The sequence below is a fragment of the Mitsuaria sp. BK041 genome, from assembly GCF_014193085.1.
In the GTDB taxonomy this organism is placed as follows: domain Bacteria; phylum Pseudomonadota; class Gammaproteobacteria; order Burkholderiales; family Burkholderiaceae_C; genus Roseateles.
Window position 1 is genome coordinate 3,098,617 of sequence record NZ_JACHYT010000001.1, and the last position, 228,374, is coordinate 3,326,990.

At 70.6% G+C, this 228,374-nt stretch carries 188 protein-coding genes, 1 tRNA gene, 1 other RNA gene and 1 pseudogene (2 of these 191 only partly in view); 103 read left to right on the forward strand and 88 right to left on the reverse strand.

Going from position 1 to position 228,374, the window contains the following annotated elements; genetic code table 11:
• Positions 1 to 488, forward strand: partial view of a DUF72 domain-containing protein gene (locus tag FHT38_RS13075; protein ID WP_183492033.1) — the 3' portion only. 268 nt of this gene lie to the left of the window's left edge; 488 of the gene's 756 nt are visible here — the last part of the coding sequence; the start codon falls outside the window, past its left edge; it ends in the stop codon at positions 486 to 488.
• A gap of 13 nt (positions 489 to 501) precedes the next feature.
• On the opposite strand, the gene FHT38_RS13080 is transcribed toward FHT38_RS13075, so the two are convergent.
• On the reverse strand, positions 502 to 912 hold the full coding sequence (locus tag FHT38_RS13080) for a hypothetical protein (RefSeq protein WP_183492034.1): 411 nt from the start codon (positions 910 to 912) through the stop codon (positions 502 to 504).
• Between the two features lie 202 nt (positions 913 to 1,114).
• On the opposite strand from FHT38_RS13080, the gene FHT38_RS13085 reads away from it, so the two are divergent.
• Together FHT38_RS13085 and FHT38_RS13090 are read left to right on the forward strand one after the other, a co-directional pair.
• Positions 1,115 to 3,103, forward strand: coding sequence for a tetratricopeptide repeat protein (locus FHT38_RS13085; protein WP_183492035.1), 1,989 nt, complete (start codon positions 1,115 to 1,117; stop codon positions 3,101 to 3,103).
• 14 nt (positions 3,104 to 3,117) lie between these two features.
• Positions 3,118 to 3,882, forward strand: coding sequence for a hypothetical protein (locus tag FHT38_RS13090; RefSeq protein ID WP_183495085.1), 765 nt, complete (start codon positions 3,118 to 3,120; stop codon positions 3,880 to 3,882).
• A 60-nt stretch (positions 3,883 to 3,942) separates the two neighbouring features.
• Here the strand turns inward: FHT38_RS13090 and FHT38_RS13095 are convergent, their stop codons facing one another.
• From FHT38_RS13095 to ompA, 5 genes are all read right to left on the reverse strand, one after another.
• On the reverse strand, positions 3,943 to 5,850 hold the full coding sequence (locus FHT38_RS13095; RefSeq protein ID WP_183492037.1) for a sialidase family protein: 1,908 nt from the start codon (positions 5,848 to 5,850) through the stop codon (positions 3,943 to 3,945).
• A 273-nt stretch (positions 5,851 to 6,123) separates the two neighbouring features.
• Positions 6,124 to 6,497, reverse strand: a transfer-messenger RNA (tmRNA) gene (gene ssrA / locus FHT38_RS13100).
• A gap of 110 nt (positions 6,498 to 6,607) precedes the next feature.
• Positions 6,608 to 7,315 (reverse strand): phosphoglycolate phosphatase, encoded by a 708-nt coding sequence (gene gph, locus FHT38_RS13105; protein WP_255488677.1) that lies wholly within the window; start codon positions 7,313 to 7,315, stop codon positions 6,608 to 6,610.
• On the reverse strand, positions 7,312 to 8,013 hold the full coding sequence (ubiG, locus tag FHT38_RS13110) for a bifunctional 2-polyprenyl-6-hydroxyphenol methylase/3-demethylubiquinol 3-O-methyltransferase UbiG (protein WP_183492038.1): 702 nt from the start codon (positions 8,011 to 8,013) through the stop codon (positions 7,312 to 7,314). Before ubiG ends, gph begins: the two co-directional genes overlap by 4 nt.
• A 141-nt stretch (positions 8,014 to 8,154) precedes the next feature.
• On the reverse strand, positions 8,155 to 8,802 hold the full coding sequence (gene ompA, locus FHT38_RS13115; RefSeq protein WP_091733232.1) for an outer membrane protein OmpA: 648 nt from the start codon (positions 8,800 to 8,802) through the stop codon (positions 8,155 to 8,157).
• Between the two features lie 259 nt (positions 8,803 to 9,061).
• Here ompA and gyrA point away from each other — a divergent pair, with 259 nt between their 5' ends.
• The 12 genes from gyrA to FHT38_RS13175 all read left to right on the forward strand — a co-directional run bounded on the left by gyrA (position 9,062) and on the right by FHT38_RS13175 (position 23,596).
• A complete protein-coding gene (gyrA, locus tag FHT38_RS13120) occupies positions 9,062 to 11,746 on the forward strand; it encodes a DNA gyrase subunit A (RefSeq protein WP_091733230.1) in 2,685 nt (894 codons plus the stop codon).
• Positions 11,743 to 12,360: a DUF2059 domain-containing protein gene (locus FHT38_RS13125; protein ID WP_091733228.1), complete on the forward strand. Its 618-nt coding sequence runs from the start codon at positions 11,743 to 11,745 to the stop codon at positions 12,358 to 12,360. Before gyrA ends, FHT38_RS13125 begins: the two co-directional genes overlap by 4 nt.
• Positions 12,361 to 12,486: 126 nt before the next feature.
• The gene (gene serC / locus FHT38_RS13130; protein WP_183492040.1) at positions 12,487 to 13,614 is read left to right on the forward strand and encodes a 3-phosphoserine/phosphohydroxythreonine transaminase; all 1,128 of its coding nucleotides are present in this window, start codon (positions 12,487 to 12,489) and stop codon (positions 13,612 to 13,614) included.
• Between the two features lie 43 nt (positions 13,615 to 13,657).
• Positions 13,658 to 14,758, forward strand: coding sequence for a prephenate dehydratase (gene pheA, locus FHT38_RS13135; protein ID WP_147242426.1), 1,101 nt, complete (start codon positions 13,658 to 13,660; stop codon positions 14,756 to 14,758).
• 33 nt (positions 14,759 to 14,791) lie between these two features.
• Positions 14,792 to 15,682 (forward strand): prephenate dehydrogenase/arogenate dehydrogenase family protein, encoded by an 891-nt coding sequence (locus FHT38_RS13140; protein ID WP_091733223.1) that lies wholly within the window; start codon positions 14,792 to 14,794, stop codon positions 15,680 to 15,682.
• 43 nt (positions 15,683 to 15,725) lie between these two features.
• On the forward strand, positions 15,726 to 17,747 hold the full coding sequence (locus FHT38_RS13145) for a bifunctional 3-phosphoshikimate 1-carboxyvinyltransferase/cytidylate kinase (protein ID WP_183492041.1): 2,022 nt from the start codon (positions 15,726 to 15,728) through the stop codon (positions 17,745 to 17,747).
• 195 nt (positions 17,748 to 17,942) lie between these two features.
• Complete coding sequence (rpsA, locus tag FHT38_RS13150) at positions 17,943 to 19,628, forward strand: 30S ribosomal protein S1 (RefSeq protein WP_067063579.1); 1,686 nt, start codon at positions 17,943 to 17,945, stop codon at positions 19,626 to 19,628.
• A 179-nt stretch (positions 19,629 to 19,807) separates the two neighbouring features.
• A complete protein-coding gene (locus FHT38_RS13155) occupies positions 19,808 to 20,122 on the forward strand; it encodes an integration host factor subunit beta (protein WP_088403971.1) in 315 nt (104 codons plus the stop codon).
• 146 nt (positions 20,123 to 20,268) lie between these two features.
• Positions 20,269 to 20,568, forward strand: a complete 300-nt coding sequence (locus tag FHT38_RS13160; RefSeq protein WP_091733220.1) for a lipopolysaccharide assembly LapA domain-containing protein — start codon at positions 20,269 to 20,271, stop codon at positions 20,566 to 20,568.
• The gene (gene lapB, locus FHT38_RS13165; protein WP_183492042.1) at positions 20,558 to 21,715 is read left to right on the forward strand and encodes a lipopolysaccharide assembly protein LapB; all 1,158 of its coding nucleotides are present in this window, start codon (positions 20,558 to 20,560) and stop codon (positions 21,713 to 21,715) included. Before FHT38_RS13160 ends, lapB begins: the two co-directional genes overlap by 11 nt.
• A 17-nt stretch (positions 21,716 to 21,732) precedes the next feature.
• Complete coding sequence (locus tag FHT38_RS13170; protein WP_091733214.1) at positions 21,733 to 22,512, forward strand: glycosyltransferase; 780 nt, start codon at positions 21,733 to 21,735, stop codon at positions 22,510 to 22,512.
• 7 nt (positions 22,513 to 22,519) lie between these two features.
• The gene (locus tag FHT38_RS13175) at positions 22,520 to 23,596 is read left to right on the forward strand and encodes a glycosyltransferase family 2 protein (protein WP_183492043.1); all 1,077 of its coding nucleotides are present in this window, start codon (positions 22,520 to 22,522) and stop codon (positions 23,594 to 23,596) included.
• A 46-nt stretch (positions 23,597 to 23,642) separates the two neighbouring features.
• Here the strand turns inward: FHT38_RS13175 and FHT38_RS13180 are convergent, their stop codons facing one another.
• Positions 23,643 to 24,776 (reverse strand): glycosyltransferase, encoded by a 1,134-nt coding sequence (locus tag FHT38_RS13180; RefSeq protein WP_183492044.1) that lies wholly within the window; start codon positions 24,774 to 24,776, stop codon positions 23,643 to 23,645.
• A gap of 359 nt (positions 24,777 to 25,135) precedes the next feature.
• Here FHT38_RS13180 and glf point away from each other — a divergent pair, with 359 nt between their 5' ends.
• The 8 genes from glf (at position 25,136) to FHT38_RS13220 (ending at position 37,184) form a co-directional block, all read left to right on the forward strand.
• On the forward strand, positions 25,136 to 26,239 hold the full coding sequence (glf, locus tag FHT38_RS13185) for a UDP-galactopyranose mutase (RefSeq protein WP_183492045.1): 1,104 nt from the start codon (positions 25,136 to 25,138) through the stop codon (positions 26,237 to 26,239).
• 6 nt (positions 26,240 to 26,245) lie between these two features.
• Positions 26,246 to 27,130 (forward strand): hypothetical protein, encoded by an 885-nt coding sequence (locus FHT38_RS13190; protein WP_183492046.1) that lies wholly within the window; start codon positions 26,246 to 26,248, stop codon positions 27,128 to 27,130.
• Between the two features lie 119 nt (positions 27,131 to 27,249).
• Positions 27,250 to 29,181: a lipid A export permease/ATP-binding protein MsbA gene (gene msbA, locus FHT38_RS13195; protein ID WP_183492047.1), complete on the forward strand. Its 1,932-nt coding sequence runs from the start codon at positions 27,250 to 27,252 to the stop codon at positions 29,179 to 29,181.
• Positions 29,182 to 29,290: 109 nt separating this feature from the next.
• Positions 29,291 to 30,232, forward strand: coding sequence for an intradiol ring-cleavage dioxygenase (locus FHT38_RS13200; protein ID WP_183492048.1), 942 nt, complete (start codon positions 29,291 to 29,293; stop codon positions 30,230 to 30,232).
• An 11-nt stretch (positions 30,233 to 30,243) separates the two neighbouring features.
• The gene (locus FHT38_RS13205) at positions 30,244 to 31,035 is read left to right on the forward strand and encodes a response regulator (protein ID WP_255488678.1); all 792 of its coding nucleotides are present in this window, start codon (positions 30,244 to 30,246) and stop codon (positions 31,033 to 31,035) included.
• Entirely contained in the window at positions 31,032 to 32,393 is a 1,362-nt protein-coding gene (locus tag FHT38_RS13210) for an ATP-binding protein (protein ID WP_183492049.1), read from the forward strand. Before FHT38_RS13205 ends, FHT38_RS13210 begins: the two co-directional genes overlap by 4 nt.
• Before the next feature lie 124 nt (positions 32,394 to 32,517).
• Complete coding sequence (locus FHT38_RS13215) at positions 32,518 to 36,567, forward strand: patatin-like phospholipase family protein (RefSeq protein ID WP_183492050.1); 4,050 nt, start codon at positions 32,518 to 32,520, stop codon at positions 36,565 to 36,567.
• A complete protein-coding gene (locus tag FHT38_RS13220) occupies positions 36,564 to 37,184 on the forward strand; it encodes a hypothetical protein (protein WP_183492051.1) in 621 nt (206 codons plus the stop codon). Before FHT38_RS13215 ends, FHT38_RS13220 begins: the two co-directional genes overlap by 4 nt.
• 6 nt (positions 37,185 to 37,190) lie before the next feature.
• Here the strand turns inward: FHT38_RS13220 and FHT38_RS13225 are convergent, their stop codons facing one another.
• The 4 genes from FHT38_RS13225 to dnaE form a co-directional block, all read right to left on the reverse strand.
• A complete protein-coding gene (locus tag FHT38_RS13225) occupies positions 37,191 to 38,489 on the reverse strand; it encodes a patatin-like phospholipase family protein (protein ID WP_091733187.1) in 1,299 nt (432 codons plus the stop codon).
• 96 nt (positions 38,490 to 38,585) lie between these two features.
• Positions 38,586 to 39,857, reverse strand: a complete 1,272-nt coding sequence (locus FHT38_RS13230) for a type II toxin-antitoxin system HipA family toxin (RefSeq protein ID WP_183492052.1) — start codon at positions 39,855 to 39,857, stop codon at positions 38,586 to 38,588.
• Positions 39,854 to 40,174, reverse strand: a complete 321-nt coding sequence (locus FHT38_RS13235; RefSeq protein WP_091733184.1) for a helix-turn-helix domain-containing protein — start codon at positions 40,172 to 40,174, stop codon at positions 39,854 to 39,856. Before FHT38_RS13235 ends, FHT38_RS13230 begins: the two co-directional genes overlap by 4 nt.
• A gap of 77 nt (positions 40,175 to 40,251) precedes the next feature.
• Positions 40,252 to 43,818 carry a DNA polymerase III subunit alpha gene (gene dnaE / locus FHT38_RS13240; RefSeq protein WP_147240192.1) on the reverse strand — a complete coding sequence of 1,189 codons (3,567 nt, stop codon included), beginning with the start codon at positions 43,816 to 43,818 and terminating at the stop codon, positions 40,252 to 40,254.
• A gap of 65 nt (positions 43,819 to 43,883) precedes the next feature.
• Between dnaE and FHT38_RS13245 the strand changes: the two genes are divergently transcribed.
• The 8 genes from FHT38_RS13245 to FHT38_RS13280 all read left to right on the forward strand — a co-directional run bounded on the left by FHT38_RS13245 (position 43,884) and on the right by FHT38_RS13280 (position 51,305).
• Positions 43,884 to 44,939: a peptidylprolyl isomerase gene (locus FHT38_RS13245; protein ID WP_255488679.1), complete on the forward strand. Its 1,056-nt coding sequence runs from the start codon at positions 43,884 to 43,886 to the stop codon at positions 44,937 to 44,939.
• A gap of 89 nt (positions 44,940 to 45,028) precedes the next feature.
• A complete protein-coding gene (locus FHT38_RS13250) occupies positions 45,029 to 45,820 on the forward strand; it encodes a sulfurtransferase (protein WP_183492053.1) in 792 nt (263 codons plus the stop codon).
• Positions 45,817 to 46,791 carry an alpha/beta fold hydrolase gene (locus FHT38_RS13255; RefSeq protein WP_183492054.1) on the forward strand — a complete coding sequence of 325 codons (975 nt, stop codon included), beginning with the start codon at positions 45,817 to 45,819 and terminating at the stop codon, positions 46,789 to 46,791. Before FHT38_RS13250 ends, FHT38_RS13255 begins: the two co-directional genes overlap by 4 nt.
• Positions 46,792 to 46,930: 139 nt before the next feature.
• Complete coding sequence (locus FHT38_RS13260; RefSeq protein ID WP_091733175.1) at positions 46,931 to 47,737, forward strand: ABC transporter substrate-binding protein; 807 nt, start codon at positions 46,931 to 46,933, stop codon at positions 47,735 to 47,737.
• 125 nt (positions 47,738 to 47,862) lie between these two features.
• Positions 47,863 to 48,555 (forward strand): ABC transporter permease, encoded by a 693-nt coding sequence (locus FHT38_RS13265; RefSeq protein ID WP_091733171.1) that lies wholly within the window; start codon positions 47,863 to 47,865, stop codon positions 48,553 to 48,555.
• 58 nt (positions 48,556 to 48,613) lie between these two features.
• Positions 48,614 to 49,300 (forward strand): ABC transporter permease, encoded by a 687-nt coding sequence (locus tag FHT38_RS13270; RefSeq protein WP_091733164.1) that lies wholly within the window; start codon positions 48,614 to 48,616, stop codon positions 49,298 to 49,300.
• A gap of 101 nt (positions 49,301 to 49,401) precedes the next feature.
• On the forward strand, positions 49,402 to 50,535 hold the full coding sequence (locus FHT38_RS13275) for a succinylglutamate desuccinylase/aspartoacylase family protein (RefSeq protein WP_183492055.1): 1,134 nt from the start codon (positions 49,402 to 49,404) through the stop codon (positions 50,533 to 50,535).
• A complete protein-coding gene (locus FHT38_RS13280; protein ID WP_183492056.1) occupies positions 50,535 to 51,305 on the forward strand; it encodes an ABC transporter ATP-binding protein in 771 nt (256 codons plus the stop codon). Before FHT38_RS13275 ends, FHT38_RS13280 begins: the two co-directional genes overlap by 1 nt.
• 71 nt (positions 51,306 to 51,376) lie before the next feature.
• On the opposite strand, the gene FHT38_RS13285 is transcribed toward FHT38_RS13280, so the two are convergent.
• The 4 genes from FHT38_RS13285 to FHT38_RS13300 all read right to left on the reverse strand — a co-directional run bounded on the left by FHT38_RS13285 (position 51,377) and on the right by FHT38_RS13300 (position 53,923).
• Complete coding sequence (locus FHT38_RS13285) at positions 51,377 to 51,697, reverse strand: DNA-binding transcriptional regulator (protein ID WP_183492057.1); 321 nt, start codon at positions 51,695 to 51,697, stop codon at positions 51,377 to 51,379.
• Positions 51,678 to 51,977 carry a type II toxin-antitoxin system RelE/ParE family toxin gene (locus FHT38_RS13290; RefSeq protein WP_183492058.1) on the reverse strand — a complete coding sequence of 100 codons (300 nt, stop codon included), beginning with the start codon at positions 51,975 to 51,977 and terminating at the stop codon, positions 51,678 to 51,680. The genes FHT38_RS13285 and FHT38_RS13290 overlap by 20 nt, the downstream gene beginning before the upstream one ends.
• 241 nt (positions 51,978 to 52,218) lie before the next feature.
• Entirely contained in the window at positions 52,219 to 53,460 is a 1,242-nt protein-coding gene (locus FHT38_RS13295; protein ID WP_183492059.1) for an FAD-binding oxidoreductase, read from the reverse strand.
• Between the two features lie 46 nt (positions 53,461 to 53,506).
• Entirely contained in the window at positions 53,507 to 53,923 is a 417-nt protein-coding gene (locus FHT38_RS13300; protein WP_183492060.1) for a nuclear transport factor 2 family protein, read from the reverse strand.
• Between the two features lie 106 nt (positions 53,924 to 54,029).
• On the opposite strand from FHT38_RS13300, the gene FHT38_RS13305 reads away from it, so the two are divergent.
• Positions 54,030 to 54,917, forward strand: coding sequence for a LysR substrate-binding domain-containing protein (locus FHT38_RS13305; RefSeq protein ID WP_183492061.1), 888 nt, complete (start codon positions 54,030 to 54,032; stop codon positions 54,915 to 54,917).
• 80 nt (positions 54,918 to 54,997) lie between these two features.
• On the opposite strand, the gene FHT38_RS13310 is transcribed toward FHT38_RS13305, so the two are convergent.
• The 10 genes from FHT38_RS13310 to orn all read right to left on the reverse strand — a co-directional run bounded on the left by FHT38_RS13310 (position 54,998) and on the right by orn (position 69,396).
• On the reverse strand, positions 54,998 to 55,351 hold the full coding sequence (locus FHT38_RS13310) for a DUF1428 domain-containing protein (protein ID WP_183492062.1): 354 nt from the start codon (positions 55,349 to 55,351) through the stop codon (positions 54,998 to 55,000).
• Between the two features lie 240 nt (positions 55,352 to 55,591).
• Entirely contained in the window at positions 55,592 to 58,411 is a 2,820-nt protein-coding gene (locus FHT38_RS13315; protein ID WP_183492063.1) for an ATP-binding protein, read from the reverse strand.
• Entirely contained in the window at positions 58,411 to 59,124 is a 714-nt protein-coding gene (locus FHT38_RS13320; protein WP_254783565.1) for a hypothetical protein, read from the reverse strand. Before FHT38_RS13320 ends, FHT38_RS13315 begins: the two co-directional genes overlap by 1 nt.
• Entirely contained in the window at positions 59,121 to 60,647 is a 1,527-nt protein-coding gene (locus tag FHT38_RS13325; protein WP_183492064.1) for a hypothetical protein, read from the reverse strand. The genes FHT38_RS13320 and FHT38_RS13325 overlap by 4 nt, the downstream gene beginning before the upstream one ends.
• A 22-nt stretch (positions 60,648 to 60,669) precedes the next feature.
• Positions 60,670 to 61,188: a GNAT family N-acetyltransferase gene (locus tag FHT38_RS13330; protein WP_183492065.1), complete on the reverse strand. Its 519-nt coding sequence runs from the start codon at positions 61,186 to 61,188 to the stop codon at positions 60,670 to 60,672.
• Positions 61,188 to 61,907: a cold shock and DUF1294 domain-containing protein gene (locus FHT38_RS13335; RefSeq protein WP_183492066.1), complete on the reverse strand. Its 720-nt coding sequence runs from the start codon at positions 61,905 to 61,907 to the stop codon at positions 61,188 to 61,190. The genes FHT38_RS13330 and FHT38_RS13335 overlap by 1 nt, the downstream gene beginning before the upstream one ends.
• 36 nt (positions 61,908 to 61,943) lie before the next feature.
• Positions 61,944 to 63,902 (reverse strand): DEAD/DEAH box helicase, encoded by a 1,959-nt coding sequence (locus tag FHT38_RS13340; RefSeq protein WP_255488680.1) that lies wholly within the window; start codon positions 63,900 to 63,902, stop codon positions 61,944 to 61,946.
• 478 nt (positions 63,903 to 64,380) lie between these two features.
• Complete coding sequence (locus tag FHT38_RS13345; RefSeq protein ID WP_183492067.1) at positions 64,381 to 66,798, reverse strand: hypothetical protein; 2,418 nt, start codon at positions 66,796 to 66,798, stop codon at positions 64,381 to 64,383.
• Entirely contained in the window at positions 66,743 to 68,767 is a 2,025-nt protein-coding gene (locus tag FHT38_RS13350; RefSeq protein ID WP_183492068.1) for a chorismate-binding protein, read from the reverse strand. The genes FHT38_RS13345 and FHT38_RS13350 overlap by 56 nt, the downstream gene beginning before the upstream one ends.
• A gap of 62 nt (positions 68,768 to 68,829) precedes the next feature.
• Positions 68,830 to 69,396, reverse strand: coding sequence for an oligoribonuclease (gene orn, locus FHT38_RS13355; protein ID WP_091733105.1), 567 nt, complete (start codon positions 69,394 to 69,396; stop codon positions 68,830 to 68,832).
• Between the two features lie 452 nt (positions 69,397 to 69,848).
• On the opposite strand from orn, the gene FHT38_RS13360 reads away from it, so the two are divergent.
• The 23 genes from FHT38_RS13360 (at position 69,849) to rsgA (ending at position 91,211) form a co-directional block, all read left to right on the forward strand.
• Entirely contained in the window at positions 69,849 to 71,456 is a 1,608-nt protein-coding gene (locus FHT38_RS13360; protein WP_183492069.1) for a sensor histidine kinase, read from the forward strand.
• A 58-nt stretch (positions 71,457 to 71,514) separates the two neighbouring features.
• The gene (locus FHT38_RS13365) at positions 71,515 to 72,252 is read left to right on the forward strand and encodes a response regulator transcription factor (RefSeq protein ID WP_091733099.1); all 738 of its coding nucleotides are present in this window, start codon (positions 71,515 to 71,517) and stop codon (positions 72,250 to 72,252) included.
• A gap of 86 nt (positions 72,253 to 72,338) precedes the next feature.
• Positions 72,339 to 73,388 (forward strand): phosphatase PAP2 family protein, encoded by a 1,050-nt coding sequence (locus tag FHT38_RS13370; RefSeq protein ID WP_183492070.1) that lies wholly within the window; start codon positions 72,339 to 72,341, stop codon positions 73,386 to 73,388.
• Positions 73,385 to 74,017 carry an isoprenylcysteine carboxylmethyltransferase family protein gene (locus FHT38_RS13375; protein WP_091733091.1) on the forward strand — a complete coding sequence of 211 codons (633 nt, stop codon included), beginning with the start codon at positions 73,385 to 73,387 and terminating at the stop codon, positions 74,015 to 74,017. Before FHT38_RS13370 ends, FHT38_RS13375 begins: the two co-directional genes overlap by 4 nt.
• 99 nt (positions 74,018 to 74,116) lie before the next feature.
• On the forward strand, positions 74,117 to 74,677 hold the full coding sequence (locus FHT38_RS13380; protein ID WP_183492071.1) for a response regulator transcription factor: 561 nt from the start codon (positions 74,117 to 74,119) through the stop codon (positions 74,675 to 74,677).
• A 10-nt stretch (positions 74,678 to 74,687) separates the two neighbouring features.
• Entirely contained in the window at positions 74,688 to 74,888 is a 201-nt protein-coding gene (locus FHT38_RS13385) for a Flp family type IVb pilin (protein WP_183480464.1), read from the forward strand.
• Positions 74,889 to 75,008: 120 nt separating this feature from the next.
• Positions 75,009 to 75,206 (forward strand): Flp family type IVb pilin, encoded by a 198-nt coding sequence (locus tag FHT38_RS13390; protein WP_091733084.1) that lies wholly within the window; start codon positions 75,009 to 75,011, stop codon positions 75,204 to 75,206.
• A 103-nt stretch (positions 75,207 to 75,309) separates the two neighbouring features.
• A complete protein-coding gene (locus tag FHT38_RS13395; protein WP_091733081.1) occupies positions 75,310 to 75,489 on the forward strand; it encodes a Flp family type IVb pilin in 180 nt (59 codons plus the stop codon).
• Between the two features lie 13 nt (positions 75,490 to 75,502).
• The gene (locus tag FHT38_RS13400; RefSeq protein WP_183492072.1) at positions 75,503 to 76,060 is read left to right on the forward strand and encodes a prepilin peptidase; all 558 of its coding nucleotides are present in this window, start codon (positions 75,503 to 75,505) and stop codon (positions 76,058 to 76,060) included.
• Positions 76,061 to 76,074: 14 nt separating this feature from the next.
• Positions 76,075 to 77,457: an ATP-binding protein gene (locus tag FHT38_RS13405; RefSeq protein ID WP_183492073.1), complete on the forward strand. Its 1,383-nt coding sequence runs from the start codon at positions 76,075 to 76,077 to the stop codon at positions 77,455 to 77,457.
• Positions 77,454 to 78,323: a Flp pilus assembly protein CpaB gene (cpaB, locus tag FHT38_RS13410; protein WP_183480472.1), complete on the forward strand. Its 870-nt coding sequence runs from the start codon at positions 77,454 to 77,456 to the stop codon at positions 78,321 to 78,323. Before FHT38_RS13405 ends, cpaB begins: the two co-directional genes overlap by 4 nt.
• Positions 78,324 to 78,379: 56 nt before the next feature.
• Complete coding sequence (locus tag FHT38_RS13415; protein ID WP_255488681.1) at positions 78,380 to 80,200, forward strand: type II and III secretion system protein family protein; 1,821 nt, start codon at positions 78,380 to 78,382, stop codon at positions 80,198 to 80,200.
• A complete protein-coding gene (locus FHT38_RS13420) occupies positions 80,197 to 80,634 on the forward strand; it encodes a hypothetical protein (protein WP_255488682.1) in 438 nt (145 codons plus the stop codon). Before FHT38_RS13415 ends, FHT38_RS13420 begins: the two co-directional genes overlap by 4 nt.
• A gap of 101 nt (positions 80,635 to 80,735) precedes the next feature.
• Positions 80,736 to 82,058 (forward strand): pilus assembly protein TadG-related protein, encoded by a 1,323-nt coding sequence (locus FHT38_RS13425; RefSeq protein WP_183492074.1) that lies wholly within the window; start codon positions 80,736 to 80,738, stop codon positions 82,056 to 82,058.
• Positions 82,059 to 82,065: 7 nt separating this feature from the next.
• Positions 82,066 to 82,578 carry a TadE/TadG family type IV pilus assembly protein gene (locus FHT38_RS13430; protein ID WP_183492075.1) on the forward strand — a complete coding sequence of 171 codons (513 nt, stop codon included), beginning with the start codon at positions 82,066 to 82,068 and terminating at the stop codon, positions 82,576 to 82,578.
• The gene (locus FHT38_RS13435; protein WP_254783561.1) at positions 82,575 to 83,063 is read left to right on the forward strand and encodes a TadE family protein; all 489 of its coding nucleotides are present in this window, start codon (positions 82,575 to 82,577) and stop codon (positions 83,061 to 83,063) included. The genes FHT38_RS13430 and FHT38_RS13435 overlap by 4 nt, the downstream gene beginning before the upstream one ends.
• A complete protein-coding gene (locus FHT38_RS13440) occupies positions 83,060 to 84,238 on the forward strand; it encodes an AAA family ATPase (RefSeq protein ID WP_091733055.1) in 1,179 nt (392 codons plus the stop codon). The genes FHT38_RS13435 and FHT38_RS13440 overlap by 4 nt, the downstream gene beginning before the upstream one ends.
• Complete coding sequence (locus FHT38_RS13445) at positions 84,235 to 85,608, forward strand: CpaF family protein (RefSeq protein WP_255488683.1); 1,374 nt, start codon at positions 84,235 to 84,237, stop codon at positions 85,606 to 85,608. The genes FHT38_RS13440 and FHT38_RS13445 overlap by 4 nt, the downstream gene beginning before the upstream one ends.
• 19 nt (positions 85,609 to 85,627) lie before the next feature.
• A complete protein-coding gene (locus tag FHT38_RS13450; RefSeq protein ID WP_183480478.1) occupies positions 85,628 to 86,599 on the forward strand; it encodes a type II secretion system F family protein in 972 nt (323 codons plus the stop codon).
• A gap of 35 nt (positions 86,600 to 86,634) precedes the next feature.
• Complete coding sequence (locus FHT38_RS13455; RefSeq protein WP_091733049.1) at positions 86,635 to 87,573, forward strand: type II secretion system F family protein; 939 nt, start codon at positions 86,635 to 86,637, stop codon at positions 87,571 to 87,573.
• Positions 87,574 to 87,582: 9 nt separating this feature from the next.
• Positions 87,583 to 88,800, forward strand: a complete 1,218-nt coding sequence (locus FHT38_RS13460) for a LytR C-terminal domain-containing protein (protein WP_183492076.1) — start codon at positions 87,583 to 87,585, stop codon at positions 88,798 to 88,800.
• Positions 88,801 to 88,956: 156 nt separating this feature from the next.
• Positions 88,957 to 90,309: a M48 family metallopeptidase gene (locus FHT38_RS13465; RefSeq protein ID WP_183492077.1), complete on the forward strand. Its 1,353-nt coding sequence runs from the start codon at positions 88,957 to 88,959 to the stop codon at positions 90,307 to 90,309.
• Positions 90,306 to 91,211 carry a ribosome small subunit-dependent GTPase A gene (gene rsgA / locus FHT38_RS13470; protein WP_183492078.1) on the forward strand — a complete coding sequence of 302 codons (906 nt, stop codon included), beginning with the start codon at positions 90,306 to 90,308 and terminating at the stop codon, positions 91,209 to 91,211. The genes FHT38_RS13465 and rsgA overlap by 4 nt, the downstream gene beginning before the upstream one ends.
• Positions 91,212 to 91,226: 15 nt before the next feature.
• Here rsgA and FHT38_RS13475 read toward each other — a convergent pair whose 3' ends face one another.
• From FHT38_RS13475 to FHT38_RS13500, 6 genes are all read right to left on the reverse strand, one after another.
• On the reverse strand, positions 91,227 to 91,559 hold the full coding sequence (locus tag FHT38_RS13475; protein WP_183492079.1) for a hypothetical protein: 333 nt from the start codon (positions 91,557 to 91,559) through the stop codon (positions 91,227 to 91,229).
• Positions 91,560 to 91,625: 66 nt separating this feature from the next.
• A complete protein-coding gene (locus tag FHT38_RS13480; protein WP_091733029.1) occupies positions 91,626 to 92,456 on the reverse strand; it encodes an SDR family oxidoreductase in 831 nt (276 codons plus the stop codon).
• Complete coding sequence (locus FHT38_RS13485) at positions 92,411 to 92,632, reverse strand: hypothetical protein (protein WP_183492080.1); 222 nt, start codon at positions 92,630 to 92,632, stop codon at positions 92,411 to 92,413. The genes FHT38_RS13480 and FHT38_RS13485 overlap by 46 nt, the downstream gene beginning before the upstream one ends.
• Positions 92,629 to 92,904, reverse strand: a complete 276-nt coding sequence (locus tag FHT38_RS13490) for a hypothetical protein (protein ID WP_183480490.1) — start codon at positions 92,902 to 92,904, stop codon at positions 92,629 to 92,631. The genes FHT38_RS13485 and FHT38_RS13490 overlap by 4 nt, the downstream gene beginning before the upstream one ends.
• A 227-nt stretch (positions 92,905 to 93,131) precedes the next feature.
• Positions 93,132 to 95,195, reverse strand: coding sequence for a M3 family metallopeptidase (locus tag FHT38_RS13495; RefSeq protein ID WP_183492081.1), 2,064 nt, complete (start codon positions 95,193 to 95,195; stop codon positions 93,132 to 93,134).
• Between the two features lie 99 nt (positions 95,196 to 95,294).
• On the reverse strand, positions 95,295 to 95,942 hold the full coding sequence (locus FHT38_RS13500; RefSeq protein ID WP_183480494.1) for a hypothetical protein: 648 nt from the start codon (positions 95,940 to 95,942) through the stop codon (positions 95,295 to 95,297).
• Positions 95,943 to 96,171: 229 nt separating this feature from the next.
• On the opposite strand from FHT38_RS13500, the gene FHT38_RS13505 reads away from it, so the two are divergent.
• Genes FHT38_RS13505 through FHT38_RS13515 form a run of 3 tightly spaced genes read left to right on the forward strand, consistent with a single transcriptional unit; the run spans position 96,172 to position 99,754 of the window.
• Entirely contained in the window at positions 96,172 to 96,732 is a 561-nt protein-coding gene (locus FHT38_RS13505) for a YaeQ family protein (RefSeq protein ID WP_091733012.1), read from the forward strand.
• A 50-nt stretch (positions 96,733 to 96,782) separates the two neighbouring features.
• Positions 96,783 to 98,909, forward strand: a complete 2,127-nt coding sequence (locus tag FHT38_RS13510) for a prolyl oligopeptidase family protein (RefSeq protein ID WP_183492082.1) — start codon at positions 96,783 to 96,785, stop codon at positions 98,907 to 98,909.
• Positions 98,906 to 99,754, forward strand: a complete 849-nt coding sequence (locus FHT38_RS13515; RefSeq protein ID WP_175538464.1) for a DUF924 family protein — start codon at positions 98,906 to 98,908, stop codon at positions 99,752 to 99,754. Before FHT38_RS13510 ends, FHT38_RS13515 begins: the two co-directional genes overlap by 4 nt.
• 194 nt (positions 99,755 to 99,948) lie before the next feature.
• Here FHT38_RS13515 and FHT38_RS13520 read toward each other — a convergent pair whose 3' ends face one another.
• Positions 99,949 to 101,661, reverse strand: coding sequence for a long-chain fatty acid--CoA ligase (locus FHT38_RS13520; RefSeq protein WP_183480500.1), 1,713 nt, complete (start codon positions 101,659 to 101,661; stop codon positions 99,949 to 99,951).
• A gap of 250 nt (positions 101,662 to 101,911) precedes the next feature.
• On the opposite strand from FHT38_RS13520, the gene FHT38_RS13525 reads away from it, so the two are divergent.
• From FHT38_RS13525 to FHT38_RS13545, 5 genes are all read left to right on the forward strand, one after another.
• The gene (locus FHT38_RS13525; protein WP_255488684.1) at positions 101,912 to 102,451 is read left to right on the forward strand and encodes a hypothetical protein; all 540 of its coding nucleotides are present in this window, start codon (positions 101,912 to 101,914) and stop codon (positions 102,449 to 102,451) included.
• Between the two features lie 2 nt (positions 102,452 to 102,453).
• Entirely contained in the window at positions 102,454 to 104,403 is a 1,950-nt protein-coding gene (locus FHT38_RS13530) for an ATP-binding protein (protein WP_091732996.1), read from the forward strand.
• An 84-nt stretch (positions 104,404 to 104,487) separates the two neighbouring features.
• Positions 104,488 to 105,906, forward strand: coding sequence for an AAA family ATPase (locus FHT38_RS13535; RefSeq protein ID WP_183492083.1), 1,419 nt, complete (start codon positions 104,488 to 104,490; stop codon positions 105,904 to 105,906).
• Positions 105,903 to 106,745, forward strand: coding sequence for a hypothetical protein (locus FHT38_RS13540; protein ID WP_183492084.1), 843 nt, complete (start codon positions 105,903 to 105,905; stop codon positions 106,743 to 106,745). The genes FHT38_RS13535 and FHT38_RS13540 overlap by 4 nt, the downstream gene beginning before the upstream one ends.
• Positions 106,746 to 106,922: 177 nt before the next feature.
• Complete coding sequence (locus FHT38_RS13545) at positions 106,923 to 107,210, forward strand: hypothetical protein (protein WP_091732986.1); 288 nt, start codon at positions 106,923 to 106,925, stop codon at positions 107,208 to 107,210.
• A gap of 31 nt (positions 107,211 to 107,241) precedes the next feature.
• On the opposite strand, the gene murB is transcribed toward FHT38_RS13545, so the two are convergent.
• Entirely contained in the window at positions 107,242 to 108,312 is a 1,071-nt protein-coding gene (gene murB, locus FHT38_RS13550; protein ID WP_091732981.1) for a UDP-N-acetylmuramate dehydrogenase, read from the reverse strand.
• Positions 108,313 to 108,384: 72 nt separating this feature from the next.
• Here murB and FHT38_RS13555 point away from each other — a divergent pair, with 72 nt between their 5' ends.
• The 3 genes from FHT38_RS13555 to xdp1 all read left to right on the forward strand — a co-directional run bounded on the left by FHT38_RS13555 (position 108,385) and on the right by xdp1 (position 112,855).
• The gene (locus FHT38_RS13555) at positions 108,385 to 108,879 is read left to right on the forward strand and encodes a YajQ family cyclic di-GMP-binding protein (protein WP_091732977.1); all 495 of its coding nucleotides are present in this window, start codon (positions 108,385 to 108,387) and stop codon (positions 108,877 to 108,879) included.
• 120 nt (positions 108,880 to 108,999) lie between these two features.
• On the forward strand, positions 109,000 to 111,831 hold the full coding sequence (gene prsT, locus FHT38_RS13560) for an XrtA/PEP-CTERM system TPR-repeat protein PrsT (protein ID WP_183492085.1): 2,832 nt from the start codon (positions 109,000 to 109,002) through the stop codon (positions 111,829 to 111,831).
• Between the two features lie 190 nt (positions 111,832 to 112,021).
• Entirely contained in the window at positions 112,022 to 112,855 is an 834-nt protein-coding gene (gene xdp1, locus FHT38_RS13565; protein WP_091732970.1) for an exosortase-dependent surface protein XDP1, read from the forward strand.
• 244 nt (positions 112,856 to 113,099) lie between these two features.
• Here the strand turns inward: xdp1 and typA are convergent, their stop codons facing one another.
• The 6 genes and pseudogenes from typA to rimP form a co-directional block, all read right to left on the reverse strand.
• Positions 113,100 to 114,923: a translational GTPase TypA gene (typA, locus tag FHT38_RS13570; protein ID WP_091732966.1), complete on the reverse strand. Its 1,824-nt coding sequence runs from the start codon at positions 114,921 to 114,923 to the stop codon at positions 113,100 to 113,102.
• An 87-nt stretch (positions 114,924 to 115,010) separates the two neighbouring features.
• Positions 115,011 to 115,970 (reverse strand): tRNA pseudouridine(55) synthase TruB, encoded by a 960-nt coding sequence (gene truB, locus FHT38_RS13575; RefSeq protein ID WP_183492086.1) that lies wholly within the window; start codon positions 115,968 to 115,970, stop codon positions 115,011 to 115,013.
• A 50-nt stretch (positions 115,971 to 116,020) separates the two neighbouring features.
• A complete protein-coding gene (gene rbfA, locus FHT38_RS13580) occupies positions 116,021 to 116,401 on the reverse strand; it encodes a 30S ribosome-binding factor RbfA (RefSeq protein WP_091732959.1) in 381 nt (126 codons plus the stop codon).
• Positions 116,402 to 116,478: 77 nt separating this feature from the next.
• Positions 116,479 to 119,436 carry a translation initiation factor IF-2 gene (gene infB / locus FHT38_RS13585; RefSeq protein ID WP_091732955.1) on the reverse strand — a complete coding sequence of 986 codons (2,958 nt, stop codon included), beginning with the start codon at positions 119,434 to 119,436 and terminating at the stop codon, positions 116,479 to 116,481.
• An 80-nt stretch (positions 119,437 to 119,516) separates the two neighbouring features.
• Entirely contained in the window at positions 119,517 to 120,995 is a 1,479-nt protein-coding gene (gene nusA / locus FHT38_RS13590; protein ID WP_091732952.1) for a transcription termination factor NusA, read from the reverse strand.
• A 176-nt stretch (positions 120,996 to 121,171) separates the two neighbouring features.
• Positions 121,172 to 121,687 (reverse strand): annotated as a pseudogene (gene rimP, locus FHT38_RS13595) (ribosome maturation factor RimP); the annotation flags it as partial.
• A gap of 205 nt (positions 121,688 to 121,892) precedes the next feature.
• Here rimP and fabI point away from each other — a divergent pair.
• Positions 121,893 to 122,675, forward strand: coding sequence for an enoyl-ACP reductase FabI (gene fabI / locus FHT38_RS13600; RefSeq protein ID WP_147240888.1), 783 nt, complete (start codon positions 121,893 to 121,895; stop codon positions 122,673 to 122,675).
• A 177-nt stretch (positions 122,676 to 122,852) separates the two neighbouring features.
• Here the strand turns inward: fabI and FHT38_RS13605 are convergent, their stop codons facing one another.
• Positions 122,853 to 125,129 (reverse strand): arginine/lysine/ornithine decarboxylase, encoded by a 2,277-nt coding sequence (locus FHT38_RS13605; RefSeq protein WP_091732944.1) that lies wholly within the window; start codon positions 125,127 to 125,129, stop codon positions 122,853 to 122,855.
• Positions 125,130 to 125,370: 241 nt separating this feature from the next.
• On the opposite strand from FHT38_RS13605, the gene FHT38_RS13610 reads away from it, so the two are divergent.
• The 7 genes from FHT38_RS13610 (at position 125,371) to FHT38_RS13640 (ending at position 137,705) form a co-directional block, all read left to right on the forward strand.
• Positions 125,371 to 125,802 (forward strand): NfeD family protein, encoded by a 432-nt coding sequence (locus FHT38_RS13610; protein ID WP_091733833.1) that lies wholly within the window; start codon positions 125,371 to 125,373, stop codon positions 125,800 to 125,802.
• A gap of 57 nt (positions 125,803 to 125,859) precedes the next feature.
• Positions 125,860 to 126,786, forward strand: coding sequence for an SPFH domain-containing protein (locus FHT38_RS13615; protein WP_091732941.1), 927 nt, complete (start codon positions 125,860 to 125,862; stop codon positions 126,784 to 126,786).
• A gap of 82 nt (positions 126,787 to 126,868) precedes the next feature.
• A tRNA-Ser gene (locus FHT38_RS13620) sits at positions 126,869 to 126,959 on the forward strand.
• Positions 126,960 to 127,049: 90 nt separating this feature from the next.
• Positions 127,050 to 127,676, forward strand: a complete 627-nt coding sequence (locus tag FHT38_RS13625) for a LysE family translocator (RefSeq protein WP_183492087.1) — start codon at positions 127,050 to 127,052, stop codon at positions 127,674 to 127,676.
• A 209-nt stretch (positions 127,677 to 127,885) separates the two neighbouring features.
• Entirely contained in the window at positions 127,886 to 128,098 is a 213-nt protein-coding gene (locus FHT38_RS13630; protein ID WP_141225435.1) for a hypothetical protein, read from the forward strand.
• Positions 128,095 to 137,007 carry a GH36-type glycosyl hydrolase domain-containing protein gene (locus FHT38_RS13635; protein ID WP_183492088.1) on the forward strand — a complete coding sequence of 2,971 codons (8,913 nt, stop codon included), beginning with the start codon at positions 128,095 to 128,097 and terminating at the stop codon, positions 137,005 to 137,007. The genes FHT38_RS13630 and FHT38_RS13635 overlap by 4 nt, the downstream gene beginning before the upstream one ends.
• Positions 137,008 to 137,258: 251 nt before the next feature.
• A complete protein-coding gene (locus FHT38_RS13640; protein ID WP_221213769.1) occupies positions 137,259 to 137,705 on the forward strand; it encodes a DUF1203 domain-containing protein in 447 nt (148 codons plus the stop codon).
• 9 nt (positions 137,706 to 137,714) lie between these two features.
• Here FHT38_RS13640 and FHT38_RS13645 read toward each other — a convergent pair whose 3' ends face one another.
• From FHT38_RS13645 to FHT38_RS13665, 5 genes are all read right to left on the reverse strand, one after another.
• Positions 137,715 to 139,502, reverse strand: a complete 1,788-nt coding sequence (locus FHT38_RS13645) for a retroviral-like aspartic protease family protein (protein ID WP_183492090.1) — start codon at positions 139,500 to 139,502, stop codon at positions 137,715 to 137,717.
• A 157-nt stretch (positions 139,503 to 139,659) separates the two neighbouring features.
• Entirely contained in the window at positions 139,660 to 140,550 is an 891-nt protein-coding gene (locus FHT38_RS13650; protein WP_183492091.1) for a sialate O-acetylesterase, read from the reverse strand.
• Positions 140,551 to 140,659: 109 nt separating this feature from the next.
• Positions 140,660 to 141,688 carry an acyltransferase gene (locus FHT38_RS13655; protein ID WP_091732907.1) on the reverse strand — a complete coding sequence of 343 codons (1,029 nt, stop codon included), beginning with the start codon at positions 141,686 to 141,688 and terminating at the stop codon, positions 140,660 to 140,662.
• Complete coding sequence (locus tag FHT38_RS13660; protein ID WP_404935711.1) at positions 141,685 to 142,956, reverse strand: pyridoxal-dependent decarboxylase, exosortase A system-associated; 1,272 nt, start codon at positions 142,954 to 142,956, stop codon at positions 141,685 to 141,687. The genes FHT38_RS13655 and FHT38_RS13660 overlap by 4 nt, the downstream gene beginning before the upstream one ends.
• Before the next feature lie 40 nt (positions 142,957 to 142,996).
• Complete coding sequence (locus tag FHT38_RS13665) at positions 142,997 to 144,604, reverse strand: acyl-CoA ligase (AMP-forming), exosortase A system-associated (protein ID WP_183492092.1); 1,608 nt, start codon at positions 144,602 to 144,604, stop codon at positions 142,997 to 142,999.
• 252 nt (positions 144,605 to 144,856) lie between these two features.
• On the opposite strand from FHT38_RS13665, the gene FHT38_RS13670 reads away from it, so the two are divergent.
• From FHT38_RS13670 to FHT38_RS13710, 9 genes are read left to right on the forward strand one after another with little or no spacing between them, the layout of a single operon-like run.
• Complete coding sequence (locus FHT38_RS13670; protein ID WP_091732902.1) at positions 144,857 to 145,108, forward strand: acyl carrier protein; 252 nt, start codon at positions 144,857 to 144,859, stop codon at positions 145,106 to 145,108.
• Between the two features lie 27 nt (positions 145,109 to 145,135).
• Positions 145,136 to 146,026 (forward strand): hydrolase 2, exosortase A system-associated, encoded by an 891-nt coding sequence (locus tag FHT38_RS13675; protein ID WP_183492093.1) that lies wholly within the window; start codon positions 145,136 to 145,138, stop codon positions 146,024 to 146,026.
• A complete protein-coding gene (locus tag FHT38_RS13680; protein WP_183492094.1) occupies positions 146,023 to 146,988 on the forward strand; it encodes a hydrolase 1, exosortase A system-associated in 966 nt (321 codons plus the stop codon). Before FHT38_RS13675 ends, FHT38_RS13680 begins: the two co-directional genes overlap by 4 nt.
• Positions 146,989 to 147,018: 30 nt before the next feature.
• Positions 147,019 to 147,855, forward strand: coding sequence for a hypothetical protein (locus FHT38_RS13685; protein WP_183492095.1), 837 nt, complete (start codon positions 147,019 to 147,021; stop codon positions 147,853 to 147,855).
• A 35-nt stretch (positions 147,856 to 147,890) separates the two neighbouring features.
• The gene (locus FHT38_RS13690) at positions 147,891 to 149,075 is read left to right on the forward strand and encodes a DegT/DnrJ/EryC1/StrS family aminotransferase (RefSeq protein WP_091732891.1); all 1,185 of its coding nucleotides are present in this window, start codon (positions 147,891 to 147,893) and stop codon (positions 149,073 to 149,075) included.
• 10 nt (positions 149,076 to 149,085) lie between these two features.
• Complete coding sequence (locus tag FHT38_RS13695) at positions 149,086 to 150,384, forward strand: glycosyltransferase (RefSeq protein WP_183492096.1); 1,299 nt, start codon at positions 149,086 to 149,088, stop codon at positions 150,382 to 150,384.
• Positions 150,381 to 151,640: a GNAT family N-acetyltransferase gene (locus tag FHT38_RS13700; RefSeq protein ID WP_183492097.1), complete on the forward strand. Its 1,260-nt coding sequence runs from the start codon at positions 150,381 to 150,383 to the stop codon at positions 151,638 to 151,640. The genes FHT38_RS13695 and FHT38_RS13700 overlap by 4 nt, the downstream gene beginning before the upstream one ends.
• Positions 151,641 to 151,650: 10 nt before the next feature.
• Positions 151,651 to 153,105 (forward strand): lipopolysaccharide biosynthesis protein, encoded by a 1,455-nt coding sequence (locus FHT38_RS13705; RefSeq protein WP_091732879.1) that lies wholly within the window; start codon positions 151,651 to 151,653, stop codon positions 153,103 to 153,105.
• A complete protein-coding gene (locus FHT38_RS13710; protein WP_183492098.1) occupies positions 153,098 to 154,444 on the forward strand; it encodes a 3-deoxy-D-manno-octulosonic acid transferase in 1,347 nt (448 codons plus the stop codon). Before FHT38_RS13705 ends, FHT38_RS13710 begins: the two co-directional genes overlap by 8 nt.
• A 101-nt stretch (positions 154,445 to 154,545) precedes the next feature.
• Here FHT38_RS13710 and FHT38_RS13715 read toward each other — a convergent pair whose 3' ends face one another.
• Together FHT38_RS13715 and FHT38_RS13720 are read right to left on the reverse strand one after the other, a co-directional pair.
• On the reverse strand, positions 154,546 to 155,766 hold the full coding sequence (locus FHT38_RS13715) for a glycoside hydrolase family 99-like domain-containing protein (protein ID WP_221213770.1): 1,221 nt from the start codon (positions 155,764 to 155,766) through the stop codon (positions 154,546 to 154,548).
• Positions 155,767 to 155,771: 5 nt separating this feature from the next.
• A complete protein-coding gene (locus FHT38_RS13720; RefSeq protein ID WP_183480544.1) occupies positions 155,772 to 156,866 on the reverse strand; it encodes a hypothetical protein in 1,095 nt (364 codons plus the stop codon).
• 209 nt (positions 156,867 to 157,075) lie between these two features.
• Here FHT38_RS13720 and FHT38_RS13725 point away from each other — a divergent pair, with 209 nt between their 5' ends.
• The gene (locus FHT38_RS13725; protein ID WP_183492099.1) at positions 157,076 to 158,737 is read left to right on the forward strand and encodes an asparagine synthetase B; all 1,662 of its coding nucleotides are present in this window, start codon (positions 157,076 to 157,078) and stop codon (positions 158,735 to 158,737) included.
• Here FHT38_RS13725 and FHT38_RS13730 read toward each other — a convergent pair.
• The 17 genes from FHT38_RS13730 to FHT38_RS13810 all read right to left on the reverse strand — a co-directional run bounded on the left by FHT38_RS13730 (position 158,631) and on the right by FHT38_RS13810 (position 180,152).
• On the reverse strand, positions 158,631 to 160,016 hold the full coding sequence (locus tag FHT38_RS13730) for a hypothetical protein (RefSeq protein ID WP_183492100.1): 1,386 nt from the start codon (positions 160,014 to 160,016) through the stop codon (positions 158,631 to 158,633). The two genes, FHT38_RS13725 and FHT38_RS13730, sit on opposite strands and share 107 nt — an antisense overlap.
• 187 nt (positions 160,017 to 160,203) lie before the next feature.
• A complete protein-coding gene (locus FHT38_RS13735) occupies positions 160,204 to 161,166 on the reverse strand; it encodes a polysaccharide deacetylase family protein (RefSeq protein WP_091732866.1) in 963 nt (320 codons plus the stop codon).
• Positions 161,166 to 162,482, reverse strand: a complete 1,317-nt coding sequence (locus FHT38_RS13740; RefSeq protein ID WP_183480550.1) for a putative O-glycosylation ligase, exosortase A system-associated — start codon at positions 162,480 to 162,482, stop codon at positions 161,166 to 161,168. Before FHT38_RS13740 ends, FHT38_RS13735 begins: the two co-directional genes overlap by 1 nt.
• Positions 162,475 to 163,635, reverse strand: coding sequence for a glycosyltransferase family 4 protein (locus tag FHT38_RS13745; protein ID WP_183492490.1), 1,161 nt, complete (start codon positions 163,633 to 163,635; stop codon positions 162,475 to 162,477). The genes FHT38_RS13740 and FHT38_RS13745 overlap by 8 nt, the downstream gene beginning before the upstream one ends.
• A 47-nt stretch (positions 163,636 to 163,682) precedes the next feature.
• Complete coding sequence (locus FHT38_RS13750; protein WP_183492101.1) at positions 163,683 to 164,891, reverse strand: glycosyltransferase family 4 protein; 1,209 nt, start codon at positions 164,889 to 164,891, stop codon at positions 163,683 to 163,685.
• Between the two features lie 22 nt (positions 164,892 to 164,913).
• Positions 164,914 to 166,833, reverse strand: coding sequence for an XrtA/PEP-CTERM system amidotransferase (locus FHT38_RS13755; RefSeq protein ID WP_183492102.1), 1,920 nt, complete (start codon positions 166,831 to 166,833; stop codon positions 164,914 to 164,916).
• Between the two features lie 21 nt (positions 166,834 to 166,854).
• Entirely contained in the window at positions 166,855 to 168,051 is a 1,197-nt protein-coding gene (locus FHT38_RS13760) for a TIGR03088 family PEP-CTERM/XrtA system glycosyltransferase (protein ID WP_255488685.1), read from the reverse strand.
• The gene (gene xrtA, locus FHT38_RS13765) at positions 168,048 to 169,658 is read right to left on the reverse strand and encodes an exosortase A (RefSeq protein WP_183492103.1); all 1,611 of its coding nucleotides are present in this window, start codon (positions 169,656 to 169,658) and stop codon (positions 168,048 to 168,050) included. The genes FHT38_RS13760 and xrtA overlap by 4 nt, the downstream gene beginning before the upstream one ends.
• A 163-nt stretch (positions 169,659 to 169,821) precedes the next feature.
• Positions 169,822 to 171,057, reverse strand: a complete 1,236-nt coding sequence (locus FHT38_RS13770; protein WP_091732851.1) for a TIGR03087 family PEP-CTERM/XrtA system glycosyltransferase — start codon at positions 171,055 to 171,057, stop codon at positions 169,822 to 169,824.
• 10 nt (positions 171,058 to 171,067) lie between these two features.
• A complete protein-coding gene (locus tag FHT38_RS13775) occupies positions 171,068 to 172,198 on the reverse strand; it encodes a FemAB family XrtA/PEP-CTERM system-associated protein (protein ID WP_183492104.1) in 1,131 nt (376 codons plus the stop codon).
• Positions 172,195 to 173,064 carry an XrtA system polysaccharide deacetylase gene (locus tag FHT38_RS13780; RefSeq protein ID WP_183492105.1) on the reverse strand — a complete coding sequence of 290 codons (870 nt, stop codon included), beginning with the start codon at positions 173,062 to 173,064 and terminating at the stop codon, positions 172,195 to 172,197. Before FHT38_RS13780 ends, FHT38_RS13775 begins: the two co-directional genes overlap by 4 nt.
• Positions 173,061 to 174,149, reverse strand: a complete 1,089-nt coding sequence (locus tag FHT38_RS13785; protein ID WP_091732840.1) for an XrtA/PEP-CTERM system-associated ATPase — start codon at positions 174,147 to 174,149, stop codon at positions 173,061 to 173,063. Before FHT38_RS13785 ends, FHT38_RS13780 begins: the two co-directional genes overlap by 4 nt.
• 13 nt (positions 174,150 to 174,162) lie before the next feature.
• Complete coding sequence (locus tag FHT38_RS13790) at positions 174,163 to 175,734, reverse strand: TIGR03016 family PEP-CTERM system-associated outer membrane protein (RefSeq protein WP_186830612.1); 1,572 nt, start codon at positions 175,732 to 175,734, stop codon at positions 174,163 to 174,165.
• A gap of 4 nt (positions 175,735 to 175,738) precedes the next feature.
• On the reverse strand, positions 175,739 to 176,716 hold the full coding sequence (locus FHT38_RS13795) for an XrtA-associated tyrosine autokinase (protein ID WP_091732832.1): 978 nt from the start codon (positions 176,714 to 176,716) through the stop codon (positions 175,739 to 175,741).
• Between the two features lie 13 nt (positions 176,717 to 176,729).
• A complete protein-coding gene (locus FHT38_RS13800; protein WP_091732827.1) occupies positions 176,730 to 178,322 on the reverse strand; it encodes an XrtA system polysaccharide chain length determinant in 1,593 nt (530 codons plus the stop codon).
• Positions 178,323 to 178,456: 134 nt separating this feature from the next.
• Complete coding sequence (locus FHT38_RS13805) at positions 178,457 to 179,095, reverse strand: XrtA/PEP-CTERM system exopolysaccharide export protein (protein WP_091732823.1); 639 nt, start codon at positions 179,093 to 179,095, stop codon at positions 178,457 to 178,459.
• 175 nt (positions 179,096 to 179,270) lie between these two features.
• Positions 179,271 to 180,152 (reverse strand): ThiF family adenylyltransferase, encoded by an 882-nt coding sequence (locus FHT38_RS13810; protein WP_091732819.1) that lies wholly within the window; start codon positions 180,150 to 180,152, stop codon positions 179,271 to 179,273.
• Between the two features lie 370 nt (positions 180,153 to 180,522).
• On the opposite strand from FHT38_RS13810, the gene FHT38_RS13815 reads away from it, so the two are divergent.
• On the forward strand, positions 180,523 to 181,479 hold the full coding sequence (locus FHT38_RS13815; RefSeq protein ID WP_091732814.1) for a PEP-CTERM sorting domain-containing protein: 957 nt from the start codon (positions 180,523 to 180,525) through the stop codon (positions 181,477 to 181,479).
• 66 nt (positions 181,480 to 181,545) lie between these two features.
• Here the strand turns inward: FHT38_RS13815 and FHT38_RS13820 are convergent, their stop codons facing one another.
• The 6 genes from FHT38_RS13820 to FHT38_RS13845 form a co-directional block, all read right to left on the reverse strand.
• Positions 181,546 to 182,646, reverse strand: a complete 1,101-nt coding sequence (locus FHT38_RS13820; protein WP_183492107.1) for a type II toxin-antitoxin system HipA family toxin — start codon at positions 182,644 to 182,646, stop codon at positions 181,546 to 181,548.
• Between the two features lies 1 nt (position 182,647).
• Positions 182,648 to 182,926: an XRE family transcriptional regulator gene (locus tag FHT38_RS13825; RefSeq protein WP_255488686.1), complete on the reverse strand. Its 279-nt coding sequence runs from the start codon at positions 182,924 to 182,926 to the stop codon at positions 182,648 to 182,650.
• A gap of 179 nt (positions 182,927 to 183,105) precedes the next feature.
• On the reverse strand, positions 183,106 to 184,518 hold the full coding sequence (locus tag FHT38_RS13830; protein ID WP_183480564.1) for a TolC family protein: 1,413 nt from the start codon (positions 184,516 to 184,518) through the stop codon (positions 183,106 to 183,108).
• Between the two features lie 252 nt (positions 184,519 to 184,770).
• Positions 184,771 to 185,979 carry an HlyD family type I secretion periplasmic adaptor subunit gene (locus FHT38_RS13835; RefSeq protein WP_091732806.1) on the reverse strand — a complete coding sequence of 403 codons (1,209 nt, stop codon included), beginning with the start codon at positions 185,977 to 185,979 and terminating at the stop codon, positions 184,771 to 184,773.
• Positions 185,980 to 185,989: 10 nt separating this feature from the next.
• Positions 185,990 to 188,380 (reverse strand): type I secretion system permease/ATPase, encoded by a 2,391-nt coding sequence (locus FHT38_RS13840; protein WP_091732802.1) that lies wholly within the window; start codon positions 188,378 to 188,380, stop codon positions 185,990 to 185,992.
• 19 nt (positions 188,381 to 188,399) lie between these two features.
• Positions 188,400 to 190,253, reverse strand: a complete 1,854-nt coding sequence (locus tag FHT38_RS13845; protein ID WP_255488687.1) for a tetratricopeptide repeat protein — start codon at positions 190,251 to 190,253, stop codon at positions 188,400 to 188,402.
• A 434-nt stretch (positions 190,254 to 190,687) separates the two neighbouring features.
• Between FHT38_RS13845 and FHT38_RS13850 the strand changes: the two genes are divergently transcribed.
• Positions 190,688 to 191,200, forward strand: a complete 513-nt coding sequence (locus FHT38_RS13850) for a hypothetical protein (RefSeq protein WP_183492109.1) — start codon at positions 190,688 to 190,690, stop codon at positions 191,198 to 191,200.
• Between the two features lie 3 nt (positions 191,201 to 191,203).
• On the opposite strand, the gene FHT38_RS13855 is transcribed toward FHT38_RS13850, so the two are convergent.
• Complete coding sequence (locus tag FHT38_RS13855) at positions 191,204 to 191,716, reverse strand: DUF1993 family protein (protein ID WP_091733819.1); 513 nt, start codon at positions 191,714 to 191,716, stop codon at positions 191,204 to 191,206.
• Between the two features lie 132 nt (positions 191,717 to 191,848).
• On the opposite strand from FHT38_RS13855, the gene FHT38_RS13860 reads away from it, so the two are divergent.
• From FHT38_RS13860 to FHT38_RS13885, 6 genes are all read left to right on the forward strand, one after another.
• Positions 191,849 to 192,856 carry a D-2-hydroxyacid dehydrogenase family protein gene (locus FHT38_RS13860; protein WP_091732794.1) on the forward strand — a complete coding sequence of 336 codons (1,008 nt, stop codon included), beginning with the start codon at positions 191,849 to 191,851 and terminating at the stop codon, positions 192,854 to 192,856.
• Positions 192,853 to 193,488 carry a chromate transporter gene (locus tag FHT38_RS13865; protein WP_183492110.1) on the forward strand — a complete coding sequence of 212 codons (636 nt, stop codon included), beginning with the start codon at positions 192,853 to 192,855 and terminating at the stop codon, positions 193,486 to 193,488. Before FHT38_RS13860 ends, FHT38_RS13865 begins: the two co-directional genes overlap by 4 nt.
• Positions 193,485 to 194,060 (forward strand): chromate transporter, encoded by a 576-nt coding sequence (locus FHT38_RS13870; protein ID WP_183492111.1) that lies wholly within the window; start codon positions 193,485 to 193,487, stop codon positions 194,058 to 194,060. The genes FHT38_RS13865 and FHT38_RS13870 overlap by 4 nt, the downstream gene beginning before the upstream one ends.
• 53 nt (positions 194,061 to 194,113) lie before the next feature.
• Positions 194,114 to 194,401: a hypothetical protein gene (locus FHT38_RS13875; RefSeq protein WP_183492112.1), complete on the forward strand. Its 288-nt coding sequence runs from the start codon at positions 194,114 to 194,116 to the stop codon at positions 194,399 to 194,401.
• 90 nt (positions 194,402 to 194,491) lie between these two features.
• Positions 194,492 to 196,621 (forward strand): acyl-CoA dehydrogenase, encoded by a 2,130-nt coding sequence (locus FHT38_RS13880; RefSeq protein WP_183492113.1) that lies wholly within the window; start codon positions 194,492 to 194,494, stop codon positions 196,619 to 196,621.
• Between the two features lie 100 nt (positions 196,622 to 196,721).
• Positions 196,722 to 197,090 carry a glyoxalase superfamily protein gene (locus tag FHT38_RS13885; protein WP_183492114.1) on the forward strand — a complete coding sequence of 123 codons (369 nt, stop codon included), beginning with the start codon at positions 196,722 to 196,724 and terminating at the stop codon, positions 197,088 to 197,090.
• Positions 197,091 to 197,130: 40 nt separating this feature from the next.
• Here FHT38_RS13885 and FHT38_RS13890 read toward each other — a convergent pair whose 3' ends face one another.
• On the reverse strand, positions 197,131 to 198,075 hold the full coding sequence (locus FHT38_RS13890; protein WP_183492115.1) for a LysR family transcriptional regulator: 945 nt from the start codon (positions 198,073 to 198,075) through the stop codon (positions 197,131 to 197,133).
• Between the two features lie 86 nt (positions 198,076 to 198,161).
• On the opposite strand from FHT38_RS13890, the gene FHT38_RS13895 reads away from it, so the two are divergent.
• Complete coding sequence (locus FHT38_RS13895) at positions 198,162 to 199,052, forward strand: MBL fold metallo-hydrolase (RefSeq protein ID WP_183492116.1); 891 nt, start codon at positions 198,162 to 198,164, stop codon at positions 199,050 to 199,052.
• Positions 199,053 to 199,368: 316 nt separating this feature from the next.
• Here the strand turns inward: FHT38_RS13895 and upp are convergent, their stop codons facing one another.
• The 5 genes from upp to FHT38_RS13920 form a co-directional block, all read right to left on the reverse strand.
• Positions 199,369 to 200,001, reverse strand: coding sequence for a uracil phosphoribosyltransferase (gene upp / locus FHT38_RS13900; protein ID WP_183492117.1), 633 nt, complete (start codon positions 199,999 to 200,001; stop codon positions 199,369 to 199,371).
• Positions 200,002 to 200,105: 104 nt separating this feature from the next.
• A complete protein-coding gene (gene rlmB, locus FHT38_RS13905; RefSeq protein WP_091732739.1) occupies positions 200,106 to 200,861 on the reverse strand; it encodes a 23S rRNA (guanosine(2251)-2'-O)-methyltransferase RlmB in 756 nt (251 codons plus the stop codon).
• A gap of 39 nt (positions 200,862 to 200,900) precedes the next feature.
• Positions 200,901 to 201,701 (reverse strand): DUF1624 domain-containing protein, encoded by an 801-nt coding sequence (locus FHT38_RS13910; protein WP_183492118.1) that lies wholly within the window; start codon positions 201,699 to 201,701, stop codon positions 200,901 to 200,903.
• A 96-nt stretch (positions 201,702 to 201,797) separates the two neighbouring features.
• Positions 201,798 to 203,204: a DUF6895 family protein gene (locus FHT38_RS13915; protein WP_183492119.1), complete on the reverse strand. Its 1,407-nt coding sequence runs from the start codon at positions 203,202 to 203,204 to the stop codon at positions 201,798 to 201,800.
• Positions 203,205 to 203,208: 4 nt separating this feature from the next.
• Positions 203,209 to 203,439 carry a hypothetical protein gene (locus FHT38_RS13920; RefSeq protein WP_141225433.1) on the reverse strand — a complete coding sequence of 77 codons (231 nt, stop codon included), beginning with the start codon at positions 203,437 to 203,439 and terminating at the stop codon, positions 203,209 to 203,211.
• A 355-nt stretch (positions 203,440 to 203,794) separates the two neighbouring features.
• Between FHT38_RS13920 and kdgD the strand changes: the two genes are divergently transcribed.
• The 4 genes from kdgD (at position 203,795) to garD (ending at position 209,427) form a co-directional block, all read left to right on the forward strand.
• Entirely contained in the window at positions 203,795 to 204,709 is a 915-nt protein-coding gene (kdgD, locus tag FHT38_RS13925) for a 5-dehydro-4-deoxyglucarate dehydratase (RefSeq protein ID WP_091732726.1), read from the forward strand.
• A 128-nt stretch (positions 204,710 to 204,837) separates the two neighbouring features.
• Entirely contained in the window at positions 204,838 to 206,277 is a 1,440-nt protein-coding gene (locus FHT38_RS13930; protein WP_183492120.1) for an aldehyde dehydrogenase family protein, read from the forward strand.
• 105 nt (positions 206,278 to 206,382) lie between these two features.
• Positions 206,383 to 207,774: an MFS transporter gene (locus tag FHT38_RS13935; RefSeq protein WP_183492121.1), complete on the forward strand. Its 1,392-nt coding sequence runs from the start codon at positions 206,383 to 206,385 to the stop codon at positions 207,772 to 207,774.
• A gap of 75 nt (positions 207,775 to 207,849) precedes the next feature.
• Complete coding sequence (garD, locus tag FHT38_RS13940; protein ID WP_175538460.1) at positions 207,850 to 209,427, forward strand: galactarate dehydratase; 1,578 nt, start codon at positions 207,850 to 207,852, stop codon at positions 209,425 to 209,427.
• Between the two features lie 16 nt (positions 209,428 to 209,443).
• Here the strand turns inward: garD and FHT38_RS13945 are convergent, their stop codons facing one another.
• From FHT38_RS13945 to FHT38_RS13960, 4 genes are read right to left on the reverse strand one after another with little or no spacing between them, the layout of a single operon-like run.
• Positions 209,444 to 210,325 (reverse strand): ABC transporter permease, encoded by an 882-nt coding sequence (locus FHT38_RS13945; RefSeq protein WP_183492122.1) that lies wholly within the window; start codon positions 210,323 to 210,325, stop codon positions 209,444 to 209,446.
• A 1-nt stretch (position 210,326) separates the two neighbouring features.
• Positions 210,327 to 211,196 carry an ABC transporter permease gene (locus tag FHT38_RS13950; RefSeq protein WP_147240423.1) on the reverse strand — a complete coding sequence of 290 codons (870 nt, stop codon included), beginning with the start codon at positions 211,194 to 211,196 and terminating at the stop codon, positions 210,327 to 210,329.
• 7 nt (positions 211,197 to 211,203) lie between these two features.
• On the reverse strand, positions 211,204 to 212,457 hold the full coding sequence (locus tag FHT38_RS13955) for a PotD/PotF family extracellular solute-binding protein (protein ID WP_183492123.1): 1,254 nt from the start codon (positions 212,455 to 212,457) through the stop codon (positions 211,204 to 211,206).
• Positions 212,458 to 212,509: 52 nt separating this feature from the next.
• On the reverse strand, positions 212,510 to 213,529 hold the full coding sequence (locus tag FHT38_RS13960) for an ABC transporter ATP-binding protein (protein ID WP_183492124.1): 1,020 nt from the start codon (positions 213,527 to 213,529) through the stop codon (positions 212,510 to 212,512).
• A gap of 104 nt (positions 213,530 to 213,633) precedes the next feature.
• Between FHT38_RS13960 and FHT38_RS13965 the strand changes: the two genes are divergently transcribed.
• Positions 213,634 to 214,377, forward strand: coding sequence for an aspartate/glutamate racemase family protein (locus FHT38_RS13965; RefSeq protein ID WP_183492125.1), 744 nt, complete (start codon positions 213,634 to 213,636; stop codon positions 214,375 to 214,377).
• Between the two features lie 16 nt (positions 214,378 to 214,393).
• Here FHT38_RS13965 and FHT38_RS13970 read toward each other — a convergent pair whose 3' ends face one another.
• From FHT38_RS13970 to FHT38_RS13980, 3 genes are all read right to left on the reverse strand, one after another.
• Positions 214,394 to 215,131 carry a GntR family transcriptional regulator gene (locus FHT38_RS13970; RefSeq protein ID WP_183492126.1) on the reverse strand — a complete coding sequence of 246 codons (738 nt, stop codon included), beginning with the start codon at positions 215,129 to 215,131 and terminating at the stop codon, positions 214,394 to 214,396.
• Positions 215,132 to 215,202: 71 nt separating this feature from the next.
• Positions 215,203 to 215,790, reverse strand: a complete 588-nt coding sequence (locus tag FHT38_RS13975; RefSeq protein WP_091732693.1) for a PAS domain-containing protein — start codon at positions 215,788 to 215,790, stop codon at positions 215,203 to 215,205.
• Between the two features lie 144 nt (positions 215,791 to 215,934).
• A complete protein-coding gene (locus FHT38_RS13980; protein ID WP_183492127.1) occupies positions 215,935 to 217,275 on the reverse strand; it encodes a class I SAM-dependent methyltransferase in 1,341 nt (446 codons plus the stop codon).
• Between the two features lie 344 nt (positions 217,276 to 217,619).
• Here FHT38_RS13980 and acnA point away from each other — a divergent pair, with 344 nt between their 5' ends.
• Complete coding sequence (gene acnA, locus FHT38_RS13985; protein WP_183492128.1) at positions 217,620 to 220,355, forward strand: aconitate hydratase AcnA; 2,736 nt, start codon at positions 217,620 to 217,622, stop codon at positions 220,353 to 220,355.
• Between the two features lie 129 nt (positions 220,356 to 220,484).
• On the forward strand, positions 220,485 to 220,907 hold the full coding sequence (locus tag FHT38_RS13990; RefSeq protein ID WP_091732680.1) for a YciI family protein: 423 nt from the start codon (positions 220,485 to 220,487) through the stop codon (positions 220,905 to 220,907).
• Positions 220,908 to 220,994: 87 nt separating this feature from the next.
• On the opposite strand, the gene FHT38_RS13995 is transcribed toward FHT38_RS13990, so the two are convergent.
• The 4 genes from FHT38_RS13995 to FHT38_RS14010 all read right to left on the reverse strand — a co-directional run bounded on the left by FHT38_RS13995 (position 220,995) and on the right by FHT38_RS14010 (position 223,929).
• Positions 220,995 to 221,945, reverse strand: a complete 951-nt coding sequence (locus tag FHT38_RS13995; protein WP_221213771.1) for a CsgG/HfaB family protein — start codon at positions 221,943 to 221,945, stop codon at positions 220,995 to 220,997.
• A 102-nt stretch (positions 221,946 to 222,047) separates the two neighbouring features.
• Positions 222,048 to 222,434: a hypothetical protein gene (locus FHT38_RS14000; RefSeq protein WP_183492129.1), complete on the reverse strand. Its 387-nt coding sequence runs from the start codon at positions 222,432 to 222,434 to the stop codon at positions 222,048 to 222,050.
• A gap of 438 nt (positions 222,435 to 222,872) precedes the next feature.
• Positions 222,873 to 223,562, reverse strand: coding sequence for a riboflavin synthase subunit alpha (locus tag FHT38_RS14005; protein WP_091732672.1), 690 nt, complete (start codon positions 223,560 to 223,562; stop codon positions 222,873 to 222,875).
• Positions 223,563 to 223,575: 13 nt separating this feature from the next.
• Positions 223,576 to 223,929 carry an ArsC family reductase gene (locus tag FHT38_RS14010; protein WP_091732668.1) on the reverse strand — a complete coding sequence of 118 codons (354 nt, stop codon included), beginning with the start codon at positions 223,927 to 223,929 and terminating at the stop codon, positions 223,576 to 223,578.
• 58 nt (positions 223,930 to 223,987) lie between these two features.
• On the opposite strand from FHT38_RS14010, the gene aat reads away from it, so the two are divergent.
• From aat to FHT38_RS14025, 3 genes are all read left to right on the forward strand, one after another.
• Positions 223,988 to 224,800, forward strand: a complete 813-nt coding sequence (aat, locus tag FHT38_RS14015) for a leucyl/phenylalanyl-tRNA--protein transferase (protein ID WP_183492493.1) — start codon at positions 223,988 to 223,990, stop codon at positions 224,798 to 224,800.
• A gap of 2 nt (positions 224,801 to 224,802) precedes the next feature.
• Entirely contained in the window at positions 224,803 to 225,528 is a 726-nt protein-coding gene (locus FHT38_RS14020; protein ID WP_183480601.1) for an arginyltransferase, read from the forward strand.
• Between the two features lie 705 nt (positions 225,529 to 226,233).
• A protein-coding gene (locus tag FHT38_RS14025) for a chitinase C-terminal domain-containing protein (RefSeq protein ID WP_183492130.1) crosses the window boundary here: on the forward strand, positions 226,234 to 228,374 show its 5' portion. It continues 469 nt past the right edge of the window; the window shows 2,141 of its 2,610 coding nt (coding positions 1–2,141); it begins with the start codon at positions 226,234 to 226,236; the stop codon falls past the right edge of the window.

A 228,374-nucleotide genomic window follows, 5' to 3' on the forward strand; every position in this document is an offset into this window, starting at 1 on the left:
TGCGCGCCTTCGTCGACTCGCTGGCCGGGCTGGGCGCACGGCTGGCCGTGCTGCTGGTGCAACTGCCGCCGTCCCTGCCGCTGGAGACACGCACCGCGCGCGCCTTCTTCCGCTCGCTGCACGCGAGCTTCGACGGCGCGATCGTCTGCGAGCCGCGGCATGCCTCGTGGTTCAGCGCGGCGGCGGATCGCCTGCTGGTGGACGAACGCATCGGCCGCGTGGCCGCCGATCCCGCCCGCCCCGCCGGCGCGGACGAACCGGGCGGCTGGCTCGGCGAGCACGGCGACGGCCGCGGCGCCGTCGTCTACTACCGCTGGCATGGCTCGCCGCGCATGTACTGGTCGCGCTACGAGGACGCCTTCCTCCAGGCGCGGGCCCAGGCGCTCGCGCGCTGGCCGGCCGGCACCTCGATCTGGTGCGTCTTCGACAACACCGCATCGGGCGCGGCGGCCGACGATGCGCTGCGGTTCAGCGCGCTGCTGGGATGACGTCCGCGGCCTGTCAGGCGTCGGTGTCGAAGCCCTCGGGGTCCAGCGCGAAACGCCAAGCCGTCGACCGCTGCAGCGCGTCCTTGAGCGCGCGCGAGCGCGGCGGCAACAAGGCGGCCAGTTCGACGCTGAAGAACTCGCAGCCGAGCGCATGGGCCACGTCGCAGACGACGTCGATGAAGTGGTCGGTCTCGGTGGCGCAGGCGTCGAGCCGCGCATGCAGCTCGTAGTGGCCGTCGGGATCGGACACCATGTCGATGCAGTTGTGCGCCTCGTCGCCGAAGTAGCGCCAGCCCTCCAGCATCGGCGTGCTGGGGCCGACGCGCGACGCGAGGTAGTGCATGACGTCGCTGCGCGAGGAGGGATGCCAGGAGGCCTTGGCGCTGCCATGCGCGAAGGCCAGATCGAACTGCCAGACGGCCATGACGGGGACCTGGAGTCGGGGTGAAGCGATGCTACGCCCGCGACTCCCGGCGCGCCACGCGATGTGGCTATCGATGGGATAGCGCCCGTCCACTGGAAACGCGGGCCGCCACGCATGCTGCGGTGCACCAGCGAAGGCTCGCCTGCGCTCGCGCCAACGTCGGCTCGTATGATCCGCCGCGTTGAGCCGCGGGAGGTGGTGATTGAGCGCTTCGAAGGAACAGCCGGCACGGCCGCGCACGCCCGCCACGCTGGCACGCGCCCATGCCCTCGCCGACCGCGGCGACTGGATCGCCGCCGAGGCCGAGTACCGCGCGCTGGCGCAGGCGGCTGGCGCTGGCGCCGCGCTGCTCTACAACTGGGGCATCGCGCTGCGCGAGACCGGCCGGATCGAGGACGCGATCGCGGCGTTCGAGCAGGCCGCCTCGCGGGACCCCACCTACGCTCGCGCCTTCCACGGCCTGAGCCTGAGCTACCGGGACCTGGGCGCCCGCGACGCGGCGCTGATGGCGATCGAGCTGGCCATCGACGCCGATCCCGCCTGCGACGACTTCCGCTTCGAGCGCGCGGAGCAGCTGATCGACGCGGGCCGCTGGCGCGACGCGCTGCCGGCGCTGGCGGCCATCGGTCCCGAGGCGCCGGGCCACGCGATCGCGCGCAACCTGATGGGCATGGCGCTGCGCCAGGGCGGCCGGGAGGCCGAGGCGCTCGACGCCTTCAGCGCCGCGATCCGCCACGACCCGGCCTTCGCCGCGCCGCTGCAGAACCGGGCCAATCTCCATCTGCGCGCGCGCCGGTTCACGCTGGCGGTGGACGATTTCGACGCGGCCTTGCGGCTCACGCCGCACGCCCCTTGGCTCGCCGGACTGAGGCTCTACGCGGCGATGCATGTCTACGACTGGCGCGACTTCGACGCGCGTCGCGATGCGCTGCTCACCCAGGTGGCTCGTGGCGAGGCGGTCGCGCAGCCGCTGGTGGTCCAGAACCTGACGGACGACCCGGCGCTGCAGCAGGCGGCGGCAAGGACCTGGGCGCGGCACGCATCGCCCCGTGCCGCGACGCCGCCGATGCGGCCCGGCTTCCCGGCCGGACGCAAGATCCGCATCGCCTACGTCTCCCGCGACTTCCATGCCCATCCGGTGGCCTTCCTGCTGGCGGAAGCGCTGGAGCTGCATGACCGCGAGGTCTTCGACGTCGCGCTGATCAACCATGGCGAGGCGAGGGACGACCCGATGCAGCAGCGGCTGCGCGCCGCCGCCGATGCCTTCCTCGACGTCGGCGGCTGGAGCGATGAACGGGTGGCGGCGCTGTGCCGCGAGCTGTCCATCGACATCGCGGTCGACCTCACCGGCCACACCGAGGGCGGCCGCGTCGCGCTGTTCGCCGGCCGCGTCGCACCGGTGCAGATGCTCTACCTGGGCTATCTTGGCACTTCGGGCTCGAGCGCCTACGACTACCTCGTCGCGGACCCGCGCCTCATCGACGCCGACACCCGCGCCTGCTTCGACGAACGCCTGCTGGTGCTGCCGTCCTACCAGGCCAACGATCGCCAGCGACCGCGACCCGCCGCGGCCGACCGGCGCGCGCTCGGCCTGCCGCCGGACGCGGTCGTGCTGTGCGGCTTCAACAACCCGGCCAAGCTGACGCCGGCCATGTTCCGCACCTGGGGCCGGATCCTGTCGCGCGTGCCGCACGCCGTGCTGTGGCTGCTGGCCGAGGAGGATGAGGCCATCGACCGCCTGCGCCGCGAAGCCGCCGCGATCGGCCTTGCGCCGGAGCGGCTGGTCTTCGCGCGGCGCTGCGCGCGCGAGGACTACCTCGCCCGCCTCGCCGCGGCCGACCTGTTCCTGGACACCCTGCCCTACAACGCCGGCACGACGGCCAGCGATGCGCTCTGGATGGGACTGCCGGTGCTCACGCAGCGGGGGCGCGCCTTCGCCGGCCGCATGGCGGCCAGCCTGCTGCATGCGGTCGGCCTGCCGGAGCTGATCGTCGAGACCCCCGAGGACTACGTCGAGCGGGCCGTCGCGCTCGCGGCCGCGCCGGAGCCACTCGCGGCGCTGCGCGACCGGCTGCGCGCGCAACGCGACACCGCGCCGCTGTTCGACACGCCGGCCTTCACGCGCAGCCTGGAGCTGGGCTACCTCGCCGCGCTGTCGGGCACGGTCGACGGCGACATCGTGATCGACTAGCGATGGATACGCAGGTGCGTTCATGGTGCCGGGCGCTGCGCGCGCTGGCCGTGCTGAACCTGGGCCTGTGGCTCGCCGTCGCGCTCGCCGGCCCCGTCGCCGGCGTTCATGGGCGAGTGCAGCTGGGGCTGTCCGGCGTCTACGTGCTGGTGTGTGCCTATCGCTCCTTGCTGCCGCGGGTGGATCTGGAGCGGCTCGTGGTGGTGGACAGCCACCTGTCCAGCATCTTCCTGGGCCGCACCGCGGCCACGGTGGCCGAGATCTGCTTCGCGTTGCAGCTGGGCCTGTTCGTCCATCAGCTGGCCGCCCATGCCGGCCTGCCGGCCGTGCAGGCGGCCGCCTGGGCTGTTCCGATGTTCATGGTGGTGGCGCAGGCCTTCTGCTGGCACAGCGTGCTCACGCTCAACCACATCACGCAGGCCGTGGAATCGGCGCTGTGGGCCGGCGGCTTCACCTGGATGGCCGTGCTGCTGGGCGTGATCGCCCTCGGCAGCGGGGGCTGGGTGCAGGCGCTGTCGGTCGCGGGCATCGTGGGCGCGATGTCCTTCGTCGCTTATGTCGTGACCGTCGACATGCCGATGTACTGGCGCCGCTACCGGCACGGGCGCGCCAGCGGGCAGGTCTACCTGCGCCTGGACGCGGGCGCCCGCGATGCCTGGCATCGGCGCGTGCCCAGCGGCTCCTGGGAGGCCTGGAAGGCCGATGCGCTGTGGTTGACGCCGTATTTCAGCTTGGGCGTGTGGGTCAGCATCGCGATGGCGTGCGTGTCGGCGGCCTGACACGCGTCCCGAGGACCCGAAGCCCCCTGCTGGGGGATTCGGCCGCTCATCCGAGCGAGGTCACTGCGGCGTGAACGTCAGGTTCGCCAGGACATAGCTGATCGGCATGAACACGCCGCCGCCGACGTACTGCAGTTGCAGCGTGTCGCCCTGCCCCCCGGACAGCGAGCCGCTCACCCCCGAGGTGGTGGATGTCCGCCGCGTGCCGGCGTACAGCGCCGCGCCGGACTTGCCGCCCAGCAGGGTCAGGCCGTTCGCGCTGCTGGCCACCGTCGTCCAGGCGCCCGCATCGGCCGTGGACCGCCAGGTCTGGCCACCGTCCGACGACTCGTAGAGCGCGCCGCCATTCGTGGCGGCCACCACATGACGCCCATCCGCCGAAGTGGCGATGCCGCGCCAGTCCCGGCTCATCGTCACGGCTTCCCACGAGGTGCCGAAATCATCGGAGCGCCAGATTGCGCCCGTGTCGACCGTGGCGTACAGGCGCCGTCCATCGGCCGATGCCGCCGACCCCCACCAGAACTGGGCGGAGGCCCGCGCGGTCCAGTTGACGCCGTAGTCCGTCGACACATACAGCTGCGAGCCGTTGGTGCCCGCGACCTGCACGCGGCCGTCCGCCGAGGCGCTCACGGTGCGCCAGGCGCGATTGCTGTCGCGCGCCGTCCAACTGCCGCCGCTGTCGGCCGAGGTCCAGATCTGTCCGAGGTAGGCCGTGGCCACCAGGCGCGTGCCGTCGGCCGAACTGGCGACGGCGGTCCACGCCCTGCTGCTGCCGTCGTTGGACCAGTTGTTCCCTCCGTCCGTCGACAGGTAGAGCGCCCCGCCGTTGACCGCCGCCAGGATCGTCTGTCCATCGGAGGACATCGCGACGCTGGACCACGGCTGCCCGGTGAGACGCACGGTCCAGTGCGCACCGGCGTCCTCGGAGGTGTAGAGCTCTCCGGATGCCGACGCGGCGACCTGGCGTGCGCCGTCAGCCGACATCGCCACCGCGACCCAGGTGCCGGTCGGTGCCTGGGCCGTCCAGGTCACGGTGTTGCCGCCGGGTAATCCGGTCGTCGTGATCCGCTGGCCGGCGTTCTGCGCGATCGTCCAACCGCCGGCGCCCACTCCGGTGACCTTGATCCAGTCGCCCACGGCCGGTGAAGCGGGCAGCGTGAGGACCACGGGCCCGCTCGAATTGGCGAGATAGCCGGTGTTCGAGTCGGCCTGCGCGGTGGCGGACGTCACATTCACCCAGCGCGTGTCCGCCGGCGCGGCACTGCAGGCATAGGCCGTGGACGTCACCTCGCCGGCATCCAGCACGCCGTTGCGGTTGGCGTCCTGGCCGGATTGCACGCGCTGGCCGCCATAGGCGCAATTCGCACCGGCCGACTCCGCGGTGACCGCGACGAGGGCGTCGAGGCCCGATGCGCCTGTGGGTCCGGTGGGTCCTGTGGGGCCGGCGGAGCCTGGCGTGCCGTTTGAGCCGTTGGAGCCGTTCGCGCCATTGCAGACATAGGCCACGCTACTGACCTCACCCGAATCCAGCGCGCCGTTGCCGTCGGCATCCAGCCCCGCCATCACCGCCGAGCCGCCTTGTGCGCAGTTGGCGCCGACGGCTTCGGCTCGGACTCGAACCAGCATCGACCGGCCCTCGGCACCCGCGCCGCCGTTCAGACCGTTGCAGACGTACTGCGTGCTGGACACCTCGCCGTCGGCGAGCTGTCCGTTGCCGTCGGCATCCGCGCCGGACTCCACGCGCGTGCCGCCCGCGGCGCAGTGGCTTCCCGCCGCCTCCGAAGCGACGCGCACCAGGGTCGCCGCGGTCCGGGGCGTGGCCTCGGGCGCGGGGTCGTCGTCCGACGAGCCGCCGCCGCAGGCCGTCAGCGTCGCGGCGGCGACGGCGATGGCCACGAGGTGCCAGGGCCCGGAGGAACGCAGCGGCGAAGCGCCACGGCGGCGATGGTCAATGACGGATGCAAGCATGGTGGACGCACTGTGGCCTCGCTCCACCGCACCGTGCGGCAGCTCCCTCGAGGCGCAACGCGCGGAAGTATCGTCAACCGCCGCGCGGTCCGGTACACCCCTGCGCGAGCAGGTCGCGAAAAATCCAGGAACTGTCCGTCGGCCGCGACGGATGGGGCCAGGGTGCGCGACGCCATGCAGGAATTCGGGCACCGAGCCCAAAAACAAAAAGCGCCTAAGTGCTTGGTTCACTTAGGCGCTTGGGAGGTCATGAGCGGTCATGACACTCGAATATGGTGGAGCCGGCGGGAATTGAACCCGCGTCCGCAAGCCTTCATCGGGCAGTTCTACATGCTTAGCTCTCTGATTTGGTTCTCGCCAACCCCGTCGCGCAGGAGCACGCTACGGGATCAGCCAGCACCCTAAATCTCGCCGTCACCCAAGGTGCACGAATGACAGCCAGCCAATGTGAATAACCTCTCTGTGTCAGGACTTGCGTCCCTTCACCCGGCCCATCGGCCAACCGGTGAGAGGTCCGCGGGGTTTAAGCCGCGAGAGCGTACGTGTTATCGTTCGCAGTTGGTTTTTTCCAGATGGATTTACGAGGTGCCTGGCCCTCGGCATGCCCTACTCCGAATCCGTACCCACGTCGAAACCAGGTCGGCCCCAGAGAGAGAGAAGTCGCAGATTATGCCAGTCGCGCGGACTTCAAGCCCCGGGCGGCAGTAATCTTTCTGAAGTTCGATTCGCGGCGACCCTGAACGCTTGAGCCACAGGCTCAGCGCGCGGCTCTCAGCCACTCGACGAGCTGCGATGGGGTGTCGAGAACCACGTCCGCGCCCCAGGCCTCGATCGGCTCACCATCCCCCAGATAGCCCCAGCGCACGGCGATCGTCGGCATGCCAGCCGCTCGTCCCGCCAGCACGTCGCGCGCGTCATCGCCGACATACACGCACTCACCCGGCGCGACGCCGGCCCGACGGGCCGCCTCCAGGAGCGGCTCCGGGTGCGGCTTGCTGTGCGGCGTCGTGTCGCCTCCAACCACCGCCGCCGCGCGTTCGGACCAACCGAGCCCCCGCGCCAACGGCAGCGCGAAGCGCTCCGACTTGTTGGTCACGATGCCCCAGCTCAAGCCGTCGTCGGACAGCGCCTGCAGCATCGCAGCGACACCGTCGAACGGGCGTGTCGCGCGAAGCAGGCGACGCTCGTAGCGGTCGAAGAACTCGTCGCGGAGCGCTGGGAACGTCATCTCCTTCGGCGACACGCCAAAGGCCACGCCCATCATTCCGCGCGCGCCCGCGCCCACCATCGGACGCAGGCGCTCGAACGGCACTTCGGGCAGGCCGCGCGCGATGAGCATTTCGTTGGTCGCGCCGGCCAGATCGGGGGCGCTGTCCACCAGCGTGCCATCCAGATCGAACAGCACGGTTCTGATCGCAGCGCGCGTGGCCACGCCGGGAGGCGAATTCAGCATCGCCGCGATCATGCGGCACGGCGGCAAGCCAGCAGGTAGTTGACGTCGGTATCCGCGTTCAAGGCATAGCGCTGGGTGAGCGGGTTGAAGGTCAGGCCCTTCGCGCCTTGCACTTCCAAGCCGGCGTCTCGGCACATCTGCGCCAGCTCCGACGGGCGGATGAAGCGCGCGTATTCGTGGGTGCCGGCGGGCAGCATGCGCAGGACGTACTCCGCGCCGACGATCGCGAAAAGAAAGGACTTGGCGTTGCGATTCAGCGTCGACAGGAACACCCACCCGCCGGGCTTCACGAGTTGACCCAGCGCGGTGACCACCGACGCAGGGTCCGGCACGTGCTCAAGCATCTCCATGCAGGTCACCACATCGAAGGAGGCGGGGCGCTCCCGCGCCAGGTCCTCAACGGCGATCTCTTGGTAGGCGACGTTCTCGGTACCCGCCTCCATCGCATGCAATTCGGCCACGCGCAGCGATTTCGTCGCCAAGTCGATACCCAGCACGTTCGCTCCCTTGCGCGCCATCGCATCGGCCAGGATGCCGCCGCCGCAACCGACGTCCAGCGCCATCTTGCCTTGCAAGCCGCAGAGGCCGTCGATCCAGTTCAATCGCAAGGGATTGATCTGGTGAAGCGGCTTGAATTCACTTTCGGTATCCCACCAGCGGTGGGCCAGCTCGCTGAACTTCTCGAGCTCTTTTGCATCGACATTCGCCATGGGGCGCAATGGTAGCCGAGCCCACCGGCGGGAGGCCCGATTCCGCGCGCGCCCCACCAATGACACATCAATGAAAAAACCCCGCGAGCCTGATGGCTGGCGGGGTTTGCGGGATGGCGACCGAAGTCGCCACCGTACCGTTTACTTGACGGCGCGGGTACCGACCACTTCGATTTCGACGCGGCGGTTCTTGGCGCGGCCTTCCGCAGTCTTGTTGTCGGCGATAGGCTGCTTCTTGCCCTTGCCTTCGGTGTAGACGCGGTTCTTTTCCAGACCCTTCGACACCAGATAGGCCTTCACGGCTTCAGCGCGGCGAACCGACAGCTTCTGGTTGTAGGCATCCGTGCCGACGCTGTCGGTGTGGCCGACGGCGATGATCACTTCCAGGTTGATGCCGCCGGTCTTCGAGACCAGGTCATCCAGCTTGGCCTTGGCTTCCGGCTTCAGGACCGACTTGTCGAAGTCGAAGAAGGCGTCAGCGGCGTAGGTGACCTTTTCGCTGGTCGGAGCCACCACCGGCTTGGGCGCCGGGGCCGGGGTCACCGCCGGGGCGGGAGCCGGAGCGGCCGGAGCGGCCACAGGAGCAGCCACCGGCTTCAGGGCGCCGTCGCAGTCCTTGGCGGCCGTGGCCGGGGTCCAGAATGCATCGCGCCAGCACAGCTCGTTGGTGCCGTTCTTCCAAACGGTGCCATCCGTTGCGCGCCAGTTGTCCACGGTTTGGGCCATGACGCCCGAGGTGGCCACAGCGGCGACAGCAAAGAGCGCTGCCACGCGGTTCAGTTTCTTCATGATTCTCCTCTCAAGGAAAGCCGCAGTTGCCCTGCGAAACGTCCAATGTCGGAACTAAAACCTCAGGAGTTCCCTGACCAAGGGTTTCTCCTAGGGACGAACCGATTGTGCCATAGGGCAACAGGACGCCTCCATTCTCGCGGCACGCGCTGCAACTGTTCATGAACGTGTTGCGCAAGCACGACAAGCGCGCGCAATTAGAATCACCGACTTCCGATCTCTCCAGAGGCTGCGCACGCGTGCGCGCGGCCCCCAGCGCATGACCCAGTTCGCCAAGGAAACCCTGCCGATCAGCCTCGAAGAGGAGATGCGCCGCTCCTACTTGGATTACGCGATGAGCGTGATCGTCGGCCGTGCGCTGCCCGACGCCCGCGACGGCCTCAAGCCGGTGCATCGGCGCGTGCTCTTCGCGATGCACGAACTGAACAACGACTGGAACCGGCCCTACAAGAAGTCGGCCCGTATCGTCGGCGACGTCATCGGTAAATACCACCCGCACGGCGACAGCGCCGTGTACGACACCATCGTCCGGATGGCGCAGGACTTCTCGCTGCGCCACATGCTGGTGGACGGCCAGGGGAATTTCGGCTCGGTCGACGGCGACAACGCCGCGGCCATGCGATACACCGAAATCCGCTTGTCGAAAATCGCCCACGAAATGCTGGCCGATATCGACAAGGAAACCGTCGACTATGGCCCGAACTACGACGGCAGCGAAAAGGAACCGCTGGTTTTGCCGGCGCGCCTTCCGAATCTGCTGATCAACGGCGCGGCCGGTATCGCGGTCGGCATGGCCACGAATATCCCGCCGCACAACCTCAACGAGGTCGTCGACGCCTGCCTGCACGCGCTGAAGAATCCTGACTGCTCGATCGACGAGCTGATGGAGATCATCCCCGCGCCGGACTTCCCCACCTCCGGGATCATCTACGGCCTGTCCGGCGTGCGCGAGGGCTACCGCACCGGCCGCGGCAAGGTCGTGATGCGCGCCAAGGTGCATTTCGAGGACATCGATCGCGGCCAGCGCCAGGCGATCATCGTCGACGAGATCCCCTATCAGGTGAACAAGAAGACCCTGCTCGAGCGCATCGCCGAGCTGGTCCAGGAAAAGAAGATCGAGGGCATCAGCCACATCCAGGACGAGTCCGACAAGTCCGGGATGCGCGTGGTGATCGAGCTCAAGCGCGGCGAGGTCCCGGAAGTCGTCCTGAACAACCTGTACAAGCAGACCCAGCTGCAGGACAGCTTCGGCATGAACATGGTGGCGCTGGTCGACGGCCAGCCCAAGCTGTGCAACCTGAAGGACCTGATCACGGTCTTCCTGGAGCACCGCCGCGAGGTCGTCACCCGCCGCACCGTGTTCGAACTGCGCAAGGCGCGCGAGCGCGGCCATGTGCTGGAAGGCCTGGCGGTGGCGCTGGCCAACATCGACGACTTCATCGAGATCATCAAGCGCAGCCCGACCCCGCCGGTGGCCAAGGCCGAGCTGATGGCGCGCGCCTGGGATTCCTCGCTGGTGCGGGAGATGCTGTCGCGCGCCGAGGGCGAGACCGCCGGCGGCCGCAACGCCTACCGCCCCGAAGGCCTGCCGGCGCAATACGGCATGCAGGAGGACGGGCTCTACAAGCTGTCCGACGACCAGGCCGGCGAGATCCTGCAGATGCGCCTGCAGCGCCTGACCGGACTGGAGCAGGACAAGATCGTCGGCGAATACCGCGACGTGATGGCGCAGATCGCCGACCTGCTGGACATCCTCGCCACGCCCGCGCGCGTGACGACGATCATCGGCGACGAACTGGCGTCGGTGCGCCAGGAGTTCGGCCAGACCAAGCTGGGCGCTCGCCGCAGCGTGATCGAGCACAACGCCCAGGAACTCGGCACCGAGGACCTGATCACGCCGACCGACATGGTCGTGACGCTGTCCCACACCGGCTACATCAAGAGCCAGGCGCTGAGCGAGTACCGCGCCCAGCGCCGCGGCGGCCGTGGCAAGCAGGCCACGGCCACCAAGGACGACGACTGGATCGACCAGCTTTTCATCGCCAATACGCATGACTGGATGCTGTGCTTCAGCAACCGCGGTCGCGTGTACTGGCTGAAGGTCTGGGAAGTGCCGCAGGGCTCGCGCAACGCGCGCGGCAAGCCGATCGTCAACATGTTCCCGCTGCAGCCCGAAGAGAAGATCAACGTCGTGCTGCCGCTGACAGGCGAATTCCGCTCGTTCCCGGAAGACCACTTCATCTTCTTCGCCACCGCGCTGGGCACCGTCAAGAAGACCTCGCTGAAGGACTTCAGCAACCCGCGCAAGGCCGGCATCATCGCCGTCGACCTGGACGAGGGCGACTACCTGATCGGCGCCGCGCTGACCGACGGCCAGCATGACGTCATGCTGTTCTCCGACGGCGGCAAGGCCGTGCGCTTCGACGAGGACGACGTCCGCCCGATGGGCCGCCAGGCCCGCGGCGTGCGCGGCATGATGCTCGAACCCGACCAGCGCCTGATCGCGATGCTGGTGGCCGAGGACGAGACGCAGAGCGTGCTGACCGCCACCGAGAACGGCTACGGCAAGCGCACCAGCATCGTGGAATACACGCGCCACGGCCGCGGCACGAAGGGCATGATCGCGATCCAGCAGAGCGAGCGCAACGGCAAGGTCGTCGCGGCGACGCTGGTCCGCCCCGAGGATGAGATCATGCTGATCACCGACACCGGCGTGCTGGTACGCACGCGGGTGGCCGAGATCCGCGAACTGGGTCGCGCCACGCAGGGCGTGACGCTGATTTCGCTGGACGAGGGCGCCAAGCTCTCGGGCCTGCAGCGCATCGTCGAGAACGATGCTAACGAGACGACAGAATCGACCGACGACGCCGCGGGCGGCGCCGGTTCCGATGCCGGCGACGCCACGAGCGCCGCGGGCGACTCCACCCCCGACGTGAAGGAATGACCTTGTTGCTGAAGTCCATCCAAGCCGGCGCCATCGCCGCCTCGCTGCTGGCGAGCCCCGTCGTCTTCGCGCAGAAGGCTGACAGCCCGCAGTCCAAGAAGGACGTCATCGCGAAGATCCTGAAGATCCAGCAGCCCGCGATCGAGGCCCTGACCATGGGCGTGCTGAGCCGCCCGGTCAACGAACTGGCCGCCAAGGCCGCGCCGGCCCTGCGCAACGTGCCCGAAGCCAAGCGCGAAGCCACCGCCAAGCAGATCGATGCCGACCTGCGCAAGTTCCTGGAAGACAACGCCAAGCCGCTGGTCGACAAGGGCATGAAGCTGGCCCCGTCGACCATGGGCGTGGCGCTGGACGAGAAGTTCACCGAGGACGAGCTCAAGCAGCTGCTGGCCTGGCTGGAATCGCCGGTGAGCAAGAAGTTCGCCGAGTCCTCGCAGGAGCTGCAGAGCCTCTACACGAAGAAGCTGATCGACGACAACGGCAAGCAGTTGGACGAGAAGTTCACCGCGCTGCAGCAGAACGTCGCCAAGCAGCTCGGCCTGGAAGCGGGTCCGGCGCCGGCCGCCTCGGCCCCGAAGCCGGCCGCCAAGCCCGCGCCGACGCCGAAGAAGTAAGTCCGCCACCGCGGCCCGGTGCCGGCCCCAGGCCGGCATCGCTCCGCCCGGGGCGCCCCGCCGCGTCGATCCGGTCGACCGGCGTCGGCGCCCCGGCTGTCGTCCCGTTCTCACCGCGCCCTCCCCATGCCAGCCGTCCGCCCCTTCAACTTCTCCGCCGGTCCCGCCGCCCTCCCCCCCGAGGTCCTGAGCCAGGTGGCCGAGGAGATGCTGGACTGGCACGGCTCCGGCATGAGCGTGATGGAGATGAGCCACCGCGGCCGCGAGTTCATCTCGATCTACGAAGCCGCCGAGGCCGACCTGCGCGAGCTGCTGCAGGTGCCCGAGCATTTCCGCATCCTGTTCATGCAGGGGGGCGGGCTCGGCGAGAACGCGATCCTGCCGCTGAACCTGTCGCGCGGCGGCGCGGTCGACGTCGTCGTCACCGGCTCCTGGTCGAAGAAGAGCGCCGCCGAAGCCAGGCGCTATGCCGACGTTCGCATCGCCGCCAATGCCGCCGAGCTTCCCGGCGCCGACGGCCGCTACCTCGACATTCCCGCGCCCTCGACCTGGCAGCTGCGCCGGGACGCCTCGTACGTGCACGTCTGCACCAACGAGACCATCGACGGCATCGAATTCCAGGCCCTGCCCGACCTCCAGGCACTGGGCCATGACGCGCCGCTGGCGATCGACTTCTCCTCCCATGTGGCGTCGCGCCCGGTGGACTGGTCCAAGGTCGGCCTCGCCTTCGCCGGCGCGCAGAAGAACATCGGCCCGGCCGGTCTGACGCTGGTCATCGTCCGCGACGACCTGCTGGGCCACGCGCTGCCGATCTGCCCCTCCGCCTTCGACTACAAGATCGTGGCCGAGGCGCAGTCGATGTACAACACGCCGCCGACCTTCGGCATCTACGTCGCCGGCCTGGTGTTCCAGTGGCTCAAGCGCTTCGCGTACGGCGGCAAGACCGGCCTGGCCGCGATCGAGCAGCGCAACATCGACAAGGCCGCCCTGCTCTACGCGGCGCTGGACGGCTCCTCCCTGTATGAAAACCGCGTGGCGGCGTCGTGCCGCTCGCGGATGAACGTCCCATTCTTCCTCCGCGACGAGCGTCTGAACGACGCCTTCCTGGCTGGCGCCAAGGAGCGGGGGCTGCTGCAACTCAAAGGCCACAAGTCGGTGGGCGGCATGCGGGCATCGATCTACAACGCGATGCCGCTGGAGGGCGTCCAGGCCCTGGTGAGCTACCTGAAAGACTTCGAAACCCGACATGGCTGACACGCCGAACACCCCCCTGCCCGAGGCGCCCGGCGACGCCCCGATGCCGCCGGCCCCGGTGGCCGACCCCGAGCTGCTCGCGCTGCGCGACCAGATCGACGCGCTCGACTCGCAACTGCTGACGCTGCTGAACCAGCGCGCCCATGTCGCCGAGCAGGTCGGCGAGATCAAGCGCCGCGACGGCACGCCCTTCTTCCGCCCCGACCGCGTCGCCCAGGTCATCGCCAAGATCAAGGCGGCCAACCAGGGCCCGCTCAAGGGCGAACACGTCGCCGCCATCTGGCGCGAGATCATGTCCGCCTGCCTCGCGCTCGAGTCGCCGCAGCGGGTGGCCGTGCTGGGCCCCTTCGGCACCTTCTGCGAGCAGGCCGCGATCGAGTACTTCGGCGGCGCCGCCGACCTGATCTACTGCAACAGCTTCGACGAGGTCTTCCACGCGACCGCCTCCGGCAGCGCGCAGTACGGCGTGGTCGGCGTCGAGAACATGACCGAGGGCGTGGTGACGCGCTCGCTCGACCTGTTCCTGCACACGCCCACGCATGTGGTCGGCGAGGTCAGCCTGCTGATCCGCCACAACCTGCTGCGCAAGGAGAACTCGCTGGAAGGCGTGGAGGCGGTGCTGGCGCATCCCCAGGCGCTCGCGCAGTGCCAGAACTGGCTGTCCAAGCACCTGCCGAACGCCGAGCGCCGCGCCGTGTCCAGCAACGCCGAAGGCGCGCGGCTGGCGGCCGAGAACCCGGCCTACGCCGCGATCGCCAGCGAGCGCGCGGCGACGCTGTTCGGCCTGCACATCACCGCGCACGCGGTGCAGGACGAGGCCTACAACCGCACCCGTTTCGCCGTGATCTGCCTGCCGCAGACCATGGCCACCCCCCCGGCCACGGGGCGCGACTGCACCAGCCTCATCGTCTCCGTGGCGAACCGCCCGGGCGCGATGCATGATCTGCTGGTGCCGTTGAAGAAGCACGGCGTGTCCATGACCCGCCTGGAGTCGCGCCCGGCCCGCACCGGTCAGTGGGAGTACTACTTCTACATCGACCTGGATGGCCACCCGTCGCAGCCGCACGTCGCCTCGGCGCTGGCGGAGCTGCGGGAGCTGTGCGCGTTCTACAAGGTCATCGGCGCCTACCCGCTGAAGTCCTGACGCTGAAGTCTTGAGCGAAAGAGGTTCCTTGCGATGTACAACCAACTCGGCGTGATCGGTTGCGGCCTGATGGGCGGCTCGTTCGCGCTGGCCATGAAGAAAGCCGGCCTGGTGCGCCGGGTGGTGGGCTACAGCAAGAGCCCGTCGACGACCGACACCGCCCGCCGCATGGGCGTGATCGACATCGCCGCCGAATCGGCGCTGCTGGCCGTGTCCGGTTCGGACATCGTGCTGGTGGCGGTGCCGGTCGCCGCGACCGAGTCCACGCTCAAGGCCATCCGCCACCTGGTGCGGGCCGACGTGCTGCTGATGGACGTGGGCTCGACCAAGAGCGATGTCGTCGACGCGGCCAAGCGCGCGCTCGGCAAGCAGTTCCCGAGCTTCGTGCCCGCACATCCGATCGCCGGCAAGGAAAGCGCCGGTGTGCAGCATGCCGATGCCGCGCTCTACCAGGGCCGCCAGGTCATCCTGACGCCGCTGGAGCAGACCCGGCCCGAGATGGTGCAGAAGGCGACCGACGTCTGGTCGGCGCTGGGGTCGCAGGTGCTCAAGATGGCACCGCACCACCATGACGAGGCCTTCGCCGCGGTCAGCCACCTGCCGCACCTGCTGGCCTACGCCTACTTCAGTTCGGTCGCCAGACAGCCCTCGGGCCGCGATTTCCTGAGCCTGGCCGGTTCCGGCTTCCGCGACTTCACCCGGATCGCCGCCAGCGATCCGACGGTCTGGCGCGACATCCTGATGGCCAACCGGCAGGACCTGCTGACGCAGTCGCAGCGCTTCCGCGAGGTGCTGGACCAGATGGAGCAGGCGATCCGCCAGGGCGACGCGCACGCGCTCGAGACGATGATCCGGCAGGCCTCCGAAGGCCGCGCGCAATGGCAGCTCGGTGCCCCGGCCGCGCCGCCGTCGAAGTCCAAGTAACCCTCCCTTCCGTGTGCGCGGCGCGCCGCGCGCCCACCGCGCCATGTACAAGATTCCCTTCCTGGACCTGCCCCCGCTGCGCGGCGCCGCGGGCACCGTGTCCCTACCCGGCTCCAAGAGCATCTCCAACCGGGTGCTGCTGCTGGCCGGCCTGTCCGAGGGCGTGACCCGGGTGCACGACCTGCTGGCCTCGGACGACACCAAGGTCATGCTGGCCGCGCTGCGCGAGTTGGGCTGCCAGCTGGAGACCGGCGCGGACGGCGTGCTGTCGGTGACCGGCATCGGCGGCCGGTTGACTACCCGGCAGGCCAAGCTCTTCCTGGGCAACGCCGGCACGGCGATGCGCCCCCTGACCGCCGCGCTCGCGCTGCTGGCGGCCACGCAGGGCGGCCAGTTCGAACTCTCCGGCGTGCCCCGCATGCATGAGCGCCCGATCGGCGACCTGGTCGACGCGCTGCGCGCGCTGGGCTGCCCGATTGACTGCCTCGGCCAGGAGGGTTATCCGCCGCTGCGGCTCAACGGGCCGGCGGCGCTGACGCTGGACGCGCCGGTGCGCGTGCGCGGCGACGTCTCCAGCCAGTTCCTCACCGCCCTGCTGCTCGCCCTGCCCCTGGTCGCGCAGCGGGACCTCGTCATCGAGGTCACCGGCGAGCTGATCTCCAAGCCCTACGTCCACATCACGCTGGAGTTGCTGGCGCGCTTCGGCGTCCAGGTCCAGCGCGACGACGACTGGCAGCGTTTCGTGATTCCCGCCGGCAGCCGCTACCGCTCGCCCGGCGAGGTGCACGTCGAGGGCGATGCGTCGTCGGCGTCCTACTTCGTCGCGCTCGGCGCGATCGCCGCCACCGACGCGCCGGTGCGCATCGAGGGCGTGGGCTCGAGCTCGGTGCAGGGCGACGTCCGTTTCGTCGAGGCCGCGCAGGCGATGGGCGCCCAGGTCGACATCGGCCCCAACTGGCTGGAGGTGCGCCGCGGCGCCTGGCCGCTGAAGGCGCTGGACCTGGACTGCAACCACATCCCGGACGCCGCGATGACGCTGGCCGTGATGGCGCTGTACGCCGACGGCCCGACGACGCTGCGCAACATCGCCTCCTGGCGCGTGAAGGAGACCGACCGCATCGCCGCGATGGCGACCGAGCTGCGCAAGCTCGGCGCGGGGGTCGAGGAAGGCCCGGACTGGCTGCGTGTGCATCCGCTCAAGGCCTGGAAGCCGGCGGCCATCCACACCTACGACGACCACCGCGTCGCGATGTGCTTCTCGCTGGCGGCCTTCAACGGCCTGCAGGACGACCGCCAGGGGCCCGCCGTGCCGGTGCGCATCCTGGATCCGCAATGCGTCGCCAAGACCTTCCCCGACTACTTCGAGACGCTGTTCGGTGTCGTCCGCGCCAACGTGGAGGACATTCCCGTCATCACGATCGACGGCCCCACCGCCTCGGGCAAGGGCACGCTGACCGACGAGGTCGCGCAGGCGCTGGGCTACGACGTGCTGGATTCCGGCGCGCTGTACCGGGTGACCGGGCTGGCCGCCTCGCGCCACCATGTCGACCTGGCCGATGGCGAGGCGGTCGCGGCGCTGGTGCCGACGCTGGACTTGAAGTTCGAATCGGGCCGGGTGCTGCTGGACGAAGAAGACGTCTCGGCCGAGCTGCGCCAGGAAGCGACCGGGCTGATGGCCTCGCAGGTCGGCGCCCATCCGGCGGTGCGTCGCGCGCTGCACCAGCTGCAGCTGAATTTCCGCCGCCTGCCCGGCCTGGTGGCCGACGGGCGCGACATGGGCACGGCGATCTTCCCCGACGCGGCGCTCAAGGTCTTCCTGACCGCCAGTGCCGCCACGCGGGCCGAGCGACGTCACAAGCAATTGATTTCCAAGGGAATTCCGGCTAATATCGATAGCTTGCGCGCTGATCTGGAAGCGCGGGACGCTCGCGACAAGGGTCGCAGCGCGTCTCCGCTGCAGGCTGCCGCGGACGCGATCGAGCTGGACAACTCGCAGCAGACCATCGGGGAATCCCGTGATCTGGTGTTGAGGTGGTGGCAGGAACGCGGTCCGTTCAAGGTCTGAGGCGCTTTCAGGTCGACACGCAAACAGGAGCGTCACCCCTCCCTCCGGACGCCAGTCCACTGGGGGTGACGTATTCGACAACCTAACCCGCAAGTCCGCTTGCAACACAAGCCTTCGCACCTCTCGGATCAGGCCGCTTGACGCATCAAGCCGCCGGACGCTCTGTGCCTGGCAAGGAAATCTCACATGTCCCAAATGGAATCTTTCGCCGCCCTCTTCGAGGAATCGCTGCAGAAGTCGAACATGCGCGCCGGCGAGGTCATCTCGGCTGAAGTCGTCCGCATCGAGCACAACTTCGTGGTCGTCAACGCCGGCCTGAAGTCCGAAGCCTACGTGCCCGTCGACGAATTCAAGAACGACCAGGGCGAAGTCGAAGTCCAAGTCGGTGATTTCATCTCGGTCGCCATCGACGCGATCGAAAACGGCTACGGCGACACCATCCTGTCGCGCGACAAGGCCAAGCGCCTGGCCTCGTGGCTGTCGCTGGAAACCGCCCTGGAATCGGGCGATTTCGTGACCGGCACCGTCTCCGGCAAGGTCAAGGGCGGCCTGACCGTCCTGGTCAACGGCATCCGGGCCTTCCTGCCCGGTTCGCTGCTGGACACCCGCCCGGTGAAGGACATGAGCCCGTTCGAGGGCAAGACCATGGAATTCAAGGTCATCAAGCTGGACCGCAAGCGCAACAACGTTGTGCTGTCGCGTCGCGCGGTGGTCGAGGCTTCGATGGGTGAAGAGCGCGCCAAGCTGCTGGAGACGCTGACCGAAGGCGCCATCGTCAACGGCGTGGTCAAGAACATCACCGAATACGGTGCGTTCGTCGACCTGGGCGGCATCGACGGCCTGCTGCACATCACCGACATGGCCTGGCGCCGTGTCCGTCACCCGAGCGAAGTGGTGACGGTCGGCCAGGAACTGACGGCCAAGGTCCTGAAGTTCGACGCCGAGAAGAACCGCGTCTCGCTGGGCCTGAAGCAGCTGGGCGACGACCCGTGGTTCGGCGTGTCGCGCCGCTACCCGGCCAACACCCGCCTGTTCGGCAAGGTCACCAACATCGCCGACTACGGCGCGTTCGTCGAGATCGAGCCGGGCATCGAAGGCCTGGTGCACGTCTCCGAAATGGACTGGACCAACAAGAACGTGGCGCCTTCCAAGGTCGTCTCGCTGGGCGACGAAGTGGAAGTCATGGTCCTGGAGATCGACGAAGACAAGCGTCGCATCTCGCTGGGCATGAAGCAGTGCCGCGCCAACCCGTGGGAAGAGTTCGCCGAGAACGTCAAGCGCGGCGACCGCGTCAAGGGCCCGATCAAGTCGATCACCGACTTCGGCGTGTTCGTGGGCCTGGCCCAGGGCATCGACGGCCTGGTGCACCTGTCCGACCTGTCGTGGAACGAGCCGGGTGAAACCGCCGTCCGCAACTACAAGAAGGGCCAGGAAGTCGAAGCCATCGTGCTGGCCGTGGACGTCGAGCGCGAGCGCATCTCGCTGGGCATCAAGCAGCTGGACGGCGACCCGTTCTCGACCTTCGTGTCGGTGAACGACCGCGGCATGACCGTGACCGGCAAGGTCAAGACCGTCGACGCGCGTGGCGCCGAGATCGATCTGGGCGAGGACGTCACCGGCTACCTGCGCGCTTCGGAAATCGCCCGCGACCGCGTGGAAGATGCCCGCAACGTGCTGAAGGAAGGCGACGAAGTCTCGGCCGTGATCATCAACGTCGACCGCAAGTCGCGCAGCATCCAGCTGTCGATCAAGGCCAAGGACAACGCCGACGAACAGCAAGCCATGCAGCGCCTGTCGCAGTCGAACGAGCGTGAGAACGCCGGCACGACGAGCCTGGGCGCCCTGCTGCGCGCCAAGCTGGACAACCAGAACAACGGCTGATCCCTCGCGGGACCTGGGCGCCACGCGCAGCGTGGTGTCCGGGGCTCAAGAGAATCCCTTGTTCTGGTCGGCGGCGGGCTGAGTTAGCCTGACCGCCGCAGACACGCCCAACCGACGCTCAAGCGCTTCGACAGGCTCGCTCCGCAGCGAGCCTGTTTTTTCTTCAGATGCTGACGACCATGACCCGATCCGACCTGGTGGCCCACTTGTCCGAGCGCTTCGGCCAGCTCACGCAGCGAGACACCGAGTTCGCGGTCAAGACCATCCTGGACGCGATGTCCGACGCGCTGGCCCGCGGCCACCGCATCGAGATCCGCGGTTTCGGCAGCTTCTCGATCAACCGCCGCCCGCCGCGCATGGGCCGCAACCCGCGCAGCGGCGAGCAGGTGCTGATCCCCGAGAAGCTGGTGCCGCACTTCAAGCCGGGCAAGGCCCTGCGCGAAGCCGTCGACGCGCAGTTGCCCGTCACCGACGAGGACCAGCAGGCCGCCTGAGCCCATCGCCCAAGGCAGGAGCGCCGCGCATCGCGGCGCTTTTTTTTCGCCCGTTGGAGGGTGTCCCGCCCCTGACGGGGGACTCGCCCTGCCGAACGTCATGCACTGGGCTTGGCGGTGCTCGCACGCGCCTAGAATCGCCCCCCATGCGAATCCTGGTCTGGCTCTTCCGCGCCTTCCTGTTCTTCTGCCTGTTCGCCTTCGCGCTGAACAACAGCCAGGAGATCGTCGTGCACTGGTTCTTCGGCCAGGCATGGCGTGCTCCGCTGGTGATCGTGGTGCTGCTGACCTTCGGGCTGGGCTGCGCCTTCGGCGTGCTGGCGATGATCCCGGCCTGGTGGCGCCACAAGCGCGCCGCCGCGCGCTCGCTCCCTCCGGCGGACGACCTGCCGCCTTCGGCGGCGACCGCCTCCGCCAACGACCCCAAGATCCCCGATGGAATTTGATCTGAGCTGGCTGCTGATCGGCGTCCCCCTGGTCTTCGGCCTGGGCTGGCTCGCCTCCAAGCTGGACTCGCGCCAGTGGAAGCGTGAACAGCGCGACGCCCCGCGCGCCTACTTCAAGGGGCTGAACCTCCTGCTCAACGAGCAGCAGGACAAGGCCATCGACGCCTTCATCGAGGCGGTGCAGGCCGATCCCGACACCTCCGAGCTGCACTTCGCGCTGGGCAACCTGTTCCGGCGCCGCGGCGAATACGAACGCGCCGTGCGGGTGCACCAGCACCTGCTCTCGCGCGGCGACCTGCCCAAGTCCGAACGTGACCGCGCGCAGTACGCGCTGGCCCAGGACTTCTTCAAGGCCGGCCTGTTCGACCGCGCCGAGACCGCCTACGAGGCGCTCAAGGGCACCGCCTTCGACCACGAGGCGGCGCTGGCGCTGCTGTCGCTGTACGAGCGCTCGCGCGAATGGGCCAAGGCGGCGGAGGTCTCCGAGCAGCTCGAGGCCGCGGGCACCGGCAGCTTCGCCAGCCGCATCGCCAACTACTGGTGCGAGCTGGCCCTGGAGGCGCAGGCCCGCCAGGACGTGACGGAGGCCCGCCGCTGGCTGGACCAGGCCCGCGCCCGCGCGCCGCAGTCGGCCCGCGCCTACGTGCTGCTGGGCCAGATGCTCGCGCGCCAGGGCGACCAGACCGGCGCGATGGCCCTGTACGCCGAGCTGCTGAGAGCCAATCCCGACGCCTTCAACCTGGTCGCGCGCGACTACGCCCAGGCGGCGCAATCCACCGGCACCGCCGCGCAGGCGCTGGTGCTGATCGAGGCCCAGTACCGCCGCCATCCGAGCATGGCGCTGCTGCAGGCGATCGCGCTGCTCGAACCGGCGCCCGAGGCGCAGCGCCGTCGCCTGGCCGAGCACCTGCGGGTCGAGCCGGCGCTGTCCGCCGCGACGCAATTGCTGCAGCAGAGTCAGGCGCGCCAGCAGCCGCTGGACGACGACGAGGCCCAGCTCGTCGGCACCGCGCTGCAGCGCGCGGTGCGGCCGCTGCAGCGCTACCGCTGCGCCGCCTGCGGCTTCGAGTCGCAGCACTATTTCTGGCAATGCCCCGGCTGCCTCAGCTGGGACAGCTACCCGCCCCGTCACGTCGAAGAGCTCTGAGCCCGATGACCACACCGATGAGCTCCCCCGCGACCACCCCGCCGCCTGCCGCGGCCCCGGGCGGCGACCGCGTCATCCTCTGCATGAAGTGGGGCACCAAGTACGGTCCCGAGTACGTCAACCGCCTGTACGCGATGGTGCGCCGGCACCTGCGCGGCGACTTCCGCTTCGTCTGCCTGACCGATCGCACCGACGGCATCCGGCCCGAGGTCGAATGCCGGCCCATCCCGCCGCTGGACCTGCCGCCCGGCAGCCCGGAACGCGGGTGGACCAAGCTGACCACCTTCAGCGACGACCTGGTCGCCCAGTACGGCCTGAGCGGCACCGCCCTCTTCCTCGACCTGGACGTGGTGATCGTCGACGACATCACACCCTTCTTCGAGGTGCCGGGCGAGTTCCTCATCATTCACGACTGGAAGCGTCCCTGGCGCATCACCGGCAACTCGTCGGTCTACCGCTTCACCCTGGGCGCCCATCCGGATGTGCTGGCGACCTTCCGTCGCGACTTCGATGCGATCCGCGCGAAGTTCCGCAACGAACAGGCCTACCTCTCGGACGAGATGCACAAGAAGGGCCTGCTGAGCTACTGGGACGCGCGATGGTGCGCGAGCTTCAAGTACCACAGCATCCCGCGCTGGCCGATGAACTACTTCCGGGCGCCGTTCATCCCGGACGGCGCCCGGATCCTGATCTTCCACGGCGTCATGAATCCGCCCGACGCGCTGGCCGGCCGCAGCAACGGCAACTGGCGTCGCCCGAAACCCGCGGCGTGGATCGCCGATCACTGGCATGAGTGAGGCGCCGATGAGCAGCCCATCCGACCTGTCGTCCCCGGGCGTCAACGAGGACGCCGGCACCAACGCGCCGTGGCTGTCGGTGCTGATTCCCGTCCACAACGTCAAGGACTACCTGCGCGAGTGCCTGGACTCGGTGCTGGCCCAGGCCGACGACGGCGTCGAGGTGCTGATGGTGGACGACTGCTCCACCGACGGCTCCGACGCCCTGGTGCGCGAACTGGTGGCGACGCACGCGTCCGGACCGGTGCGCGTGCGGGGGCTGTTCCACGCGCAGAACCAGGGGCTCTCCGGCGCGCGCAACACGACGCTGCAGGCGGCGCGCGGGGACTACGTCTGGTTCCTGGACTCCGACGACTACCTGATGCCCGGCGCCATCCCGCGCCTGCGCGCGGTGGTCCGGGAGCACGCGCCGGCGCTGGTGCTGTGCGACTTCTTCATGCTGCGCGAGCGCGTCAAGCTCAAGCACAAGCTGCGGGGCGAGATGCACCGGCGCACCTTCTTCGGCCCGGAGCGCCAGCTGCTGCGCGATCCGTCGCGGCTGCTGCGGGGGCTCTTCGAGGCCGGCCAGATGCACAGCTGGTCCAAGATCGCGCGGCGCAGCCTCTGGGGCGAGCAGCTGCGCTTCCCGGTCGGCCGCTACTTCGAGGACATGGCCACCACGCCCTTCCTGGCGCTGCTGGCCGACACCGCGTGGTACGAGCCCGCGGTCTGGGTGGCCTACCGCCAGCGCCAGGGCTCGATCCTGGCCACCCCCAACCTCACCAAGGCCGAGCATCTGGCCCACGCGCTCGCCAACCTGCGCGACGCGGCGGTCGGCAAGGGGCTCGACGACGACGCCCTGTTCGCCTGGGCCCACTTTGCCGCGCGCAACTTCATCGGTGCCTCGCGCATGGCGGACAAGGCGCTGCCCGAGGGCTGCACCGGCGCGGTCGCCATGTTCCGGCAGGCCTTCGAGGAAGCGTCGCCGATCGCGCTGCGCGAGCTCGACCGGGCCTACAAGCGGCGCGGCTGGTTCGTCCGCGCGCTGCGCCTGCGCTACTGGCTGCGCCGCGCCGAAGGGCCGCGCACCGCCGCGGCGACCTGAACCGCCGCAACGGGCGCCGCGTCGCCGGCAGGCCTCGCGGCACGCCTCACAGCGACAGCAGCAGCGCCTCGTAGCGACGCATCATCAGGTCGACCCCGTGTTCCTCGATGGCGCGCGCCCGCGCGGCGGCGCCCAGACGGCCGGCCAGTTCCGGGTCCCGCAGCAGGCGTTCCAGCGCGTCGGCAAGCGCGACCGGGTCCGCCTCGGGCACCAGCAGCCCGGTGCGTCCGTCCTCCAGCACCCCTTCCACGCCGGGCACCAGGGAGGCCACGCACGCGCACCCCGCCGCCATCGCTTCCAGCAGCGCCAGCGGCATGCCCTCCCAGTGGGTCGACAGCACGAAGATCCGCTGGCTCATCAGCAGGCCCGGGACATCGCTGTGATGGCCGAGGAAGCGCACCTGTCCGTCCAGGCCCAGTCGACGGGTCAGCCGCTCGGTGGCGCGTCGATAGGAGGCCTTGCCGCCGCCGGCGAGTTGCAGCACCGGTTGCAGGCCGCGCTCGCGCAGCGCGGCGAGCGCGCGGATCAGCGTCTGCGGATCCTTCTGACGGGCGAAGCGGGCCGACATCACGATGCCGGGTTCGCGACCGCTGGCCGGATGGGCGTCCGCGGCGGCGAAGCGCTCGAGGCGGATGCCGTTCGGGATGGCGACCGTCTTCTCTTCCGGCATGCCCAGTTCAACCAGGCGTCGACGCACGCCTTCCGACACCCCGACCAGGCGCGCGCTCACGGCGCTGAGACGGCGCGCCTGCGCGCGTCGGCAGGGGGTGTAGCGCTCGCGCGAGTTGTGCTCGACCTGCACCAGGGCCGGCACGCCGGCCAGGCGCCCGGCACGGCGGCCGAGCAGGTGTTCGGGGAAACCGTGCGCCACCACGACGTCGGGTCGCAGGCGTTCGCACAGGCGACGCAGGGCCCAGACGGTGACCAGATGGGCCCAGCCCGGCACGAGGTAGACGGGCAGCCCCTGGTCGCGCAGGGCCTGGATGCGGTCGAGCTTGGTGGGGTTCTCGGTGCGCTGCTTGCGACGCAGCACGAGTATGGGTTCGATGCGCTCGCTGTGCAGCTGCGCCAGGCACAGGTCGACGGCCACCTGCGTGGCGCCCGAGAAGCCGCCGGTGACGAAGTGCAGCACGCGGCGGCGAGGAGGCGTTGCCGTCGTGCTCGGGGAGGAAGGGAGCATCGCGGCAGTGTATCGGCGCACGTTCGGTTACCGACCCACCGATCCCGCACGCGCTCAAGGCGGCGATTTGAAGAGGCCGTGGAGCAGGCGGCTGCATGGCGGGAACGGCTTGTGCTGTAGCCCGGCGGCGGAGCCGGTGCCCCTTGGAGCGAATTCCGAGCGTGCGGAGGAGATTGAGCGGAAAGGGGCACCGGCTCCGCCGCCGGGCGGATCAGTGCTCGGTCCAGAGTGAATTCCGAGCGTTGCGCAGGAGAGCGAGAATCCCGCCCCAAAACTGGGTTGTTCCGAGTCCCTTCCCCGCCGGGCGCGGCCACAATCCGCGCATATCCAGAAGCAGGAGACGGCCGCCAGGCCGAACCATGAAGACTGATTACCTCATCGTCGGCGCCGGCTTCGCCGGTTCGGTTTGCGCGCGCGTACTGGCCGATGCTGGCAAGACCGTCCACCTGATCGACAAGCGGCCGCACATTGGCGGCAATGCCTACGACGAACGCGATGCCCACGGCGTGCTGATCCACCCGTACGGTCCGCACATTTTTCACACGAACGCGAAGAAGGTCTTCGAGTTCCTGTCCCGTTTCACCACCTGGCGCTTCTACGAGCACCGGGTGCTGGCGAAGGTCGGCGAGCAGCTGCTGCCGATCCCGATCAACCGCACGACGATCAACCAGCTCTACGGCCTGTCGCTGACCGAGGACGAGGTGCAGGGCTACCTGGAGACGGTGCGCGAGCCGCGCGACCCGATCCAGACCAGCGAGGACGTGGTGCTGAACAGTGTCGGCCGCGACCTGTGCGACAAGTTCTTCCGGGGCTACACGAAGAAGCAGTGGGGGCTGGACCTCTCGCAGCTCTCGGCCGGCGTGGCGGCGCGCATCCCGACGCGCAGCAACGATGACGACCGCTACTTCGGCGACACCTTCCAGTTCATGCCGGCGGATGGTTACACCGCGATGTTCGAGCGCCTGCTGGATCATCCCGCCATCACGGTCCGCACCGGCGTGGACTTCCAGGATGTTCGCGGCGACTTCCCCGGCGCGCACATCATCTACACCGGCCCGATCGATGCATTTTTCGATCACTGCCACGGCCCGCTGCCCTACCGCAGCCTGCGCTTCGACCATGAGCACCTGCCCACCACCGCGCAGGTGCAGCCGGTGGGCACGGTCAACTATCCCAACGACCACGATTACACCCGGATCACGGAGTTCAAGCATCTGACCGGCGAGACGCATGCCGGCACGTCGATCGTGCGCGAGTACCCGCAGGCCGAGGGCGACCCGTACTACCCGGTGCCGCGGCCCGAGAACGAGGCGCTCTACAAGCGCTACGCCGAGATGGCGGACAAGGCCGAGGGCGTCACCTTCGTCGGGCGCCTGGCGCAGTATCGCTACTACAACATGGACCAGATCGTCGCCGCCGCGCTGAAGACGGCGCAGGACCTGCTGGAACCGCCGCAGGCCTGAAGACGGATGAGCTTGTATTCCGAAGACCGGCCGCGCGACGCGGTCCGGCGTCCCCTCGTGCTGGTGTCCTGGGATGGCGTCAGCCTGCCGCTGGGCCTGGTACACCTGGACGCCACACCCGAGTTCGATTGGGTCCTGTTCGACTACACCGGCCGCCAGGCGCCGGGCCCGCGCGAGTTGCGCGGCCAGGCGGTCACCGTGCTCGCCGCGGCGACCGAATGCAAGGGCGAGATCTTCAAGCACCTCGCCGACCATCTGGCCGCCACCATCGCCGACGTCGAACCCAATGTCGGGAATGGCCCCTGGCCCGAGTACGTGGGCATCATCGACGATGACATCCTGCTCTCGGTCGCGCAGATCAACACCGCGCTGCACCTGGGCCGGTGCGAGCGGCTGGACGTGTTCTCGCCCTCGCTGAGCCACGACAGCCCCTACTCTCATCACTGGATGCGGCATCAGCCGCACCGCATCTACCGCGAGGTGGATTGGGTCGAGGTGATGATGCCGTTCTACCGCGGCGATCTGTTCATGGCCGCGCGCGCGCATTACCAGGACAACATCTCGTCCTGGGGGCTGGACCGCTTCATGATCCCGACGCTCCAGCAGCTGCGCGGCCAGACGCGCACCGCGTTGCTGGACGCGGTGATGGCCAGCCATCGCCGCCCAGTGACCAGCGGGGGGAAGGTGTACCGCAACGGCCGCACCGCCTGGGAGGAGCGGCAGATCCTGCGCCAGGCCAGCCTGGACCTGATCGCCCGCGAAGCCCCCCAGTTGGTGGACACCGCCTGGTACCACCGCAGCTTCGTGCGCCGGGAGACCCCCAACAGGTGGGTGCGGTGGAAACGCCGCATCGCCCGGGTGGTGGCGGACTGGCTCGACGACTGCCGCTGAGCCCCCTCGCGGGCGCGCCGGCCCGATCGGGGCGGCCCGGGACTCCGGCACAATCGCCGCTTCCTCCTTCGATCCCCTTGGCCTGAGCCGGTGCCTCGCCCCCGGCGCCGGCCTGCGCCATGACCGATCAAGCCTCCGCCAAAGACACCGAACCGCTCGGCCCCACCGCGAGCCGCCTCTGGCGCTTCATGAAGCCGCACCGCTGGGGCCTGCTGCTGTCGGTCATCGCCTTCGTCCTGGTGGCGTCGACCGAGCCGCTGATCCCCAAGCTGCTGGGTTACGCGCTCGGCGAGGGCTTCAACGCCAAGTCCACGAACGTCGCCGGTTTCTCGATCCCGGGCGGCGCGCCGGCCGCGTCCGCGCCGGCGGTGGCGCCTGCCGCTTCAACCACCGCCGCCGCATCGATCGCATCGTCGGCCGGCGTGGCCGCGCCGTCCGCGTCCGCGGCGTCGTCGCCGTCCCGCCCCTCGCTGGCCGAGGTCAACCGGAACTACAGCTTCCCGATCTGGATGGTGCCCATCGTGCTGATCGGCCTGTTCGCCGTCCGCGGGCTGTTCACCTTCTGCGGCCAGTACATGCTGAACTGGACGATCTCGCGCACGGTGATGGACATCCGCACCGCGCTGCTGCAGGTGCTGCTGCGCGCGGATGCGCGCGTCTACACCAGCCTTCAACCCGCCACCGCGGTCACCAAGGTCGTCAACGATCCGCAGCATGTCGTCACCCTGATCGCCGGCGCGCTGATCACCATCCTGCGCGACGGCCTGCCGGCGCTGGCGCTGATGGGATTCCTGTTCTTCATCAACTGGAAGCTGACGCTGCTCTCGCTCATCACCGTGCCGGGTCTGGCCTTCGTGGTGCGCAAGGTCAACCGGCGCGTGCGGCGCATGGGCAGCTGGGCCTATGACGCGCAGCTGCGGCTGGTCTCGGTGATCGAGGACGTCACCCGCGCCTGGCGCGTGGTGCGCAGCTTCGACGCGGCCGACTACGAGCGCCGCCGCTTCGCCGAGCGCGCCCGCGAGGTGCAGCGCAGCACGCTGAAGACGGCGGCCTCCAACGCCATGGCGCAGCCGCTGTCGCAGCTGATGGCCAGCGTCGGCATCTCGATCATCGTCAGCCTGGCGCTGTACCAGTCGCGGGTGAACGGCACCGGCGTGGGCGAGTTTGCGTCCTTCGTCGCCGCGCTGCTCTTCATGAGCTCGCGGCTGCGCCACCTCAGCGACGTGATGCAGCCCATCACCAACGCGCTGGTCGTGGCACGCGGCTGCATGGGCCTGCTGGACACGCCGCCCGAGCCCGACACCGGCACCCGCGAGCTGCGCGACGTGCGCGGCGACATCGCGCTGCAGCAGGTCACGCTGCGTTATCCCGGCGCCAACCGCGACGCGCTCGCGGCCATGGACCTGCACATCCCGGCCGGCCGCACGACGGCGCTGGTCGGCAGCTCGGGCGCGGGCAAGAGCTCGGTGGTGAACCTGCTGCTGGGCTTCGAGCGTCCGGACAGCGGCCGCATCCTGCTGGACGACGTGCCGATCGACGAGCTGACCAAAGCCAACCTGCGGCGCCAGTTCGCGGTGGTGTCGCAGGACATCGTGCTGTTCGACCTCTCCATCGCGGACAACATCGCCTACGCGCAGGAGCGCGACGACGCCAAGCTCGAGCAGGTGCTGCGCGCGGCGGCGCTGTGGGACTTCGTCCAGTCGCTGCCTGAGGGACTGGACACGACGGTGGGCGCCAACGGCAGCAAGCTGTCGGGCGGCCAGAGACAGCGCCTGGCGATCGCGCGGGCGCTCTACAAGGACGCGCCGGTGTGGATCTTCGACGAGGCGACCTCCGCGCTCGACACCGAGAGCGAGCGCGCCGTGCAGCAGGCGCTGGAGCAGTGGCAGGGTCGCAAGACGCTGATCGTGATCGCGCATCGGCTGTCGACGATCCGCCGCGCCGATTGCATCCAGGTGCTGGCCGACGGCCAGGTGGTCGAGTCCGGCGACCACGACGCGCTGATGGCCCGGGACGGCGTCTACGCCGGCATGGTGAAGGTGCAGCACTGAAGGCTGCGGGGCCTGCCTGTTTCACTGCTTGTCGGCCTTGACACAAAGACGATAAGCGCCGGACAAGACGCCTCGATCCAATGCGGGTCATCCACTTCCGGAGCCCCGCATGCAGCCTCATCGCCACACTCCCGCCCACGACCACTCGCACTCGCACTCGCACGAGCACGAGGGCGGCCACGACCATGACCAGGGCCTGGCGCACGACCTCGCCGTGCTGCAGCAGCGCCGCCGCGCCCTGGGCCTGCTGGCCGGCCTCGCCGGGATCGGCGGCCTGTCGCTGATCGGCTGCGGCGGGGGCGGCTCCGATGCCGGCACCAGCACCGTGAGCACGGGCAGCACCGGATCCACCGGCTCCACCGGATCGACGGGCAGCACGGGCAGCACCGGCACCACCGGCAGCTGCTCGGTCATCCCGGAGGAGACCGCCGGCCCGTACCCCGGCGACGGCTCCAACAGCAACGGCAGCGGCGTGACCAACGCGCTGGCGCTCAGCGGCATCGTGCGCAGCGACATCCGCAGCAGCATCGGCACCGCCAGCGGCACGGCCGGCGGCGTCCCGCTGACGCTGACGATCGACCTGGTCAATACCAACAGCAGCTGCGCCGACCTGTCGGGCTACGCGATCTACCTGTGGCACTGCGACCGCGAGGGCCGCTACTCGCTGTACAGCGCGAGCATCGTCAACGAGAACTACCTGCGCGGCGTGCAAAGCACCGGCAGCGACGGCACGGTCACCTTCACGACCATCTTCCCCGGCTGCTACGACGGCCGCATGCCCCACATGCATTTCGAGGTCTATCCGAGCGCCAGCGCGGCCACCTCCTACGCCAACAAGATCAAGACCTCGCAGATCGCGTTCCCGACCGACGTCTGCACGACGGTCTACAGCACCGCGTCCGGCTACAGCAGCAGCCTGACCAACTTCAACCGGATCAGCTTCTCGACGGACAACGTCTTCAGCGACGGCTACACCACGCAGCTGGCCACGCTGAGCGGCGACGTCACCAACGGCTACACCGCGACGCTGACGGTGGGCATCTCGGTCTGACGGCGCGGCCCATGCAGCTCCCCGCCGACGACGGGACGCGCGGTGTATCGTCCGTGGCTCAGGCCGGCATGCCGCCGGCCGCGGTCGTGGAGGCGCGCATGACGCGGTGTCTGGTGGTCGACGACGACGCGGAGATCCGCCGCTCGCTCGACGCGTACTTGCAGAAGTTCAGCGTGACGGTGAGCGCCGCGGCCGACGGCCGCGAGATGCGCCGGCTGATGGCCATGCAGGTCTTCGACGTCGTCGTGCTGGACCTGATGCTGCCGGACGAGAACGGCCTGACGCTGTGCCAGTGGATCCAGCAGCACCACCCGTCGGTGCCGGTGATCATGCTGACGGCGCATGGCGACCCCATCAGCCGCGTGCTCGGGCTGGAGATGGGCGCGGACGACTATCTCGCCAAACCCTTCGAGCCCCGCGAGCTGGTGGCCCGCATCCATGCGATCCGGCGCCGCGCGCGTCGCGGCGACCACGAGGCGCAGACGCGCCGCGAGTTCCGCTTCGAGGGCTGGGCCTTCGACCGGCTGCTGCGCCAGCTGGTGTCGCCGCAGCAGGTCGTGGTGCCGCTGTCCAGCGCGGAGTTCCGCATGCTGAGCGCGCTGGTCGAGCGTCCCGGCCGGGTGCTCAGCCGCGAGCAGTTGATCGAGCTGACGCGCGCGCCCGGCGTGGAGGTCAACGACCGCAGCGTGGACCTGACGATCTCCCGGCTGCGCCAGAAGCTGGGCGACTCGCCCAAGGAGCCGCGCCTGATCCGCACGATGCGCGGCGAGGGTTATCTCTTCGACGCCCAGGTGCAGGCTTGAGCGGGCCGACGCGCGGGCAGCGATGGTTCGCCGCATGGCGAGAGCAGCTGGGGCGCGCTTTCGGCGACACCCTGGCGCGGCGGATCTTCCTGCTGCTGTGGGTCACGCTGGTGGCGGCGCAGGCGCTGGCCATCGGCGTGGTGACTTGGTCGCGCGGCGAGTTCGCCGCCGCGCGCGTGCCCGGGGCGCCGTCGCTGCCACCGCTGCCCGGTCTGATGCGCGAGCCGCCGCATCCGTCCGGACCGCAGGGTCCGCGGGGTCCGCAGGGTCCGCAGGGTCCGCAGGGTCCGCAGGGTCCGCAGGGTCCGCAGGGACTACAGGATCCGCGATCCGAGCCACCGCCGGAGGACCCGGGACACGACGTGCCGCTGCCCGGCGACCTCCCAATGCCGTCACGCGACGAATTCCATGGCTTCCCGCCGCCGCCATCGGCGCAGCCCCAGGCGCAGGCGCCGCCGTGGCGCGGTCCGTTCCGCGCGCTGACCGGCTGGGAGCTGACGCTGGATTACGGCATCCGCCTGCTGGTCACGGGCCTGGCGGCCTGGATCGCGTCGCGCTGGCTGGCGCGGCCGATGCGGGACCTGGTGCGGGCCTCGCAGGCGCTGGGCCAGTCGCTGCACAAGCAGGAGCCGCTGCCGCTGCTCGATGAGCGGCGCGGCACGCTCGAGGTCCGCGAAAGCGCGCAGGTCTTCAACGCGATGGCGCGGCAGCTGCGGCGCCAGTTCAACGAGCGCGGCCTGATGGTGGCGGCGATCTCGCACGACCTGCGCACGCCGCTGACGCGGCTGCGGATGCGGCTGGAGACGCTGGACATCGAGGAGCTGCAGCGCCAGCGCTCGGTCGAGGACATCCGCGAGATGAATGCGCTGGTGGACGCGGTGATGGAGCTGTTCCGCGGCGATGGTCCCGGCGCGGCCGAGCCGCTGCAGGACGTGGACCTGGGCGCGCTGGCGCAGGCGCTGACGGACGATCTGGTCGAACAGGCGATGCCGGTGATTTTCGAGGGCGGTGACGCGCGGGTGCTGGCCAAGGGCCAGCCGATGGCGCTGCGGCGGGTGCTGGGCAACCTGATCGGCAACGCGGTGCGCTACGGCGGCCGCGCCGAGGTCCAAGTGGGTCGCGACGCGCAAGGGCCGTGGCTGCGCGTGACGGATGCGGGACCGGGCATCCCGGCCGACCAGCTGGAAGCGGTGTTCGAGCCCTTCTACCGGCTGGAGGAGTCTCGCAACCGCCACACGGGCGGCGCGGGGCTGGGGCTCTACATCGCGCGTGAATTGACGCTGCGGCAGCGCGGCTCGCTGGTGCTGAGCAACCGGCCCGAGGGTGGGTTGACAGCGGAATTGCGGTTGACCGCCTGACGCGAACGAGGGACAGCCGCAGTCCCTGGCTCATCCCCAAGGTTGCGGACGGCTCGGAATCAACCCGGATGCCGGCGGGCAAGCGGCGCGGGACATTGGCGGTACGAGCCAATGGGAGGCCGCCATGACCGCAGCAGCACCGCCCCCGCCCGAAGCACCGCCCTCGGTGCCGGACGGGTCCGAACGCCAGACGCCGGCACAGCCATGGCCGCGGCGCGACGACGAGGTCCTGATCGCCGAGGCCATGGCGCTGCTGCCCCCGCTGCGACCGCGTCTGCAGGCCCTGATCCGCCGGATCGAGGTCCCGCCCCCCTGGGACGACGAAGCGCAGCGGCAACGATGGAAGCAGGACCATCCCCGCGTTCCTGTCAGCTCGGACTGGGCGACTTACGAGCGGTGGCGCAAGGCGCTGATCGATGCCCGCCTGAAGTGGCTCCGCGCCTGGATCCATCGCCTGGGCGAGGATGAGGCTCCGGCGGCGCTCTGCCTGTCGGGCGGCGGCATCCGCAGCGCGACCTTCAGCCTGGGCGTGATCCAGGGGCTCGCCGCCAAAGGCGTCATGCGCGACTTCCACTACCTGTCCTCCGTTTCCGGCGGCGGGTACATCACCAGCCTGCTGTCGGCCTGGATCCGCAACGAGGCCCTGCTGCGCCAGGCCGACGCCGCCGGCATGAGCCTGGCCGACTACATGAATGCCGGCATGGGCTCCCGGGCGCCGATCCAGACCGAGGGACCGGCGCTCAGCGATGCGCGGGCGGCGGTGCTCGACACCCTGGGCCGGGTCGGCGACGCCCAGTCGGAAGAGCCCCAACCGGTGCGGCGCCTGCGCGCCTTCAGCAGCTACCTGAGTCCGATGCGGGGCGTGTCCGCCGACTTCCTCACGCTGCTGGCGATCTACGCGCGCAACCTGACGCTCAACTGGATGGTGTGGATCCCCGCGCTGTTGGGCCTGCTCCTGTTGCCGCGCCTCTACCTCGCCTGGCTTCAGGCGGGGCTGCCGGGCGACGGCTGGCGTCAGGCCATGATGTGGGCCGCCTGGCTGCTGATCGTCTGGACCATCGCCTACATGGCCTCGGACCTGCCGGCGCCGCCGCCCAAGCGCAAGCCGCGATCGCCGGTCCAGCACCTGCAGGCCGGCGCGCCGCCGGCCTCCTCCGGCGCAGCGACCGCGCGCACGGAGGAGCGGCTCAAGGGGCCGCCCCCGGACAGGCCCGACGACACCTGGCAGATGGTGCTGCCGCTGTTCGCCGCCGCGCTGCTGCTGACCTGTCTGATCGGCTGGGAGCTCCGCGACCCCGCGGGCCGGCCGGTCTGGTCGATCTGGCTGCCGGGGTGGGCGCGCCAGGCGCTCGCCGCCGTCACGCCCGACCCCGAATGGCAGGTCACGCTGCTCGGCTTCGTGCTGGGCGCCTTCACTCAAGGCGCCGCGTCGCTGCTGGGCGGACTCGTGCTGCGCAAGGCGCGGGCGCGGGAGCCGGGAATGCGTCCGGCGGATGGCTGGGCCTTCATCGCCGTCACCGTCGCGGGCGGCGGCACCGGCGCGGCGCTGTATTGGGTCATCCGTTGGCTGATCACCTTCTCCCCGCCGCCCGAAGCGCTGCCGTGGCAACCCGTCGAGATCGGCCTGCCCCCGCACGACCTGCGTCTGCTGGCGCTCTGGGGCGTGCCGCTGTTGATGACCCTGTTCTGGGTGGGCGTCACCGTCTATGCCGGATGGCGGCGCCCCGTCGGCCTGGAGGATGAACGCGAGTGGTGGGCGCGTGCCGCGGCGCGCTGGATGTTGCCGTCCGCCTGCTGGATCCTCGGCGTCGGACTCGTGTTCTACCTGCCCAGCCAGATGCTCGCGCTGTTCAAGCTGCAGGGCGGACAGGCGGCGGCCTTCGGCGCCGGGACGGGGGTGCTCGGGCTGTTGCTCGCGACCATCGGGTTCATCAGCAAACAAGGGCCCGCCTGGCGCCAGAAGGCCGAGTCGTTCGCCGACAAGACCGGCATGCGCATCGCCGACCTGCTCTCCATCGTCTTCATCGTGCTGTTCCTGACCGGCCTGTCGTACGCGATCACGGCCATGATGCGACTGCATGAGCCCTACCTGAAGGCGCAAGAGGCGCGGCTCGGCGTCGATGTGCAGGCGCCCGCCTTCTCGCGCATGGTCTGCGCGAAGCTCAAGGCGCAGGATCCCGAGACACGTTTCAGCCTGGGCTCAAGTTGCCGGCCGCTCGACTGCGGCCACGCCGGCAAGCGCTGCGCGCCCTGGACGGACGAAGCCGCCCACTTCTACACCGCCTCCCTCCTGACGACGGTCGACCCGCTGCCGCTCGTCGGGGCGCTGCTCGTGGCCGCCCTCCTGGCGCTCGGCACGTCCTACCGCATCGGCGTCAACGCGTTCTCGCTTCACAGCCTCTACGGCAACCGGCTCGTGCGGGCCTACCTGGCGGCCAGCCGTCGCGACGAGGATCGCCGGCCCCACTGGTTCACCGGTTTCGATCCGCAGGACAACCTGCCCATCCATGAAACCTGGCCCGAGAAGCATGCCGAGCGGGACGCCCGCCCGCGGCTGATGCACATCGTCAACGTGGCCCTGAACCTCGTGAAGCCGACGGGCAGTCGCCTGGAGTGGCAGGACCGCAAGGCCGTCGCCTTCACCATCTCCCCGCTCTACTCGGGCAGCAGGACCACCGGCTACATCCCGTCCAAGCACTACCTCCAGACGCCTCACATCGACGGCATCAGCCTGGGATGCGCGATGACCGTCTCGGGCGCGGCGGCGTCGCCGAACATGGGCTATCACAGCTCGGTGCCGCTCGCGCTCGTGATGACGCTGTTCAATGTCCGGCTGGGGATCTGGTCCCCCAACCCGATGCGCGCGAGTTCCCCGAAGTGGCCCCAGGAACGTGCGGAGCCGGCGCTGGGCCTGTCGACGATGATCGATGAGGCCTGGGGCAACACTTCCGCGGAGACGGCCTTCGTCAACCTGTCGGACGGCGGGCATTTCGACAACACCGGCCTGTACGAGATGGTGCGGCGCCGGGTCCGTCACATCGTCGTCGTGGATGCCGGCGCGGACCCCGACTACCAATACGACGACCTGCTCTCGACGGTCCGCCGCATCCGCATCGACCTGGGCATCGGCATCGAGTTCACCACCAACATGCCGGGGCCGCTGGAGCGGCAGCGATCCGGCGCCGCGGTGGCACGCGCCAGGATCCGGTATGGGCAGGCGGACGCGGACGCGCCGGACGGCACGCTGCTGCTGATCAAGCCCGCATTGGTGCACGACGATCCGCGCGGTCCGTGGTTGCCGCTCGATGTCCGTCGCTATGCCGAAGAGAGCCGGCGCGGCAACCAGCGCTTTCCGCAGCAACCGACCTCGGACCAGTTCTTCGACGAGTCCCAGTTCGAGAGCTATCGCATGCTGGGCTTGCACACCGTGCTGGCGGCGTACGGTCCGCCCCCCGGATCGGCCGCACCCGGCACCGCTGGGTCGCCGCTTCCAGGCTTCGGGGGACTGTCGCGGGCCATCGAATCGGTCGCCGTGGCGCCGCCCGCGCCACCGCGGCCGGAAGGAGAAGGCGGAAAGCCGGCCGAGGCGGGGGAATCGGCGCTGAGCAAGTTGCTCGGCAGTCTCAGCGACAACGCGCAGATGGTGGCCGCCGGCACGCTGGTGAGCGTCGTCACGGTCACCGGCGTCTCGTCGGTCGGGTCGTCCGCGCCGCCCGCCGCCCCGCCTCCGGCGCCGCCGCCGGCGACAACGGTCGCCCCTCCGACGCCGCCGGTGGGGAACGGCGACATCAACCTCTCCCTGGCGGAATTCGCCTCGCAGATCAGGAACGCCTCCAGTTCGGCCCAGACCTTCACGCTCGAGGTGGTCGCCGCCGCCTCCGCGGCCAGCGGCGTCGGTCGACGAGACGGCACGCTGACCGTCAAGCTCGACGCCGCCGACGTCGAGCGGCTGAAGCAGGCCGCCAACGCCAGCGCCGCCGCCGCGACCAGCGCGGCCTCGGCCGCCGGTCGCGCCGACACCGCCGCGACGCAAGCCGCTTCGGCGGCGGACAGCGCGGCCACGGCCAGCAAGACGATGAGCGGCATGGCCACTGACATCGCCGCCATCAGGCGCAGCGTCACGCAGGTACCACCGCGATCCAACGTGCGCGGCGGCGAAGGAGCCCGGCCATGACGCGGCCGTCCGCGGCGACGAGAGCGCTCGGAGTCTGGGTGACGGCATGCCTGGTCGGCTGCGCGCCGATGCCCAAGCTCAGCGCCAACTGGTACACGGTCGTCGACCCCGAACCGGATCCGGCACGCCAGGCAGAAACCCGGCAGGACGGCTCGACCGAGATCCCGACGCGGGAGGTGACAAGCCTCCTCCTGGCGATCCTGAACCAGGAGCGCACCATCGTGACCTTGAAGGACATCGTGATCAATCCGATCGTCGACGACCAGGGGAACACCGTGGACGGCCTGCGCCTGACGGGCCCGGATCCCATTGCCATCGAACCCGGGCAGATGCTGCTGCTGGAGATTCATCGGAACCCGCCCCGCGGGACCTCGACCGCCCTCAAGCCGGCGGCGCCGCCCTCGTCCGATCTCCGCACCTGGAAATGCGCCATTCCGACCCGCGTGCAGATGACCGCCGCGTTCGTGAAACGTTGGGACTGGGCGCATTACCGGGTGGATGAGCACCGCTCGACCCTGGAGCTGTCCAATCCGATGCCGTCGGCGTTGCCCTACGACTGGCAGCATTGCTGGAATCCGGAGCGCGCGATGCGGAGCTCTCCGCCCGCGAGGCCCTGATCCCGTTCACGCCACCAGGCGCGGCGGCCCCGGCGGATTCGGCGGCATCTGCAGCGCGAAGCCGCCGGCGCGCTTGCGCATCGTCGCCGGATCGACCTGCGGCGCCTGCGCCGGCCAGTCGAAGAACTTCTGGATCTCGCTGCGCCGCGCCAGCGTGTCGGCCATGCCCAGCGTGATCAGCTCGCTGGTGTACTCCGGCTCGAAGAGCAGGTAGCTGACCAGCGCCGAGCCGCTCGCCGAAGCGCCCTCCCCGGACACGCCGATGCCTCTCAGCAGCCCGCGGATCGGCGGTGGCAGCGCGCCCTGGTGCTCGGCCGCCAGGCTGTCCAGCGGCCGGCTCGGCGCGATCACCAGGGCCTCGATCGGCTTGAGCGGCGTGTTGCGCAGCGCTTCCTCCGGCAGCAGCGCCAGCGTGCTGTTGATGCGCTTGAGCCGTTCGATGTCCACGGCCAGCGCGTCCAGGAAGATGTTGGACAGCGCATGCCCGGCGATCTGCGCCAGGCTCGGATGCCCGGTCGGCGTCGGGCCGTGCTGGCCCTCGCCACCGGCCTCGTGCATGCGGCCGGCGCCGATCACCAGCACCTTCTCCGCGCCCAGGTGCACGGCCGGCGAGATCGGCGCCGTCTGCCGCATCGAGCCGTCGCCGAACCATTCGACCGCGCCGGCCAGGTCCAGCGGCTCCGCCGGGAAGATGAACGGAATCGCCGACGACGCGACCAGGTGCTCGATCGACAGCCGCGGGATGCGCGTGGCGATGCGCTGCGTGCGCACCCAGGGCTCGCGCTGCTGGTGGGTCTGGTAGAAGGTGACGTGGTGGCCCGAGGTGTAGCTGGATCCGGTCACGGCCAGCGCGTCGATGTAGCCCTTGGCCAGCATGTCGTCCAGCCGGTCCATCTTGATCCACTGGCCGAGCAGGCCGCGCAGCGGCGTGTTGTCGAGCAGGCTGCGCGGGCGCGTGCGGCGCCAGCGGTTCAGCGCCCAGCCCAGCGACACCATCGTCAGCCACTTCGCGCCGGAGCGGATGACGCCCAGCGAGTCGGCGGCATAGACCTGGTCGACGTGGATGTTCTGCCAGATGTACATCAGGCCATCGACGGCGGAGCAGAAGTCGTCCGCCTGGCAGGCGAGCGTGGCGGCGTTGATCGCGCCGGCGGAGGTGCCGGCGATCACCTGGAAGGGGTTGTCGCCGGTGGTGCAGGCGTCGCGCCGGAGCTGCGCGATGGCCGCGAGCACACCGACCTGATAGGCCGCGCGAGCCCCCCCTCCCGTAAGGATGAGGCCGGTCTTGGGCTTGGCATCCTGCATGAGGCGCAGCTTACGCCGGGCAGGACGGCGGGGTGTCGCCGGTTTACCCGGCAAATGGGGGATGGCGAACAGCCGGGATCGCGAGCGATCCCGGGATCAACGACGCCGGCCGACGCGGCGCGGCTTCAGATCCGGCGGGGGCTCGGCATCGAGCCAGACCGGATCCTGGAACGGCAGATCCTCTTCCTTGAATCCGGCGGCGAGGACTTGGTCCACCCAAAGGACGGGGGCTTCACGCCGGGCCCGTTCGATGTAGTCGCGGGCCTCGTCGACTTCGTAGCCATAGTCTTCGCAGGCGTCGACCAGATTGAAGATCGCGCTCGAGGCCGCATGCGTCTTCGAGCGGGAGACATCCATCGACTGTGTGCCGCTGAAGGCGATGCCATAAGGCGCGATGTCGAAAGCCGGCGACAGGGTCCATCCCTCGTCGCCGTGAAGGAACCCGGTGTTGCGCGGGTGGTCGTCGCCGTTGCCCAGGACCGCATTCACCACGATGCGGCGGAACAGTTCCCGACGGGCCTCGAACACCGCAGCTTCGGCCGACAGCCGCCCCCACCGCTGAAGCTCCTGGGACAGCGCGACATACGAGCGTTCGCGGCTGCCGTGCGTCTGCTTGTCCAGGCCCAGTACGGTGTGCGCGCTGGCGTACAGCCGGCGCGTGACCCCGCCCGTGGGCAGCACCTCGCGATCGAATCGGCGCACGAGGATCACCTCGCGTTCCTCGACGCGCTTGAACTGCACCTGCGCCGTTTGCACGCCCAGGGCGCCGGCAACCTTCATCGCCACGAACTCTCGCAGCGGCGAATGCGGACGATCGCCACGATCCTGCAGCTTCGCAAGCCATTGCTGCCCTTCGTGAAGGACGGTCAGCTTGGGACGCTCACCGCCGGCGCTGGTGCCTACCAGTCCCCGCACCTCGCGCACGGCATCGCTGGCCGGCCGCGAATCCGGCACCTCGGCCAGGATCGCCAGGAGATCCTCGGAGCGCGGGCAGTGGAAATCCCGCTTGCGCGTGATGTCGTCGCAGATGGCGATCGCACCGACGGAGTCCCCCTCCGACTCCTCCAGCACCGCCATGTGATCGTCGGTGCTGACCTTGCGTACCTGCGCCAGCAGATCCAGTCCGTAACCCTCCGGCTTCGCATCGCGAATCACGCCGAAGAGGCCATCCTGCTTGTGCTCCTTGATTGCCCGAGGCCGCCCTCCCACCGCCAGATGCACGGGATCCAGTGCGAGATCGTGGTCCTCGACATAGGCCTGCCGGTACTCGAATTTCCCCACCCGGCCCTCCAAGGTGAAGCGCCCGCACTCCGTCGGCTCCACGTCGCCAGGAAGCCAGAGCCAGACAGGCTTGGAGGCAGCGCTCATCGGGGCTTCCTTTTTGCGTGCACCGTCCGCGGAACGGTGTCCGCCATCAGCTCGGCCAATTCCTTGTCGGAGCCCAGGTTGGACAGCGTGTCGAAGGTGCCCTCCAGGCCCAAGGCCCACAGGACCATCAGGACGGAGCCGATCTGCACCGTGGGCGCGCCCCGTTCCACCGCCGACAGGGTGCTGAGGCCGATGCCCGCCTTCGCGGCCAGATCGGGTTGCGTGATCCGACGCGCCCGCCGGGCCAGTGAAATCCGTTCACCGAGATCGACCAGCGAGTCCTCGACGATGAACGGCAGGGTCTTGATACTCTTCATACAGCAAGATTTTTAGCTTAAAAATCCTGCTATAGCAACTTTTTAACTTTCCATGGCCCAACGCTGATCAGCGGCGATCAACCGCCTTCCGAGTACACGATCTCCGCCGGCTTGAGCTGCTCCAGCGCCTCGTCGCTGGGCCAGAACTTGCCCGCGCCGCCCAGGCCCAGCTCCGCCGTCGCGCCCGCGCGCTTGATCGGGATGCGCAGCTCCAGGCCCTGGCTCAGCACGCCCTGCTCCGTCTCCACCCGTTTGGCGGGCCAGCTCTTGACCAGCTCCAGCACCGTCGCCGCCGGCAGGTTGGGCGCCGTGCGCAGGTAGCGCCCGAAGCGCGCCCGCGCCGCCGCCAGGCTGAACACCTGCTGCACGTTCATCCGCAGCCCGCCCGAGAAGCGGTCGTTCTGCACCTTGCCCACCGCGATGATCAGTTCATCCTCGGCCAGCAGCTCCTTGTTGGCGTTGAGCAGCTCCTCGTTGGCCACCGCCTCGATCGCATCGGTCTTGTCGTCGATCTTGAAGATCGCCACCCGGCCGCGCGAGCCGTTGATCACGCGCATGTCGGACACGATGCCCGCCACCGTCGTCGGCTCGCGGCTGTCCTGCAGGTCCACGATCCGGCGCTTGACCATCTTGCGCAGCTCCGTCTCCGCCTGGTCGAACAGGTGGCCCGACAGGTAGAAGCCGATCGCCGTCTTCTCCAGGCTCAGCCGCTCCTTGATGCCCCACGGCGGCACGTCGACGAACTCGGGCTCCGCCGTCGAGGAACCATGCGTGCCGTCGAAGTCGAACAGTCCCCCCTGGTTGGCGTTCTGCGCCAGGTTGTCCGCGTAGGTGTAGCCCAGCGCCACGCTGGCCAGCAGCCGCGCGCGGTCGGGATGCAGCGCATCGAAGGCGCCGGCCTTGATCAGCGCCTCCACCACCCGCTTGTTGACCGCCTTGCGGTCGACCCGCGCGCAGAAGTCGAAGAAGCTGGTGAAGGGCCCGCCCTCGGTGCGGGCGCGAACGATCGCCTCGATCGCGCCGGCGCCGGTGCCCTTGATCGCCCCCAGGCTGTAGTTGATCTTGCGCGCACGCGGCGTGACGCCCGGCTTGGCGCCCTCCTTCGGCGGCGTGCGCACCGTGCCCTCGTCCGCGCCCATCGGCTCGAAACGCCCCACGCCCAGGTTGATGTTGGGCGGCTCGAACTCGATGCCGAACAGCTTGGCGTCGTTCATGAGCACCTTGAGCTTGTCCGTGTCGTCCGATTCGATCGTCATGTTCGCGGCGAAGAACTCCGCCGTGAAATGGACCTTCAGCCAGCCGGTGTGATACGCCAGCAGCGAGTACGCAGCCGCGTGCGACTTGTTGAAGCCGTAACCCGCGAACTTCTCCATCAGGTCGAAGACCTCGTCGGCCTTGTCCTGATCGATGCCCTTCTCGGCCGCGCCCTTGCGGAACAGCTCGCGGTGCATGGCCATCTCTTCGGCCTTCTTCTTGCCCATCGCGCGGCGCAGCATGTCCGCGCCGCCGAGCGAGTAGCCGCCCAGCACCTGGGCGGTCTGCATCACCTGCTCCTGGTAGACCATGATCCCGTAGGTCTCGGACAGCACCGGCTCCACCAGCGGATGCGGGTACTCGACCACCTCCTTGCCGTGCTTGCGCGCGACGAAGCTGGGGATCAGGTCCATCGGGCCCGGGCGATACAGCGCGTTCAGCGCGATCAGGTCCTCCAGGCGCGAGGGCTTGGCGTCCTTCAGCATGCGCTGCATGCCGCTCGATTCAAACTGGAACACCGACTCGGTCAGGCCGTCGGAGAACAGCTTGTAGGTCCGCTTGTCGTCCAGCGGGATGGTCTCGAAGGCGAAGTCCTTGTGCTCGGGATAGCGCGCGACGATGAAGTCCTTGGCCAGCTCGAGGATGGTCAGCGTCGCCAGGCCCAGGAAGTCGAACTTGACCAGGCCGATGGCCTCGACGTCGTCCTTGTCGTACTGGCTCACCGCCGAGGTCGAGCCCGGCTGCTGGTACTGCGGGCAGAAGTCCGTGATCTTGCCCGGCGCGATCAGCACGCCACCGGCGTGCATGCCGATCGAGCGCACCGTGCCTTCCACGCGCGCCGCCATCTCCAGCAGGCCGGCCACTTCTTCGTCCTGCGCCTCGCGCTCCTCGATCTCGGGCGACTCGTGGCGCGCGTAGACCATCTTGGCCTTGTCCGGGTCGAAGTCCGGCGGCAGCTTGGCCAGCGTCACCGTCTTGCCCGGGGGCGCCGGCACCAGCTTGGCGATCGAGTCCACATGGCCGAAGCCCATGCCCAGCACGCGCCCGATGTCGCGCAGCGCGCCCTTGGCCGCCATCGTGCCGAAGGTCGCGATCTGGCTCACCGCCGGCCGGCCGTACTTGTCCTTGACGTACTCGATGACGCGGTCGCGGTTGCCCTGGCAGAAGTCGATGTCGAAGTCGGGCATCGAGACCCGCTCCGGGTTCAGGAAGCGCTCGAACAGCAGGTTGTACTGCAGCGGGTCCAGGTCGGTGATCAGCAGCACGTAGGCGACCAGCGAGCCGGCGCCGGAACCCCGGCCCGGCCCCACCGGGCAGCCGTTGTTCTTCGCCCAGCGGATGAAGTCGCCCACGATGAGGAAGTAGCCGGGGAAGCCCATCTTGATGATGGTCTCGAGCTCGAACTCCAGCCGGTCGACGTAGCGCTGGCGCACCGCCTCGCGCTTGGCGGGGTCGGGGTAGAGCAGGTTCAGCCGATCCTCCAGGCCCTCATAGGAGAGCATGCGGAAGTACTGCTCCATCGGCATCGGCGTGCCGTCGGCCTGGATCGGCGTCGGGAAGTTGGGCAGCTGCGGCTTGCCCAGCACCAGCGTCAGGCTGCAGCGCCGGGCGATCTCCACCGTGTTGGCGATCGCGCTGGGCAGGTCGGCGAAGAGCTTCTCCATCTCCGCCTGGGACTTGAAGTGCTGGCTCGGCAGGAAGCGCTTGACCCGCTTGGGATTGGCCAGCGTCTCGCCGTCGGCGATGCAGATGCGGGCCTCGTGCGCCTCGAAGTCGTCCTCGTTCAGGAACTGGATGGGATGCGTCGCCACCACCGGCAGCTTCGCCTTGGCGGCCAGCGGCACCAGTTGGCGCAGCAGCGCCTCCTGGCCGGGCAGCCCGGCGCGCTGCAGCTCGATGTAGAAGCGGCCCGGATAGATCGCGGCCAGGCGCCGGGCCCAGTCCAGGGCCTTGGCCTCGTCGCCGGCGATGAGCGCCTGGCCGACCGGTCCGAACTGCATGCCGCCCAGGCAGATCAGGCCCTCGTGGAGTTCCTGCATCCATTCCAGCTTCAACAGCGCCTGGTTGCGCTGCACGTTCTGGATCCAGGCGCGCGACAGCAGCTCGCTCAGGTTGAGGTAGCCCTGGAAGTTCTGCACCAGCAGCAGCACGCGGCTGGGCGGCTTGTCGGTGGCGTCCGGCTCCAGCCAGACCTCGGCCCCCAGCACCGGCTTGACGCCCTTCTTGCGGCAGGCGTTGTAGAACTTCACCCCGCCGAACATGTTCGCGAGGTCGGTCAGTCCCAGGGCGACCTGGCCGTCCTTGGCCGCCGCGCTGGCGGCGTCGTCGATGCGCAGGGTGCCGTCGACGACGGAGTACTCGGTATGGGTGCGGAGGTGAACGAAAGCCATCGGCGGATTGTAAGAAGGCTATGCTCGCCCCCCATCGAACACACGCGCGGAGCGCCCGCGGGACCATGAGCATGACGACCAGCATGACGATGAGCCTCTCGACCACGCCCCGTTCCCGTTCCCGGTCCTGCGCGACCGCGCTGGCGGCGCTGGTGCTGTGCGCGCCGCTGATGGCGCTGGCCGCCACGGCCCCGGCCCAGCCGCCCAAGCCGGCGAAGCCGTCCCGCAGCAGCGCGGACATCCTCGCCACCGCGCCGGCGTCCGTGTGGCGCGACGTCGACCCGGACAACCTGTTGGTGATGACCTTGCCGCAGGGCCAGGTGTTCATCGAACTGGCGCCGCGCTTCGCCCCCGCGCATGTGGACAACATCCGGGCGCTGGCCCGCGGCGGCTACTACGACGGGCTGGCGATCGTGCGCGTCCAGGACAACTTCGTCACCCAATGGGGCGACCCCAACGCCGATGACGAGGACACCGGCATGAAGGGCAAGGGCAAGCCCTTCCCCGCGGGGGCGAAGGCCCACCTGCCGGCCGAGTTCTCGATCCCGCTCAAGGGGGTGCCGATGACGGTGCTGCCGGACGTCGACGGCTGGGCGCCGCGGGTCGGCCAGGTGGACGGCTTCGCCGCGGCGGCGGATCCCAAGGCCGGCAAGGCCTGGCTGGCGCACTGCTACGGCAGCGTCGGCGCCGGCCGCGGCAACGCGGCCGACTCCAGCACCGGCGCCGAGCTCTATGCCGTCATCGGCCAGGCGCCGCGCGGGCTGGATCTGAACATCACGGTCGTGGGCCGCGTGCTCAAGGGCATGGAGTTCCTGTCCTCGCTGCCGCGCGGCGGCGCGGCGATGGGCTTCTACGACAAGCCCGAGCAGCGGCTGGGCATCGAGCGCGTGGCGCTGGCCGCGGCGCTGCCGGCCGAACAGCGGCCCGCGCTGCAGGTGCTGCGCACCGACACGCCGACCTGGCAGGAGCTGCTCGACGCCCGCCGCCATCGGGGCGGCTGGTTCGTGCACAGCCCGGGCTACACCGACCTGTGCAGCGCCGCCGTCCCGGTGCGCGTCAAGCCGGCCGCCGGGCCGGAGGTCAAGCTCAACGAGCCGAAGTCGCCCGAGACCCGTCGCTGAGCGCATCCGCGCCCCCGGGGCGCGGTCGCCGGCCGCCCTACAATCGCGCGTTTTGCTGATCCTGCGCGGCCCCGCGCCGCCGCACCGGCATGAACGCTGCTGTCCCGCCTGAACCCCTGCCCGTCCTGAACATCTCCTGCTACCTGTTCGTCGCCATCGAGGCGCCGGATGCGTTGCGGGACACGCTGCACGAGCGCGCACGCGCGCTCGACCTGAAGGGCACGGTGCTGATCGCCGAGGAGGGCATCAACCTGTTCCTGGCCGGACCCGCCGAGGCGGTGCGGACCTGGGTCGGCGCGCTGCGCGCGGATCCTCGCTTCGCCGCGCTGGCGCCCAAGGAAAGCTGGAGCGACACCGTGCCGTTCCGCAAGCTGCTGGTGAAGGTCAAGCCGGAAATCATCCGGATGAACCATCCGACGATCCGCCCGGACCAGGCGCCGCGCGCGCCCGCGCTGCCGGCCGCCACGCTGCGCCGCTGGCTGGACCAGGGCCATGACGACGAGGGCCGCCCGGTGGTGACGCTGGACACGCGCAATGCCTTCGAGGTCGACGTCGGCGCCTTCGACGGCGCGATCGACTGGCGCATCGCCAAATTCAGCGAGTTCCCCGAGGCGGTCCAGGCCCACCGCGCCGAACTGGCCGGCAAGACCGTGGTCAGCTACTGCACCGGCGGCATCCGCTGCGAGAAGGCCGCGCTCTACCTCGAGCAGGACGCGCGCGCACATGGCGTCGACACGCGGATCTACCAGCTCGAGGGCGGCATCCTGAAGTACTTCGAGGAAGTGGGCGGCGCGCATTACCACGGCGACTGCTTCGTCTTCGACGAGCGCCGCGCCGTCGACCCCGAGCTGGCGGCCTCGCCCGAATCCGTCATCGAATGAGCGATCGCCCGACCTTCGGCGCCCGGCTGATGAAGCTGCTGGGATTCGCCGTGCTGGCGACGGCGCTGCTTGCGATGGCCTTCCGCGCGCCGGACCGGCCGCTGGAAAGCCTGATCGCGCGCTGGGCGCCGCCGCCGTCGGACTTCCTCGAGCTGAAGCTGCCGGGCGGCCAGGTGCAGCTGGTCCATTTCCGCGACGAGGGTCCCCGCTCCGACACCACCCCCATCGTGCTGCTGCACGGCACCGCCGCGAGCCTGCACACCTGGGAGGGATGGGTGAAGTCGCTGAGCGCGACGCGCCGCGTCATCACGCTCGACCTGCCGGGCTTCGGCCTGACCGGTCCCTCTCCTCTAGGCGACTACAGCGACGACGCCTATGGCTCGTTCCTGTGGTCCTTCTTCCAGCAGTTGCAGATCAGCCGCATGGTGCTCGGCGGCAACTCGATGGGCGGCGGCCTCGCCTGGCAGTACGCGGCCCGGCATCCGGAACAGGTCGCGGCCCTGGTGCTGGTCGACGCCGGCGGGCTCGACCTGCCCAGTGCCTCGGTGCCGGCCGGCTTCCGGCTGCCGGACTCGCGGCTGCTGCACTGGCTGGCCGGCGTGTTCCTGCCCCGGCCGCTGGTGGACCGCAGCGTGCGCGAGGTCTATGGCGATCCCTCCAAGGTCGATGCGGCGCTGGTGGACCGCTACTTCGAGCTGACGCTGCGCGAAGGCAACCGCGAGGCGCTGACGCAACGCCTGGCACAGCGCACGCCCGGCCGCCACGTCGAGCTGCTGGCGCGCATCCAGGCGCCGACGCTGATCCTGTGGGGCGGCCGGGACCGCCTGATCCCGCCGGTGGCGGCCACGCGCCTGCATGAGGCCATCGCGCACAGCACCGTGCAGATCTTCCCCGGACTGGGGCATGTCCCCCAGGAGGAGGACCCCGCGTCCACCGTCCAGGCCGTTCACACGTTTTTGCACTCTCCTTAACCCTGATGGCCGCCACGCCTGCGGCATTGCAACAATCCCCCCCATTCCGGACCCGCCTCCCCCGAAGCGGGAGCGAGCCGCCCAAGAGGCGGAACCGGAAGTCCATTCCACGATTCCTGCTCAATCACAAGGAGCCTTCATGCAACGACGACAACTGATCGCCCGCGCCGCCCTGACCGCCTGCGCCCTGCTGGCCACCGCCGGTGCCGTGCACGCCCAGGCCCCTGACTGGAAGAAGATCCGCATCGGCGTCGAGGGCGCCTACCCCCCGTTCTCCGAAGTCGGCGCCGACGGCAAGCTCAAGGGCTTCGAGATCGACCTGGCCTACGCGCTGTGCGCCGAGATGAAGGCCGAGTGCACGCTGGTGCAGCAGGACTTCGACGGCCTGATCCCGGCGCTGCAGGCCCGCAAGGTCGACGCGATCATCGCCTCGGTGTCCATCACCGACGAACGCAAGAAGGTCATCGCCTTCTCCAACCCCTACTACAACACCCCGGCCCGCTTCACCGCCAAGGCCGACGCCAAGTTCGACTTCTCGCCCGCCGGCCTGAAGGGCAAGAAGATCGGCGTGCAGCGCGCGACCATCCATGAGAAGTTCGCGACCGACACCTTCAAGCAGAGCGAGATCGTCCGCTACGCCACGCAGGACCAGGCCTTCCTGGACCTGAAGTCGGGCCGCGTGGACCTGACGCTGGCCGACCTGGTCGCCGCCGACGTCGGCTTCCTGAAGACGCCCGCCGGCAAGGGCTACGCCTTTGTGGGCCCGAGCTACGACGACGTGAAGTACTTCGGCGTCGGCTCCGGCGTGGGCCTGCGCAAGGCGGACGAGAAGGTGCTGGGCAAGAAGTTCAACGACGCCATCGCCGCGGTGAAGGCCAACGGCACCTTCAAGAAGCTCAACGACAAGTACTTCGAGTACGACATCTCCGGCAAGACGGCCAAGTAAGCGGCCGGTCCGCCCCGGGAGGGCCCGCGCACGCGGCCCCTCCCCCGGGCACCGGGACCCGGCCGCGCCGGGTTCCCGCCCCACGCCTGCCCCCCACTCCCCGCGAACGATAGCGATCCCCACCGATGAACCTGCACGGTTACCTGCCCAGCCTGCTCGAGGGCGCCTTGCTGACCCTGGGCGTGGCCCTGAGCTCGATGGCGCTGGCCATGGTGCTGGGGCTGCTCGGCGCGATGGCCAAGCTGTCGAAGTACCGCGTCGCCAAGGGCGTCGCGACCGTCTACACGACGCTGATCCGCGGCGTGCCCGACCTGGTGCTGATGCTGCTGATCTTCTTCGGAGGCCAGGTCGCGGTGAACGCGATCGCGCTGCAGCTCGGCCACGAGGAGTACATCGACATCAATCCGTTCGTGGCCGGCGTGGCGACGATCGCGTTCATCTTCGGCGCCTACCTGACCGAGGCCTTCCGCGGCGCCTTCCTGGCCGTGCCGCCGGGACAGCGCGAGGCGGGCCTGGCCTTCGGCATGAGCCCGGCCCAGGTCGCCTGGCGCATCACCTTCCCGCAGATGTTCCGGCACGCGCTGCCGGGCCTGTCCAACAACTGGCTGGTGCTGATCAAGAGCACCGCCATCGTGTCGGTCATCGGGCTGCACGACCTCATGATGCGGGGCTCGCAGGCCGCCGCCGGCACGCGCGAACCCTTCGTGTTCTACCTCGCGGTGGCGCTGATCTACCTGCTCTTCACCTCGGTGTCCGAACTGGTCTTCGACCAGCTGCAGAAGCGCCTGTCCACCGGCGTGCGCCGCCACTCGCTGTGAGCGCGACCCGCCGCCCGCGCCGTCACGCCCCCGCCCGACCCGACCGAACGATTTCCCCATGAACCTGGACGCCATCGTCGAGAACCTCCCGCGCTACCTCGAGGGCGCGGTCGTCACCTTCGAGCTGCTCATCGTCTCGCTGCTGATCGGCCTGGCCCTGGCCATCCCGCTGGCGGTGCTGCGCACCCTGCCGATCAAGTGGCTGTCGCGCACGGTCTGGGCCTACACCTACGTGTTCCGCGGCACGCCGATGCTGGTGCAGCTGTTCCTGATCTATTACGGCCTGGGCCAGTTCGAGTGGATGCAGCGCAGCGCGCTGTGGCCGCTGTTCAGCTCGGCCTGGTTCTGCGCCTGCCTGACCTTCGTGCTGAACACCGGCGCGTACACGACGGAGATCATCGCCGGCTCGATCCGCTCGCTGCCGCACGGCGAGATCGAGGCCGCCAAGTCGCTGGGCATGAGCCGCTGGGTGATGCTGCGCCGCATCGTGCTGCCGCACGCGCTGCGCCGCGCGCTGCCGGCCTACAGCAACGAGGTGATCTTCATGCTGCACGGCACCGCGCTCGCGAGCGTGGTGACCATCATGGACGTCACGGGCATCGCCCGCGACATCAATGCCACCTACTACATTCCGTTCGAGGCCTTCATCACCGCCGCGCTCTTCTACTTCACGATGACGCTGGTGCTGGTGGGGCTGTTCCACCAGGCGGAGAAGCGCTGGCTCAAGCCCCTCATGCCGCGCTGACCCGCGCTGGCCCCGCGCTGACGCTTCTCGCCCCGCCCCCGCCCCGCTTCCCCATTTCCAGCGCGCCGCCTCCCCGCGGCCCGCGCCGCCACCCCACTCCGATGCAACTCCGACAACATCCGCTTCCGAGCCCCACCCCGGGCACGCAGCGCGAGCTGGTCTCGCTGCACTACGGCCGCCCCGGCGAGGGCCAGAAGGTCTACATCCAGGCCTCGCTGCATGCCGACGAACTGCCCGGCATGCTGACCGCCTGGCACCTGCGCCGCCACTTCGACGCGCTCGAGGCGGCCGGGCGGCTGCGCGGCGAGATCGTGCTGTTGCCCATGGCCAACCCGATCGGGATGTCCCAGTGGTGGCTGCAATCGCATCTGGGCCGCTTCGAGGGCCTGTCCGGCGAGAACTTCAACCGCCACTACCCCGAGCACATCGAGGCCGCCGCGCGCCATGCCGAGCCTCGTCTGGGGGCCGACGCGGCGCACAACGTGGCGGTGCTGCGCGCCGCGCTGCGGACCGAGATCCAGGCCGGGAGCGCCGACACCGAGCTCAAGGCGCTGCGCAAGACGCTGATGCTGCTGGCCTGCGACGCCGACGTGGTGCTGGACCTGCACTGCGACGCGCAGGCGATGATGCACCTCTACACCGAGACGCCGTGCTGGCCGCAGTGCGAGCCGCTGGCGGCCTACCTGGGCGCGGCGGTGACGCTGCTGGCGACGGACTCCGGCGACAACCCCTTCGACGAAGCCTGCTCGCAGGTCTGGTGGAAGTGGGCCCGGCATTTCGGGGATCGCTTCCCGATTCCGCAGGCGACGCTGTCGGTGACGGTGGAGCTGCGCGGCCAGCAGGACGTCAGCCATGAACTGGCCGCCAAGGACGCGCAGGCGATCGTCGACTTCCTGATCCACCGCGGCGTGATCGCCGCGGACGGCGCGGTGCCGCCGGTGCCGGTGCCGGTGCCGGTCGGCGACGCACGGCCGCTGGCCGGCTCGATGCCGATCCCCTCGCCGGTGGGTGGGGTGCTGACCTTCCTGCGGGAGGTCGGCGAGGAGGTCAAGGCCGGCGACGTGATCGCGCAGGTCATCGACCCGATCACCGCTCAGGTCACCGACCTGAAGAGCCCGGTGGACGGGCTGCTGTTTGCACGCGACACGCTGCGCCTGGTCACGGCCGGGGCGCGTGTGGCGAAAGTCGCGGGCCGCGAGGCGACCCGCACCGGAAAACTGTTGGGAGCCCGTTGATGTCCGCGGCCAGTCTTGTTGTCGACAACCTCCATAAGCGCTACGGCGATCGCGAAGTCCTCAAGGGCGTGAGCCTCGCCGCGAAACCGGGCGACGTGATCACGCTGATCGGGTCCAGCGGCTCGGGCAAGAGCACTTTCCTGCGCTGCTTGAACCTGCTGGAGCAACCCCACGAGGGCACGCTCCGCCTGGGCGAGGAGCAATTGAAGCTGGTGCGCGACCGCGACGGCAGCTTCAAGGCCGGCGACGCCGCGCAGCTGCAGCGCTGGCGCGCGCGGCTGGCGATGGTGTTCCAGAACTTCAACCTGTGGGGTCACCGCACGGTGCTGGAGAACGTCATCGAGGCGCCGGTGCATGTGCTGAAGCAGTCCCGGGCCGAGGCGATCGAGAAGGCCGAGGCCCTGCTGGCGCGGGTGGGCGTGTCGCACCGCAAGGACGTCTACCCGGCGCAGCTCTCCGGTGGCGAACAGCAGCGCGTGGCGATCGCCCGCGCGCTGGCGGTGGAGCCGGAGGTGATGCTCTTCGACGAGCCGACCTCGGCCCTGGACCCGGAGCTGGTGGGCGAGGTGCTGAAGGTGATGCGCGACCTCGCCGCGGAAGGCCGCACGATGATCGTCGTCACGCACGAGATGGGCTTCGCGCGCGAGGTGTCCTCGCACACGATGTTCCTGCACCAGGGCCGCGTCGAGGAGCAAGGCGACCCGCGCGAGGTCCTGATCAAACCGCAGAGCGAGCGCCTGAAGGCCTTCCTGAGCGGTGGATTGAAATAGGTCCGCCTGCCGGCGCCTGGCTGCGCCGAGCCACAAACAAGCGAACGGCCCGGGCATGCCCGGGCCGTTGTTCATGGAAACACGGCGGCGAGCCCGCGATCGCGCACCATGCGCAGCAGCCGGAGTTCCGCTCCTTGCGGTCCCTTGCCGAGCCCCTGTTCCCAGCGCCGGAACTGACGTGCGGTCGTATTGAGGATGCGGGCCAGCGTGTACACGCTGTAGGTCGACTGCTCGCGGATGGCGCGGAAGTCCTCGGCGCGCAGCGGTTGCGGCGCTGACATGCCGACGCGCTCGATCGTGCGCAGGTCCTCGTCGTTGAAGGTCCCACAACCGTGGAGGTCGCGGCTCAACCGAAGCAGGCGTTCCATCGTTTCAGACTTGCGTTTGCGCATCACAGTTCACTTCCTTCAGCTTGTTGCTCTCGATTGAATCGGACAGCTCGCGGATTGATTTGGACGTCAGCGCCTGCCCGATCGCACGGCACGCATCCCAGGTGTCTGTATCGAGCTGATCCTGCTTGCTCTTCGCATAACCCTCGAGGAAGAACCAGGGGCCATCCCCTCGCGTCGCGACGATCACGCGATACCCACCGCGCTTGCCAGCCCCGGATCGTGCGATCCGCTTCTTGAAGAGTCCACTACCGAGATCTGCATCGATCAGCCCGCGTTCCATTTCAGCGACGGCGCGGCACAGGTCCTCTTCTGCGCAGCGCCTGCTTCCTCATCCAGCGCTGAAATCCATCGACCAAGAACACGGCACTCCTCATTCGACCTCCGGGCAAGATTGCGACACGCGCGCTCAGTGACAGGCCGCGCTAGCAAAGGTCTCACGCTGAAGACGGCCTTCCGATGGGGGACACCTTCGCGCACGCCGTCCGCCGCTCGTCGGTCTCAGCCTGTCGAGCACCGCCCTCTCATCCGCCAAACCGCCGCGCCGAAAACGGCGCCGCATCGATGAACGGTGGCTCTCCGGTCATCAGGTCCGCGAGCAGCCGCGCGCTGGCGGGGCCGAGCGTGAAGCCCTGGTGGCCGTGCGCGAAGTTGAACCACAGTCCCGGGTGCCTCGGCGCCGGGCCGATGACGGGCTTCATGTCGGCGCTGCACGGCCGGCTGCCGACCCAGGGCTCGGACTCCACCGGCTCCCCCAGCTCGAGCAGCCCGTGCGCCTGCGCTTCGGCGCCCGTCAGCTGACGCGGCGTGAGCGGTGCGTCGATGCCGGCGATCTCGGCGCCGGTGGTCAGTCGCAGTCCGCGCCGTTGCGGCGCCAGCACATATCCGCGCTCCGCGTCCAGCGTCGGCATCGTCACGCGCCCGCCACCGCAGTAATGGCGGTGGTAGCCGCGCTTGACGAAGAGCGGCAGGCGGTAACCCAGCGCGCGCACGAAGCGGTCGGACCAAGGCCCCAGCGCGACCACGGCTTGCGCGCCTTCCAGACGGCCCTGATCGGTTTCCAGCGCCCAGCCGTAGGCGGTGGGCCGCGCCGCCGTCGCGTCGGCCTGCACGAAGCGTCCGCCACGCTGCAGGAAGGCCTGCGCGTAGCGCTCGACGAGCTCCCCGGGATCGTCGACGCTCCACGACGGCAGCCAGTGCACGGCGCCAGCCAGGCGCGTCCGGAAATCGGGCTCCGCCGCTGCCAACGCGTCCGCATCCATCGCGACGAAACGGACGCCGTGCTCGCGCTGCACCCGCTCGGCGTCGCGCACCGCCTCGTCGAGCGCGCGCGGCGTGCGGAAGACGAGGCGCAGTCCGTCGCGCCGCACCAGATCGTCGGCGCCGGCCAGCGCGATGTAGCGGGCGTGCTCGGTGGTCGCGTGAACGATCAAGGCGGCGTAGTCGCGCGCGATGGCGTGGTGCCGCGCGGGGGCGGAGTGGCGCCAGTAGCGCCACAGCTGCGGCAGCGCGGCCAGCAGCGCGCGCGGGTGGTAATGCACCTCCAGGCCCCGCCCCAGGGCCGCGGACAGCAACGATCTCGCGTCTCGCGGGAAGGCATAGGGCTCGACCGCCTCGCGCTGGATCACGCCGGCATTGCCGAAGGAGGTCTCCTGCCCGGGCGGACGGCGGTCCACCAGCGTGACCGCGTGGCCGCGCAGGCTCAGCTCCAGCGCGGTGCAGGTGCCGATCATGCCGGCGCCCAGGACCAGGATCTCCCGTGTCATCGCCCGTGTTCCTTCCTTCTTCCTTCTTGCTTTTGCCTCGATCGCCTCAGGCGTACTTGTCACCGACCAGCGCGCGCACCGGGTGGGTGTCGTACAAGATGGTCATGCGCTGGATCCGGCCCTGCTCGTTGAAGTCGAAGACATCCACGCAATCGAAGCGGACCTCGGTGCCGTCCCGCAACTGCCAGTGATACACGAAGTAGGCCATCGCGCGCGATGCGCCCTGGGCGCTGAGCAGGATATCCAGCACCTCGATTCGGCTCTGCCCCGAGGCGTCACGTACCTTGTCGAAGAAGGGCCGCGGGCTCATGCAGCCGAGGAACGGCGACACCACCTGCGCGTCCTCGGTGAACAAGGCCACGATGCCCTCGACGTCGGAGGCCTCGAGGCGATCGAGGTAGCGCTCGACCACGGCGACGTTCCCGGCGTCCGGCAACGTCGATTCGGAGATGTACTGATTCATGAATAGTGCGCATGCCTTCAGTAGGAAGCTGCCCGAATCGTACGAAGTAGGCGCCTCGTCGACCAGCGAAAGCTTCTCATGCGAGCCATGCGCTAGGATCATGGCGATGACGCCCCGATCCACCCTCCCGCCGCTGCAGAACCTGCAGGCTTTCGTCGCTGCCGCGGAGGCAGGGAGCTTCACCCAGGCCGCGAGCGCGATGCACCTCACCCAAGGCGCGGTGAGCCGGCAGGTGTTGACGCTGGAGGCGCATTTCGGCTGCGCGCTCTTCACGCGGCAGGCCCGGGGCCTCGCACTGACCTCCGAGGGCGCCGTGCTGCTGGCGGCGGTGCGCGAGGCCCTCGCCGGCATCGGCGCGGCGAGCGCGGCGATCCGCCGTCAGGCGGCGGTGATCAATCTCCAGGTGCCACCCACGCTCGCGGCCCGCTGGCTGCTGCCGCGCCTGCCTCGCCTGCGCCAGGCCCTGCCCGACCTCGAACTGCGCATCTCCACCAACTGGACCGATGCGCCGGACTTCGCGCGCTCCAGCGTCGACGCGATCATTGCCCACGGGCACGGTCGCTGGCCCGACGTCGACCAAGTGCTACTGATGCGCGAACGGCTCACGCCGATGTGCTCGCGGGCCATGGCGACGCGATTGAAGACGCCCGCCGACCTGGCCAAGGTCGAGCTGCTGCATCCCGGCCCCGAGCGACGCGAGTGGCGACGCTGGTTGGACGGTGCCGGTGTCGAGGGCGTCGACGGCGCCAGCGGCCATGTCTTCGACACCCTGGACCTGGCCCTGTCGGCGGCCATGCGCGGACAGGGGGTGGCCATCGCCGACCCGCGGATGCTGCAGGAGCTCGTGGCGGACGGCATGCTCGTGACGCCCTTCGGCGCCCAGGTCGGCTCGGGGAACGGCTACTTCCTCACCTGGCCGCCGGCCCACGGATCGAAGCGCGGCCTGAACGAGCTCCGCGCCTGGCTGTCGAAGGAGTTCTCGAGCCGGCGCTGATCCGGCCCCGTCGCGGAAAGGGCGCGAGCCCGCACCAGCGGCGCCCGGCAGGCGGCGCGGCGGCGCGCGGACGCCCTTGCTCAAGCCTCGACGATGACCTCGAAGCCGCCGAAGATCATGCGCTGGCCGTCGAACGGCATGCTCGCCGGATCGTGGTTCATGCGCGGGTCCTCCATCGACTTCTTCATGCCCTCGTCGCGCACCTGGCGCGACGGCCAGACGATCCAGGAGAAGACCACCGTCTCGTCGGGCTTGCGCTGCACCGCCATCGGGAACGAGGTCACCTTGCCCTCGAGCACGTCGTCGCCCCAGCACTCCACGACCTGCAGCGCGCCGTGGTCCTTGAACACCGCCGAGGCCTCCTGCGCCAGCTGGCGATAGGCCTCGCGCTTGGCGGTGGGCACGGCGATCACATAACCATCCACGTAGTTCATTGCGGTCACTCCGGTTGATCACGCGGCTCACGGCCACGTCCTGCACGACGAACGGCGGCGCGCGAGATCGACATCCTCGTCGCGCATGGCCGGATCGGGTGCCTCCGCCCCTCCACGGAAGGGGAAATGCCGCCATGCGCCGCGCGGGCGCGCGTCGACACGCCGCAGCGCGGGCAATCGGGGCGCCCGGCCCCGTCGTGGTCGACAGGCCGGTCCGCGTCGCCCGACGCGCCCGCGCGCTCAGCCGTAGACCGACTTCTCCGGCCGCCGCGCCAGCACCGCGATCGGCGGCGCCCAGCGCTCGCCGCGCGGCTTCTTGCTGGTCACCAGCGTGATCTCCGAGGGCTCGAAGACCTCGACGTTGTGCGTGATCGGCGTCGTCAGCAGGTACTGCGCGCGCGTGCTCTTCAGGAAGTGGCCCACCAGCTGGATGTTGCGCACGTCCAGGTGGGCGAAGGGCTCGTCGATGAAGACGAAGCCGCCCGGCGCGTCGTCGTCCTTCATCAGCCCCACCAGCAGGATCAGGCTCTTGAGCACCTGCTGCCCGCCCGAGGCCTCGCCGTCGTTCAGGCCCACCTCGCCCTTGCCGTCGAAGTTGAACTTCACGTGCAGCCCGGCCTGCGCCAGCACCGTGTCGTCGTTGTCCAGGTGAGGCAGCTCGGCCTGCGCATGCACGCCGGCGAGCTCGCCCAGCTCCTGCACATTCTTCTTGTAGCGCCGCACCGTCGCGCGCAGCACGTCGATGTAGCGCTCGCGCGCGTTGAACGCGGCGATGCGCGCCATCTCGTTGCTCGCGCGGCGGTCGTCGAGCTGCGTGGTCTGCTCCAGCACCGCGACCTGCATCCGCGCATGGCGCTCCTGCACGCCGGCATCGGTCTCCCACACGCCGGTGTCCAGTTCCTGCTGCACGTGGCGCGAGGCGATCTCCGCCTGCTTGGCGTTCTCGAACTCGTCGCGCAGCGCCTGCAGCCGCATCGGATGCACCCAGGCGGCGGGGAACTTCGTCCGCGCCTCGCGCGAGGCACGGGCGGTGGCGATCAGGTCGTCGCGCTTGCCGGCCCAGTCGCGCTCGGCGCGCAGCACGTTGTCCTCGCTGGCCTTGAGGCTGGCCTGGGCGGACTCGTAGTCGCGCTCGGTGCGGGTGGCCGCGGCCACGGTCCGGTCGTGCTCCTGGTCCAGCGCGGCCATGCGGGTCGCCGCCTCGATGCGCGACTGGCGCAGGCCCGGCAGCCGCGCCCGCGCCTCGGCAAATTCCTCGGCCCGCTCCACCAGCTCCTGCGCCGCCTTGTGGCCCTGCGCCGCGCGCTGCGCGTCCTTGAGCTGGCGCTCGATCTCGAGCTGCTCCTTGGCGAGCTTGGACAGCTCCAGGTCGTAGCGCGTCAGCTCCTTGTCCAGCGAGGCGCGCCGCGCATCGAGCGCGGAGTCGCCGAACTGGTACTCGCGCGGCTCGACCCACAAGCTGCGGCCGCCGCGGCCATCGCGGTAGTAGGCCTCGGTGGTGATCCATTCGCCGCCGGCCTGGGCGCCCTTCTCGGTGTCCGCGACGCAGCGGATCGAGGCCAGTTGCCGCAGCAGCCAGCCCGGCGCCTTGGCGTTGAACTTCAGCACCGACAGCAGGCTGTCCTTCGGGCTCACCGCCGGCGCATGCTCGCCGTCGGCGACCACGTAATGCCGGTAGCGCTCGCGCGAGGCGATGCGGTAGGCCTGGCTTTCGTCGCTGGCGCGGGCCAGCACCACCACCCAGCGCGACGGCCGCAGGAAGCCCTCGGCCGCGGCGCGCCACGCGTCGTCGGCGATGTCGATCGCGTCGGCCAGCACGTGGTGCGCGATGCCGGCCTCGTCCAGCGCCTTGCGAAAACGCGTGACCTCCGCCGGCGGCGGCGGCACGCGATGCCCGGTCAGCTCGTCCATCGCCTGCTGCGCCTTGCGCTGCTGGTCGTTCTGGCGCGTGAAGCTCTCGCGCAGCTGATGCTGGCGCGTGCCGAGTTCCTCGAGCTTGGCCGTCAACGCCGCGCCATCGGTCTCGACCGCGGCCAGCGCCTTCAGGTCGTCCTCGCGCTTGGCGAGCTGCTCCATCGGGCGCTCGCCGTCGCGCGCCGCCTCGAAGGCCTGGCGCGCTTCCTTGCGCTGCTGCTCCAGGTCGGCCAGCTTGTCCTTGGCCGCCTCCTGCGCCTTGAACAGCGCCAGCAGCTGCGCGCGCTTGTCGCTGATGCCGCGCTCGTCGGAGCGCGCGAACAGCCGCTGGCGGTGCAGCTCGCGCAGCTGCTGCGCGGTGCGCTGGCGCTGCTCGCTCCACTGCAGCACCGGCACGACCTCGGTGGCCAGGCGCTCGCGCTCCTTGAGCCGCAGCTGGTACTGCTGGTAGCTGTTGACGCGGTTGGACAGGTCGGACAGCTGCGCCTGCGCGTGCGACAGCTCGTGCTGCGCCTGCTCGACTTCCTTGACCAGCTGCTGCTGGTGGTTGCGCGCCAGCTCGTAGCGGTCCAGCACTTCCTGGTCGCCGAAGACCTCGAACACCAGCCGCAGCAGTTCCTTGGAGGAGAGCTCGCACAGGCGGTCCGTCTGGCCCTGCTCCAGCGCCAGCACGCGGCCGATCGCGCGCGTCAGGCCGGCGGCCTCCAGGCGCTTCTTCCAGGCCTCGATGCCCAGCCAGTCCTTGTCGGCCTTGGTGTCGAGCTCCTCGATCTCATGCACGCCGTCGACCAGGATGTAGCGGCGCACCCAGTCGCCGCCCTGGCGCGAGATGCGGCAGGCCAGCGTCACCTGGTCCGCGTACAGCAGCGAGCTCGCGAACGGGCGGCTGCTGTTCTGGCGGCCGCGCGGGCGGTTGTCCACCAGCGCGCGCAGCCAGGCGTGCTCGGCGTTGGCATGGCGGGCATAGGTCTTGTAGGTGCGGCCGCCGGAGCACTCCAGCCCCAGCAGCGTCCGCATCGCATCCAGCAGCGTGGTCTTGCCCGAGCCGTTGGGCCCGGCGATGGTGATGATGTTGCCGTCCAGCGGCATCGAGACGCGGCGGCAGTAGTCCCAGTGCAGCAGTTCCAGGGATTGCAGGTGAAACATCAGGCGTCGCTCAGGTCGGATTCTTCGTTGTGGCGGGCGGCCAGGATGGCATTCAGCATCGGGCCGGATTCCGCATCGGTGCTGCGCGCCAGCACGTCGGCCAGCGCGCCGTCCAGGATGCGCGGCGCCAGCGTGTCGTAGTCCAGCAGCAGGTCCAGCAGCGGGCCCTCGCAGATGTCCTCGCCCTTGCGGGTGATGAAGCCCTGGCGCTCCAGCAGCTTGAGGTTGGCGTCCAGCCGCATCTTCTTGCCCAGCTGGTTGCCGAAGTCGGCCAGCAGGCTGCGGTAGGACAGCGTCGGCGCGCTGCTCGCGGCGCTGGGCAGCGGCTTGTCCTTGGCGAACATCTCGCCCTGCCCCTCGGCGGCCTCCTCGGCGCGCGCGAGCTGGCGCTGGCGCTTGGGCAGCACGATCAGCGCCCACACCACCACCAGCAGCGCCACGCCGTCGCGCGGCAGGTCCAGGTTGTTGTTGGAGGCCAAGCCGGTCTCGCCGAACACGGCGACCTCGGCCGGGCGCAGCATCGCCAGCGTGATGTGGTCGGCGTAGACGTTGTCCACCACGCGCAGGCCCACGGCGGCCACGCGCTCGTTGACCGCGCGCCAGAGCTCCTGGTCGATCAGCGCGCGGCGCACCAGCGGCTGGTTGCGCGGTAGCCAGCGGCGCGCCAGCAGTTGAGCCGCCAGTTGGGCGGCGTCGTCGAGTTGATTGCTCATGACTGGGAAGGCGGTTCGGCGTCGACGCTGGCGTCGACGGCAGGTTCGGCAGGTTCGGGTACGGTGCTGGCGGCGGTGTCGGCCGCCTCGGCGGTAGCAACGGCCGCAGCGCTCTCGGTGCCGGCGACCGCGGCCTTGCGGCGGCCGCGCTTGGGCGTTTCCTCGGGCGGGCGCCACTTGGGTTCGGGCTCGGGCTCGGCCGGCGGCTCCACCTCCGTCGAGTGCAGCACGCCCTGGCTCATCCAGCGGACGTATTCGTCGTCGATCTCGCCTTGCGCGGCGGACCAGCGCACCCGCCAGGGCTGGCGCGCCATGTCGCCGGTCGCGCCGGCCAGATGCTGCGCCTGCGGGTCGCCCAGAAGCGGCAGCAGCTGCGCGCGGTAGGCGGCGCGGGCGTAGCTGCCGCCCAGCACCGCCGGCCGCAGGTCGTTGAGCTGCACGCTGTCGCCGCTCCAGCGGCCCAGCAGCGCCTGCAACTGGCCCATCTCGGGCGGCAGGCTCATCACGGCCAGCTCGCCCGGGGGCGCGGCCAGGCCGCTGGGCAGCGGCTCGGGCGTCGGCGGCACCGGCCGGTCGCGCTCGAACTCGGCCTCGCAGCCGTCCAGCAGTTCATGCTGCGCGACGAAGACCGGATGCACCGGCCGAGACAGCGCGCCCAGCGCCAGGTTTTCCAGGAACGGGACCTCCTGCAGCCAGCGCCGCACGTCGGTCGTCGTGATGCCGGTGGAGCCCAGCGTCACCCGCTGGCGGTCGGCCTGCTGCAGCGCGCGGTTGAACTGGCTGGCCATCGCCAGCAGCCGCGCCTGCGCCAGGCCGAGCTCGCGCGCCAGGCGCTCCAGGCGCGCGTTGCCGTCGTTCTCGGCCTGCCGGATGATCGCGGACAGCGCCTCGCTGGCGCGCTCGACCAGCTTGAGCGCGCGCTCGAAGCGCATGCGCGCGCGGCGCAGATGGAACTCGGAGCCCGAGGCGATCGCGTCGGCGAACTCGTTGTAGAGCCGCGAGAGCTGGGCCAGCAGATGCTGCAGCTGCGCCGGCTCCAGCGTGCCGAGCTGCTGCGCGCCCGCCACGTTGGCGAGCAGGCCGGCCAGGTCGCCGTCCTCGTCGGCGGCCTGGCCCTGCGTCAGCGGCGAGACCATCGCCATCAGCTGCTGCGCCAGCGGCGTCACGCCGTACTGCTGGTTGGACGCGTCCCAGGCCAGCAGCTGCGCGTCGCGCAGGCGCTTGAGCACCAGCTCCAGCGCCTCGTCGCGCAGCAGGTGGAAATGGCGGTTCAGGTCGTCGCGAGAGAGCCGCGAGTGCGGCAGGCTCATCAGCTCGATGAACACCCAGACGCGCAGCCGCACCAGCGTGGACGGGCCGTGGAACAGCGCGCGCTGCGCGGCCAGCAGGGCCTCGTTGCGTTCCAGCTGCCACCACAGGAGGGAGTCCTGCGGGAGCTGGCCTTCGCGGAAATGGTCTTCGAAAGAGGGTTCGGGGAGATCGTCGCGCAGAGCGTCGTCCGCGCCTCCCGGGGTCAGGGTCATGGGGCGGGATTATCGCGCCCCCTCAGACGGGTCCGAGCGCCCTTCGCATCAGGGTCGCCCCGGGGCCGAAGCTGGCCAGTTTCTGCGCCAGCGCGGAGCCCGAAGGCGCGTCCGCGGCGGCGAAACCCTGGCGCTGCCAATACTCGCGCGAGCCCTGCACCGCCACCAGCGCGATCTGCGCCAGGCCCATGTCCTGCGCGCGGTTCACCACCTGCCGCAACAGCTTGCGGCCCAATTGCCGCGAGCGCCCCGCCGGCGACACCGCCAGGTCGTGCAGGTACAGCGTGCGCGGCGCGCGCGCGGGCGCGACCTCCTGCGCATCGAGGGCCGGCAGTTGCCCGTCGTCCACCGGCAGGCTGACGACATAGGCCAGCGGCTCGCCGGCCTCGACGGCCAGGTAGGAGCAGTGCAGGTGGCGCGCCGCGCGCAGCTTGGCCTCGAAGGCCTCGGCGCTTTCCAGGAACTCGGGCCCATAACACTGGGCCTGCAAGGCGAGCACGGCGGGAAGGTCCGCCGTGCCGATCACTTTCAACTGCAGCATCAAACGAAGTCGCCGGCCGATCGCGCGTTCCAGTGGTCGGAGATCCCCGAGAAGAAAGGCGACAGCAGCGGCGTGAAGAGACAAACGAAGGCCAGGATGTTGAGCGCGACGCTCAACCAGAACACCCGCCGGAAGCCCGGCTTGGCGCTCTTATGGCGAAGCAGGTGCTGGGCCAGCAGCGCGCCGGGCCAGCCGCACAACAGCGCGAGCCCATGCAGCGTGGACTCCTTGACGCGCCACTGGCCCAGCCGGGCGGCACGCTTGTCCAGCGCGTAGACGATGAAGGTCGCGAAGCTCATCGCGACATAGGTGCCCCACAGCCCACGCGGCAGCGGCCAGGCCAGGTGCGTGAGCAGCACCAGCGTGGCGAATCCCGGCACCAGCCAGAGCGAGGCACCGGTGTCGGCGGATTGCTTGGGGGATGGGGCCGCGCCGCGCAGCGGCTGCGACCGGTCGCGCGGCCGGGCCGCGCCGCCCGGGCGTGGCGCCGGGCCGGCGGGGGCCGGCTTGGGCTCGAGGCTCTTGACCTCGAGCGCGCGGGGCTTGCCCTGCGCGTCGGCGCCGGGCTGGTAGCTCACGCGCTCGCCGACAAAGGGCCGGCGGGCGCGCAGGCCGAAGGCGCTGATGTGCACGAAGCGCTTCGGGCCGCCGTCGGACGGCGCGATGAAGCCGTAGCCCTTCGCGTCATCCCACTGGACGATCCGACCCTCGACGCGCATCCCTCAGCGTTCCCCTTCAGTCCGAGCCGCGAGGGCTCAGTAGCCCTTGCGCGGGCCCTTCTTGACGAAGCCGCCGCGGTCGTCGCCGCCTTGGCGCGGCCCCTTGAAGGCCGGCTTGGCCGGACGGCCTTCGAAGCCTTCGTTGCCCTTGAAGGCCGGGCGCTCGGCGCGCGGGCCGTAACGGTCGTTGTTCTCGGCCGAACGATCGAAGCGCGGATCGAAGCCGCCACGGCGCTGCTCGAAGCCGCCGCCGTTGCCGCCCTGGCCGCCACGCGGGCCGCCGAAGTCACGCTGCGGACGGTCCTGGACCTGACCGTCGCGACGCTCGAAGCGGTTGCCGCCGCCGAAGCCCTGGCCGTCGCGCTGCGGACGATCGCCGAAACGCGGGCGGTCGCCGAAGGGACGGTCGCCCTGCGGGCGGTCACCGAAACGCGGACGGTCGCCGCCTTGCGGACGCTCGAAACGGTTGCCACCGCCGAAGCCGCCCTGGCCGCCTTCACGACGCTCGCCGAAGGCCGGGCGGCCTTCCGGACGCTCGAAGCGGGCGCTGTTGTCGAAGCGGTTGTCGCCGCCGCCGAAACCACCGCGGTCGTTGCCACGGAAGCCACCGCCCTGCGGACGGCCGTAGCCACCGCGACCGCCGCCGAAGCCGCCACGGTCGTTGCCGCGGAAGCCGCCACGGTCACCGCGGTCGAAACCGGGGCGCGACGGGAAGATGCGCGGCTCTTCGTTGCGCGGCTCCAGGCCTTCGATGCGCGAGACCGGGATCTGCTGCGTCGTGAACTGCTGGATGCGCTTGATCATCGAGATGTCGCCGCGCTCGGCCAGCGTCACCGCGATGCCGGAGCGGCCGGCGCGGCCGGTGCGGCCGATGCGGTGGACGTAGTCCTCGGCCTTCATCGGCAGGCCGAAATTGATGACGTGCGAGATGGTCGGGACGTCGATGCCGCGGGCGGCCACGTCGGTGGCGACCAGCACGCGCAGGTCGCGGCGGCGCAGCGCCATCAGCGTGCGGTTGCGCTTGCCCTGCGGCATGCCGCCGTGCAGCGCGGCGACGCGATGGCCGATGGCCTCCAGCTGCTCGGCCAGCCACTCGGTGTCCTGCTGGGTGCTGGTGAAGACCACCGCCTGGTCGACGTCGCGCTCGCCCAGGATGTGCTCCAGCAGCTTGCGCTTGTGCATGCCGTTGTCGGCCCAGTGCAGGCGCTGCTCGATGTTCTCGTGAGTCTCGGTGTGGCCCGACACGTCGATGCGCTGCGGGTCCTTCATCAGCTGGGCCGCAAGGCGGCCGGTGTTGCCGGCGAAGGTCGCGCTGTACATCAGCGTCTGGCGGGTGGCGGGGATCTGCTCGGCGACGAAGTTGATGTCGTCGATGAAGCCCATGTCCAGCATGCGGTCGGCCTCGTCGAGCACGAACATCGTCACGTTCTCGAGCTTGCAGCGGCCGCTGTTGATGTGGTCGAGCAGGCGGCCCGGGGTGGCGATCAGGATGTCCAGGTGGCCGCTGAGCGCGCGCAGCTGGTGGGCGTAGGGCATGCCGCCCAGCACGGTGGCCACGCGCAGGCCCTGGATGTGGCGGCCGTAGGTCATCGCGGACTTGGCGACCTGCATCGCCAGTTCGCGCGTCGGGGCCAGCACCAGCACGCGCGGGCCGATGGTCTTGGTCTTGCTGCCGGCGGCGCGCTCGGCGCGGGCGGTCAGCACCTGCTGCAGCGCGGGCAGGATGAACGAGGCGGTCTTGCCCGAGCCGGTGCGCGAGGACACCATCAGGTCCGCGCCGGTCAGCGCGGGGGGAATCGCCTGGGCCTGCACCTCGGTGGCGTTTTCGTAGCCGGAGTCCTTGACGGCGCGCAGCAGCGCGTCGTGCAGGCCCAGGGCGGAGAACGGCGTGCCGCTCGTTTCCGCGTCGTTGCCGAGTTCGCCGGCTTCGATCTGGGAGTCGAGCTCGTCGTTCTGGTTCTGGGCGTCGGCGTTCATGTCGTGGTCGAAACTCATCTGTCTTGCAATCCAAAGGCACGCGCCGCCACCGACGCCGAAGGACGGCGTCCGCGCTGGCGCGCTATGGCCTGTCATGCGATCTCGATCGGATCGCGGCAGGACCGTGATGTCGCTGGGAGAAAGCTCGCGTCGATCACCAGGCAAGAGAGACACGCGCAGCGCGGCCGCCGAAGCAGCCCACGAGCGGGTGGAAGGGCCTGGTGAGGCGCCGGGGAACAGTCAAAGCGACGGCATCGCCGCCGACCGAACCCGAGGGCATGCAGGGCGCGCTTCCCGTGGCGGGAAACCGCTCCGGAGGAGATCCGGAGCCTGCGTGGGCATCCGTCGGGATGGCCGGCGCAGCGGTCTGCAAGAGGTCAGAGGAGACGTACGAAGCACCGTCTGAAACGGTGAAGCCCGAGAGTATAGCGACGTTTCGGGTTTTCACCTAGCACCATTTGATCAGCGCCCCACGGCGCTGGTTCATGCCGCTGTTTCAGAGGCCTTCGAGCAGTGTCGGCAGCACGGCCATCAGCGCGTCGAGCTGGTCGCCCTCCAGCCAAGCCGGCGCGGCGTCCAGCCAGTCGGGGAAGCTCACGCCGTCGCGCTGCGCGCGCAGCACGGCGGCGTCGAGCGAGTCCTCGATCAGCAGCAGCGCCGCCGGCACGCCGCAGGCCTCGTCGCCGCAGACGACCTCCACCCGATGCGCCAGCACGGCCGGCTGCCACGGCAGGTCGGCATGCACGAGGGCGACGCGATCCTCGGTCAGCGCGCCGCCCGGCAGGCTGCCGAGCGCGTCGTCGCTGGCCAGCAGCACGCCGGCCTCGGCGCCGCGCCAGGCCGACAGCGCGGCCGCGCGCGCCGCCGGGGCGTCGCCGGCACGCAGGCGCTGCGGCGGCAGGCGCCGCAACTGGGGCGACATCGACAAGCTGTCCAGCAGCGTCTCCGAGCGCGCGCAGACCACCAGCCGCGCGGCCGCCGGCACGGCGCCCTGGATCCATTCGCGACGCAGCGCGAGCACCGCCTCGGCCTTGGCCGCCAGCGCCTGGCGGGACGCCGGCGGCAGCAGCGACAGGGCCTCCAGCAACTGCTGCTGCTCGGCACTGGACAGGAAACGCAGCGCGGTCCAGCGCTCGATCAGCTGGCGCAGCTGCTTCAGCGGCGCGGCCGGCAGGCTGGCGCCGTTCGCGCCGGCGCCGTCGAGCCACATCGGCGAGAGCAGCGCGGCGGGCAACTGGTCCGCCAGTTCGCGCTTGCGGCGCGAGAGCAGCACCGACTCGAGCGCCTCGCGCTTGAGCTTCTTGCCGGCGTCCTCGGGCAGTGCGCGCAGGCGCGCCAGCGGGCCGCGGCGCATGTCGTCGAGCCAGTCGATCCAATCGACCAGCCGCGCGTCGGCCAGCGGCTCCTGGTGCGCGATCAGCAGCAGCTGCGCGGCCGGCACGGCGCGCAGCGCCGTCAGGCGCTCCGGCTCGACCGATTCAATGCCGTCGACGACCAGCAGCGCCGCCTGCGGCTTCGCGGGCGGCGTCGCGGCGACGATCACCGACTTCGCCTCGTCGCCCAGCCAGCGCGTCAGGTCGCGCCGCCAGGCGGCGTGGGCCGCCTCCGGGGCGATGACGACAGCGGGCTTCACGCCGAAGCACTCGCCCCACAGCCGGATCGCGGCGATGGCCGCGCCGCGCTGCCCCAGTCCGAGGTCGTCGGCCACGAGCGCACGGCCGGCGCAGACGGCGAACAGCGCCGCCTCCCAGGCATGGACCGGCAACTCGTCGCGCAGCAGCGCGCGCATCGCCGCGCCGTCGGCCATCGCGGCCTCGATCCGCTGCACCCGCGCCTGGGCGTCGCGACCGCAGGCCAGCTGCGGCCACACCGGCGCGTCCACGCGCAGCACGACGCCCAGCGACCGCGCTTCGCTCAGCAGTTCCTGCAGCCAGGCATGAGCGCCCTCAGCGGAGCGGCGCAGTTGCTCGTCCAGGCCGTCCTGCTCGCGCAGGCGATCGGGGACCTCGCGACCGCAGACCCACTGCAGCCGCCGCTGCGGCCCGGGCACCAGCCAGACCTCGGCCTCGCGCGCGGGCCAGCCGGCGTCGAGCGCCTCCTGCTGGGCGACATCGAACAGCGCCAGCAGATGCTCGCCATGCTCGCAGCTGCCCTGGTCGCGATAGCCGGCGCAGTCGCAGCGCCAGGTCTGGCGGCCCAGCAGGCGCAGCCGGCAGGTCCCGCCGGTCAGGCCGTCGCGCAGCTCGTAGTCGCCGAACACGCCGTCGTCCTCGCGCGCGCCAAGTGTGAAGCGCGGCGGCTCGGCCGGGACCGCGGGGGCCGCCTCGACCGCAGGCTCGACCTTCGGCTTGCGACGGCCCTTGCGGAGAGTGGCGCTCTCGCCGCTCTCCGTGGCCACGACTTCGACTTCAGTCGAAGCGTCGGCCTCAGTCGAAGCTTCGGATTCAGTCGAGGCTTCGGTCTCGGCCGAGGCTGCGGCCTCGGTCGGAGCCACAGCCTCGGTCGAAGCTTCGGTGTCGGCATGGACCTCGGCGGCGGTCGCGCGCTTGCGGGCCGGTCGCTTCTTCGGCGTGGGCACAGGGGCGGCCGGCTCGGCCGCCGCTTCGGGCGCGGCCTCGGCAGCTGCCGCCAGCTCAGGCGCGGCCTCGGTCGTCACCGGCGCGGCCGTCCCCGCCTTCGCGCGGGAGGCGCGCTTGCGCGCGGGCTTCGGCGTCGCCGGCTCGGTGGGCACCGTGGGCGTCACGGCCTCGGCCGCCTCGCCGGGCTCGGTCCGCGCGGCCGCTTCGGTCGCCGCTTCGTTGCCTGCATCGGTCACTGCATCGGTCACCGCTTCGGCCACCGGCAGGCTCGCTGCCTCGTCACCCACCCGGGTCTTGCGCGCCGCCGGGCGGCGGCGTTGGGTTGTCGTCGTCATGAAGGTCCTCGTGCCGCAGCCGCGCCTCGCGCCAGCCACGGACACCGTTGAAGATGGCGAGCGCATGCGCCCGCCGCAGATCCTGCAAGGTCAGCCGCGCCTCGCGCAGCCGGCCTTGCTCCAGCAGTTCCTCGCGCAGCGTGCCGGGCAGCAGGCCGGCCTCGGCGCGCGGCGTCAGCCACGGCCCGTCCGGCGCCCGTTGCAGCGCGAGGTTGGTCAGGCAGCCCTCGGTGAGCTCGCCCTCCCGGTTGAACAGCAGCACGTCGAAGCAGTCCGCCGGCTTGGCGTCCAGGAAGCCCTGGTACACCTCGCGGCGCGTCGTCTTGTGCTGGATGAATTCGGCGTCGGGCCCGCGCGTGTCGATCGGGCCCCGCGCGAGCGCCACCACGAGCGGCTCCCTCGACGTCGACCCGTCGTCCCCCTCGCCGGGCCCGTCCGGCCCATCCGGCCCATCCGGCCCGCGGGCCACGCGCGCCTCCGGCAAGGCCTGGACCGTCTCGGTGAACACGCCATCGCGCGCCAGCGTGAGCCGCACGCGCCAGGACCCATGCGGATGCCGCCGCGCGATCTCGACCAGCCGCGCCTTCGCGGCGTCCGCCGACCAGGCCAGTCCGAAGTGACGCGCCGTGCGCTGCATGCGCGCCAGATGCCGCGGCGCGCGCGCGAATTCGCCGGCCTCGAGCCGCATCGTCTCCAGCGCCTCGATGGGCGCGCGGGCGCGGGCCAGGAAGCGCGCCTTGGCGCGCCACTCGTCGATCTCGTCCCGCGGCCGCGAATCGAGCGTGATGCCGCTGCCCACGCCGCAGCGCAGCGCGCGGCCCGCCTGCTCGACGGTGCGGATCGGCACGTTGAAGGTCACCGCCCCGCCGGGCTGCAGCAGCCCGAGCGCGCCGCAGTACCAGCCGCGCGGGCCGGGCTCGAGCTCGTCGATGACCTCCATCGCGCGCTTCTTGGGCGCGCCGGTGATCGAGCCGCAGGGGAAAAGCGCCGTCATCACCTCGTCCAGCGCGAGGCCGGCGCGGGTGACCGCGCTGATCGTCGAGGTCATCTGCCAGACCGTGGGCAGCGCGTGCAGCTCGAACAGCCGCGGCACCCGCACCGAGCCCGGCACCGCCACGCGCGACAGGTCATTGCGCAGCAGGTCCACGATCATGAGGTTCTCGGCGCGCTCCTTGGCGCTGGTGCGCAGATAGGCCTGCGCGGCCTCGTCGCCGGCGCGGTCGCGGCCGCGCGGCGCCGTGCCCTTCATCGGCTGCGCCGACAGCAGCCAGGTGTGGCTGGCCTGCGGCGCCTCGGGCAGCGGACGCCAATCGAAGAACAACTCGGGCGAGACGCTCGCGACGCTGTGCTGATCGCCGCCCTCGCCGGTGCGCAGGAACAGCGCGAAGCCGCCCGGCTGCGCCGCATGCAGCGCGAAGAAGTGCAGGACCGGATCGAAGTCGTTTTCGTCGTTTTCGCCGGCTTTGTCAGCCTCGTCGGCGCCGACCGTCTCCGCCTCGAGCCGCGTCGTCAGGTTGACCTGGTAGCAGTCGCCCGCGCGGATGTACTCGCGGATGCGCTCGACCTGCGCCTGCTCGTCAGCATCCGCCTGCGCGTCGCGCCACGCCGTCATCGGATGCGCGCGTCTGGCACCCGCCGCGGCGAGCGCCTCCGGCCACGGCGCGGGCGGCTCCTGCCAGACGTGGAATTCCGCCAGCGGCGCGTCCCCGGCCGGCCGCGTGCGCAGCACCGGATCGAGCGCCCCCGCCGCCTCGTAGCGCAGCCCGCCCAGCACCCACGCGCCGGTGCGCGCCGCGGCATGCGCCAGGCGCAGCACGGCGCGCAGCCGATCGGCGTCGTGCGCGATCAGCCGCTGCGCCGGCGGCACGAGGAAGGCGCCGCGCAGGCGCTCGCCGTCCTCGCGTGCCAGCGGATGGCGCGGAAAGTCGAAAGCCGCCCACAGGTCCTGGGGGCGGAGCGGGATGTCCATCGGAGCCTCAGCCGCGCGCGGGCGCGTTCCTCATCGGGGCGTCGAAGTGCCGGTCGCGGCGCTCAGTCCAGCTTCAGGAACTGCTCGCGGTAATGGATCAGTTCGTCGATGGATTCGTGGATGTCGGCCAGCGCGGTGTGCTTCTGGGCCTTCTTGAAGCCTTCCATCGCGGACGGCTTCCAGCGGCGCGCCAGCTCCTTGAGCGTGGACACGTCCAGGTTGCGGTAGTGGAAGAAGTCTTCCAGCTTGGGCATGTAGTTGGCCAGGAAGCGGCGGTCCTGGCAGATCGAGTTGCCGCACATCGGCGACTTGCCGGCCGGCACGTAGGCCTTCAGGAAATCGATGACCTGCTGCTCGGCATCGGCCTCGGCGATCGTCGACGCCTTGACGCGGTCGATCAGGCCGCTCTTGCCGTGCGTGCCCTTGTTCCAGGCGTCCATGCCGTCCAGCGTGGCGTCGGACTGGTGGATGGCGAAGACCGGGCCCTCGACGCGCACCGTCAGTTGCGCGTCGGTGACCACCACGGCGATCTCGATGATGCGGTCCTTGTCCGGAAACAGGCCGGTCATCTCCAGGTCGATCCAGATGAGGTTCTGGTCGTTCAGCGGCAGCACGGGGTTCTCGCTCATGGCGATGTCCTTGTCTTGTCGGGTCGGGTCTTGCGGCGACGGGGACCGGCGCCAGGCGCCGGCCGTCGGCCGTCGGGAATGGCGCGGATTGTCGCAGCCTTGGCGGCCGGCGCGGCGACTCGCTCGCACCGGCATCGCGATCGGCCGCAACGCCCGTCGCCACGCGGAAAAACGTCGCATCCTTGACGGATCGCGCCCGCCGGGCCCCTGTTCCCGGGGGGTACGGCGTACGCGAGCGATGTCAGACTTGCCTCCAGGCACGCCGCCCACCACGGCAGTGCCCGAGGATCACAACAATGATGCGCGAGTCGTTGGACCCGGCCGGAACGGCCGGGATCGCCGGGCCCTCCGGCGCCCGCGGCATGGGAGGCACCGACACGCCGCCTCCCGCCGCCGGGGCGCCGGCCATTGCCCCGGGTGCGTCCCGGCCGGTCGCCGGACCGTCGGCGGAAATGCGCCGCTTCTCCGCCGGCCTGCGGGTGGTCACGGCGCTGATGTGCAGCATGCTGCTGATCTCCAGCAAGCCGGCGATCGACCTGGACGCGGGCTTCACGATGCTGGTCTACATCGCCTGGGCCGGCGTGCTGATGTGGTCGGACGCCCGCGAGCGTCCACTCGTGCCGGGCCTGGCCGCCTACTGGCTGGACGTGGCCTGGGCCTGCGCCATGATGTGGCACTTCAGCGTGGGCAACATGATGCTGATGCTGGCGCTGGTCCATCCGGTGGTGCTGGCCAGCATCGGCTACGGCGTCGGCCACGGCCTGCTGCTGGCCGCGGTGGCCACGCTGGCGATCGCCATCGATCCCGACGTCGGACGCGCGCCGCTGCCGACCGCCGAGCGCCTGGGCGGCGCCGCGCAATACCTGCTGCTGGTGCTGATCCCGGCCGCCGCGCTGCTGGCCCGCCCGATGCGCGCGCTGCACCGCCGCATCGCGCTGATCGACGAGATCGAAGCGGGCCTCGATCCCCGACGCGGCCTGGAGCCGCTGTGCGCCGAGCTGGTCGAGCGCCTGCGCCACGGCACGCAGGCGGACGTGCTCGCGCTGGTGCTGCCCAGCCGCATCGGCGCGCCGGCGGCGATCGCCAGCCGCGAGGACGGCGGCTTCCGCGCCCGGCCCGAGGTCCACCAGGCGCTGGAGCGCCTGCTCGCGCAGACCGGCACGCAGGCGCTGAGCTTCACCTCCCGGCGCTGGTGGGATCCGCGCGCCCGCATCCGCGTCCACGCCGGCGCGCGCGCGCCGCGCACCCTGGTCGCGCCGCTGGAGGAACTGGCCCGCCTGCTGGACGTCGCCGGCCTGCACATCGCGCCGCTGACGCGCTACGACCGCCAGCATGGCCACATCGTGATCGGCTACCAGGGCCTGCGCGCCCACCGCCAGGACCTGCGCGCGCTGATCGACGCGATGCCCGAGCTGCTGCGCGTCATCGAGCAGGCCGCGCTGGTGGACCAGCTGCAGGACGAGAGCGCCTCGCACGAGCGCGTGCGCATCGGGCGCGACCTGCACGACAGCGCGATCCAGCCCTACCTGGGCCTCAAGTACGCGGTCGAGTGCGTCGCGATGCGCATCCCGGCCGAGAACCCGGCGCGGGCCGAGGTCGACGCGCTGGCCGAGCTGGTCAATGCCGAAGTGGCCTCGCTGCGCGAGCTGATCTCGGGCCTGCGCACCGGCGCGCGCGGCGGCGACAACGCGCTGGTGCCGGCCGTGCGGCGCCAGGCGCGACGCTTCGCGCTGCTGTTCGGCATCGAGGTCGAGGTCGAGTGCCCCGAGTCGCTGCCCAGCTCGCGCGCCCTGGCCGGCGCGCTGTTCCACCTGCTCAACGAGACCCTGAACAACGTGCGCAAGCACACGCAGGCCCGGCATGTGCGCATCGCGCTGCACGGCGAGGACGGCGCGGTGACGCTGCGCGTCGTCGACGACAGCGGCTCGGTCACCGGCCGCGCCGCGCCGGCCTTCCATCCGCATTCGCTGCATGAGCGCGTCGCCGAACTCGGCGGCTCGCTGACGATCTCGCGCCGGGACGGGCTCGACACCGAGCTGCTGTTCCGGATCCCGACCTGACCCCGCTTTCCGGACGCCGGGGAGGACGGCGTCCGACAGCCTCACAAGGAGAACGCCGATGACCGTGACCGTCCCACTCCCCGGCCTGGCGACCCGCCCCATCCGGGTCTTCGTCGCCGAGGACCACCAGATCACCCTCTGGGGACTGAACCAGCTCATCGAGGCCTCGCGGCCCCGCATGGAGATGGTCGGCTGCGCCTCGACGCTGGACGAGCTGCTGTGCCACGACGGCCTGCCTGGCGCCGACCTGCTGCTGCTCGACCTGGACCTGGGCGGGCAGGACGCGGCCGCGGCCATGGACGCGCTGCGCCAGCGCGGCAACGCGCAGGTGCTGGTGCTGACCGGCGCCGACGACGCGGCCCTGCACCGCGGCGCGGTGATGCGCGGTGCGCGCGGCGTGGTGCACAAGTCCGCGCCGGCGGCGACCATCCTGCGCGCGATCGAGTGCGTCAGCGAGGGTCAGGTCTGGCTGCATCGCGCGCTGATGGGCGAGGTGCTGGGACTGCTCACCGACGGCGCGCCGCGGGCGGCGGCGCCGCGCGACCCCGAGGCCGAGCGCATCGCCAGCCTGACGCCGCGCGAGCGCGACATCATCGGCGTGCTGCTGCGCCAGGCCGGCGCGAAGCTGCTGTCGGTGGCCGACACGCTGCGCATGAGCGAGCACACCCTGCGCAACCACCTCACCACGATCTACGCCAAGCTGGGCGTGCGCGGGCGGCTGGAGCTGCACGTCTACGGGACCGCGCACGGCCTGGACCGCGAACCCGCCCGGGCGGCGGGGGGAGCATTGTCCTAGGCGGCCGGCTCGGCGCCTCCCTGGCGCGCGCGGGCACGGGAACGGACCATGGTCTCCCCACTCCCGCGCAGCGTCCCGAGGCCGCCATGCCGCACCTTCCCCGCCCGTCTCCGGGCCCCCTCGCCCGCGGCCCGTCCGGCCGGGTCGTGCCCCGCGCCACGCTGCGCCGCCAGGCGGCCAACGATCCGTTCGCCACCGCGCCCCTGGCCGAGCCGCTGCGCCTGGCCGCGCTGCTCACGGCGCTGACCCTCGCCGCCGACGCGATCGGCATCGTCCTCGGCGACTGGCACCTGGCCGGCCGCGACCTCGCGGTGCTGGCCCTGGCCTTGGCCTCGCTGGGCACGCCGCTGCTGCTGCCGCGCTACCGGCATGACGCGCGCATTGCCGTCACGCTGCGCTGCGCGCTGCTGCTGCTCGTGTTCCAGGCCGCCGCGGCCTGCCTCAGCTACCTGCTGATCGCCCTGGCACCACCGCTCACCGATGCCCGGCTGGTGGCCTGGGACGCGGCGATCGGGCTGGACTGGCGCGTGCTGCGCGCGCGCCAGGCCGCGTTGCCCGCCTGGATGGGCGGCGCGCTGCAGGCGGCCTACGACAGCGGGCTGCCGCAGATCCTGGCGGTCGTGCTGATCCTCGGCCTGGGCGGTCACGGCGACCGGCTGCGCGGCTTCATGGGCCGCTACGTCGCGGTGACGCTGGCGGTGATCCTGCTGTCGGCACCGATCCCGGCGGCGGGCGCGTTCAAGCATTTCGGGCCCGAGCTCGGCCTGGCCGCGTCGGCCGACCAATGGCACTTCGAGGCGCTGCGCGACGGCCGCCTGCGCACGCTGGCGCTGGCGTCGATGCAGGGCCTGATCTCGATGCCCTCGCTGCACGCGGCCATGGCGGTGCTGCTGGCGCATGCGCTGTGGCGCACGCGCTGGGCCGCGCCGGCGATCGCGCTGAACGCGCTGATGCTGGCCGCGACGCCGGTGCTCGGCGGCCATTACCTCGTCGACGTCCTGGCCGGCGTGGCCATCGCGCTGCTGGCCATCGCCGCGATGCCGCATCCGGCCCCGCCGCCGCACCGAGCCCTGCCTCCTCGCCCCGGCCGTCGCGGGGACACGCCGATCCATGACCAGACAGGGAGTCCGCCATGACCCAGCCGTTGAACATCGAGGGCCGCCTCACCGAATGGCTGCTGCGCAGCTTCGCGCTGCTGGCGCTGGCCTTCGTGCTGGCCCGCTGGGGCTACGCCTGGTGGCAGGACCCGTCGCGCGGCACGCTGCTGCTGCTCATCGTCTCCGAGAGCTACACGCTGGCGCTGGTGCTGCTGGCGCGACGCGCCGAGCGCCGCGACCTGTCGCTGCCCGCGATCGCCGCCACGCTCTACGCGACCGGCTTCGTCGCGCTGCTCACGCCCAGCGGCACGCAGGCCCACGCGCCCGAATGGGTGGGCGCCTCGCTCCAGCTCGCCGGCCTGCTGTGGCAGTTCTCGGCCAAGGTCGCGCTGGGGCGCTCCTTCGGCCTGCTGCCGGCGCAGCGCGGCCTGGTCGTGCGCGGCCCCTACCGGGTGGTGCGTCATCCCATCTACCTGGGTTACCTGATCGGCCACGCCGGCTTCCTGCTCGTCAATGCCTCGCCCCGCAACGCCGCGGTGCTGGCCCTGCTGTACGTGGCGCAGGTCGTGCGCATGCGGCGCGAGGAAGCGGTGCTCGACGACGCGCAAACCGGCTACCGCGCCTACCGCCGCCGCGTGCCGTGGCGCCTGATCCCCTTCGTCTACTGAGCCGCGCCGCGCCGGGCCACGCGCCAAGGAGGAATCTCCCCCCTCGCCCGCCCGCAAGCTCCCGCGCGCCCGACGCCCCCGCTGCCTAGCATTCTTCCCATGAGCCCCCTGCCCACCGTCCCCGTCGTCCCGGCCCCGCCCGGCCCGTTCGGCGTCCTGCTGGTCGACGACCAGCAGGCGGTGCGCGACGGCCTCTCGCGGCTCATCGCCTGCTCGCCGCGCACGCTGCGCTGCCTGGGCGCGGTGGCCACCGGGGAGCAGGCGCTGCTCGCCGCGCGGCAGCTGCATCCCGACGTCGTCGTCGTCGATGTCGACCTCAATGGCGAGGACGGCCTGGCGCTGTTACCGCAGCTGCTGACGCGGTCCCGCGTGCTGGTGCTGACCTGCCACGACGACAACGCCACGCGCGACCGCGCACTGCGCCTGGGCGCGCAGGCCTTCCTCGCCAAGCACCTGCCGGCCGCCGAGCTGCTCGGCACGCTGGTGCGGCTGGGCGGGCTCGGCCGCCCCGGCGCGGCGCCGCTCAGCGCCTTCGGTTCGCCCGCCGACGGTGCGTCCGCCGGTGCCGCGGACCAGGACAAAACTCCCCCCCGCCAAGGGTCAAGCTCCCCCCGCGCGATGGCGCCTTCCTCCGCTGCGCGCCGCGACCGCGATGCCTAGAGTGAACGCCATGGACACGCACCGCCACCCGATCCCCGCCGCCGCGATCGCCACCGCGCTGATGCGCGACCAGCGCGCCGCCACGGCGATCGAGTACGGCCTGATCGCCGCGCTGATCGCGGTGGCGATCCTGGGCGCGCTGACGCTGACGGGCTCGTCGCTGGCGGCGCTGTACCAGTACTGGTCGTCGGCCGTGGTGGCCGCGCTCTGACATGAACACGCACAGGAACGAAGACGCGCCTCGCCGGCCGGCGTCCTCCCCAACAGGCCGGCAGGGTATGGATCCGACCCCGATGGATCTCCTTTCCTCCCCACTTGAAGGAACTTCATCATGCAACTCCTCCCCATCGCCAAGGCCACCCGCGCCCTGAAGCAGTTCGGCCAGGACGACGAGGCCGTCACCGCGATCGAGTACGGCCTGATCGCGGCCTTGATCGCAGTCTTCATCATCGCGTCGGTCACGATCGTCGGCTCCAAGCTCGCGGCCGTGTTCACCGCCATCTCGACCGCGCTGACCACCGCGCTGTGACCGCGACGGCGCGGCCGCGCCGGCCCATGCCGGCCGCGCCCCTCGCGATCGACGCCCACCGCCCCCCGACCTTCCCCTGACCACCACCCCGAGGAGAGCCACCATGAACCTGCTGCACCGCCTGGATGCCCTGGCCCGCGACGACGAGGCCGTCACCGCGATCGAGTACGGCCTGATCGCCGCGCTGATCGCCGTCTTCATCATCGCGTCCGTGACCATCGTCGGGTCCAAGCTCGAGGCCGTGTTCACGGCCATCTCCGCGGCCATCACCGCCGCGCTCTGACCGGACCGCCGCCATGTCGTCCCCGGTGCCCACCCCGCTGCTGTTTGCATCGCTGGCCGCGCTCGCCCTCGTGCTGGGCGGGGCGGCGCGCAGCGACCTGCGCACGCGCCGGGTGGGCAACCGCTGGCTGGCCATGGGCGCCGCGCTGGCGCTGGGCCTGCATGGCGCGGCCACGGCGGCCGGTCTCCCTGCATTGGCCGGCGCGCGCTGGTGGTCGCCGCTGGCCGGCGCCCTCACCGGCCTGGCGCTGATGCTGCCGATGTACCTGCTGCGCGCCACCGGCGGCGCGGACGTCAAGCTGGTCGCCGTCGTCGGCGCCTTCCTCGGCGCGAGCGCGGTGACCACCGCGTTCGTCTACACGCTGCTGGCCGGCGGCCTGCTCTCGCTCTTCTTGCTGCGCGACGCGAGCGTGCTCACCCGGGTGATGGCCAACCTGCGCGCCCACCTCGCTGAACACCCGCGCGGCATGCCGAACCCCACCCCGCTGGCGCGCACCGCCGCGCGACTGCCCTACGCCGTCGCGATCGCGATGGGCACCGCCGCCGCGCTGGTCGCGCCACCGCTGATCTAGGACGGACGGCCCCCATGCACCTCCTCCAGTTCCCCCACGCGCCGGCGCCCCGTGGCGCGGCCAGCGCCGGCAGCCTGCCCGCCGCGCCGCAGACCCTCGAGGACACCGGCCTGTCCACCGGCTTCCTCACGGACCTGCTGGCCAAGACCCTGCTGCAGGGCGGCACCGGGCGCCTGGTCGAGCTCGGCACGCGCCTGTGCCTGGGCGGCGCGCTCGTGGACACGCTCTGCCAGGCGATGCGCCGCGACGGCCTGCTCGAGGTCACGCGCCGCGGCCAGAACGAAGCGGACGTCGAGTTCGAGCTGACGCTCGCCGGGCGGGCGCGCGCGCTGGATGCGTTCTCGCGCAGCGCCTACCTCGGCCCGGCGCCGGTGCCGGCCGAGGCCTACGCGGCACGCGTGCGGGCCCAGGCCGCCGACCGGCATCCGGTGACGCTGCGCGGCGCGCGCGCGGCCTTCGCCGGCGTGGTGCTGGCCGACGAGCTCGTCGACCGGCTGGGCACCGCGATGAACGCGGCTCGGCCGATGCTGCTGCACGGCCCGGCCGGCTCGGGCAAGACCTACATCGCGCGCGGCCTGGCCCGGCTGCTGCCCGGCCCGGTCGCGGTGCCGCACGCGATCAGCGTGCAGGACGAGGTGATCCGCGTCTTCGACCCGCTGTGCCACCGGCCGGTGAGCGCCGACCCGGGCACGAGCGGGACGCGCGGCGGCCTGGACAGCCGCCAGCGCGCCGACGCCCGCTGGATGCTGTGCGAGCGCCCCGTGGTCGCCTGCGGCGGCGAACTGACGCTGGAGATGCTGGACCTGGGCTTCGACCCGCGCGCCGGCTACTACGAGGCGCCGCCGCACCTGAAGGCCAACAACGGCCTGTTCATCGTCGACGACCTCGGCCGGCAGCGCGTCACGCCGCGCGAGCTGATGAACCGCTGGATCGTGCCGATGGAGCGCCGCCACGACCACCTCACGCTGCGCCAGGGCGCCCGCTTCACCGTGCCCTTCGAGCTGATGCTGGTGTTCTCCTCCAACCTGTCGCCGCGCGACCTGGACGACGCCTTCCTGCGTCGCATCGGCCACAAGATCGAGGTCGGTCCCGTCGACGCCCCGGCCTACGCCCGCATCTTCGAGGACGCCTGCGCCGACGAGGGCGTGCCTTTCGACGCCGCCGGCCTCGCGCACCTGCTCGAGCGGCTGCATCCGCGCCACGGCCGGCCGCTGCTGGCCTGCCATCCGCGCGACCTGCTGCGGCTCGTCGCCAGTCGCGCGCGTTATCTCGAGGTCGAGCCCTCGCTCGACGCCGGCCTGCTCGACTGGGCCTGGCGCACCCACTTCGGCGACGCCGCCCCGGCGGCCGGCGCCGCCGCTTCCGCCACCGCCGATCCGTCCAGGAGGCAGCCATGAGATCCCGAGGCCTGTTGATGCTCTTCATCGCCGCGATCGCCGGTCTGGCCGCGGTCGTCATGGCCGCGCGCTGGATGCAGGGCCAGAACGGCAACCAGGGGCGCATCGCGATCGCCAACGCCGACATCGAGCTGGGCGGCCGCATCTCCCGCGAGATGGTGCGCATGGCCGACTGGCCGCAGGGCAGCGTGCCGGCCGGCGCCTTCGAGGATCCGGCCGCGCTCGAGGGCCGGGTCGTGCTGGTGGCGATGCAGCGCGGCGAACCGCTGACCGAGGCGCGGCTGGCGCCGGTCGGCACCAAGGGCGGCCTGTCCGCGGTCGTGCCCACCGGCAAGCGCGCGATGACGGTGCGGGTCAACGACGTCGTCGGCGTCGCGGGCTTCGCGCTGCCCGGCACCTACGTGGACGTGATGGTGAACACGCAGGACGAGGGCGGCGCGCGCAACGACCGCGACCACTCGATCTCCAAGATCGTGCTGGAGCGCATCCTGGTGCTGGCCGTCGCGCAGGAGGCCGACCGCGACACCACCCGGCCCAAGGTCGTCAACGCGGTCACGCTGGAGGTCTCGCCCGACGAGGCCGAGCTGCTGGACCTGGCGCGCAGCGTCGGCAACCTGTCGCTGGTGCTGCGCAACCAGACCGATCCGAAGTCCGCCGGCAACGGCAACGGCGCCACCAAGGCGGCGCTGCTGGGCCTGCAGGCGCGGCTGGAAGCGCCGCCGCCGGCGCCCGTCCCCGCCCCGGCGAAGCCCGCGCCGCGCCGCGTGGCGCCGGCCACGCCGGCCGCGGCCCCCGTGCTCGCCTCGCACCGCGCCGGCTGCGTCGAATTGATCCGCGGCCTGGACAAGGTCACCGAGTGCTTCTGACCGGCCCGAGCGCACCCCGAGATCTCACAGAGACCGCCCCGAGGAGGAGACCGACCATGCCCACGCACCCGCACCCCCTCGCCACGATGGCGCCACGCGCCGCCGGCGCGTTGACCCTGGCGGCGCTGGCCGCGCTGCTGCCGGCGGCCCCGGTCCGTGGCGCGCCCGCGCCCGCCGCGGCGCCGGCCACGTCCACGGGCGCCACGCCGGCCCGGGCCGCGGCCGCCGGCGGTGCCGCGCCATCCGGCGCCCCGATGTGCACCCGCGTGGAGACCGCGCCGATGGTGACGGTGCCGGTGGGCAAGTCCACGGTGCTGCGCCCCGCGCAGCCGGTCGCGCGCATCCTGCTCGGCAACCCGGAGAACGCCCGCGCCGCCCGGCCCGTCGAGACCAATGCGAAGAAGGACGAGGCCAGCGCCAAGGCCGGCGCGGCCGCACAGGACACGCGCCCCGGCGTCGGCGAGGTCGACGTGCTGCTGCTTGCCCCCACCGAGATCTACCTGCTGGGCAAGGCGATCGGCTCGACCAACGTGGTCATGCTGGACCGCGCCGGCACCTGCACCGCCTTCGACGTCGTCGTGGGCATGGACACCGCCGCGCTGCAGGGCGTGCTGCAGCAGCTGCTGCCGGCGGAGCGCAACCTGCGCGTCAGCGCCGCCTTCGACTCCATCGTGCTGTCGGGCGAGGTGTCGGACAGCGAGGCGGTGACCCGCGCGGTGGACCTGGCCACCGCCTTCGTGCGCGGCGACGGCAAGGGCGGCGGCGCGCGCGTGGTCAACATGCTGCAGGTCGGCGCGCCGCAGCAGGTGATGCTGGAGGTCAAGGTCGCGGAGATCTCCAAGTCGCTGCTGGACGCCTTCGGCATCGACTTCGCGCGCGCCTACGCGCCGGGCGACGGCTCGATGGTGCGCTTCCTGGGCGGCATCTTCGGCGGCTCGGCCGGCCTGCTGGGGCAGATCACCGGCACCGGCCCCAGCGGCGTGCCCTACAGCTCGGTGGACGCGGTGGTCGGCGGACGGGTGCCGCTGCCCTCGATCAGCGGCGGCAACGTCACCGTCACCTACGACGCCTTCGGCCGTCCGACCTACACCACCACCTACGGCACCGTGCCCGGCCGCAGCGCCACCAGCGCGACGCTGAACATGCAGAAGACCGACGGCCTGGTGAAGGTGCTGGCCGAGCCGACGGTGATGGCCATCAGCGGCCAGACCGGCAGCTTCCTGGCCGGCGGCAAGATCCTGATCCCCGTGGTGCAGAACAACGGCGTGGGCGGCAGCACCGTCACGCTGGAGGAAAAGGAATTCGGCGTCTCGGTGAAGTTCACGCCGACGGTGCTGGGCGGCGGCCGCATCCACCTGCGCGTGCGGCCGGAGGTGTCCGAGCTCAACGCCTCCGGCGTGCAGATCAGCGCCGGCGCGCTGAACTCGGTGCTGCCCTCCTTCACCTCGCGTAAAGCCGAGACCACGGTCCAGCTGCTCGACGGCCAGAGCTTCGCCATCGGCGGCCTGATCAAGAACAACACGACGACCAACATCAAGGCCTTCCCCTTCCTGGGCGAGCTGCCGGTGGTGGGCGCGCTGTTCCGCAGCACGCAGTTCCAGACCGACCGCTCGGAGCTGGTCTTCGTCATCACGCCGCGGCTGGTGCAGCCGCTGCCGCCGGACTACAAGCTGCCCACCGACGGCTACACGCCGCCCACGCGCGGCGAGCTGATCCTGCAGGGGCGCCTGGAAGGACAGGCCCCGGCCGACAGCCCTGCCGCCACCACGGCCGCCAACCCGGCCGCCAACCCGGTCGCGACTTCGGCGATGACCCCGGCCTCCCCCGCCAGGCCCGCGCCGGCGCGCGGCGGCTTCGACAAGGAGCAACAGCCATGACCCGCCCCGTCCTCCCCCGTCCGCACCGTGTCATCGCCGCCACCGCCGCGGCCTCGACCGCCGCCGCCCGCCGGCGGGTGCGCCGCGCCCGCGCGCTGGACCGCGCCGCCACCGGCGCCGGGCCTCTCGCGGCGCTGACGCTGTCGGTCGCCTCCGTCGCCTCGCTGGTCTTCCTGATCGCGACTGCGCTGCTGAGCGGCTGCGCCGCGACGACGACGCCGGCCTACGACCGGCAGTTCGGCGACGCCACCCGCGCGCTGATGGCGCAGCAGGTCCTCGACCCCGGCGCGCCGTCGCGGCACGCCGCCAAGGGCACCCGGGTCGACGGCCGGCTCACCCGCGAAGCGGGCGTGCGCCTGGTCGACAGCTACAAGGCGCCGCCACCGAGCAACGTCATCAACATCGGCGTCGGCGCGGGCGCGACGGATCGCTGAGGGCCTCCGTCCGCGCCCATCACCGAGCCGCACCGAGCCTCATCGACACCCATCGAGCACCGCCGAGAGCCACGCGATCCACCGCCCCCCGGAGCATCACCATGACCGCGCCCGCCTCCTTCGCCCCACGCCTCCTGCCGGCTCCGGCGGCGCGCCGTGCCGGCGCCGCCGCGCGGCACCGCGGACAGCGCCAGCACGGCCGTCGCGCCCAGCGCGGCGCGGTGGCCATCGTGGTGGCGCTGCTGCTGGCGGTGATGGTGGGTTTCCTGGGCCTGGCGATCGACGGCGGGCGCCTGTACCTGGCCAAGACGGAGCTGCAGAACACCGCCGACGCCTGCGCGCTCGCGGCGAGCTACGAGCTGATCGGCGCGCCCGCCATCCCCGCCGACGCCTTCCCCCGCGCCGAGGCGGCGGGCCGCACGATCGCGCGGCAGAACCGCGTCGGCTTCCAGGGCTCGGGCGTGGTCGACGGCGACGTGGTCGTGGCCTTCGGCAGCTCGCTGGCCGCCGGCAGCCTGTGGAGCGCCGCCGGCGCGGCGGCGCCCGCGTCCAAGTACGTGCGCTGCACGCTCAACCGCGGCGGCTTCGCGCCCTACTTCATGCAGGTGATGGGCTTCGGCGCGCAGTCGGTCGCCGCGATCGCGACCGCGACGCTGACGCCGGCGCAGAGCAACTGCGCCGTGCCGCTGGGCGTGTGCCGCGCGGGCTCGGCCGGCGCCGGCGCGTCGCCCCCCTTCGGCCTGGTGCCCGGCACCTGGGTCAGCGGCCGCTTCAAGGACGGCGGCGGCAACTGGAACTGGATCGACTTCAGCCCGCCCAGCGGCGGCGAGAGCGAACTGGCGGCGCTGCTGACCGGCAACGGCATGTGCTCGCTCAACGTCACCGCGCCGGTGGGCGCGCCGGGCAACATGGGCAACGCCGCCGCCAAGGCCTGGAACACCCGCTTCGGGCTGTACCAGGGGTCCAGCAACGTCACCAACGCGCCGCCGGACTTCACCGGCTACGCCTACACGACGACCAACTGGCCCGCCGGCGCCAACGCGCGCCTGGACTTCCTGAGCCGCCGCGGCGCGCATGCGCCCTACGGCAGCAGCGTCGCCGCCGGCAACGCGGAGACCGGGCTGGCGATCAGCAACGCCTACAACCCGACCACCACCGTGGCGCAGCACACGCAGTACGGTGCCGACCGCCGGCTGGTGGTGGCGCCCATCATCGACTGCGCCTCGCTGACCGGTGGCACGCACACGACCACCGTGCTGGGCTGGGGCTGCATGCTGATGCTGCAGCCGATCGACAACCCGAACGACACGCTGAAGATGGAGTACGTCGGCCTGTCGAGCGCCACCGGCAGCCCCTGCGCCTCCTCCGGCGTGGCCGGCGATTCCGCCAGCATCGGACCGATGGTCCCGGCGCTGGTGCAGTGAGACCGACATGTCCGCCGCCCGCCCCGCCCGCCTGCTTCCCTCGACGGCCGTGCCGGCGCGACGCACCGTGTGCAGGGTGCGCGGCGCATGCGGCGTCGCCGCGGTCGAGCTCGCGCTGCTGATGTCGCCCCTGCTGCTGCTGGTCTTCGGCGCCAGCGAGCTGGGCCGCGCGGTGTTCAGCTACAACATGCTGGACAAGTCGGTGCGCGACGCCGCGCGCCACCTGTCGCAGCACGGCCCCGGCGACGCGACCATCGCCACCGAGGCACGCTGCCTGGCCGTCTACGGCACCACCGACTGCAGCGGCAGCGCGCTCGCGCCCGGCCTGACGACCGGCATGGTGACGATCTGCGACGCCACGCTGTGCCCGTCCACGCACGCCAACCAGCTGACCGGCAGCGGCACCGTCAACCTGGTCACGGCCAGCATCCAGGACTATCCCTACCGGTCGGTGGTGCGCTTCGTCGTCCCCGACATGAACTTCAACACCATCGCGGTGACGATGAGGGCCCAGCTATGAACCCCGCTTCCCGCACCCCGTCGACCGCCATGCCGCGCGCCATGGCGGTGGCCTTCGCACGCCGGCGCCAGCGCGGCGCGGCGGCGGTCGAGTTCGCGCTGGTCTGCGGCCTGCTGAGCACGCTGGTGCTGGGCGTGATCGAGATGGGCCGGCTGCTGTGGACCTGGAACGCGGCCGTCGAGGCCACGCGCTACGGCGCGCGCCTGGCCGTGGTCTGCGACATGAACGACAGCCACATCAAGACCCGCATGATCTCGCGGCTGCCGACGCTGACCACCGCCAACATCCGCGTGACCTACCTGAACCCGCCGGCCGCGGCCAACACCTGCACGCCGGCGGACTGCAAGGCGGTGCAGGTCGCGCTGACCGGCTATTCGCACCGCGCCATGATCCCCTTCGTGCCGATGACCCTGACCTTGCCGGCGTTCGCGACCACGCTGCGCAAGGAGTACATGAACAGCGCCGCCAACGAGGTGTGCCAGTGAAAGTCAAGATCGTCACGCCCGACACGGCCCACGCCTTCGCCTGGACCGAGGCGCTGCGCGCGGAACCGGCCTTCGCGGTGGCCGCGCTGGAGCGGCCGCTGCGCGAGGTCAACGCCATCGTCAATGGCAGCCGGCCGGACCTGCTGCTGGCCGAGAGCGGCAGCGCCGAGGACTTCCTCGCGCTGGAGCGGCTGGCCATGGCGCATCCGGAGGTGGACGTGGTGCTGGTGGCGCCCGAGCTCTCGCCCGACTTCCTGATGCGCGCGATGCGCGCCGGCGTGCGCGAGGTGCTGCCCGCGCCGGCTTCCGGCGACGCGGTGCTGGCCGCGCTGCGGCGGCTGCAGCGCAAGCGCGGCGCCGGCGCCGCCGCGGCCGCCGCGCCGCCCCGCCATGGCGAGCTGCTCGCGCTGGTGTCCTGCAAGGGCGGCAGCGGCGCGACCTTCGTCGCGGCCAACCTGGCCCACCTGCTGGCCGCCGGCGGCCGGCGGCGCGTGGCGCTGATCGACATGAACCTGCAGTTCGGCGACGCCGCGCTCTTCCTGGGCAACCAGACCCCGCCCAGCCACGTCGCCGACGTGGCGCGCAACATCGGCCGCCTGGACGCGGACCTGCTGCAGTCGGCGATGACCGAGGCCGGCCCCGGCCTGTGGGTGCTGGCGGCGCCGGAGGATCCGGCGCACGCCGCCGACGTCACGCCCGCGCAGGTGCAGGCCATCCTGCGCCAGGCGCGCGAAGGCTTCGATTTCGTCGTCGTGGACGTGGGGCGCTCGCTCAGCGCGGCGACGCTGGCGGTACTGGACGAGGCCGACCGGCTCTTCGCGGTGCTGCAGCTGACGCTGCCCTTCATCCGCGACGGCAAGCGGCTGCGCGAGGTGTTCCGCTCGCTGGACTATCCGGCCGACAAGGTCCGCTGGATCGTCAACCGCTACCAGAAGGACAGCCAGTTCAGCCTCGACGACCTGTGCCGCACGCTGGCGGTCGACGCGCCGATCACGCTGCCCAACCATTACGAGGCCGTCGCCGCGGCGGTCAACCAGGGCGTGCCGGTCGACACCATCGCGCCGGCCAGCAGCATCGCGCGGGCCCTGCGCGAGCTGGCCGCCGGCGTCGCGCCCGAGGCGCCGGTGCCGCAGCGGCGCTGGCTGTCGGGCCTGTTCCGGGGAGCATCCGCATGAAGGACATGACCATGACGCTGCGCGAGCGGCTGGGGGCCGCGGTGCCGGGTTTCGTGCCCGCCGACGGCGCGCCCGAGGACATCGCCGGCGCGCCCACGCAGGCCTACCAGGCGACCAAGTTCCGCATCCACCAGCTGCTGCTGGGCCGCCTGGACCTGGAGGCGATGGACGGCCTGGGCGCGGACGCGCTGCGCGACGAACTGCGGCAGATGGTGGAGCGGCTGCTGTTCGAGGAGAACCTGGTCCTCAACGCCGCCGAGCGCCGCGCGCTGGTGCGCGACATCCAGTACGAGATGCTGGGCTTCGGCCCGATCGAGCCGCTGCTGGCCGATCCGACGGTGTCGGACATCCTCGTCAACACGCATGCGCAGGTCTACGTCGAGCGACGCGGCCGGCTGGAGCTCACCGACGTGCGCTTCGCCGACGACGACCACCTGCTCAAGATCATCGACAAGATCGTGTCGCGCATCGGCCGGCGCGTGGACGAAGCCAGCCCGATGGTGGACGCTCGGCTGCCCGACGGCTCGCGCGTCAACGCGATCATTCCGCCGCTGGCCATCGACGGGCCCATCCTCTCGATCCGGCGCTTCGCCGCGGTGCCGCTGAAGGCGGAGAACCTGATCGAGTTCAAGTCCATGTCGGCCGAGATGGCGCGTTTCCTGGCGGCGCTGTCGCAGGCGCGGGCCAACATCCTGATCTCGGGCGGCACGGGCTCGGGCAAGACGACGCTGCTCAACATCCTCAGCGGCGCGATCCCGCACAGCGAGCGCATCGTGACCATCGAGGACGCCGCCGAGCTGCAGCTGCAGCAACCGCACGTGGTGCGGCTGGAGACGCGCCCGCCCAACATCGAGGGCCGCGGCGAGGTGGCGCAGCGCGCGCTGGTGCGCAACGCGCTGCGCATGCGCCCGGACCGGATCATCCTGGGCGAGACGCGCGGCGCCGAGGCGCTGGACATGCTGCAGGCGATGAACACCGGCCACGAGGGCTCGATGACGACGGTGCATGCCAACACGCCGCGCGACGCGCTGGCGCGGCTCGAAAGCATGATCGCGATGGCCGGCGTGGACCTGCCGGCCAAGGCGGCGCGGGCGCAGATCGCCTCGGCCATCGGCGTGATCGTGCAGGCCAACCGCCTGTCCGACGGCACCCGCAAGCTGACCAGCATCCAGGAGGTCACCGGCATGGAGGGCGACACCGTCACCTTGCAGGAGATCTTCTCGTTCAAGCAGACCGGCGTGGCGTCCAACGGCGCGGTGCAGGGCTACTTCAGCGCCACCGGCGTGCGCCCGCGCTGCTGGGACCGGCTCTGCGCGCGCGGGGTCGACCTGCCGCAGACGCTGTTCACGCCGATGCGGGTCGAGGTCTGAGGACCGAGGGAGCGCCACCATGGACGTCAGCCTGATCCTGTTCGCCGGTGTCGCCTTCCTGGCGGTGCTGCTCGCCCTGGAAGGGATCTACATCCTCTGGGCCTCGCGCCACAGCGCCGAGGCGCGGCGCATCGCCGCGCGGCTGGCGGCGCTCGGCGGCGAGGCTGCAGCGGGCACGACCAGCATCGAGCGCGCGCAGGCGCCGGAGCGGCTGCCGCGGCTCAACGCGCTGATCGCCCGCACGCAGCCGGGTCGCCGGCTGCGCCGCCTGGCCGGCGCGGCGGCGGTGACGGCCTCGGTGGCGGAGTTGATGCTGCTGTCCGCGGCGCTGGCGGCCTGCGGGCTGATGGTGCCGCCGCTGCTGGGCAAGCCGATGGCGCTGGGCCTGGGGCTGGCGATCGCGCTGGGCGCCCTGCCCTGGTGGCGCGTGGCCTCGCGCGCGTCCGACCGCGTCGCGCGCATCGAGCGCCAGTTCCCCGAGGCCCTGGACCTGATGGGCCGCGCGATGCGCGCCGGCCATGCGTTCCCGTCGGCGATCCGCATGGTGGCCGACGAAATGCCCGCGCCGCTGGGCCGCGACTTCCGGCTGCTGTTCGACGAGATCAACTACGGCGTGCCGGTCAACGACGCGCTCGCGCGCCTGGCCGAGCGCGTGCCCATCGCCGACGTCAGCTACTTCGTCGTGGCGGTGATGATCCAGCGCGAGTCGGGCGGCAACCTGGCCGAGCTGCTCGACAAGATCGCCGCGCTGGTGCGCGACCGGCTGCGGCTGCTCGGCGAGATCCGCACGCTGTCGGCCGAGGGGCGGCTGTCGGCGCTGATCCTGACGGCGCTGCCCTTCGGCGTCGGGCTGGTCGTCAACCTGGTGAATCCGGAGTTCATGGCCGTGCTGTGGAACGACCCGCTGGGGCTGCGCATGGTGGCGGTGGCGCTGGCGATGATGGCGCTGGGCATCTTCTGGATGCGCCGGATCATCAGGATCCGCGTCTGACGCGGCCACGCACGAACGAAGCAGGGAGACCGACGATGTCCGCGATGCAATGGATGATGCTGGGGCTGGTCTTCATCGTCGTCGTGACGGCGGTGCTGGGCGTGGGCGCGCTGCTCAGGCCCGATCCGGCGCGGCAGCGGCTGCGCGCGCTGGAGGGCGGGCCGGCCGCGAAAGGGCCTTCGGGCGAGCGCTTCCTGCAGGTGGTCGCCGACCTGACCCGACCGATCGGCAAGCTGTCGATGCCCGAGGAAGGCTTCGAGAAATCCAGCATCCGGCTGCGCTTCGTGCACGCCGGCATCCGCAGCCCGATCGCCGCCTCGGCCTTCTTCGGCCTGAAGACGCTGCTGACGCTGGGCCTGCCGCTGGCGGGCTTCGCGGCCCTGTCCACCGGCGGCGACATGCCGCGCGGCGCGGCGCTGATGCTGGTGCTGCTGGTGCTGGCCTGCGTCGGTTACTACGGCCCGAACCTGGTGCTGGGGCACCTGGTGACGGCCCGCCAGCGCGAGATCTTCGAGGCCTTCCCCGACGCGCTGGACCTGATGACCGTCTGCATGGAGGCGGGCCTGGGCACCGAGGCCGCGATGATGCGCGTGGCCGATGACCTGCAGCTCAAGAGCCCGGCGCTGGCCGACGAGCTGCGGCTGGTCAACCTCGAGTTGCGCGCGGGCGCGGACCGCGAACGGGCGCTGCGCAACCTGGCCATCCGCACCGGCGTCGAGGAGGTGGACGGCTTCGTCACGATGATCAGCCAGGCCGAGCGCTTCGGCACCAGCATCGCCGCCTCGCTGCGCATCCACGCCGAGATGCTGCGCACGCGCCGCCGCCAGCGCGCCGAGGAGGCGGCCGCCAAGATCGCGCTGAAGCTGCTGTTCCCGCTGATCTTCTGCATCTTCCCGTCGCTGATGGTCGTGCTGATGGGACCGGCCATGATCCAGATCTACCGTGTGCTGCTGCCGACGATGGCCGGCGGCTGAGGAGGCGTCATGCGTGTGCAAAGCCGATTTCCGTCGCCCGCGTCCGCCCTGCCCGCCCCGGCGTCCGAGCGCCCTCGCGCCGCGCCCTCCCGCAGCGGCGCCCCAGTCGTCGATGTCGAACTCGACCTGGATCCCTCGCCCAGCCGCGGCGCGGCGCCGGCGGCGCTGCCGCCTCGCACGCGGCCAGGGCGCGGGCGCGCTGCCGGCCTGCGCCGGGCGGTCGCGCTCGGCCAGGCGGCGTCGGCACTGACGCTGGCGGGCTGCGCGCTGTGGCCGCCCGCGGCGCCGCCGCGCGCCTACCAGGTCGCGCCGGTCTACCGCGTCGACGACACGCCGCAGGCGGTCCAGGCCTACCTCGCGGCCGGCCGCTACTTCGAAGGCTCGCGCGACTGGCCGCGCGCGGCGCAGTCCTATCGCAAGGCGACGGAACGCGACGCGTCGTCGGAGGCGGCGTGGGACGGGCTGGGCCGCACGCTGGCGTCGGCGGGCCGGCTCGACGAGGCCGAGGCCGCGCTGCGCCAGGCGGTCGCGCTCGCGCCGCGGCGGGCCCGGGCGCACAACAACCTCGCCTACGTGCTGCTCCTGAAGGACCAGCCGGCGCCGGCGCTCGCGGCGCTCGACGAGGCCCTCGCCCTCGATCCCGCACACGCGATGGCGCGCGCGAACCGCGACGAGGCGATGACGCGGCTCGCCGCCACGCGGCCGGAGACGACGACGACGACGGCAACGGCAACGGCAACGGCAACGGCAACGGCGATCGTCATGTCGCCGCCGCCCGCGCTCGATACCGCGCCGATTCCCGCGCTCGACACGGCGCCGATTCCCGCGACCCGCCTTCCGACGACCGAGCTCGCCACGATCGCGGCGGCGGCTTCGCTCGGCGAGGCGCTCTCGCCGCCCGGCGGGTGCGCGCCCCCGAAGCGGCTCGAAGTCAGCAACGGCATGGGCGCGACCGGCATGGCGGCGCGGGTGGAAGGCTGGCTCTCGCAGCGCGGGCTGCCGCGCGCACGCCTGACCAACCAGCCCGCCTACGACGTGGTCCGCACCCGCGTGGATTACGCCGCCGGCCAGGCCGCGGCCGCGCGCTGCGTGGCGCTGGCCCTGCCGGCGGGTGTGACGACGGCGTTGAGCGAACGCGCCGGCCTGCGCGGCGATGTCCGCCTCGTGGTCGGCCGGGACTGGCCGGCGCGGCTGGTGGAAGGCGCGGAGACCCACGCCGGCCTCTGACCTCCGGGGCCACGCCGGCGGCGGAGGCCCACTGCCGCAAGCCGGATGCGCTCAGGGATGCGCTCCGGATGCACGCCGGATGCGCTCCGGATGCGCGCCGGATGTGCGCCGGATGTGCACCGGATGTGCCGCCCCGGGGACCTACACTTCGAGCCCATGCAGATCCCTCCCGCGGCCATCGCCGCCGCGCCGGCGCCTTCCGCGCTGGCCACCTCCCCGCTCGCGCTGACCGCGGCCTTCGTCGCCGCGGTGATCGTCTCCTTCCTGGTCAAGCTCTGGCTGTCCTCGCGCCAGATGCGCCACGTCGCGCGCCACCGCGGCGCGGTACCGGCCGCCTTCGTCGGCACCGTGCCGCTGTCCGCGCACCAGAAGGCCGCCGACTACACCGTCGCGCGCGGCCGCTTCGGCACGCTGCACCTGGCCTGGGACACCGCGCTGCTGATCGGCTGGACACTGCTGGGCGGCCTGGACCTGCTCAACCAGTGGGCCCTGTCCTGGCGCCAGGAACTCGGCCCGATGGGCTACCAGCTCGCACTGCTGGCGGTGTTCGGGCTGTTGTCCGGGCTGCTCGACCTGCCCTGGTCGCTCTACAACACCTTCCGGCTGGAGGAACGCTTCGGCTTCAACCGCACGACGCTGCGGCTGTTCATCGTCGACGGGCTCAAGGGCCTGGCGGTGGGTGCGCTGCTCGGGCTGCCGATCGCGGCGCTGATCCTGTGGCTGATGGCGCAGGCCGGCAGCCTGTGGTGGCTATGGGCCTGGGGCGCCTGGATGGGCTTCAACCTGCTGATGCTGGTGATCTATCCCACCGTCATCGCGCCGCTGTTCAACAAGTTCCAGCCGCTGGAGGACGCCGCGCTGCGCGAGCGCGTCCAGACGCTGATGCAGCGCTGCGGCTTCGCGGCCAAGGGGCTGTTCGTGATGGATGGCAGCCGGCGCTCGGCGCACGGCAACGCCTACTTCACCGGCCTGGGCGCCGCCAAGCGGGTGGTGTTCTTCGACACCCTGCTCGAGCGGCTCGATCCGCCCGAGGTCGAGGCGGTGCTCGCGCACGAGCTGGGCCACTTCAAGCGCCGCCACGTGCCGCAGCGCATGGCGCTGATGTTCGCGCTCAGCCTGGCCGGCTTCGCGCTGCTGGGCTGGCTCAGCACGCAGGCGGGCTTCTACCTCGGCCTGGGCGTGCGTCCCAGCCTGGACGCGCCCAACGACGCGCTCGCGCTGCTCCTGATCATGCTGGCGCTGCCGCCGTTCACCTTCTTCCTGACGCCGCTGATGTCGCTGTGGTCGCGGCGGCACGAGTTCGAGGCCGACGCCTATGCCTGCGCCCAGGCCAGCGGCGCCGACCTGTCGCAGGCGCTGCTCAAGCTGCACGAGGACAACGCCGGCACGCTGACGCCGGACCCCCTGTTCGCGCGCTTCTACTACTCGCATCCGCCGGCCAGCGAGCGGCTGGCGGCGATCGCGTCGCTGTCGGGCGCACCGGCCGCGCCGGCGGGACAGGTCGCATGAGCAAGGCGCCGCAGACCGGGCTGGTGGTGCGCGGGCACGGCCGCCATTACGTCGTCGAGGACCAGGACGGGCAGCGCATCCACTGCCTGACCCGCGGCAAGAAGAGCGATTGCGTCGTCGGCGACCGCGTGCGCTGGATGCGCAGCAGCGAGCACGAGGGCGTGATCGAGAAGGTCGAGCCGCGGCGCAACCTGTTGTTCCGCCAGGACGAGTGGAAGACCAAGAGCTTCGCCGCCAACCTGGACCGGCTGCTGATCCTGGTGGCGGTCGAGCCGCAGTTCTCCGAATCGCAGCTCACCCGCGCGCTGATCGCGGCGCAGAGCGCCGGCATCGCCGCCGACATCGTGCTCAACAAGACCGACCTGCCCGGCGCCCCGGCCGCGCGCGAGCGGCTCGCGCCTTACAAGGCCATGGGCCAGCGGGTGCTGGAGCTCAGCCTGAAGGGCCGCCCGGACGAGTCGCGCGAGGTGCTGCTGCCGTTGCTGCACGGCCAGGCGACGCTGGTGCTGGGGCCCAGCGGCACCGGCAAGAGCACGCTGATCAACCTGCTGGTGCCCGATGCGCAGGCGCAGGTGGGCGAGATCTCGCAGGCGTTGAATTCGGGTCGCCACACGACGACCACGACGCAGTGGTACTGGATGGACGCGGGGCGCGAGGACGCGCTGATCGATTCACCGGGCTTTCAGGAATTCGGCCTGCGCCAGATCGCCGCGCCGGAGCTGGCGAGCTACATGCCCGATTTCAAGCCCTATCTGGGCGAGTGCCGCTTCCACAACTGCAGCCATCGGCATGAGCCCGGCTGCGCGGTGCTGACGGCGGTCGAGGCGGGGGCGATCAGCCCCTCGCGTTACCGCATCTACGACGAGCTCTGGGACGAACTCAGCGCGCCGCCCAAGTATTGAGCGCTGCGGCGATGGTCAGCGCTCCAGGCGCGGATCGCTGTGAGGGACTTCGCGGACCTCGGCGTCGATGACCTCGCCTTGCGGCGCGCGGCCGGTACCCGCCATGCCCCCGGGCATCCCGCCGGGAAACGGTCCGCGTCCACCGCGGAATGCCTGCGCGCGGAACTGCGCCGCGCGCTGGAACGCCGCCGTGTGCAGCGTCGGTCGGCGGCCGCGGATCAGGCTCCACAGCAGCACCCCGCCGAAAATCACCAGCCCGGCGGCCAGCACCACCAGGAAGAGCACCAGGGAGGCCACCGCCAGCACGAGGCGGGCGGCGATGGAGAAGAGCGTGGAGAGAGCGTTCATCGGTCGTTCAGTTCGGGGCGGTCGGGCCCGGATTCAAGCCCGGATTCAAGGCCCGGACGCGGGCGGTCAGCCGCGGCCAATGTAGGGCATCTTGGTCGCCATCACCGTCAGGAAAGGCACGTTGGCCGACAGCGGCAATCCCGCCATGTACAGCACGGCGCTGGCGGCATGGCCGACATCCATCACCGGCTCCACCATCGTGCCGCCATGCGCCTGCGGCACGCCCTGCTTGAAGCGCTCGGTCAGGTCGGTCTCGGCATTGCCGATGTCGATCTGGCCGGCCGCGATGTCATGCCGGCGGCCGTCCAGCGCCAGCGTCTTGGTCAGGCCGGTGATCGCATGCTTGGTCGAGGTGTAGGCGATCGAGCCCGGCCGCGGCGCATGCGCCGAGATCGACCCGTTGTTGACGATGCGCCCGCCGCGGGGCGACTGCCGCTTCATCAGGCCGAAGGCCGCGCGGGCGCAGAGGAAGCTGCCGGTCAGGTTGACGTCGACGACGGCCCGCCAGGTCTCGAGGCTCAGTTCGTCGATGTCCGACGCCGGCGCGCCGCGCCCGGCGTTGTTGAACAGGAAGTCGAGCCGGCCCCAGCGGCGTTCGATCGCGTCGAAGGCGGCGTTCACCTGGGCCTCGTCGGCGACATCGGCGGGCAGCACCAGCGCGCGTTCCGGCGCGAGCGCCGCGGTCTCGCGCAGCATCGCCTCGCGACGCCCCAGCAGCGCGACCTGCCAGCCAGCCTGCATCAAGGCCTGCGCCGCGGCGCGGCCGATGCCGGAGCCGGCGCCGGTCACCGCGGCGAAGCGGGTCTGGAGGGGCGAGGCCGCCGCGAGCGGGACGACCTCGGGCGAGGGCGTCACGTGGGCAGCGACGGGATCGAGGGCGGCGTGGGCAGAGTCCATCCCCGCATCATAGGGAGCGAGGGGGACACCGGCAGCCGCGCGGGGGATATGCCCGCGCGATCCACGCCCGACGCGTTCATCGGCGCCGGCCAGGACAGGCGGATGCCGGAGGCCGGATCCAGCTCGACGGCCGCGTCGGCGACGCGCCGCGCCAGGAAGCTCGCCAGGCCGCTCATCGCGACGCCACCTGTTCGCCGTCCAGGCCGGTGTCGGCGCGGCGGCCGGTCACCACCACCGTGGGCAGCGTCTGGACTTCGCCGGCGGCGCGCAGCGCGGCCAGCGTCGGCGCGGACTTGCCGTTGATGACCACCGTCGGCAGGCGCTCCGGCTGGCCGGCGCGGCTGGGCAGCGCCATCAGCAGGCCGGCGGCGATGCCGGCCCCGATCCCGATCAGCGCGGCAAGGCGCTTGAGCGTCGCGAAACGGTCGTGGCAGCGAATGGTGTTCATCTCTTCCTCCAGGGGCCGCGGGGTTGTTCTTGCGGCATGGGGCGAACTGTCGCAGGGGTTTACCCCTAGCAAAAGTCTGCTGCGACCAACACGTTGTTGCTAGCGACGAACTGCGGCGGAGCGCGATGAACGGCGCCCGCGATCCGGGTTTACCCGAAACGGTGAGGGCCCCTTCCGGGGCCCTCGACAGGGGGAGTCCCGGCCCGCCTTCAGGCGGGTCCGGCAGGTCAGGCGGGCACCAGTCCCCGCCCCTTGAGCATCGGCTCAACCCGCGCATCGCGGCCGCGGAAGGCCCGGTAGGTCGCGCCGGGCTCGCGGCTGTTGCCCACCGACAGGATGTTGTCCAGCAGCGACCGGGCGACCGACCGGTCGAACGGATCGCCCGCCTCGACGAAGGCCTCGAAGGCATCGCAGTCCAGTACTTCCGCCCACAGGTAGACGTAATAGCCGGAGGCGTAATAGCTGCCCGAGAACAGGTGCTGGAAATGCGTCAGCCGGTGATTCATCCCGACCGCCGGCGGCAGGCCCAGGCGCTCCAGTGTCTCGCGCTCGAAGGCGACCGGGTCCGGCGCCTCGGCCTCTTCCCGCGCGTGGATGGCCAGGTCCACCAGCGCCGACGCGCAATAGCGCACCGTCTCGTAGCCCTGGTTGAAGGTCGCGGCGGCCTTGAGCCGCGCCAGCAGCGGATCGGGCAGCGGCTCGCCGGTGCGGTGATGGCGCGCGTGCTGCTTCAGCACCGCCGGCTCGGCCATCCAGTGCTCCATCAGCTGCGAGGGCAGCTCGACGAAGTCGCGCAGCACCTGCGTGCCGGACAGGCGCTCGAACTCGACGTCCGACAGCAGCCCGTGCAGACCATGGCCGAACTCGTGGAACAGCGTGCGCACGTCGTCGAAGGACAGCAGCGTCGGCTCGCCCGGCGCGCCCTTGGCGAAGTTGTTGTTGTTCAGGATGATCGGCAGCGCGTCGATGCCGTTGCGCGCCTGCCAGCGCAGCGCGTTCATCCAGGCCCCGCTGCGCTTGGTCGGACGCGCGAAGTTGTCCTGGATGAAGACGCCGCGCAGGCGGCCATCCTCGCCCCGGACCTCGTGGACCTTCACGTCCGGGTGATAACCGGCGACCTGCGGCTGCTCGACGAAACGCAGGCCGTAAAGGCGCTCGGCGCAGTCGAACATCGCGCGCACCATCGCGTCCAGCGGGAAGTAGGGCTTGACCTCCGCCTCGTCGAGCTGGAAGCGCTGCTGCCGCACCTTCTCGGCGTACCAGCGCCAGTCCCAGGCCTCGATGCTCAGGTCGTGGCCGAGCTGCTCGCGCACCTCGTCGAGCATCGCCCGCTCGCGCGCGGCGGCCGCCTTGGCCGGCTCCCAGACCTGGTCCAGCAGCGCCTGCACCGCCGACTGGCGGCCGGCCATGGTGTCGGCCAGCGCGTAGTCGGCGAAGCTGCGATGGCCGTGCAGCGTGGCCTGCTCGTGCCGCAGCGCGAGCAGCTCCCGCACCAGCGCGCGGTTGTCGGTCTCGCCGGTCGCATCGCCGCGGCCGACCCAGGCGCGCCAGGCCTGCTCGCGCAGGTCGCGCCGCTCGCTGAAGGTCAGGAAGGGCACGATCAGCGAGCGCGACAGCGTCACCACGTGCACGCCCTCCTCCACCTGCCCGCGGTCCAGCGCCGCCTGGCGCGCGGCGGCGCGGACGAAGTCCGGCAGGCCGGCCAGGTCGCGTTCGCCGCGCAGCACCAGCTGGTAGCCGCTCTCGTCGGCCAGCACGTTCTGCGCGAAGCGGGTGTTGAGTTCCGCCTGCCGCTCCATGTTGGCGGCGTAGCGCTCGCGGTCCGCGCCCTGCAGCCGGGCGCCGGCGCGGACGAAGTCCAGGTGCACGCGCTCCAGCAGCCGCCGCTGCTCCGGCGTGAGCCCGAGCGCGGCGCGCTGTTCATGCAGCGCCTCGACGCGGGCGAACAGCGCGGCGTTCAGGTAGATCGCGTTGGTGTGCGCGGCCAGCGGCGCGGCCATGCGCCGCTGCACCGCCTGCAGCTCGGGCGAACTCGCCGACGCGCTCAGCGTCGAGAACAGGTGCTCCAGCGCGGTCAACGCGCGCCCGGCACGATCGAGCGCGGCGAGCGTGTTCTCGAAGGTCGGGGCCGCCGGCTGCGACGCGATCGCGTCGAGCTCGGCGCGGTGCGCGGCCAGCGCCGCGTCGAAGGCCGGTTCGAAATGCCCGGCCTCGATCGCCTCGAACGGCGGCAGCCCGTAGGGGCCGGTCCAGGCGGACAGCAGCGGATTGGCAGCAGGGGCGGCGCTCATCGTGTCTCCAGGGGCCATCAACAGGGCGCCGATTGTAGGAACGGCGCCGGACCGCGATCGGTGCCGGCGCCGTTCCCGAGGCGTCGAAAGGGGAACGCCTTACTTCTTGTTCATTTCCTTCTTGATGGCGATCTCGTCGGCCTCGTCGTAAGACCGGTTGCCGCACTTGAGCTTCCACTCGTTGCGCTTGTCGTTCAGGTCCTCGACCGCCTCGTTGAAGTCGTCGGCGATCTTCTGGTGGGCATCGACGCGGGTGTTGAAGGCCTTGTTGACCTCGACGCGGTCATTGCGCGCCTTGTTGAAGGCATCGATCTTGGGCTGCAGGGCGTTGGCGCGGGCCTGGTACTCCTCCTGCTTGGCCTTGAGCTGGTCCTTCTCCATCTTGGAGGCGCCGGCCTCGATCTCGGCGCCGAAGGCCTTGACCGACTCGATCTCGGCCTTCAGCGCGGTGCCCTGGGCCTGCATGTCCGACTCGAACTTGTCGGACTCGGCCTTGGCCGCCTTGAGCTCGTCGCGCTCCTTCAGGACGACGGCCTTCTTCTTGTCCAGCTCGGCCGCGGCGGCCTCGTTCTGCTGGTTGCTGGCCATGCAGGCGCGCAGCTCGTCGCGGGTCATCAGCTTGCCCTTGCCGCCCTTGGCGGCGGCCGGCGCGGCCGGCGTGGCGGGCTTGGTGCCGCTGGTCTGGGCGACGGCCAGACCGCAGGCCAGCAGCGCGGCGACGGCGAGGGAGGTGCGAAGAGTGTTCATGTCGTCTCTCAGGTCATTGCGCCGGGTAGGCGCTGTCTCGTCGGCACGGGCTCGCCGGTGGCACCGGCCGGCCCGCAGTCTCATGGGGCGGCCGGAGCAGGCCGCCATGCGGGTCGGCATGATGCCACGACCGGGATAATGCGCCGCTTCAGATCGTTTCCGCCCCGCGTGCAGCCCGCACGCCGGGCATCCACCCCGCACCCCGGCCGCTTCGGGCGGCCCTTCGACCATGGCGCTCAAGGCCACCATCCACAAAGCCCAGCTGCAGCTCTCCGACATGGACCGCCATGTCTACGGCGAGCACTCCCTGACCGTCGCCCGCCACCCGTCGGAGACCGACGAGCGCATGATGCTGCGCATCCTGGCCTACGCGCTGCACGTGCCCGCCGACGACCTGCGCGGCCGGCTCGAGTTCAGCAAGGGGCTGTCCGACGTCGACGAGCCGCCGCTGTGGCAGCTGGACCTGACCGGCGAGGTGGTCCACTGGATCGAGCTGGGCCAGCCCGACGAGCGCCGGTTGCGCCAGGCCCACGGCCGCGCCGAGCGCGTCACCGTCATCAGCTACGCATCCAGCACGCCGGTATGGTGGAGCGGCATCCAGAACAAGCTGCAGCGCACGCCCCGCCTGGCCGTGTGGCAGATCCCGGCGGACCAGGCGCAGGCGCTGGCCGCCCTGGCCGAACGCGGCATGCAGTGGCAGGTCAGCATCCAGGACGGGACGGCGTACGTCAGCACCGAGAAGGGCGCTGTGGAGATCACGCCGCAATTGCTGAAGGAAGCCGAGCAGTGACTTGTGGGGTAAGGTGACGAGCCGCCCGCGCCCTTGACCAGGAGACCGTTGTGCCGCATTCCGAGCCGTCCGCATCCGTCGACCCCGCCACCGCCGCGGACGATCCGTTCCTGTGGCTCGAGGCGCTGGAAGGCGCCGAGGGCGAGCGCGCGCTGGCCTGGGTGCGCGAGCGCAACGACGCGACGCTGGCCGCGCTGAAGGCCGAGCCCGAGTTCGAGCCGGTCCGGGAGGAGCTGCTGCAGATCCTGAACGCGCGCGACCGCATCCCGCATGTGGCCCGGCGCGGCGACTGGTTCTACAACCTCTGGCAGGACGAGGCCCATCCGCGCGGCCTGTGGCGGCGCTGCACGCTGGAGGACTACCAGCTCGCCGAGCCGCCGTGGCGGCTGGTGCTGGACCTGGACGCGCTGGGCCGCGACGAAGGCCGAAGCTGGGTCTTCCACGGCGCGACCGCGCTCGCGCCCGATTACCGGCGCTGCCTGGTGTCGCTGTCCGACGGCGGCGCCGATGCCCACGAGCTGCGCGAGTTCGACCTCGAGGCGCTGCGCTTCATCCCGCCGGCCGAAGGCGGCTTCTTCGTGCCCGAGGCCAAAAGCGATGTCGAATGGCTGGACGCCGACACCTTGCTGGTCGGCAGCGACTTCGGACCGGACTCGTTGACCGAGTCGGGTTATCCGCGCCAGATCCGGCGCTGGGCGCGCGGCACGCCGCTGGACGCCGCGCCGGTGATCTTCGAGGGCGAGAAGGACGACGTCTCGGTGTCGGTGTCGGTCGACCGCACGCCGGGCTTCGAGCGGGTCGTGTTCAGCCGCGCGCTGGACTTCTACAACGAGTCGCGCTTCCTCTGGAAGCAAGGCGAGTTCGTGCCCATCGACCTCCCCAGCGACATGAGCGTGCACCTGGAAGGCCCGTGGATGCTGCTGCGTCCGCGCACCGACTGGGCCATCCCGCACGGCCCGACCTACCCGGCCGGCTCGCTGCTGCTGATGGAGGAAGCCGCGTTCTGGAAGAACGAGCGCCACGACAGGCACCTGCGCGTGATGTTCTCGCCGACCGCGGGCCGCTCGCTGGAGGACTACACGCTGACGCGCCACCACCTGCTGCTCAACGTCAGCGAGCATGTGGCCAGCCGGCTCGAGGAATGGGACCTGTCGCACCGGCCGCCGGTCCTGCGCCAGGTCAAGGCGCCCTTCCCCGGCACGCTCAGCGTGCAGAGCCTGCACGACCCGGAGCTGGCCGAGGACCGGCTCGGCGACCGCTACCTCCTGCACTACTGCGACTTCCTGACGCCCGACATCGTCTGCCTGGCGCAGGCCGGCACCGACGCGCGCGAGACGCTCAAGCAGCGCGGCGCGCAGTTCGACGCGCACGGCATGACGGTGGAGCAGCGCTTCGCCACCAGCGCCGACGGCGAGAGCGTGCCCTACTTCGTCATCGGCAAGGCCGGTCGCGGCGCCGACACGCCGACGCTGCTCTACGGCTACGGCGGCTTCGAGGTCTCGCTGCAGCCGTGGTATTCGGGCGGCAATGGCCGGGCGTGGCTCGCGCGCGGCGGGCGGCTGGTGGTGGCCAACATCCGCGGCGGCGGCGAGTACGGCCCGCGCTGGCACCAGGCCGCGACGCTCGCCCACAAGCAGCGCAGCTTCGACGACTTCATCGCCGTGGCCGAGGACCTGGTCGCGCACGGGCTGACGCGGCCGGCGCGGCTCGGGATCATGGGCGGTAGCAATGGCGGACTGCTGGTGGGCGCCTGCATGGTGCAGCGGCCGGAGCTCTTCGGCGCGGTGGTGTGCCAGGTGCCGCTGCTGGACATGAAGCGCTATCACCTGCTGCTGGCCGGCGCGTCGTGGATGGCCGAGTACGGCGACCCCGACGAGCCCGCGGAGTGGGCGCACATCGCCGCGTACAGCCCGTACCAGCAGCTCAAGGCGGGCGTGCGGTATCCGCGGGCGCTCTTCGCCACGTCGACGCGCGACGACCGCGTGCATCCGGGCCATGCGAGGAAAATGGCGGCCCGCATGCTTGCGTTGGGGCAAGCCTGCTTCTATTACGAAAACATCGAGGGCGGCCATGGCGGCGCGGCGGACAACCAGCAGCGCGCGCTGTTGCAAGCCCTCGAGTTCGCCTACTTGTGGCGGCAACTCGGCAGGGAGCCCAGCAGTGGAGACGCAGCGTGAATTTCGTCATCCAGCATCATCCCGACGCGAGATGCTTTCTTGCCCAGCCGCAACCCGGACTGCAATGCCGGCTCGACTATGAGCGCCACGGCGAACAGCTGATCATCACCCACACCGGCGTGCCGGCGCAGCTGCGCGGGCAAGGCCTGGCCTCGCAGCTGGTGGAGACCGCGGCGCGCTGGCTGGCGGAGTTCCCGTTGCAGCTGGTCCCCGGCTGCAGCTATGTGCGCCACTGGCTGCTGCGCCATCCGCGCTGGCAGCGGCTGCTGACGCCGGCCTCGGCCCAGCGGGTGCTCAACGAATGGTTCGGCCCGCCCGGCTCGGCGCAGGACGGGCAGATCCAGATGAAGTGGTTCAAGAAGGACCCCGCCTTCGACGACGCGCTGCGCGAGCGCTTCGGCGCGGTCGTCGCCCAGGCCCTCGACGGCGGCCTGCGCGAGTGGGACTCCACCGCCTGGGGCGCGCTCGCCCGCATCGTCGTGCTGGACCAGTTCACCCGCAACATCCATCGCGATACGCCAGCAGCCTTCGCCGGCGACGCCCTCGCCCTGGACGCCGCGATCGCGCTGCGGGCCCGGGCGCAGGAACTCGGCACGCTCGAACGCTGGTTCGCCACCATGCCGATGGAACACGCCGAAGACCTCGCGATGCAGGAACTCAGCGTCGCCACCTTCGAAGCCCTCACCCTCGAGGACCCGCGCCTCGCCGACGCGCTCGACTACGCGCGCAAACACCGCGATGTCATCGCGCGTTTCGGGCGCTTCCCGCATCGCAATGACATCCTCGGGCGGGACAGCACGCCGGAGGAACTGGACTTCCTGAAGCAGCCAGGGTCACGGTTCTGACCTGCGCTCGGGCAGGACCGGGGCAGGCGACTCCCGTCGTGCCTCAGGCGCTCAACTCCCGCCGCTCGCCTGCGGCTCGCTTTGGTCAGACAGAACGCGCCCAGTCAGTCCTGGACGGCACGACTTCGTCGCCTGCCCCGGCCCTGCCCTCGAAGAGAAGCACTGCAGCGCGTGCACCGCGAGGCGCCAGCAGCTCAACTCGATTCCTGCTCCTGCAGGAGACGCCACATGACCTTGCCGGAACCCGACTTCGGCAAGACGTCCACGAACTGCACAATGCGCGGCGCCTTGTAGGCCGCCATGTGCTCGTGCGCCCAGTCGATGATGTCCCTGTCCGTGGTCTTGCCCTTGGCCTCCGCGCGCAGCACCACCACCGCCTTGACCGTCTCGCCACGGTACGCATCCTTGGCCGCGATGATGCAGGCCTCCTGCACCGCCGGGTGCCGGTACAGCAGCATCTCGACCTCCGAGGGCCACACCTTGTAGCCGCTCGCGTTGATCATCCGCTTGAGCCGGTCCGTGATGAAGAAGTAGCCCTCCTCGTCCATGCGACCAAGATCCCCCGTGCGGAAGAAACGCTTGCCGTCGAGCTCGACAAAGGCCGCCTCCGTCGCCTCCGGTTGGCGCCAGTAGCCCTGGAACACCATCGGGCCATGCGTGATGATCTCGCCCACCTCGCCGACCGGCAGTTCCTCCAGCGTGGTCGGATCGACGATGCGCGCGTCCACACCGAAGATCGGGATGCCCAGGCACTGCAGCTTGGCGCGCTCGGGCGGGTTGCCGTGACTGGGCGCCGCGGTCTCCGTCAGGCCGTAGCCCTCGGCGAAGGTCAGGCCGAACTCCTCCTGCAATCGCTCGGCCACCGCCTTGGGCATCGCCGCGCCGCCGCCGCTGAGATAACGCAGGCTGCGCAGGTCGAAGGACTTGTAGTTCGGGCTCGCGAAGAGGTCGATGATCATCGTCGGGATGCAGGTCCAGTGCGTGACCTGGTGGCGCGAGATCAGGCGCCCGCAGAGCTCGCGGTCCCAGCGCGGCATGATGACCAGCGTCATCCCGGTGAAGACCGGACCGAGCACGCCATACAAGGTGCCGGTGATGTGGAACATCGGCACCACCGCCAGGCCGACCGATTCGGCACTCGCGTAACCCCATTGGCAGCCACCGCAGCTGTTGGCCATCAAGGTCGCGTTGGTGTGCATGCAGCCCTTGGGCAGGCCGGTGGTGCCCGAGGTGTAGGGCAGCATCGCCAGGTCGTCGGGTCCGGCGGTATGCGGCCCCGGCACCAGGCCGGCGGCCAGCGCGTCGCGCCAGTCGGTCGCGCCGGGCGGCAGCTCGTGGACGGCGGTGAGCCAGGTCCGCATCGTCTCGGGCGCGTCGCAGGCCGGATCGGGCCCGGCGGGCGGGAGCATCTGCCAGTACTGGGTCACCAGCACGGCGCGCGGGCGCTGCGCCGGCGGCAGCTTGTCGGCGGCCTTGGCGACGATGCCCGACAACTCGCCGCTGCAGATGACGACGCGTGTCTCCGGATCGGTCAGGTAATGGCCGAACTCGTCCTCGCGGTTCATCGGGTTGACCGGCACCACCACCGCATCGGCGCGGTTGATCGCGTAGAAGGCGACCAGGTACTGCGGGCAGTTCTGCATGAAGAGCGCGACGCGGTCGCCCTTGCCCACGCCCTGCGCGCGCAGCCAGCCGGCGAGCGCCTCGGCCTGCCGTCGCAGCTCGCGGTAGCTCAGCGTCGCGCCGAGGAACTGCGTGGCCGCCTTGTCCGGATACCGCGTCGCGGCGACCTCCAGGTTGAACCACAGCGAGGTCCGTGGAATCGCCAGCCGCCGGGGCAGTCGCGCCGGCCAGTGGCTGTGCTGCACGCCGGCGTTCTCGGGACGGGGGGTGACCACGCGCGTCATCGGGGCTGTCTCCTGTCTGTGTTGTGGCGTCGATCTTCAATCCACCGCCTCGCCGACCTTGTCTCGACAGCGACATCGGGCCCAGCGGTCCACTGTGGCGGAAACCCGACTGGCCCCTGTTATCGGGGTGGTCCCGGACATGCTCCTCCCCGTGCCCCCGCGTAGCATGCGGGCTTTCACCAATGCCCGCGCGGCATCCGCCCTCCCCTCGGGGCGTCGATGCGCGGCCGGGTCGTGCCTGCTCCCGTTCATGCTGATCGCGCGACGTACCGCCCTTCAGGGCCTGCTGACCTGTGCCCTGGCCGTGGGCGCCGCGGCCGCGCCGTCCGTGCGGGCGGCACCGGCCGAGCCGCCGCTGGCCGCGCCCACCGGACCGGTGGTGCTCACCGTGGGCGGGGCGCTGCGCAACGCCAATCGCGACGGCCGCGCCGCCTTCGACATGGCGATGCTCGAGAAGCTGCCCCAGGTCAGCTTCAGCACGCAGACGCCCTGGTACCCGCAGCCGCGCCGGTTCACCGGGCCGCTGCTGCGCGACGTGCTCGCCGCCGCCGGCGCGCAGGGCCGCACGATCGAGGCCCGCGCGCTCAATGACTACCGCGTCCAGATCCCGCTGACCGACAGCCATCGCTACGACGTGATCGTCGCCCGGCTGCTCGACGACCGCCCGATGGCGGTGCGCGACAAGGGCCCGCTGTTCCTGATCTATCCCTTCGACCACGCGCCCGAGCTGCGCAACAGCGTCTTCTACGGGCGCTCGGCCTGGCAGCTGACCCACCTGGAGCTGCGCTGACCATGCCGCGCGACGCCTCCCGCACCGTCGCGGCCCGGCAGCGCCGCTGGCGCATCGGCATCGCCGCGATGGGCCTGCTGCTGGTGCTGACGCTCGCCGGCGTGGGCTGGCTGCAGGCGCGGCAGTACGAGGCGCTCAACGGCACCCGGCGCTACCAGGACGATTACCTCGTCTGGAGCCTGTTCCAGTTCGAGACCGAATACCTGAAGCTGCGCCTGGCCCTGGAGCAGGCGGCGGGACCGAGCGTGGGCGTCGACCCCGACCAGGTGGCGCAGCGCTACGAGATCTTCGTCAGCCGGCTCAACCTCGTGGAGAGCGAGCATGCCGCGCTGGTACTGGCGCACCACCCCGACTACCAGCGCACGGTCGCGCGCGCGCAGGACTTCGTGCGCTGGGCCGATGCGCTGCCGCTCAACGGCGCCCTGATCCGCGAGCATCCGCAGCGCATCGCCGAGATCGTCGCCCGCCTGGAACCGCTGGCCGACCCGATCCGGGACCTGTCGCTGACCTCGACCCACCACGTCGCCCAGGACGTGACGCGCCGCAACGAGATCATCCGCAACCAGAGTCGCGTCAGCCTGGGGCTGACGGCGGCGCTGTCGGCGATGACGCTGCTGTTCGCGGCCGTGATCTACCGGCAGTTCCGCGGCCTGGAGCGTTATGGCGACAAGCAGAAGGCGCTGGCCGCGCGGCTCAACGAGGCGCAGCGCGAGGCCGACGCCGCCAACCGCGCCAAGACGGTCTTCCTCGCCAACATGAGCCACGAGCTGCGCACGCCGCTGCAGGGGCTGCTAGGCATGCTGGGCCTGATCAAGGAGGCGCCGCTGACGCCCGCGCAGCAGGACCAGCTCAAGGCCGCCAACGACTGCGCGCGCCATCTGCTGGCGGTGCTGGGCGACATCCTGGACGTGACGCGCATGGAGGCCGGCGGGCTGTCGATCGCGCCGGAACCGCTGCAGCTCGGTGCGCTGGTCAGGGAACTGGAGGCGCTGAGCCGGCCGCAGGCGGCGGCCAAGCGGCTCGCGCTTCACTTCGGCATCGACGACGACGTGCCCGGCTGGGTGCTGGCCGATCCGACGCGGCTGCGCCAGATCCTGCTGAACCTGCTGAGCAACGCGCTCAAGTTCTGCGACCGCGGCCAGGTGGGCTGCCAGCTGAGACGCGGCGTCGGGCCGCTGGGCGAGGACCTGCTGATGTTCGAGGTCAGCGACACCGGCCCGGGCATCGACGCGCAGACGCAGGCCAGACTCTTCCAGCGCTTCAGCCAGGGCGACGCGAGCACCTCGCGGCGCCACGGCGGCGCGGGCCTGGGGCTGGAGATCTCGCGCCGGCTGGCCCGCGCGATGGGCGGCGACATCCACGTGCAGAGCGCGCCCGGCCAGGGGGCGCGCTTCACGCTGGCGCTGCCGCTGCGCGCCGGCGCCGACCTGCCGCCCGGCCGCATGGTGCCGGCCGAGGCGGCGACCGCCCCCTCGACGCCGCTCAAGGGGCCTTCGGCGACCTCGGCGGCCTTGACGACTTCGGCGGCCTCGGCGGCCTCGGCGGAGGATGCGCCGGTCACCGGCCTGCGCGTCCTGGTCAGCGAGGACAACCCAACCAACCGCATCGTCATCGAGGCGATGCTCGAACGGCTGGGCCATCGGCCGACGCTGTGCGAGAACGGCCTGCAGGCGCTGCACGCGCTGCGGCAGCAGGCCTTCGACGTCGTGCTGATGGACCTGCACACGCCGCAGATGGACGGCTTCGAGGCCACGCGGCGGATGCGGGAGCTGCCGCCGCCGCGCGGGCGGCTGCCGATCATCGCGTTCTCGGCCGACGCGTTCGAGGAGTCTCGCCAGAAGGCCGACGACGCCGGCATCAGCGCCTTCCTGGCCAAGCCGGTGGAGCTCGAGACGCTGCGCGCCTGCCTGCAGTCGCTGGCGCCCTCGCCCGCCCGGCCGGAAGCGGCTTGAACCGGGCGGGCCGGCTGAGCCGGTTCGATCCCGCTCACCTCAAAGGCCATTAAAGTCCCTCTCCGCAACGGAGAGCCCCGTCCCATGTACCTGTCCCGCATCGCGCTGACCAATGTGCGCTCGATGGAGTCGCTGGCGATCGACTTCGGCATCAGCCCGGAGGCAGCCCCCGGCACGAACCGGCGCTGGACGCTGTTGCTCGGCGAGAACGGCTGCGGCAAGAGCACGGTGCTGCGCGCGATCGGCCTGCTGCTGGCGGGCAGCGACGCCCTGCCGGAGCTGCTCGGCGACGCCGATGCCTGGATCCGCAACGGCACGCGGCAATGCCGCATCGCCGGCACGCTGGTGACCGCCAAGGGCGAGCCGCGCGAGATCGCGCTGGAACTGCACCGCGGCGACGGCCTGCGCGACATCTTCGAGCGCAACGCGCGGACGCTGGACGCGCTGGATGCGGCGATCCGGCATGCCGACCGCAACTATTTCGTGCTGGGTTATGGCGTGTCGCGCCGGCCGCCCGAAGGCGGCAAGCGCCTGAGCGCGCCGATGGACGACAGCGCACGCTCGCCGCGCGCGCGGGCGCTGGCCTCGATGTTCTCGCCCGACGCCTCGCTGGTCTCGCTGCAGCGCTGGGCGATGGACCTCGACTACCGGCGCGGCGCTGGCGCGCTGGCGCCGATCCGCGCGGCGCTCAACCAGCTGATGCGGGGCATGAACTTCTCGCGCATCGACAAGGCCTCCGGCCAGCTGATGTTCCACACCGTCGACGGCGAGGTGCCCCTGAGCCAGCTGTCCGACGGCTACCAGAACATGGCCGCCTGGTGCGGCGACCTGCTCTACCGCATCACCGAGGCCTTCCCCGATCGCAAGGACCCGCTCGCCACGCGCGGCGTGCTGCTGATCGACGAACTCGACCTGCATCTGCACCCGGTCTGGCGCCGGCAGCTGGTCGACTTCCTGTCGGCGCTGCTGCCGCATTTCCAGTTCATCGCGACGACGCATTCGGCGCTGACCGCGCAGCAGAGTGGCGAGGGCGAGCTCTTCGTCATCCGTCGCGAAGGGGCCAAGCAGCGGCCGACGCTGGTGCCCTTCGTCGGCGAGCCGCGCCTGATGGGCGTGCACCAGCTGCTGATGAGCCCGATGTTCGGCCTGGCGTCGATGGATTCGGTGGTGGTCGAGCAGGCGCGCGACACGGCCCGCAAGCTGCAGGCGAAGTCGACGGCCAAGGGCAAGGCCCTGACCGCGCGCGAGCGCACGCAATTGCAGCGCAGCACGGAGGTCCTGCGGGCCGCGCCGGAGTGGGACGCGGTGCCCGGCTACGCGCGCCAGCAGGCGGCGTTGCTGAGGGAACTCAAGGCAACCATCGCGAAGCAGGCGGCCCAGTCCGCGAAGCCCGCGGCGCCGGCGTCGAAGCCGTCGACCGCAGCGGCAAAGCCCGCGTCCACGCCGGCGCTGTCGCCGGGCAAGCTCAAGGCCGCGGTGAAGCGCGTGGAGCGGTCCAAGTGATCCGCCTGCGGCGGCGACGCGATGCCGCAAGCCTGGGCGCCTTCACCGGCGCGAAGCTGCAGCAGCGGCTGCTCCGGCTCGAGGGCTATTTCTACGACGACGGCCGCAGGGTCGACTTCAAGCCCAAGTCACGCCAGATCTGGTCGGCCGCGAAGGCGACGCTGCGGCGCGAGACCGCTGGCAAATGCGCCTACTGCGAGGCCGACACGGCGGTGGTCGCGCATGGCGACGTCGAGCACTTCCGTCCCAAGGACCCGTACTGGTGGCTGGCGTATTGCGTCGACAACTACACCTTCAGCTGCCAGGTCTGCAACCAGGTCCACAAGGGCAACCGCTTCCCGGTCACCGGCGCGCGGCTGAAGCCGCCACGCATGCCGGCCACGCGCCCGGCCGATGCGGCGAAGGCAGCGGCGCTTGCCGAGCGCTTCTGCCCCGATCCCGCGTCCACGACAGACGCCGCGCTGAAGCGCTTCTTCGCCAGCGAGCATGCGCATCTGCCCGATCCTTACCTCGACGATCCGGAGCGGCTGTTCTCCTGGAACGCGATCGAGGCGACGCAAGAGGTATGGCTCATCGCCCGTGGCCGCTCCGCGAGGGCGAAGGCCGCGGTGAAGGCGGCCGAGGAAGTGCTGGGCCTCAATCGCAGCGAGCTGCTGCGCCTGCGCTACCAGCGCTACGAGTTCCTCTACACCGCGGCGCTGGCGTTCCAGGAAATGGATCACGACTCGCCAAGCGCGCCGAAGGTGCTCGCGCAGCTGCGCCGCCAGGCCGACGACAACCAGCCGTTCGCTGCGATGTCGCGGCACTTCCTTCGTAGCTGGGGGCTGCTGGAGACTTGACCGGCGCCCCCTGAAAGGGCGTTGCGCCGTCCCCCTTCGGGAGGCCGGCTTCCGACTCGCGGCTGCTGATCTTGCGGCGCAAACTTTGCAGGTCCCAGCAGATCCGTCGCGAGCCCTCTCATGCGCAGTTCATCATCGAGCAGGAAAAAGGGGCCAGGCCTTGCCCAGCTGCCGCCCATGGCCACCCCGCACAAGCACGCCCCTCATGTCGAGGTCATTGACCGCCATGGCGCCTCGGCCCAGCATTCGAACCTTCCAATCAAGGTGGCTGTACTGGAGACCAACGTGGACCGACTGCAGATCGAGATGAATGAACTCAAGACCGAGTTCAGGGAATTCCGGAAGGAGATGCGCGCCGAGATCATGGCCATCCGCACGCATGACTTCCGCCTTCTGTTCGGCGCCATCATCACGGTGGCCATCGGCGTGGCGGCGTTGATGGCGAAAGGATTCCACTGGATCTGAGCAAGCCCTCGAGACCCTGGGGCGGGCCGGCTCAGACCACCACCGGCTCCGGCTCCAGCCGGATGCCGAAGCGGCCGTAGACACTCTCCTGGATCGCCCGCGCCAGCGTGACGACCTCGGCGCCGCGGGCTTCGCCGCGATTCACCAGCACCAGCGCCTGCTTCTCGTAGACCGCCGCGCCGCCGACGCTCTTGCCCTTCCACCCGCAGGCGTCGATCAGCCAGCCGGCGGCCAGCTTGAAGCTGCCGTCGGGCATCGGGTAATGCACGATGTGCGGGTCGCGCGTGATGATGTCGCGGCACTGCTCCGCGCTCACCACCGGGTTCTTGAAAAAACTGCCCGCATTGCCGATGCGCGCCGGATCCGGCAGCTTGGCGCGGCGGATCTCGCAGATCCAGTCGAACACCTGCCGGGCATCGGGCGCGGCGATGCCGGTCTCGGCCATCTTGCGCTCGATGTCCAGGTAGCCCAGCTGCGGCTGCCACGGCTTGGGACAGCGCAGCCGCACCTTGGTGATCACGCTCTTGCCGGCCAGGCCGCCGTAACCGGTCTGCTTGAACACGCTGTCCCGGTAGCCGAAGCGGCACACCTCGGCCGGCAGCGTGACCCGCCTCCCGGTGGTCAGGTCCACGACGTCCACGTTCTCGAGCCTGTCCTTCAGCTCGACGCCATAGGCGCCGATGTTCTGGACCGGCGCGGCGCCGACGGTCCCGGGAATCAGCGCGAGGTTCTCCAGGCCCGGTACGCCCAGCGCCAGCGAGCCCGCGACCGCCTCATGCCAGGCCACGCCGGCGCCGGCCTCGACGATCCAGCAGTCGTCGCGTTCCTCGACGCGCAGGCCCGGGATCTCCATCTTCAGCACGACCGCGTCGACATCCCGCGTCAGCACCAGGTTCGAGCCACCGCCAAGCACGAACTTCGGCGCGCGGCCCAGTTCGGGATGGTCGACGACGCGGCGCACATCCAGTTCCTCGCGGATGCGCACCAGCCGGCGCGCCGTCGCGGGCAGGCCGAAGGTGTTGTAGGGCTTGAGGTTGACGTCGGTCTCGATGACGACGCCCTCGCGTCGCTCGGTCGAGGGGGGGATGGCGGGAGACTGCATGGCTAGAATTCTCGCCCATATCCCCCGAAGGCCCGATCCGGGCCTTCGCTCCTTTGAAAGAGATGTACGCACATGCCCAGCTTTGACACCGTCCTCGAACCCGACATGGTGAAGGTCCGCAACAGCGTGGACGCCAGCGCCAAGGAGATCGCCACCCGCTTCGACTTCAAGGGCACCAGCGCCGCCATCGAGTGGAAGGACAAGGAGAAGGAAGTCCACGCCACCGGCGACGCCGAGTTCCAGCTCGAGCAGATCGAGGCGGTGCTGTATTCGAAGCTGACCAAGCAGGGCGTGGTGCTCGGTTTCGTCGACAAGCAGGACAAGATCGAGAAGCTCGGCGGCGACCGCGTCAAGCAGGTCTACAAGATCAAGAACGGCCTGGAAGCCGCCGAGGCCAAGAAGGTCGTCGCCGCGATCAAGGAGAGCAAGCTCAAGGTGCAGGCGCAGATCGAAGGCGACATCGTGCGCATCACCGGCAAGTCGCTCGACGACCTGCAGGCCGCGCAGGGCGCGCTGCGCAAGGCGCTGCCCGACCTGCCGCTGAGCTTCGACAACTACCGCAAATGAGCCGGGCCGGGTTCGACCCGGCCTGAGCCTCGCGCCGGAGCGCGACCAGGCACCCTGCCCGCTCCCGCGCACCGACGGCCCCAGGCCGCGGCCGCATGACCACACATCGGGGGGGACGAGATGAGCACTGTTGGCAGGTCTGGCAGGTCCGGCGGGTCCCGCTGGCGCGGCCCCGCGGCGGCGGCCTTGCTGGCGCTGTGCGCGGCATCGGCGCAGGCGGACAGCGTCAAGGCCGCGCGCTTCTACGAGGACGCGCTCAAGCGCTTCGAACGCCAGGACATCGACGGCGCCGTCATCCAGCTGAAGAACGCGCTGCAGCAGGACGCGCGCATGCTCAGCGTCCACGTGCTGCTGGGCAAGGCGCTGCTGATGCGCAGCGAGGCCGCGGCCGCCGAGGTCGAGTTCAACGAGGCCCTCTCGCTGGGCATCAACCGCGCCGAGGTCGCCGTGCCGCTGGCGCAGGCGCTGATCGCCCAGGGCAAGCAGCCGGAGGTCTTCAAGCTGCCGGCGCTGGTGCCCGAGGGCCTGCCCGATCCGGTCCGCAAGGCGCTGCTGCTGGTGCGCGCCGCGGCGGCCTCGGACCTCGGCGAGCCTTCGCGCGCGCAGGCGCAGATCGACCTGGCCCGCGCCATCCCGCCCGACAACGCCGACACCTGGCTGGCCGAGGTGCCCCTGCGCCTGCGCGCGCGGCAGTTCGACCTGGCCAACGCCGCGGCGGAGCAGGCGCTGCGCCTGGCGCCGGGCAACGGCGAGGCGCTGTACCAGAAGGCCACCGTCCCGCACGTGCAGGGCCGGCTGGATGAGGCGCTCAAGGGTTACGAGCGCGCGATCGCCGCCGACCCCCGCCACCTGGAGGCGCAACTGGCCCGCGCCGGCCTGCTGATCGACCTGGGCCGCGACGCGGACGCGCTGGCGCAGGCGCAGTCCGCGCTGAAGCTGGCGCCGAGCGAGCCGCGCGCGCTCTACCTGACCGCGGTGCTCGCGGAGCGCCGCGGCGACGCCGCCAGCGCCCGCAGCGCGCTCAAGGCCGTCACCGCGGAACTGGACCCGGTGCCCATCGAATTCATCCGCTACCGCCCGCAGGCGCTGATGCTCAACGGGCTCGCGCATTTCGGCCTGGGCGAGATGGAGAAGGCCAAGCCCTACCTGGAATACGCCCAGCGACAGACGCCCAACAGCCCGCTGTCCAAGCTGCTGGCACAGGTCTACGTGGCGGAGCCCAACCTCGACCGCGCCGCGGAGGTGCTGGACGCCTACCTGCGCGCCTATCCCGGCGACGGCCAGGCGCTGGTGATGATGGCCACGCTGCAGATGGCGCAGGGCCGGCATGCCCGTGCCACCGCGCTGATGCAGGAGGCGCTCAAGGCCAAGGACGCGCCGGAGTTCCGCACCGCGCTGGGCCTGTCGCTGCTGCGCGGCGGCCAGTCCGGCGACGCGATCGGGGAGCTCGAGAAAGCCTTCCAGCGCGATCCGCGCCAGACCTACGCCGGCATGGCGCTGGTGTCGCTGTACCTGCGCGCCGGGCAGACGGCCAAGGCCGTCGCGATCGCGGACCGGCTGGTCAAGCAGGAGGCCGCCAACCCGACCACCTGGGTGCAGCTCGGCGTGGCGCGCCGCTCGGCCGGCAACCTGCCGGGCGCGCGCGAGGCCTACCAGAAGGCCCTCCAGCTCGATCCGCAGCTGGCCGAGGCGCAACTGGGCCTGACGCGCATCGACATCGCCGAGCGCAAGTTCGACGCGGCCCAGGTGCGCCTGGCCGCGATGCTGAAGGCCGACGAGAAGAACGCCGACGCGCTCTACGAGATGGCGCTGCTCAGCGAGGCCCGGGGCCAGGCCGCCGAGGTGCAGCGCTGGCTGACCAAGGCGACCGACGTCAGCAGCTCGCGCAACACGCGGGCGGATCAGGCGCTGATCGCCTGGCTGCTCAAGCAGGACCAGGCCGGCGCCGCGCTCGAGGCCGCCAAGCGCCTGCTCGGCAAGGCGCCGGACGATCCGCAGACGCTGATCGCCTACGCGCAGGCGCAGCTCGCCAACCGCGACGCCAACGGCGCCCGCGCGACGCTGACCAGTGCGGCGCGGCGTTCCGGCTTCGGTGCCGATCCGCTGGCGCAGATCGCCGCGCTGCAACTGGATGCGCGCGATCCGGCGGGCGCCGCCTACAGCCTGGACAAGGCGCTGCAGACCGCGCCCCAGCATGTGGGCGCGCTGGCGCTGTCCTCGACGGTGGCCCTGCAGCAGGGCAACCCGACCCTGGCGGAGAAGCAGGCCCGGCAGGTGATCCAGCTGCGTCCGCAACTGGCGCTGGGCTACACGCTGCTGGCCGACGTCGCGCTGGCGCGGCGCCAGCCGGCCCAGGCGCTGGACGCGCTGCGCAAGGCCCACGAGCTGCAGCCCACCAGCGGCAGCCTGCTCGCCCTGATGCGGGCGCTGGGACGGCAGGACGGCAGCGGCAAGGCGGCGCAGGACCTGGCCGAGCGCTGGCTGAAGACCCACCCGTCCGACCTGGCGGCCTGGAAGGCGCTCGGCGACGCGCAGGCGCGCGCCGGGAGCTTCCCCGCCGCGCGCCGCAGCTACGAGACGGCGCTGAAGCTCCGGCCGAACGAGGTCGAGACGCTCAACAACCTGGCCAACGTGATGATCCGGCAAGGCGAGGCGGCCGCGGCCGCGGCGACGGCCGAGAAGGCGCTGGGGCTCGATCCCCGCAACGTGGCGGTCATCGACACCGCCGGCTGGGCCTACCACCTGGCCGGCAACGGCGACCGCGCGCTGCAACTGCTGCGCGACGCGCGCCTGCGCGAACCCGACAGTCCGGAGATCCGCTACCACCTGGCCGCCGCCCTGGCCAAGGCCGGCCGGAAGGCGGAGGCGAAGGAGGAACTCGATGTCGCGCTGCGCAGCACCGCGTTCGAAAGTCACAAGGAAGCGCTGGCCTTGAGCCAGACGCTGCGCTGAGCCGCCGGAGCCCCGCTGGTGAGGGGTGCCGGCGCTTGTCAGAAAAACTTACAGTCCCGCTCCAAGGACCGACATCTTCACGCTCAAGTGCTTGTGTCGTAAGGAAAACATCACCTTGGCCCGGAGCTTGCTCATAGCAGCTCGAACGAATCAGACGCTCCGACCGGGTCGGGGAGACCGAGGGGAAACCATGCGAAAAGTTCAACAACGCCTGATGGGGCTGGCCGCGGCGGCGCTGGCGTCACTGCTGCCGCTCAGCGCGCATGCGCTCTCCACCTGGACGGCCGGCAACTGCACGACCAACTGCAGCGAGACCGGCGATGCGGCGCCCAACGTCAGCTATTCGGCCTACTCGGCGTCGATCAACACCTCCGGCGGTGCGTACTCCAGCACCAACGGCTTCGCGCAGAGCACGCTGGCCTACTACAGCGGTAGCGGCTTTGGCGTCGTGGCCCCGAGCGGCGACAGCCAGTCGCCCAATCACTCGCTGGACAACTACGGCTACCAGGACCTGATCCTGCTGAAGTTCGATGCCGCGGTGAACCTGACCCAGGTGAAGCTGGGCTGGTGGCAGTACGACAGCGACATCACCGTGCTGGCCTACACCGGCCTGACGTCGGGCGTGAACGTCGGCAACACGATTACGGGCAAGACGGCGGCGACGCTGAAGTCGGCCAACGGCTGGTCGCTGGTCAACAGCTACGCGGACGTCGGCAAGGCCGCCAACACGACGGTCAACCTCAACACCAACGTCAGCTCGAGCTGGTGGATCATCACCGCCTACAACTCGCAGTTGGGCGGTGCCCCCACGGGCGCCGACGGCTCCACCAGCGGCCTGACGCGCGGCACCGGCACGAGCTACACCGGCTATGACTTCGTCAAGCTGTTCTCGGTCTCCGGCAACAAGTCCGGCGGCGGTGGCGGCACCGGCGGCAACGTGCCGGAGCCGGCCTCGCTGGCACTGGCCTCGGTCGCCCTGCTCGGCCTGGTCGGCCTGCGCCGCCGCAAGCAATCCCAACGCTGAGCCTCCCTGCTCCGCGAAAGGCGACCCGATGGGTCGCCTTTCTTTTTCCCGCAGAGAAACGAAAAACGCCCGATGCAAGCATCAGGCGTTTCATCTCCCCAGCACACCTCGGTCGCAAAACCGTGGCAGTACGACGGTGGTTGGGGACGGTGATGCGTGGGGTTCCGGCGCTTGCCGCCGGGGCCCCATGCATCGGCGGCCAACGCCCGGACCTCCGCAGCCCAGGCGCCTGCGCCCCGCGCAATCAGCCGCGCGACGCCCGCTTGCGATCGTTCTCCGACAAATGGCGCTTGCGCAGCCGCACCGACTTCGGCGTGATCTCGACCAGCTCGTCGTCCTCGATGAACTCGACGCCGTACTCGAGCGTCAGCTCGATCGGCGGCGTGATCTTGATCGCGTCTTCCTTGCCGCTGACGCGGAAGTTGGTCAGCTGCTTGGTGCGGGTCGCATTGACGACCAGGTCGTTGTCGCGGCTGTGGATGCCGACGATCATGCCTTCGTAGACCGGGTCGTTCGGCTTGACGAACATGCGGCCGCGATCGTCCAGCTTGCCCAGGGCGTAGGTGAAGATCTCGCCCGCGTCCATCGAGATCAGCACGCCGTTCTTGCGGCCGGCGATCTCGCCCTTGTGCGGCTCGTAGCCGTCGAAGATGTTGGAGATCAGGCCCGAACCGCGGGTCAGGTTCAGGAACTCGTTCGAGAAACCGATCAGGCCGCGGGCCGGGATGCGGTACTCGAGGCGGACGCGGCCGCGGCCGTCCGGCTCCATGTTGACCAGCTCGCCCTTGCGCTCGCCCAGGGCCTGCATCACGCCGCCCTGGTGGGTTTCCTCGACGTCGGCGGTGACCAGCTCGATCGGCTCGCACTTCTCGCCGTTGATCTCCTGGAAGACCACGCGCGGCTTGGACACGGCCAGCTCGTAGCCTTCGCGACGCATGTTCTCCAGCAGGATGGTCAGGTGCAGTTCACCGCGGCCCGACACCTCGAAGATGCCGTCCTCGTCGGTTTCCTTCACGCGCAGCGCGACGTTGTGCTGCAGTTCCTTCTGCAGGCGGTCCCAGATCTGGCGGCTGGTGACGAACTTGCCTTCACGGCCGGCCAGCGGCGAGGTGTTGACGCAGAAGTTCATCGTCAGCGTCGGCTCGTCGACCTTGAGCATCGGCAGCGGGGCCGGATTGGTCGGGCTGGTGACGGTCACGCCGATGCCGATTTCCTCGATGCCGTTGATCAGCACGATGTCGCCGGGGCCGGCTTCGGTGGCCTGCACGCGGTCCAGGCCCTGGAAGGTCAGCACCTGGTTGATGCGGCCCTTGGTGACCTTGCCGTCCGGGCCTTCCATCACGACCACGTCCATCGCCGGCCGGATCGTGCCCTGGCTGATGCGGCCCACGCCGATGCGGCCGACGAAGGTCGAGAAGTCCAGCGCCGAGATCTGCAGCTGCAGCGGCGCGGCCGGGTCGCCGCTCTGCGGCGGCACATGCTTGAGGATGGTGTCGAACAGGGCGGACATGTCCTCGCCCCACTTGCCGCCGGGCTCGCCCTCTTCCAGCGAGGACCAGCCGTTGATGCCCGAGGCGTACACGACTGGGAAGTCCAGCTGCTCGTCGGTGGCGCCGAGCTTGTCGAACAGGTCGAAGGCGGCGTTGATGACGGCGTCCGGCTTGGCGCCCGGCTTGTCGACCTTGTTGACGACGACGATGGGCTTGAGGCCCAGCGCCAGCGCCTTCTTGGTCACGAAGCGGGTCTGCGGCATCGGGCCTTCCTGGGCGTCGATCAGCAGCACCACGCCGTCGACCATCGACAGCGCGCGTTCCACTTCACCGCCGAAGTCCGCGTGCCCCGGGGTGTCCACGATGTTGATGTGGGTGCCCTTCCAGCTCACCGCGCAGTTCTTGGCCAGGATGGTGATGCCGCGCTCGCGTTCGATGGCGTTGTTGTCCATCACCGTGTCGACGACCTTCTCGTGCTCGGCGAAGGTGCCGCTCTGGCGAAGGAGCTGGTCCACCATGGTGGTCTTGCCATGGTCGACGTGGGCGATGATGGCGATGTTGCGGATTTGCTTGCTCATGGGGCGGCTTTCGCTTGGAGGGCTTTCTCGGATTTGGAGGAAGTCGGGAACTCGGGGATGTCTCGGGTCTTGTCGGGCGATGCCGGCTCAGGCGGCCTGCATCAGCATGGAAGCGATCTCGGTGGGGCTCAGCAGCCGGTCGGCGATCAGCTCGCCGCCAGCCACGTGGGCGCTGCCCAGGAAGGCGCGCGGCATCTGGCCGTACACCCGCACCTGCGGCAGGTCGCCGAGCGCCACCCGCCGGCGCATGCCGGACAGGAAGCGGCCGGCTTCGTCGTTGCTGAGCTCGACCTCGGGCCATTCGCCCAGCAGGCTGTCCGGGGCTGTCAACTGCGCGAGACGGCCGGCGTCGTCCATCGCCTCGAGCTGCTCCAGCGTCACCGCCTGGCTGATCGACACCGGACCGCTGGCGGTGCGGCGCAGGCCGGCCAGGTGGGCGCCACAGCCCAGCTTCGCGCCGATGTCCTCGCCCAGCGTGCGGATGTAGGTGCCCTTGGTGCAGCGCACGTCGATCACGAGCAGCAGCTCCTCAGGCTGCCAGTCGACGATGTCCAGCGCGTGAATCGTCACGTTGCGCGGCTGGCGCTCGACGGTCACGCCCTCGCGGGCCAGCTCGTACAGCGCGCGGCCCTGGTGCTTGAGCGCGGAATACATCGGCGGCAGCTGCGAGATCGCGCCCTTGAAGGCCTCGCAGGCGGCGCGGATCGCGTCCAGGTCCAGCGCCTTCGCGACGGCGTCGCGCTGCTCGAGGATCTCGCCCTCGCCATCGCCGGTGGTCGTGGTGATGCCCAGCCGTAGCGTCGCGCGGTAACCCTTGTCGGCCTCCAGCGAGACCTGGCTGAACTTGGTCGCCGCGCCGAAGGTCAGCGGCAGCAGCCCGGTCGCCAGCGGATCCAGCGTGCCGGTGTGGCCGGCCTTCTCGGCGCGCAGCAGGCGCTTGACCTTCTGCAATGCGTCATTGCTGGTCAGGCCGAGCGGCTTGTCCAGCATCAGCACGCCATGCACGGCGCGCTTCACGATCTTGGGGCGGGGGGCTACTGCGCTCATCACGGTGCGGCGCCCCTCTCGGGGCGTCGTCTGTCAGTCTCGGAGGACGCTCAGTCCTCGGTGGTCTCGTCGTCCTTGGCTCGGTCGGAATTCGCCTTGGCGATCAGGGCGCTCATCTCGGCGGCGCGTTCGGTCGTGCGGTCGAAGTGGAAATGCAGGCTCGGCACGGTATGGATCTGCAGGCGCTTGAACAGGCCGTTGCGGAGGAACCCCGCCGCCTCGTTCAAGGCCTCGCCGGTGGCCTTCTGATCGCCGACCAGCAGCGAATAGAACACCTTGGCATGCGCGTAGTCGGGCGTGACCTCGACCGCGCTGATCGTCACCATGCCGATGCGCGGGTCCTTCAACTCGCGGATCAGCTCGGCCAGGTCGCGCTGGATCTGGTCCGCCACGCGCAGACCGCGGTTGGGGATCGATCGCTTGTGACGCATGGCTCTTTCCTCACTCTCTCAAACAACAAAGCCCGGCGGGGGGTGACCCGCCGGGCGTGGAGCGGCGGCAGGCTGGGTTACAGCGTGCGCGCCACTTCCTTGATTTCGAAGACTTCCAGCTGGTCGCCTTCCTTGATGTCGCTGTAGTTCTTCAGCTTGATGCCGCACTCGAAGCCCTCGCGGACTTCCTTGACGTCGTCCTTGAGGCGCTTGAGCGACTCGATCTCGCCGGTGTAGACCACCACGTTGTCGCGCAGCAGGCGGAAGCGCGCGTTGCGCGTCACATGGCCGCTGGTGATCATCGAGCCGGCAATGGTGCCGATCTTGGTCGCCACGAACACGGTGCGGATCTCGGCGGTGCCGATGATCTCCTCGCGCTGCTCCGGAGCCAGCATGCCGGCCATCGCCGCCTTCACCTCATCCACGGCGTCGTAGATGATGTTGTAGTAGCGCAGGTCGACGTCGTTGTGCTCGGCCACCTTGCGCGCGCCGGCATCGGCACGCACGTTGAAGCCGATCACGACGGCCTTGGAGGCGATCGCCAGGTTGATGTCGGACTCGCTGATCGCGCCGACCGCCGCGTGGACGATCTGCACCTTGACCTCGTCGGTCGACAGCTTGAGCAGCGAGGACGCCAGCGCTTCCTGCGAACCCTGCACGTCGGCCTTGATGATCAGCGGCAGCGTCTGCACGTCGCCGGCGGTCATGTCGGCGAACATGTTCTCCAGCTTCGCGGCCTGCTGGCGAGCCAGCTTGACGTCGCGGTACTTGCCGGCGCGGAAGGTCGCGATTTCACGGGCGCGGCGTTCGTCGCTCAGCACCATGAACTCGTCGCCCGCCTGCGGGACTTCCGTCAGGCCCTGGATCTCGACCGGGATCGACGGACCGGCTTCGGTCGCCGGCTTGCCGTCCTCGTCCAGCATGGCGCGCACGCGGCCGTAGGTCGAGCCGGCCAGCACCACGTCGCCGCGCTTGAGCGTGCCGGACTGCACCAGCACCGTCGCGACCGGGCCGCGGCCCTTGTCCAGCTTGGCTTCGATGACCAGGCCCTTGGCCAGCGAGTCCTTCGCGGCCTTGAGTTCCAGCACTTCGGCCTGCAGCAGCACCTGCTCCAGCAGGTCGTCGATGCCCTGGCCGGTCTTGGCCGACACCGGGACGAACGGCGACTCGCCGCCGAATTCTTCGGGCACGACCTCTTCCGCCACCAGCTCGCTCTTGACGCGTTCCGGGTTGGCATCGGGCTTGTCGATCTTGTTCATCGCGACCACGATCGGCACGCCAGCGGCCTTCGCGTGGTGGATGGCTTCCTTGGTCTGGGGCATCACGCCGTCATCGGCGGCCACCACCAGGATGACGATGTCCGTCGCCTTGGCGCCGCGGGCACGCATGGCCGTGAAGGCCTCGTGACCCGGGGTGTCCAGGAAGGTGACCATGCCGCGCGGCGTGTCGACGTGATAGGCGCCGATGTGCTGCGTGATTCCGCCGGCTTCGCCAGCCGCCACGCGGGCGCGGCGGATGCTGTCCAGCAGCGAGGTCTTGCCGTGGTCGACGTGACCCATGACGGTGACCACCGGCGCGCGGGGCAGCAGCTCGTGCTGGCCCTCGGCGGCGGCGCCCTCTTCCTCGAGGAAGGCATCCGGATCGTCCAGCTTGGCGGCGAACGCCTTGTGGCCCATTTCCTCGACCACGATCATGGCCGTTTCCTGGTCCAGCTGCTGGTTGATGGTGACCATCTGGCCCAGCTTCATCAGCTGCTTGATGACCTCGGACGCCTTCACCGACATCTTGTGCGCCAGGTCGGCGACCGAAATGGTCTCGGGGATGTGGACTTCCTGGATGACCGGCTCGTTCGGCGCCTGGAAGTTGGACATCGACGCGCCGCGATCGTCGCGACCGCCACGGCGACCCGCAGGACCGCGGCCCGGCGCGCGCCAGCCGGCGCCGCCCGGACGCGCACCGGCGCCCGCATCGCGGCCGCCCGGCTTGCCCGGCGTGCCGCGCTTCTTGTCATCGGCCCAGCTGGAGGACAGCTTCTCGGACTTGACGGACTTCTTGTCGCCCGGCTTCGCACCGGCGCCCGCGGCAGCGGTCGTGCCGGTGGCGCCCGGGGCACCGCCCGGCTTCTTGTGGATCGTGCCCTTGATGCCGGCCGGCGCGGCCTCGGGCTTGGGCTCTTCCTTCTTCGCGACCAGCACCTTCTTGGGCGCGTTCATCATCGCGCGGATGGCGGCGGCCTCGGCCTCGGCAGCCTTGCGGCGGCGCTCGAGCTCGGCCTGGCGGGCCTTCTCGTCGGCGGCGACATCGGCGGCCTTCACCACGCGCAGCACGGGCTTGGCGGGTTCGACCGGGGCGGGCGCGGCGGCGGCCACCGGGGCCGGCGCGGGAGCGACGGGGGCCGGAGCCGGCGCGGCGGTCTTCGCCGCGGCCTTGTCGGCGGCCTTCTCGGCCTTGGACTTGGCGGCCTCGGCGGCCTTGCGCGCTTCTTCCTCGGCGGCGGCCTTGGCGGCGGCTTCCGCGGCAGCGGCCTCGGCGGCTTCGCGGGCGGCGCGCTCTTCATCGCGGCGCTTTTCCTCGGCTTCACGCGCGGCGCGTTCGGCTTCCTCGCGCTCGCGCATCTTGCGCGCCAGCTCTTCTTCCTGCTGACGCAGCGCCTCGGCCTGCGCCTGCGCTTCTTCCTCGCGGCGCTTCAGTTCGGCTTCCTCGGCGGCAGCGGCGGCGGCGTCATCGACGCCGTCCTCGCGCTTGACGAAGACGCGCTTCTTGCGCACCTCGACCTGGATGGTGCGCGCCTTGCCCGAGGCATCGGCCTGCTTGATCTCGCTGGTCGACTTGCGGGTCAGGGTGATCTTCTTGCGCTCGGCGCCGCCGGTGCCATGCGCGGTGCGCAGATGGTCCAGCAGGCGTTCCTTGTCGCTTTCGTTCAGGGTGTCCTCGGCGGACGCCTTCTTGACGCCCGCAGCTTGGAGCTGCTCCAGCAGGGTGCTCGCAGGCCTGTTCAGCTCTGCGGCCAGCTGGGCGACGGTGGTCACGGCCATTGTTGAAATCCTTAAATCTTGTGTGGTGCGGAGCGGTCTGGTTTCGCTTGAAGTCGCTTCAGAGCGTGGCTGCTCGGGCGTTATGCGTTGAACCAGTGCTCGCGCGCCTTCATGATCAAAGCGCGTGCCGCTGCCTCGTCCAGGGACGAAATCTCGACCAACTCGTCGACGGCCAGGTCGGCCAGGTCGTCACGGGTGTGGATGTCGCCGGCCGCCAGCTTGGCGATCAGCTCCGGGGTCATGCCTTCCAGGTCGCGCAGGTCCTGGGAGACCTCCTCGACCTTCTCCTCGCGGGCGATTTCCATCGTCAGCAGCGCATCCTTGGCGCGGGTGCGCAGCTCGTTGACGGTTTCCTCGTCGAAGGCCTCGATCTCGAGCATTTCCTGCATCGGGACGTAGGCGACTTCTTCCAGCGAGGCGAAGCCTTCGGCGATCAGGATGTCGGCGACTTCCTCGTCCACGTCCAGCTTCTCGACGAACAGCTTGCGCACCACGTCGGATTCCTCGGCCTGCTTGGCGGCGGATTCCTCGGCGGTCATGATGTTGATCTTCCAGCCGGTCAGCTCCGAGGCCAGGCGCACGTTCTGGCCGCCACGGCCGATCGCGATCGCCAGGTTCTCCTCGTCGACGACCACGTCCATCGCGTGGCGCTCTTCATCGACGACGATGGACTGCACGTTGGCCGGCGCCAGCGCGCCGATCACGAACTGCGCCGGATCTTCGGACCAGAGCACGATGTCCACGCGCTCGCCGGCCAGTTCGTTGGTCACGCCGTTGACGCGCGAGCCGCGCACGCCGACGCAGGTGCCGATCGGGTCGACGCGCTTGTCGTGCGAGACCACGGCGATCTTGGCGCGGCTGCCGGCGTCGCGGGCGCAGCTCTTGATCTCCAGCAGGCCCTGCTCGATCTCGGGCACTTCCTGCGCGAAGAGTTCCTTCATGAACTCGCCGGAGGAGCGCGACAGCATGATCTGCGGACCGCGCTGCGTCGGATCGACGCCCAGGATCACCGCGCGGACGCGGTCGCCGGTGCGCAGGTTCTCCTTGGGGATCATTTCATTGCGCTTGAGGCGGCCTTCGACGCGGCCCGACTCGGCGATGATGTCACCCTTGTCCAGGCGCTTGACGGTGCCGACGAAGATGCGCTCGCCACGCGACATGAAGTCGTTGAGCAGTTGCTCGCGCTCGGCATCGCGGATCTTCTGCAGGATGACCTGCTTGGCGGCCTGGGCGCCGATGCGGCCGATGGGCACCGACTCCACGCCTTCCTCGATGTGGTCGTCGACCTCGATGTCGGCGATCTGCTCCTGCGCTTCGAACAGCAGGATCTCGGAATCCGGGTTCTGCAGGCCGGCCTCGTTGGGCACCACGTGCCAGCGGCGGAAGGTCTCGTACTCGCCGGTGTCGCGGTCGATGGCCACACGGATGTCGACCTCGCCGCCATACAACTTCTTGGTGGCCGAAGCCAGCGCCGCCTCAACGGCGCCGAACACCACATCGCGCTCCACGCTCTTCTCGCGCGAGATGGCGTCCACCAGCATCAACAGTTCGCGGTTCATTGATCGAGACCTCCGTCAACCTTGTCATCCGTCTGCCGGGACTTGGCATTGCTCTTCTTCTTCGACGCCTTGGGCTTCGCAGCCACGCCGTCAGCAGATTCGGATCCCTGGGGCGCCAAGCCCGTGTTTTTCTTCGCCGCGGACTTGCCCGCGGCCGCGCCGCCCGCCTTGCCCGGCGTGCGACCCTTGAAATTGATCTCCGGCACCAGCTTGGCCGAGCGCACTTCATCCAGCGCGAAGTCCAGCGCCTGCTCGGTCTTGCCGTCGGAGAAGATCACCCGCCAGTCGGTGCGCTGGGCCAGCGTGGCCGGGTCTTCCTCCGCGGCGACGCCTTCGGCCGCGACCAGCACGCCGCGGTACTTCTTGCGGCCCTGGAAAGCCTCGCGCAGGGTGATTTCCACTTCGTGACCGAGGAACCGGGCGTAGTCGCCGGCATTGTTCAGCGGTCGATCGAGGCCGGGGGTCGACACTTCCAGGCGCGTGTAGTCGATTTCCTCGACTTCCATCACGTAGCGCAACTGGCGCGTGACGCGCTCGCAGTCCTCGACGTTCACCGGCTGTTCCGGCTCCTGGCCGCCGACGAGCGGCTTGTCGATGAACACGCGTAGCAAGCCCCCGGCGCTGCGTTCGCAGCCCACCACCTCGTAACCCAGACCGGTCACGGTTTTTTCAACAACGGCTTGCCAGCTCAAATTCATCGACGACGGTATCTATCCTGTAGGGACACGTAGGGACAGCCAAAAAAAATGGGCTGGATGAATCCGCCCACCGTTCACTTTTTCAGCGAAGCTCGAAGTGTACTATGCAAACAGCATGCCGACAAGGCGGTGACTTCGTTCACGGCCTGGCGTGCGAGAATCCCGGCCTCCCTCGAATCTATGAATACCAGGAGCAGACATGGGATTTCTCGCCGGCAAGCGACTGCTGATCACGGGCGTGCTGTCCAACCGTTCGATTGCCTACGGCATCGCCAAGGCCTGCCACCGCGAAGGGGCTGAGCTGGCCTTCAGCTATGTGGGCGAGCGCTTCAAGGACCGCATCACCGAGTTCGCTGCCGAATTCGGCTCCAGCCTGGTGTTCGATTGCGACGTGGGCGATGACGCCCAGATCGAGCGCCTCTTCGAGGACCTGGGCCAGCACTGGCCGGAATTCGACGGGTTTGTCCACTCGATCGGTTTCGCCCCGCGCGAGGCGATCGCCGGTGAATTCCTGGATGGCATGACCCGCGAGAACTTCCGTATCGCGCACGATATTTCCGCCTACAGCTTCCCGGCGATGGCCAAGGCGGCGCAAAGCCGGCTGCGCCCTGGCGCGGCGCTGCTGACGCTGTCCTACCTGGGCGCCGAGCGTTTCGTGCCGAACTACAACACGATGGGCCTGGCCAAGGCTTCGCTGGAAGCCAGCGTGCGTTATCTGGCGTACGGCCTGGGCGCCAAGGGCATCCGGGTGAACGGCATCTCGGCGGGCCCGATCAAGACGCTGGCCGCTTCCGGCATCAAGGACTTCGGCAAGTTGCTGAAGCAGTTTGCCGACAGCGCCGCCATCAAGCGCAACGTCACGATCGAGGACGTCGGCAACACGGCCGCCTTCCTGCTGTCCGATCTGGCCGCCGGCGTCAGCTCCGAGATCATCTACGTCGACGGCGGCTTCAGCCACGGCGCGATGGCCGGCACGGAGTAACGCCTCTCACGCACCCTCACGCGCCCTCACGCACACCCCGGTCCCCGCCCGCCGATCACCTCGGTGGATCAGGGACGGTGGTGCTTGGGGTTCTGGCGCTTGCCGCCAGGGCCCCATGCTCCAGCGGCCAAGCGCGCCAAACGTGAAAGTAGAAACGGGACCCGAGGGTCCCGTTCTTCATTTCTCGTCAACCACGCAATCCACGTAATACCGAGTCACGCCGTCGTTGCCCTTCTCCGCGACCAGCCCGTGGACATCGGTCGCGAAGCCCGGGAACTTCGCGTTGAAGTCTCTCGTGAACTTCAAATAGTCCACGATCCGCTTGTTGAAGCGCTCACCCGGGATCAGCAGCGGGATGCCGGGGGGATACGGCGTCAGCAGCGCGGTGGTGACGCGGCCTTCCAGCTTGTCGATCTCGACGCGTTCCGTCTTGCGATGCGCGATGTGCGCATACGCATCGGACGGCTTCATCGCGGGCTCCAGGTCGGACAGGTAGACCTCGGTCGTCAGGCGCGCGATGTCGCCGGACGCGTAGGCCTCGTGCACGCTCTGGCACAGGTCGCGCAGTCCCATGCGTTCATAGCGCGGGAAGGCGGCCACGAAGTCCGGCAGGATGCGCCAGATCGGCGCGTTCCGGTCGTAGTCGTCCTTGAACTGCTGCAGCGCGGTCAGCAGCGTGTTCCAGCGGCCCTTGGTGATGCCGATGGTGAACATGATGAAGAACGAGTACAGGCCCGTCTTCTCCACCACCACGCCATGCTCGGCCAGGAACTTGGTGACAATGCTGGCCGGGATGCCGGTCTTGGCGAACTTGCCGCTCATGTCCAGTCCCGGCGTGATCACCGTGGACTTGATCGGATCCAGCATGTTGAAGCCGGCCTCGATCGGACCGAAGCCATGCCACTTCTCGTTGGCCTTGAGCATCCAGTCCGCGGCCTTGCCGATGCCGTCGGCGGCGAGCTTGTCCGGCCCCCAGACCTTGAACCACCAGTCCTTGCCGTAGTCCTTCTCGACCTTGCGCATCGCGCGGCGGAAGTCCAGCGCCTCGAGGATGGATTCTTCCACCAGCGCCGTGCCGCCCGGGGGCTCCATCATCGCGGCCGCGACGTCGCAGCTGGCGATGATCGAGTACTGCGGGCTGGTGGAGGTGTGCATCAGATACGCCTCGTTGAACAGATGCTTGTCCAGCTTCACGTTCTGCGAATCTTGCACCAGCACCTGCGACGCCTGCGAAATGCCTGCCAGCAGCTTGTGCGTCGACTGCGTGGCATAGACCATCGCGGTCTTCGGGCGCGGGCGATGCTTGCCCATCGCGTGGTACGAGCCGTAGAAGTTGTGGAAGGCCGCGTGCGGCAGCCAAGCTTCGTCGAAGTGCAGCGTGTCGATCCAGCCGTCCAGTTTGGACTTGATGGTCTCGGTGTTGTAGAGCACACCGTCATAGGTGCTCTGCGTCAGCGTCATGATCCGCGGCTTGACCTTCTTCGGATCCACGCCCTTGAGCAGCGGATTCTTCGCGATCTTCTTGCGGATGGTCTCGGGCGAGAACTCGCTCTCCGGGATGGGGCCGATGATGCCGTAGTGGTTGCGCGTGGGCGTCATGAAGACCGGCACCGCGCCGGTCATGATGATGCTGTGCAGGATGGACTTGTGGCAGTTGCGGTCCACCACGACCACGTCGCCCGGCGCCACGGTGTGGTGCCACACCATCTTGTTGGAGGTCGAGGTGCCGTTGGTGACGAAGAAGCAGTGGTCCGCATTGAAGATGCGGGCGGCGTTCTTCTCGCTCTCGGCGACCGGGCCGGTGTGGTCCAGCAGTTGGCCGAGTTCCTCGACCGCGTTGCAGACGTCAGCACGCAGCATGTTCTCGCCGAAGAACTGGTGGAACATCTGGCCGACCGGGCTCTTCAGGAAAGCCACGCCGCCGGAGTGCCCCGGGCAGTGCCACGAGTAGGAGCCGTCCTGCGCGTAATCCATCAGCGCCTTGAAGAACGGCGGCGCCAGGCCGTCGAGGTAGCTCTTGGCCTCGCGGATGATGTGACGCGCCACGAACTCGGGCGTGTCCTCGAACATGTGGATGAAGCCGTGCAGCTCGCGCAGCACGTCGTTGGGCAGGTGCTGCGACGTCCGGGTCTCGCCGTAGACGTAGATGGGGATGTCCGCATTCTTGAAGCGGATCTCCTGGATGAACTTGCGCAGGTTCAGGACCGCCGGATCGAGTTCGCCGCCGTCGCCGTTGCCGGAGAACTCCTCGTCGTCGATCGACAGGATGAAGGCGCTGGCGCGGCTCTGCTGCTGCGCGAACTGGCTGAGGTCACCGTAGCTGGTGGCGCCCAGCACCTCGAAGCCTTCCTTCTGAATGGCTTCCGCCAGGGCACGGATGCCCAAACCCGAGGTGTTCTCGGAGCGATAGTCCTCGTCGATGATGACGATGGGAAAGCGGAAACGCGGCGTCATGAGGCCTCCGGATCGGGGCAGGTCAAACAAGAAAGGCGCGAAGTGTAGGGCGTCAGCCGTGTCACGCAAGTGTTGATCCCGGGTTGTCGCAGAAACAGAACGGCCAGGTTGTCAATGGCCGCCAACTGCCGGCTTCAGGCCCCCGAAAGGACGTGAAGCGCCAGGAGGACCGAGGCGTACACTGCCCCGGCACACAAGGACCGGGCGAACCATGGATCGCCCGGACAACGAGGAGGATGGGATGGATTGGAGTGTCGCCACCTGGTGGTGGGTGATCTGCGGCGGACTGGTGGCGGCGGAGCTCGCCAGCGGAACGACCTTCTACTTATTGATGCTGGCCTTGGGCGCGGCGGCCGCGGCGCTGATGGCGCACGTCGGCGGACCGTTCTGGCTGCAGCTGGTGGTGGCCGCCGGTGTGGGCGGCGGCGCGGTGACCTGGTGGCACCTGCGCCTGAGACGCCATCCGCGCGCGCCTGCCGGCGAGAACCCCAATGTGAACCTCGACATCGGCCAGAGCCTGGACGTTGCGCTCTGGCGCGCGGATGGCACCGCCGAGGTCCGCTACCGCGGCGCGGCCTGGCAAGCGCGCTTCGTCGGTGCCGGCGCGCCGCACAGCGGGCGCCATGTGATCCGCGCGGTCGAGGGCAGCTGCCTGCTCGTCGACGCCGCCTGATCGCCCCTTTTCTCTTTCTGTTTCCCGTTCCATATCTCCGGAGGAGGAGTCCCGCTCATGGAAATCGTCGCATTGGTCGTGCTGGTCGTCGCCATCGTCTTCGTCGTGCAGTCGGTGAAGGTCGTCCCGCAACAGAACGCCTGGGTGGTCGAGCGCCTGGGCAAGTACCACGGCACGCTGACGCCCGGCCTGAACATCCTGGTGCCCTTCATCGATCGCCTGGCCTACAAGCATTCGCTCAAGGAGATCCCGCTGGACGTCCCCAGCCAGGTCTGCATCACCAAGGACAACACCCAGCTGACGGTGGACGGCATCCTGTACTTCCAGGTCACCGACCCGATGCGCGCGAGCTACGGCTCCAGCAACTACATCATCGCGATCACGCAGCTGGCGCAGACGACGCTGCGCTCGGTGATCGGCCGCATGGAGCTGGACCGGACCTTCGAGGAGCGCGACGCGATCAACGCCGCCGTCGTGCAGGCGCTGGACGAGGCGGCGCTGAACTGGGGCGTGAAGGTGCTGCGCTACGAGATCAAGGACCTGACGCCGCCGGCGGAGATCCTGCGCTCGATGCAGGCCCAGATCACCGCGGAGCGTGAGAAGCGCGCGCTGATCGCCGCGTCGGAAGGTCGCCGCCAGGAGCAGATCAACATCGCCACCGGCGAGCGCGAGGCGGCGATCGCGCGGTCCGAAGGCGAGAAGCAGGCCGAGATCAACAAGGCGCAGGGCGAGGCCGCGGCCATCACGGCGGTGGCGGAAGCCAGCGCCGACGCCATCCGCAAGATCGCGGCGGCGATCCAGCAGCCGGGCGGCGGCGACGCGGTGCAGCTGAAGGTGGCCGAGAAGGCGGTCGAGGCCTTCTCGCAGCTCGCGCAGAAGAACAACACGATGATCGTGCCGGCCAACATGAGCGAGGTCTCCGGCCTGATCGGCACCGCGATGGCGCTGATCAAGAGCGACAAGGTGATCCAACCGGGCCGCTGAGCGCCCTGCCCGCCTCGCTGTCATCGCGGGGACCGACAACTTTGCTTCGGACCCCAAAATCTGCGCTATGATCGCGGGCTTCGGAGAGATGGATGAGTGGTTTAAGTCGCACGCCTGGAAAGCGTGTGTAGGTTAATCGCCTACCGAGGGTTCGAATCCCTCTCTCTCCGCCAGACACGGACACGGGCCCTGAGCAATCAGGGCCCGTTTTCATTGGGCCGTCGAAGTTGGGGAGTCGAAGGCTGCGCCTATCATCCGCCCCCATGCTGACCTTCGAACAACTCTTCGGTTTCCTGCTGGCCGCGATGCTGATCACGGCGTCCCCCGGCCCGGACAACCTGATGGTGCTGGGCATGGGCATCTCGAAGGGACGCCGGCACGGCATGGCCTTCGGCCTGGGCTGCGCGCTGGGCTGCCTGAGTCACACCGTGCTCGCGGCGATCGGCGTCAGCGCGCTGATCGCCGCCTCGCCGATGGCGTTCACCGCGCTGAAGGTCTGCGGCGGCCTCTACCTGATCTGGCTGGGCATCAAGGCGCTGCGCAGCCGCGGCGGCGCCAGCGTCGGCGACGCCTCCCAGGTCGAGGACTCGCTCGCCCGCCTGTTCTTCAAGGGCGTCTTCGCCAACGCGATCAACCCCAAGGTCGTGCTCTTCTTCCTCTCCTTCCTGCCGCAGTTCGTCGTGCCGTCGCAGGGCCATGTGGCCGCCCAGACGGCCTTGCTCGGCGTCACCTTCACCCTGCAGGCTGCCCTCCTGTTCGGGCTGCTGGGCTATTTCGCCGGCGCGATCGGCCAATGGCTGCAGCGCAAGCCGCGCGCGGGGCTGTGGCTGGACCGCGTCGCCGGCGCGGTCTTCGTCGCGCTGGGCTTGCGCCTGATCGTGTCGCGCTGAGCCCGGCATTTCCTGTCGGCACGCGGCTTGCCCGCGCGCCGGTCGTCCGCATCGAGCACCGCTTCGATCGGCCCGTTCCGCCGCACTGCCGGCCTCATTGAGGCGGCCGGGGTCTCCTCGCCCATTTACTTGCCTGCGCAGGCATGGGGTTTGCCAAGTTGAAACGTCCGGTTGCAGACCGGATCAACCACTTGCAGGGAGACCCCGTCATGAACAGCCCCGCTGGCCCGCTCAGCCCGATCGCCCCGCTTCTCCAGGACCCGGCGCTCCAGCGCCACCTCGTCCAGTGCGCGAAGGCGCGCGGCCGATGGTTCGGGCTGGCGCTGCTGGCCGAGCGCGTCCAGGGCGTGGTCCTGCCCCGCTTGGCCACCACCGCGGCCCTGAGCGCCGTCACCCTGGGTCTGTTCGCCCATTGGCTATGAACGCCGGCCGCAGCGCGGACGCCGCCGCCCGATCGACGGACGCCGCGCCGGAGCCCTCCCCCGATGACGACCGGCGCACCTCCCCCGATCCCACGCCGGATCCCCCGGAAATTGCGGAAGAACTTGCGCTGCTGAATCCGGCGCTGGGCCCCATCGAGCCCCCGGTGCGGGCGGTGCTGTTCGGACAGGCGCGCTTCGAGCAGCACGGCCGCAGCCTCGCGCAGGCGCAGGCGATCCAGGGCACCGCGGGCGCCGGGCAGTTCTTTCCGCGGCTCGACGACAACGTCGCGATGCTGCAGCAGACACGGCGGCTGCTCGAGAAGCGCCATCGCGACTTCCGCCATCTCGGCGCCGCCGGGAAGTGGCTGCTGGACAACGCCGCGCTGATCGACGAGCAGACGCACCAGGTCCGCCGCGGCCTGCCGCGCAACTTCTTCCGCCTGCTGCCGCGGCTGCGCGACGAACCGCTCGCCGGCCTGCCCCGCATCTACGGCGTGGCCTGGGCCTGGGTCGCGCACACCGACGGCGGCTTCGACACCGGGCTGCTGGCCGCCTACCTGCGCGCCTACCAGGAGGAAAGCCCGCTGTCCCTCGCCGAGCTGTGGGCGCTGCCGACGACGCTGCGGGTGGTGCTGGTCGAGAACCTGCGCCGGCTGGCCGAGCGCTTCGCGACGCTGCAGGCGGCCCGCGACGTGGTGCACCACTGGTACGACGGCCACCCGGCGGCGTCCGGCATCGAGGCGATCACGGCCCTGGAGCCGCGCATGGCAGAGCGCGGCGTCGCCGAGGCCTTCTGGCTGCAGCTCGACCACCGCCTGGAGGAACTGCCCCAGCCGCTGATGGGCGAGCTGGCCGCCTGGCTGAGCACCCGGCTGCCCGCGCCGGCGCAGGCGCTGGCGCGGCAGCAGGACGAGTCGATCAAGGACCTGCAGAGCATCCGCAACGCGATCACCGCGCTGCGGCGCATCGACCAGACCCACTGGCGACAGTTGATCCAGTCGGTCAGCCCGGTGATGCGGACGCTGGGCGAGTCGCCGGTCTTCGCGGCCGAGGCGCCGGACACCCAGGACCTGACGCTGCACGAGATCGAGCGCCTGGCCCGCAAGTCCGGTCGCCCGGAACTCGAGGTCGCGCGCCAGCTGCTGGCGCTGACGCAGAACGCCGGTCCGCCGCAGGACGGCGACCCCGACCGGCGCAGCGCGCCGATCTACTGGTGGCGCGGGGCCGGACGTCCGACGCTGCTCGCGGCGCTGGGCCTGCACGAGCACGCCTGGCCGCCCCACGACACCGCCCCGGGCCAGCGCTGGGCGGCGGTGGCCTACCTGGCCGGCCTGGCGCTGCTGGGCCTGCTGGGGCTCTCCTGGCTGATGAACCAGGCGCGGCCCGATGCCCCGCCCTGGCTGCTGGTGCTGACCGCGCTGCTGGCCGCCGGGCCGATCGGCGAGGCCGTGGTCGCGCTCACCAATCGCTGGATCAGCGAGCTGGCCCGGCCGGCGCGCTTGCCCCGCCTGGATTTTTCCCAGGGTCTGCCCGACGCCGAACGCACGCTGGTCGTCATGCCGGTGCTGTTGACGCGCGAGGAGGCCGTCGCCCCGCTGGTCGCCCAGCTGGAGCAGCACCACCTGGCCAACCCCGAACGGCTGGTGCAGTTCGCGCTGCTCAGCGACCTCGCCGATGCCTACGAGGAACACCATCCCGGCGACACGATGATCGTGGTCACCGCGGCCGACGCCATCGCCGCCCTCAACGAGCGTCACGGCCCGCTGGCCGATGGTCGTCCGCGCTTCCTGCTGCTGCATCGGGCGCGCGAATGGTCCTCGACCGAGCGCCGCTGGATCGGCTGGGAGCGCAAGCGCGGCAAGCTCGAACGCCTGCTGCGGCTGCTGGCCGCGCCGGCGGGCGCGTCGCCGTTCGCCGACTTCGGCGCGATGTCGCAGCCCGCGCCCGGCGTGCGCCACCTGATCACGCTGGACGCCGACACCGACATGCCGCCGGGCCGGCTGCGCGCGCTGGTCGGCACCGCCGCGCATCCGATGAACCGGCCGCGGGTGGACGCGGTCACCCGCCGCGTCGTCGAGGGCTACGCGATCCTGCAGCCGCGGGTGCTCGCGCCCATGCCCGACGACGCCGCCAGCACGCCCTATCACCGGCTCTTCGTCGGCCAGTTCGGCATCGATCCCTACAGCGCGGTCAGCTCGGAGATCTTCCAGGACCTGTTCGGCGAAGGCAGCTTCACCGGCAAGGGCCTGCTGGACGTGCGCGCCTGCCACGCGGTGCTGGACGCGCGCCTGCCCGAGGGCCAGGTGCTGAGCCACGACCTGCTGGAGGGCAGCATCGCGCGCTGCGCCGGCGTGTCCGACATCACGCTGGTCGAGGACTCGCCGATGCATGCCGACGTGGCCCACGCCCGGCTGCATCGCTGGACGCGCGGCGACTGGCAGCTGCTGCCCTTCATCGCTGGGGCGCGGCGCTACGGCATCGCGCCCATCAACCGCTGGAAGCTGATCGACAACCTGCGGCGCTCGCTGGTCGCGCCGATGGCGCTGGGCCTGATGCTGCTGGTGCTGGGCACCGCGGTCCTGCCGCTGGGGCTGACGCTGGTCGTCGTGGCGGGCGCCTTCGCCATCGGGCCGCTGGTGGGCGCGCTGGCCGGACTGGTGCCCAGCCGGGACGGCCTGGCGCGCCGCCACTTCTACCGCGAGACCGGCCACGACCTGCGGCGCGCCCTGGGCCTGGCCGCCTGGCAGCTCGCGCTGCTGCTGCACCTGTCGCTGCTCTACCTGGACGCGATCGGGCGGGCGCTGTGGCGGCAGACGGTGTCGCGACGCCGACTGCTCGAATGGACCACGGCCGCCGCCGCCCAGGCCGCCGCGCGGCGGGAACTGCCGGCGCTGGTCGCGCAGCATCTGCGCGTGCCGGTCGCGGCGGCGGTGCTGGGCGGGCTGCTGGCGGTCGCGGCCTTGTCCGGCGCGCCTGTGAACGGCGCGGCGGCCGTCGTGCTGCTGGCGCTCTGGGCGCTGTCGCCGCTGTGGATCTGGTGGGCGAGCGCGCCGCGCGCGCCGCTGCTGCGCCGCGAGGCCGCGCTCGATCCGCAGGGGCGCGATTACCTCTGGGGCCTGGCGCGCGACACCTGGCGCTTCTACGACACCCATGTCGGCGCCGACGACAACCACCTCCCGCCCGACAACGTGCAGCTGACGCCGCACCTGCTGGTGGCGCATCGCACCTCGCCGACCAACATCGGCCTGTACCTGCTGGCCGTGGCCTGCGCGCGCGAGCTGGGCTTCATCGGGCTGGTCACGATGACCCGGCGCCTGTCCGCGACGCTGGACACGCTCGAGCGCCTGCCGCGCTGGCAGGGCCATTTCTACAACTGGTACGACACCCAATCGCTGGTCGTGCTGGCGCCGGGCTATGTGTCGGCGGTGGACAGCGGCAACTGCTCGGCCCACCTGCTGACCGTGGCGCGCGCCTGCGAGCTGGCCGCGGAGATGACACCCGACCAACTGGCCGCCGCGCCGCGGCAGGCGCTGGACCGGACGCTGCATCGCCTGCGGATCCTGCAGCCGCCGCTGGCCAGCGACCCGGCGCTGCAGGCCGGCGCCGCGCTGGTCGCGGCGTTGCTGGCGGCGGAGAACCTCGCCGCCTCGGCCGAGGAGCAGCAAGCCGTGCTGCCGGGCCAGGTGGCCGCGGCGCAGGCGGAGCTCGATGCCCTGGCCGCCCTGGCCCCGGCCGATGCGTCCGTCGACGACACGCCGCCGGCCCAGCAGCTGCTGCGCGACCTGATCGCCCAGTTGAGGTCCTGGTGGCAGGACCAGGGCGCGCCGCTGGCCGAAGCCCGCCTGGCGCTGCGCGCGCTCGCGGGCCGGGCGCGCCGCCTCGGGCTGGAAGCGGACTACCGCCCGCTCTTCGATCCCGAGCGTCGCCTGCTGCGCATCGGCTGGCGCGGCGACGCCCAGCAGCTCGACGACAACCATTACGACCTGCTCGCCAGCGAGGCCCGCCTCACCAGTCTGGTCGCGATCGCCAAGGGCGACCTGCCGCCGGAACACTGGCAGGCGCTCGGGCGGCCCTTCTTCGCGCGCGATGGCGCCGGCGACTCGCTCGGGCTGAAGTCGTGGTCGGGCTCGATGTTCGAGTACCTGATGCCGTCGCTGGTGCTGCGCGAGCCCGCGGCCAGCGCGCTGGGCCGGGCCGTGCGCACGGCGGTGAAGGAGCAGCGCCTGGAGGCCCGCGGCAAGGGCACGCCGTGGGGCATCTCGGAATCGGCGATCGCCGGCCAGGACCACACGCTGGCCTACCAGTACGGCCCACAGGGCGTGCAGACCCTGGCGCTGGCGCGGCTGGCCGTCGACGAACGGGTGCTCGCGCCCTATGCGGCGGTGATGGCGGCGGTGGTGGCGCCGGTGCGCGTGGTGTCCAACCTGCAGGCCTTCGAGCGCCTGGGCGCGCGCGGCGCCTTCGGCTTCATCGAGGCGGTGGACTACACGCCGCAGCGCCAGACCGCCGGGGCCGGCTTCACGCTGGTGCGGACCTACATGGCGCATCACCAGGCGATGGGCTTCGTCGCGCTGACCGCCCTGCTGGCCGACGACGCGCCGCGGCGCTGGCTGATGAGCGACCCGCACGTCAAGGCGGTGGCGACGCTGCTGCATGAGCGCGCGCCGCGCGAGGTCGCGCCGCTGCAGGCGCCGCCGGCCGACCTGCTGCCGCGCAAGCGCGCGGTCCGCAAGGCGCGCATGGTGCGCGAGAGCGAGCCGCTGGCCGAGACCCTGCCGCTGACCCACATGCTGACCAACGGTCGCTACTCGGTGGTGCTGCGCAGCCACGGCGGCGGCTACAGCAACTGGGACGGCGTGGCGATCACCCGCTGGCGCGACGACCTGCTGCGCGACCAGCACGGCAGCTTCACCATGCTGCGCCGCGCCGGCGAGGCCGACTGGTTCAGCAACACCGCTCGCCCCGCGCCCGATCCCCGCGCGCGCTACGCGGCGCGCATGCAGGCCGAGCGCGCGCTGTTCGAGGCGACCTGGCCGGACCTGCACAGCTGCACCACGGTGTGGGTCAGCCCGGAGGACGATTGCGAATTGCGTCAGGTCGAGCTGACCAACCGCGGCGATCAGCCGCTGGCGCTGGACCTGGTGTCCTGCTTCGAGGCCACGCTGGCGCCGCAGCGCGGCGACGAGGCGCACCCGGCCTTCTCCAACCTCTTCATCCAGGCCCGCTGGGACGAGGCGCAGCACGCGCTGCATTTGCGTCGACGTCCGCGGCTCTTCGACGAAGCCGCGATGCGCGCGGTCTTCTTCCTGGCTGGCGTGGATGCCGGCGCGGGCTGCGCCAAACCGGCCCGTCCCGCCGGCGGCGCCCCGGGCGCCGAGGACTGCCGGCCAGAAGGCCACGTGGTCCGCGAGGTCCTGCCCATCGCCGATCGCGCGCGCTGGCTGGGCCGCTACGGCAGTTCGACGCGGCCGGTCGGCGACGCGCGCCCGCGCTTCGTCGACGACGAGGCCGACATGAGCGCCGACATGAGCGCCGACGGCGAGCCCGGGCGGCTGCTGGACACCGGCCTGGATCCGGTCGCCGGGCTGCGGGTCGGCCTGGACCTGGCCCCCGGCGCGACGGTGCGGCTGACCTTCTGCACCGCGGCCGCGCGCGACGCCGACCTGCTGGCGGCGCTGGTCGACAAGTACCGGCAGCCGGCGCACGTCGAGCGCTCCGCGTCGATGTCGCACACGATGGGCGGCATCCGCCTGCGCGAACTCCAGTTCGACACCACCACCTGGGGCGCGCTGCTGCAGCTCAACACGCTGGTCACGGGCCAGGCGGTGCGCGAGCCCGCCCATGTCCGCGAGCCGCGCGGCCGCTGCGACCGCCGCGCGCTGTGGCGCTTCGGCATCTCGGGCGACCGGCCCATCCTGATGGTCACCGTCAGCGGCGAGGAAGGCATCGACCTGATCCGCGCCCTGAAGAAGGCGCTGCGGATGTGGACCACCCACGCGATCGGCGTGGACCTGGTGGTGCTCAACGAGGAGCCGCCGTCCTACCTCGCCCCGGTGCAGCAGGCGCTGCAGGCGCTGCAATCGCGGCTGCAGGGCCAGGCGCAGGGACGGCCGGCGCACCTGTGCTCGGCGCTGCATGTGCTGCGCGACAGCGACCTGCAACCCGACGAGCGCTTCACGCTGCAGACGCTGACCCGCATCCGGCTGCAGGCCGACGGCCGCGGCCTGGCGCAGCAGGTCGAGCGCTGGATCGAGGACACCGCGCCCAGCAACGAGGCCGCGCGGCTGCCGGTGGCCCATGCGCTGGTCGAGCGCCCGCTGCCGGAAGCCGTGCCGCGGCCACCCGAAGGCCGCTTCGATCCGGACCATGGCGGCTTCGCCTTCGAGGTCTCGCCGGACCGGCATCCGTCGCGACCCTGGGTCAATGTGCTGGCGAACCGCGACTTCGGCTGCCAGGTCACCGAACTGGGCGCCGGCTACACCTGGGCCGGCAACAGCCGCATGCACCAGGTCACGCCCTGGTCCAACGACCCGCTGCTGGATCCGCCCGGCGAGTGGCTGCTGCTGCACGACCTGGACAACGACCGCGTCTGGCCGCTGGGCCGCCAGCTGCGCCACGACGCGCCGCTGGCGATCGAGCATGGCATCGGCTATTCACGCAGCCGCCAGCAGCTGGGCGACCTGAGCGTCGAGCTCTGCTGGTGCGTCGATCCCGAGGCGGCGGTGAAGCAGGTGCAGGTGCGCCTGGGTGTCGTGGGGCGCAGCGGGGGCGGACCGCGGCGACTGCGGCTCGTGGCCCTGGCCGAATGGCAACTGGGCAGCGCGCGCGGCGAACGCCTGTCCGTGGCGACGCGCAGCGACTGGCTGACCGTGGGCGAGCTCGGCGCCGGGCTGCCGCAACCCGAGCGCGCGTTGACGCTGCAGGCAACGCAGCTGGACCACCTGGGCGGCTTCGGCGACGCGACGGCCGCGCTGTGCATCCGGCCCCGCCAGCGGGGCGACGGACGAGGTGAGGATCCACGTGGCGACGAGCTCGACGCGGCGCGCAGGACCGGCGCCTCCGCCGGACCGGCGCGCGTGCGTCTCGACGCGCAGGACTGGACCTGCGACCGACGCGAGTTCTTCGACAGCGCGGGCCGCATGGTCCTGCCCAAGGCGCTGTCCCGGCGCTGCGGTGGCGGGCTCGACGCCTGCGCGGCATTGGCGGCGCGGATCGAGCTCGAGGCCTCGCAGCCGGCCGAGCTCACCGTGCTGCTGGGCCACGGCCCCTCCCCCGAGGCGACGCAGGCGCTGATGGCGGCCGCGTGGGCGCTCGATCCGGCGGAGCGGCTGGCGCGGCAGCGGCGGCAGTGGCCGGCGCTGCTGGGCGGCCTGCAGGTATCGACGCCGGACCCGCGCTTCGACGCGCTGACGAACCACTGGCTCCCGTACCAGACGCTGGTGTGCCGGATGTGGGCCCGCGCCGGCTTCTACCAGGCCGGTGGCGCCTTCGGTTACCGCGACCAGCTGCAGGACGCGATGGCGCTGACCGACGTCGCGCCGCAGCTGCTGGCCGACCAGATCCGGCGCAGCGCCGCGCGACAGTTCCCGGAGGGCGACGTGCAGCACTGGTGGCATGAGCCCGGCGGCGCCGGCGTGCGCACGCATTTCTCCGACGACCGGCTCTGGCTGCCCTATGCGCTGGCGCATTACCTGGCGCGCACCGGCGACCTGACGCTGCTCGACGACACGGTGCCCTTCCTCGTCGGCCAGCCGGTGCCCGAGGGCGCCGAGGACATCTACGAGAGCCCACGCACCGACGGGCCGATGGCCTCGGTCTACGAGCATGCGGCGCGTGCGATCGACCGCAGCCTGGACAGCGGGCCCCACGGGCTGCCGCTGTTCGGCACCGGCGACTGGAACGACGGGATGAACCGCGTCGGCCATGAGGGCCGCGGCGAATCGGTCTGGATGGCCTGGTTCCTGGCGCAGGTGATCGAGGACTTCGCACCGATCGCGACCGCGCGCGGCGAGCAGGAGCGCGCCGCGCGCTGGAAGGCGGCGCGCGACGGCTGGGTGGCGGCGCTCGACGGGCCCGGTTGGGACGGCCGCTGGTACCGGCGCGGCTTCTTCGACGATGGCTCGCCGCTGGGCTCGGCCGAGAACGCCGAGTGCAGGATCGACCTGATCGCGCAGAGCTGGGCGGTGCTGACCGCGGCGGCCGATCCGGCGCATGCGCGGCAGGCGATGGCCAGCGCCTGCGCGCAGCTGCTCGACCCGGTGGCGAAGCTGGCGCGGCTGCTGCATCCGCCGCTGGCGCGGGCGCAGCCGAGCGCCGGCTACATCCAGTCCTACTCGCCTGGCGTGCGCGAGAACGGCGGCCAGTACAACCACGCGGCGGTCTGGGCGCTGATGGCGTTGGCGCGGCTGGGACAGCGCGACACGATGTGGCAGGTCTACACCGGGCTCAGCCCCGCGCACCGCTGGGCCGATCCGCGGCTGGGACCGATCTACGCGATCGAGCCCTACGTGATGGCCGGCGACATCTACTCGCAGCCGCCCTGGGTCGGGCGCGGCGGGTGGAGCTGGTACAGCGGCTCGGCGGGCTGGCTGCTGCGGGCCTCGCTGGAGTCGATCTGCGGCGTCGTCATCGAGCAGGGCCGACTGCGGGTGCGAGCCTGCCTGCCGGTGCACTGGGACCAGGTCGAGGTGCGCATCCGTCACCAGGACCGCTGGCTGCGGGTGATCGTCTGCGCCAACGAGACCGCCTGCCGCGCCGCGCTCACCCGCGAGGCTGGCGCGCGCCGGGAACACGCGGGCGAGTCGATCGACCTGGCGACCCTGTCGCCGGAGCAGGCGCTGGTGGTGGTCAGCGTGCCGGAGACGGTCCCGCTGCCCGAGTCGGCCGGGCAGGATGCGACCGCGCGATGAGGGCGCGATGTGGGCGCCATGAGGGCTCGATGAGCGCCCTATAAGCGCTCGATAAGCGCTCGATAAGCGCTCGATGAGCACTCGGCCGCGGTCGATGCCGGCTGGCATCGGCGGCAATTCCATGTCCGGAAACGGCGCGACCGCCGGGGCGCCCGTGCCTATCGTGGGCGCCTCAACCACTCCGACGGCCTACGCGCCGCGCTCACATGGACTTCCGCATCCTGGGTCTCGACCCTGCCCCATTCCGCCCGATGTTCACGATGACCGACGAGCACCTGCGTGAGCTCGGCGCGCTGCGCGTGCGCATCGACAGCCCGCGCTCCGCGCCGGACCGCATCACGCTCGACGACGCCGCACCGGGCGAGACGGTGCTGCTGCTCAACCACGTCTACCTGGAGGTCGACTCGCCGTACCGCGGCACGCATGCGATCTACGTGCGCGAGAACGGCGGCGAGCGCTTCGACCGCGTCAACGAGGTGCCGAGCGCCTTGCGCGGCCGCATGCTCTCGGTCCGCGCCTTCGACGCCGCCGGGATGATGGTCGACGCCGACCTCGTCGAGGGCGACCAGATCGAGGCGCTCATCGAACGGCTCTTCGCGCCTCCGTCGGTGACCTACCTGCAGGTGCACTTCGCCAGGCGCGGCTGCTATGCGGCGCGCGTGGAGCGCGCCACCGGGTCGTCGATGACGAGGTCCTGAGCCGGCGCGTCACTCCGGGCGCTTGAGCGCGACAGCCAGCGCTTCGAACCCGGCCTTGCGCACGCGCTCGTCGATCGCCGGCGCGATCCGGCGCGCGGCTTCGAAGTCCTGGCGGGCCTTGTCCGGCTCGTTGAGCCGGGTCAGCGCCACGCCGCGCCCATAGTGCGCCCAGGCCAGCGGCTTGAGCGCGATCGCACGATCAAAGGCCTTGCGCGCGGCCGCGGCCTCGCCCTGGCGCAGCCGCGCCCAGCCGAGGAAGGAGTGATAGGTCGCCTCCTGGTCATCCAGGTCCACCGCCTCCTTGCAGTCGTCGACCGCCTGCTCGATCTCCAGGTTCATCCGCGTGCGCATCCAGCAGCGCTCGCCATGCATCGAGGCCAGCTGCAGGTCGCGCGGGTGGGTCCGGATCCACAGATCGAACTGCTTGAGCGCCTGCGGCGCCTCGTCGCGCCGGGCATGCATCTGCGCCATCGCCGCCCGCAGGTTCGCGCCCGGCGGCAGCGCCGCGTCCAGCGTCGCCAGGTCCTCGGCGGCGCCAGCGCGGTCGCCAGCGGCCGCGCGCAACTGGGCGCGGTGCAGTCGCGCCTCCGTCATCGCCGGGTCCAGCCGCAGCGCCTCGTCCAGGTCGGCCAGCGCCTCCTTGGGCTGCCGGAGCGCCTGTCTCACCCGCGAGCGCGACTCGTGATGCAGCGCCACCGTCGGCGCCAGGGCGATCGCGCGGTCCAGGTCCTCCAGCGCCCGCGCGGGATCGCCGGCCACCAGCGCGGCGTTGCCGCGGCGCGCGAAGCCGTCCGCATCGTCCGCCGCGATCGCCTCCGCCTTGGCCGCGTAACGCTGGTCGTAGTCGCCGGCCTTCGCCGCGTCCTTGGCGAAGACCGGCCCGCCGTTCCAGGTCGCGTAGACCTTGCCCTGCAGCCGCGACACGTAGACGCGGTGGGACAGGAAATAGTCGAGTCCGAGCAGCATGCCGTACTCGTTGTCGCTGGCGTCGGTCACCCGCATCTGGTTGTTGCTCACCTTCTCGCCGCCGAGCTCGAAGCGGTCGACGCGCGCCGTCCATTCGCGCGCGAACTCTGCGCCCGCCCCGCCGCTGCGGCCCGCCGGTTTCAAGTCGGCCTCGGCGATGCCGGCCTTGCGCGCCGCGCCGATCATCAGCGCGGTCGACGGTGCGCCGGTGTCCATCAGCGCCCGCACCTTCTCGCCGTTGATCAGCACCGGCACGCGCACCGCGCGGTCGTTGCGTGCGTACGAGATCAAGGGCGCCTCGATCACCGGCGCGTCGCCGGCCCAGTAGGCCAGCGAGGTCTTCTCGCAATCGCCCTTGGGGAACACCAGCCGCACCACGCCATGGGCCAGGTCGTACTCGGTGTCCGCCACCGACAGGAAGTTGCGGCCCAGCACGCCCATGATCCCGGCGTTGATCTCGTTGCCGCCGACCAGGAACTCCACGCCCTTGAGCTCCGCCTGCTCCAGCACGACGCTCTGGACCGTCGTGATCTTCAGCGCCTGCACCGCGCCGGTGATGCCGTAAACGCGCAGGCCGTCGGGCGCCGGCTTCAGCCTCAGGTTGAGCTGCCGGGCGCTGGCTTCGCTGAGGAAACTGAAGAACGCGCCGCTGTCCACCAGCAACGGCACCGGCACCCCATTGAGCTTGACCGTGGCCACCGGTCGCGATTCAACCAGCCGCACCGGGATGGTCATCATCTCGATCTGGCATTTTTCCGGCGCGGCGGCGGCGGTGCCCAGGACCAGCGCCAGCAACGGCGCCAGCAGCGGCGCGACATGACGAGCGTTCAATCGTTCCTCCCCAGGGAAGTTTCCGCGGGCGGTCGACCGCCCGTCGAAGGCGCGACGATACGCGCAATCCGGGCACCGCCGCGCCCCTCCGAGGGGGGATCGTCGTCGAGGAGAACCGCCGTCGTGAAGCGGGCTTCAGGCCGTCGTCATCGACCCGTCAAGGCGCGGCCCGGGCGGCCGGCGCCAGCACCTCGGCCCACATCGCCGCCGCGCGCGCCGCGCCGTCGACGGTGAAGTGACAGCCGTTGCGCAGCGACGGGCCCAGCGTGTCGGTGTCCGGGCCTGCGCGGAAACCGCTGCCGGGGATCGCGAGCAGTTCCCGCACCGCCTCGCGCACCTGGCCACCGTCCTGCGGCGGGCAGTAGGTCGAGCGCGCGATCCACCACGGCGCGTCCACGCCGCGCGCGGCCACGCCGGCGCGCAGCGCCGCGAGCGCGTCACGGTAGTCGGCCATCGCTGTGCGCGCGCGCGCATCGGCCTCGCCCTGCTGCCACAGCACCGCGGCCACCGGCCAGCGCGTGCCCTTGATCCGGTCCATCTGCGTCTGCCAGTAGGCGCGCAGCGCGCTGTCCGGGGCGGTCCACTCGGCGATCGAGCTGCCCTCCACCGCCACCACCGCCCACACGATGGGCCGCCCCTGCCAGCGCCCGCCCAGCGCCTGGTGCACCGCCGGCCAGAGGCTGCCGCCGGTGCCGGTGCCGCCGGGCACCGGCGCGGTGGACATGCCGCAGCCGCCCAGGTGCAGCACCGGCATCGGCGGCACCGGGGCGGCCGCAGGCGGGATCGGGTCGGCGTGGTTGGCCGCGTTCGACTGGCCCATCACCACGATCACCACCGGCTGCTCGCCCTTGAACACCGCGCCGCAGTCGGGCGCCGTCACCGGCATGTCGTGGATCGTCGCCAGCCGCCGCGCCAGGTCGTCGGCGGGCGTCGCGCCCTTGGACTGCCGCAGCATCGCCACCCCCGCGGCGATCATGCCGGCGCAGGACAGCAGCGCCACCGCGCCGATGGCCAGCGGGATCAGGGAGTTCTTCCGTTCTTCGGTCATCGGGATCCGGCGCGCGCCGCGCTTCGCGTCTTGAGGAAACATCGGCGCGTCCACGCGCCGGCGAGCGCGCATTGTCCTCGTACCGGCGCGGACCCGGCACGCGCGCCGCTCAGCCTTGGGCGGGGGCCGCGCCCGGCCGCGGCGAGCGGGCGCGGTAGCGGTCGCGGATCCAGCGCATCGCGGGCAGCTCGACCAGCCGCGTCAAGCCATGCGCCAGGCCGGCCGAGACCGCCATCGCCAGCGCGATGGCGAGCTGCGTCGGCACGCCCCAGCCCTCCAGCCGGTGCAGCAGCGCCCAGCCGATGTTCTCGTGCAGCAGGTAGAGCGTGTAGGAGATCGTGCCCAGCCACAGCAGCAGCGGATGCTCCAGCCAGGTCCAGCGCCCGCGCGCGGCGCCCTGCAGCACGACCAGGAACACCGCGGCCAGCGCCGCCAGCGCCCAGCCGTCGGCCAGGCCGATCGCCAGCAGCGCCGCCGCCACGAGCGCGCGATCGGCGGACCCGCCGGCGCGGCTCAGCCGGTAGACCGCCACGCCCAGCGCGAACCAGGCGATGTAGGGCAGCAGCAGCCAGCGCTGCCCGATCCACGGCAGGTCCACGCCCCACGCGAGCAGCGCCGCGGCATAGACCAGCCGCAGCGCCAGGCAGGCGAAGAGGAAGTTCCGCAGCCCGACGCCACCACCAAGCCGGAAGCTGGCCAGCGCCCAGCAGTAGAAGAGCAGCTCCACCTCCAGCGTCCAGTACACGTTGTCCACGTGCGGGACGCCGAAGAAGCCCTGCACCATCGTCACGTTGGCCAGCAGCACCTCCCAGCCCACGGTCATGCCGGGCAGGCCCAGCAGGTGCGTCAGCGCGAAGCTCAGCAGCAGCGCGCCCCAGTAGGCGGGATAGAGCCGGCTGAAGCGCGACACGACGAAGTCCATCGGCCGCGCGGTGCGTTCCAGCGTCATGAAGATGACGAAGCCGCTGATCATGAAGAACAGGTTCACGCCCAGGTGCCCGAAAGGGACGGCGATGCGCAGCGGCTGCGCATGGCCGAAGAGCTGGTCGTAGCGGGTCGTGTAGTGGAAAAGCACCACCGCCAGCGCCGCGATGCCACGCAGGGCATCGACTTGCGCCAGGCGGGGCACGGCGTTCACACCAGGACCTCGGCCGCGCCCGGGTGGCTCAGGAAGCCTTGCGGGCTGGCGGTGATGCCGTAGGCGCCGGACTGGAACACGACCACCAGGTCGCCGGGCTCCGCCCGCGCCAGGCTCATGCGCTCGCCCAGCAGGTCCAGCGGCGTGCACAGCGGGCCGACCACGGACACGCCGGCCTCGGGCTCGGCGCCGATCCGGTTGCCGATCGCCACCGGATAGTTCTTGCGGATGACCTGGCCGAAGTTGCCCGAGGCCGCCAGGTGGTGGTGCAGGCCGCCGTCGGTGACCAGGAAGATCTGGCCGCGCGACACCTTGCGGTCCACGACGCGGCACACATAGACGCCGGCCTCGCCGACCAGGTAGCGGCCGAGTTCGACCACCAGCTTCGCCTGCGGCAGCTCGACGGCGGCGCGCTCGATCAGGGCCGCGAGGTTGGCGGCGATCGGGCCCAGGTCCAGCCGCTGCTCGCCGGGGAAGTAGGGGATGCCGAAGCCGCCGCCCAGGTTCAGCACCTTCACCGGCGCGGGCGCATGCCGCGCCAGTCGCAGCGCGAGCTCGAAGCTCTTGAGCTGGGCCTCGACGATGGCCTCGGGCTTCAGGTTCTGGGAGCCGGCGAACAGGTGGAAGCCCTCGAAGCCCAGGCCCGCCTCGCCGATGCGGGCCAGCAGCTCGGGCACCTGCTCGGCGTCGACGCCGAACTGCTTGGGGCCGCCGCCCATCTTCATGCCGGAGGACTTGAGCTCGAAGTCCGGATTGACGCGCACCGCCACCCGCGCGGCGTAGCCGGTCTCCGCGCACAGCGCGCGCAGCAGCTCGACCTCGCGGAAGGATTCGAGGTTGATCAGGATGCCGGCGGCCAGTGCCTGGCGCAGCTCCAGCGCGCTCTTGCCGGGGCCGGCGAAGCTGATCTCGCGCGGGTCGGCGCCGGCGTCCAGCGCGACCTGCAGCTCGCCGGCGGAGGCGACGTCGATGCCGTCGACCAGGCCCGCCAGATGCGCCACCAGCGCCGGCATCGGGTTGGCCTTCATCGCGAAGTGCAGCTCCAGCTTCGGCGGCATCGCGGCGCGCAGGGCCTCGACACGGCGCGTCAGCAGCGCGCGGTCGTAGGCATAGAACGGCGTGCGGCCGATGCGGTCCGCGAGCCGCGTCAGCGGCTGGCCGCCGACCAGCAGCACGCCATCGCGGGACTCGAACTGGTCCATAGCCGCGTGCCGCGGCGCGGCCTTGGCGGACGCCGCGGGGGCGAGGGATTGGGGCTGGTCGTCCATGCTCACGGTGCGGGGGGCCGGCGCGGGTCGCGCGCCGGTGTCATTGGGCTTCCTGCCGGGCCACCCAGTCGGTGCTCAGCAGCTTGCGGTCGATCTTCCCGTTCGGGTTGCGGGGCAGCGGCCCGGCCTGTGACTCGATGCCGGACGGGATCATGTAGGCCGGCATGCGCGCCTTGCAGGCCGCCAGCAGCGCGGTCGCGTCGAGCGCCTCGCCACCGGCCGGCGGCGTCGCGATCACCTGGATCGCCTGCCCCAGCGTCGGATGGTCGACGCCGAAGGCGACGCACTCCCCCACCAGCTGGGTCGCGTACAGGATCTCCTCGACCTCGGTCGGGCTGACCCGGTAGCCGGAGGTCTTGATCATCTCGTCGCGCCGGCCGATGAAGTACAGGAAACCCTCGGCGTCCTGGCGCACGTTGTCGCCGGAGAAGACCGCGAACTCGGGCAGCTGCAGGCCGGCCTCGCGGCCGCCGACGCCCGGCGGCAGCAGCTTGTAGCGCTCGGCCGTCTTCTCGGCATCGTTCCAGTAGCCCAGGCCGACCAGCGCGCCGCGATGCACCAGCTCGCCGGGCTCATCGGGCGCGCAGGGCGTGCCGTCCTCGCGCAGCACCAGGATCTCGGCATTGGGGATGGCCTTGCCGATCGAATCGGGCCGGCGGTCCACCTCCTCCGGCGGCAGGTAGGTCGAGCGGAAGGCCTCGGTCAGGCCGTACATCAGGAAGGGGCGCGCCGACGGCACCCGCTGGCGCAGCAGGCCCAGCGTCTCGCGCGGCATGCGGCCGCCGGTGTTGGCGAAGTAGCGCAGCTGCTGGTCGATCGCCGCCGGCCATTCGAGCTGCGCCAGCTGGATGTACAGCGGCGGCACGGCCGTCAGGCCGGTGATCCGGTCGCGTTCGAGCGCCTTGAGCACGTCGCGCGGCATCAGGTAGTTCAGCAGCGACACCGACGCGCCGGCGTGGAAGGCCGTCGTCAGCTGGCTGAAGCCGGCGTCGAAGGACAGCGGCAGCGCGGCCAGCAGGCGGTCCGACGGGCGGTTCTCCAGGTAGCTGGCGACGCTCTTCGCGCCGGCGACCATGTTGCGATGCGACAGCACCACGCCCTTGGGCCGGCCGGTGGAGCCGGAGGTGTAGAGGATGGCCACCATGTCGGTGTCGATGACGCGGTGCGCGGCGCGGGCCGGCGCGTCCAGCAGCTCGCTGTAGCGGACCCAGCCCTGCGGCTCGGCGCCGGGCGCCGGGTCGACCAGCACGACATGGCGCACCGACGGGCATTGCGCCAGCACCGGCTGCAGCGCCGCGTAACGGTCGCGCGAGGTGATCAGCACGCGGACCTCGCAGTCGCGCACGATGAAGCCGACCTGCTCGGGCTTGAGGATGGGATTGACCGGGACGAACACGCCGCCGGCCGCCGGCACCGCGAAGCTGGCGACCACGGTCTCCAGCCGCTTGTCCAGGTAGATGCCGACGCGCTCGGCCCGTTCCAGGCCCAGCGACAGCAGGCCGCTGGCCAGCGCCCGGACCTGCGCCGCGAGCTCGCCATAGTTCAGCGCGCGGCCGCCGTCGCGCAGCGCCGGCGCCGCCGGATCGCGCTCGGCGCTGTGCCAGATCAGGTGCGGGAGCAGATGGCTGTCGGTGGCGGAGGCGGTCACGGCGAGGTCACGTGGCGGTAAAGGGGCGGTGAATGGGCAGTGGACGGAGCGGTCACCGGGCAGAAGGCGGAACGGGGAGTCCGGGGCCGATCCTCGCCGAACGAGGCCAAACAAGGGACCAACGATCACGGCGAAAAAAAGTATCTCACGCGGTCCCGCGGCAGGACCTCACGAACAGGGGGAGATCCCCTTGGGATGGGGGGGCGCCCCGGGGGTTCCCAGAGGGGGCCACAGTTAAGATCCGCCCCGATCATGAACACCCAACACCACCTGCTCGCCATCCTCGACGACGTCCTGAGCCTGGAAGGCCGCGCCAAGGACTTCACCGTCGACACCGCGCTGCTGGGCGCGATCCCGGAGCTGGACTCCATGGCGGTCGTCAGCCTGATCACCGCGCTCGAGGAACAGTTCGGCATCGTCGTCGACGACGACGAGATCGACGGCGCCACCTTCGCCACGGTGGGCGCCCTGCTGGACTTCGTGAACGGCAAGCTCGCCGCCTGAGCGGCCGTCCGCCGCCGCCCGGATCCCATGGCCGCCGCCGACACGCCGTTCTTCCTGGATGCCGGCGCGCGCGGCCAGCGGCTGTGCGTGCACCATGCCGCCGCCGCGCCCTTCGCCACCGCGCCGCGTGGCCAGATCCTGCTCCTGCCGCCGTTCGCGGAGGAGATGAACAAGTCCCGCCGCATGACCGCGCTGGCGGCGCGCGCCTTCGCCGCCGCCGGCTTCGAGGTGCTGATGCTGGACCTGCTGGGCTGCGGCGACAGCAGCGGCGACTTCGGCGATGCGAGCTGGGCGCACTGGCAGGACGATGTCCGCCTGGCCGCCGCCTGGCTCGACGCCCGCGCCCTGCCCCGCCCCGATGGCGGCCGGCCGCCGCTGTGGCTGTGGGGCCTGCGCGCCGGCGCCCTGCTGGCGCCGGCCGTGTTCGACGCGGTGACCGACCGGCCGCTGCACCTGCTGCTGTGGCAACCGGTGACCGCGGGCAAGCTCCAGCTCCAGCAGTTCATGCGGCTGCGCGTGGCGGCCGACCTGATCGGCGGCCAGGCCAAGGGCGCCGTGCAGGCGATGCGCGACCAGCTCGCGCGCGGCGAGCCGGTGGAGATCGCCGGCTACCTGCTGGCGCCGGCACTGGCCGAGGGTCTGGACGCCGCGCAGCTCAAGCCCTCGCCGCGCGTGGCGCGGGTCGCGTGGCTGGAGCTCTCGCCGCGCGAGGACGCCACGCTCACCCCGGCCGCGTCGATGGCCGTGCAGGCCTGGCAGGCCCAGGGCGCCGAAGTGCGCGCGGCGGTCTGCCAGGGACCGTCCTTCTGGGCCGCGACCGAGATCGAGGAAGCCCCCCGCCTGATCGAGGCCAGCCTCGCCGCGCTGCGGGCCGAGGCCGACTTCGCCGCGGCGCCCGCCGAGGCCATCGCCGCATGAGCGCGCTCGCCGCCACCACGCACCGCGACAGCCTGCTGCGCATCGACTGCGAGGGCGCGTCGCTGGTCGGCCTGCTGAGCGAGCCGGCCGAGGCCACCGCGGCGACAGCGCCCTCGGACACCGGCGTGCTGCTGATCGTCGGCGGGCCGCAATACCGCGTCGGCAGCCACCGCCAATTCACGCTACTGGGCCGCGCGCTGGCCGCCGCTGGCGTGCCCTGCCTGCGCCTGGACCACCGCGGCATGGGCGATGCCCAGGGCGACCAGCGCGGCTTCGACCAGCTCGACGCCGACATCGCCGCCGCCCTCGACGCCTGGCAGCGCGAGCGTCCGGCGCTGCGGCGCGTGGTGCTCTGGGGCCTGTGCGACGCCGCCTCGGCCGCGCTGCTCTACGTGCACCGCCGCCGCGACGCGCGCATCGCCGGCCTGTGCCTGGCCAACCCCTGGGTCCGCACCGAGGCCAGCCTGGCCCGCACGCAGGTCAGGCACTACTACCTGGACCGGCTGCGCCAGCCGTCGTTCTGGCGCAAGCTGCTGAGCGGCCGGGTCGGCCTGGGCGCCGTCCGCGAGTTGCTGGGCAAGCTGGCGCAGGGCCGAGCCGCGCCGGCGGGCGCCGCCACGACGGCCGACGCGTCGTCGGGGACGTCGGCGGGAACGTCGACCGGAAGGTCGGCTGGACCGACGGCCGCGGACCCGCGCCACTACACCGAGCAGATGGCCGACGGCCTGCGCGCCTTCGGGGGTCCGGTGCTGCTGATCCTGTCCGGCGACGACTACGTCGCCAAGGAATTCCTGGACCGCTGCCGCGACGGCGGCCCGGCCTGGCGCGGCCTGCTCGGCCGCCCCGGGCTGCGCCGCGAGGACCTGCCCGACGCGGACCACACCTTCTCCACCGCCGCCTGGCGCGCGCAGGTCGAGCGGCTCACCGCCGCCTTCGTCCGCGACGTGCCGGCCGCCTCCTGACCGGAACCCCGGCCCACCCGGAGCACCGCCATGTCCGCCCTTCCGTTCCCCCGCGCCGGCTGGCGCACCCTCGCGCTGGCGCTGGCCGGCGCCGTCGTCACCCAGGCCGCCGTCGCGCAGGGCGTGGGCTGCGGCGGGCTGGCCAACAACTACGGGCCCTACGACTACCGCCAGTACAAGGACGCGCCGGAGATCGACCCGGTGACCAAGCAGATGTCGCCGCTGCTGATGGTCGAGGGCGCCCACTTCATCGACACCTGCGAGGCGCTGGTCAAGTGCAAGCGCGGCACGATCGGCAGCGACATCGACTACACGCTGCGCGCCTTCCCCAACCACCACCGCGCGCTGGTGGCGATGATGCTCTACGGCGAGCGCACCAAGCGCGACCAGCCGCCCGACGCGCTGTTCACCGTCGACTGCTACTTCAAGCGCGCGCTGGCCTGGAAGGCGGACGACGTCATCGTGCGCCTGATCTACGCCGGCTATCTGAACGGCAAGGGCAAGCCGGGGCCGGCCAAGGAGCAGTTGGAGGCCGCGTCCAAGCTGACCGGCGACAACGCGTTCTCGGTCTACAACGTGGGCATGGTCGCGCTGGACCTCAATCAGGTCGACATGGCGGTGGACGCCGCCCGCCGCGCCTACGGCGCCGGCATGACGCACCCGGTGCTGCGCCAGCGCCTGATCGCGATCAACCGCTGGCCGTCGGACATCCAGCTGCCGGGCGAGGCCGCCTCGGCGCCCGCCCCCTCGGCCTCCGAGCCCGCGCCGGCCGCTTCCGCGCCGGCGTCATCGCCGGCATCGCCATCGGCGCCGGCATCAGGCCCGGCCCCGGCGTCCGGCGCCGCCACGCCGCCCGCCTCCCGCTGACCGGCAGGCCCTCCGACTTGAGCCCGCCGCCTCCCATGCTCGCGCCCCGGCTGCCCGTCATCGGCTGGCGCACCTTCGCCGGTGCCGCCCGGGTCGACCAGCACAGCCTGCTCGACCACCCGCGCCACCTGCTCACCACCAGCGGGCGCGCGGCCATCCTGCTCGCGCTCGAGTGCCTGGACGTCGGTCCGGGCGACCTGGTGCTGCTGCCGTCCTACCACTGCCCGACCATGGTCTCGCCGGTGAAGACGCTGGGCGCCGACGCGGCCTTCTATCCCATCGACGAGCACGGCGTGCCGCGCCTGGACTGGCTCTCGGCCCACGGCCCGGCGCATCCGAAGGCGCTGCTGGTGCCGCACTACTTCGGCCTGCCGCAGCCGATGGACGCGGTGCGCGCCTGGTGCGACGCGCGCGGCATCGCGCTGATCGAGGACTGCGCGCATGCGATGTTCGGCCGCGCCGGCGCCCGGCCGATCGGTTCCTGGGGCGACGTCGCGATCGCCAGCCTGACCAAGTTCTTCCCGACGCCCGAGGGCGGCATCCTGGCGCTCAACCGCGCCGACCTGGCCCTGCCGCCGCTGACGCCGGCCGGTCGCATCGAGCAGGTCAAGGCGGCGTCCGACATCCTGCACATGGGCGCCACGCACGACCGCCTGACGGGGCTGAACCGGCTGATCCGCGGCGCCTTCGCGCTCAAGAGCGCGCTGCGCCGCGTGGTGAGCGGCGGCGGCGCGCCGGCCGCGCCCAGCCATTACGGCGAGCTCGACGAGAGCGGCGAGATCGACGCCAACATGGCGCTGATCGACCTGCCGCTGTCGCACCGCGCGCTCACGCGGGCCAGCGGCTGGATCTCGCGGCGCGTGCCGCGCCATCGCATCGTCGAGGCCCGCCGCCGCAACTACGCGCTGTTCACCGAGGCCTTCAGCGACCGCGACGGCGTGCACCCGCTGCTGCCGGCCCTGCCGCCGGACTGCGCGCCCTACGTCTTCCCGCTGTGGGTGCGCACGCCCGACCCGGGCTACCTGGAGATGCGCCGCCTGGGCGTGCCCGTGTCGCGCTGGGACCGGCTCTGGCCCGGCGTGCCGGCGCTGCCCGGCGATGCCGGCAAGGCCTGGTCGCACCACGTGCTGCAGCTGGCCTGCCACCAGGACCTCACCGACGCCGACCTGCGCCGCATCGTCGAGCAGGTCGAGCGCCTCTTCATCGCGCCCGCGCGCTGAGGCTCCGGTCATGCGACGCGTGCTCATGGTGTCCTTCCAGTTCCCGCCGATGGCGGGCAGCAGCGGCGTGCAGCGCGCCTTGCGCTTCGCGCAGCAGCTGCCGGCGCTGGGCTGGTCGCCGAGCGTGCTGACCGCGCATCCGCGCGCGCACGCGCACACCGGCGACGACCTGCTCGAAGAGATCCCGCCGGAGCTGCCGGTGCGCCGGGCTTTCGCGCTGGACGCCGCGCGGCACCTGTCGATCGGCGGCCGCTACCCGGGCTTCCTGGCGCGGCCGGACCGCTGGCACAGCTGGCTGCTGGGCGCCGTGCCGGCCGGCCTGCGGCTGATCCGCCAGACGCGACCCGACGCGATCTGGAGCACCTATCCGATCCCGACGGCGCACCTGGTCGGCTACTGGCTGTCGCGCCTGAGCGGCCTGCCCTGGGTCGCCGACTTCCGCGACCCGATGGCCCACGACGGCTACCCGGCCGATCCGGTGCTGTGGCGCAGCTTCGCCGCGGTCGAGCGCAAGGTCTTCGCGCGCGCGGCGCGCTGCACCTTCACCACGCCCGGCGCGGCGCGGCTGTATGCGCAGCGCTTCCCGGCCGCCGCCGACCGCCTGCGCGTGATCGAGAACGGCTACAGCGAGGCCGCCTTCCAGCAGGCCGAGCGCGCCGTGCGAATGGAGGGCGCGAACGCCTCGTCGTCGGCGACTGCATCGACCACCGCCGGCCCGCGCGTGTTGCTGCACAGCGGCGTCGTCTATCCCGACTGGCGCAGCCCGGCGCGCCTGTTCGAGGCGCTGGCCGCCGCCAAGGTCGCGGGCCGGGTCGACGCGGCGCGACTGCGGCTGCGGCTGCGCGCGACCGCGCATGACGACTTCGTGCTGGCGCTGGCGCGCCGGCTGGACGTGGCCGACCTGGTCGAGGTCGCGCCGCCGCTGCCCTATGCCGACGCGCTGGCCGAGATGCTGCGCGCCGACGCGCTGCTGCTGCTGCAGTCGAACGACTGCAATGACCAGATTCCCGCCAAGGCCTACGAGTACCTGCGCGCGCGCCGCCCGGTGCTGACGCTGGCTGACCTGGCCGGCGACACCGCGCAACTGATGCGCCGCGCCGGCCTGCCGCGGATCGCGGCGCTGGAGGACGGCCCCGGCGTCGCGGCGGTGCTCGATCGCTTCCTCGATGACCTGTTCCATGGCCGTGCCGCGCTGCCCGCGGCTTCGGCCATCGCCGCCGCCTCGCGCGAGTCGCGCACCGGCGAGCTCGCCCGCGTGCTCGACGAAGCCTGCGCCCCCCAGATGCCCACCGCCGAGGCCCGCCCATGACCCCGACGACACCCCACACGCCGACCACGTCGCCCCTATCCACCAACGCCCGCTGGACGCTCATCCCATTGCCGGACGCGGCCGCCTTCGCGCCGCACGCCGCCGCCTGGGATGCGCTGCAGGCGCGCGTGGCCGGCCTGCCCTTCCTGGAGAGCGCCTTCCTCACGCCGCTGCTGCGCTCCTTCGGCACCGGCCGCGAGCGGTTGGCCTTGCTGGGCGACCCGAAGGCGCCGCGCGCCGCGGCCATCGTGGCGCCGCGAGGCGCCGGGCAGTGGTCGACCTTCCAGCCCTCGCAGCTGCCGCTGGGCGCGTGGCTGAGCGACGCAGGCGCGCCGCTTGAGCCGCTGGCCGACGGGCTGCTGCGCGCGCTGCCGCTGTCGGCGCTGGCGCTGGGCCTGACGCAGTTGGACAGCCTCTTCCATCCGCGCGCCGACGATGGCGCGCGCTGGCGCGGCCAGGACTACATCGACACCGCCTGGGTGGACCTCGCCGGCGACTTCGAGACCTACTGGGAAGCCCGCGGCAAGAACCTGCGCCAGAACCTGCGCAAGCAGCAGAAGAAGCTGGACACGGCCGGCACGGTCACGCGGCTCGAATGCCTGACGCGGCCCGAGGACGTCGCGCCGGCGCTGGTGCGCTACGGCCAGCTCGAGGCCAGCGGCTGGAAGGGCTCCGAGGGCACGGCGATCGCGCCGGGCCATCCGCAGTACGAGTTCTACCGCGCGATGCTCGAGGCCTTCGCGCGGGACGGCCGCGCGCGCCTGTACCAATACTGGTTCGACGACGCCGTCGTCGCGATGGACCTGTGCATCGAATCGGGCTCGAAGATCGTGATCCTCAAGACCGCCTACGACGAGGCGCACAAGGCGGTGTCGCCGTCGACGCTGATGCGGCAGCTGCAGTTCCAGCAGCTCTTCGAGGCCGCCGCCGCGGGCGGGCCGATCCGCCGCATCGAGTTCTACGGCAAGGTCATGGAGTGGCACACCCGCTGGACCGCCGACGCGCGTCCCATCCACCACGCCACGCTGTACCGCTGGGGCTGGGTGCCGCGGCTCAAGCAGTGGCTGCGCCGCGGCGCGGCCACGGCGCCCGCGCAGCCGGCCGAAGCCGGCCCGGCCGCCGCCGAAGCGCCGGCACCGACGGCCTCGGCCACGACGGCGCCCGCCCCGACCGGTACGCCGGTCAACACGCCCCACGCGGGCGCCGCGACGGGCGCGCCGGGCGCTTCGTCCGCACGGGCGGAGTTCGCGCCATGAAGGGCGACGCATGAGCAAGTCGCCGACCGTGCGCGGCGCGCTGGCCTGGTCCTTCGCCGAGCGCTACCTGAGCCTGCTGATCACCGTCCCGACGACGATGATCCTGGCGCGGCTGCTGACGCCGACCCAGGTCGGCGTCTATTCGCTGTGCGCGGTGGTCACCAACCTGGCGTCCATCCTGCGCGACTTCGGCGTCAGCGAATACCTGATCCAGGAGCGCGAGCTCGACCGCGAAAAGCTGCGCAGCGCCTTCACCATCACGCTGCTGATGGCCTGGGGCATCGCGCTGGCCATCCTGGGCGGCCGCTTCCTGCTGGCCGACTGGTACCACGAGCCGCTGCTGGCCGACCTGCTGCTGGTGCTGAGCCTGAATTTCGTGATGCTGCCGCTGGCCTCGCCGACCTTCGCGCTGCTCAACCGCGAGATGGCCTTCCACCAGGTCTTCATCGTCCAGGTCAGCGCCAATGCCGCCAACGCCGTCACCAGCATCGCCCTGGCCTGGCGCGGCCATGGCGCGATGAGCCTGGCCTGGGGACCGGTGGCCGGGATCGCGGTCCAGGTGGCCGTCCTCGTCTGGCTGCGGCCACGCGACGCGCTGCTGCTGCCGCGGCTGCGCGGCGTCGGCCGCCAGCTGCGCTTCGGCGCGATGTTCACCGGCTCGCGGCTGGTCGAGTCGGGCTCGCGCAACGGCCATGAACTGATCATCGGCAAGGTCTTCGGCTTCACCGCGCTGGGCCTGTTCAGCCGCGCCACCGGGCTGATCGACCTGCTGGCGCAGACCGTCAGTTCCGCGATCCTGCGCGTGGCCACGCCGGCCCTGGCCGCGGACCACCGCGCCGGCCACAGCCTGGTGGCGCCTTACGCCAAGGGCACCGCCATCTTCACCGGCATCGCCTGGCCCTTCATGGGCGGCGTGGCGCTGCTGTCGGGCGACATCATCGCGCTGCTCTTCGGCCCGCAGTGGCACGAGGCCGCGCCGCTGGCGACGCTGCTCGCGCTGGCCGGCCTGCCCTACGCGCTGACGATGCTGGCGCCCAACGCGCTCGCGGCCACCGGCCAGATCCGCCGCCGGCTGTCGGTGGCGCTCTGGTACGGGCCGACGCACCTGGCCTGCGTGGGCCTGGCCGCGCTGTGGAACCTGCATGCGGTGGCCGCCGTCTTCGTGATCGGCAACCTGGTGCAGGTCGCGATGTACACCCGCCACCTGACCGAGGTGCTGCAGGCGCGCCCGCGCGAGCTCTTCGGCCCGAGCACCGTCAGCGCGCAGCTGGCGCTGGGCTGCTGCGCCGGCCTGGGCCTGGCGCAACTGGCCAGCCACGAGCTCGGCCTGCCGCTGGTGCCGCGCCTGGCCCTGTGCGTCGTGGCGGGCGCGCTGGCCTGGCTGGGTTGCGCCACGCTGCTGCGGCATCCGGCGATGACCGAGGTGCGACGCGCCCTGACCCATTTGCGGAGCCGCCATGCCTGAGCTGACCCCGTCCCTGCCCGCGCCGGTGGCGCCGGCCCCGAGCCGGCGCGGCGAAGCGCTGCGCTGGGCGCTGTTCCGCGCGCTGGAGCGCCTGAGCGACCTGCGCGGCAACAACACGCTGGGCGCGTTCGCGCTGACGCCAGCGGACGCGCGCGGCCCGGCGCTGTGGTTCTACGTGACCACCATCGGCGAGCTCAACGCGGTGGCGCCGATGATCGAATGGCTGACCGCGCAGCGCCCCGACCTGCGCCCGGTGCTGATCACCGAGCACGTGCATTACCGCGAGGCCTACCTGGCGCGCCTGCCGCAGGCGGCGGTCTGCATCAGCCGCGGCCACAGCAGCGACGCGCGCCGCCTCGCGCGCGTGCTGCCGCCGGCGATGCTGGCGCTGGCCGAGATCCCCTGCCTGCCCTCGGAGGCGCCCTGCCGCTTCTCCTACGCCTTCCTGCGCGAGGCGCGCCGCCGCGGCGCCGCCACGCTGATGCTCAACGGCTGGCTCTATCACTACGACCCGCCGGCGCGGCTGGACCAGCTCGAACGCCGCCTGCTGGAGCGCGACTTCCTCGGCGCCTTCGACCTGCTGTGCGTGCAGGACGCCGAGACCGCGCGCGCGCTCGAGGCCCGCGGCGCGCCGCGCGAGCGGCTGCAGGTCACCGGCAACATGAAGTTCGATGCGATGCGGCGGGCCGACTGGCGCGTCGAGCAGGCCACGCGCAGCCCGCGCCTGCTGGGCGAGCTGCTGGCCACCGACCGTCCGGTGATCGTGGGCGGCTGCGTCACCGAGCTGGCGGAGCAGCGCCAGGTGCTGGGCGCCTTCGAGCGGCTGCGCCGCACGCATCCGCGCGCGCTGCTGATCCTCGCGCCCCGTCATCCGGAGAACCTCGAGCGCATGAGCGCGCTGCTGGCGCAGCTCGGCGAGGCCGGCTTGGTGGTGGCGCGGCGCTCGCAGCTGGAGGACGGGCCGCTGGCGCCGCAGGTGCAGTGCCTGGTGCTGGACACCGTCGGCGAGCTGCGGGACTTCTATGCCGCGGCGAGCGTCGCGCATGTCGGCGTGGACCACAACGTGCTGGAGCCGCTGGGGCTGAACAAGCCGCTGACGATCCGCGGCGGCTGGGACACGACCTACCCGTCCTACCCCGTCTACCGGCTGCTGCGCGACCGCGGCGTGCTGCACGAGTGCGATGACGAGGCCAGCATGTGCGACTACTGGCTGGCCGCGATCGACCGCGCCCCGCGCATCGCCGAGGACCTGCGGCGCACCGAGGAGGCGCTCGCGTCGATGCGGGGCTCGGTGGCGCGGCACCAGGCCGCCTGCGCGGCCTGGATCGGGCGGCGCTGAGCCGGCAGCGCCGGAACCCGACCGCTCGACGACTCGACGACTCGATGGCCCGGTGCCCCGCGCTCAGGGGCGTCGTCGATGGCTCCAGCCCGTGATGCCGCTCAGCGGCCCGGGCGCAGCGCGTCCCGGGTCGCTTCCAGGTAGGCGTGGCCGTTCATCGTGTCGGGCTCGAGGTGGTTGCCCTCGGCCCATTCGTTCCACGCATTGATGAACACCACCTGGCGCTTGGGCGGCTGGTGCTGGCGCGTCCAGGCGAGCGCCGCCTCGAGCCAGCGCCGGTAACGCGCCGGCGTGTTGTTCATCAGGATGGTCGCGCCGGCCGAGCGCCGCGCGCTGTTGTCGAAGCCGGGGCTGACGCAGCGCAGGAAGGGATAACGCGGCGCGGGCTTGGCCAGCACGCCGTCGACCATGCGCTGGTAGTCGAAGAAGTTGTGCTCGCCGTAGGCCTTGGGCAGCAGGCCCAGCGCCATCAGCAGCCGCGATTTCCAGCCGGTGAAGTGCCGTCCGCCCAGGCGCCGCCAGTCGGGCGCGAACTCGATCGACAGGTCCAGCCCGACCTCGCGCGGATCGGCGCCGGAGCCGCTGCCGCTCCATTCGAACTGGGCCAGCGTCAGCTCGCCGACGCCCTCCTCGCGCGCGATGCGGCGCCAGGTGTCGAGCGTGCGCCGCGGATCGGGCAGGTGGTCGACCTTGTAGACGATGAACAGCGGCTTGCCGTCGATGCGGATGTAGCGCGGATCGCGGAAGTGCGGCAGCAGCGTGCGGATGTGGGCCTCGTCGTCCTCGTCGGAGTAGCGCTGCTGCATCAGCATCTCGCGCTCGCTGCCGTTCCAGGCGCGGCTCCAGTTCTCGTTGGCCCAGGCCAGGCAGTAGGGGAAGTCCGGCTCGCCGCTGGCGCGGATCTCCTCGACCGGGCGCTCCAGCAGCCGGTGGCCGTTGAACCAGTAGTGGTAGTAGCAGAAGCCGCCGATGCCGTACTGCCGCGCCATCGCCGCCTGCGCGGCGCGCGCCTCGGGCAGGCGCAGGTCGTAGAAGCCGAGCTCGCCCGGCAGGTGCGGCTGGTGATGGCCCTTGTAGAGCGGCCGCGCCTTGGCGACGTTGCGCCACTCGGTGAAGCCCTTGCCCCACCAGGCGTCGTTCTCCGGGATCGGGTGGAACTGCGGCAGCACGATGGCGATCGCCAGCGGCTCGTCGGGCGAGGACGCGGGCATCGATCCGGCTTCCACCGGGGAACTGGAACCGGCGGCTTCAGCGGCACCAGGGGCTGCTGGCACGGCAGCGGCGACGGGCGGCTGCGGCGTGGCGAGGGCATCAGGAGTCATGCGGCTCATCGGACGGCGGGAGCTTGCAGCGCTTCGCGCCATTGGGCGGCGATGGCGCGCGTGGAGTAGTCGCGCTCGATGGCGGGCATCGCGGCGCGTGCTCGGGCGGCCAGCGGGGCCGGGTCGACGAGGTGCTCGGCGAGGCGGTCCCACTCGTCCAGCGCGCAGAACGCGCGCCAGGGCTGGTAGTCGGGCAAGGGATCGGCCATCACCGGCACGCCCTGGGCCAGCGCCAGCAGCATGCGGTTGTTGCTCTTGGCCATCGTGAAGGCGGTCATGCGGGCCGGCAGCAGCACCAGGTCCTGCTCGCCCAGCAGCGACAGGAAGTGCAGCCGGTCCCAGGGCCGGTAGCGGTGCGGGAAGGCGGCGCGGCCCAGCAGCTCGCGGTAGCGCTGCTCGGAGTTGCTGACCACCGTCAGCCGCAGCGGCTGCCGCCGCGACGCGGCTTCCAGCAGCGGCAGCAGGCGCTCGAGCTCAGCCATGCCGCCGGTCGCGTAGGCGCTGCCGTGATTGCCGAACCACATCAGTTGCCGGGCCTGGCGGCGCTGCGCGCGGTGCTCGCGCAGTTCGCGCCAGGCGCGCCAGTGGCCGCCCCAGCGGCCCGGATGCAGGCGATGCGGCAGCGATTCGAAGTCGCGCGCCGCCGCCGGCGTCTCGACCGGATCGCCGACGACCCGCACCAGCGCGGCGGTCCGCAGGTCCGGCGGCAGCTCGGCCTCCAGCAACGGCTTCAGGCCCGGCGAGGAGACGGTGAACAGCGCGAACAGCGGCAGCGCCTCGCGATAGGCGGCCAGCAGCTCGCCGCGGGCCGGGTCGCCGGATTCGTTCAGGAAATAGTTGTCGAAGCTGTCCAGCACCAGCCGGGCGCCGCGCTCGCGGGCCTGGGCCAGTTGCGCGGTCCGCGCGCGCAGCGCGCCGGGCGAGCCCGCATCCAGCAGCCACTTCGCCTGCACCACCAGCACGCCGCCTGACGGCAGCGCCGGCGATGGCGCCGCCGGATCCAGCACGCGCGATGCCAGGCCCGAGCGCCGCAATTCGCGGCTCGGCATCAGGCAGCGCAAGCGCACGCCGGCATAGGCCGGGTTCAGCGCGTGAGGCATCCAGTGAATCTGCAAACCGGCTCCAGCACCCGCCACCGGCGGCGGGCAGGCCGCGATTGTGCGGCATGGCCGGGACGCGCACCGGGCCCGCGCTCCCCGCGAACCCAGGGGTCCGCGCGGGTGGAAGCGCCGCGTTTCCACGACAGAATCCCCCAGCCCGCGCGCGCACCCTTTCCGCACCGCGGTCGGACCCCGGACCGCCCAGAACGATGACGAGCACCGCCCTTTTCCTCTCCACCGGACAACCGGCCCTGCCGGGCCTTCCCGCCGACGCCCCGGCCGCGCAACGCGACGCCGCCTGGCAGACGCTGCTGTCGGCGACAGATCCGGCACCGGCGCTGGCGCAGGTCGGCGGCCGCTTCTCGGTGGCCTGGCGCCAGCCCGGCGGCCGCACCGTGCTGGCGACCGACCGCTTCGGCATCGAGCCGCTGTGCTATCGCATCGTCGGCCATGAACTGCAGGTCGCCACCCGCGCGGACGACCTGGCCGGCGACGAGGCCGACCTCGATCCGCAGGCGCTGTTCGACTACCTCTATTTCCATGTCATCCCGTCGCCGCGGACGGTCTTCCGCAACATCTTCCGCCTGCCGCCGGGGCATGTGGGCATCTTCGAGCGCGGCGAGCTGCGCGTGCTGCCCTACCGGACACCGACCTTCCGCGCCGAGCCCGCACCGCGGCTCGAGGACCTGAAGGACGAGTTCCGGCAGATCCTGGAGCGCTCGGTGCAACGGGCGATGCAGGCGCCGGACGCGGCCTGCTTCCTGAGCGGCGGCACCGACAGCTCGACGGTCGCCGGCATGCTGAGCCGCGTCGCGGGCCGGCCGGCGGACACCTACTCGATCGGCTTCGAGGCCGAGGGCTACGACGAGATGGCCTTCGCGCGCATCGCGGCCAAGCACTTCGGCTGCCGGCACCACGAGTACTACGTGACGCCCCGGGACCTGGTCGACGGCATCGCCAAGGTCGCGACCCACTACGACCAGCCCTTCGGCAACAGCTCGGCGCTGCCGGCCTACTACTGCGCCCGGCGCGCGCACGACAACGGCGTGCGGCACCTGCTGGCCGGCGACGGTGGCGACGAGCTCTTCGGCGGCAACACCCGTTACGCCAAGCAGACGGTGTTCTCGTGGTACGGGCGCGTGCCGGGACCGCTGCGGGACTTCGTGCTGCAGCCGGTGTTCGGCTCGCCGGTGGGCAAGCTGCCGCTGCTCAAGAAGGGCGCGAGCTACATCGACCAGGCCCGCGTGCCGATGCCCGACCGCCTGCAGAGCTACAACCTGCTGACGCGGCTGGGCCTGGGCGAGGTGCTGGAAACCGACTTCCTGCGACGCGTCGACCCGCTCGGGCCGCAGAAGCAGCAGCGCCAGGTATGGAACGCGATCAAGACCGGACGGCTGGTCGACCGCATGCTGGCCTTCGACTGGCGCTACACGCTGGCGGACACCGACCTGCCCAAGGTGGTGGGCACGACCTCGCTGGCGGGCACCTCGGTCGGTTTCCCGATGCTGGACGACGAGCTGCTGGCCTTCTCGGAGCGCCTGCCGGCGGACTACAAGCTCAAGGGGCTGAAGCTGCGCTGGTTCTTCAAGGAAGCGCTGCGCGGCTTCCTGCCCGACGAGATCATCGTCAAGAAGAAGCAGGGCTTCGGCCTGCCCTTCGGCGTCTGGGCGACGCGCGACGCGCAGCTGCGCGCGCTGGCGGAGGATTCGCTGGGCAGCCTGGCCACGCGCGGCATCGTCCGGCCGGCCTTCATCGAGAGCCTGCTCAAGCAGCGACTGCCGGAGCACCCCGGGTACTACGGCGAGATGGTGTGGATCCTGATGATGCTGGAGCAATGGCTGCGAGGGCGGCGGCCGAACTATCGGCTCTGAAGCTCTCCTCGCCGCTGGCGCCGGTCACGGGCGACGCGGGTCGATCCGTGCCGGCGCGCGCCGTTGACCCGCCGAGGAACAGCGTGCGGATGTCCAGGGACCGCAGCCAGTCGGCGTGCCGCAGGTCCTCGAACGCGCAAGTCCCTTCCTGCCAGATCAGCCGCCGCTGCGCCAGGCGCTCGAGCGCGCCGTCGATCTCGTCAGCCGACAGGGTCGGCGCGGCGGGGCGACCGGTGGCCGCCAGGATGATCTCGGACATCCGCCGCATGCAGCGCGGAAAGTGCGGCGCGAAGCCCTCGCCCTCCTCGGCCATGACCCTCAGCAGCGCGAACTCCTGCGCCGGCAGCCGCTGGATGCGCCGCACGAATTCCTCCTTCTTCGCATCGGCCACCAGGCGGGCCAGCGCCATGCAGCGCTGGTCGACGCTCGCCTCCGGGTCCGGCGCCTGCCTGTCCAGCACGCGGCAGACACGGAACAGCTCCTCCGGTCGATCCAGCAGGAGGGCGAAGGCCTCCACCAGGGTCCGCAGCGCCGGACGCGACCCGTGGTGCATGCGTTCCCATTGCCAGAGCAGGAAATCCCCGCCCAACACCGGGAACGGCGACAGCGTCGCGCCGTACAGCGGCTGGCTCTTGTCGAAGACGAGCTGGGACAGCTTCTGGGCGTGCGAGCCCGTGCCCAGCAGCCGGAAGCTGGGCCCGCCCAGATCATTCAGCTGATCGAGCGCCGACTTGAGCACGAACAAGGTCTTGCGGCCCAGTTCGGTCTGGCGGGCCAGGTGGATCTCGTCGATCACCAGGACGATGTGCTTGCCGGTGACGGCGCTCAGCGCCTTGAGCTGCGGCAGCAGCACGAGGTCGAGCCGGCCGGTCCAGACCTGGTCCAGGTGCATCTCCAGCCCGCCCAGGCGCACCTGCGTCAGTCCCAGCCGGCGAGCCACCTTCATCACCGGGCCTTCGAAGGTCTGAAGATCCAGTTCGATCATCTTCAGGATGGCGTGCCCCGGGTCCGTGTCCCGGACGCCGTTGAGGTCGATGTACATCGTGTGGACGTCGGCCCGACGGCGCAGCAGCGGCAGCACATCGCGCCGGATGAAGGTGCTCTTGCCGATGCGTCGTGGCCCGGAGAGCAGCAGCCCTTGCTCGCACTCGAGCGAGAGCAGGTCTTCCACCACCGCCTCGGCGAGCGTCGGACGATGAAAGATCGGCTTGTGAGGTCGGGGCGTGGCGAGCGCCGGCAGCAGCGCGGCCAATGAGGACGGTCGGAAGACTTGCAGCATGGATTCACCTCCAGGCCGTCCATTCTTGGGCCGCCAGCGCGCGGTGGATTTCACCCAGGCCGTGTCGGCCGGTCGCTCGTTGCGCGGCGCCGACGATCGCGTGATCCACTACTTTGCGTGATTGCGCCCATCCGCTGGCGCGCCATCGGTCACGCGCCCTCGGTCACGCGCCCTCGAGGGCGCGCGCTCAGACGACCGCCGCCGGCCCGCCCATCCGCGCGTTGCGCATCATGCGGGCCGCGAACATCGCGGTCGAGCGCCCCCAGGGCGTGTAGCGCGGCAGCTGGAAGCAGTCCGCGCCCGGCAGCGCCACGCCGGCCGCGGTGCTCACCGCGGCCTCGAAACCCAGCTCGCGCAGCATGGCCGCATGGCCGGCGTCGTAGTCGCGCACCGGCCGCCCGTTCGGATACGCGAAGCTGCGCACCGGCCGGCCCAGCAGCGCGGCCAGGTGGTCGCGCCCGGCACGCACCTGCTCGCGCGCGCCGTCCGGCGTCAGCGTCGTCAGCACCGTGTGGTCCACCGTGTGGCCGCCGATCTCATGGCCCGCGTCGGCCAGTTGCCGCAGCTGCGCGTCGGTGAGCATCAGGTCGTCCGGCATCGGGCCCACCGGCAGCGCCGCCAGCATCCGCCGCAGCTGCGCCTCGCGCTCGTCCGGCGCCAGGTACTTCAGCTGCACCTGCAGCGCCGACACCGCCTTCAGCCGCTCCTCCACCGTCGCCACCGGATGCACGCCCATGCCCACCGCCGACAGGTCCAGCACCGGCCCCGGCACGCGCCGCACGAATTCGATCACCGTGTCGCTGAACATGCGGCCGCCGTTGAGGTAGCCGGTGGCGACGAACACCGTCGCGCGCGCGCCATGGCGCGCCAGGATCGGATGGGCCACGGTCCAGTTGTCGGCGTAGCCGTCGTCGAAGGTGATGCAGGCCGCGCGCCGCGGCAGGCGACGCTCACGCAGCGCGGCCGCGGCGTCGCTGACCGTCATCAGCGTGAAATGCCGCGCCAGGAAGGCCACCTGCGCCTCGAAGCGCGCCGCGTCGATCTCGCCCGGGCGCAGCGCGTCGGGCGACGGCAGCACGCGGTGGTAGATCAGGATGCTCAGCGCGGACTCGCCGCGCGGCCAGCCCAGCAGGCTCAGCCCCGCCAGCATCAGACGCTCCCCCAGTACGGCGAATGGACGTCGCGCGGCAACTGGCCCGCGGCGATCGCGGCCTGCTTGCGCTGCGCCATCTCGGCCGCGACGATCCGGTTCACCACCACGACGATCAGCACGAGGTAATACGGCAGGTCGAAATACACCAGGCTCAGGAAGGCCCCGCCGGTGGCGTAGCCGATCAAGCCCACCTGGCACATCGCCGCCAGGTCGCGCGCCCACTGCAGGTCCGGCTCGGCCTTGCTGGCGCGGATCGTCGCGCCGGCCAGTCGCCAGGTCATCGCGAAGATGCCCACGAACAGCGCCAGCCCCATGAAGCCGTGCTCGCCCATCGCCTGGAAGTAGATGCTGTGGGCCGTCAGCGGGATCGAGGGATCGGGCGCGTACTTCGCGAACACCGCCGCCCCCGCCACGGTGAAGCCGCCGCCGAACGGGAACAGGTCGGTCGCCAGCCGCCAGGCCATCTGCCAGGCGTTGATGCGGCCCATGGCCGATGCGTCCTGGTCGTAGGTCCGGATGGTCTCCATCCGGTCGGTCCAGCTGTCCGGCATGAAGACGAAGATCAGCGGCAGCGCCACCAGCACCACCAGCGCCAGCGGCAGCTTGTTGCGGCTCTTGAGCCACATGAAGAAGGACATCATCACGATCGCCAGGAAGGCGCCGCGCGACTGCGAGCCCACCGCCGAGGCCATGCACAGCAGCATCGCCACCGTCGCCAGGTGCCGCTGCCAGCGCTGGGTCGACTGCAGCTGCAGGTAGCGGATCAGCGGCACCGTCATGATGGTCGCCAACGCCAGCGAGTTGTTGTCCTCGATGAAGGAGCCCTCCGGCCCCCACACCCGCGCCGAGCCGCCCGACAGCACGGTGAACACGCCGCCCTTGATGCCGTAGTAGCCGATCGAGACCACCAGCACCAGCACCAGCCAGTCCAGGTCGCGGCGCCGCTGCACCACCAGCAGCGACACCAGCACCATCAGCAGCACCTTGAAGGCGCGCGACCAGAAGTGCATCTCCTTGTCGGGATAGAACGAGAACAGCAGCGGCGACACGCCGATCCACACGATCCAGATCCCCAGCAGGATCGTGACCGCGTTGACCGGGAACTTCACCAGCTTGTCGCGGTGGATCAGCAGGCTCAGGAACAGCGTCAGCGCGATCAGCATCGACCACGGCGCGTCGTGCGCGAAGCCGTAGGCCAGCCGGTGCGGGTTCATCACGCCCATCCACACCCAGCCCAGCACGCCCCAGAGCGGGTCCTTCAAGGTCTTGTAGATCAGGGCCGTGAACAGGCCCAGCATCAGCAGGTCACGCATGGCGCAGCTCCGGCGACCGCCGCGCGGCCAGGATGCGGTGGAAGAGATCAAGCTGGCCCTGCGTCGTCGCCTCCCAGCTGAAGCGCTCGGCATAACGGCGGGTCGCGGACCGGTCGCGCGGCGCGGCGCGCAGCCGGCGCACCGCCTCGGCCACGCCGGCGGCGCTGCGCTCGGGCATCAGTTCGCCGGCCTCAGGCGCGGCCACGACCTCGGGCGTGCCCCAGACCTTCGACGCCGCCACCGGCGTGCCGCAGGCCATCGCCTCCAGCAGCACGTTGGCCCAGCCTTCACGGCTGGAGGCCAGCACCAGCGCGTCCACGCCGGCATAGACCTCGCGCAGGCGCGCCTGCGGCAGCGCGCCCAGGAAGCGCACGCGCGGGCTCACGCCCAGTTGCACCGCGAGGCGGCGCAGCGCGCCCTCCTCGGGGCCGGCGCCGGCGATCAGCAGGTCGACGTCGGGCAGCTCGGCCAGCGCGCCGATCACCAGCTCGTGGCCCTTGCGCTCGATGAGGTGGCCCACCGAGGCCAGCGTGAAGCGGCCCGGCGCGAGTTGCAAGGCGGCGCGCGCATCCTCGCGTCCACCGGGATGGAAGAGCGCCAGATCCACGCCGTTGCGCAGCGCGGTCACCTTCGCCGCATCGGCGCCCAGCGCGACCAGCTCGTCCTTGAGCGCCTCGCAGACGGTGATCATCGCGTCGGCCTGCTCGGCCGCGCGCAGGATCAGCTTGCGCGGGAACGGGTACTCGGGGATGAGGTTGATGTCGGTGCCGCGGGCGGTGATCACCAACGGCTTGTTCAGCGCCTTGGCGACGAAGGCCGCGGCCACGCCGTCGGGATAGAAGTAGTGCGCGTCGATCAGGTCGAAGTCGTCGCCTTGCGCCTGCAGGCGCCTGGCTGCGCGCAGGAAGGTCCAGGCCAGCGTGTAGGGCGCGCTGCTCATGCCGACCTTGGGCAGGCGGATGAAACGCGGATGCTCGACCTCCAGGCCGTGGCGCGACTCGCGCGCCGGCGTGGCGGCTAACTTGCCGTACTCGCCGAAGCGCTCGCCCTTGAGCGGGAACCAGGGCACCGGCGCGATCACGCGCGACTCGGCCTGGCCCGAGGCCACCAGGTGGCGCAGGCGCGTCTCCACGAAGATGCCGTGGCTGGGCATCACCGCGCTCGGGTACAGCGTCGAGAAGGTCAGCAGCTTGAGCACGCTCAGACCCTCGCATCCGTGGGCCGGGCCGCGCCGGCCACGCCGCGGCCGGCCCGCAGCGACTGGCCCAGCGCGACCACGCGCTCGGCATTGCCGTGCCAGGTCAGGTGCAGGCGGCCGATGGTGGCGCGGGCGCCCTGCCCCAACTGCTCGCGCAGCGCGGCGTCCGACGCCAGACGCGCCAGGCGCGCTTCCAGCGCACCGGCCTCGGCGGGATCGAAGAGCAGCGCGTTCACGCCGTCGTCCAGCACTTCCTCGATGTTGGGCGTGCTCGGCGCGACGATGGCCTTGCCCAGCGCCAGGTACTCGAAGAGCTTGAGCGGCGAGGCATAGGCCACCACCGCCGGCTGCAGCGCGATGTCGAAGGCGGCCACGTGCGCCGGCACCTCGTCGCGCGAGACCACGCCGGTGAAACGCACGCGCTCGCCCAGCGCGAGCTCGGCGGCCAGCCGCTCCAGGTTGGCGCGCTCCGGGCCGTCGCCGACGATCAGCAGCCGCGCGTTGGCGGGCGCCGCGCCGGTGGCCATCCAGCGGATCACCTTGTCCATGCCGTGCCAGTCCCGCACGAAGCCGGTGAAGCCCAGCACCAGCGCGTCGTCCCAGCCCAGCGCGCGCTTGGCCTCGGCGGGCAAAGGCGCGGCGTCGAAGTGGGCCTCGTTGATGCCGTTGGGGATCACGACCATGCGCTCGGCCGGCACGCCGCGCGCGGCGATCATCGATCCCAGCACCCGCGTCACCGGCAGCACCGCGTCGGCACCGCGCCAGACTGTGTCCTCGGCCCAGCGCGCGACGCGCGGCAGCGCCAAGCCGCCGAACCTGGCGCGCTCGTCCACCAGCGGCGCGTTCACCTCCAGCAGCAGCGGCAGGCCGAGCCGCTTCTTCAGCATCAGCCCGCTGAGCAGGTAGAGGTTGTAGCGTTCGTAGATCAGGTCGGGCTGGAACTCGCGCGCCGCGGCGGCCAGACGGCGATAGGCCACCAGCGAGTAGGCCAGCTCCAGCAGCTCGTAGACGAACTTGGGCAGCTTGGCGCGCAGGCGATGCACCCAGCCGGCGTCGTCGCCCATCTTCGATTTCTCTTCCGGCGCGGACTCGCCGCCCGGCGCGACGACGCGCACCTCGTGACCGAGCGCGCGCAGCGAGCCGATCATTTCCTCGATGTGGACCGCCTGGCCATCCTTGGACGCGGTGCGATGGTGATACAGGATCTTCATGCCGTCTGCTTCGCCGGGCCGATCAAGCGGCCTCGCGCATCGAGGACGCGCCCATGACGTTGCGCAGGAACGCGTCGTACATCAGCAGCGTCCACAGCGGCGTGCTGTGATCGCGCGAGCCGTTTTCATGCTGCTCGACCATCGCGCCCACGGCCTTGAGGTCGAACATGCCAGAGTCCGCCAGCGGCCCGCCCAGCAGCGCGCCCCGCACGCGCTGGCGCAGCGGCCCGCGGAACCAGCGCGCCAGCGGCACCGCGAAGCCCATCTTGGGCCGGTAGAGCACGTCGTTCGGGAGATGCGGCTCGAGCGTCTTCTTGAACAGGTACTTGCCCTCGCCGCCGCGCAGCTTCAGGTGGGACGGCAGCGTGGCCAGCCACTCGACCAGCGGGTGGTCCATCAGCGGCTCGCGCACCTCCAGCGAGTGCGCCATCGACGCGCGGTCCACCTTGGTGTTGATGTCGCCGACCAGGTAGGTCTGCAGGTCGATGTACTGGATCAGCGCCAGCGGGTCGTCGGTACCGGCGCGCTCGGCATGCTGCAGGAACAGCTCGCGCGCGTTGTAGCCGCCCAGCTCCGACTTGAAGCGCGCGCTGTACAGCGGCATGCGCTCGTTGTCGCGGATCACGGACATGGTGTGGAAGTAGGCCTCCACCGAGTTGCGCGCCAGCGCCTGGAAGGTGGTCTTCGCGCGGAACACGCGCGGCGCCCAGTCCGCCTTCGGATAGAGCTTGCCCAGCGTGCCGAACAGCGGCTTGCGCAGCCCCAGCGGCAGGCTGGCGCGCATGCGCTCCTCCATCATGTGCAGCTTGTAGCGGCGGTAGCCGCCGAAGCTCTCGTCGCCGCCATCGCCCGACAGCGCCACCGTCACATGCTTGCGCGCGAGCTGGCAGACGCGGTAGGTCGGGATCGCGGAGCTGTCGGCATAGGGCTCGTCGTAGAGCCGCGCCAGCGTGTCGATCAGGTCGAAGTCGTCGCTCTGGACCATCTCCACGTGGTGGTCGGTCTGGTAGCGGTCCGCGACCATCTGCGCGAATTCGGACTCGTTGTACTGCGGATCGTCGAAGGACATCGAGCAGGTCTTGACCGGCCCGTTGGTCTCGCCGGCCATCATCGCGACCACCGCGCTGGAGTCCACGCCGCCCGACAGGAAGGCGCCCAGCGGCACCTCCGAGATCAGCCGCAGCTTGACCGCCTCGCGCAGGCGGCGCGTCAGTTCCTCCTGCGCCTGGACCTCGTCGATCTTGTTGTCCGTGGTGAAGCTGACGTCCCAGTAGCGGCGCGGCTGGCCCAGGCGCTGGTCGCCGCGCTTGATGACCAGCGTGTGCGCGGGCGGCAGCTTCAGCGCCTGGCGGAAGATGGTGCGCGGCTCGGCGACGTAGCCCAGGGCGAAGTACTCCTCGACCGCCTGCGGCACGATGTCGCGCTTCATCGCCGGGTGCGCCAGCAGCGCCTTGAGCTCGGAGCCGAAGACCAGCGTGCCGTCGTCCAGCAGCGCGTAGAACATCGGCTTCACGCCGAGCCGGTCACGCGCCATGAAGAGCTGGTCGCGCGCCTGGTCCCACAGCACGAAGGCGAACATGCCGCGCAGCTTGTGCACGCAGTCCTCGCCCCAGGCCGACCAGGCGTGGACGATGGCCTCGGTGTCGCTCTTGGTCTGGAAGACGTAGCCCAGCGCGGTCAGCTCCTCGGTGAGCTGCTGGTAGTTGTAGATCTCGCCGTTGAAGACGATGCCCACCGAATGGTCCGCGTTGAACAGCGGCTGCTGGCCGGTGGCGATGTCGATGATCGACAGCCGGCGGTGGCCGAAGGCCAGTCCCGGTTGCAGGTGGATGGAGCCCTCGTCCGGGCCGCGGTGGTGCAGCGAGTCGTTGATGCGATGCATCAGCGCGCCATCGAAGTCGCGCCGCCCCCGGGTGTCGAAGAGTCCGCTGATTCCGCACATGCTCGTTCCCCTGCCTATCCCTCAGTTGTTCTTGTCGGCGCCGGCACGGTGGCCGCGCAGCGAGTCATACAGCCCCTGGTAGCGGGCGACCATGGCGCGCATGCTGAAGTCGCGCTCGACGCGCGCGCGGCCGGCCTCGCCCATCGCCGCCGCCCGCGCCGGATCGCGCGCCAGCGCCAGCAGCGCCGCGGCCATCGCCTCGGGCGCGGCGGCCGGCACCAGCAGGCCGCTCTCATCGCGCGTGACCAGGTCCGCGTTGCCGCCGACCTCGGTCGCAATCACCGGCAGCCCGCTGGCCATCGCCTCCAGGATGGTGTTGGAGATGCCCTCCGCCAGCGACGGCAGCGCGAAGACATGCAGACCGCGCATCACGGCCGGCACGTCGGTGCGCTCGCCCGGCAGCCAGGCCAGCGCGAGCAGCCCCGCCTCGTCGAGCAGCGCCTGGCACCGTGCCCGCAGCGGACCGTCGCCGATCAGCACGAGGCGCGCGCGCTCGCGCAGCTCCGGGGCCGCGCCGATCATCGCGATGAAGGCGCGCGTCAGCATCAGTTGGTCCTTCACCGGCGCCATGCGGCCCACGGTGCCGATCAGCCAGTGCACGGCCGGATCGAAGGGGCAGCCGGGGATGGGCTCGGCGTGCTGGCGCTGGAAGCGCTGCGTGTCGACGCCGTTGACGAACTGGCTCACGCGCGCCGGCGGCACGCCGACCGGGCCGGTGAGGTACTCGCCCAGGTCGCGCGACAGCGCGATGTAGTGCGAGACGAAGGGCTTGTAGAAGCGGCGCACGCGCTGGTAGGCGCGATTGCGGCCGTCCAGGTCGCCGACGTCGCGGCCATGCTCGCCGTGGATGCGCACCGGCACGCGCGCGGCCCACGCGGGTAGCTGCACCTCCAGCGCGGCCAGGTTGCGGCTGTGCACGATCGCGGGCCGGAGCGTCCGGAACAGCCGGTACAGCTTCGGATAGAGCCAGAAGCCCTGCCCCGGCGGCTTGTTCAGCGCGAAGCACTCGACGTCGTCGCGCTGCAGGCGCTTGCGGAAGTCGGTCACCTCGGTCAGCGCGACGATCGCGTGCCGGTAGTCCTTCGCCGGCATGTGGTTGATCAGGTTCACCACGCCGTTCTCGAGACCGCCGGTGTCGAAGCGGTACATCACGTGCAGCACCAGCGGCCGCTCGTCGGCCACGGCCATCGCGCGCTCGACGCTCATGCCGGCGCTCATCGCGAGCCTCCCGCGGACGCGCCGCGCTGGCCGGCATCGCGCACCTGGCGCAGCTCGGCGTCGATCGCGGCCCAGTGCTGGCGCAGGAAGGCGTCGAGCCGGCGCGGCGCCTGCTCGTCGGCCTCGGTGTAGACCAGCACCAGCGCGGCGTCGTCGCCCTGCCCGCGCAGCCGCTCCAACGCGCCCCAGACCCGCGCGCGCCAGGCGCTGGTCATCGGCCGGCCATTGATCCAGTAGACATGCCACATCAGCATCCGCGGCGCGGTCACCGCGTCCAGCGAGGAGGCGCGCACCTGCGTGCTCAGCAGCGGGATCGCCGCGGCGGCGCGGCCGTCCGCGCCGGCCGGCACGACGTCCACCGTGCCGCGGCCGGTCACGGCCCACTGCTTGTTCTCCGGCGACACGACCGCGTTGCTGGAGCTCACCAGCTTGCGTTCGTAGTCCTGGTCGCGGAAATACTGCAGGTGCAGGCCCACGCGCGGCTGGTCCGCCGGTCCGGTGAACTGCTGGTGGCGCGTGGCGTTGGCGCCTTCGAAGTCGGGCGTCCACGCGTCCGAGGGGACGACCTGGGCCTGCCAGCCCGGTGCCGCGGCCACGGCGGGCAGCGTGTCGATCGGGGCCGAGTGGCCCTGGCGCAGCCAGGCCCCCGCGGCCACGGGCAGCGCGACGGCCAGCAGCACGGCGACGGTCGCGCCCCAGCCCCTGGCCAGGGTCGCGGGCGCGGCGGCCTCGCGGGCCGGTGGGACCAGCGGCAACTCCGGCTGCGACCAGCGCGCGCCGATCAGGAACATCGCCAGCATCACGACGCCGAAGAACAGCCAGCCGTAGATCAGGTGGTCCACGCCCACCGCCAGGGTGTTGCCCGACAGATGGCCGATCATGACGATCAGGTAGGCGCGGGCCCAGTTCGCCACCAGCGGCAGCGCCAGCGCGAAGGCGATGAAGCCCAGGCGACGCCGCGTCGAGTGGTAGCTGAGGTAGGCGTAGAGCGTGCCCACCATGGCCGAAGCGATCAGGTAGCGCACGCCGGAGCAGGCCTCGACGACGGACCACTGGCCGCTCGGGATGATGAACTGCAGGCCTTCCTGGTAGACCGGCAGGCCGCTGAGCCGCAGCGCGAGGACGGTGAACTTCGCCGTCCAGTCCATCAGCTGCGGCAGCAGGAACTCGCCCACCGGGACGCAGAAGAAGAGGACGCCCAGCGGGAAGGCCATCTCGCGCGCGACGCGCCAGCCCAGCACCGCCGGCACCAGCAGCACCAGCATGGCCACCAGCGCGAACTGGGTGGCGGCGTTGATCGCGGCGAAGTCGGCGAACAGCCAGATCGCGCCCAGCAGCGCGATCGGCAGCGCCAGCCAGGGCACCGGCCGAGGCGTCAGCGGCGCGACCATCTCGCGCCGGCGCCAGGCCAGCCACAGCGCGATCGGCGGCACCAGGAAGGCATGGGTGAAGGTGCCGGAGCGCCACCAGATGGTGACCATGCCCAGCGCCGTCTGGCGGTACAGCAGCAGCAGCGCGATGGTCAGCAGGACCAGCACCGCGAGTGGGCGACGCCAGGTGGTAGGAATGCCTCGCTCGCGCAGCGCCGACGGGGTAGTAGCGCTCATGTGAGCCCCTCGCCCGCGGGCGGCCGCGGTCGGTCCCCCGAGGGGACGCGAGCTTGCTTGGGGCGGCCCTGCGCTGCGTTCGATGTCAGCCCCTCGCCCGCGGCCAGCCGCGGTCGGTCCCCCGAGGGGACGCGAGCTTGCTTGGGGCGGCCCTGCGCTGCGCTCATGCCGCCTGTCCCTGCGCCGTCTCGCGCGGCAGGTAGCCGTCGAGCTTGGCCAGATGGGCCTGCCAGCTGAACTGGCGCAGCACCCGCTCGCGGGCCTGCTGGCCGATGGCCTGGGCGCGCGCGGGCGCGCTCAGCAGCGCGTGGACCAGCTCCAGGTAATCGGCGGCGCTGTCGGCCGAGAGCAGGTCCTGGCCGGCCAGCACGCCATCGGCGCCCAGCGCCTCGACGCAGCTGCGCGCCGCCACCACCGGCCGGCCCACCGCCATCGCCTCCAGGATCTTGTTCTGCACGCCCCGCGCCAGCCGCAGCGGCGCCACGACCGCAGCCGCGTGCTGCAGGTAGGGCCGCACGTCCGGCACCGTGCCGGTGACGCGCACCGCGTCGCCGGCCAGCGCCAGCACCGCCGGCGTCGGCGCGCGGCCGACGATGGTGAAGCGCAGCGTCGGCCAGCGCTGGCGCAGCTGCGGCAGCACCTCGGCGGTGAACCACTGCACCGCGTCGACGTTGGGCCAGTAGTCCATCGCGCCGGTGAAGACCAGCGGCAGCTCGTCCGCCTCGAAGGGGTTGGCCTGCTGCGGCAGCGGCGCGAAGTAGCCGCTGTCGACGCCGTTGCTCAGCGCCTCGATCGGCGCGCCGGTGGCGGACAGACGCTGGAACAGCGCCTTCTCGCCCTCGGTGACGAAGAAGGAGCAGCGCGCCTGCTCGGCGACGCGGCGCTCGTAGGCGAGCAGCTCGCGGCCCTCGCGGCGATACAGCCACGACATCGGCCAGCGGTGCGCCTTGGCGTAGTCGGTCCACTTGGCCGAGTCCACGTCGACGAAGTCGATCAGCATCGGCACCGGGCCCGCGATCTCGCGCAGCTGCTCGGCGTACTGCGCCATCGTCGACGAGAACACCACGACCGCGTCGAAGCGCTGGCGCCGCGCGAGCTGCGCGATCCAGTCGCGCATCGCGCGGTGGCGGTAGTAGGGCAGGCTCAGCGCCTCGCCGGTGGCCAGGCCGCGCAGGCTGGCCACGCGCGCCAGCAGCGGGTTCAGGTCGGCGGCGAAGACCTCCTCGCACTGCGCCTGCAGCGCCGGCACATGGGCCCAGTCCTCGGCATCGTCGACGAAGGTGCCCAGCCACACCCGATGCTGCGCGGTCAGGTGCTTGAGCAGGTGGTACGAGCGCAGCTTGTCGCCCTTGTTGGGCGGATACGGCAGGCGGTGGACCAGGTAGAGGATGTCGGCCACGGCACCCTCCTCAGCCGAGGCTGCGCACGATGTGCGGCCCGAGCCAGTTGGCCACGCCGATCGGCAGCCGGCGCCAGGCCTTGATCATCAGCTGGTACTTGGCATTGCTGGGGTTGTTCTGCGGCACCGCGTCGCGCTTGTAGAGGCGGTACTCGTAGTTCAGCGGCGTCGGCTCGAAGCCCCAGTTCTTCTTGAACGCGTAGCTGCCGGTGCCCTGCTTGCTGCGGCCGTAGTCGAAGACCTTGAGCCCGCGCGCGCAGGCGCGGCGCATCAGCTCCCAGTACTTGAAGTCGTTGGCGGCCAGGTCGCGCGCCGCGACCGCGTCGCCGGCGTAGTACGGCAGCACCTCGTCACGGAAGTAGAAGCTCAGCACGCCGGACAGCGGCTCGCCCTGCGGGCTGGTGACGATCAGCACCTCGGCCGCGTCGCCGAACTCGTCCAGCAGCGCCTGGAAGTAGCGCCGCGGCATCGCCGGCGTACCGTGGCGATGGACGTTGTCCGCGTACAGCGCGAAGAAGCGCTTCACGTCGCGGTCGATCTCCGCCTTCAGCGCGTTCTTGATGCCCTTGCGCACCATCGCGCGCTGCTTGCGCGGGATGGCCAGCATGTTGGCCTCCTCGTCCTCGAGGATCTCCTTGCGGAAGGTGACGTACAGGTCCTGGTGCGGCCAGTCCTGGTGACGGCGCTGGATGTTGCGCAGCTCCAGGTGATCGGGCGACAGCGTCTGGCACAGGCGCTGCGCCATCTGCTCCAGGTGGTCGGCCGCCTCGGGCGTCTCGGCGGCCACGCCGCCATAGACGGCGAAGGGCAGGCTCACCAGCGCATGCCCGAACAGCCGGCTCTTGACCTCGGCCAGCGGCAGCACGCCTTCGATGCGGCCGTCGCGCTCGACGTAGAAGAAGAAGCAGCGGTGCTTGAACTGGCGCTGGATGACGCGCTGCCAGCCCGAGAGATGGAAGAAGGTCGCGGACGGACAGCCGCGCACGAACTCGTCCCAGCGCCGCGCCGTGGCGGCGTCGTCGACCTGCAGCTGCTTGACCTCCAGTGGGGCCGCCGCGCCCGCTCCAGAGGATGCGTGGGCGGGTGCCGGGGCGCCGCGCTGCGTGTCGACGTCCGGGAGGGCCGGTGCTGCCGCGCTCATGCCGCCTGCCGCTCGGCGCCGGCCGGCGCCAGGAAGAGCTCGTCCATCCGCGCCCAGGCGAAGTCGCCGAGCAGCTGCTCGATGCGCGACTCGGTGCGGTCGATGTTGACGTAATGGCGGAAGCGCGTCTTCGCGTCGATGCCGGGGATGCGCGGCTGCGCCGGATCGATCTCCCACGGATGGAAATAGAAGACCGCGCTGCGGCCCTCGATGCGGTTGAAGCGCTCGATCATCCAGCGGGTGACGCCGTAGGGCAGCAGCCGGAACCAGCCACCGCCGCTGCTCGGGTAGTTCTTGCCCCGGAAGCGCAGCGTGGTCACCGGCACCTCGATCAGGCCCGGGCGCACCTCGTGGGCGAAGCGCGGCGCATCGGGCATGCCGTAGTGGTCGTGCTGGATCGGATAGACGCTGGAGCTGTAGCGGTAGCCGCAGTCGCGCAGCACGTCGAAGGCCCAGAGGTTGTCCTTGCCGATCGAGAAGCTCGGCGCGCGGTAGCCCTTGACCTCGACGCCGCCCAGGTCCTCGAGCAGCGCCTTCGCGTCGCCGACGTCCTTCTGGAAGGAGGCGCGGTCCAGGTCGCTGGCGCGCTCATGGCCGAAGCCATGGCTGGCGAGTTCATGGCCGCGCGCGACGATCTCGCGCACCAGCAGCGGATAACGCTGCGCGATCCAGCCCAGCGTGAAGAAGGTCGCTTTCACGCCCTTCGCGTCGAGCAGGTCCAGGATGCGATGGACGTTGCGCTCGACGCGGCATTCGCGCGCGTCCCAGTCGCCGCGCGCGATGTAGGGCGCGAAGGCCGAGACCTGGAAGTAGTCCTCGACGTCGATGCTCATCGCATTGCGGATCACCGTGCGGTTCGGGCTCATCGCATCGCTCCCACCAGTTTCTGCAGCAGCGCCAGCGTCTGCTGGTTGATCCGTTCCAGTCGCATCAGGCTGTCCTCGATGCGCTGCAGCCGCGCGTCCTGGCCGTCCAGGCCCAGGCCGGCGAGTTCGTCGGCCAGCGCGCCGAGCTCGCCGTTCATGCCGCCCTGCCCCACCCGCGCGCGCAGCCGCGACAGGTCCAGGTCGACCGCCAGTTCCGCGCCGGACGCGTGGCCGTTGAGTTCCGAGGCATGCAGCGCCGGCGCGGGCGCCGAGGCCGATTCCTTGGACAGGTCCTCGACCACCTCGTCGACATCGGCCGCGGTGAGGTGCGGGTTCTCGTGCATGAAGCCCAGCAGCAGCAGCCGGTCGCACAGCGTGTTGATGCGGCGCGGGATGCCGTGGCTGGCACGGTGCAGTGCGGTGAAGGCGTCGGCGTCGAAGCTGGGCTTGCCGGCGGCTCCGGCGCACTTGAGGCGGTGTTCGATGTAGCGCTGCGTGTCCTCCTCGTCCAGCGGGCCGATGTGGCAGCTCGCCGCGATGCGCTGGCGGAACTGCTCCATCTCGGGCCGCTGCAGGATGGCGCGGAACTCCGGCTGCCCGACCAGGAAGGTCTGCACCAGCGACTGGTTGCCGAACTGGAAATTGGACAGCATGCGCAGCTCCTCGACCGCGCGCGCGGTCAGGTTCTGCGCCTCGTCGACGATCAGCAGACAGCGCTTGCCGCGGCTGGCCTCGCTGACGAAGAAGGCCTCCAGCGCCATCAGCAGCTCGCTCTTGGGCAGGTCCTTGACCCGCACGCCGAAGGCCGCGCCCACCAGGCGCAGCGTGTCCTCGGCGTCCAGCTGCGTGGTGACCACGTTGCCGATGACGACGTTGCTGCGGTTCAGGCTGTCCAGCAGCCCGCGCACCAGCGTCGTCTTGCCGGCGCCGATCTCGCCAGTGATGACGATGAAGCCGTCGCTGCGCAGCACGCCGTAGTCCAGGTAGGCCTTGGCGCGGCGATGCTGCTTGCTGCCGAAGTAGAAGCTGGGGTCGGGACTGAGCTGGAACGGCTTGCTGGCCAGCCCGTAGAAGGCCTCGTACATGACGGTGACTGCTTTAGAAGCGCTGGGTCAGCGATGCGTAGATCGCGTGTTCCTGATAGCTGTTGGCGAACAGGCTGGTGTCGTCGAACTTCGTCTGGCGCAGGCCGAAGGCGGCATCGCTGCGCGGCCCCAGCCGGAGCGTGAGGTTGGCGGTCAGCGACCGCATGTCGTTGCCGCCGACGCCGTCGCCGCGGGAGTTCTGCCGCGAGTAGCTCAGGTTGGCATTGGCCAGCGGGGTGAGGCGGTAGCCGACCGAGACCGTCGCGCCGCGCTGGCGCACCCGGTCGGTCAGGGCCAGGTCGCCGCTGCCCGTCGGGGCGGTGTTGATGCGCCGGCTGTTGTTGTCGTTGGCGCTGAAGGTCGTGGTGAGCCGCGGGCCGCTCCAGATCAGCGACACGTCGGTGCGGCGCTGCAGCGTCGCGGTGTTGCTCAGGAAACCGGCGCCGCTGAACGAGTTCGGGCTCAGGCCCAGCGCCGCCAGCAGCGCGCGCACCAGCGCGTCGCGCTTGACCGGGTCCGGCTCGGTGCCGCTGAACTGCAGGTCCAGCAGCTGGTAGTTGGTGGCCTGCGTCGGCGTCTCGCCGGTGTTGACGCTCTGGCTGCTGTTGACCCGCAGCGCGAGCTGCGACATGCGGTGCTCGAAGCTCAGGTTGTGGCTGTTGCCGTAGCTGTGGTGTTGCCAGTCGGCGGCCAGCTTGGTCCGCGGCCCCGGCGACCAGCGCAGGTTGGCGCCGTAGACCGAGGTGGTCTCCGGGCCGAAGTAGTCGCTGCGCTCGCGCCCGCCGGTCACGCCCAGCATCCAGTCGATGTCCGGCACCCAGTTCAGCGAGCCCACCACGCTGGTGGTGCGGTAGTCGATGCCGGTCTGCTCGAAATGCATGCGGCTGGTGGAGGCGTTGAGCCCCCAGTTGAGCTGGCGCCCGGCCGGGCCGGCCAGGTTCAGCATCAGCGAGCCTTCCTTGCTGTTGCCGCTGCCGCTGGCCGCGCCGGCGCCGCCCTCGCTGGAGTCGCGCATCTGGCCGGTGGCCCGCAGCTCGAAGGTCGCGGCGCTGCCCAGCCGCCCGCGCCAGTACGGCGAGACCTGCAGCATGCGGGTCTCGGTGCGGTTGGGGCTGTCCAGCGTGCCGTCGGGCGACTGCTGGCCGAAGGCCGAGATCGCCTGCTGGCTGATGTTGCCGGTGACGTCGACGTACAGCGCCGTCTGCACCAGCTCCGCGGTGAAGCGGGTGCTGAGCTGGTTCTGGAGCCGGCTGTCGCGCTCGCTCTTGGCGTAGACGATGCCGTCGAGCGTGTAGTCGAAGCTGCCGCGGATCGCGCCGCTGCTGCTGGCGATCGTCACCCCCGGCGAGACGGTGGTGATGAAGGCGCGGTCGCGCGAGTTGTCGGGCGACAGCGCGAGGTTGTCGGTCCAGGTCTCCGAGACGCTGATCCGCGGGATCACCGCGATGCCCTTGCGCGATCCGCCGGCGGACGCGGCCTCCTCCTGCGCGACGGCGGGCGCCTGCGCCACGGCGGCGACCAGGCCCAGCGCGGCCAGGGCGACCCGGGACAGCGGCCGGCGGCGAAGGTCGAAGGCCCGCGTCATCGTGTCAGGCCCGGTCCGCGCCGGGTTGCGCGTCGCCCTGGCCGTCGGCCTGGCCATAACCGTAACCGTAGCCATACCCGTAGCCGTAGCCATAGCCGTAGCCGCTGCTGCGCTTGTTGCTGGCCTGGTTGAGCAGCAGCATCTTGAGCGGGCAGTGCTCGATGGCCGCGACGGCCTGCTGCACCGCGCTCTGCGGCGTGCGCTCGGCCTGCACGACGATGACGACCTGGCCCATGTGCGTGGCCAGCACCCGCGACTCGGTGGTCAGCAGCAGCGGCGGGCTGTCGAAGATGATGATCCGGTCCGGATAACGCTTGGCCATGTCGTCCAGCAGCGCGCTCATCGCGTCGCTGGCCAGCAGCTCGGTGGCGCGCGAGTGCGGGCGGCCGCTGGGCAGCAGCGTCAGCTTGTCGACGTTGGTCTTGAGCAGGACGCTGGCCATGTCGGCCTCCTTCTCCAGCACGTCCAGCAGGCCGGGGCCGGGCGGCAGGCCCAGCATGCGCAGCATCGACGGGCGGGCGACGTCGGCGTCCACCAGCATCACGGTGTTGTCGAACTCGGCCGCGATCGACATGGCCAGGTTCAGGGAGGTGAAGCTCTTGCCCTCGCCGGGCAGCGCGCTGGTCACCATGATCAGGTTGGCGTGATTGAGGGTCGAGGCACCCTTGTTCATCGCGTTGCGGATCAGCGGGCGCTTGATGTTGCGGTACTGGTCCGCCATCACCGTGCGCGGCGCGTTCGGCGTCAGGAAGCCCTGCGCCGCGAGCGCGTCCAGGTCGAGCTCGACCCGCTTGGAACTCACGTCGCCGGGCGATCGGATCACCGCCGGGGCCGGGATCGGCACCACAGTCGCGGGCGCGGCCGATGTCGAGGTTGGTGTCGGCGTCACCGCCGGCGCGGCCGCGGTGGCCAGGCCGACGTCGACGCCGGCCTGCTTGAGTTGCTCGAGCCGCTGCGCGGCTTGTTCGATCAGGCTCGTCATGCGAAAACTCCCCTCACCCGGCCTGGCGGCTGATCCAGATGGCCATGCCGATCAGGCCCATGGCGTACAGGCTGACCAGGCTGCCCGACGCGACGCCGAAGCGCAGCAGGTCTACCTTGACGCGGCGCCGGTCCTCCGGCGTTTCCTGGCGCGAGACGGCGCCCAGGATCGGCAGCTCCAGGCGGTGGCGCAGTTCGTTGAGGTCGTGGAACACCGGGCGGATCTGGCTGGCCGCGAAGGCGGTGACCAGGCCGGCGCCGAGCGCCACCACCATGCCGGCGGCCAGCAGCATCAGCCGGTTCGGCGCCACCGGCTTGGGCGAGGCGCGCGGCGGGTCGATGATGCGGAAGTCGGCCACGCCCGAGGTGTTGTCCAGGTCGGTCGACAGCGAGGCCGATTCGCGGCGCTCCACCATCTCCTGGTAGTTCTTCTTGATGATGTCGTAGTCGCGGTTGAGCTGGGCGAACTCGGCCTCGAGCTGCGGCGCCAGCTTGATCGCGCCCTGCGCGGAGGCGTAGCGCGCGCCGAATTCGTCGACACGGGCGCGGATCTGCGCCACCTCGACCTCCTTGGCGGCCAGGATGCGGGCCAGCTCCTGGTTGGCCAGGCTGTCATTGGGGCCGCCGGTGGGCACCGGGTTGGCCAGCGCGGCCTTCTGCAGGTCGGCCACTTCCCGCTTGCGCTGCTCTTCCAGGTCGCGGATCTGGCGCTTGATGTTGACGATGTCCGGATGCTGGTCGGTGTAGCGCTGCTGCAGCTGGTCCAGGCTGCGCTTGAGCTCGGCGATGCGGTTGTCCAGCTCGGGCGTCGCGAACTTCTGCGAGCTCTCCTGCATCAGGCTCTGCAGGCTGGTGCCGGGCTGGCTGCGCTTGCGCTCCATCTCGATCTGCAGCCGGGCGGCGTCGCGGGCGTTCATCGCCTCGCGCAGCTGCAGCCGGGCGGCCTCGAGCTGGTTGCTGGCCTCGGCCAGGCGCGACGCGGCGTCCTTGCCGTCGGCCTGCGTCAGCTGCAGGTTGCGCAGCCGGAATTCCTTGCGCCGCGCTTCCGCCTCCTCGAGCTTGGTCTCGTAGGTCTTGATCTGCTCGTTCAGGAAGGCCGCGGCGGTGGTGCTGTCCTTGCGGCTGGCGCCCAGGCTGGACTCCATGAAGATCGACAGCAGCGAGGCGACGACCTTCTTGGAGATCTCCGGCGACGAGTCGCGGTAGGACAGCAGGTACAGGTTGTTGGCCGAGTTGCCGGCGGTCTGGATCGAGAGGTTGCGCGTGACCCGGTCGATCAGCGCCTCCTGGTCGGACTTGCTGGTGGCCTTGAGGTCCAGGTCGGCCATGCGGACCAGCTTCTCGACGTTGGGGCGGCTGATCAGCGTGCGGCTGAGCATGTTGACCTGCTGCTCGGTGTTGGTCAGCACGGCCATGCCGGACATCAGCGGCTTGAGGATGGACTGGGTGTCCACGTAGACGCGGGCGCTGGCCTCGTAGCGGTCGGGCACGACGAACACCACGATGGCGGCGGCGATGCCCACCAGCCAGGCGGCGATCAGCCCCGGCCAGCGGTAGCGCCACATCCGCTTGAAGACGGCCATCAATTGCGCGATGAGGGAATCCATGCGGCGATCTCGGTTGCGCCGGCGTCGGCGCCGGTCGAGGCCCGGTCGGGAACGGGCCGGTACTTCGGGAAACGGGCGGGACTGGCCGGGACCGGGCCGTCGCGCCGCGGGCGCGCGGACCGGCCGGGCGGCGGTCAGAAGAAGCTCTGCGGAATGATCAGGATGTCGCCCGGGCGCATCTCGACGTTGGCGGAGACGTCGCCGCGACGGATCAGGTCCTTCAGACGCACCGAGTACTGCTTGTTGCCCTCGGCGGTGCGCAGGATGGTGGCGGAGTTGCCGGCCGCGAAATCGGTCAGGCCGCCGACGGCGATCATCACGTCCAGCAGGGTCATCTTCTGCTTGTAGGGCAGGAACTGCGGCTTGGCGGCCTCGCCCACGACGCGGATCTGCTCGCTGTACGGGCCGATGAAGCTGGTGACGATCACGGTGACGACCGGATCGCGCACGTACTTGCCGAGCTGCTTCTCGATGTCGCGGGCGATCTCGACCGAGTTCTTGCCCTGCACCGGCAGCTCGTCGATCAGCGGGGCGGCGATCTTGCCGTCGGGACGCACGGGCACGGTCAGCGACAGCTCCGGATTGCGCCACACGATGATGTTGAGGTTGTCGCCGGCGCCGACCACGTAGCTGTAGTCGGCCTGCGAGGCGGACACCGGCGCGGGCGGCAGGCTGCCGGTGGTCGAGCAGCCGGCCAGCACCGTGGCGACGGCCAGCAGCGCGGTCTGTGCCGCCTTGATGGAAGCGATCTTCAGTCCAGTGTTCTTCAACATGTCCACCCCTGCAGGAAGCTGCCCGGATTGCACCTCAGCGCGCCCGGGTGTGGAACCCCCTGGACTGAGGGCGATCCCTTCCTGACGTGATGGAATTCCGTGCTAGCGGAGCCCCCCGAATCCCCCTGCGGGGGGCCCTCGAATCCCTCCTGGATCGGCCGGGAAAACCCCCGGTTCAGCGCCCGCGGAGCACCGGCTTGATCAGCGCGATCAGCAGGCGCTGCAGCGGATGGGAATTTCCGCCGGGCCGCCAGGTGTGCTTGAGCGTGCCGCGATAGGCATCGAAATGCATGCCCCAGGGCGCCGCGCGCAAGGGGCCGCGATTCAGCAGCAGCTTCAGCACATTCGTGCCCATGACGCCGGCGCACAACTCGCAGGCCATGCCGGTGGACGGGCCGCGCCGTTCCTTGAAATTCACCGCCTCGGGGTCCACCAGATACTGCCGGCTGAGCATGGCCGGCGATACCCCGGCGATGAAGCGCGCATATTGCTCCTCGTGCGCCGCGCCCTCGACCTGGAAATAGTCCTCGAAACTCATCCCGGTGGGGCTGAAGTAGAGAAAGGCGGTGCCCATGCCCAGAGGAGCGGCGGTCATCGCGGGAATGCCCAGCTCGCGGCAGCGGCGAAAGACCTTGCGGCGCACCTCCAGCACGAAAAAGTCGAGGCTGTCGACATACACGTCGACATCCTTCAGGAATTCATCGAGATTGGCGTCGGTGACGCCGTCGCGGAACAGGCGGATATCGCTTTCCGGATTGATGTCGCGGGCCATTTCGGCGACGACCTCGATCTTGGGCCGCCCCATCGACGACATGAAGGCCGCGGCCTGCCGATTCATGTTGTGGACATCGAATTCATCGAAGTCGGCGATATTGAAATTGGCGATCCCCAGACGCGACAAGGTCAGTACATGGGCGCCGCCGACGCCACCCAATCCGGCCACCGCGACGCGGGCGCGCCGCAGCCGCTGCTGTTCATCCCGGGTGACCCAGCCGATATTGCGCGAGAAGGCGCGGTCGTAATCGAAAGTAAAACCGGAGGGGGTGTCGCGGCTCATGGGGTCTCCCTGTATTCGAATCGCGTCCGCCGGCTCGCGGGACCGGTCTGCGGGACGCAGCCGCCGAGTATGCGCCTGCCGCCATGACGGCCATCGGCCGAAAAACGGGACGGGGCGCGCGCCGATCGCCCTCGGCCCCACCCTGCCCCGCGCAGCGCGACACCCCCTCGACACCCCCCGAAATGTGGGCCAGACCGCTGTCGAAAAACTTGACAGCAAGCGCCGAGGATTCCCGCATCCGATTGCCAAGTCCTTGATTCACAAGGATGAAAGACGGCTGGCACGGTCCTCGCTTTGATCCCGGGCAAGAAGCCGGCACGTGCCGCTTCCTAACGTGCATCTGGCAAGACGCATCCTCAAGGAGAGACACATGTTCAAGCAAGCAAAGCTCGCACTGGCCGCCACCGCGCTGGCCGCTGCGACGTTGCCGGCGATGGCGGCCCCGCTGTACATCAACACCGGCCAGGACTTCCGTCCGGAGCCGAACGGCTCGACGAACACCACCGTGTTCGACCAACTGGGTTACAGCGGCACGCTGGCGACCTCGATCTACCTGGGTTCGCCGGCCACGCCTGGCACCACGGTGATCGACACCAACATCCCGTCCGTGATGAACGGCTACGGCTTCAGCGCCGGCACCAAGCCCACGCTGAGCGGCGGCACCGCCTCGTTCAACTATCCGAACGCGCCGGCGCAGACCAACATCGACTCGCTGAACAACCCGCAGAACCCGACCGACCTGAACGGCTTCGTCGGTGGCGTGGGCTTCCCGGCCTACGGCTTCGGCAACGTCGGCGGCCTGGGCGGCGCCTGGGGCCTGACCTACCAGTACGAGATCCAGGGCGTGACCGTGGACGGCAACGGCGACGGCGTCTCCGACTTCGTCCGCTACAACACCGGCGTGTTCAAGGTGTTCTACCAGAGCGCGGCGACCGACCCGAACAACGGCAAGGAAGTCCTGCGTCTGATCGTCACCGGTTCGGACATCCAGCTGACCAACCTGAATGTCAGCGGCTACGTTGACTACAGCTACGCGGGCGGCGACACCTTCATCCAGAACTTCTTCAACTCTGGTGACGGTCTGGGCACGCTGTACAGCAACTGGCTGAACAACAACATCTCGGTGAGCTGGGTGCTGGACACCAACGTCGATCCCCCGATCCCGACCCCGGACCAGCTGTGGAACGCGGGCGGCGGCCTGATCCGTCAGTCGACGCTGGACGGCTCCCTGGTGATCAACGTGCCGGAACCGGGCTCCCTGGCCCTGGTCGGCCTGGCCCTGGCGGGCCTGGGCTTCGCCCAGCGCCGCCGCGCCCTGCGCAAGTAATCTCGGCTTCGGCTGAATGCGAAAACCGCCCTTCGGGGCGGTTTTTTCTTTGGGGAATCGGAAGATTCAGGCGCGCCCGAAGGGCCCCGGCCTACGGGTTCGGCGCACGGGCGACGCGTGGCGGCTCGGAGCGCCGCAGATGAATTCCTGACAGCCCTGCCCCGAGTGGGTCGGTAACACGTCATACGCCGGCGCCAGGCGCAGACGCCCGTTCTCACGCGGGCTCACCACCAGCAGCGCATGGTTCTTCTCATGGTCGTCCGTGTTGTCCACCAGAATGTTGAACACCATGCGGCGGAACAGCTCGCGCGCGTCCTGCCGGTTGATGCCATCCCGCGCCACCCCGATGCGACGAAGCAGTCGCGCCAGCTCGGGATAGCCCATCTCCGGCTCCATGCCGGAGGGCGTGGCCGCACGGATGGCCGTTCCCGCGGACATGCTGTGAATGCGTCGACCGTCGCATCGGTCGAAGCGCCGGATGGCGATCGCGCTGGCGCCGGCCAACGGAACGATGCGCGTCTCTGCCACCGTGATGCCTGCTCGCGCGGCCAGCGTCATCGTCGCGTGCTCGACCAGCGGTGAATCGACCGCCTCCCCGCTGTAGAACTTGATCACCCATTGTTCGCCGCCGATGTCGATGAGCGCCTTCGGCTTCGCGCCGCCCAGCGCACTGCCACCGCCAGCGATGAGCCTCGCCTCGATCGCGCTAAGCGGCTCCGAACTTTCAATCTTCGCCACCACCTCGCTGAGCGCCTGGGCGTCGGCGAGGCGAGGCAACGGGCCGCCCGGCCGGGGCTCATAGGCGATCGCCGACGAAGACACCCCCAGCGCGCCAAATCGGTCATCGCCGGCGTAGTACAGGAATTCCATCAACGACAGGCGCTTGGGGCGATCGGCGAATCGGATGACCTTCTCGCCCCAGCGGTCCGGACGCGCGTCATCGACCGCGCCCACCGCACGCAGGCTGTCGCCCGTCAACCGGCCGGGCGGCAGGAACTCGATGTCCCTGAGCGGCAGATCCTCGCTCAGCGCGAAGCCCTCGGTCAGCCAGGAAGCGCCGTATCGCAACGACACGCCCTTGCCGTTCGCGACCAGCCTGAGCGCACCGACATACGCAGGCGCCGACGGGTCGCCCAGATACCAGAGATGCAAGTCGTCCCAGCGCATGTCACTCCTTGTCCTGCGATGAACGCAGGCGCTCCTGCGCCGCGGCCAGCGCGCGCGCGCGGCCGAGTTCGACGGCCTCGCGGACGTCCAGTTCCAAGGCGCCGCGGTCGTGTTCGGGGGAAGCGAGATTGCCCAGTTCGCCGTCGCGCTGGATGAGCCACAACGCGCTGGCGACGATGCCGATGCTGATCGAGGGGTCGCCCGATTCCAGCCGTCGCAGCGTGGGCACCGTGGTGCCCAGCCGCTGCGCCCAGGATCTCAGCGATTCCTTGCGGCGCAAGCGTGCGACCGCAAGGTCGGCCCCGAGTTTCTCGAGGGCTCCGAGCGTGGCGGGAGGAAGTTGAAGCAGTGCACGCGCTGTCTTTGGCATGGATGTAGATTAGTACAAAAAGCGCTGTTTTGTACCCATCTATAAACACAAATCATGGCGCAGCCTCAAGCCATGGCCTGGAGGCGAGATCAACGCAACGGCGTCACGACCCCCCGGCCCTGGGACCAGATGATCGCCACCACCTGCTGGGCGTCGTACAGCGCGTTCACGTGGGCGACCCGCATCGAGTAGTAATCGCCTTCCGCGGCCATCACGTCGAACAGGGAGCGCTTGCCGAGCTGCTGCCACTGCTGGAGCGTGAAGCCGCGGACGCGTTCGCTGTTGCGCAGGATGTCGACCAGCCGCCGCGAGCGGTCCAGCGACGAGGACGCCGCCTCGTACATCTCCTGCACGCGATAGCGCTTGGCCTCGATGGTCTCGTCGCGCTGCAGCGAAGCCGCCTGGGCGCGCCGGCGCGCCGAGGTCAGCGCCGAGTCGGCGCCCGGCTGCACGATCGGGATGTTGACCGTCACGCCGCCGATCCAGTCGGTCTGGCGGGCCTGGCCCACCGTCGAGTTGCCCGACACCAGCAGGCTCACGCTGGGCTGCTGCCCGGCGCGCACCGATTCCGCATAGCTGCGCTGCGCCTGCGCCTGGGCCGAGGCGGCCGCCACGTCGGGCGACACCATCACGTCGGCCAGCATCTCGTTGAGGTCGGGCAGGCGCGCCAGCACCGCGCTCATCGCCGCGCCGCGCGGCAGCTCGTCGCCGACGAAGCGCTTCAGACGCACCTCGGTCTGGCGCAGCGCGGACGTGGTCTGTTCATAGGACAGGTCGGCCTGCTGCAGGCTCTTCTGCGCCTGCACCAGCTCGCTGGCGCGGCCGCGGTCGGCCTTGGTGATGATGTCCAGCGCCTCGACCAGGCAGGCCATCTTGCGCACGTACTGGCTGTAGACCTGCGCCTGCAGCTGGTAGCGGCCGCGGTCCAGCGCCAGCGACACCGTCTGCAGCGCGACCTGTTCCTCGGCGCTCGACTGCCCGAAGCGCGCGGCCTCGAGGAGCTGCGACTTCCATTCGGTCAGCTTGGTGATGCGGCCCGAGTCGTAGATCGGCGCGGTCACGCTCAGCGAGCCCCGTCCCTGCAGGCCGCTCGAGTGGTTGCCCGGGCCGTCGCCCGGCAGCACGGTGCCGGTGTGAGCGGCCGACAGGCCCAGCGTCACCGTGGGCAGGCGCTGGGCCTTGGCTTCCTGGTAGTCGGCTTCCGCGGCCAGGGTCAGCAGCCGGGTCGCGCCCAGCGCCTTGCTGCGGTTGAGCGCGCGGTTGACGAGCTCCTGCAGCTGCGAGCGCGGGTCGGCATCGCCGACGTCCAGCAGCGCGGTGTCCTTGGCCGAGAGCTGCGCGGGCGGCAGCGTCCGCTCGTCCGAGCAGCGGCTCGGCGGCGGATCCTGCGCCCAGACGGGTGCGCTGAAGCTGGCGAGCGCCGTCAGCACGACGGCTGCGCCGGCGTTCAGGCGAAAGATGGAGGTACGCCGCGGGCTCCGGCGTGGAGTCGAGATGGTCATGGTCACGCGTACTGCAAGCAATTTCCCATGCCTCTACTGGACCATCCCGGCGCGGATTCGAAGCGGAGATAAGCGGCGCGCAATCGGCCTAATCGGCCTGTTTTGCCCCGATCCGATGCCCGGTGTCTCGGGGCGTGGCGAGCGGGTGCTGGGCTAGGCGCGGGTGCCGACCCACCGGAGCGTAGCGGCGCTACGTGAGGATGGGGAGGCGGGCCCCGCAACGACGCCCAGCGCCCGCGCAGTAGCCCTTGCTCAGCGCTCTCGCAGCGCTTCCTTCGACTTCAGCATGGGTCTCAGGAGGTAGCTCAGCACCGAGCGCTCGCCCGTGCGGATATCCACCATCGCCGTCATGCCGGGGATGACCGGCAGCGGCTCGCCCTTGGCGCGCAGCGTGTTGTGCTCGGCGGTGATCAGCACCCGGTAGTAGGTGCCTTCGTTGTTCTTCTCGGTCTCGCCCAGGGCGTCGGGGCTGACGTACTCGATCTTGCCGTGCAGGCCGCCGTTGACGTTGAAGTCGTAGCCGTTGAGCTTGACGATCGCCGTCTGCCCGACCTGCACGTAACCGATGTCCTTGGGCTTGATGCGCGCCTCGACCAGGATGCGGGGGCCGATCGGCACGATCTCCATGATCGGCGAGCCGGAAGTGATCACCCCGCCGACCGTGTTCATCTTGATGTTCTTGACCAGCCCCTTGACCGGCGACTTCAGCACCGAGCGCGTGACCGCGTCGCGGCGCACGACCAGTTGCTCGTCGAGCTGCGCCAGGTCGGTCTGCGCCTTGGACAGCTCGGTGCTGGCGTCCTGGCGGAAACGGCTGATGCGCTCGTTGCGCTGCTGCTGGAGTTCGTTGACCTGGCGCGTGACGCGCATCACCTCGACGTTGGACATCAGGCCCTTGGACGCCATGTCCTGCGCCATCTTCTGCTCGGTGGCGAGCAGGCCGATGCTGCGGTTGATGCTGGACGTCGCCTCGTCGAGCACGCGGCGGCGGGTGTCGAAGACCTCGCTCTCGCTGTCGACCAGGCGCTGCACGCCCTTGACCTCGTCGGGGAACTTCAGCGGCACGCCCAGCGCCTCGGCGCGCAGCCGCGCCACCTGCGCCATCAGGCCCAGGCGCTTGGCCTGGCTCTCGTTCTCGGCGGCCTCGGCGCGGGTGGGATCGAGCTCGGCCAGCGCCTGGCCGGCCTCGACTTCCTCGCCTTCATGCACCAGCAGCTTGCCCAGCGTGCCGGACTCCAGGCTGGCGATGACCTGCTCCTTGCCGTCGGGCACGATGCGCGCGTCGCTGCGGGTGACCTCGTCGACGGTGGCGATCGAGGACCAGACCAGCCCCACCAGCAGCACGGCCGCCATCAGGTACAGGGCCCAGACGGCGCGCGGCAGCGGCTCATCGATCAGTGCCGACTGGACGCTGCTGACGAACAGGCCTTCTTCGCGGCTGAGGGTGGTGGACTTGGACATGGCGCGAAGCTCAGACGGACGCGGCGCGGTTCATGGCCTGCGCGGCCGGATGCACGTGGACGGGAGCGCCCTGCGGCGCCTGGCCCGGCTGCGGTTGCGGTTGGGCGGGCTGCTGGCCCGGCGGGCGGGCACCGGACAGCGCGGCCAGGACCTGGTCGCGCGGACCATCCATGACCAGCCGGCCGCTGTCGACGACGACGATGCGCGAGACCAGCTCCAGCACCGCCGGGCGGTGCGTGACCATGATCAGCGTGCAGCTGCCGGCGGCGTCGCGCAGCTGGCGCAGGAAGGCGATCTCGGACTGCGCGTCCATCGAGCTGGTGGGCTCGTCCATCAGCAGGATCTGCGGCTTGGTGACCAGGCTGCGCGCGAGCGCGACCAGCTGGCGCTGGCCGCCAGAGAGCAGCGAGCCCATCTCGCCGACCGGCAGGTCCCAGCCCATCGGATGGCCGGCGACGACGCGGTCCAGGCCCGTCAGCTTGGCGACCTCGACCAGGCGTTGCGCATCGACATGGCGGCCCATCAGCACGTTGTCGCGCAGCGTGCCGTGGAAGAGCCGCGGCTCCTGCGACACGAAACCGACCTTGCCGCGGAACTCCGCCGGGTCGACCTGGCGCAGGTCGATGCCGTCGATCTCGACATTGCCCTCGGTCGGCTGGTACAGGCCCGCCAGCATGCGCAGCACGGTGGACTTGCCGCTGCCGATGCGGCCCAGGATCGCGATGCGCTCGCCCGGCTGCACCCGCATCGTCACGTTGCGCAGCACCTTGGGCGACTGGGCATCGCCCTGCGCCGGATAGGAGAAGCCGATGTCGTTCAGGCCGATGCGGCCGGTGATCTGGTTCAGCGGGACGTAGTTGCGGGTGGAGTCGCGCTCCACCGGCGCGCTCATCACCGAGTTCAGCGACAGCATCGCCGCGCGCGCGCCCTGGTAGCGGGTGGCCAGGCTCACCAGGCTGTTCAGCGGCACCGTGGCGCGGCCGGCGAACATGACGGCGCCGATCAGCGCGCCGGCGCTGATGACGCTCTCGTTGATCAGGTAGACGCCCCAGACCAGCATCACCAGGTTGATCGCCTGCTGCATGGTCATCGAGATGTTCATGCTCCAGCTGGCCATCGTGCGGGCGCGCAGCGCGGACTCGGCGACGATGGCGGTGCTGTGCTCGTAACGGCGCAGGAAGCGGCCCTCGGCGCCGGTGGTCTTGAGGTCCTCCAGGCCTTCGAGCGCCTCGACCAGCGTGCCGTGCAGGTCGGCCGACTCGGTCATGTTGGTGCGCATCGCGCGGCGCAGGTAGCCCTGGATGCCGAAGCTCATCAGCAGCATCAGCGGGATCGCGATCATCAGCACCCAGCCCAGCGGGCCGCCGATGATGAAGGTCATCGCGACGAACAGGATCACGAACGGCAGGTCGGTCAGGACCGACATCGTGGCCGAGGTGAAGAAGTCGCGCACCACCTCGACCTGGGCCAGGTAATGCGCATAGGAGCCGGCCGACGCGGGGCGATGCTCCATCCGCACGCCCAGCGTCTGGCGGAACAGCTTGGCGCCGACGATCAGGTCGGTCTTGCGCCCGGCCAGGTCGATCAGGTGGGCGCGCAGCTGGCGGGCGAACAGGTCGAAGACCAGCGCCAGCCCGGCGCCGACGGCCAGCGTCCACAGCGTGACGAAGGCCTGGTGCGGGATGACCTTGTCGTAGATGACCGAGGTCACCAGGCCCGACACCATCATGAGCACGTTGCTCAGCAGCGCGGCCAGCATGGCCGAGCGGTAGTAGGGAATGAAGCGCTTGAGCGTGCCGAACAGCCAGTGCGAATCGGCCTGCAGCAGCGGGGTCTCGTCCTGGGCGCCGGCGATCGGCTTGGCCTGCGACACCTCCTGCGGCGTCACCGCCAGGATGAAGCCGCTGTATTCCTGGTCCAGTTCCGCGGCCGGGGCCACGCAGCTGGCGGCCTCCGGGCCGGGGAAGACGACCTCGTAACGCACGCCGCCGGCGGCATCGTCGTCCAGGCGCCGCACCAGCACGCAGGCATCGCCGCCGTTGAGCAGCAGCACCGCGGGCAGCAGCAGCTGGTGGATCTCCTCGATGCCCTTGCGCAGCAGCCCGGCGTTGTAGCCGGCCTCGCGCATCAGGCGGATGGCCTGGTCGGGGCTGATCGCGCCCTCGACCGGCGCGCCGGCGCGCAGCGAATCGGCCGAGCGCGCGCGCCCGTGATGCTGCGTCAGCCAGGCCAGGCACTGCAGCAGCGGATCGATCGCCGGCTGCTGCGCCAGGTCCGCGAGCGGGTCCTGCGGCTCGTCCGGCATGCCGGGCGCGCGCTGGCCGTCCTCGGCCGCCAGGCGCAGGCCGGGGCGGCGGGCGCGCTGGTCACCGTCGAAGAAGGGGTCGTGCGGCCGGTTCATTTATCGAATCTTCGTCACTTCAAACGCGATGGGCGAGGGCCAATTGCTCGAATTCGCGCTCGATGTCACGCACGATCGCCGGCATGTCGAAAAGTGCGCTCTGGCGGCCCTCTTCGCGCAGGTAGCGCTTGTAGGAGCGGGCGCGGCCGGGATTGAGGCCGATCTGGATGGCGCGCTCGACGTAGTCGTCGAGCGAGAAGGTGATCAGGTCCGGCAGGCCGACGGCCGTCAGCAGGCTGCCGCACATGCGCGAGATGTAGCTGCGGCCCGAGCGCGTCAGGATGGGCGTGCCCATCCAGAGGCAGTCGCTGGCGGTGGTGCCGGCGTTGTACGGGAAGGTGTCCAGCACCAGGTCCGGGAGCTGGAAGCGCGCCAGGTAATCCGGCGGCGCGACGCGCGGCGCGAAGATCAGCCGCGACGCGTCGATGCCGGCCGCCTCGGCCTCGCGGCGCAGGTTGGCCTTGGCCCATTCGTTGTCCGCCAGCAGCCACAGCACCGAGTTCGGCACCCCGTGCAGGATGCGCATCCAGGCGCCGAACATCTCGGCGTTCATCTTGTGGTTGTTGTTGAACGAGCAGAAGACGAAGGCGTCCTCGGGCAGCTCGTACTGGGCCCGGGTCGGATCGGCGCCGACCTCGCGCTGGCGGTCGCTGACCTGGTAGCAGTGCGGCAGGTAGATGGGCTTTTCGGAGCAGTACGGCAGGTATTCGGGCGGCATCACGAAGCGATCCGCGATGATCCAGTCCACGCCGGGCAGCAGCGAGGTGGCCGGCAGGCCCAGGTAGCTGACCTGCACCGGCGCCGGCCGGTGGGCCAGGATGTTGGGCCGGGCGCCGCTGGTCAGGCCCTGCAGGTCGACCAGCACGTCGATGCCGGCCTGGGCGATCAGCTTGGCGGCGGTGGCATCGTCCATCGCGTTCAGGCGCCAGACCTTGTCCATCGACATCAGCAGCCGCTTGCGCAGCGCGGTGCCGTCCTCGCGGCTCCAGTCGAAGGCGTGGATCTCGAATTTCTCGCGGTCGTGCAGCGCGTAGAGCTCGGCGGTGAGCAGGCCCACCGCGTGCATGCACAGGTCGCCGGAGAGGTAGCCGATCTTGATCTTCCCCTGCTGGCGGGCGGCGACCGAGACCGGATGCTTCCAGAGCGCTTCCTTCTGCTTCGTCACCTTCTCGTGCACGAAGCGCTGGGCGGCGCCCATCTGCAGCGCGGGATCGTCGGTGGCGCTCAGCGTGGCCAGCAGCGAGGTCGCGATCAGCAGCCTGTTGTGGGTCACCTCGCCGAAGGGCTGGTAGACCGGCCACTTGCACTGCTTCTGGCGGATGTGGACGTAATGCTGCATCACGTCCGTTTGTTCGGGATTGAGGGTGAGGCTGCGGACCATCAGCGCCTCGGACTCCTCGTAGCGCCGCTGCAGCTCGAGCAGCCGGGCGGCGTTGTTGAAGGCGTGGGTGCGCAGACCATCGGTGTCGGCGCCCAGGGCCTCCATGGGGCCGGTGGCGTCGTAGACCGCCTGCCAGGCGGCCAGCGCCTCGTCGACGCGGCCCAGGTGCTCCAGCTGATGGCCCAGATTCAGGCGCGCCTGGGCGAAGCCCGGGCTGATCGCCAGCGCCTGGCGGTAGACCTGCTCGGCGCGCTCATGCTGCTGGATGTTGCCCAGCACGGTGCCCCAGTTGTAGAGGGCCACCAGGCGGGCCGCCGGCGGCTGGCCCTCGTGCGCCAGCCAGGTCTCGTACAGGTGGGCGGCGGCGTCGCCGAGCTGCTGGGTCTGGAGGAAGTTGCCGCGATCCATCAGCTCCGGCAGCGGGAGCGAGCCCTCGCGGGCGCGGATCAGCAGCTGCTCCCATTCCTGGGCCAGGGGGGCGGGAACGCTCAAGTTCGGCATGCTGGGGCGGGCGATGTCCATGGGATCGGGCTTTCGGGGCACGGTGGGACGGCCTGGCGGACACGGCCGGACGAGCCGGCGCGGGCCCTGAGGCCGCCTGTACGGATTGTGTCCGCGCGTTCCCGGGGGAATCCCGGCAAATGGACGGTGCCGACCGTCCATTTCCCTGCCTGGAAGCTCCCGCCCTGGGCGCGCCGCGGACACCGGCGACCCGCCCATCTGGCCCGTTATCGGCCGCCGGAGCGAGAACTTGAGCACGATTTGCAGGCCCCGTCACCGCCTTATCCAGGCTTCGAGGGACAAGGCGGACTTCCACAATCGCCCCGCGATCCTGGCCTCGAAGCCGGGACGCCGCGCGATGAGCAGGCCCGGAAAGGGACGTCGAGGGACGCGCGTTCGATCCACCACGCCAAGAAGAACTCACCATGAAGGCGATACGGAGCCAGTCGGGTTGGGATGAGATCGTCGAGGAGGCGCAAGCCGTCGAGCTCGACGACCTGGAGACACGGGCGGCCGACGACCCGAGCGGGCTGGCACCGGCCAGCCGCCTGGGCGGCACCGGCGGCGCGGCGATGAACGACGCGCCGGTCCGGCGGCGCCATGGGGATTCGATCTTCCAGAGCCTGATGCGGCTGTGGCCCGGCGAAGGTCGCCGGCCCCAGGCGAGCGCCCGGGCGATGGCCAAGCTGCGGACGGCGTTCCGGGCCAGCGTCGCGGACCTGGCCGACGAGGCCGATGCCCCGGCGCTGGAGCGGGTGAACGCCCTGCGCCGCCACATCGTCCATGCGCGGCATCCGCAGGACCTGTGGCACCTGCGGACGGCGATCTATACGGAAGTGGCGCGGGCCTTCGACCAGGCGGAAGCCGGGGCCCGGCTGCTGATGCTCAACCGGCAGCTCGAGCAGGGAAAGAGCCTGCTGCGGAGACTGCTCGGCTGACCCTTACTTCGGCTGACCCAGGAAATCCATCTTCCCCAGCGGCACGCCGGCATGACGCAGCAGCGCGTACAGCGTCGTCGCGTGGAAGTAGAAGTTGGGCAGGTTGAAGAAGCGCGCGAAGTCCTGGCCCTGGAACTGCAGCGGCTCCTTGTCGCGGCGCGGCACGCTGACCGAGCGCGTCTCCGAGCCGTTGATCTGCTCGGCGCTGACGGTCTTGAGGAAGTCGCGCGTCTTCTGGATGCGCTGCAGCAGTTCCTCCAGCGAGGCCTCGGTGTCGGGCCAGCTCGGCACCTCGATGCCGGCCAGGCGGGCGGCGCCGCTCTTGGCCGCGTCGCTGGCGATCTGGACCTGGCGCGGCAGCGGCAGCATGTCTGGCGCCAGCCGCAGGGTCAGGTAGACGGACTCGTCGAAGCCCTTGGCGATGGCGTGATCACGCGCGGTGCGGATCCAGGTCTGCATGTTGGCCAGCATGCGATCGAACACCGGCACGGTCGCGGCGTACATGTCCATGGAGATCTCCTCGTCTTGGAAGGGGTTGGGATGCGAAGCGGGCGCGATGCTAGTGCCTGTTCCGATCTGTTGCACGACGCTCGCCCAATGGCCTTGGGCCGGCCGTTTCAGGCGAGTAGGATCGGTGCCCGCACGCCTATGAACATCATCATCCTCGACGACTACCAGGACGCCGTGCGCAAGCTGCCTTGCGCCGCCAAGCTGGACGCGCTGAACGCCAAGGTCTTCACCAACACCGTCAAGGGGATCGGCCAGTTGTCGATCCGGCTGCGGGATGCGGAAGTCCTGGTAACGATCCGCGAACGCACCCACTTCTCGCGCCAACTGCTGGAAAAGCTGCCCAAGCTGAAGCTGATCTCGCAGACCGGCCGCGTCGGCAAGCACATCGACCTGGACGCCTGCACGCGGCTGGGCATCGCGGTGGCCGAGGGCGGCGGCTCGCCGATCGCCCCCGCGGAACTGACCTGGGCGCTGATCATGGCCGCCATGCGCCGCCTGCCGCAGTACATCGCCACGCTCAAGCACGGCGTGTGGCAGCAGTCGGGGCTGAAATCGGGCTCGATGCCGCCCAACTTCGGCCTGGGCATGGTGCTGCGCGGCAAGACGCTGGGCATCTGGGGCTACGGCAAGATCGGCCAGCTGGTCGCCGGCTACGGCAAAGCCTTCGGCATGCAGGTGCTGGTCTGGGGCAGCGAGGCCTCCCGGCTGCGCGCCCAGGCCGACGGCCACCAGGCGGCCGACAGCCGCGAGGCCTTCTTCGAGCAGGCCGACGTGCTGTCGATGCACCTGCGGCTGTCGGACGAGACCCACGGCATCGTCACCGGCGAGGACCTGGCGCGGATGAAGCCGACCGCGCTGTTCGTCAACACCTCGCGCGCGGAACTGGTCGCCGATGGCGCGCTGGTGTCCGGCCTGAACCGCGGCCGCCCCGGCATGGCCGCCGTCGACGTGTTCGAGTCCGAACCCATCCTGCAGGGCCACCCGCTGCTGCGGCTGGAGAACGCGGTGTGCACGCCGCACATCGGCTACGTCGAGCAGGACAGCTACCAGATGTACTTCGACGCCGCCTTCGACAACGTCCTGAATTACATGGCGGGCAAGCCGACCAACATCGTCAATCCGGATGCGCTGAAGGTGCACCGGTGAGCGGGCCCGAAGGCCGCGCCGCCGCGGACCGCGATGGCGGCGACGCGGCACCGGTCGCGCTGGCGCGGCCCCGCTCCCTCTCCCACCTGTTCTGGGCCTTCAGCTGGCTGGCGCTGCAGGGCTTCGGCGGCGTGCTGGCGGTGGCGCAGCGGGAACTGGTCGAGCGGCTGAACTGGATGTCGCGCGAGGAATTCGTCGAGACGCTGGCGGTGGCGCAGGTGCTGCCCGGGCCGAACGTCGTGAACATCTCGCTGATGATCGGCGACCGCTTCTTCGGCCTGCGCGGCGCGCTGGTGGCGCTGGCCGGGATGATGACCTTCCCCGCTGTGATCGTGCTGGCGCTGGCGGCGCTGTCGACGACCTGGCTGGCATCGCCGCGGATGACCGGCGCGCTGCGCGGCATGGGCGCGGTGTCGGCCGGGCTGATCCTGGCCACCGGCTTCAAGCTGCTGCCGTCGCTGAAGAAGAATCCGGTCGGCCTGATGCCGGGACTGGCCCTGGCGGCGCTGGTGTTCGGCGCGACGGTCTGGCTCAAGCTGCCGCTGTTCTGGATCGTGCTGAGCGTCGGCGGCCTGGGCATGACGCTCGCGCTGATCGCGCTCAAGCGCAGCCGCGCCGGGGCCCGCCCATGAGTCCGGCGCTCAGCCAGATGCTGGCGGGGACGCTGAGCTGGCCCGAGCTGGGCGCGCTGATGCTGCATTTCCTGATGCTGTCGCTGCTGTCGATCGGCGGCGCGATCACGACGGCGCCCGACATGCACCGCTACCTGGTGGACGAGCGCCACTGGCTGACGGACCAGAGCTTCACCAGCTCCATCGCGCTGGCGCAGGCCGCGCCGGGGCCGAACATCCTGTTCGTCGCGGTGCTGGGCTTCAACGTGTCGGGGCTGCTCGGCGCGGCGGCGGCGATGGCCGGAATCCTGCTGCCGTCGACGACCCTGGTCGTCGCGGCCACCCGCTGGGCGCGCAACAACCGCGAGCACCTGGGCGTGCGCGCCTTCACCGTCGGCATGGCGCCGCTGACGCTGGGCCTGATGATCGCGACCGGCTGGCTGCTCGCGGCGCCCTACCTGGTCGAGCCCGGCCATCGCTGGGCGACGCTGGCGATGATCGTCGCCACCGTGGTCCTGACGATGCGGACGAAGATCGGCATCGTGTGGCTGGTGCTCGGCGGCGGGGTGCTGGGCGCGCTGGGCGTCGTCTAGGCCGCGGCCATCGATCGCGCGCTCGCGCCACTCCTCTTCCCCAATTGCTCCTCATGCGCCTCTCTCCCGTTCAAGTCGTCGCCGGCGTCGCCGCCGTGGTCCTCGCCGTCGCCGGGCTGGTCCTCGCGACCCGCTTGCGCGAAGCCGCCGTCGACATGCTGTCGGCCCCGCGCCACCGTGCGCCCGCGACGAGCGCCCATGTGCCGCCGCCCGATGCCAAGGCCACGCCCGCCGGCGTGCGGGTGATCCCCATCGGCGTCGCCCCGGCGAATCCGACGAATGCGGCGAATCCGGCGAATGCGGCGAGTTCGCCCCAGGCGGGCCGACCGGGCGGTCGCTGAGGCGGCGCCCCCCGACACCGCCTCGCGTCCTACGCGCACACGCGCCCCAGGCCGACCTCGCCGCCCCGTGCGTGGGCCTAGGCTCGCCGCATGGGATTGCACCGACTCCTCGGCCGCCTGGCGATGACGCCCTTCGCCAAGGCCCTGCCCGCGATGGGCGACACCGAACGCGCCGCGCTCGAGGCCGGCACCGTCGGCTTCGAGGGCCAACTCTTCGCCGGACAGCCTGATTTCGACGCGCTGATCGCGCGCGGCCCCAACCGCCTCACCGAGGAGGAACGCCGCTTCCTGGACGAGGAGGTCGGCACGCTGGTCGGCATGCTCGACGACCACGCCATCGACGAGGCCGGCGACCTGCCACCGCAGGTGTGGCAGTACCTGCGCGAGCACCGCTTCTTCGGAATGATCATTCCGAAGGAATTCGGCGGGCTGGGCTTCGGCCACTACGCCCACGCGGAAGTCGTGACCCGCATCGCCACCGTCAACACCGCCTGCGCGGTGACGGTGATGGTGCCGAACTCGCTGGGACCGGCCGAGCTGCTGCTGCGCTACGGCACGCCGGCCCAGCAGCAGCACTACCTGCCGCGTCTGGCCGACGGGCGGGAGCTGCCCTGCTTCGGGCTGACCTCGCCGTATGCCGGCTCGGACGCCGCGTCCATCCCCGACCGCGGCGTGCTCACCGAGCGCCTGGTCGACGGCCGGCCGGTGCGCGGCTTCAGCGTGCGATTCGACAAGCGCTACATCACTCTGGCGCCGGTGGCCAGCGTCGTGGGGCTGGCCTTCCAGGCGGTGGATCCGTCGCGTCCCGGGGGGCAGCAGGAACTGGGCATCACCTGCGCGCTGCTGCCGGTGCCCACGCCGGGCATGGAGATCGGCCGCCGCCACCGGCCGATGGATTCGGCGTTCATGAACGGTCCGATCCGCGGCAAGGACGTGTTCGTGCCGATGGACTGGGTGATCGGCGGCGAAGCGCGGGTCGGCCAGGGCTGGCGCATGTTGATGGAATGCCTGGCCGCCGGTCGGGCCATCTCGCTGCCGGCGTTGGGCGCGGCGATGCAGCAGACGGCGCTGTTCGTGGTCAACGGCTACGGCCAGGTGCGCGAGCAGTTCGGCCTGCCCATCGGACGATTCCACGCGATCGCCGGCATCACCGCGCAGATGGCCGCGCGGCTCTACGCCACCGATGCCGCGCGCCGCTACACCGCGGCGGCGCTGGATGACGGCGAGCGGCCCAGCGTCGCCAGCGCCATCCTCAAGGTGCAGCTCACCGAGGCGGGCCGCCGCGCGGTCAACGACGGGATGGACGTGCTCGGCGGCAAGGGCATCATCGCCGGGCCGCGCAACCTGCTGGGCGTGGCCTATCGGCATGCGCCGATCGCCATCACGGTGGAAGGCGCCAACCTGCTGTCGCGGGCGCTAATCATCTTCGGCCAGGGTGCGACGCGCTGCCACCCGTTCGTGCTGGAGGAGATGGCGGCCGTGCAGGCGCAGGAGCCGGAGCGGCTGGGCCGAGCGCTGGTCGGTCATGTCGGCCATGTGATGCGCAATCTCTGGCGCAGCCTGGCACATGCGCCGCTGCGCGGCGAGCCGCCCGCCGACCTGCGCGCCGAGGCGCGCCTCATCACCTCGCTGTCCGCCCGCTACGCGCTCACGGCCGATCTGGCCATGGGGCTGCTGGGCGGCAAGCTCAAGCGCATGGAGCTGCTGTCGGCCCGGCTGGGGGACGTGCTCGCCGGCCTCTACCTCGCGGCCGCCTGCGTGTGGCGCTATCAGGTCGAGAACGACCCGGCGATGCTGCCGGTCGCGCGGGCGGCGATCCGCCTGCAGCTGCACGAGACCGCGACGCTGCTGCGCGAGCTTTACGCCAACCTGCCCTCCGCGGCGCTGCGTGCGGTGGCGCCGCTGATCCTGCACGGCACCGGCCACCTGGCGCCGCTGCGCGACCGCGAGGCCATCGCGCTGGCCGATGCGCTACGCACGCAACCCGCGCTGATGCGCCGCCTGTGCCCCGACGTCTCGCGCCCGATGCGCGGCGGCCTGCTCGACCTGATGCGGGCGCTCGAGGCGGCGGGCCAGCTCGGCGACGAAGTGCCCGAACTCAACAAGGCGCTGCGCCGCGCGGGATCGCTGGAAGCGGTGGCGAAGGGGGCGCGCAACCCGGAGGCGGCGCTGGCCTACCTGGAGGCGGCGGAGCAGGTGATTCGCGTGGACGAGGACTAGACGGGCGCGTCCACGGCGATCCAGCGCGGTGCGTCCCTTCCCCGGATGCCTGGTCGGATAGGATCCGGCGCTCCAAGAGAAAGCCTGGGGACTCACGCCGATGAAGTTCAGCCACACCACCCCGATCCTGCGCATCTTCGACGAGGCCAAGGCGCTGGAGTTCTACGTGCAGTTCCTCGGCTTCCAGGTCGATTGGGACCACCGCTTCGAGCCGGGGCTGCCGCTCTACCTGCAGGTGTCCCGGGACGGCTGCGTGCTGCACCTCTCGGAACATCACGGCGACGCCTGCCCCGGTGCGGCACTGCGCATCCAGACGGACGACATCGAGGGCTTCCACGCGGAACTGATCGGCCGGCGTTATGGGTACGCCCGTCCCGGACTGGAAGAGACGCCCTGGGGATCCAAGGACGTCTCGGTGACCGATCCCTTCGGGAATCGGCTGACCTTCACCAATGCCATCAGCACGTAGAGCGCAGGCGACGCAAGGCGCCGGTGGATAACGGCGCTCCTCAGGGCCGGTCCGGCGCCTTCTGGAATCGCTCGCCCAAGACCTCGACGAACTGCCGCACCTTGGCGGGACGGAAACGCGCCGTCGGGTAGACCACATGGATGCCGCCGCTGGGCAAGGTCCACTGCGGCAGCAGGTGGACCAGCGTGCCCTGCTCCAGTTCCGCGGCCACCGCGTAGTCCGGCAGCACCGACAAACCGGCGCCCAGGCACACCGCCGCGCGGACCGCCAGCGTCGCGTCGAGGCGGATCGCGGACGCCACCGTCACCGCCTGACGCTCGCCCTCGCGGTTGGTGAACTCCCAGTGCTCCGGCGCCTTCAAGGCCGTGTTGGCGACGAAGGGCAAGGCGGCCAGCTGCTCCGGCCCCTGCTTGCGGTTCAGCCGTCGCGCCCACGCCGGCGCTCCCACCAGCAGCTGCCGGAAGCTGCCGATCTGCCGCGCCTGCAGCTGCAGGTCGGTCAGCCAGCCGACACGGATCGCCAGTTCCGCTTCCCCCGCCAGCAGGTCCAGCGGCAGGTCGCTCAGCGTCACGTCGACCTTGCATTTCGGATGGCGCCGCGAGAACTCGACGATGGCGGGCACCACCGCCGTGAGGCCGTAGTCGAACGGCGCGGTGAGGCGCAGCGTGCCGGTCGGCTCGGTGGACACATCGAGCAGCTCGTCGAAGGCATCGCCCGCCTCGCGCAGGATCACGGCGCAGCGCTGATAGAAGGCGAGCCCGGCATCGGTGGCGATCACCCGCCGCGTACTGCGGGTCAGCAGCTGCGTCCGGTACTCCCGTTCCAGCCGCGCGACCTGCTGGCTCACCACCGCCTTCGTGACGCCCAGCCGCTCCGCCGCGGCGGTGAAGGTGCCGGCCTCCACCACCGCGGCGAAGTAGGCCAGGCGCTTCAGGTTGTCGAATGCGACGGGACCGGCCTCGGGCTGATTGTTTGCTTTTGACATACGGAAAGTCTACAGAAGAGCAGTTTTTCTTTACTCCGCGGATTCCTACGATGCGCTCATCCGATTCGAGCCTTGAAAGGACTCCCATGATGACCCGTCGCGATTTCGTCCAGACCGCCGCCGCCGGTGCGGCCTTCTCCCTGGGCGGTGCCCATGCCCAGGGCGCCGCCCCGCTGCAGTGGCAGGCCCTGCCGGCCGGCGAACGCGGCTTCTTCCGCGCGCCGGTGCTGCTGTCCGGCGCCAAGGAGGCGATCCTGATCGACGGCGGCTTCTCGCTGCCGGACGGCCGTGCGGTCGTGGAGGCGATCAAGGCCTCGGGCAAGACGCTGACCACCATCTATGTGAGCCAGAGCGATCCCGACTACTACTTCAGCCTCGGCCCGGTCAAGGCGGCCTTCCCGTCGGCCAAGGTCATCGCCGCCTCGGCCACGATCGCCGCGATCAAGGGGAACGTCGAGAAGAAGCTGGCGGTCTGGGGCCCGCAGCTGAAGGAGAACGGCCCGCAGACCCTGGCCGACGTCGTCATGCCCGAAGCCTTCGACGGCCCGGCGCTGCAGCTGGAAGGCCACGCGGTCGAGATCGTGGCGGCCAGCGAGCTCGAGAACCGCCGCTACCTGTGGGTGCCGTCGCTGAAGGCGGTCTTCGGCGGCGTGCTGGTCTTCTCCGGACTGCACGTCTGGACGGCCGACACGCCGACGCCGCAGGCGCGCGCCGCGTGGATCCGCAACCTCGAGGCCATCGCCGCCCGCAAGCCCGCGATCGTGGTGCCGGGCCACCTGGCGGCCGGCGCCGCGCTGGACGTCTCGGCCGTGACCTACACCCGCGACTACCTGCTGGCCTTCGAGGAAGAAGCGGCGAAGGCGGCGGACAGCGCCGCCCTGATCGCCGCGATGAAGCGGCGCTACCCGTCCGCCGGCCTGGCTCCCGCGCTGGAGATCGGCGCGAAGGTGGTCAAGGGCGAGATGAAGTGGGGCTGAGCGGAGGCCGGAAAAGAAAAGACCCGGTCGCTTGCGCGGCCGGGTCCCAAAGTCGACCCCAGGTGGTCTGCCTGCGGTCTCCCTGCTCGTGAGAGGAGAACAAGGGCCAGCGCGAGCTAGGACTCGGGGCTGACAGTCGTCATTCTGCGGATCGGCGACGGCGCAGGGAAGCGGCGGATGCCGCAAATCGGCGTACTTCTTCGCCCGACCCCGATGCCGGTTGCCCGACAAGGACGGTGCGATTCCCTGACAGCCGGGACCGATGCGGCCGCCTTCCCAAGGACAGGCGCAGGCAGGCGCAGGCCGGAAGGCAGGCTCAGGCGTCCTTCGTGCCGAAGATCTTGTCGCCGGCGTCGCCCAGGCCCGGGATGATGTAGCCGTTCTCGTTGAGGTGGGAATCGATCGCCGCCGTCCAGCAGCGCACGTCCGGATGCGCCTTCGTCAGCGCGGCCACGCCCTCCGGCGCCGCCACCAGCACCAGCGCGCGGATATCCTTGCAGCCGCGCTTCTTCAGCAGGTCGATCGTCGCGATCATCGAGCCCGCCGTCGCGAGCATCGGGTCCACGATCAGCGCGGTGCGCTGGTCCAGCTGGCCGACGAACTTCTCGAAGTAGTTCACCGGCTGCAGCGTCTCGTGGTCGCGGGCCAGGCCCACCACGCTCACCTTGGCGTTGGGCATCATGTCCAGCACGCCGTCCAGCATGCCCAGCCCCGCGCGCAGGATGGGCACCACCGTCACCTTGCGGCCGGCGATCTGGTCGATCTCCACCTCGCCGCACCAGCCCGCGATCGTCGTCTTCTCCAGCGGGAAATCGGCCGTCGCCTCGTAGGCCAGCAGCCGCGCGACCTCGCCGGTCAGCTCGCGGAACTTCTTGGTGGACATGTCGCCCTCCCGCATCAGGCCGATCTTGTGCTTGACGAGGGGGTGCTTGACTTCGATGACGGCCATGGCGGTAGGAGGTCCGGTAAGGGTGTCGGGCCCCGGTCAGGACCCCTGGAATGTCGGCGCGACCCCGTGGGGCCGCAGGGGCGCGATTATCTCGCGCCGCGGGTTCAGTCCCGCTTCTGGCGCTGGCGCAGCGCCTCGTACAGGCACACGCCGGCCGCGACGGAGACGTTCAGGCTCTCCACCGCGCCCTGCATCGGGATGCGCACCAGCTCGTCGCAGGTCTTGCCGGTCAGCTGCCGCATGCCGGCGCCCTCGGCGCCCAGCACCAGCGCCACCGGGCCGCTCAGGTCCAGGTCGTACAGGGTCTTCTCCGCCTGGTCCGAGGTGCCGATCACCCAGATGTCGCGCTCCTTGAGCTCACCCAGCGTGCGCGCCAGGTTGGTGACCATCAGGTAGGGCACCGTCTCGGCCGCGCCGCTGGCCACCTTGGCCACCGTGGCATTGAGGCCGACCGCATGGTCCTTGGGCGCCACCACCGCATGCGCGCCCGCGCCATCGGCCACCCGCAGGCAGGCGCCCAGGTTGTGCGGATCGGTCACGCCGTCGAGCACCAGCACCAGCGGCGGGCCCTCGACCTCGTCCAGCAGGTCGTCCAGCGAGTGCTGCTGCGCCACCGCCTTCACCCGCGCCACCACGCCCTGGTGACGGGTCGTGCCGCAGAGCTTCTGCAGCCGGTCGTCGTCGCTCTCGACCAGCCGCGCGCCGGCGGCCTCGGCCTTCTCGAGGAACCCGCGCATGCGCTGGTCCTTGCGGGTGGCGTCGAACAGGATCTCCTGCACCGACGCGGGCGCCGTCTTCAGGCGCACGGTCACGGCATGGAAGCCGAACAGGATCTGGGTCTTGGTGGGAGAGGAGCTCATGGGGCGCGATTGTCGCAGGCCGCGTTCCCCGCCCCGGCCTCAGAGCCAGCCGAAGTGCCGCGCCGCCATCAGCGCGCCGATCATCACCGGCTGGTGGACCATGTAGTACGACAGCGACCACTGCCCCATCACCGACAGCGGCCGCCACGCGGGCCGCAGCGGGCGCTGCATCCAGCGGCGCACCGACGCGGTCCGCATCAGCGCGCAGCTCCAGAGCATCGGGCCGAGCCAGGGCAGCAGCGGCACGTAGTCCTCGGTCAGCGGCTTGCGCGTGACCAGGCCGACCCAGTTGGTGGTGCGCGCGTCGAAGAACGGATGCGCCACCAGGAAGGGCAGCGCGATCGCCACCGCGCCCAGCCCCCACAGCGCCAGCGTGGGCAGCCGCGCGAAGCCGAAGCGCACCAGGATCAGCATCAGCGCCATGCCGTGCAGCACGCCGAAGCTGATGTACGAGCGCGGGAACATCCACCACGAGCCGATCGACACCAGCAGCGCGCAGGCCATCACCTGGCCCCAGCGGCGCCAGAAGCGGTAGGCGGTCTGCCCCTGCGACAGCGCCACCGCCTGGCCCATGCCGGCGCACAGCAGGAAGAGGCTGACGATGCCGCTGCGCTGCCAGGTCCAGAACGGATCGCGGTAGAAGTCCTCGACGATGACCTTGAAGTAGCTCAGGTCGAAGCAGAAATGGAAGACCGTCATCCACACCATCGCCAGGCCGCGCAGCGCGTCGAGGCGGTCGAAACGGGGCGTGGGGGTCTCGGGGCCCGGGGGCGGGAAGTCGGCGGAGGCGCCGTGTCCGGGGTCAGGCGTTGCGGTCGGGAGGCGGGCCGGCGGATTCATCGAGGAACGAGTCTACATAAGCCGATCCGCCCCACGATGACGCTGAACCGGCAATCGGTCACGGGCAAGCGGCATACCCCGCGCCGCGCGGCGCCGCTACGCCGGTGGGCCCGACCGCGCCACCGCGGTCGTGCGCCGCAGGCGCATCAAGGCCTGGCGCGCCGACGGCCCGTCGCCGCTGCCGTGCTCGAGCGTGCCCGCCAGCGCCTCGCGCAGCTGCGCGAGGTCTCCCGCGGCCGCGCGACGGAACCAGACGTTGAAGCACAGCGAGGTCAAGGCCGCCTGGCGGCTCGCGTCGAGTTGCTCGAAGGCCTGTTGCCAGCGCGGCGTCGGGGCACGGGGCGGCAAGCGCGCGAGCCAGCCGGTGTCTCCAACCGGCGCCGCAACGCGCCGCGGCGGCGACGCCAGCGAGGCGGATGACATGAACGGTGCCGGCATCCCCCGTGGCGAGGGCGACACGAGCGAAGCACGCGACGCGATCGCCGCGGGCGGCGCGGCGCCCGGCCGCAGCGTCGCCGCGCACAGCATGCCCATCACGAGCGTCGCGTGGTACGACGTGCGCAGCACCATCTCGTCGCGCGCAAGGCCCGGCACCGGCTCGGCGGCCCACCGCGCATGCTCCGGTCCCGGCAGGAAGCCGAATTCATCCTGCACCGTCGACAGCAAGTCGAAAGCGAACGCGGCGGCCGCGCTCCACGGCCGGTCCAGCATCGGCCAGGTCCACAGCAGTTCCGCCGCGAGGTCGAAGTTGTCCGCATCGAGCGCCGCGGCGAGCGCCGCCTCGGCCTCGGCCAGCACCTCGTCCACCGGGCGCGGCAGGCGCACCGGCCGGCGCCCCATGTCGGACGCATACAGGACGACGTGGGTGAACATGTAGAGGTCGAGCGTCGAGCACGCCAGCACGTCCAGCGGCCAACCGATGCAGGTGGCGGCCAGCAGTTCCGCGTCGATGGGCTCGACGCCGACCCGGCCGCGCCGCAGCTGGTCCAGCCACTCGCATTCCAGCTGGTGATTCGGCAGCCGCTCGGCGCCGCCGGCGACCTCGCCCTCGAGCAGTTCGTCGAGCAGGCGGTCGAAGGCCTCGTCCGGATACCCGGCGTCGCCGAGGAACAGGTGCGCCGACGCATGTTCCAGCGCGCGGCCGGTGTCGTGGCACAGCCGCGCCTTCACCCGCGCACCGCGTGCCGGCGCGACCAGTTGCACCGCCAGCAGCCGCGACTCCACGTCCAGCGTCTCGTCCTCGCCGCGCAGGTTCGCCGCCATGCGCAGCAGCATCGCCGCCTCGCCGACGACCTTCGCCAGCACCAGCGGCGCCGGGGCACCGCCTCCTCCCGCCGCGCCAGTCGCTGCGCCCTCCTCCTCGGCCAGCGCGCGCTTCAGGCTCCGCCGGGCCATGCGCACCGCCAGGTGCACGCGGCCCAGCAGGTCTTCCCGGCGCCGGGCGGCGGCCGACCGCCTGCCCACCATCGGCCGGACCACCGGCATCGGGACGACCGCGCTCATCGCGTCACTCGCGCAGCTGGCGGACGTCGCGCACGATGTCCAGCTCCGGCCCCGGCCAGCCGCAGTTCCAGATCGCGTTGCGGTTGATGATCGTGACCAGCACCTCGCCTTGCAGCAGGGCCCGTTCGCCGAACTTGGCGAAGGTCGCGCCGACCGCGTCGGCGTTGATGGCCTTGCTCTCCACGAGCGCCTCGATGACTTGCTGCTGGAACGCAGTTCTCGCTTCAGATCTCATGACAGCCTCCTTGAAGGGTTTCGCGTCGGAGCTGAAGCGGACTGCCTCCCCCTCGATCGCCTACCGGTTGTAGGTGGCCCTCTCGGCCCCCACTACCCCTAGCTCGCCCCCCTCCGAAGAGGCCCCTCCAAAGAGGCAACCGCAAACAGGCTCCCCGAAGGGGGGAGCCCCCGCCGGGGCGACCGGCGCGCTGCGCGATTCCAGATTAGGGGATTACCCGCAGTTGTCAGACATCCTCTTGATGAGCGCCGGTGGCATCGCTACCATCTGCCCATGCTGGTACCGGTACCAAGTCATTCGGGACGGGGTGCGACGACGGATCCAGCGCTGTTGTAGCCACGGAGACAAGCCGCTCATGACCTCGCCCCAAGACCTCAAGGCCACCATTTCCCACGGCCTGCTGTCCTTCCCGCTGACCGATTTCGACGCCCAGCTGAACTTCGCGCCCAAGCCCTATGCCGAGCGCCTGGAGTGGCTGATGCCCTACGGCGCGACCGCGCTGTTCGCGGCCGGCGGCACTGGCGAGTTCTTCTCGCTCGAGCCCAAGGAGTACAGCGACGTCATCCGCGTCGCGGTCGAGACCTGCAAGGGGAAGATGCCCATCATCGCGGGCGCCGGCGGCCCGACCCGGGTCGCGATCCAGTACGCGCAGGAAGCCGAGCGCCTGGGCGCGCAGGGCATCCTGCTGCTGCCGCACTACCTGACCGAGGCCTCGCAGGAGGGTCTGGTGGCGCATGTGCAGGCCGTCTGCCGCAGCGTCAGGTTCGGCGTGATCGTCTACAACCGCGGCGCCTGCCGCCTGACGCCCGAGTCGCTGCTCAAGCTCGCCGACACCTGCCCCAACCTGATCGGCTTCAAGGACGGCATCGGCGACATCGAGTCCTTCGTCTCGATCCGCCAGCAGCTCGGCGACCGCTTCAGCTACCTGGGCGGCCTGCCCACCGCGGAAGTCTTCGCCGGCGCCTACCGCGCCATGGGCTGCCCGGTGTATTCGTCGGCCGTCTTCAACTTCATCCCGAAGACCGCGATCGACTTCTACAACGCCCATGCTTCGGGCGACACCGCCACCACCGACCGCCTGATCCGCGAGTTCTTCCTGCCCTACATCGCGCTGCGCAACAAGGGCCATGGCTACGCGGTGTCCATCGTGAAGGCCGGCGCCACGCTGGCCGGCCACACGGCCGGCCCGGTGCGTCCGCCGCTGTCGGACCTCAAGCCCGCCGAGGTCGACGAGCTGGGCGCGCTGATCTCCAGACTCGGCCCGCAGTAAGCGCGCCGCGGGACGCGTCGTCCGGCTCGGACCGGCGCGCGTCCCTCGTCCCTTCTTCCCCTTCCGCGCCTGCGGCCTTCCCGTCCATCCGCCACGCGCCCTTCGCGACCGGCAACGAGCAGTCCCTCATGTTCAAGAACCTCATCAACGGCGAGTGGGTCGACGGTCCCCGCGCCTCCCGCAACATCAACCCGAGCGACACCCGCGACCTGATCGGCGAGTACGCGCAGGCCGACGTCGCCCAGACGCGCACCGCCATCGCCGCGGCGCGCGCGGCCTTCGGCCGATGGAGCCTGTCCACGCCGCAGCAGCGCTTCGACGTGCTGGACGCCGCCGGCACCGAGATCCTGGCGCGCCGTGCCGAGCTCGGCGACCTGCTGGCCCGCGAGGAAGGCAAGACGCTGCCCGAGGCGATCGGCGAGGTCGTGCGCGCCGGCAACATCTTCAAGTTCTTCGCCGGCGAGGCGCTGCGCGTCGGCGGCGAGGTGATCCCCTCGGTGCGTCCGGGCGTCGGCGTCGAGGTCACGCGCGAGCCGATCGGCGTGGTGGGCCTGATCACGCCGTGGAACTTCCCGATCGCGATCCCCGCCTGGAAGATCGCGCCCGCGCTGGCCTTCGGCAACAGCGTCGTGCTCAAGCCGGCGGACCTGGTGCCGGGCTCGGCCTGGCAGCTCGCGGACATCCTGAAGCGCGCCGGCCTGCCCGATGGCGTCTTCAACCTCGTGATGGGCCGTGGCGCCGAGGTCGGCGCCGAGCTGCTCGAGAACCGCCAGGTCGACGCGATCAGCTTCACCGGCAGCGTCGCCACCGGCCAGCGGGTCGCCGCCGCCTGCGTCGCGCGCGGCGCGAAGTTCCAGCTGGAGATGGGCGGCAAGAATCCGTTCGTCGTGCTGGACGACGCCGACCTCGACGTGGCCGTCGCCGCCGCGGTCAACAGCGGCTTCTTCTCGACCGGCCAGCGCTGCACCGCGTCCTCGCGGCTGATCGTCACCGCGGGCATCCATGACCGCTTCGTCGCGGCCGTGGTCGAGCGCATGAAGGCGCTCAAGGTCGACGACGCGCGCGAGGCCGGCACCGACATCGGTCCGGTCGTCGACGAACGCCAGCTCGCGCAGGACCTCGAGTACATCGCCATCGCCAAGGCCGAGGGCGCGACGCTGGCCGCCGGCGGCGAGGCACTGCCCACCAGCAGCGCGGGCGCGCCCGGTTTCTATCTGACGCCCGCGCTCTTCACCGGCACCGCGCCCGCGATGCGCATCAACCAGGAAGAAGTCTTCGGCCCGGTGGTGAGCGTCATCCAGGCCAAGGACTATGACGAGGCACTGGCCCTGGCCAACGACACGCCCTTCGGCCTGGCCACCGGCATCGCCACCACCTCGCTCAAGCACGCCACCCATTTCAAGCGCCACGCGCAGGCCGGCATGGTGATGGTCAACCTGCCCACCGCGGGTGTCGATTACCACGTGCCTTTCGGCGGCCGCAAGGCCTCAAGCCATGGCCCGCGCGAGCAGGGCAGATACGCCGCCGAGTTCTACACGACGGTGAAGACCGCGTATACGCAAGCGTGATCCACGTGTGATGCAGGCATGAGGGCAGCGCGGGTCCAGGCCCGCGCGCCCGATGGCATGACGCAAGCCGGCGCAGACCGGCCCTCGATACGATCCGGAGACAACATGCAGTTATCCCTCTCCTCCGCCGCCGCGAGCGGCATCGGCCGCGCGCGCTTCGGCGTGCTGGCGATGATCTTCGTCGTGACGGTCCTGAACTACGCGGACCGCGCCACCGTGGGCGTCGCCGGCCCGGTCCTGTCCAAGGAGCTCGGCATCGACGCGGTGCAGATGGGCTTCATCTTCTCGGCCTTCAGCTGGTCCTACGTGCTGGGCCAGCTGCCCGGCGGCTGGCTGCTGGACAAGTTCGGCGCCAAGCAGGTCTACGCCTGGAGCATCCTGCTCTGGTCGCTGTTCACGATGCTGCAGGGCAGCGTGCACCACATGGGCATGGACCAGATGCTGTTCGGGCTGCCGCTGGCGGTCTCGGCGCTGTTCCTGATGCGCCTCATGGTCGGCCTGTCGGAGTCGCCGTCCTTCCCGGCCAACGGCCGCATGGTCGCGGCCTGGTTCCCGGTGAAGGAACGCGGCACGGCGTCGGCGATCTTCAACTCCGCGCAGTACTTCGCCACCGTGCTGTTCGCGCCGATCATGGCGTGGATCGTGCATGCGATCGGCTGGTCCGAGGTCTTCTACTTCATGGGCGGCCTGGGCATCCTGATGAGCGTGCTGTGGATGCGCACGATGCACAACAGCCCGGCCGAGCATCCGTCCATCAGCGCCGCGGAGCGCGAGTACATCGAGGCCGGCGGCGCCTTGCTGTCGGGCTCGAACAAGGCCTCGCAGGCCTCGCAGGCCTCGCAGGCCTCGCAGGCCGCGCGGGTCGCGGGTCCCCGGCTCGGCTACCTGAAGCAGCTGCTGGCCAACCGCATGCTGATGGGCGTCTACCTCGCGCAGTACTGCGTCAACGTGCTGACCTACTTCTTCCTCACCTGGTTCCCGATCTACCTGGTCAAGGAGCGGGGCATGTCGCTGCTCAATGCCGGTTTCGTCGCGGCACTGCCGGCGATCTGCGGCTTCGCGGGCGGCGTGCTGGGCGGCGTGATCTCGGACTGGCTGCTGCGCCGCGGCCACTCGCTGACCTTCGCCCGCAAGCTGCCGATCGTGGTGGGCATGCTGCTGTCGACCTCGATGATCGCGTGCAACTACGTGGGCATCGAGGCGGTCGTCGTCGGCATCATGGCGCTGGCGTTCTTCGGCAAGGGGCTGGGGGCGCTGGGCTGGGCCGTGGTGTCGGACACCTCGCCCAAGGAGATCGCCGGCCTGTCGGGCGCACTGTTCAACACATTCGGCAACGTCGCCGGCATCGTCACGCCGATCGTGATCGGCTACATCGTGCAGACGACGCATTCGTTCAACGGCGCGCTGGTCTTCGTCGGCGCGCATGCGCTGGTCGCGGTGCTGAGCTACCTGCTCATCGTCGGCGAGATCAAGCGTGTCGAGCTCAAGCCCGTCTGACCTTCCGACCCACCGGGCGTGCGGCCGCGTGGCCACCGCGCCCTCGCCCCAGGTTGACCTGACCCAGGAACTTTCATGATCACCTCCCCGCTGACCCTGCAGATGCACGAGGCCGACAACGTCGCCATCGTCGCCAACGACGGCGGACTGCCCGAGGGCACGGTGCTGCCCTCCGGCCTGGTGCTGCGCCACCACGTGCCGCAGGGCCACAAGGTCGCGCTGGTGGACCTGCCGGCCGACACCGCCGTGCTGCGCTACAACGTGCCGATCGGCTACGCGCTGCAGGACATCCCGGCCGGCAGCTGGGTGCACGAGCGGGTGCTGCGCATGCCGCCGGCGCGCGAGCTCGAGGGCCTGCCGATGGCCACGGTGCCCGCGCCGGCGCGGGAGCCGCTGACGGGCTACACCTTCCAGGGCTACCGCAACGCCGACGGCTCGGTGGGCACGCGCAACATCCTGGCGATCACGCAGACGGTGCAATGCGTCGCCGGCGTCGTCGAATTCGCGGTCGAGCGCATCAAGCGCGAGCTGCTGCCGAAGTACCCCCATGTCGACGACGTCGTCGGGCTGGCGCACACCTACGGCTGCGGCGTGGCGATCGACGCGCCCGACGCGGTCATCCCGATCCGCACCGTGCGCAACATCAGCCTCAATCCCAACTTCGGCGGCGAGGTGATGGTCGTGAGCCTGGGCTGCGAGAAGCTGCAGCCGGAGCGGCTGATGCCGCCCGGCGTGATCCCGATCGCCGACCAGCGCGGCGCCGGCGCGGCCGATGCCCAGGGCGATGCGCTCGACGTGGTCTGCCTGCAGGATGCGAAGCATGTGGGCTTCATGTCGATGATCGACTCGGTCATGGCGCAGGCGAAGGTGCATCTGGAGCGCCTGAACGCGCGCCGCCGCGAGACGGTGCCCGCGTCGGAGCTGGTGGTCGGCGTCCAGTGCGGCGGCAGCGACGCGTTCTCCGGCGTGACGGCCAATCCGGCGGTGGGCTTCTGCGCCGACCTGCTGGTGCGTGCGGGCGCGACGGTGATGTTCAGCGAGAACACCGAGGTGCGGGACGGCATCGCGCAGCTGACCTCGCGCGCGAGCACGCCGGAAGTGGCGGAGGCAATGGTGCGCGAGATGGCGTGGTACGACGCCTACCTGCGGCGCGGCAGCGTGGACCGCAGCGCCAACACGACGCCGGGCAACAAGAAGGGCGGGCTGTCCAACATCGTCGAGAAGGCGATGGGATCGATCGTGAAGAGCGGCAGCTCGGCGATCTCGGGCGTGCTGTCGCCGGGCGACAAGCTGGCGCGCGACCAGCGCGGGCTGATCTACGCGGCGACGCCGGCCAGCGACTTCATCTGCGGCACGCTGCAGCTGGCCGCGGGCATGAACCTGCATGTGTTCACCACCGGCCGCGGCACGCCCTACGGCCTGGCGGAGTGCCCGGTGATCAAGGTCGCCACGCGCAGCGACCTGGCGCGGCGCTGGCATGACCTGATGGACCTCAATGCCGGGCAGATCGCCGATGGCGAGAAGTCCATCGAGGAGATGGGCTGGGAGATGTTCCGGATGATGCTGGACGTCGCCTCGGGCAGGAAGACGTGGGCGGAACAGCACCGGCTGGCCAATGCGCTGGTGCTGTTCAATCCGGCGCCGGTGACTTGAGGTCGACGCGAGCGGCTCACCGACGTCGGACACTCCGCTGCCGCATCCCCCACGCCACCGCGAGCGCCAGCCCGATCACCACGAAGGAAACCACGGTCGTCACCGTGCCGAGCGCATAGATGACCGGCGTGGTCACCGTCGTCGTCAGGCCTTGCAGCTCCATCGGCAGCGTGTTCAGGTCGCCCATCGTCTGCGAGGAGCGCGCGATCTCGTCCCAGCTCAGCGTGAAGCCGAACATGCCCACCCCCACCAGGCTCGGGCCGATCAGCGGCAGCACGACATGGCGAAAGGCCTGCCACCGCGTCGCGCCGAGGTCGCGCGCCGCTTCCTCGTAGGCCCGGTCGAAGCGGTTGAACACCGCGAACATGATCAGCAGCCCGAACGGCAGCGTCCAGGTCAGCTGCGCCCCCAGGCCCGAGGTGAACAGGCCCAGCGCCGTCCCGTAGTCGTCGGCCCAGCTGGAGCCCAGTCCCTCCAGCACCGTCCTGATGCCGCCATCCAGCAGCCGGAAGGCCAGCCCGATGCCCAGCGACACGATGATCGACGGCATGATCAGGCTGGCCACCACCGCATAGAACAGCAGCGTCCCGCCCGGCAGCCGCTTGCGGTAGGCGAGCCCGGCCAGCAGCGACAGCAGCACCGTCAGCGCCATCACGACGCCGCCCAGCGCCAGCGACCGGCGGAACGCGCCGCCGATGTCGACCACGCCGATCCCTTCCCAGAGCTTCGCGAACCAATGCAGCGACCAGCCGCGCAGCGGGAAGGTCAGGCCGCCCTCCGGGCCCTGGAAGCTGAGCGCGACGATCGCGATCATCGGCCCGTAGAGGAACAGCACGAAGAGCCCGAAGAAGGCGGCGAGCGCGAAGAAGGCGCCGGGGCGCCGCGTGGCATCGCTCATCTCAGAGCTCCCGTCTCAGGTCGACCAGCCGCATCAGCGCGGCGATCATCAGCAGGACCACGGCCAGCAGCACCACGGCATTGGCCGCGGCGGCCGGGAACTGCAGGTAGCCCGCCTGCACCTGGATGGTCTTGCCGACCGAGGCGATCTGCTGGCCACCCATCACGCCCACCGTCACGAAGTCGCCCATGACCAGCGCCAGGATGAAGATCGAGCCGATCAGGATGCCGGTCCGGGACAGCGGCATCACGACATGCCGGATCGTCTGCCAGGCGCTCGCGCCCGAATCGCGCGCGGCCTCGATCAGCGCGCGGTCGATGCGCATCATCGAGTTGAAGATCGGCACGATCATGAACATCGTGTAGAGGTGCACGAACGCCAGCACGACGGAGAAGTCCGAGAACAGCAGCCACTCCACGGGCCGGTCCACCGCACCGGTGGCGAGCAGCGTCTGGTTGACCAGGCCGTTGCGCCCCAGCAGCGGGATCCACGAGATCATCCGGATCACGTTGCTGGTCCAGAACGGCACGGTGCAGACGAGGAACAGCACCGTCTGCATCAGCGTCGTGCGGACATGGAAAGCCAGGAAGTAGGCGATCGTGAAGCCGATCGCCAGCGTCAGGGCCCAGGTCAGGACCGCGAACTTCAGCGTCGAGCCATAGGTCTTCAGCGTGACGCACAGTTCCGAGGTGTCCGCGCAGCCGCGGAACACGTCGGCATAGGCCTGCGTCGTGAAGGCCGGGATCAGTTCGTAGTCGGTCGCCTGCCAGAAGCTCACGACCACCACCAGCACCAGCGGCACGACGAAGAACAGCGCGAACACAGCCGCCAGCGGGCCGGCCTGCAGCCACGCGGAGATCTGCGGTTTCATCGCGCCGTCACGCCGCAACGAACTCGTTCCACTTCTGCACCATGTACGCGTTCTCGTCCATGATCGCGTTCCAGCAGGCGATGCCGCCCATGCGCTGCTCGTAGCTGCCGCCGTCCCGCTTCTCGCCGGCCTTGGCCAGCAGCTCGCCACCGGGGCTCTTGATGTCCTTCTCGGCCGCCTTGCCTTCCATCCAGTACGCCCACTCGTAGGGCGCCATCTGGGCCTTGGCGGTGTCCAGCACCGCGCTGTAGTAACCCTGGCGATTCAGGTAGGCCCCGGCCCAACCGTCGAGGAACCAGTTGATGAACTCGTAGGCGGCGTCCAGTTGCCGGCCCTTGAGCGTCCTGGGCACGCCGAAGCCGGCGGCCCAGGCGCGGTACCCCTCCTTCAGCGGCTGGAAGTTGCAGGCGATGCCCTTGGTGCGCACGGCGGTGACCGCCGGGCTCCACATCGACTGGATCACCACCTCGCCGGAGGCCATCAGGTTGACGCTCTCGTTGAAGTCCTTCCACAGCGCGCGGAACTGGCCGGCGCGCTTGGCCTCGATCAGCATCCTGACCGTGAGGTCGATCTCCTTGCGGGTCATGTTGCCCTTGTCCGGATACTTGTAGAGGCCCGCCGCCTCGACCACCATCGCCGCGTCCATGATGCCGATCGACGGGATGTTCAGGATCGCCGCCTTGCCCTTGAACTCGGGGTTCAGCAGCTCCTTCCAGCTCTCGATCGGACGCTTGATCAGGTCGGGCCGGATGCCCAGCGTGTCGGCGTTGTAGACGGTGGGGATCAGCGTCATGTACTGCGTCGGCGCGGCGGCGAAGGTCTTCGCGTCGGGCTTCTCCAGGTACATGACCTTCTTCGGCGCCGTGCCCTGGTCGCCGACCTTCCTGCCGCCGACCTCGCCGCGCGTGAACAGCGGCGTGATCCGGTCGGCGTTCCTGATCCGCCGGGCATCGATGCCCTGCAGGTTGCCGGTCGGCAGGATCTTCTTGAGGCTGAAGTACTCGGTGTCGATCAGGTCGAAGCTGTTGGGCGCGGTCACCGCGCGCTTGGACACGTCATCGGTCGTCACGGCGATGTACTGGATCTTGATGCCGGTGTCGGCCTCGAACTTCTCGGCGATCGCCTTGTCCTGGTTCACCGCCGTGCCGAGGTAGCGCAGGACGGGCTTGGCCTGGGCATGCACGAACGGGAAGCCCATCGTGCCGGCACCAGCGACGGTGGCGGCACCGGCGGTCTTCAGCAATTGGCGGCGGGTGGTCATCAGGCGGCTCCTCAAGAAGGTTGCTGGGATCGGTGATCGGGACTCGGGCGGCTCAGGCCTCGAGCACGTGGACGTCGGCCTCGAGCCAACGCATCGTGGCGCGGTCGCCGGGGTTCAGCGGACTCGCATGGAACTGGCTGTCGCTCATCGCGGCGGTCCAGTCGGGACCCGCCGCCGCATCGAGCTCGCGACGGTTGTCGGCGCCCAGATGGACCAGCACCTGGCTGCCCTGGTATTCGACGTCGAGCACGGTGGCCGGCATGGTCGCTTCTCCGGTCGCGCCGCCGCGGCCGACGAGCACCCGGTCGCAGCGCACCGCGACCTTGCCCGCCGGGGTCTCCATCACGTTGTGGGCGCCGATGAAGCGCGCGACGAATTCGGTGCGGGGCCGCTCGAACACCGCTCGCGGCGGGCCGGTCTGCTCGATGCGACCCTGGTTCATGACGACGACGAGGTCCGCCAGCGCCAGGGCTTCCTCTTGCGAGTGGGTGACGTGCACGAAGCTCATGCCGAGCTCGCGATGCCAGCGCTTGAGCTCGGCGCGCATGCGCACGCGCAGGAAGGGATCGAGCGCCGAGAGCGGCTCGTCCAGCAGCAGCACGCGCGGCTGCATCATCAGCGCGCGGGCCAGCGCGACGCGCTGTTGCTGACCACCCGAGAGCGCGGCAGGCAGGCGCGCCGCATAGGGCGTCATGTGGACCAGCTCGAGCAACTCGCGCGCACGCGCCTCGCGCTCAGCCTTCGGCTGGCCCTTCATGCGGGCGCTGAAGGCGACGTTGTCCAGCACGCTCAGGTGGGGGAACAGCGCGTAGCTCTGGAACATCATCGCGGTGCCGCGCTCCGCCGGCGACAGCGGGGTGATCTCGCGACCCGACAGCAGGACATGGCCCTCGGTCGGCACCTCATGGCCCGCGATCATGCGCAAGGTGCTGGTCTTGCCGCAGCCCGACGGCCCGAGCAGGCAGCAGTAGCTGCCACCCGCAATGCGCAGATCGATGCCGGCCACCGCGGTGGCATCGCCATATCGCTTGGTCAGCGCAATCAGTTCCAGATCGTTGCGTGCAGTCGTCATGGGATTTTTGTATGCATAAGCTGTGCCATATCATCGACTCTGTTGTCGACTTGAAGTCGCACCAACTGCATGCACAAAGCACCTTGCCGGTGCGGGGAGCCCCAATGAAGCTACTGCTGATCAACCCCAACACCTCGCTGCCGATGACCCGCGGCATCGAGGAAGCGGCCCGGGCGGTGGCCGCAGCGGGCACCGAGATCGTGGCCCGTTGCCCCAGCTTCGGGCCGGTGTCGATCGAGGGGCATCTCGACGACGCCTTCGGCGCGGCGGGCGTGGCGGAGCAGGCGCTGCTGGCGGCGCGGGACGGCTTCGACGCCACCGTGATCGCCTGCTTCGGAGACCCCGGGCTGGACGCGGCGCGCGAGGCGCTGCCCGGGCCGGTGCTGGGCATTGCGGAGGCGGCCTTCCAGGCCGCGTCCATCGTGGCGACGGGGTTCTCGGTCGTGACGACGATGACGCGCACCTGCGTGATCGCCGAGCGGCTGGTGCGTCGCTATGGCTGCGAGTCGACCTGCCGCGGCATCCACGGCACCGACATCGAGGTGCTGTCGCTGGAGTCGTGCGACGAGGCCACGCTGGCACGGATCGAGGCGGCCTCGCGCGTGGCCCTGGCGCGCGATCGCAGCGAGGCCATCGTGCTGGGCTGCGCCGGGATGGCCTTGCTGTGCGAGGAACTGCAAAGGCGTCTGGAGGTGCCGGTGATCGACGGACTCGCGGTGGCGGTGAAGCTGGCCGAGGCCCTGTCGGCCCTGCGGCTGCGAACCGCCAAGGGCGGCGACTACGCGCCGCCGCTCGCCAAGCGCTGGACCGGATGGGCCGCCGGTTTCGGCCGGGACCACACGGCCTAGGCCCGGAGGGCGGCGATCACGCCTTGGCCGCGGACTTGCGGCGGGGCTTGGCGCCGCGGGCCGGCGCCTCGGGCTCGAGCTGGAAGATCTGGCGGAAGTCCATTTCGCCCGCCGTTTCGGCCGGGGGACGGATGCCCTGCTCGACGTGCGCCAGGTGCTCCAGCATCAGGCGCTCGGCACGGCGCGCATCGCCGCTCTCGATGGCGGCCACGATGTCGTCGTGTTCGTGATCGGGGCAGGCGCTGGACGCCAGCGCGTCGTACTGCGCGATCGCCAGGCCGGTCAGCGCCACCAGGCGGCGCACGGTGTCGATGAACAACCGGTTCTCGGTGCATTCCGCCAAGCGGAGGTGGAAGGCGCCCGTCAGTTGCGCCAGCGCCGCGCGGTCGCCGGCGGCGCGGGCATCGGCCTCGCGCGCGAGGTGCTGGCGCATCGCCGCCAGCTGCGACTGGCCGGCGGTCCCCGCCAGTTCGGCGCTCAGCTGCGCGGCCACGGCGCGCTCCACGGCGCGGCGCATGGCGAAGACATCGCTGAGGTCGCGCGGCGTCGGGCTGGCGACGAACGCGCCCCGGTTCAGGTGCAGGTCGATCACCAGTTCCTGGCTGAGCCGGTTCAGGACTTCGCGGATGCGCGTGCGGCTGGCCTGGAAGGCGCTGGCCAGGCGTTCCTCATTCAGCTTGGTCCCGGGCAGCAGCCGCCGCTCGCTGATGGCGGTGTAGATGCGCTCGTAGATTTCCTGATTGGTCAGCGGCATGGCGGCGGCAAGGGCGGGAAGACAAGGCTGCGATTATGTGCGCGCGATTGTCGACAAAACGCAGTTGTCGCTCATGCCCCGCAGGTCGCCTGCCTGAACGACGCCGCCAGGATCTCCGCCACCTGGTCCAGCAACTGGGCCGCGTCATCGTCGCGCCGCGGGTCATACGGGGCCGCGTCGGTCGCGGGCACGCCCAGCAGTGCGTGGAACGGCGTGCAGCCCAGCGCCGCGGGCGACAGGTGCTCGCCCAGGAAGCGGTCGTCGTAGGGCGTCACCGGACGCTCGGTCAGGTCGACCATCGTGCCCAGCATCCGGAGCACGTTGCCCCGGTGATCCCGCTGGACCACCCTCCCCCGCGACAGCACCGCCCGGTAGCCCGAGCCATTGCTGCGCAGCCGGAAGCGTTGCTCGTAGGTGTCGGTGAAGCCGTCGAAATGCGCGCGCAGCGCCAGCATCATCGGCTCGAGATCCTCGGGATGGACGCGGCAGCGCCAGAACGCGGTGCTGTCCGGCTGCTCCGGATGCGGAAAGCCCAGGTGTTCCTTCCAGCGCGGCGAGTAATGCACCAGCTCCAGCGGCGGATTCAAGTCCCAGACGCCGAAGGCGCCCCGCTCGATCGCCGTCCGCCAGCGCCTGACTTCATCATGACGGATCCCCATGGCGGGGCATCTTGCGCGCCACGCCGGGCGGGGTCAACGCCGGTTCTCCCTCGGAACGGGGAGCCGTGCCGTCGCGCCACAGGCGCGCCACCCGCGAGCCGCTTGGGGCTTGACAGCCGGGTCGACCGCCGATCGCCGATCCCCCTACCGCGGCTCGTACATGTAGCGCCGGGTCAGCGGGACCGGCGCGGGCCCGCCGTCGCGCTTGCTGGCCAGGATCTGGTACAGGCCCAGCTCGCCGGTCTCGAATTCCAGCGCCGACGCGGCCATGTACAGCCGCCAGATCCGGTAGTGCGCCTCGTCGACGTACTGCAGCGCCTGCTCGTGCCCCTCCTCGAGCTTGGCCACCCAGGCGCGCAGCGTGCGCGCGTAGTGCATCCGCAGTCCCTCGACGTCATGGAGCTCGAACTGCTGCTGTTCCATCACCCGCATCACATTGCTGGCCCGGTCCAGCTCGCCGTCCGGGAAGACATAACGGTTGATGAACTTGGACGACAGCGCCTGCCCCCATCCGTCCTCCTCATGGGTGATGCCATGGTTCAGGAACAACCCGCCGGGCTTGAGCAGCCGATGCACGCTGCCGAAGTAGGTCGGCAGGTTCTTGAGCCCCACGTGTTCGAACATGCCGACGCTGGACACCTTGTCGAACTGCCCGCTCATGTCGCGGTAGTCGCACAGGCGCACCTCCACCTGTCCCCGCAGGCCGGCGGCTTCGATGCGCTGGCGGGCCAGCGCGAGTTGCCGCTCGGACAGGGTGATGCCGGTGGCCTTCACGCCGTAATGACGCGCCGCATGCATCACCAGCGCGCCCCAGCCGCAGCCGATGTCCAGCAGCTCCTCGCCGGGCTGCAGCCGCAGCTTGCGGCAGATGTGGTCCAGCTTGGCCCACTGGGCCTGGGCCAGGCTGGTGTCCTCGGTTTCGTAATAGGCGCAGGAATAGACCATCGCCGGGTCCAGCCAGAGCGCGTAGAAGTCGTTGGACAGGTCGTAATGGAAGGCGATGGCGGCCTTGTTCTCGGCCCGGGTGTGGCGACGCACGCCATCGGCGCGCAGTTCCGCGTCAGCGGCGCCGGGCGGCGGCGCCAGCAGGCGGACCGCCAGCCGCAGGCGGTCGCTCCAGGACAGGGTCAGCTCCGGCAGGTGGTCCTTGAGCTGCAGCGCGGCGAAGAAGTCGCCCTCCACGTCGATCTGCTGGGTGAAGTAGGCCTCGGCGAAGCGCAGCGGATCGCGGCCCAGCAGCAGCCGGCGCAGCGCCGTCGGCTCGTTCAGGACCAGGGTGAACTCGGGCGGCTGATGGGCCTGCCGGCCCAGCCGCGTGGTCCAGTGGCCCTGCCGCAGCCCCATGCTGCCGGGGTAGGCGCAGAACAGACGCTGCAGCAGCGTCAGTCCGGCGGGCGGCAGCGGCGGCGTGCCCGGCACGCCGGCGATGACCTCGGCCGCGCGGGCGGCGGCGGCCGAGGTGGGGGACAACAGTTCCTGATCCATGCGAGTCCTCGTCCGAAACCACGAAAGCATGCTGGTCGGAAGCGCCGCGGGGTCAGTTCTTGCGCGCCCTCGCGAGCTGGCGGCCTGGAGTCGTCGGGGGATATTAGCCAAACCGGCACCCCCCGCCCGGATTGGGGGCATTGCTGCAATCGGCATGCCCGGCACCCTCCGACGGGGGCCCCTCGCGCGCTCGTTGCGCCCTCGCACACCCTCGCCCAAAGGAGTCATCACAAGCCCGCCGGCCAGGGCCACAATCAGCCCCCATCGCCCGAGAGAAACCCGTCTGGCCCCGGGTCCCGGGACCGCGCCAGGACCACCTGCCAAGAAACGCCAAGGAGTGAGCCATGCCCCATGCATTCGCCAACACCGTCGCCAGCTTCAAGACCGCGTCAGGCAAGAGCGGCAAGTACTACTCGCTGCCCCGGTTGGCCGAGCGCTTTCCCAACGTGAACCAGCTGCCGGTGTCGATCCGGCTGGTGCTCGAGTCGGTGCTGCGCAACTGCGACGGCAAGCGCGTCACCGCCGAGCATGTCGAGCAGCTCGCCAACTGGCAGCCCAATGCGCCGCGCAACGAGGAGATCCCCTTCGTCGTGGCCCGCGTGGTGCTGCAGGACTTCACCGGCGTGCCGCTGCTGGCCGACCTGGCCGCGATGCGCAACGTCGCCCAGGCGCAGGGCAAGAACCCCAAGACGATCGAGCCGCTGGTGCCGGTCGACCTGGTGGTGGACCACTCCGTCATGATCGACCACTTCGGCGACAAGCAGGCGCTGGACCTGAACATGAAGCTGGAGTTCGAGCGCAACCGCGAGCGCTATGAATTCATGAAGTGGGGCATGCAGGCCTTCGACACCTTCGGCGTCGTGCCCCCGGGCTTCGGCATCGTCCACCAGGTCAACCTGGAATACCTCGCCCGCGGCGTCCACAAGACCGACAACAAGACCGGCGGCGGCGCCGGCACCGTCTACTACCCCGACACGCTGGTCGGCACCGACAGCCACACGACGATGATCAACGGCATCGGCGTCGTCGGCTGGGGCGTCGGCGGCATCGAGGCCGAGGCCGGCATGCTCGGCCAGCCGGTCTACTTCCTGACGCCGGACGTGGTCGGTTTCGAGCTCACCGGCCGCCTGCGCGAGGGCGTCACCGCCACGGACCTGGTGCTGACCGTCACCGAGATCCTGCGCAAGGCCAAGGTGGTGGGCAAGTTCGTCGAGTTCTTCGGCGAGGGCACCGCCTCGCTGTCCGTGCCCGACCGCGCCACCATCGGCAACATGGCGCCGGAATACGGCGCGACGATGGGCTTCTTCCCGGTCGACGAGCGCACCATCGACTACTTCAAGGGCACCGGCCGCACGACCGAGGAGATCGAGGCCTTCGAGAGCTACTTCCGCGCGCAGGGCCTGTTCGGCATCCCCAAGGCGGGCGACATCCGCTTCAGCCAGGTCGTCTCGCTGGACCTGGGCAGCGTCGTGCCCTCGCTGGCCGGCCCCAAGCGCCCGCAGGACCGCATCGTCATCACCGACCTGGCCAAGACCTTCACCTCGCTGTACAGCAAGCCGGTGGCCGACAACGGCTTCAACCAGCCGGCCGCCAAGCTGCACCAGCGCTTCCCGCTGGGCGGCGCCCAGAAGGGCCTGTCGATCGCCAACGGCGACGTGCTGATCGCGGCGATCACCTCCTGCACCAACACCTCCAACCCGAGCGTGCTGCTGGCCGCCGGCCTGCTGGCCAAGAAGGCGGTCGAGGCTGGCCTGAAGGTGCAGCCGCACATCAAGACCTCGCTGGCGCCGGGCTCGCGCATCGTCACCGAGTACCTGGAGAAGGCCGGCCTGCTGCCCTACCTGGAACAGTTAGGCTTCACCGTCGCCGCCTACGGCTGCACGACCTGCATCGGCAACGCCGGCGACCTGACGCCCGAGATCAACGAGGCCATCACCGGCAACGACCTGGTCTGCGCCGCGGTGCTGTCGGGCAACCGCAACTTCGAGGCGCGCATCCATCCCAACATCAAGGCCAACTTCCTGGCCAGCCCGCCGCTGGTGGTGGCCTACGCGATCGCCGGCAACGTGACCCGCGACCTGATGACCGAGCCGGTCGGCCACGGCACCGGCGGCCGGGCGGTCTACCTGGGCGACATCTGGCCCACCAGCGACGAGATCTACGCGCTGCTCAAGCTCGCGCTCAATCCCGACGCGTACCGGGCCAACTACGGCAAGGTCAAGGCCGAGCCGGGCGAGCTCTGGAAGAAGATCACCGGCGGCACCGGCCAGGTCTACGGCTGGCCGCGCAGCACCTACATCGCGCAGCCGCCCTTCTTCAGCGGCTTCACGCAGATCCCGCAGGCGCAGGAGGTCGGCGTGCGGGACGCGCGCATCATGGCGCTGTTCGGCGACTCGATCACCACCGACCACATCTCGCCCGCCGGCTCGATCAAGGAAGCGTCGCCCGCGGGCAGCTACCTGAAGGAGCAAGGCGTGCTCAAGGCCGACTTCAACAGCTACGGCTCGCGCCGCGGCAACCATGAGGTCATGATGCGCGGCACCTTCGCCAACGTCCGGATCAAGAACCTGATGATCCCGGCCAAGCCGGACGGTGCGCGCGAGGAAGGCGGGCTGACGCTGTTCCAGCCCGGCGGCGAGAAGCTGTTCATCTACGACGCCGCGATGCGCTACATCGCCGCCGGTACCCCGACGGTGATCTTCGCCGGCGAGGAATACGGCACCGGTTCCAGCCGGGACTGGGCGGCCAAGGGCACGCAGCTGCTGGGCATCAAGGCGGTGGTGGCCAAGAGCTTCGAACGCATCCACCGCTCCAACCTGGTCGGCATGGGCGTGCTGCCGCTGCAGTTCCGTCCGGGCGATTCCTGGGAATCGCTGGGGCTCAAGGGCGACGAGCTCATCGACATCGAACTGGGCAACGAGATCCGGCCGCAATCGGAAGCGACGCTGATCATCCGTGCCGCCGGCGCCGCCGAGCGCCGCGTGCCGCTGATCCTGCGCATCGACACGCCGATCGAGGTCGAGTACTACCGCCACGGCGGCATCCTGCCCTACGTGCTGCGGCAGCTGCTGGCGGCCTGAGGGGCACGGGGAAATTTCGCGGCGCCTGTCGAAATCCGGCGGCGCCAGACGTCATGAGGGTGAGACGGCCATGGTCGTCCACCCTCATCCACTTTCAGCGTCCCACCCGGGCGCATTCAGGAGCACGTCATGCGATTCATGGTCATCGTCAAGGCCGACAGCCACAGCGAAGCGGGCGAGATGCCCAGCACCGAACTGCTCGCCGCGATGGGCGCGTACAACGAGCAACTCGTCAAGGCCGGCATCATGAAGTCGGGCGAAGGGCTGCATCCGAGCCGCAAGGGCGTGCGGGTGCGCTTCTCCGGGGAGTCCCGCACCGTCACCGACGGTCCGTTCGCCGAGACCAAGGAGCTGATCGCCGGCTTCTGGATCTGGGAATGCGCCTCGCTGCAGGAGGCGATCGAGTGGGTCAAGAAGTGCCCGAATCCGCAGACGGGCGACTCGGACATCGAGATCCGCCAGATCTTCGAGGCCGAGGACTTCGGCGAAGCCTTCACCCCGGAGTTGCGCGAGCAGGAAGAGCGCCTGCGCGCCGAGATCGAGCAGCGCTGAGGCATGCCGCGTCTCCCGCGCGGTGGCGGGAGTCCCCGGCATGGCCCCCTCTCCCGCGAAGTGGGAGAGGGTTGGGGTGAGGGCGATTTACTTCCCGGTCGTCCCGGTCGTGCCCGAGGTCGCCGGCTTCTTCGCCGTGGGCTTGGCCGCCGGCTTCGGCGCCGCCTTCGGTGCGGCGGGCTGGTCCAGTTCCTTCGACGCCGCGGTCGAGCCGCCCTGCACGCCGAGTCGGCCGCCGGTGCCCAGGCCACCCTTGACCTGCTGCGCCTTGTAGTTGCGCAGCGCCTTGACCATCTGGTTGTACGAGTCCGCGAAGGCGGTCACGATGACCTTGCCCGCCGGCGTCTTGCCGTAGGCGCCGCCAGCGATGGCGGTGTTGCTGAAGAAGCTGGCGCCGCCGAAACCGAAGTCGAAGTTCTTGGCCGTGCCCTCCGCCGCCGAGATCTGCACGCCGGAACGGTTGTCCACCAGCAGCAGCGTCGTGGAGGCCTCGTTCTGGCTGACGTTGGCCGCGACCGCGGTCAGCAGCCCGATCGCACCGGTGCCGATGCCACCGCCACCACCGCCGGTCTTGCCGGCGAACTGGATCTCGGGGCTCATCGTGTAGTCGGCGGCGACCATCTGGCCCTGGCCGAAGTTGCTGCCGGCACGGACCTCGCCCGACTGCATCAGCGCCCGCTCGCGCTCCATGTTGGCGAAGGCCTTGCCGCGCTCCACGATCACGAAGCAGTTGGACTGCTGGACCATCAGGCGCAGCACCGGCACGGTGGAGCCCAACTGGCGGTCACGCAGCTGCGACCACCAGGGGGCGTTGGTGTCCTCGAAGATCGCCAGCGTGCCCAGCGTCTCGTCGCAATGCTCGAGCTTGCTGTTCTGGTTCTCGGCGGTCGCGCCGCCGGCGGCGCCGGAGACGGTGCCCTTGTTCTCGCCCATCGTCGGCGCGGTGGCCAGGCAACCCGCGAGCAGCAGCGGGGACAGCAGCAGGGCCGACTTCAGCGCGAAGCCGGACACGGAAGTGGAGCGGGGAGTGGCGAGCATGGGATCCTCCAGTTTTTCTAAGGACGTCTCAGGACGAGCGGAAACAACAACGACGGACACGACCCGGTCGGCCCGACCGGCCGGGTCTGGGGAACGGGGTGATCAGTCGAGCGGGGTGGCGGGCGCGACGCCGTAATGGCCGCCGACCGGCTGGCCATGCGGGTTGCCGATCCAGATGCTGGTGCCGAAGACATCGCTGCAGCCGCCCCAGGCGATCTCGAAGGCGCGCGGCTCCTCGTTGCGGGTCTGCGCGTAGACGGACACGGTGCTGTCGGACGGACCGATCGTGTAGCAGACCCGCGCCCACACCGGACGCGGCGACGACGCCACCACCGAGGCCGAGCCCTCGGCATTGCCATCGGAGGCCTTGGCCATCCATTTCGTGCCGCGGGTGGGTCCCGGGTTGTAGCTGAACACGTAAGGCACCTGCGCCATCGCCGCGATCGACGCGGCGAGCAGCCCGGCTGCCATCAGGCCTTTGGCCATCATTCGTCATCCCCTTGCCTGTGGTCCGCATCGCAACGGATGCGACGGAATGTGGCGGATTGTTGAGCCTCGTTTTTGAAAAAGCGAGGCCCCCATCGTGGTGGGGACCACCCGATCCGCAGGGGCGGAGCGGCGACGACACGGATCAGGGACAGCCTCGCTCCACAGGGCGCACGAAAGCGGCGCGGCGGACGGTGCACGGCAAGGCCTGGCCCCGCGATCGCCAGCATCGGCGCGGGTTGGCGAGGATCGGCGGGAAGCCCGATGGCAGCGGGGATTGGCTCGCCGGCGCGTCGACCGGAGCGGCGCGCGGCGCCCGCGTCACGCGCTGCGGCGCGCCGCGGGACGCGTCCACGTCGCGCGGCGGCGATGACTTAGGTCATCTGGTGTTGTAGGGATGGCGAAACAGCGGCGATGGACTATGCGGGGCACCCGCACGCCTCATTCCGCGCCGAGGTCCAGACCCCGTTCCCTGGCGAATGCCTGGAGCGCCGGCATCAGCGCGCCGATCTTTTCCGCCACCGCATCGCGGATGGTGTCCACCATCACCTGGGTCTGGCGCTCGATCTCGATGTGGACCGGCGCGCCCTCGCCCTTGTCGGCGAAGGTCGTCATGCGCAGCGTCTCGGGAATGAGCCAGACCTCGAACCAGCCCGAGCCGTCGGCATTGCGGCCGGCCTCGGCCACGGTCAGGCTGGCGCCGTTCACCGCGATGTAGCCCTTCGGGAAGATGTAGCGCATCCATGGCGCGGGCACCGCGATGCGGATGACGTGGTTGTTGGCCGGACGGCGGATCGACGCGACGGTGGCCATGAAGTCGACATGGCCCGACAGCGGATGGCCGCCGATCTCGGCGCCTTCCTTGGCGGCCCGCTCGACGTTGAGCCGGCCGCCGACGCCGAGCCGCCCCAGCGTCGTGAGGTTCAGGCTCTGCAGCATCACGTCGAAGTCGGCGCGGTGGTCGCCGTCCAGCGCGGTGACGGTCAGGCAGACGCCGTCGCAGGCGACGGACGCGCCGATCTCCAGGTCGCGGCAGAAGCCGTCGGGGAAGTCCAGGGTAAAGCTGCGCAGCCCTTCCTTGTCGGTGATGCGGGCGACCTGCGCGATGCCTTGAACGATGCCGGTGAACATGGCGGACCTCCGATCAGCGCGGGGCGTGCGACGCGAACAGCTCGGGCGAGAAACCCAGGCTCAGGCGGCCATCGTCCCATTCGACGACCGGGCGCTTGATCACGCTTGGCTGCTCGCTCATCAGCGCAGCCGCCGAGGCCGCGTCGGTGACGCCGGCCTTGGTCGCGTCGTCCAGCTTGCGCCAGGTGGTACCGGCGCGGTTCAGCACCTTGTCCCAGCCCAGTTCCGCCATCCAGCGCGGCAGCCGCTGCGCGGGCACGCCCTGCTTCTTGTAGTCGTGGAACTGGTAGGCCAGGCCCTGCTCGTCGAGCCAGGCGCGGGCGCGCTTCACGGTGTCGCAGTTGGGGATGCCGTAGAGGGTGATCATGGGAACGAGGGGGATGCGGGACGTCGTCGAAAGAAGCCGGCACGCTACCATGAAGCGGATGATCCCCTGGCTCGACGATGACTCCCTGGACTTCCCGTCGACCCGCCGCGCGCTGGGTCCGCGCAGCGACGCGCCGGGGCTGCTCGCGGCCGGCGGCGACCTGCGGCCCGCCCGCCTGAGGGCGGCCTACGCCCGGGGGATCTTCCCCTGGTATGGGGAGGGCCAGCCCATCCTCTGGTGGACCACCGATCCGCGCATGGTGCTCAAGACGGCGGACTTCAAGCTGTCGCGCTCGCTGCGCAAGACGCTGGCCCGCTTCATCCGCACGCCCGGCTGCGAGATCCGCGTCGACAGCGCCGCCGCCACCGTGCTCAAGGCCTGCGCCAGCACGCCGCGCGACGGGCAGGACGGCACCTGGATCGTTCCCGAGATGCAGCAGGCCTACCTGCAGCTCGCCCGCGACGGCACGGTGCACACGGTCGAGACCTGGATGGACGGCGAGCTCGCCGGCGGGCTCTATGGCGTCAACCTCGGCCGCATGTTCTACGGCGAGTCGATGTTCATGCGCAGGACCGACGCCTCGAAGATCGCGCTGGCCGCGCTGGTCTGCCTGTGCCGGGAATTCGGCATCCCCTGGATCGACTGCCAGCAGCAGACGGCGCACCTGGCGTCGCTGGGCGCGGCACCCGTCACGCGCGAGGCCTTCGAGGCCCACCTGGACGCCCATGCCCACCTGCCGGCGCCGGGGGATTGGACCTATCATCCGCGCCTGTGGGCCCACCTGGGCCTCGGCGACGCCGACCGCGCGGCCGCCGGCTCCCCGCCGATCCCCTCCCCGCCCGACTCGCGCGCAACGTCCGACAGGCCCTGACCGTGACGCATCCCAAGGAACTCCCGCTGGCCGAGCTGCAGTTCTATGCGACCGCGCCCTATCCCTGCAGCTACCTGAGCGACCGCCAGGCCCGCTCGCAGGTCGCCACGCCCAGCCACCTGATCCATGCCGACGCCTACTCCAGCCTGGTGGCGGCCGGCTTCCGGCGCAGCGGCATGTTCACTTACCGGCCCTACTGCGATGGCTGCAAGGCCTGCGTGCCGATGCGCATCCCGGTGGCGGATTTCCATCCCAACCGCAGCCAGCGCCGTGCCTGGGCGCAGCACCAGCACCTGCAGGCGCGGGTGATGCGGCTGGGCTACAGCGACGAGCATTACCAGCTCTACCTGCGCTACCAGGCCGGCCGTCACAGCGGCGGCGGCATGGATCACGACAGCGTCGATCAGTACACCCAGTTCCTGCTGCAGAGCCGCGTCAACTCGCGGCTGGTGGAATTCCGCGAGCCCGGCGGCGCGCTGAAGATGGTGTCCATCCTGGACATCCTGGGCGACGGGTTGTCGGCGGTCTACACCTTCTACGAGCCCGAGGCCGGCGTCAGCTACGGCACCTACAACGTGCTGTGGCAGCTGCGCCAGACCCGCGACCTGAGCCTGCCCCACCTCTACCTGGGCTACTGGATCGCGCAGAGCGACAAGATGGCCTACAAAGCCCGCTTCCTCCCGCACGAGCTGCTGCGCGAGGGGCACTGGCAGCGCGTCGACCGCTGACGCGGCGCCTCCCGGCCCCTCCCCGACGCCTTCCCGGCGCCCCCCCGGCCGCCCCCCTCCTTCGACCCAAGGGACGCCTCCCGGCGCCTCTCAACAGACACTCCCTCTCCCCGCTTGCGGGGAGAGGGTGGGGGTGAGGGGTCTCCGCACGGCACCAATCTTCTCGCGGGCAAAAATTGGTCCCACACTGGTTTTCCCTCCAATGGCGCCGGTGGCTTCTTGTTTTCCCTTGCCGCCATCACAAATGACGCCTGTACGCGCATTTGACGACATCATTACGACAAGTTACCCCACCTCCAAGGGTTAACCTGAATGATGCAGACGCGAGTGGTATCTACATTGCATACCACTATGAGATCAGCAGCGGTATCGATCTCCTGGACGCCGCGGACGCCAGTCGCCCGCGGACTGCACGTCGAACGCGAGGAGTGACTTCCATGCCTGCACGCGCCCTCCCAAGTCCCGCTGACCGCGTCGCCCCTGCGGCGGCGCCGATCCCACGCCCCTCTGCCCCCGAGTGGCCGGCTTGAAGTCGGCCGCCGGCGGTCGCGCCCGAGCGACCGCCGCCTTCGCCGGTTGAACGACCGGCGCTTTTTCTCCGAGTCCGACCGATTCCGCCGCGCTGCATCCGCAGTCGCCCGGCGCGGCGGCGCTCATCCCTGCAGTTTCCGAAGACAACGACAACACCCTTCAGGAGCCCCCCCGATGAGACTTCATCCCTGTGCCCGCCCCCACCCGCTGCTGCCCTGGCTGATGCCGGTGGCGCTGGCCTTCGCCGGCAGTTCCGCGATGGCCTACGACTGCACCGGCGTCGCCGACTGGAACGCGGCCACCGCCTACGGCGGCAACGCGATCGTCAAGCAGAACAACACCGCCTACCAGGCCAAGTGGTGGACGCAGAACAACCCGCCGGCGAGCAACTCCGGCCAGTGGGACGTGTGGAAGGTGCTCGGCGCCTGCGACGGCGGCGGCAATGGCGGCACGAACAAGCCGCCGACGGTGGCGCTGACCGCGCCGACCGCCGGCACGTCGCCGACCGCGGGCGACACGGTGACCCTCGCCGCGACCGCCGCCGACAGCGACGGCACCGTGGCCAAGGTCGGCTTCTACGTCAACGGCGCGCTGGTCGCCGAGGACAGCACCGCCCCCTTCAGCATCGGCTGGACCGCGCGCGCCGGCGTCGCCGACATCACCGCCCGCGCCACCGACGACAAGGGCGCCAGCACCGACAGCGCCGCCGTGCGCATCAGCGTGCAGGGCCAGGTCACCGGCGACGAGCGCTGCCGGCCCGAGGGCCTGGTCACCACCGCCGCCACCGCGCCCGCCTACTGCAAGGTCTACGACGACCAGGGCCGCGAGAAGATGGGCGCCGACAAGCCGCGCCGCATCATCGGCTACTTCACCAGCTGGCGCACCGGCAAGACCGGCCAGCCCGCCTTCCTCGCGCACCAGATCCCCTGGGCGCAGGTCACGCACATCAACTACGCGTTCGCGCATGTGGACGCGGCCAACAAGCTGTCCATCGGCAACACCGCCGATGCCGCCAACCCCGCCACCGGCCTGACCTGGCCGGGCATCGCCGGCGCGGAGATGGATCCGGCCTATCCCTACCAGGGCCATTTCAACCTGCTGAACAAATTCAAGAAGCAGTACCCGAACGTCAAGACGCTGATCTCGGTCGGCGGCTGGGCGGAGACGACCGGCTTCTACACGATGACGACCAACGCGGACGGCTCGGCCAACACGGCCGGCATCAACGCGTTCGCGGACTCGGCGGTGGCCTTCCTGCGCCAGTACGGCTTCGACGGCGTGGACATCGACTACGAGTACCCGACCAGCATGAACAACGCCGGCAACCCGGTGGACTTCGCCATCAGCAATGCCCGCCGCGGCGCGCTGATGAAGAACTACGTGGTGCTGATGCGCACGCTGCGCGCCAGGCTCGACGCGGCCAGCCAGGCCGACCAGCGTCATTACCTGCTCACGATCGCGGCGCCCTCCTCCGGCTACCTGCTGCGCGGGATGGAGGCCTTCCAGGTCACCCAGTACCTGGACTACGTGAACATCATGAGCTACGACCTGCACGGCGCCTGGAACCAGTTCGTCGGCCCCAACGCGGCGCTGTACGACGACGGCAAGGACGCGGAGCTGACGGCCTGGAACTACTACTCGAGCGCCCAGTACGCGCGCATCGGCTACCTCAACACCGACTGGGCCTACCACTACTTCCGCGGCGCGATGCCGGCGGGCCGCATCAACATCGGCGTGCCCTACTACACCCGCGGCTGGCAGGGCGTGACCGGCGGCACCAACGGGCTGTGGGGCCAGGCGGCGCTGCCCGACCAGAGCAAGTGCCCGGCCGGCACCGGCGGCGGCACGGTGCAGAAGTGCGGCAACGGCGCCATCGGCATCGACAACCTCTGGCATGACCTCGATGTCTCCAGCAAGGAAGTGCCGGCGGGCTCCAACCCGATGTGGCATGCGATGAACCTCGCCTCCGGCCGCCAGGGCAGCTACCTCGCCGCCTACGGCCTGAACCCGGCGACGAATCCGGCCGACCGGCTCACCGGGAGCTACGTCCGGCACTACGACGCGACGCTGGTGGCGCCCTGGCTGTGGAACGCGCAGAAGCAGGTCTTCATCAGCACCGAGGACGAGCAGTCGCTCGGCACCAAGGCGCAGTACATCGCCGATCGCGGCATCGGCGGCGTGATGTTCTGGGAGTTCGCCGGCGACTACGCCTTCGACACCGCCCGCGGCGAATACTTCATCGGCAACACGCTGACCAGCACGCTCTACAACAAGCTCAAGACCGCCGGCGCCTACGGCAACCGGATGAGCGCGGC

Excerpts from the sequence above, each read along its gene's own strand:
- FHT38_RS13990 (WP_091732680.1), top strand. The coding sequence starts at position 220,485 with ATGCGATTCATGGTCATCGTCAAGGCCGACAGCCACAGCGAAGCGGGC.
- FHT38_RS13810 (WP_091732819.1), bottom strand. The coding sequence starts at position 180,152 with ATGAGCCGCGACACCCCCTCCGGTTTTACTTTCGATTACGACCGCGCC.
- rsgA (WP_183492078.1), top strand. The coding sequence starts at position 90,306 with ATGAGCAAGGCGCCGCAGACCGGGCTGGTGGTGCGCGGGCACGGCCGC.
- FHT38_RS13760 (WP_255488685.1), bottom strand. The coding sequence starts at position 168,051 with ATGAGCGCCGGCATGAGCGTCGAGCGCGCGATGGCCGTGGCCGACGAG.
- murB (WP_091732981.1), bottom strand. The coding sequence starts at position 108,312 with ATGCAGTCTCCCGCCATCCCCCCCTCGACCGAGCGACGCGAGGGCGTC.
- FHT38_RS13255 (WP_183492054.1), top strand. The coding sequence starts at position 45,817 with ATGAGCGATCGCCCGACCTTCGGCGCCCGGCTGATGAAGCTGCTGGGA.
- FHT38_RS13265 (WP_091733171.1), top strand. The coding sequence starts at position 47,863 with ATGAACCTGCACGGTTACCTGCCCAGCCTGCTCGAGGGCGCCTTGCTG.
- FHT38_RS13970 (WP_183492126.1), bottom strand. The coding sequence starts at position 215,131 with ATGCCGCTGACCAATCAGGAAATCTACGAGCGCATCTACACCGCCATC.
- FHT38_RS13800 (WP_091732827.1), bottom strand. The coding sequence starts at position 178,322 with ATGGATTCCCTCATCGCGCAATTGATGGCCGTCTTCAAGCGGATGTGG.
- cpaB (WP_183480472.1), top strand. The coding sequence starts at position 77,454 with ATGAGATCCCGAGGCCTGTTGATGCTCTTCATCGCCGCGATCGCCGGT.
- FHT38_RS13955 (WP_183492123.1), bottom strand. The coding sequence starts at position 212,457 with ATGACCACCCGCCGCCAATTGCTGAAGACCGCCGGTGCCGCCACCGTC.
- FHT38_RS13475 (WP_183492079.1), bottom strand. The coding sequence starts at position 91,559 with ATGAACGCTCTCTCCACGCTCTTCTCCATCGCCGCCCGCCTCGTGCTG.
- FHT38_RS13745 (WP_183492490.1), bottom strand. The coding sequence starts at position 163,635 with ATGCCCAGCCACGGCATCTTCGTGGAGACGCGCCTGCGCCACCTGGTG.
- FHT38_RS13425 (WP_183492074.1), top strand. The coding sequence starts at position 80,736 with ATGACCGCGCCCGCCTCCTTCGCCCCACGCCTCCTGCCGGCTCCGGCG.
- FHT38_RS13780 (WP_183492105.1), bottom strand. The coding sequence starts at position 173,064 with ATGAGCCCGAACCGCACGGTGATCCGCAATGCGATGAGCATCGACGTC.
- FHT38_RS13695 (WP_183492096.1), top strand. The coding sequence starts at position 149,086 with ATGCGACGCGTGCTCATGGTGTCCTTCCAGTTCCCGCCGATGGCGGGC.
- FHT38_RS13535 (WP_183492083.1), top strand. The coding sequence starts at position 104,488 with ATGTACCTGTCCCGCATCGCGCTGACCAATGTGCGCTCGATGGAGTCG.
- acnA (WP_183492128.1), top strand. The coding sequence starts at position 217,620 with ATGCCCCATGCATTCGCCAACACCGTCGCCAGCTTCAAGACCGCGTCA.
- FHT38_RS13715 (WP_221213770.1), bottom strand. The coding sequence starts at position 155,766 with ATGACTCCTGATGCCCTCGCCACGCCGCAGCCGCCCGTCGCCGCTGCC.
- FHT38_RS13430 (WP_183492075.1), top strand. The coding sequence starts at position 82,066 with ATGTCCGCCGCCCGCCCCGCCCGCCTGCTTCCCTCGACGGCCGTGCCG.
- FHT38_RS13180 (WP_183492044.1), bottom strand. The coding sequence starts at position 24,776 with ATGCTCCCTTCCTCCCCGAGCACGACGGCAACGCCTCCTCGCCGCCGC.
- FHT38_RS13190 (WP_183492046.1), top strand. The coding sequence starts at position 26,246 with ATGAGCTTGTATTCCGAAGACCGGCCGCGCGACGCGGTCCGGCGTCCC.
- FHT38_RS13995 (WP_221213771.1), bottom strand. The coding sequence starts at position 221,945 with ATGCTCGCCACTCCCCGCTCCACTTCCGTGTCCGGCTTCGCGCTGAAG.
- FHT38_RS13350 (WP_183492068.1), bottom strand. The coding sequence starts at position 68,767 with ATGGACATCCCGCTCCGCCCCCAGGACCTGTGGGCGGCTTTCGACTTT.
- rbfA (WP_091732959.1), bottom strand. The coding sequence starts at position 116,401 with ATGCGTCACAAGCGATCGATCCCCAACCGCGGTCTGCGCGTGGCGGAC.
- FHT38_RS13930 (WP_183492120.1), top strand. The coding sequence starts at position 204,838 with ATGTTCAAGAACCTCATCAACGGCGAGTGGGTCGACGGTCCCCGCGCC.
- FHT38_RS13205 (WP_255488678.1), top strand. The coding sequence starts at position 30,244 with ATGCAGCTCCCCGCCGACGACGGGACGCGCGGTGTATCGTCCGTGGCT.
- FHT38_RS13360 (WP_183492069.1), top strand. The coding sequence starts at position 69,849 with ATGCGCCGCTTCTCCGCCGGCCTGCGGGTGGTCACGGCGCTGATGTGC.
- FHT38_RS13245 (WP_255488679.1), top strand. The coding sequence starts at position 43,884 with ATGAGCATGACGACCAGCATGACGATGAGCCTCTCGACCACGCCCCGT.
- FHT38_RS13260 (WP_091733175.1), top strand. The coding sequence starts at position 46,931 with ATGCAACGACGACAACTGATCGCCCGCGCCGCCCTGACCGCCTGCGCC.
- xdp1 (WP_091732970.1), top strand. The coding sequence starts at position 112,022 with ATGCGAAAAGTTCAACAACGCCTGATGGGGCTGGCCGCGGCGGCGCTG.
- FHT38_RS13365 (WP_091733099.1), top strand. The coding sequence starts at position 71,515 with ATGACCGTGACCGTCCCACTCCCCGGCCTGGCGACCCGCCCCATCCGG.
- FHT38_RS13505 (WP_091733012.1), top strand. The coding sequence starts at position 96,172 with ATGGCGCTCAAGGCCACCATCCACAAAGCCCAGCTGCAGCTCTCCGAC.
- serC (WP_183492040.1), top strand. The coding sequence starts at position 12,487 with ATGCCAGCCGTCCGCCCCTTCAACTTCTCCGCCGGTCCCGCCGCCCTC.
- FHT38_RS13975 (WP_091732693.1), bottom strand. The coding sequence starts at position 215,790 with ATGGGGATCCGTCATGATGAAGTCAGGCGCTGGCGGACGGCGATCGAG.
- FHT38_RS13670 (WP_091732902.1), top strand. The coding sequence starts at position 144,857 with ATGAACACCCAACACCACCTGCTCGCCATCCTCGACGACGTCCTGAGC.
- ubiG (WP_183492038.1), bottom strand. The coding sequence starts at position 8,013 with ATGGCGAATGTCGATGCAAAAGAGCTCGAGAAGTTCAGCGAGCTGGCC.
- FHT38_RS13690 (WP_091732891.1), top strand. The coding sequence starts at position 147,891 with ATGCTCGCGCCCCGGCTGCCCGTCATCGGCTGGCGCACCTTCGCCGGT.
- FHT38_RS13375 (WP_091733091.1), top strand. The coding sequence starts at position 73,385 with ATGACCCAGCCGTTGAACATCGAGGGCCGCCTCACCGAATGGCTGCTG.
- FHT38_RS13485 (WP_183492080.1), bottom strand. The coding sequence starts at position 92,632 with ATGAGCGGCCTGGCGAGCTTCCTGGCGCGGCGCGTCGCCGACGCGGCC.
- FHT38_RS14005 (WP_091732672.1), bottom strand. The coding sequence starts at position 223,562 with ATGTTCACCGGCATCGTTCAAGGCATCGCGCAGGTCGCCCGCATCACC.
- msbA (WP_183492047.1), top strand. The coding sequence starts at position 27,250 with ATGACCGATCAAGCCTCCGCCAAAGACACCGAACCGCTCGGCCCCACC.
- FHT38_RS13230 (WP_183492052.1), bottom strand. The coding sequence starts at position 39,857 with ATGAGCGCTGCCTCCAAGCCTGTCTGGCTCTGGCTTCCTGGCGACGTG.
- FHT38_RS13740 (WP_183480550.1), bottom strand. The coding sequence starts at position 162,482 with ATGCGTGACCTGCTGATGCTGGGCCTGTTCACGGCCCTGATCTACAAG.
- FHT38_RS13175 (WP_183492043.1), top strand. The coding sequence starts at position 22,520 with ATGAGCAGCCCATCCGACCTGTCGTCCCCGGGCGTCAACGAGGACGCC.
- FHT38_RS13555 (WP_091732977.1), top strand. The coding sequence starts at position 108,385 with ATGCCCAGCTTTGACACCGTCCTCGAACCCGACATGGTGAAGGTCCGC.
- garD (WP_175538460.1), top strand. The coding sequence starts at position 207,850 with ATGATCACCTCCCCGCTGACCCTGCAGATGCACGAGGCCGACAACGTC.
- typA (WP_091732966.1), bottom strand. The coding sequence starts at position 114,923 with ATGAGCAAGCAAATCCGCAACATCGCCATCATCGCCCACGTCGACCAT.
- FHT38_RS13830 (WP_183480564.1), bottom strand. The coding sequence starts at position 184,518 with ATGACCATCTCGACTCCACGCCGGAGCCCGCGGCGTACCTCCATCTTT.
- FHT38_RS13910 (WP_183492118.1), bottom strand. The coding sequence starts at position 201,701 with ATGAATCCGCCGGCCCGCCTCCCGACCGCAACGCCTGACCCCGGACAC.
- FHT38_RS13820 (WP_183492107.1), bottom strand. The coding sequence starts at position 182,646 with ATGCGCTGGGACGACTTGCATCTCTGGTATCTGGGCGACCCGTCGGCG.
- FHT38_RS13675 (WP_183492093.1), top strand. The coding sequence starts at position 145,136 with ATGGCCGCCGCCGACACGCCGTTCTTCCTGGATGCCGGCGCGCGCGGC.
- FHT38_RS13395 (WP_091733081.1), top strand. The coding sequence starts at position 75,310 with ATGAACCTGCTGCACCGCCTGGATGCCCTGGCCCGCGACGACGAGGCC.
- FHT38_RS13945 (WP_183492122.1), bottom strand. The coding sequence starts at position 210,325 with ATGAGCGATGCCACGCGGCGCCCCGGCGCCTTCTTCGCGCTCGCCGCC.
- FHT38_RS13465 (WP_183492077.1), top strand. The coding sequence starts at position 88,957 with ATGCAGATCCCTCCCGCGGCCATCGCCGCCGCGCCGGCGCCTTCCGCG.
- FHT38_RS13795 (WP_091732832.1), bottom strand. The coding sequence starts at position 176,716 with ATGACGAGCCTGATCGAACAAGCCGCGCAGCGGCTCGAGCAACTCAAG.
- FHT38_RS13835 (WP_091732806.1), bottom strand. The coding sequence starts at position 185,979 with ATGTCCAAGTCCACCACCCTCAGCCGCGAAGAAGGCCTGTTCGTCAGC.
- FHT38_RS13755 (WP_183492102.1), bottom strand. The coding sequence starts at position 166,833 with ATGTGCGGAATCAGCGGACTCTTCGACACCCGGGGGCGGCGCGACTTC.
- FHT38_RS13960 (WP_183492124.1), bottom strand. The coding sequence starts at position 213,529 with ATGACGACTGCACGCAACGATCTGGAACTGATTGCGCTGACCAAGCGA.
- FHT38_RS13630 (WP_141225435.1), top strand. The coding sequence starts at position 127,886 with ATGAACAGCCCCGCTGGCCCGCTCAGCCCGATCGCCCCGCTTCTCCAG.
- FHT38_RS13225 (WP_091733187.1), bottom strand. The coding sequence starts at position 38,489 with ATGCAGGATGCCAAGCCCAAGACCGGCCTCATCCTTACGGGAGGGGGG.
- fabI (WP_147240888.1), top strand. The coding sequence starts at position 121,893 with ATGGGATTTCTCGCCGGCAAGCGACTGCTGATCACGGGCGTGCTGTCC.
- FHT38_RS13635 (WP_183492088.1), top strand. The coding sequence starts at position 128,095 with ATGAACGCCGGCCGCAGCGCGGACGCCGCCGCCCGATCGACGGACGCC.
- FHT38_RS13915 (WP_183492119.1), bottom strand. The coding sequence starts at position 203,204 with ATGAGCGCGGTCGTCCCGATGCCGGTGGTCCGGCCGATGGTGGGCAGG.
- FHT38_RS13335 (WP_183492066.1), bottom strand. The coding sequence starts at position 61,907 with ATGCGCGTCGAGGGTCGGATCGTCCAGTGGGATGACGCGAAGGGCTAC.
- FHT38_RS13730 (WP_183492100.1), bottom strand. The coding sequence starts at position 160,016 with ATGCTGCAAGTCTTCCGACCGTCCTCATTGGCCGCGCTGCTGCCGGCG.
- FHT38_RS13660 (WP_404935711.1), bottom strand. The coding sequence starts at position 142,956 with ATGGACGACCAGCCCCAATCCCTCGCCCCCGCGGCGTCCGCCAAGGCC.
- FHT38_RS13785 (WP_091732840.1), bottom strand. The coding sequence starts at position 174,149 with ATGTACGAGGCCTTCTACGGGCTGGCCAGCAAGCCGTTCCAGCTCAGT.
- FHT38_RS13445 (WP_255488683.1), top strand. The coding sequence starts at position 84,235 with ATGAAGGACATGACCATGACGCTGCGCGAGCGGCTGGGGGCCGCGGTG.
- FHT38_RS13890 (WP_183492115.1), bottom strand. The coding sequence starts at position 198,075 with ATGTCAAAAGCAAACAATCAGCCCGAGGCCGGTCCCGTCGCATTCGAC.
- FHT38_RS13390 (WP_091733084.1), top strand. The coding sequence starts at position 75,009 with ATGCAACTCCTCCCCATCGCCAAGGCCACCCGCGCCCTGAAGCAGTTC.
- FHT38_RS13950 (WP_147240423.1), bottom strand. The coding sequence starts at position 211,196 with ATGAAACCGCAGATCTCCGCGTGGCTGCAGGCCGGCCCGCTGGCGGCT.
- FHT38_RS13750 (WP_183492101.1), bottom strand. The coding sequence starts at position 164,891 with ATGAAGATCCTGTATCACCATCGCACCGCGTCCAAGGATGGCCAGGCG.
- FHT38_RS13545 (WP_091732986.1), top strand. The coding sequence starts at position 106,923 with ATGGCCACCCCGCACAAGCACGCCCCTCATGTCGAGGTCATTGACCGC.
- FHT38_RS13325 (WP_183492064.1), bottom strand. The coding sequence starts at position 60,647 with ATGACCCTGACCCCGGGAGGCGCGGACGACGCTCTGCGCGACGATCTC.
- FHT38_RS13720 (WP_183480544.1), bottom strand. The coding sequence starts at position 156,866 with ATGCCTCACGCGCTGAACCCGGCCTATGCCGGCGTGCGCTTGCGCTGC.
- FHT38_RS13530 (WP_091732996.1), top strand. The coding sequence starts at position 102,454 with ATGCCGCGCGACGCCTCCCGCACCGTCGCGGCCCGGCAGCGCCGCTGG.
- FHT38_RS13080 (WP_183492034.1), bottom strand. The coding sequence starts at position 912 with ATGGCCGTCTGGCAGTTCGATCTGGCCTTCGCGCATGGCAGCGCCAAG.
- lapB (WP_183492042.1), top strand. The coding sequence starts at position 20,558 with ATGGAATTTGATCTGAGCTGGCTGCTGATCGGCGTCCCCCTGGTCTTC.
- FHT38_RS13480 (WP_091733029.1), bottom strand. The coding sequence starts at position 92,456 with ATGGACTCTGCCCACGCCGCCCTCGATCCCGTCGCTGCCCACGTGACG.
- FHT38_RS13435 (WP_254783561.1), top strand. The coding sequence starts at position 82,575 with ATGAACCCCGCTTCCCGCACCCCGTCGACCGCCATGCCGCGCGCCATG.
- FHT38_RS13250 (WP_183492053.1), top strand. The coding sequence starts at position 45,029 with ATGAACGCTGCTGTCCCGCCTGAACCCCTGCCCGTCCTGAACATCTCC.
- FHT38_RS13875 (WP_183492112.1), top strand. The coding sequence starts at position 194,114 with ATGCGCCTCTCTCCCGTTCAAGTCGTCGCCGGCGTCGCCGCCGTGGTC.
- FHT38_RS13455 (WP_091733049.1), top strand. The coding sequence starts at position 86,635 with ATGTCCGCGATGCAATGGATGATGCTGGGGCTGGTCTTCATCGTCGTC.
- FHT38_RS13625 (WP_183492087.1), top strand. The coding sequence starts at position 127,050 with ATGCTGACCTTCGAACAACTCTTCGGTTTCCTGCTGGCCGCGATGCTG.
- FHT38_RS13460 (WP_183492076.1), top strand. The coding sequence starts at position 87,583 with ATGCGTGTGCAAAGCCGATTTCCGTCGCCCGCGTCCGCCCTGCCCGCC.
- FHT38_RS13705 (WP_091732879.1), top strand. The coding sequence starts at position 151,651 with ATGAGCAAGTCGCCGACCGTGCGCGGCGCGCTGGCCTGGTCCTTCGCC.
- prsT (WP_183492085.1), top strand. The coding sequence starts at position 109,000 with ATGAGCACTGTTGGCAGGTCTGGCAGGTCCGGCGGGTCCCGCTGGCGC.
- FHT38_RS14000 (WP_183492129.1), bottom strand. The coding sequence starts at position 222,434 with ATGATGGCCAAAGGCCTGATGGCAGCCGGGCTGCTCGCCGCGTCGATC.
- FHT38_RS13275 (WP_183492055.1), top strand. The coding sequence starts at position 49,402 with ATGCAACTCCGACAACATCCGCTTCCGAGCCCCACCCCGGGCACGCAG.
- FHT38_RS13155 (WP_088403971.1), top strand. The coding sequence starts at position 19,808 with ATGACCCGATCCGACCTGGTGGCCCACTTGTCCGAGCGCTTCGGCCAG.
- FHT38_RS13450 (WP_183480478.1), top strand. The coding sequence starts at position 85,628 with ATGGACGTCAGCCTGATCCTGTTCGCCGGTGTCGCCTTCCTGGCGGTG.
- FHT38_RS13295 (WP_183492059.1), bottom strand. The coding sequence starts at position 53,460 with ATGACACGGGAGATCCTGGTCCTGGGCGCCGGCATGATCGGCACCTGC.
- FHT38_RS13140 (WP_091733223.1), top strand. The coding sequence starts at position 14,792 with ATGTACAACCAACTCGGCGTGATCGGTTGCGGCCTGATGGGCGGCTCG.
- FHT38_RS13220 (WP_183492051.1), top strand. The coding sequence starts at position 36,564 with ATGACGCGGCCGTCCGCGGCGACGAGAGCGCTCGGAGTCTGGGTGACG.
- ompA (WP_091733232.1), bottom strand. The coding sequence starts at position 8,802 with ATGAAGAAACTGAACCGCGTGGCAGCGCTCTTTGCTGTCGCCGCTGTG.
- FHT38_RS13895 (WP_183492116.1), top strand. The coding sequence starts at position 198,162 with ATGATGACCCGTCGCGATTTCGTCCAGACCGCCGCCGCCGGTGCGGCC.
- rlmB (WP_091732739.1), bottom strand. The coding sequence starts at position 200,861 with ATGAGCTCCTCTCCCACCAAGACCCAGATCCTGTTCGGCTTCCATGCC.
- FHT38_RS13400 (WP_183492072.1), top strand. The coding sequence starts at position 75,503 with ATGTCGTCCCCGGTGCCCACCCCGCTGCTGTTTGCATCGCTGGCCGCG.
- FHT38_RS13775 (WP_183492104.1), bottom strand. The coding sequence starts at position 172,198 with ATGAGCGCGGCAGCACCGGCCCTCCCGGACGTCGACACGCAGCGCGGC.
- FHT38_RS13290 (WP_183492058.1), bottom strand. The coding sequence starts at position 51,977 with ATGGAACGCGGGCTGATCGATGCAGATCTCGGTAGTGGACTCTTCAAG.
- FHT38_RS13340 (WP_255488680.1), bottom strand. The coding sequence starts at position 63,902 with ATGAGTTTCGACCACGACATGAACGCCGACGCCCAGAACCAGAACGAC.
- FHT38_RS13980 (WP_183492127.1), bottom strand. The coding sequence starts at position 217,275 with ATGGATCAGGAACTGTTGTCCCCCACCTCGGCCGCCGCCGCCCGCGCG.
- FHT38_RS13680 (WP_183492094.1), top strand. The coding sequence starts at position 146,023 with ATGAGCGCGCTCGCCGCCACCACGCACCGCGACAGCCTGCTGCGCATC.
- FHT38_RS13880 (WP_183492113.1), top strand. The coding sequence starts at position 194,492 with ATGGGATTGCACCGACTCCTCGGCCGCCTGGCGATGACGCCCTTCGCC.
- FHT38_RS13805 (WP_091732823.1), bottom strand. The coding sequence starts at position 179,095 with ATGTTGAAGAACACTGGACTGAAGATCGCTTCCATCAAGGCGGCACAG.
- FHT38_RS13315 (WP_183492063.1), bottom strand. The coding sequence starts at position 58,411 with ATGTTTCACCTGCAATCCCTGGAACTGCTGCACTGGGACTACTGCCGC.
- orn (WP_091733105.1), bottom strand. The coding sequence starts at position 69,396 with ATGAGCGAGAACCCCGTGCTGCCGCTGAACGACCAGAACCTCATCTGG.
- FHT38_RS13305 (WP_183492061.1), top strand. The coding sequence starts at position 54,030 with ATGACGCCCCGATCCACCCTCCCGCCGCTGCAGAACCTGCAGGCTTTC.
- FHT38_RS13415 (WP_255488681.1), top strand. The coding sequence starts at position 78,380 with ATGCCCACGCACCCGCACCCCCTCGCCACGATGGCGCCACGCGCCGCC.
- FHT38_RS13870 (WP_183492111.1), top strand. The coding sequence starts at position 193,485 with ATGAGTCCGGCGCTCAGCCAGATGCTGGCGGGGACGCTGAGCTGGCCC.
- FHT38_RS13640 (WP_221213769.1), top strand. The coding sequence starts at position 137,259 with ATGTTCACGATGACCGACGAGCACCTGCGTGAGCTCGGCGCGCTGCGC.
- FHT38_RS13850 (WP_183492109.1), top strand. The coding sequence starts at position 190,688 with ATGAAGGCGATACGGAGCCAGTCGGGTTGGGATGAGATCGTCGAGGAG.
- FHT38_RS13495 (WP_183492081.1), bottom strand. The coding sequence starts at position 95,195 with ATGAGCGCCGCCCCTGCTGCCAATCCGCTGCTGTCCGCCTGGACCGGC.
- FHT38_RS13965 (WP_183492125.1), top strand. The coding sequence starts at position 213,634 with ATGAAGCTACTGCTGATCAACCCCAACACCTCGCTGCCGATGACCCGC.
- FHT38_RS13790 (WP_186830612.1), bottom strand. The coding sequence starts at position 175,734 with ATGACGCGGGCCTTCGACCTTCGCCGCCGGCCGCTGTCCCGGGTCGCC.
- FHT38_RS13285 (WP_183492057.1), bottom strand. The coding sequence starts at position 51,697 with ATGCGCAAACGCAAGTCTGAAACGATGGAACGCCTGCTTCGGTTGAGC.
- aat (WP_183492493.1), top strand. The coding sequence starts at position 223,988 with ATGATCCCCTGGCTCGACGATGACTCCCTGGACTTCCCGTCGACCCGC.
- FHT38_RS13380 (WP_183492071.1), top strand. The coding sequence starts at position 74,117 with ATGAGCCCCCTGCCCACCGTCCCCGTCGTCCCGGCCCCGCCCGGCCCG.
- FHT38_RS14010 (WP_091732668.1), bottom strand. The coding sequence starts at position 223,929 with ATGATCACCCTCTACGGCATCCCCAACTGCGACACCGTGAAGCGCGCC.
- FHT38_RS13405 (WP_183492073.1), top strand. The coding sequence starts at position 76,075 with ATGCACCTCCTCCAGTTCCCCCACGCGCCGGCGCCCCGTGGCGCGGCC.
- FHT38_RS13685 (WP_183492095.1), top strand. The coding sequence starts at position 147,019 with ATGTCCGCCCTTCCGTTCCCCCGCGCCGGCTGGCGCACCCTCGCGCTG.
- FHT38_RS13235 (WP_091733184.1), bottom strand. The coding sequence starts at position 40,174 with ATGAAGAGTATCAAGACCCTGCCGTTCATCGTCGAGGACTCGCTGGTC.
- FHT38_RS13200 (WP_183492048.1), top strand. The coding sequence starts at position 29,291 with ATGCAGCCTCATCGCCACACTCCCGCCCACGACCACTCGCACTCGCAC.
- FHT38_RS13725 (WP_183492099.1), top strand. The coding sequence starts at position 157,076 with ATGACGAGCACCGCCCTTTTCCTCTCCACCGGACAACCGGCCCTGCCG.
- kdgD (WP_091732726.1), top strand. The coding sequence starts at position 203,795 with ATGACCTCGCCCCAAGACCTCAAGGCCACCATTTCCCACGGCCTGCTG.
- FHT38_RS13815 (WP_091732814.1), top strand. The coding sequence starts at position 180,523 with ATGTTCAAGCAAGCAAAGCTCGCACTGGCCGCCACCGCGCTGGCCGCT.
- FHT38_RS13330 (WP_183492065.1), bottom strand. The coding sequence starts at position 61,188 with ATGCTGCAGTTGAAAGTGATCGGCACGGCGGACCTTCCCGCCGTGCTC.
- FHT38_RS13610 (WP_091733833.1), top strand. The coding sequence starts at position 125,371 with ATGGATTGGAGTGTCGCCACCTGGTGGTGGGTGATCTGCGGCGGACTG.
- FHT38_RS13735 (WP_091732866.1), bottom strand. The coding sequence starts at position 161,166 with ATGCTGGCGGGGCTGAGCCTGCTGGGCTGGCCGCGCGGCGAGTCCGCG.
- xrtA (WP_183492103.1), bottom strand. The coding sequence starts at position 169,658 with ATGAGCGCTACTACCCCGTCGGCGCTGCGCGAGCGAGGCATTCCTACC.
- FHT38_RS13385 (WP_183480464.1), top strand. The coding sequence starts at position 74,688 with ATGGACACGCACCGCCACCCGATCCCCGCCGCCGCGATCGCCACCGCG.
- FHT38_RS13160 (WP_091733220.1), top strand. The coding sequence starts at position 20,269 with ATGCGAATCCTGGTCTGGCTCTTCCGCGCCTTCCTGTTCTTCTGCCTG.
- FHT38_RS13525 (WP_255488684.1), top strand. The coding sequence starts at position 101,912 with ATGCTGATCGCGCGACGTACCGCCCTTCAGGGCCTGCTGACCTGTGCC.
- truB (WP_183492086.1), bottom strand. The coding sequence starts at position 115,970 with ATGAGCGCAGTAGCCCCCCGCCCCAAGATCGTGAAGCGCGCCGTGCAT.
- nusA (WP_091732952.1), bottom strand. The coding sequence starts at position 120,995 with ATGAACCGCGAACTGTTGATGCTGGTGGACGCCATCTCGCGCGAGAAG.
- FHT38_RS13605 (WP_091732944.1), bottom strand. The coding sequence starts at position 125,129 with ATGACGCCGCGTTTCCGCTTTCCCATCGTCATCATCGACGAGGACTAT.
- FHT38_RS13520 (WP_183480500.1), bottom strand. The coding sequence starts at position 101,661 with ATGACGCGCGTGGTCACCCCCCGTCCCGAGAACGCCGGCGTGCAGCAC.
- infB (WP_091732955.1), bottom strand. The coding sequence starts at position 119,436 with ATGGCCGTGACCACCGTCGCCCAGCTGGCCGCAGAGCTGAACAGGCCT.
- FHT38_RS13345 (WP_183492067.1), bottom strand. The coding sequence starts at position 66,798 with ATGACGACGACAACCCAACGCCGCCGCCCGGCGGCGCGCAAGACCCGG.
- FHT38_RS13500 (WP_183480494.1), bottom strand. The coding sequence starts at position 95,942 with ATGAACACTCTTCGCACCTCCCTCGCCGTCGCCGCGCTGCTGGCCTGC.
- FHT38_RS13125 (WP_091733228.1), top strand. The coding sequence starts at position 11,743 with ATGACCTTGTTGCTGAAGTCCATCCAAGCCGGCGCCATCGCCGCCTCG.
- FHT38_RS13145 (WP_183492041.1), top strand. The coding sequence starts at position 15,726 with ATGTACAAGATTCCCTTCCTGGACCTGCCCCCGCTGCGCGGCGCCGCG.
- FHT38_RS13310 (WP_183492062.1), bottom strand. The coding sequence starts at position 55,351 with ATGAACTACGTGGATGGTTATGTGATCGCCGTGCCCACCGCCAAGCGC.
- FHT38_RS13700 (WP_183492097.1), top strand. The coding sequence starts at position 150,381 with ATGACCCCGACGACACCCCACACGCCGACCACGTCGCCCCTATCCACC.
- gyrA (WP_091733230.1), top strand. The coding sequence starts at position 9,062 with ATGACCCAGTTCGCCAAGGAAACCCTGCCGATCAGCCTCGAAGAGGAG.
- FHT38_RS13270 (WP_091733164.1), top strand. The coding sequence starts at position 48,614 with ATGAACCTGGACGCCATCGTCGAGAACCTCCCGCGCTACCTCGAGGGC.
- FHT38_RS13215 (WP_183492050.1), top strand. The coding sequence starts at position 32,518 with ATGACCGCAGCAGCACCGCCCCCGCCCGAAGCACCGCCCTCGGTGCCG.
- FHT38_RS13320 (WP_254783565.1), bottom strand. The coding sequence starts at position 59,124 with ATGAGCAATCAACTCGACGACGCCGCCCAACTGGCGGCTCAACTGCTG.
- FHT38_RS13095 (WP_183492037.1), bottom strand. The coding sequence starts at position 5,850 with ATGCTTGCATCCGTCATTGACCATCGCCGCCGTGGCGCTTCGCCGCTG.
- gph (WP_255488677.1), bottom strand. The coding sequence starts at position 7,315 with ATGATCGCGGCGATGCTGAATTCGCCTCCCGGCGTGGCCACGCGCGCT.
- FHT38_RS13920 (WP_141225433.1), bottom strand. The coding sequence starts at position 203,439 with ATGAGATCTGAAGCGAGAACTGCGTTCCAGCAGCAAGTCATCGAGGCG.
- FHT38_RS13650 (WP_183492091.1), bottom strand. The coding sequence starts at position 140,550 with ATGACCGAAGAACGGAAGAACTCCCTGATCCCGCTGGCCATCGGCGCG.
- glf (WP_183492045.1), top strand. The coding sequence starts at position 25,136 with ATGAAGACTGATTACCTCATCGTCGGCGCCGGCTTCGCCGGTTCGGTT.
- FHT38_RS13885 (WP_183492114.1), top strand. The coding sequence starts at position 196,722 with ATGAAGTTCAGCCACACCACCCCGATCCTGCGCATCTTCGACGAGGCC.
- FHT38_RS13935 (WP_183492121.1), top strand. The coding sequence starts at position 206,383 with ATGCAGTTATCCCTCTCCTCCGCCGCCGCGAGCGGCATCGGCCGCGCG.
- upp (WP_183492117.1), bottom strand. The coding sequence starts at position 200,001 with ATGGCCGTCATCGAAGTCAAGCACCCCCTCGTCAAGCACAAGATCGGC.
- pheA (WP_147242426.1), top strand. The coding sequence starts at position 13,658 with ATGCCGCCGGCCCCGGTGGCCGACCCCGAGCTGCTCGCGCTGCGCGAC.
- FHT38_RS13300 (WP_183492060.1), bottom strand. The coding sequence starts at position 53,923 with ATGAATCAGTACATCTCCGAATCGACGTTGCCGGACGCCGGGAACGTC.
- FHT38_RS13840 (WP_091732802.1), bottom strand. The coding sequence starts at position 188,380 with ATGAACCGGCCGCACGACCCCTTCTTCGACGGTGACCAGCGCGCCCGC.
- FHT38_RS13615 (WP_091732941.1), top strand. The coding sequence starts at position 125,860 with ATGGAAATCGTCGCATTGGTCGTGCTGGTCGTCGCCATCGTCTTCGTC.
- FHT38_RS13490 (WP_183480490.1), bottom strand. The coding sequence starts at position 92,904 with ATGAACACCATTCGCTGCCACGACCGTTTCGCGACGCTCAAGCGCCTT.
- FHT38_RS13710 (WP_183492098.1), top strand. The coding sequence starts at position 153,098 with ATGCCTGAGCTGACCCCGTCCCTGCCCGCGCCGGTGGCGCCGGCCCCG.
- FHT38_RS13860 (WP_091732794.1), top strand. The coding sequence starts at position 191,849 with ATGAACATCATCATCCTCGACGACTACCAGGACGCCGTGCGCAAGCTG.
- FHT38_RS13170 (WP_091733214.1), top strand. The coding sequence starts at position 21,733 with ATGAGCTCCCCCGCGACCACCCCGCCGCCTGCCGCGGCCCCGGGCGGC.
- FHT38_RS13370 (WP_183492070.1), top strand. The coding sequence starts at position 72,339 with ATGCCGCACCTTCCCCGCCCGTCTCCGGGCCCCCTCGCCCGCGGCCCG.
- dnaE (WP_147240192.1), bottom strand. The coding sequence starts at position 43,818 with ATGGCTTTCGTTCACCTCCGCACCCATACCGAGTACTCCGTCGTCGAC.
- FHT38_RS13280 (WP_183492056.1), top strand. The coding sequence starts at position 50,535 with ATGTCCGCGGCCAGTCTTGTTGTCGACAACCTCCATAAGCGCTACGGC.
- rpsA (WP_067063579.1), top strand. The coding sequence starts at position 17,943 with ATGGAATCTTTCGCCGCCCTCTTCGAGGAATCGCTGCAGAAGTCGAAC.
- FHT38_RS13420 (WP_255488682.1), top strand. The coding sequence starts at position 80,197 with ATGACCCGCCCCGTCCTCCCCCGTCCGCACCGTGTCATCGCCGCCACC.